This window comes from Pseudomonas sp. TMB3-21 (assembly GCF_054898145.1).
In genome coordinates this window covers 4806385-5032390 of record NZ_CM142718.1, presented here as the reverse complement: position 1 = coordinate 5032390, position 226006 = coordinate 4806385, and the positions used below count along the sequence as shown (strand labels likewise).

Genomic DNA, 226006 nt, shown 5'->3' with positions numbered 1-226006 from the left:
ACCCGTCGGAACTTAATGTCTGGCTGACGTCAGATAACGTGCGCAAAGGCGCGGCGCTGAATGCTGTGCAGGTGGCTGAATTGTTGATAAAAGACCTGCTGTAAAAGATACTGGAAACAATTTGCAGAATGAATCCGGCCGGGCGCTATGCTTGGCCAGATGTATCTGGCGAGTCACCCTGTGGGACTTTCCGGGGCACGAATGAAACGATCGCGCGCGACGACTCTTCGCCGCCGCGCGCAATGCCTTACGGCAGCGACTAATCAACACCTTCTCGCTGGCCGAGGAATGTTCAAACAAAGGATGAGGCTATGGTTCAAGTTCGCAAACTGGTGTTAGCAATAGCGGCCGCCTCGGCGCTGTCCTCCGGTATGGCGCATGCCCTCGGCCTCGGGGAACTGACCCTGAAGTCGTCGGTGAACCAGCCGCTGGACGCAGAAATCGAATTGCTCGACGTCAAGGATCTTACCGCTGCCGAAGTGGTGCCGAGCCTGGCGTATCCCGAAGATTTCGTCAGGGCAGGGGTCGACCGTCAGGCGTTCCTCAATGACCTGAGCTTCACCCCGGTGCTCAACCGCGGTGGCAAAAGCATTCTGCGCGTTACGTCCAGCAAGCCGCTGTCCGAACCGATGTTCAAATTCCTGGTTCAGGTGACGTGGCCCAACGGCCGCTTGTTGCGCGACTACAGCGTGCTGCTTGATCCTTCCAAATTCTCGCCGCAGACCGCCGACGCAGCTGCGCAACCGGCGCCTTCGCAAACCGCCACTGCGCCGGTCACCGGTGCGACCAAGACCACCGAATACACCACCACGCCGCGCGATACCCTGTGGGAAATTGCCGCGAAGGCGCGCAATGGCGGTTCGATCCAGCAGACGATGCTGGCGATCCAGGCGCTCAATCCTGACGCATTTATCAACGGCAACATCAACCTGCTGAAAACCGGTCAGGTGCTGCGCCTGCCGGATCAGACCCAAAGCACCAGCCTCGCGCAACCGGCTGCTGTGGCTGAAGTGGCCGCGCAAAACACCGCGTGGCGTCAGGGTCGTCGTTATGTACCGAAAACCGGTGCTGGCCAGCAGCAACTCGATGCCACCAACCGTGCACGCAACGACGGCACTCCGACGCAACCTGCTCAAGACAAACTGAGCCTGGTTTCTGCTGAGACGGCCAAGGCCGGCGCCGCAGGTGTGGGCGGCGACGCCAAAGCGTTGAACAACAAGCTGGCGGTGACGCAGGAAAGCCTCGATACCGCCCGGCGTGACAATGCCGAGCTGAAAAGCCGCATGACCGATCTGCAAAGTCAACTGGACAAGCTGCAACGCCTGATCGAACTGAAAAATAATCAACTGGCCAAGTTGCAGGCTGGAGGCGCCGCCGGTGCTGCCGCGCCTGCTGGCACCCCGGACGCCTCGGGTGCTGTGGAAACCGCGCCAGTGATTTCGGCTGAATTGACGCCCAACCCTGCGACGGTTCCGACAGACGCCGTGCCGGTTACGCCAACGCCTGATGCGGCGACTCCCGAGGCTGTCCCGGCGCCTGTTGAGACGCCCGTCGAGCCGGCTCCGGCGTCCTCGGACGATCAGAAATTCAATGACCTGCTGACCAATCCGGTGCTCCTCGGCCTGATCGGTGGCGGTGCCGTGGTGCTGCTGCTCCTGCTGCTGTTGCTGGCGCGTCGCCGCAAAGCCCAGCAGGAAGCCGAGAAGCACACGCGCATGGCCCGCGCATTGTCCGAAGAGCAGGAATTCTCGGCCGAACACGATCTGCCGGAAAGCAGCTTCGAAGGTCTCGAGGTTCCGCCACCCAGCGTGAAGCTCGCAACCGCACCAACCCCTGCACCAGTGCCGACGCCAGCGCCCGTAATTGCCCCGGTCATCGTCACACAGCCGATCGCCGCGCCATTGGTCGCCCCATCCGGCGACCCTGATGCCGACGTTCTGACCAAGGCCGAGTCGCATATCGCGGCCGGCCGCCTGAATCAGGCCGCTGCTTTGCTCGAAGATGGCATCAAGGAAGAGCCTCAGCGCAGTGACCTGCGCTTGAAACTGATGGAAGTCTACGGTCAGCAGGGCGACCGCGATGCGTTCGTGGGTCAAGAGCGTCAACTTGTCGCCAACGGCGAAAACTTCGCCCGCGTCGAAGAGCTGAAAAGTCGCTTCCCGGCCATGGCTGTTGTCGCCGCCGGTGGTATCGCGGCGGCGGCTATGGCTGCTGAGCTGGACGCGCAATACGTCAAGGATCTGCTGCTGGACGAGCCGCAGGAGCCCGCGCCGACAGCGGCAGAGGATGACTTTGACAGCGCGTTCGACCTGAGTCTGGATGATCTGGAAACTGCCTCGCCTGCGGTGGTTACGCCAGAGCCGGAACCAACGCCAGAGCCTGCAGCAGAACTCGACGAATTCCCGCTGGATGACGACCTGAGCTTCGCCTCGGTGCTGCAAGAGCAGACTGAGCCCAAGGAAAATCTCGACGATCTGTCGGACTTCGATCTGGACATGGACCTCGGTAATGATCCTTCGCCGGCAACGTTGGCCGAAGACGATTTTCTGCTGAGTCTGGATGATGAGCCCAAGGATCTGCCAGTCGCGGACGTGAAAGCTGAGCCGGCGCTGGATGATCTGGAGCTGCCGGCTGATTTCGACCTGTCGCTGGCCGATGAAATGGATACGCCGGATGCGTTTGCAGCCGAGCTGAACGACGTTAATGCCGAACTTGATCGTCTGTCGCAGAGCATGGCGGAGCCGACATTCACCGAAGAAGACGCGATGGCCTCCGCTGCTGACGAGCCGGAATTCGATTTCCTCTCGGGCACTGACGAGGTGGCGACCAAACTCGATCTGGCTCAGGCCTACATCGACATGGGCGACGCCGATGGTGCCCGGGATATCCTCAACGAAGTAGTAACCGAGGGTGATGCCGGTCAGAAAGGTGAAGCCGAGGAGATGCTCTCGCGCCTGGTGTGATCAGCGACAGGCAATAATCAAACGGCAGCCCCTTGGGGTTGCCGTTTTGGTTTCTGCGTCGATGCACTGGCATCCCTGTGAGGCGGCCTTATAATGCCCGCCTTTGCGACCATCAGCAGGCTGTCACCCCTTGGCAAACTTAGATAATCCGGCCGCCGAAATGGCGCCCGAGGGCTTATTCCGGATCGCGTTGGGCGTTGAATACAAAGGCTCACGCTACCGCGGCTGGCAACGTCAGGCGTCCGGTGTGCTCACCGTGCAGGAAACCCTGGAGAATGCGTTGTCCAAGGTGGCTGATTCACCGGTCTCGCTACTTTGCGCCGGGCGCACGGACGCTGGCGTGCATGCCTGCGGGCAGGTTGTGCATTTCGACACCCCGGTCGAGCGGTCGATGAAAGCCTGGGTCATGGGCGCCAACATCAATTTGCCCCACGATGTCAGCGTGACTTGGGCGAAGGTCATGCCGGCGCATTTCCACGCGCGCTTCAAGGCAATCGCCCGTCGCTACCGCTACGTCATCTACAACGACCAGATCCGCCCGGCGCACCTGAACCAGGAAATCACCTGGAACCACCGTCCGCTCGACGTCGAGCGCATGGCCGAAGCCGCTCAGTACCTGGTCGGCACGCATGACTTCAGCGCGTTTCGCGCCGGTCAGTGCCAGGCCAAATCGCCCATCAAGGAGCTGCATCACCTGCGCGTGACGCGTCACGGCAAGATGATCGTTCTCGACATCCGCGCCAGCGCTTTCCTGCATCACATGGTGCGCAACATCGCCGGAGTATTAATGACGATTGGCACCGGCGAGCGGCCGGTGGAGTGGATGAAGGAGGTGCTGGAGAGTCGCATTCGCCGTTCCGGCGGCGTAACGGCCCATCCTTTTGGCCTGTATCTGGTGCAGGTCGAGTACCGCGACGAGTTCGAATTGCCCGAGCGTTACATCGGCCCACACTTCCTGACCGGTTTCGCCGAACTTGGCGGCTGACGCCCTTGAACGCATTTGTTACCATCCGGGACTTTCACTGATTTGGCCTGAGGTTTATCGACATGTCAGCCGTTCGCAGCAAGATTTGCGGGATCACTCGCATAGAAGATGCGTTGGCGGCGGTCGAGGCCGGGGCCGATGCCATCGGTTTTGTGTTCTACGCCAAGAGCCCGCGAGCGGTGACGTTCCAGCAAGCGCGCTCGATCATCAAAGCGCTGCCGCCGTTCGTGACCACCGTGGGCCTGTTCGTCAATGCCAGCCGCTGCGAACTGGGAGAAATCCTCGATGCCGTGCCGCTGGACCTGTTGCAGTTCCATGGCGACGAAACCGCTGACGCATGCGAAGGCTGGCATCGTCCGTACATCAAGGCGTTGCGGGTCAAGGCGGGCGACGACATTGCCGCCGCCTGTGACGCTTTTCCGAGTGCCAGCGGTATCTTGCTGGACGCCTACGTTGAAGGCGTGCCGGGCGGAACCGGTGAAGCGTTCGACTGGTCGCTGATACCGCAAGGCTTGAGCAAGCCGATCATCCTCGCGGGTGGCCTGACACCGGATAACGTCGCTGATGCGATTGCCCGGGTTCGGCCTTACGCGGTGGACGTCAGCGGCGGGGTCGAGGCGAGCAAGGGCATAAAGGATCACGCCAGGATCAAGGCATTCATCAAGGCAGTACGCGTTACTTGATGTGACGGCTGGCACACTGCCGCCGTCCACAGGCATGGCTGAGGGTTTTTGGGGTGTGCGCAGGTCACGTTTCAGCTGATCCGGCATCCCGCAATCATCGCCACACACATGAATTTAGCTCAAGGGCATACGCGGGGCTGCGAACCAGAGCGTTCGAGCCGCCGGTACTGGAGAAAGAAAGCATGAGCAACTGGTTAGTAGACAAACTGATCCCTTCGATCATGCGTTCCGAGGTCAAGAAGAGCTCGGTGCCTGAAGGTCTGTGGCATAAATGCCCGTCTTGCGAAGCGGTGCTGTACCGTCCAGAGTTGGAAAAGACCCTGGATGTCTGCCCCAAGTGCAACCATCACATGCGCATCGGCGCCCGCGCCCGCATCGACATTTTCCTCGACGCTGAAGGCCGCAACGAGCTGGGTGCGGACCTCGAGCCGGTTGACCGTCTGAAATTCCGCGACGGCAAGAAGTACAAGGATCGCCTGACTGCTGCGCAAAAGCAGACCGGCGAAAAAGACGCGTTGATTTCCATGAGCGGCACCTTGATGGGCATGCCGGTAGTGGTGTCGGCGTTCGAGTTTTCCTTCATGGGCGGTTCGATGGGGGCGATCGTCGGCGAGCGTTTTGTTCGCGCTGCCAACTACGCGCTGGAAAACAAATGCCCGATGATCTGCTTTGCCGCTTCCGGTGGTGCGCGGATGCAGGAAGCCCTGATCTCCCTGATGCAAATGGCCAAGACCTCCGCGGTACTGGCGCGTCTGCGTGAAGAAGGCATTCCGTTCATCTCGGTGCTGACCGATCCGGTCTATGGCGGTGTTTCTGCCAGTCTGGCGATGCTCGGTGACGTAATCGTCGGCGAGCCGAAAGCCCTCATCGGCTTTGCCGGTCCGCGCGTGATCGAGCAAACCGTTCGCGAAAAACTGCCGGAAGGTTTTCAGCGTAGCGAATTCCTGCTGGAGCATGGCGCGATCGACATGATCATTCACCGCCAGGAGCTGCGTCCGCGTCTCGGCAACCTGCTGGCGCAACTGACCGGCCAGCCGACGCCCAAGTTTGTCGCCGCCCCAGTCGAGCCAATCGTGGTACCGCCGGTGCCAGCCGGCCTATGACCGAACGTACCCTTGGCGAGTGGCTCGCCTACCTTGAGCAGTTGCACCCTTCGGCCATCGACATGGGCCTTGAGCGCTCGCAACAGGTAGCGTCCCGCATGGGGCTGGGCAAGCCGGCGCCTCGGGTGATCACGGTCACCGGCACCAACGGCAAGGGTTCTACCTGTGCATTCGTGGCGTCATTGCTGCGGGCGCAGGGCCTGAAAGTCGGTGTCTACAATTCTCCGCACCTGCTGCGTTACAACGAGCGGGTGCAGGTCAATGGTGTCGAAGCGACTGACGCCGAACTGTGCGCAGCCTTTGCCGCCGTGGAAGCGGGGCGTGGCGACACGTCCCTGACCTATTTCGAGATGGGGACCCTGGCAGCGTTCTGGCTGTTTCAACAGTCTGCGCTGGACGCTGTGGTGCTGGAAGTCGGCCTGGGCGGACGCCTGGACACGGTTAACGTGGTAGACGCGGACATCGCGCTGGTCACCAGTATCGGCGTCGATCATGCCGATTACCTGGGCAACACCCGTGAATCGGTGGCCTACGAAAAGGCCGGCATCTTCCGCCGCGGCGCGCCTGCGCTGTGCGGCGATCTGAATCCTCCGCAACCCCTGCTGGACAAAGCGCGCGAGCTGGCTTGCCCGTTTTTCCTGCGTGGGCGCGATTTCGACCTGGGCGTGACCGAGCACAATTGGCAATGGCGCGGTCTCGATGCGCAAGGTCAAGCTGTCGAGCTGCGTGACCTGCCGCTGCTCGATCTGCCTATGGAGAACGCCGCTCTGGCATTGCAGGCGTATTTGCTGCTCGGGTTGCCTTGGCTGGGTGAGCAGATCATTCAGGCGCTGAAAGCCACGCGAGTGGTCGGGCGACTCGATCGCCGCCAGTTCGAATGGCAGGGCAAGCGTCTGAATCTGTTGCTGGACGTAGGGCACAACCCGCATGCGGCCGAATATCTGGCGCGCCGGTTGGCAAGTCGACCGCCGGCCGGCAAGCGTCTGGCCGTGTTTGGCTTGCTCGCGGACAAAGACCTGGATGGCGTTGTCGGTGAACTGAGTGGTAGTGTCCAGCACTGGGCCGTGGCGCCGCTGGATTCTGCGCGGACACGGCCGGTCGCCGATTTGTACGCGGCGTTGCAGAACCTTGGTGCTTCGGTAGCGTCGTATGACAGCGTCACCGCTGCTTTGGAAGGGCAGTGCGCGCAAGCGACGAGCGACGATGAGATTCTGTTGTTCGGATCATTTTATTGTGTCGCCGAGGCCCTTGAATGGCTGGCCCGGCGCTCCACGGAGGACGCGGCAAATGGCATTGCTGGATAAGGCATACAAGCAACGCATGGTTGGCGCTCTGGTTCTGGTGGCGCTGGCGGTGATTTTCCTGCCGATGCTGTTCTCTCGTCAGGATGAACAGCGTCAGGTAACGGTTGAAGCCCCGGCTGCTCCGCAGGCGGCTGTTGTGCCGCAAGTGGAGGTCGAGCCGGTGGTGGTGCCTGAGCCGCAAGCCCTACCTCAGGAACCGGTGCCGAGCGATGATGAAATCGCCCAGCAGGAAGAGCCGACGATGCCTATCGCACCGGCTGCGCCTGCAGTTCCCGTGGCGCCTGCACCGGTTGCCAAACCGGTGGCGCCGCCTCCTGCGCCCGCCGCTGTGCCGCCGGTCAACAAACCCACCACCGCGCCAAGCCAGCCCATCACTGCGGCACCGGGAAAACCTGACACCACGCAAAGCCGGGTCGATGCCAATGGCCTGTCGGTCAGTTGGTCGGTGCAATTGGCAAGCCTGGCGAACCGTGCCAGCGCGGAAAACTTGCAGAAAACCCTGCGAAGCCAAGGCTATAACGCCTACATCCGCACGGCCGACGGCAAGAATCGGGTGTTTGTCGGGCCGCTGATCGAGCGCGCCGAAGCCGATCGCCTGCGTGATCTGCTTAACCGTCAGCAAAACCTCAAAGGTTTTGTAGTGCGCTTCCAGCCAGAGCGCGGCTGATCCGACAAGATTTGAACTATCGCCCCGATTTGAAATGCACTGCTAATCGCAGCTTACCGATCAGCACCGGCTCTGCTAAAATGCGCCGCCTTATCTGTCTGTAGGCTGCACCGTGCCATTTACCTGGGTTGACTGGGCGATCGTTGCAATCATCGCCATCTCCGCATTGATCAGTCTGAGCCGCGGCTTCGTCAAAGAAGCATTATCGCTGGTGACCTGGATCATCGCAGGAGTCGTCGCCTGGATGTTCGGTGGTGCATTGTCCGAGCACCTCGCTGGCTATATCGAGACACCTTCAGCGCGCGTGATCGCGGGTTGCGCAATCATGTTTGTAGCCACGCTGATCGTTGGCGCAATGATCAATTATCTTATCGGCGAGTTGATACGTGTCACCGGGCTGTCCGGGACCGATCGATTCCTCGGCATGGCTTTCGGTGCCGCGCGTGGCGTGTTGCTGGTGGTCGTGGCGGTCGGGCTGTTGAGCCTGGGCCCGGTACAGCAGGATGAGTGGTGGCAGCAGTCACAGCTCGTGCCAAAATTTCTATTGGTCGCAGACTGGTCCAAAAACCTGATCCTTGGGTGGAGCAGTCAGTGGCTTGCCAGCGGTATCAGCGTACCCGCTGATATTCCGTTCAAGGAACAGCTCTTGCCGACGGCGAAAACGCCTCAGTGAGTGCTGTTCAGTTCAGATCCATAAAGTAGGGGTTGCGTCGCATGTGTGGCATCGTCGGTATCGTCGGTAAGTCGAACGTCAATCAGGCGCTGTATGACGCGCTAACCGTCCTCCAGCACCGCGGCCAGGACGCTGCCGGTATCGTGACCAGCCATGACGGCCGGTTATTCCTGCGCAAGGACAATGGTCTGGTGCGTGACGTGTTCCATCAGCGTCACATGCAGCGCCTGGTCGGTCACATGGGTATCGGCCATGTGCGTTACCCGACTGCGGGCAGCTCGACCTCGGCCGAAGCTCAACCGTTTTACGTCAACTCGCCTTACGGCATCACCCTGGCGCACAACGGTAACCTGACCAACGTTGAACAGCTGGCCAAGGAGATTTACGAATCTGACCTGCGCCACGTCAACACCAACTCCGACTCTGAAGTACTGCTGAACGTGTTTGCGCACGAACTGGCCCAGCGTGGCAAGTTGCAGCCGACTGAAGAAGACGTCTTCGCCGCCGTGACTGACGTGCACAACCGCTGCGTCGGTGGTTACGCCGTTGTAGCAATGATCACCGGTTACGGCATCGTCGGTTTCCGCGATCCGCACGGTATTCGTCCGATCGTCTTCGGTCAGCGTCATACCGACGAGGGCGTCGAGTACATGATCGCCTCCGAAAGCGTGTCCCTGGATGTACTCGGCTTCACGCTGATCCGCGATCTGGCGCCGGGCGAAGCGGTCTACATCACTGAAGACGGCAAGCTGCACACCCGTCAGTGTGCCAACAACCCATCCTTGACCCCGTGCATTTTCGAACACGTCTACCTGGCGCGTCCGGACTCGATCATCGACGGCGTATCGGTGTACAAGGCACGTCTGCGCATGGGTGAGAAACTCGCCGAGAAGATTCTGCGCGAGCGTCCGGACCACGACATCGACGTGGTCATCCCGATCCCGGACACCAGCCGCACCGCGGCCCTGGAGCTGGCGAATCATTTGGGTGTGAAGTTCCGCGAAGGCTTCGTCAAGAACCGCTACATCGGCCGTACCTTCATCATGCCGGGCCAGGCGGCACGGAAAAAATCCGTTCGGCAGAAACTCAACGCCATCGAGCTGGAGTTCCGCGGCAAGAACGTGATGCTGGTGGACGACTCGATCGTTCGCGGTACCACCTGCAAGCAAATCATCCAGATGGCCCGCGAAGCTGGCGCCAAGAACGTCTACTTCTGCTCCGCAGCGCCAGCCGTTCGCTATCCCAACGTGTACGGCATCGACATGCCGAGCGCGCACGAATTGATCGCGCACAACCGTTCTACGCAGGACGTCGCTGACCTGATCGGCGCCGACTGGCTCATCTATCAGGACCTGCCTGACTTGATCGAGGCGGTCGGTGGCGGCAAGATCAAGATCGACAAGTTCGATTGCGCGGTGTTCGACGGCCAGTACGTCACCGGCGACGTCGACGAGGCTTACCTGAACAAGATCGAGCAGGCCCGCAACGATGCCTCCAAGGTCAAGACGCAGGCAGTCAGCGCGATCATTGATCTGTATAACAACTGAGTAATTACCGGCCCTGAGGGGCCGGTTTTGTATCTGGCTTTTAATTGACGGGAATAGGGAAAGGAGTGACAGCATGAGTCAGGATTGGGATGCCGGTCGGCTGGACAGCGACCTCGAAGGCGTAGCGTTCGATACCCTGGCCGTACGCGCCGGTCAACACCGCACGCCGGAAGGCGAACACGGTGATCCAATGTTCTTCACCTCCAGCTACGTATTCCGTACCGCTGCCGATGCGGCCGCGCGCTTTGCCGGCGAAGTGCCGGGCAATGTTTACTCGCGATACACCAACCCGACCGTCCGCGCGTTCGAAGAGCGCATTGCCGCGCTGGAAAGTGCCGAGCAAGCTGTCGCCACCGCGACCGGCATGGCGGCGATCATGGCCGTGGTCATGAGCCTGTGCAGCGCGGGTGATCATGTGCTGGTGTCGCGCAGCGTATTCGGCTCGACCATCAGTCTGTTCGAAAAGTACTTCAAGCGCTTCGGCATCGAAGTCGATTACGTGCCTCTGGCTGACTTGTCCGGTTGGGACGCGGCGATCAAGGCCAACACCAAATTGTTGTTTGTCGAGTCGCCGTCCAATCCTCTGGCGGAACTCGTGGACATTGCCGAACTGGCGAAAATCACCCACGCCAAAGGCGCGATGCTGGTGGTCGACAACTGCTTCTGCACGCCTGCACTGCAGCAACCGCTGAAGATGGGCGCGGACATCGTCGTGCATTCGGCGACCAAGTTCATCGACGGTCAAGGCCGTTGCATGGGCGGTGTAGTGGCCGGTCGCAGCGAGCAGATGAAAGAAGTGGTTGGTTTCCTGCGTACTGCGGGGCCAACCTTGAGCCCGTTCAACGCCTGGATTTTCCTCAAGGGCCTCGAAACCCTGAGCCTGCGCATGAAGGCGCATTGCGCCAACGCACAGCAACTGGCCGAGTGGCTGGAGCAACAGGACGGCATTGAAAAAGTCCATTACGCCGGCCTCAAAAGCCATCCGCAGCACGAGCTGGCTCAACGTCAGCAGAAGGGCTTCGGCGCGGTCGTGAGTTTTGAAGTCAAGGGCGGCAAAGAGGGCGCCTGGCGCTTCATCGATGCGACCCGTCTGATTTCGATTACTGCCAACCTGGGTGACAGCAAGACCACCATCACCCACCCGAGCACCACTTCCCATGGTCGTCTCGCTCCGCAAGAGCGCGAAGCGGCGGGCATTCGTGCCAGCCTGATTCGCGTTGCGGTCGGTCTGGAAGACGTGGCAGATCTGCAAGCCGATCTGGCGCGCGGGTTGGCGGCCTTGTGATCGAGTTGTCGACGCCGACGACGGGCACCCACGGCCGCGTTGCGCTGGTCACCGGGGCAGCGCGCGGGATTGGTCTGGGGATCGCAGCCTGGTTGATCAGCGAGGGCTGGCAGGTGGTGCTGACCGACCTCGACCGAGAGCGCGGTTCGAAAGTGGCGAAGGTGCTGGGTGACAATGCCTGGTTCATCGCCATGGATGTGTCCAACGAAGGTCAGGTTGCGTTGGGCGTTGCCGAAGTGCTGGGACAGTTCGGTCGGCTGGATGCGCTGGTGTGCAACGCGGCGGTGGCCGATCCGCACAACATCACGCTGGAAAGTCTTGATCTGTCGTACTGGAACCGGGTGCTGGCGGTAAACCTCGGCGGGCCGATGCTGTTGGCCAAGCACTGTGCGCCGTATCTGCGCGCGCACAGCGGCGCCATCGTTAACCTGGCATCGACCCGCGCCGGGCAGTCGGAGCCCGACAGCGAGGCCTATGCGGCGAGCAAGGGCGGTCTGCTGGCCCTGACCCATGCGCTGGCCATCAGTCTCGGTCCGGAGATTCGTGTCAATGCCGTCAGTCCGGGGTGGATCGATGCGCGTGATCCTTCTGCACGGCGTGCCGAGCCGTTGAGCGATGCTGACCATGCGCAGCATCCGGCGGGCAGGGTGGGGACGGTCGAAGACGTCGCAGCGATGGTCGCGTGGTTGCTGTCCAGAAATGCCGGATTCGTCACGGGGCAGGAGTTCGTGGTGGATGGCGGCATGACCAAGAAGATGATTTACAGCGAGTAATTCGCGCCTCAAGTATGGATGTTGAATGTACTGCCGCCTTCGCGAGCGAGCCCGCTCCCACAAGGGAATGCATTTCAAATGTGGGGGCGGGCTTGCTCGCGAAGGCAGTCTTACGGCAGCAACCTCCACGAGGATTGACACCGTTTTGTCTTTTTCAGAAAAACTTCAATCCTGCTATTGACTTAGCTTCGGTAGGTGCGTAAATTTCGCGGCCTCAGAGAAGCAAAGGGTGATTAGCTCAGCTGGGAGAGCGTCTGCCTTACAAGCAGAATGTCGGCGGTTCGATCCCGTCATCACCCACCATTTTTTGAGACTCTTGCGCAAGCAAGAGGGAAGCTGAAAAGCCTCCACCGACGCGCAGCGGTAGTTCAGTCGGTTAGAATACCGGCCTGTCACGCCGGGGGTCGCGGGTTCGAGTCCCGTCCGCTGCGCCATATTTTCCGAGTCAGATTTTCTGATTCGAGATTAAAAGCCTGAGATGAAAATCCCTGAGCTTTTAATCAGACGAGTTACTTGGACGAAAGTCCAAAGCGATACGCAGCGGTAGTTCAGTCGGTTAGAATACCGGCCTGTCACGCCGGGGGTCGCGGGTTCGAGTCCCGTCCGCTGCGCCATATCTGCTTCAAGGCCCACTGAACGCCTTTAAGCTACGAAGAACAACCTCTGGTTATCTTCGAGTCGATAGCAAAGACCCTGGTCGAAAGACCGGGGTTTTTTGTGTCTGAAATTTGGCTTTCGTGTTTGTCTATTTACCCAGCGCGCACTTTCCAGCCAATCCCTGCATAAAGTTCCCACAGGATCTCTGTCGATCACAAAACCTGTAGGAGCCAGCCTGCTGGCGATATGGCCATCAAAGTCTACAAATCCGATGGTTTCATCAGCGCACCGCCTGTGGCTCAACCCTGCAGATAAACCGCATGGGTATGCGTGTACTCATACAGTCCATGCTTGCCATCCGCGCCGCCGATCCCGGATTTGCGCACGCCGGCATGGAAGCCCTGCATCGCTTCGAAGTTTTCCCGGTTGACGTAAGTCTCGCCAAAATCCAGCTCGCGCATCGCCTGCATGGTTTTGCTGAGGTTGCGGGTGTAGATCGACGACGTCAGGCCATAGTCGCAATCGTTGGCCATGGCGATGGCCTCATTGAGATCGTCAACGATCTGGATCGGCAACACCGGACCGAAAATTTCCTCGCGCATAATCTCCATGTCGGCACTGCAACCCGCCAGCACGGTGGGTTGAAAATGAAAGCCATTCGGTAGATCGGCAATCTGCCCGCCGCTGATCAGACTCGCACCTTGGCTTAACGCGGTGCGCACCTTGCGGTCGACGCTGTCCAGGCCCTGACGGTTGATCAGCGGGCCCATCTCCACGTCCGCCTGCGCAATCGGATCGCCGTAGCGGGTGGCGCTCATTGCCGCGGCAATGCGCTCGATGAACTGATCAGCCACCTTGCGTTCGACGTACACACGCTCCGCGCAATTGCACACCTGGCCGCTGTTGATGATCCGCGAATCGCGAATGGCCTTCACCGCCAGATCGAGATCGGCATCCGCCAGCACAATCGCCGGCGCCTTGCCGCCCAATTCGAGGTTGAGCTTGGTGATGTTCGGCGCGGCAGCGGCCATGATTCGAGAGCCGGTATCGACGCTACCGGTGAAGCTGATCATGTCGACGCCTTTATGCGCACTCAACGCTGCGCCGACTCGACCATCGCCGCACACCACATTGAACACGCCGGGCGGCAGATCGGTTTCGGCGACCAGGCGGGCGAACTCGAAACAATTGTTTGGTGTTTCTTCGCTGGGTTTGATCACGATGGTGTTGCCGGTCAGCAACGCCGGAGCCATCTTGCGCGCGATGAGGAAGAACGGAAAATTCCACGGAAGAATCCCGGCTACCACGCCGAGCGGTTTGCGGAACAGAAAGATGTTTTCGTTCTGGCGATCGCTGGTGATGATTTCGCCTTCGATGCGCCGCGCCCACTCCGCCATGTAGTCGAGATAATCAGCCGTGAAGTTGACTTCGACTTCCGCCAGCGCGCTGATCTTTCCCTGCTCCAGGGTGATGGTGCGCGCCAGATGGCCGACGTTTTCACGTAGCTTGGCGGCGATCCGGCGCAAGTGCCCGGCACGTTCGATAGCCGGTTTGCGCGACCAGTTTTTTTGCGCAGCGCGCGCGGCGGTGAGCGCGCGGTCAACGTCTTCAGCGGTTGAGGCCGGCACCTTCGACAGCACAGCGCCGGTAGCCGGATTGATCACCTCAATGTGGGCAGCGCTGGCGACAAACTGGCCATTGATGAAATTCTGGTAAACAGGCACGGATGACATGTGGCGACTCCTGAACAGATCAATAGGTACGGGACGGTGCCTGGGCGTGGTCCGGCGTGCGATAGCGGGCGAGGGTGGCCGTGGCGCTCTGACGCAGCAGGCTGATGTCGATGGCCACCGCGATGAACTGGCAGCCCCAACTCTGATAGCGGCGCGCGTCTTCTTCATTCGGCGCCAGGATCCCGCAAGCCTTGCCAGCCGCGAGGGTGGCCTGCACCGCGTGTTGAATGCGTTCCTGAACTTCCGGATGACCGGGATTGCCGGCGTGGCCGAGTCCGATGGACAGGTCCGCCGGGCCGATGAACACCGCGTCTACCCCTTCAACGCCGGCGATGGCTTCGACGTTGTCCACGCCGGTACGCGATTCCACCTGCACGATCAGGCACAACTGCTCATGCGCGGTGCTCAGGTAATCGGGCACGCCATCCCACCGTGTAGCGCGGGTCAAGCCGCCGCCGACGCCGCGAATGCCGTGCGGCGGATAGCGCATGGCGCGGACCAGTGCGGCGGCTTGCTCGGCGGTTTCGACCATCGGAATCATCAATGTCTGCGCACCGATATCCAGCAGTTGCTTGATCAGGTTGGCGTCGCCGTTCACAGCGCGTACCACCGGCGCCGTGGCGTAGGGCGCCACGGCCTGCAACTGTGCGAGCACGCCCGGTACTGTATTCGGCGCATGTTCACCGTCGATCAGCATCCAGTCGTAACCGGTCGTGGCGACAATTTCGGCGGCGTAGCCGGTGGCGAAACCGGCCCAGATACCGTACTGCGCGGCGCTGTCGGTCAGCGCTGCTTTAAATGCGTTGTGGGGCATGTTCATGACGGTTCCTTATCAGCGGTTGTATGGCCGATGCAGTTGGCATTCCGGGTTGAGAATTACGCCGAAGCCGGGCTGATCGAGGGCCGACAGGCGCATGCGACCGTTGACCGGCACCGGCTCGCCGAGTAATTGCGGGTGGAACATCGGCACCACTTCGTCAGCCTTCGGCGCCATCATCAAGAATTCGGCGAAGGGGCTGTTATGCCGCGTCGCCACAAAGTGATAGCTGTACACCGAAGAACCATGGGGGATGACCAGCGCGTTGTGTGCGTCGGCGAGGGCGGAAATCTTCACCAGTTCGGTGATCCCGCCACACCAGCCGACGTCAGGCTGAATGATGTCGCAGCAACCCATTTCCAGCAGCATGCGGAAACCCCAGCGGGTCGCTTCGTGTTCGCCGGTGGTCACCAGCATGCCTTTTGGCACGTTGTTGCGCAGCGCCGCGTAACCCCAGTAATCGTCAGGCGGCAGCGCTTCCTCGATCCACTTCAAACCGTATTCATGGGCGCCGACCGCCAGTCGGGTCGCGTAGTTGAGGTCCAGGCTCATCCAGCAATCGAGCATCAGCCAGAAGTCCGGGCCGACGCGTTCGCGCATGGTCGCCAGTTCTTCGAGGTTCTTGCGCAGGCCTTCTTCGCCTTCGGCCGGGCCATGGTGCAACGGCATCTTGCCGCCGATGAAGCCCATTTTCTGTGCCAGATCCGGACGGGCACCGGTGGCATAAAACTGCAATTCATCGCGCACCGCTCCGCCGAGCAGCTGATGGACGGGCTCCTGGCGGATCTTGCCGAGCAGGTCCCACAGCGCCAGATCGACCCCGGAGATGGTGTTGATGACGATGCCCTTGCGCCCGTAATACAGGGTCGACTGGTACATCTGGTCCCAGATCTTTTCGATGTCGGTCACTCGCGCGCCTTCCAGAAAACGCGCCAGGTGCTTCTCGACGATGTAAGCCGCCGGCTCGCCGCCGGTGGTCACGGCAAAACCGACCGTGCCATCGCTGGCTTCAATTTCGACCACCAGCGTGCCGAGCACGTTGATACCGAAAGTGCGGCGGCTCTGCCGATACTCGGGGTATTTGCTCATCGGCGTGGCGATGTGATCGTCGATCCAGTGGCCGTCCGCCTGATCGTGATAATCCGCGCCGCCACCGCGCAGGGTGAACGCACGCACGTGTTTAATTGTTGGAATGCCCATGGTGTGACTCCTCAGGTTTAAACGGTGGCCGGTTTGTTCGAAGCTTTTTGCCCGGGGGCGCGAACACCCAGGACCAGCAACGCGGCCATGACAGTGGTGGACGCCAGCACATAGAGACCGGCGGCCGGGGATTGGAAGGCGCCTTCAGCCCAGTTCTTCAGCACGGGGGCGATGAACCCGCCGAGGGCGCCGAACGAGTTGATCAGGGCGATGCCGGCTGCGGCGGCGCTGCCCGCGAGGTAACTGGACGGGAACGTCCAGAACACCGGTTGCACGGCGATGAACCCGGAGGCAGCGAAGCACAGGGCGATGATGCCGAGGAACGGACTGCTGAAGGTCACCGAGCAGGCGATACCGGCGGCCGACATCAGCAAGGTCAGGCAGGCGGTGCGGCGGCGTTCGCCGGTGCGGTCGCTGTACGCCGGGATGAAGTAAGCGGCGACGATTGCGCAGATCCATGGAATGGCCGTGACCAGGCCAACCATCAACCCGACTTTGGTGCCGAGCAAGCCGCCGACCTGAGTCGGCAGGTAGAAAACCACGCCGTACACACTGGCCTGGATCAGCAGATAGATCAGGCACAAATAGAGCACTGACGGTTGGCACAGCACGTTGAGCAAACTGCGGCCGTGGTTCTGTTTATGGCTGTCTTCCTGATCGAGCAGCGTCTGGATCTGCACGCGCTCTTCGGCGGTCAGCCATTTGGCATCCGATGGGCGATTGTCCAGGTACCAATAAGCCCAGATGCCCACGGCGGTGGCCATCAAACCTTCGACTGCAAACAGCCACTGCCAGCCGTGGAAACCGGCGAAGCCATCCATTTCCAGGAGCAGGCCGGACAGCGGGCTGCCGAAGATGAATGCCAGCGGCGCGCCGAAGTAGAAGAACCCCATGGCCTTGCCGCGCACGGCGTTGGGAAACCAGTAGGTGAGGTAGAGGATCACGCCGGGGAAGAATCCGGCTTCGGCCACACCCAGCAAAAAACGCAGCAGGTAAAAGGTGGTTTCGTTGTGGGCGAAGACCATGGCTGCAGAGACCAGGCCCCAGGTGACCATGATGCGGCACATCCACAAACGGGCGCCGACGCGGTGCAGGATCAGGTTGCTCGGCACTTCGAGCAACGCGTAGCCGACGAAGAACACCCCGGCGCCAAAGGCGAAAGCGGCGTCGCTGATCCCGGTGTCGGCTTGAAAGGCTTGCTTGGCGAACCCGACGTTGGCGCGGTCGAGAAAGGCCATGATGTACATCAACAGCAGGAAGGGCAGGAGCCGCCAGGAAATTTTGGCGAGCAGAGGCGCGGGTAGAGTCTTCATCGCAGTTTTCCTTTGGGAGGGCATTTGTTCTTATGGGGAAGACTGTACGGCGGTGAATCGATGCGTTACAAATCGAATCTAGCTAACAACTGATACCTTCACGGTATCGATGAAAAAGAGCTCGCCATGACCACTCCAGCCATTTCCCGCAGCTTGCTCAATCGCCTGCGCTACAAGCATCTGCACATGCTCGTCGCGCTTAGTACCAGTCAAAACCTGCACCGCGCCTCGCAAAGCCTGAACATGTCACAACCGGCGGCAACGCGCATGCTGCATGAAATCGAAGACATGTTCGGTTGCGATCTTTTCGAACGTCTGCCTCGCGGGATGCGCCCGACGGCGTTGGGCAGTGAGCTGATTCGTTTTGCCGAGTCGGCCATCAGTGGCCTCGACCGTTGTGCTGAAGACCTGATCGCGCGGCAGCAGGGTGGCTACGGTTATCTGTCGATCGGCACCATCATGGGCGCTGCGCCCGACCTGGTCATGGACTCGATTGCCGAGATCAAATCACTCAATCCGCAACTGCGCATTCGCATCATGGGTGACACCAGCGACCAGGTTATCCAGCTGCTGGAACAGGGCCGTATCGACCTGGCCATCGCACGGCGCAACGCCGCCACCGACAGTGAGCATTACCTGTTCGAGCAGTTGGGCAACGAGCGGCTGTTGGTGGTGGTGCACGCCGGCCATCCATTGGTGAAGCGCAAAAAACTCGATCTGGCGGAACTGGTCAGTGGCTGGCCATGGATTCTGCAACCGGAAACCAGTCCGGCGCGGATTGGTCTGGATCAGGCCTTGCAACGCCAGGCCTTGCCGACGCCGGCTGACATCATCGAATGCAGCTCTGTTTATTCGATGCAGCAACTGATTCAACTGACCGACGCGATCATGGTGCTCTCGGAAACTGCACTGCGCGACTACCTGAAGATGGGCTTGGTCGTCGCGTTACCGGTGGAGCTGGACGTGCAATTGGCGCCTTTCGGTTTGCTCTTGCGCAAAGGTGAACACATCAGTCGCGAACTGGGTTTGTTCATCGATTTACTGCGCCGCAAGGCGGCAATTTTCTGATTCATCGGTCAGATATACGTAACCAGTTGTTTTCTAATTTCATATAAATCTATAAAGTTAACCTTTCGGTCAGCTTTGCACTGTCAAATCAGCCCTTTGCTTCGTCAAAAAGGGCTTCTGCACGACTCGAGATTCCCAGAATACAAACACAAGGGCGGATCCATAACCGCCCAGAGGATGATCCATGTCCAACCGTGATATATCCCGGCGCTCGTTCCTTCAGGGCGGGCTGGTAGCGGGTGTGAGCGTGACGCTCACGCCGCTCAGCAGTCAGGCGCTGGCGGCCTTGATGGAAAACAGCGTGACGGTGCCGTCCGAGCAATGGCTCGGCAACAACGGCAAGGCGCGCGCACGTAACGATGCCTTGTCGAAAGTCTGCGGCAGCAAAGTGTTTGCCCGCGACATCCGCGCCAAGGACATGCCCGGCTGGCCGCAGCAGCAGGGTCACGCCATGCTGCTGAAAATCACCAAGGCTGATCGCATCTACGCGGGCTACGACTTGACGTGGCTCGGCGCCGATTTGCAGCCGGACCGTATCGTCACCGCCGCCGACCTGGACAAGGACGGCATTGTTTTCCCGGAGGAGCACGCGCCAGATCCGCTGCTGCCGGAAGGCAAGGTGCCGATGTTCATCGGTCATCCGGTGGCGATCCTGATCTGGAACGATTTCGAACGCTTCCGTCAGGCCAAGGCCAAACTCAAATTCAATGACAAAGCCATCCGCTACGGTGCGCAGGTGCCTTTCTACGAAGGCGATCCGTACGGCAGTTTCCGCTACGTGCGCGTCGGCGGCGCGACCTCGGCGGACGAAGATGAATTCGCCAGCCTCAAGGACTCGATCCTCTTTCCGATGCTGCGCAACCGCCGACCGGTGTGGGATTCCCAGCCGAACCTGCACGGCAACCTGACCGAGCGCGGGCTGTTCTACGCCGACCGGATGAAGCAGCAGATCGAGACGCCGCCGGACAACTGGCTGGTGTTCGACGAGCGCTACAAAACGCCGTCGATCGAACCCGCCGCGCTGGAGCCGGACAACGGCAACGGCTGGTACGACCCGGCCACGAAAACCCTGCATTTCGTGGTCGCCACCCAGTGTCCGCTGGAAACCGCTACTGACACCGCGAAGATGATCGCGCCGTCGCGTTTCGGCCTGGCCAACCTCAATTTGCACCCGGGTTATACGGTCGGCTACGGCTCCAAGGACCACAACATTTTCGTTTACTACGCTGCGCTTGCCGCGTTGTATGGCGCCGGTGTGCCGGTGCGACTGGCCAACGATCGCTACGAGCAATTCCAGAGCGGCATCAAGCGTCACCCGTTCGACATTCGCTATCAACTGGCGGTCGACAAGACCGATCACAGCTTTAAGATTTTCCGCGCCGAGATGAGTGTCGACGGTGGCGGACGCATTAACTACAGCCCATCGGTGGCGGCGGTTGGCGCGACCGCGGCGCAGTCGATCTACTACATGCCGCAGAACGACTTGCAGGTCACCGCCTACCATTCCCGCGCTGTTGAAGCCGGATCGATGCGCGGCTACGGCACCCTGCAAAGCATGGCGTCGACGGAAATGATGGTCGACGAAATTGCCGATCGCCTCGGTGTCGACGCGATTGACCTGCGTAGAAAAAACGCTCTGCGCTCGGGCATGAAAAACACCCAGGGTGCAATCCCGGCCGGTGCCTTGCGTCTGCATGAAATTCTCGACAAGGCTGCGGTTCACGAGGTCTGGAAAAACCGCGCCGCGATCAAAAAACAGCGCGAGGCAAAAGACCCGGATAACTGGTACGGCGTAGGCTTCGCGATCTGTCAGAAAGACTTCGGCACCGGTTCCGAAGCGCCGATGGCCAGCGTCGAATTCAACGCTGAAGGGCGCATCCACTTGCGCCATATCGGCATTGAAATCGGCACCGGCATGTCCACCTCGCAAGCACTGGTCGTCGCCGACTTCCTCGGTAACCCGGCGCACGAGGTGAAGACCGGCGAGACTGAATGGCACGAGTTGCAGATCATCACCGGCGGCAACCCGTACACCATGAGCCAGGCCGAGCAGGACAACTGGCTGCGCAATCCGCGCTGGGTCGGCAAGATTGCGTCGGCTTCGTCAGCGACCAACTCCGCTTATTACTTTAGCCACGCCACCCGTGAAGCGGCCCGCGTGCTGTTCAACCACGGCCTGTGGCCGGCGGCGTTGCAGATCTGGGGCCAGGGTCCCTATGGCGGCCAGGCCAACCCTTATGTGGTTCGCCGCGAAGACGCGCATTGGGTCGACGGCAAACTCACCGCCAACGGCATGCAGCCGCTGACATTTGCAGAACTGGCCAAACATGCCCACGAAAAAGGCCTGGTGACTGGCGCGACCGTGCATGGTTTCAACCGCTGGAGCTGGGCCGAGTCCGAGTTCAGCATTGATGGCGTGCGCGAACGTTTGCCGCTCGATGGCCTGGCGGTCAAGTACGGCGACGGCGCGCCGAGTGTGAAAAAAGCGCAGATGAACAGCGCCGGTTTCCATCTGCTCGACCGTCAGAACACGCATTACCCGGACACCCAGCTGAACAACGCGGCCGTGACTTATTACAGCCCGGTCGCGACGCTGGTGGAAGTGAAAGTGAACAAAGGTTCACACGAAGTGGAGGTGCTCAACCATCACTCGTGGGTCGAGTGCGGGCGGGTGCTGGTTGAAGAGTTGGTCAGAGGTCAACTCGAAGGCGGCATTGCCATGGGCATCGGCCACGCGCTGATGGAAGACATGCCGCTTTACGAGGGCGGGCCGGGGGAGGGTGACTGGAACTTCAACCGCTATCGCTTGCCGATGGCGCGGCACGTTGCGGTGTGGAAACAGACCGCGGAAATCCTGCCGCCGCTGTCGCCGAGCGACCCGTCCAAAGGCATTGCCGAAGTGGTGATGATCCCGGTGGTCGGCGCGATCGGCAACGCCGTGGCGCACGCCATCGGTAAACGTGTTCGCGACCTGCCTCTCACTTCTGCCCGCATCAAGGAGGCCCTCAATGGCTAACCGTCCGCTTCAACTGACCCTTAACGGTCAATCCGTCGGCCCGGTGGACATCCCTGATGACCTGCCGATGATCGACTATCTGCACGAGTACAAAAACCTCACCGGCTCGCGTCTCGGCTGCGGTCAGGGCATCTGCCATGCCTGCGTGGTGATCGTCGACAACCCGGACGGCACCAGCGAAGAAGTGCGCACCTGCATCACCGGTGCGCATTACTTCGAGGGCAAGAAAGTGCGCACCATCGAAGGACACGCGACTCGCGATGAGCAAGGTCAGGTCACCGGACTGAACCCGATCCAGCAGCGTTTCGTCGATGAGTTCGCGTTTCAGTGCAGCTACTGCGCGCCCGGTTTCGTGAATGCCGCCACGGTGTTGGTGGAGAAGCTGCAGCGTCAGCCGATCGTTAAAAGCCAGCTGGAAAAAGTCATTGAAGACAGCCTCGGTCACCATATCTGCCGCTGTACCGGCTACGTCCGCTACTACAGCGCCACGCGCAACGTGCTGACTGATCTCGGCCTGGTCAAGGAGGGTTAAGCATGAAGCATTTACTTTCCCGCCTGGCGTTGGCGGTCGGTCTGGCTGCGCCGGCGTTGATGGCGCAAGCAGAGGATCAGGTTGCGCGTGGCGAATACCTCGCGCGCGCTGCCGATTGCGTGGCCTGCCACACGGCACCGGGCGGCGCGCCGTACGCGGGCGGTCTGCCGATCATTTCGCCGTTCGGCACGATCTACGGCACCAACATCACCCCGAGCAAGCAGCACGGCATCGGCCTTTACAGCGATGAGGAGTTCTTCGCCGCACTCACCAAAGGCAAACGTCGTGATGGCGCGAACCTGTATCCGGCGATGCCTTACACCTCGTATCACCTGATGCCTCGGGCGGATTCAGATGCGATTCACGCGTACCTGAGAACGTACGAGCCGATCGAGCGTCCGGCGCCGGTGACCAGCCTGAGTTTCCCGTTCAACGTGCGGCTCGGCCTGACCGGCTGGAACATGCTCTACGGCAAGGACATGAAGCTGGCGCCCACCGAGGGTAAAAGTGAAGCGTTCAAGCGCGGTCAGTACATGGTTGATGTGCTCGGCCACTGCGGCGAATGCCACACGCCACGTGGCTTGCCGGGTGCCATGCAACTGGACAAACGCATGACGGGCGGTGTGCTCAATGGTTATCTGGCACCGAGTTTGCTCGCCGATGATCTGGCGGCCCGCGGCTGGAATCATCAGGACCTGAGTTCGTTCCTCAAGCACGGCATGAGCGCGCAGGGGACGATGTTCAACGAGATGTTCCCGGTGTTCCACAACAGCACCCAGCGCCTCAGCGATCCGGATCTTGCGGCGATGGCGACGTTCCTCCTTGGCGATCAACCGCCGGCCGCCAAACTTGTCGCCGACGTGCCACTGGATCAATTGGCTGCCAGCGCCAAACGTGGCCGTCAGGATTACCTGAACGTCTGCGCCGGTTGCCACGCTCCAGAAGGCGAGGGCAAGCCGCACATCGCTGTGGCGATGCGCGGCAATACCACGTTGCGCCTGGAAGACCCGCGTAATTTGCTGAGGGTGATCGAGGACGGGATCGGCGAGCAGCAATTTGTCGGGTTCGAACGCATGCAGCCGATGCCGGGGTTTGCCGACAAGCTGAGTGACGAGCAACTGACTGATCTGTTGAATTACCTGCGTCAGGGTTGGGGCGGGCAATCGGCTGAACTTGCGGTCAGTGACGTGCAGAAGCTGCAAGCGGACGCACCGCCCGCCGAGCACAAGGCGCACTGACATGCAGCATCTCGATCTGCAAGTGATACGCCGGGCGCTGCAATGGTCTACGGCCGGTCAGCGCATCTGGCTGTGCACGGTGCTCGCCACCTATGGCTCGGCGCCGCGTGCGCCAGGCTCATTGCTGGCGGTGACCGCTGACGGGCAATGGATCGGCTCGCTCTCCGGTGGCTGCGTTGAGGAGGATTTCCTCGAGCGTGTCGCCGAAGGGGCGTTTACCGAGGCGATCAGCGTCGTTCGTTATGGCGAAGGCGATGACTCGCGCTCACGCGTGACGCTGCCCTGCGGCGGCGTACTCGATGTGCTGGTGGAGAAACTGGAAGCTGACTGCGATGTGCAGGCGCACTTGCGCGAGCTGGAGTCGGCGTTGCTCGGTCAACGTCGATTGATCCGCGAGATTGATCTGGCCAACGGTGCGCGCAGCCTGTTCACGGATCGCGAGCAGGGCGCGCGTATCGAGCGTGAGATTGACCGGGTTCGGGTGCGCATTGGCGCTGCGCAACGGCTGCTGCTGGCCGGGTATTCCAGCGTCGCTCAGGCGTGTGCGGAATTTGCGGTCGGCTTGGGTTTCGAGGTGATTCTGTGTGATCCGCGCGACGAAGTGCTCGATGGCGTGGTGCTGGAAAATGTCGAGATTCGTCGGCAGTTGCCTTCGGTGTTCATCGCCGACGGCGGTTGTCACAGCGATACGGCGGTGGTGGCGCTGACTCATGATCCGCGCATTGATGACCTGGCGATGATGGAGGCGGTGCGCACTGATGCGTTTTATATCGGCGTGATGGGCTCAATGCAGACCTCACAGAAACGCTTCGAGCGGCTGCGACGGATTGGCGGTTTGGGCGAGGCGCAACTGGCGCGGATTCATGCGCCGATCGGGCTGAACCTGGGCAGCAAAACCCCGGTGGAAATCGCGCTGGCGGTGCTGGCTGATATCGTGCGAATCCGCAGCGGTATTCCGCGGGATCGACTCTGAAGTTTTGCAATGATCCCTGTTGAAGCCATACACAGATTCGAGGGTCGACACAGGACCCGCGGGAGCAAGGCTTGCCCGCGAAGGCGTCGGTTCATTCAGCATCTTATTGATTGACACTCCGCCTTCGCGAGCAAGCTTTGCTCCCACAACGCTCTCCCGTTCGCCATAAAAAAGGGCCGCATCAAGCGGCCTTGTTTCTATCCAGCCCTCAAAACCCCAGCCTGTCCCGCAACCCGTAATACCAGGCGCCCAGTGCCGCAAATGGCGTGCGCAACATCTGCCCTCCCGGGAACGGGTAATGAGGCAGGTCAGCAAACGCATCAAAACGCTCAGCCTGCCCACGCAACGCTTCCGCCAGCACTTTGCCGGCCAGGTGCGTATACGTCACGCCGTGACCGCTGCAGCCTTGGGAATAATAAATGTTGTCGCCCAGCCGTCCGACCTGCGGAAGGCGCGACAGAGTCAGCAGAAAATTTCCGGTCCATGCGTAGTCGATTTTCACGTCCTTGAGCTGCGGGAACGCCTTGAGCATTTTCGGCCGGATGATCGCTTCGATGTTCGCTGGATCCCGCGCGCCGTAGACGACGCCACCGCCGAATACCAAGCGTTTGTCACCCGTCAGACGGTAATAGTCGAGCAGGTAGTTGCAGTCTTCAACACAGTAATCCTGCGGCAACAGACTCTTTGCCAAAGCATCGCCCAGCGGCTCGGTGGTGATCACCTGAGTGCCGCAAGGCATCGACTTCGCGGCCAGTTCCGGCACTAGATTGCCGAGGTAGGCGTTGCCCGCGACGATGATGAACTTGGCGCTGACCTTACCCTGCGGCGTATGCACCACCGGATTCGCGCCGCGCTCGATACGCACCGCCGGTGACTGCTCATAAATGGTGCCACCCAGCGACTCCACGGCAGCCGCTTCGCCCAGTGCCAGGTTCAACGGGTGGATGTGACCGCCACTCATGTCGAGCAGGCCGCCCACGTAATGATCGCAGCTCACCACTTCACGGATGCGCTGCTGATCCATCAGCTCCAGCTGCGTATGACCGAAGCGTTCCCACAAACGCTTCTGGGATTCGAGATGGCCCATCTGGCTGGCAGTGATCGCAGCAAACACGCCGCCGTCTTTCAGGTCGCACTGGATATTATATTTGGCGACGCGCTCGCGAATGATGCGGCCGCCCTCGAACGCCATCTGGCCCAGCAGTTGAGCCTGCGTTGGGCCGACCGTCCGCTCGATGACGTCAATGTCGCGGCTATAACTGTTAACGATCTGACCGCCGTTGCGGCCCGAGGCCCCGAAACCCACTTTCGCGGCTTCCAGCACGGTCACCTTGAAACCGTTTTCCAGCAGAAACAGGGCAGAAGACAGCCCTGTGTAACCGGCGCCAATCACGCAGACATCCGTCTCGATATCACCCTGCAACGCCGGACGCGGCGGCACTGCATTGGCCGATGCCGCGTAATAGGACTCTGGGTAGGAAATGTTCGCCATCCGGCAGCCTCTGTTTAATATATTTTACGAGTGCGTCGATCCTACCCGAGTTAAAAATCGACCGCCAGCTGGCGGAAAATCTTCGTCGCAACGGCGAAATTAAATATTTTGCATATTCATAGGGTTAGCTCAAAAAAAGGTGTTGACACCCCTTCGGAATTCCGTAGAATGCCGCCTCACAGCAGGCACGTAGCTCAGTTGGTTAGAGCACCACCTTGACATGGTGGGGGTCGTTGGTTCGAGTCCAATCGCGCCTACCAAACAAAATCCGCTCTGCTGGGCGGTCTAGAAAGGCTCACCGAAAGGTGGGCCTTTTTTGTTGTCTGCGATTTACTGGCGCCCGAAATCTGCGGGTGGATAACTTGCACACTCGATACTGTGCGGGCACTTGCGAACGAGCGAAAAGGGCGCCGACGGCAGGCGCATTCAGCGCTGCCGTCGGCAGATCAATCATTCCGCCAGAATGCAAACCCAGCGATGATCGTGTCGGTAAGGTGCTCGGGTGAAGTTCACGTCCGAGACCAGGGTCAGGCCGCACTGCTGAAGCGCTTCGGTCAGTTGCACGAGTGTCTCTGCTTCGATTGTCATTGCTGTTACCTCGCCAGATTACTGCGTTCATAATTCTTGACCGGCAGGACAACGGGCAAATTCATTTTTTTAGTGTCGCTCTCTACTTGAGCGGGCGGGCGAACAGTGCATTCATGGACTACTACTTTCAGGCTCACCCAACGATGATCTGATGGGAGTCTCTCGATGTATGTTCATTGGTCTCTCGCCGCGATTCACCTCTTGGCATTAGCGCTCGGCTTTTGGGCGGTGCTGACGCGTGGCGCAGCGTTTCGGCGTCTCGCCACCGGGGTGGGCGAGGCTCGCAGCGTGTTGGGCGCGGATAATCTGTGGGGGATTTCAGCGCTGTTGCTGCTGGTCACAGGTGGGATGCGGGCTTTTGCCGGGTACGAAAAGGGCGCCGACTACTACCTTCATCAACCGCTGTTTCATCTGAAGATGACGCTGTTAGTCCTCATCCTCCTGTTGGAAATCGCACCGATGGCGACGCTGATCAAATGGCGGATCGCGCTGGGGCGAGGCGCGCCTATCGATACCGTTCGTGCGAAGGTGTTCGCGCGGATCTGCCACGTTCAGGCGCTACTGATGATGTTGATGATTGTGGCGGCGACAGGTATGGCGAGGGGAGTGGCGTTTGTTCAATGACGCGGTCCTACGCAAGCTTCGCCAACTGCTGCTTGATTTACGCAGCGATCTGAAATGTCGTAGTTCTTGCGAGCCTGTAACGGCCTGCCCTGGAGCAGGCCTTCGCTTCACCAGTACTTCTGATGAATCCATTTCCGGTCAATTCCTTTAACCGAATTCAGCTTACTTCGCGTTCAACTTGCGCAGTTCTTCGTACGTCGCCGACTGGACAAACCAGAAGCCCGAAATGACGCACCACACCAGAGTACCCAGGATGAACGCGCCGACACCGGACCAGAAGCCCTGAACGAACATGCCGACTATTGAGGTGATGACGATGATGGCCAGCAGAATGTACATGACGGCGTTGTTGACGCTGATAACGATGTCTTTCAAGTGAATTCCCTTTTGGATAATTGTCCTCTGGCGCCCTTGGTTGACCGCCAGTGGCAACATGATATTGCCATCGCTGCGGGTTTTGCCAGTCGCTGGTGAGCCTTCGTCTGATAATAGTTTTACGGGGAAGGAAGTCTTGTAAGGTGCGTTCGCACTTTTCTCTGGTCGAATGCGAAGCGTCTGACAGCCAGCGCGTGGAACAGGCCGGTAGTATCAGGGGAGGGTCAGATGGGGGGGACGGTCGAATCTTAGCCAGCCGTTGTTCGGGGGGTGAACGGGCTGGCTACTGATTGCAGCAGAATTCAGGACTGTGGTTTGTCCGGGGCGGTCAAACCTGCCTGAATGCGCTGATAAATTTCTTCGCGATGGACAGCTACGTCCTTTGGGGCGTTGATGCCGATTCTGACTTGCTGGCCACTTACGCCCAAAATGGTGATCGTAATGTCGTCGCCAATATTTATGCTTTCACCGACTTTGCGGGTGAGTATCAGCATGGTCTTCTCCTTGATTTCTTTGTAGGGCACCTGATTCGAACAGTGCAGAGGTCGGTGGTATGTATAGATTAGTGCGAAGCTTCACGGTTTGGGTGCCTCTTTCTGACGCGCAGATGCTGCATTAATTCCCAAGGCGTAACTATACAGAGGCCGCACCCATCATTCTCGTTGTTTTGAGCCCATTTTGCGGCACTCAGGAAGTATTCATGGATGGTAAAATCCCCTTTTTCAGTATTCAGAGGGAAGCGTAGTGCGCAAATTGGCCTTGGTAATCGCAGTACTGGCACTGGCGGCATGTGGCGAAGGCAAGAATACCGATGCGCCCAAGCCCAAGCCGGCAGCGGAGGCGACGTCTGCACCGGCCGCTGCGCCTCAATGGCACCTCGAAGTGCGCGGCGAGATAACCCAGGCGGTCAGCGACCTTAGCGGATGGCTGATCGAGCACAGTTACGTCTCCAGCGTGATCAGGGAGGAGGGTAAAACGCGGATTCTGATGGGGCCCTATGCATCGAAAGCCGAAGCAGAGGCCAAACAGGCAGAGGTGCTCGCAGCACTCAAGAAGGCGAAGAAGCAGAACATCGAAGTGCTGGTTATCGAGCACCCGCTGATTCAGTAAGGCTTGATCGCCGGCGCGATCACGCATAAAAAAAGGCCTCGGGTAATGAAACCCGAGGCCTTTGCATTTCGCGAACAGTCAACCACACGCTTTCATGTCTACCGGGCCGACAAATTCATTGGCGCGTCCCATCACACAAGCCACGCTCTGATTGCGCTGCCGTTCCCACGCCTGAACGGGATAAGTCTTGCTCCAGGCTTCATACAATTGCCGATCCTGTTTCGACAGCCGCAGGCCATATTGTTTGCTCATGTAGAAATATGTCCGGGCGATCATGCCGCGAATCGAAGGCCGCGGCATCACCTTCTTCGCCTTGAAATCCACCTGAGTCAGGCAAGATCCATACTGGCCCGGCTGCTCCGGTAGCCAGCCAAAGCTGAAATTGCTGCGGTCGCCGTTCACTTCTCCGATGCTCGGCACCAGATTGTGCAGATCTGCTTCGGCTTTCTGATAGATCGGGTCATGACGTGTGCAGTTTTTACGTCCGCCCTGTTGCCAGCACTGCCGCTGATGCCCGATCTGCCAGGCCGGGACGATATGTTCCCATTCAATGCGGGACGCGCGTTTGGCGTTTTTTCGCGGGACGTAGCCGCAGGCCGACAGGTTCACCTTGTTGCCGGTGTATTTGCACCCGCAATAAAACTCGGTGGACTGCGGCGCATAAAGCTTCCAGGCGACTTTCTTGGCTTCGTTGAAGGTGCGGGGGGCATCTGCCTGAGCAACCGTGGTGAACAACATCAGCAGCAAAACAAAACAACGGACACTCATTGACTCTCCTTCGGCACAACCCAGAAAATCTGCACGCCGCCATCGTCGCGGTAGGCGAGGGTGACGTTGTCGTTCTCATCAATCTCTTCGAGCAGGCGCTCCCACTCAGCCACTGGTTCGTCCGGAAGACGGAAGATCAGTGCGGCTTTGGCTTTTTGAGCGGTTGGAGAATTGATGATTTTCTGGACGCGAATGCCCATGAGTTCAAAGGCGTCGGGTGAGGCGGGAGCGATGGCCACAGGATTATCCTTATTAAGCTGTACGTGCATACAGTATTTAACTGTAGGCATTTTCGCAACTGCTTAAAATTCAAGAAAATCCTCTGACAGCGATTTTTGCCATTTTGTGTAGGACGGGGGAATTAAATTTGTCGGAGTAAAACGAGCCACTCGCCAGAACTGGCGAGTGGATGCAGCAATGTCAGACTGAGCTCAGCCGGACGGGGTCAGATCAGTATTCCCAGAACATCCGCTGCAGCTCTTTGCTGTCGCTGGTCTTGGTCAGTGCAACCATGGCCAGGATCCGAGCCTTTTGCGGATTAAGGTCGTGCGCTACAACCCAATCGTATTTGTCATCCGGTTGTTCGGCATTGCGCAGTACGAAACCGCCAGCGTTGACATGAGAAGAGCGAATGATTTGTACGCCGTCTTTGCGCAGGGCTTGCAGGCTTGGCACAACGCGCGAGGACACCGAGCCATTACCGGTACCGGCGTGGATGATGGCTTTGGCGCCGGACTGAGCGAGCGCTTTGTAAGCGGTGTCGCTGACGTTGCCGTAGGAATAGGCAATTTCTACATCCGGCAGAGACTTGATCTGCTTGATGTCGAATTCCGAATCCATGGTGTGGCGCTTGGCCGGCAACCGGAACCAGTAGGACTTGCCTTCGACGACCATGCCAAGCGGACCCCAGGCACTTTTGAATGCCTCGGTCTTGATGTTGATCATTTTGCTGACATCGCGACCCGACTGGATTTCATCGTTCATGGTCACCAGCACGCCCTTGCCGCGGGCCTCTTTACTACTCGCCACGGCCACGGCGTTGTACAGGTTCAGCATGCCGTCCGCGGACATTGCCGTGCCCGGACGCATCGAGCCGACGACGATGATTGGCTTGTCGGTTTTTTCCACCAGGTTCAGAAAGTACGCGGTCTCTTCCAGCGTGTCGGTGCCGTGGGTGATGACGATGCCATCCACGTCAGCGCTGTCCGCCAGTTCCGCCACGCGGCGACCCAGTTGCAGCAGGTTGTCGTTGGTGATGCTCTCGGAGGCGATTTGCATGACTTGCTCACCGCGAACGTTGGCCACTTGGCTCAGTTCCGGGACCCCTGCGATCAATTGTTCGATGCCGACCTTCGCCGCCTGGTAGGTGGCACTGTTGGCAGCGCTGGCGCCCGCACCGGCGATGGTGCCGCCCGTGGCGAGAATCACCACATTGGCCAGCTTTTGTTGTGTCTCGACTTCTTTCGCCTGAAGGGCGGAGGGTAATAGCAGGAGGAGGGCCAAAGTGCCCGGAACGAGGGATCTGAAAGCAGCTGTCATTATTTTTATCTCTCTAATTGTTAGATGGTGCTGACGCAGTTTTCTTTTGGAAGTGCCTCAAGCTGATCTGAAAGCCTGAGGCTAATCAAAGAGAGCAGGATCTGTACCAGTCATGCGCAGGACTGAGAAAAGCCTCCAAGTTGATGATATTTATCACTAAACCAGATTGTGAAATTACAGTGCTGTATTCCTGTCGTCCGGTATTCCGACTACACAACGTATTAGCGTTCGGGTTCCCGGCAGAACTCGTGTGTGCTTTCACCTGGTTTTCACTCACTGAGCAAATGGACGTTAAAGAAACTCGCGGGACGGTCGATGTCCCTTCAAAGGATCTTTTCTCAGGAGCTCACATGTCGTTTTCCGTAGGTTTTCCCAATCCGGCTGCTGTCACCATCGGTGGCAAGTCCACGGCCACCATCAATGCGTTGAACGAGTCCGCCGATCAAACCTCGGCACTGGTCCTGGGTGAAGAAAAAGAGGGTGATTCGAATCAGGTTCGTACGGGTGGCGGCGCACCTGCAGAAGCCAGGGAAGAGAGTGGAAGCACTCAAAGCATTGCCGTTAAAGTACTGCTCAAACGCATGCAGGAACTGCAGCAGCAGTTACGCGAACAACAGCAGCAGTTGGCCGCTGCGCAGGCCGCGGCTTACCCGACAGAGGAAGCCAAGGCGACGGCCGTGATGTCGATGCAAGGCCAGATTGTCGAGACAAATGGCGCATTGGCGCAGGTGACTGCCAGCTTGATCAAGGAATTGGCCAAGGGCGGTGGGTCGGGAGGGCTGGTCAGTACCACCGCATAATCGGCGATGTATGAATGGCCGTTCGGCCGTTGACAATTATCTGTAGGGTTCGCATAGTTCGATCAACGCAAACGTTTGCGCGGCAACCTTTCCGGCGGTAGTATCGACCGCAACGGTAACGTCAGCGCAATGCGTTGCCAAAAAAATAATCATAAGATCGGAGTGAACCCATGAAGCTGCCATTCGCTGGACGTCTTCTTGCTGTCGCTATGCTGGCTGCCGCATCCGCTGCCATGCCTTTCTCCTCGGCATTCGCCGAATCCCCGGAAAAACCTAAAGTCGCACTGGTCATGAAATCACTGGCCAACGAATTTTTCCTGACCATGGAAGATGGCGCCAAGGCTTATCAGAAAGAACACTCCGGCGAATTCGACCTGATCTCAAACGGCATCAAGGACGAAACAGACACCGCCAACCAGATCCGCATTGTTGAACAAATGATCGTTTCCAAAGTTAACGCCCTGGTCATCGCACCCGCCGACTCGAAGGCGATGGTGCCTGTGATCAAAAAGGCTGTGGACGCCGGCATCACCGTGATCAACATCGATAACCAGCTGGATCCGGCAGTCGTCAAAAGCAAAAACATCACCGTTCCGTTCGTAGGCCCGGACAACCGCAAAGGCGCGCGTCTGGTCGGCGAGTACCTGGCCAAACAGCTCAAGGCCGGTGACGAAGTTGGCATCATTGAAGGCGTTTCCACCACGACCAACGCGCAGGCCCGCACTGCAGGCTTCAAGGATGCGATGGAAGCGGCGCAGATCAAGGTCGTGTCGCTGCAATCCGGTGACTGGGAAATCAACAAGGGCAATCAGGTTGCCTCCTCCATGCTGAGTGAATACCCGAACATCAAGGCCCTGCTGGCCGGCAACGACAGCATGGCGGTCGGCGCGGTTTCTGCGGTGCGCGCGGCCGGCAAGGCGGGCAAGGTGCAAGTGGTCGGCTATGACAACATCAATGCAATCAAGCCGATGCTGAAAGATGGTCGCGTCCTGGCCACGGCCGATCAGTTCGCAGCGAAACAAGCGGTGTTCGGCATTGAAACAGCGCTGAAAATCATCAAGGGCGAGAAAGTCGACAGCGGCGCTAATGGCGTGATTGAAACTCCGGTCGAGCTGGTTACCAAGTAGTCCTTCTGGCGACACAACGGCGCTCGTCCGACCGGTCGAGCGCATGGAGATTTTTTTATGTCAGTTTCCGCTCCGATCGCTGTCCTCTCGGTCAGCGGCATCGGCAAGACCTATGCTCAACCTGTCCTGACGGGTATTGATTTGACGCTGATGCGCGGCGAAGTGCTGGCGCTGACCGGCGAAAACGGTGCCGGTAAAAGTACGCTGTCAAAAATCATCGGCGGGCTGGTCGCACCGACCACTGGCCAGATGCAGTTTCAGGGGCAGGATTATCGTCCTGGCAGTCGCACCCAGGCTGAAGACCTTGGTATTCGGATGGTCATGCAGGAACTCAATCTGCTGCCGACTCTGTCGGTGGCCGAGAACCTGTTCCTTGATAATCTGCCCAGCAACGCGGGCTGGATCAGTCGCAAGCAATTACGCAAGGCGGCCATTGAGGCCATGGCTCAGGTCGGGCTCGACGCGATTGATCCGGATACCCTTGTCGGTGAGTTGGGTATCGGTCATCAGCAAATGGTCGAGATTGCCCGCAACCTGATCGGCGATTGCCACGTGCTGATTCTCGACGAACCTACTGCGATGCTGACGGCCCGTGAAGTCGAGATGCTTTTCGAGCAAATCACCCGTCTGCAAGCGCGTGGCGTGTCGATCATTTATATCTCGCACCGTCTCGAAGAATTGGCGCGAGTGGCCCAGCGCATCGCGGTGCTGCGCGACGGCAATCTGGTCTGCGTCGAACCGATGGCCAATTACAGCAGTGAGCAACTGGTCACGCTGATGGTCGGCCGGGAGCTGGGCGAACACATTGACATGGGAGCGCGCAATATCGGTGCACCCGCCTTGACGGTCACTGGCCTTAGCAGGTCCGACAAGGTTCGCGATGTGTCTTTTGAAGTGCGCGCCGGGGAAATCTACGGAATTTCCGGCTTGATCGGGGCAGGGCGCACAGAACTGTTGCGCCTGATTTTCGGCGCCGATGTGGCGGACAGCGGCACCGTGGCGCTGGGTTCGCCGGCGCGCGTGGTGAGCATTCGATCACCGTCAGACGCGGTGGCGCATGGCATTGCCCTGATCACCGAAGACCGCAAAGGCGAGGGCCTGCTGCTGACCCAATCGATCAGTGCCAACATTGCCTTGGGCAACATGCCGGTGATATCCAGCGCCGGGTTCGTCAATGACGGTGAGGAAGTGTCTCTGGCTCAGCGTCAGATTGACGCCATGCGCATCCGCAGTTCCAGTCCGACGCAACTCGTGTCAGAACTGTCCGGCGGCAATCAGCAAAAAGTCGTCATTGGTCGATGGCTGGAGCGCGATTGCTCGGTGATGTTGTTTGACGAGCCCACCCGAGGCATCGACGTTGGTGCCAAATTCGACATTTATGCCTTGCTGGGCGAGCTGACGCGGCAGGGTAAAGCGTTGGTCGTGGTCTCCAGCGACTTGCGTGAACTGATGCTGATCTGCGACCGCATCGGCGTGTTGTCAGCGGGGCGTCTGATCGAGACCTTCGAGCGCGATAGCTGGACCCAGGATGACTTGCTTGCAGCCGCGTTTGCCGGCTACCAAAAACGTGATGCGTTGCTCAACGAAGCAGCGCCTAGGGATTTTTCATGAAAACTGCAACGTCTGTCGGCAAACGTAGTGGCAACTTTTACGGCCTCGGCACCTACCTCGGCCTGGCCGGTGCCTTGCTGGCGATGATCGCGCTGTTCTCTGCCTTGAGCAGCCATTTCTTCTCTTACGATACGTTCAGCACCCTGGCCAACCAGATTCCGGATTTGATGGTGCTGGCGGTGGGCATGACCTTCGTGTTGATCATCGGCGGCATCGACCTCTCGGTAGGCTCGGTGCTGGCGCTCGCCGCGTCGACGGTGAGTGTAGCGATTCTCGGCTGGGGCTGGAGCGTTCTGCCGGCAGCGCTGTTGGGCATGGCAGCGGCGGCATTGGCCGGGACCATCACCGGTTCGATCACGGTGGCGTGGCGCATCCCTTCATTTATCGTGTCGCTCGGCGTGCTGGAAATGGCCCGTGGCGTGGCTTATCAAATGACCGGCTCGCGCACCGCCTACATCGGTGATGCATTCGCCTGGCTGTCCAACCCGATCGCTTTCGGCATTTCGCCGTCTTTCATCATTGCGTTGCTGATCATCTTCATTGCCCAGGCCGTGTTGACCCGCACGGTGTTCGGCCGTTACCTGATCGGCATCGGCACCAACGAAGAGGCCGTGCGTCTGGCGGGGATCAATCCAAAGCCCTACAAGATTCTGGTATTCAGTCTGATGGGGCTGCTGGCCGGTATCGCCGCGCTGTTTCAGATTTCGCGCCTGGAAGCGGCGGACCCGAATGCCGGTTCCGGTCTGGAGCTGCAGGTCATTGCCGCCGTGGTGATTGGCGGCACGAGTCTGATGGGTGGGCGCGGCTCGGTGATCAGCACGTTTTTTGGCGTCCTGATTATCTCCGTACTGGCAGCCGGCCTGGCGCAGATCGGTGCAACTGAACCGACCAAGCGCATCATCACCGGCGCGGTTATTGTGATTGCCGTAGTGCTCGACACCTATCGCAGTCAGCGCGCAAGCCGGCGGACCTGAGTCATGGCAACAATCAAGGATGTGGCAGCACTCGCGGGGATTTCCTACACGACGGTTTCCCACGTGGTGAACAAGACGCGCCCGGTCAGTGAAGAGGTGCGGATCAAGGTCGAAGCGGCCATCAAGACGCTCGACTACGTGCCCAGTGCGGTGGCTCGTTCGCTGAAAGCGAAAACCACGGCGACCATCGGACTGCTGGTGCCAAACAGTCTCAACCCGTATTTTGCCGAACTGGCACGAGGCATTGAGGATTACTGCGAACGCAACGGTTACTGCGTGATCCTCTGCAACTCCGATGACAACCCGGACAAGCAGCGCAGTTATTTGCGTGTGTTGCTGGAAAAGCGCATCGACGGTCTGATCGTGGCTTCGGCGGGCGGTGATGGCGGTTTGGCGGAAGGCCTCGCCGGCGTGCGTACGCCGATGGTTATTGTCGACCGAGGGCTGGAAGGGCTCGATGCGGACCTGGTGCGCATCGATCACGAATTCGGTGCCTATCTGGCGACCCGCCATCTGCTGGAACTGGGTCACCGGGACATCGCCACGATTGGCGGCCCGGCCAGCACCAGCGTCGCGCAGATGCGTCTGGCTGGTTATTGCCGCGCCTTGACCGAGGCGGGCGTCGAAGTGTCTCGCGGGCGCATGTTCGAGAGTGACTTCACCAGTACCGGCGGTTACAACGCCGCCGCGATTCTGTTGGAAAAGGAGCCGCCCAGCGCCATCTTCGCCGGCAACGACATGATCGGCATAGGTGTATTGCGCGCGGCTGCCGAGCGCAACATTCGTGTGCCAAATGAATTGTCGGTCATCGGTTTCGATGACATCCAGATGAGCCGTTATGTGTATCCGGCGCTGACCACCGTCGGCCAGTCCATTGTGCAGTTGGGGGAAATGGCGGCCGAAGTGCTTTTGCGCCGGATCGCCAACCCGACTTTGCCTACCGATCAGCGGATCGTCACGCCCAGTATCGTTTTGCGGGAATCGACCGCGCCGCTCGCCGGCCTGTCTGCCCAAATTCGCTGAACCAGTAACCAGACCCGCTGAAACCGAATTGATGAGTAGCAATGTATGTCAGCAAAAGTAGTGGTGATAGGCAGCCTGAACATGGACCTGGTGACCCGGGCTTCACGTCTGCCCCGGGGCGGTGAGACGCTGATTGGCCAATCTTTTACCACCGTCTCCGGTGGCAAAGGTGCGAACCAGGCCGTTGCCGCAGCGCGCCTCGGTGCGCAGGTTTCGATGGTCGGTTGTGTCGGCAGCGATGCCTACGGCAACGAATTGCGCGAGTCGCTGTTGGCCGACAACATTGATTGTCAGGCCGTCAGCACCGTGGAAGGTGCCAGCGGTGTGGCCTTGATCGTGGTCGACGATAACAGTCAGAACGCGATTGTCATCGTGGCCGGCGCGAACGGTGCGCTGACGGCAGACGTGATCGATCATTTCGATGCGGTATTGCAGGCGTCGGACGTGATTATCTGTCAGCTGGAAGTGCCCGATGCGACAGTGGGCCACGCGCTCAAGCGCGGCCGGGAACTGGGTAAAACCGTGATCCTCAATCCCGCTCCGGCCAGTCGTCCGCTGCCGTCAGACTGGTACGCGGCCATCGATTACCTGATTCCCAATGAAAGCGAAGCCTCTGCCCTGAGCGGATTGCCGGTGGACTCACTGGAAACCGCTGAAATGGCGGCGACCCGTCTGATCGCCATGGGCGCTAGCAAGGTCATCATCACCCTTGGGTCGCAGGGTTCGCTGTTTGCCAACGGGCAAAGTTTTGAGCATTTCCCGGCGCCGAAGGTGAAGGCGGTCGATACCACTGCGGCTGGCGACACCTTCGTCGGCGGTTTCGCAGCAGCGCTGTCCGCCGGCCAGAGCGAGGCCGAAGCGATCCGTTTCGGTCAGGTCGCCGCCGCGCTGTCTGTGACTCGCTCAGGGGCTCAACCTTCGATACCCACCTTGAAAGACGTTAAGGCATTCACAGCATCATGAAAAAAACTCCTCTGCTCAATGTCGCACTGTCACGGCTGATCGCCTCGCTTGGCCATGGCGACATGGTCGTGATCGGCGATGCCGGACTGCCAGTGCCGCCGGGTGTCGAGCTGATCGATCTGGCGCTGACCCACGGCATCCCGGATTTCGTCAGCACCCTGAACGTGGTGCTCAGCGAGATGCAGGTCGAGAGCCATGTGCTCGCCGAAGAAATTCTGCAAAAGAAACCCTCTGCGCTGACGACGCTGGATGCATTGGATGCCGAGGGAGCGCTGGGGCGACGTGAGTTGCTCAGCCACGACCAATTCAAGGTCCTTAGCCGACAAGCACGGGCGATTGTTCGTACAGGCGAATGTCAGCCGTACTGCAACATTGTTCTAGTGGCTGGGGTAACGTTCTGATCGGCTGTTTCTTCCTGGTTTTCCCACGCACAAGGAGTGCGCCATGCACCGCTATGCTAAAAAACTGCCCCAACTGCTTCGGAGTTTCCTGCTTTTGTCCCTGATTAGCGCAACCAGCGTCCACGCGGCGGAAAAAATCGATCTGATCATCGACACCGATCCCGGTGCTGACGATGTGGTCGCATTGCTGTTCGCGCTGGCGTCGCCGGAAGAGTTGAATATCCGTGCGTTGACCACCGTTGCCGGCAATGTGCGCCTCGACAAGACATCGCGTAATGCACGCCTGGCTCGTGAGTGGGCGGGGCGTGAAGATGTTCCGGTGTACGCCGGCGCGCCCAGGCCGTTGATGCGCACGCCGATCTACGCAGAGAACATTCACGGTAAGGAAGGCTTGTCGGGGGTAGCGGTCCACGAGCCGAAGAAGGGTCTTGAGCAGGGCAGTGCAGTCAATTATCTGATCGACACATTGAAGACTGCCAAGCCACACAGCATCACTATCGCCATGCTCGGCCCGCAAACCAACCTGGCCCTGGCGCTGATTCAAGAGCCCGAGATCGTTCAGGGCATCAAGGAAGTGGTGATCATGGGCGGTGCGCACTTCAATGGTGGCAACATCACTCCGGTGGCCGAATTCAACCTGTTCGCCGATCCGCAGGCAGCTGAAGTCGTGCTGAAAAGCGGGGTCAAACTTACCTATCTGCCATTGGACGTGACGCACAAGATCCTTACCAGCGAAACCCGTCTGAAGCAGATTGCTGCGCTGAATAACAACGCAAGCAAATTGGTCAGCGGGATTCTCAACGAGTACGTCAAAGGTGACATGGAACACTACGGTCTTCCGGGTGGCCCGGTCCATGACGCCACGGTGGTTGCGTATCTGCTCAAGCCGGAGCTGTTTACCGGGCGCTCGGTAAACGTGGTGGTCGACAGTCGCGAAGGGCCGACGTTTGGTCAGACCGTTGTCGACTGGTATGACGGCTTGAAAGCGCCGAAGAACGCTTTCTGGGTGGAGAACGGTGATGCGCAGGGCTTTTTCGATCTGCTGACCCAGCGCTTGGCGCGATTGAAGTAAGCGTCAGACCCGCAGGCAACCGCCTGCGGGTTTTATTCCTTGCCTGGATGCACCATGTCCATATATTCGACGAGGTACTTCTCAAATACCTGCGCAATAAATGACTGGGCCGCTTCGGTGCCCAGTTCCTTGACCAATAGATCGATACCAATGATTGCCAACTCTTCCGGGCTGCCCGGGCTATAGGAGCTATGTCCTTGTGGCCACTTGGCCTTGATGTCGGCGTCGATACTTACGATGGTCATGATGGCGCTCGTGAATATGGAAAAGTCTGGGTGCGAGTTAACCATTTTGCAGGGCTTTTGGCACTCCGACTTAGGCATGAGAGAAGGGCTATGCGACACTTGGTCTTTGATGATTTCCGAAGGATCACGTTGTGCAGATCGATTTGAACACTCCGGACGGCCTGACCCTTGAAGCGGTGCGTCAGTTGCTGGCCTCTGCCAGCGACGATGAGCATACGCAGCTGCGAGTCACCAAAGGCGGCATTGCCTATATCTCGTCCGGCACCGTGGGCGGTACTGACATCGACGGGCTTTTGTTTCGACTTGAGACGTGGGCCAAAGGCTCGGGGTATGTCGGGCGTGTCGCAGCCAGTGACGAAGTCTGGGTCATGCAGATTTTTAACGCGCTCAAAGAGAACTGGCCGAATCCGCCCTTCGACTACATCGACGTGTATTGAGCCTGTTCATATCCAGTCACGATTGAAGGATGGACGGGGCATTCTGCTCAGGCAAACTCGCGGATTCTTCGATTCGTAGGCAGAGTGCTAGCACTCTTCTTGAAACGAAACGCCGGATCGGCGGTCGCACGATCTCAGTTTAATTAACGAAATAGGAGGCTTCATGCCTTGGAAGCTCGCGTCATTGGGTACTTTGCTGGCGGCAACGCTGCTGGCTGGTTGCAGCAGCACGTCTACCGAGACGGCACCGGACCCTGTCACGACGACTGATGCCGGTCATAGCCGTTGTGAGGCAAAGGCTGCGGAATTCACCCTAGGCAAAAAGGCTTCGCCCGAATTGCTGGAACAGGCTCGCACCCGCGCAGGTGCGCAGAATGCACGGTTCCTGATGCCGTCTGACATGGTGACGCTGGAATACCGTTCCGATCGTCTGAACCTGAACACCGACGCCAGTCAGATCGTCACTCGCGTCAACTGCGGCTGATTGTTCCGGCTTTTGTATCGGACATAAAAAACCCCGTCACATGGACGGGGTTTTTTTAGTGCGGCAGAAAATTACTCTGCGCGGACTTGTGCAGCTTGCATACCCTTTTGGCCTTTCTCAGCCACGAAGGAAACGGTTTGGCCTTCTTTCAGGCTTTTGAAACCGTCGCTTTCGATAGCTTTGAAGTGTACGAACAGGTCGTCACCGCCACCTTGAGGAGTGATGAAGCCGAAGCCTTTTTCATCGTTGAACCATTTAACGGTGCCGGTTTGGCGATTAGACATGGTGTATCTCCAAGAAACATATATTTTTTCAGTACTGTGTTGCTCAGGCCAACTGGGCACACCGGGGTATCATAGTCGAAATGTTCGATTTGGGACCCCCCCGGACGTGCTGTTTGACCCTCACCAACGCATTCTTTGTTGCTGGGTGTAGCTGGAAGCCCCGTTTTACAAGGCTTTCAGCCGAAAGTAAAGACGATAAAAAAAGCTGAAAGACCTGCGTAAATCGTGTGAAAAGTCTCAAATCCAGGGCTTTTTATCGGCCTGCGACCTGGTCATAGCGTCTCTTTTCTCATTTTTTCGCGGGGACATCGGCTTTGCATTTGGCGATCTGACCCAATGCTTTCTGCTGCAGTTCCGGGGTGGCCTTATTGTCCATCAAAGCCTGAATATCTGCAGCCGGGTAAGACTTGATCGCATCAGCACCGCATGCGCAGTGAGCTTTCGCCGCTGCCGCGCCGATCTGTGGAGTGGCAGCCGTAGTGCACTGAGTCATGTACTTCTCGCGCTCGCCCTTGGGCCAGTCGGCGTGAGCGGCCAGCGGCAGCAGCAGGACGACGGGGGCGATGACGGCGAATAAACGTTTCAGATGCATGCTGGGATGCTCCTTGTGGGTCAATGTCTTGTTATCTGAGGGGTAAAGGGGGGATCAAGTTCAGCACTCTGGCATAAAAACCGTAGATTGGCGCCGCTGGATTCCTCGTTGCCGCGATGACCGTTCATCTGTGCTAGCATGCCCCGCTCGGGCGTTTGCAGGCCCCGGATGACCTTCAGTCCCGGCAGCGGCAAGTGTTCGAATAACCCTGATTTGAATCCCAGTCACTCTGGTTCGGTTTTCCGGTTGGCCGCAAGGCTCCTGCCGCTGTAAGGCAGGCGTTCGTCATTGAATGGCCTGGATCGAATCTTGTACTGGCTCATCCCAACCCACGTGACCTTTGGTAGGGGTCACCACTAGGAGAGGAGGCGCCATGCCAACTATTACTCTTCCCGACGGCAGTCAACGTTCATTCGATCACGCGGTTTCCGTAGCCGAGGTCGCCGCATCCATTGGTGCCGGTCTGGCCAAGGCCACCGTGGCCGGCAAGGTCAATGGCAAGCTGGTCGACGCCAGCGACATCATCTACAGCGATTCCACGCTGCAAATCATTACGCCAAAGGATCAAGAGGGGCTGGAGATCATTCGCCATTCTTGCGCTCACCTGGTCGGCCACGCGGTCAAGCAGCTGTACCCGACCGCCAGAATGGTCATCGGCCCGGTCATCGACGAAGGCTTCTATTACGACATCGCCTTCGAGCGTCCTTTCACCCCGGACGACCTCGCCGCGATCGAACAGCGCATGCAGCAGCTGATCGAAAAAGATTACGACGTGATCAAGAAAGTCACTCCGCGCGCCGAAGTGATCGAAGTGTTCAAGGCCCGTGGCGAAGATTATAAGTTGCGCCTGGTCGAGGACATGCCGGATGAACAGGCCATGGGTCTGTACTATCACGAAGAATACGTCGACATGTGCCGTGGTCCGCACGTGCCGAACACGCGCTTTCTGAAATCTTTCAAGCTGACCAAGTTGTCCGGCGCCTACTGGCGTGGCGATGCCAAGAACGAGCAATTGCAGCGCGTTTACGGCACCGCATGGGCAGACAAGAAGCAGCTGGCGGCCTACATTCAGCGCATCGAAGAAGCCGAAAAGCGCGATCACCGCAAGATTGGCAAGCGTCTGGGCCTGTTCCACACTCAGGAAGAGTCGCCGGGCATGGTGTTCTGGCACCCGAACGGCTGGACGCTGTATCAGGTGCTCGAGCAGTACATGCGCAAAGTTCAGCGCGACAACGGCTACCTCGAAATCAAAACGCCGCAAGTTGTTGATCGCAGTCTCTGGGAGAAATCCGGGCACTGGGCCAACTACGGCGACAACATGTTCACGACTCAGTCGGAAAACCGCGACTACGCAATCAAGCCAATGAACTGCCCTTGCCACGTGCAAGTGTTCAATCAAGGCCTGAAAAGCTACCGCGAGCTGCCGATGCGTCTGGCCGAATTCGGTGCCTGCCACCGTAACGAGCCATCGGGTGCGCTGCACGGCATCATGCGTGTGCGTGCATTCACTCAGGACGACGCCCACATCTTCTGTACTGAAGAGCAGATGCAGGCCGAATCCGCCGCGTTCATCAAGCTGACCATGGACGTCTACGCCGACTTCGGCTTCAAAGACGTTGAAATGAAGCTGTCCACTCGTCCGGAAAAACGCGTAGGTTCCGACGAGCTGTGGGATCGCGCCGAAGCGGCATTGGCTGCAGCCCTTGATAGCGCTGGCCTGCCGTATGATCTGCAGCCGGGCGAGGGCGCGTTCTACGGTCCTAAGATCGAGTTTTCGTTGAAAGATTGCCTTGGCCGTGTTTGGCAGTGTGGTACTCTGCAGCTCGATTTTAACCTGCCTGTCCGTTTGGGAGCCGAATACGTCTCCGAAGACAACAGTCGCAAGCACCCGGTCATGCTGCACCGGGCGATCCTCGGATCCTTCGAACGTTTCGTCGGGATCCTGATCGAGCACTACGAAGGGGCATTCCCCGCGTGGCTGGCTCCGACACAGGCAGTGATCATGAACATCACTGACAAACAGGCCGATTTCGCCGCCGAGGTTGAAAAAACTCTCAACGAAAGCGGATTTCGTGCCAAGTCTGACTTGAGAAATGAAAAGATCGGCTTTAAAATCCGCGAGCATACTTTGCTCAAGGTCCCTTATCTCTTGGTTATCGGAGATCGGGAAGTCGAGATGCAGACTGTCGCTGTGCGTACTCGTGAAGGTGCTGACCTGGGCTCGATGCCCGTCGCCCAGTTCGCTGAGTTTCTCGCGCAAGCGGTTTCCCGGCGTGGTCGCCCAGATATGGAGTAATTACTATTAAGCGTGAAATGAGACAAGATAAACGAGCTGCACCGAAAGCCCCGATCAACGAGAATATCTCGGCACGCGAGGTTCGGTTAATTGGAGCTGAAGGTGAACAGCTTGGGATTGTGTCAATTGAAGACGCGCTTCTTAAGGCTGAAGAGGCCAAACTGGATTTGGTGGAAATTTCCGCCGATGCAGTACCCCCTGTTTGCAAACTGATGGACTACGGCAAATCGATCTTCGAGAAGAAGAAACAGGTTGCCGCGGCCAAGAAAAACCAGAAGCAGATCCAGGTTAAAGAAATCAAGTTTCGTCCAGGGACGGAGGAAGGGGATTACCAGGTAAAACTGCGCAACCTGGTACGTTTCCTGAGTGATGGGGACAGGGCCAAGGTATCCTTGCGATTCCGCGGCCGTGAGATGGCCCACCAGGAGCTGGGGATGGAACTCCTCAAGCGGGTTGAAGGTGACTTGCTCGAGTACGGTTCGGTCGAACAGCATCCTAAGATGGAAGGACGCCAGCTGATCATGGTCATCGCCCCGAAAAAGAAGAAATAATCATCAGGGCACGGCAGGCCTTCTGATTATGTTTATCAACTGAATGCGGAGTATCCGAACATGCCAAAAATGAAAACGAAAAGTGGTGCTGCTAAGCGGTTTCTGAAAACTGCTAACGGTATCAAGCATAAACACGCTTTCAAGAGCCACATCCTGACCAAAATGTCGACCAAGCGTAAGCGTCAGCTGCGCGGTAGCAGCTTGCTGCACCCGTCCGACGTTGCAAAAGTCAAGCGTATGCTGCGCCTTTGCTAATTTTTGGTTAAGAATAGAGGAAGTAACTCATGGCTCGTGTAAAGCGTGGCGTCATTGCCCGTAAACGTCACAAAAAAATTCTGAAACTTGCTAAAGGCTACTACGGCGCTCGCTCGCGCGTATTCCGTGTTGCCAAGCAAGCGGTAATCAAGGCAGGCCAATACGCCTACCGTGACCGTCGTCAGAAAAAACGTCAGTTCCGCGCTCTGTGGATCGCTCGTATCAACGCTGGTGCACGTATTAACGGTCTGTCCTACAGCCGTTTCATCGCCGGCCTGAAAAAAGCGTCCATCGAGATCGACCGTAAGGTTCTGGCTGATCTGGCAGTGAACGAAAAAGCGGCGTTTGCTGCGATTGTCGAGAAAGCTAAAGCCACCTTGGCTTAAGTACCCCCGACAATCACCAGGCCTCACCTCCGTGGGGCCAGGTGTTAAACGTCATAAATAGGGGAAGAGCCTTCAAGCTCTTCCCCTATTTTGTATCTGGAGTCTGTACATGGAAAACCTGGATGCGCTCGTCTCTCAAGCACTAGAGGCTGTGCAAAGCGCTGAAGATATCAATGCCCTGGAGCAAATCCGGGTTCACTACCTTGGCAAAAAGGGCGAATTGACTCAGGTGATGAAGACCCTGGGAAATTTGCCGGCAGAAGAGCGTCCGCAAGTTGGCGCCCTGATCAACGTTGCCAAGGAGCGTGTCACAGAGGTTCTCAATGCCCGCAAGGCGCTGTTTGAAGAGGCCGACCTGGCCGCCAAACTGTCTGCCGAGTCCATTGATGTGACCCTGCCTGGCCGCGGCCAGACCTCGGGTGGTCTGCATCCGGTCACGCGCACTCTGGAGCGTATCGAACAGTTCTTCACCCACATTGGCTACGGCATCGCCGAAGGTCCTGAGGTCGAAGACGATTACCACAACTTTGAAGCGCTCAACATCCCAGGCCATCACCCGGCCCGGTCGATGCATGACACCTTCTATTTCAATGCCAACATGTTGCTGCGCACCCATACCTCGCCGGTACAGGTCCGCACCATGGAATCGAAACAGCCGCCGATCCGCATCGTCTGCCCGGGTCGTGTGTATCGCAGCGACTCCGATATCACCCATTCGCCGATGTTCCATCAGGTCGAAGGCCTGCTGGTCGATCGCGATATCAATTTCGCCGACCTCAAAGGCACCATCGAAGAATTCCTGCGGGTGTTCTTCGAAAAAGAACTGGCCGTGCGTTTCCGTCCTTCGTATTTCCCGTTCACCGAGCCATCCGCTGAAGTCGACATGGAATGCGTGATGTGCAGCGGTAAAGGCTGCCGCGTCTGCAAACAGACTGGCTGGCTGGAAGTCATGGGCTGCGGCATGGTTCACCCGAACGTATTGCGCATGTCCGGGATCGACCCGGAAGAGTTTTCGGGCTTTGCCTTCGGCATGGGCGTTGAGCGTCTGGCCATGCTGCGTTACGGCGTGAATGACTTGCGTCTGTTCTTCGACAACGACTTGCGGTTCCTCGCGCAATTTCGCTAGTCGTAACGAATTCTTAGGAGAGCAGGATGAAATTCAGTGAACAATGGCTGCGTGGCTGGGTAAGCCCGCAGGTAAGTCGCGACGAGCTGGTTGCTCGTCTGTCGATGGCCGGTCTTGAGGTCGATAGCGTTACGCCGGCCGCCGGTGAATTCAATGGCGTGATAGTGGGCGAGGTGCTGAGCACCGAGCAGCACCCGGACGCCGACAAGCTGCGCGTTTGCCAGGTCAGCAATGGCTCCGAGACTTTTCAGGTTGTGTGCGGAGCGCCGAATGTGCGCCCGGGCCTGAAAATCCCGTTCGCTATGATCGGCGCGGAATTGCCGGGCGATTTCAAAATCAAGAAAGCCAAGCTGCGTGGCGTTGAATCCAACGGCATGCTGTGCTCGCAAGCCGAGTTGCAGGTGGGCGAAGGCAACGATGGCCTGATGGAGCTGCCGGTCGATGCGCCGGTTGGCAAGGACATTCGTGAGTACCTGGGGCTCGACGATGCCAGCATCGAAGTCGACCTTACGCCGAACCGGGGTGACTGCTTGTCTTTGGCAGGTCTGGCCCGTGAAGTCGGCGCGTTGTATTCCTCCGAAGTTACCCGGCCGGTCGTGGCCAGCGTTCCTGCCGTGCACGATGAAGTGCGTTCGGTTGAAGTCCTCGCGCCCGCTGCATGCCCGCGTTATCTGGGTCGTGTGATTCGTAACGTCGATCTGTCCAAGCCCACGCCGCTGTGGATGGTCGAGCGTCTGCGTCGCGCAGACGTCCGTAGCATCGACGCCGCCGTCGACATCACCAACTACGTGATGCTGGAGCTGGGTCAACCGCTGCACGCCTTCGATCTCGCCGAGATCAACGGTGGCATCCGAGTGCGCATGGCCGAAGAAGGCGAGAAGCTGGTATTGCTCGACGGTCAGGAAGTGAGTCTGCGTAGCGATACGCTGGTGATAGCGGACCACACCCGCGCTCTGGCCATTGCTGGCGTCATGGGTGGCGAGCACAGCGGCGTCAACACCGCGACCACGCGCGACGTGTTCCTCGAGAGTGCGTTCTTCGACCAGATCGCCGTCGCTGGCAAGGCCCGTTCCTACGGTCTGCACACCGATGCTTCGCACCGCTATGAGCGCGGCGTGGACTGGCAACTGGCCCGTGAAGCCATGGAGCGCGCCACTGGCCTGCTGCTGGAAATCACTGGCGGTGAAGCTGGCCCGATCATCGAAACCGTCAACGAAGAATACCTGCCGAAGATTGCCCCGGTTACCTTGCGTGCCCAACGCATCACCCAGATGCTCGGCATGGAAATGGACCCGGCCGAAGTCGAGCGTTTTCTCAATGCTTTGGGTCTGAGCGTTTCCGCTGACGGGGCAGGGCAGTGGCGCGTTGAAGTGCCAAGCCACCGCTTCGACATCAGCCTGGAAGTGGACCTGATTGAAGAGCTGGCCCGTCTTTACGGTTACAACCGTTTGCCGGTCCGTTACCCGCAAGCGCGTCTGGCACCGCAAGCCAAGGCCGAAGCACGCAGCGATTTGCCTGAACTGCGTCGTCTGCTGGTAGCGCGTGGTTATCAGGAAGCGATTACTTACAGCTTCATCGATCCGAAACAATTCGAGTTGTTTAATCCGGGTGTCGAGCCGCTGCTGTTGGCTAACCCGATCTCGAACGACATGGCGGCAATGCGTTCTTCGCTATGGCCGGGTCTGGTCAAGTCGTTGCAGCACAACCTGAACCGTCAACAGGATCGCGTTCGCTTGTTCGAAAGCGGCTTGCGATTTGTCGGTCAGCTCGACGATCTGAAGCAAGAGCCGATGATTGCCGGCGTCGTTTGCGGCAGCCGTCTGCCGGAAGGCTGGGCGCAGGGTCGCGATGTCGTCGATTTCTTCGACGTCAAAGCCGATGTGGAAGCCGTGCTGGGCTTTGCCGGTGCGCTGGATTCGTTCAAATTCGTCCCGGGCAAACACCCCGCGCTGCACCCGGGGCAAACCGCGCGCATTGAACGCGAAGGGCGTCTGGTTGGTTTCGTTGGCGCGATCCATCCTGAATTATCGAAAACCCTCGGTCTCGATCGTCCGGTCTTCGTGTTCGAGCTGGTTCTGGCGGAAGTGGCACTGGGTAAAATGCCTGAATTCCAGGAGTTATCGCGCTTTCCTGAAGTGCGACGTGACCTGGCGCTGATTGCGGCTACGGACGTTGCGGCCAGTGCCGTGCTGGACGTAATCCGTGAAAATGCAGGCGAATGGCTGACAGACCTCAGGCTATTTGACGTATATCAGGGTAAAGGCATTGATCCTGATAGAAAAAGCCTCGCCGTCGGCTTGACCTGGCAGCATCCATCGCGCACTCTTAATGACGATGAGGTGAATACCACAACGCAAAACATCCTCACCTCGCTCGAACAAAGGTTGAACGCCACGTTAAGGAAGTGACGTATGGGGGCTCTGACGAAAGCTGAGATGGCGGAACGTCTGTATGAAGAGCTGGGCCTGAATAAACGGGAAGCCAAGGAATTGGTCGAACTGTTTTTTGAGGAAATCAGGCACGCTCTTGAAGACAACGAACAAGTCAAATTGTCCGGTTTCGGCAATTTCGACCTTCGGGACAAACGCCAGCGGCCTGGCCGCAATCCGAAAACGGGGGAAGAAATCCCGATCACGGCTCGCCGTGTGGTCACCTTTCGTCCAGGGCAGAAGTTGAAGGCCCGAGTTGAGGCTTATGCTGGAACCAAGTCATAACGACGAGCTACCCGTCATCCCAGGCAAACGCTACTTCACCATTGGTGAAGTCAGCGAGCTGTGTGCGGTAAAACCGCACGTGCTGCGCTATTGGGAGCAGGAGTTTCCTCAACTCAACCCCGTCAAACGCCGCGGAAATCGCCGGTATTATCAGCGCCAGGATGTGCTGATGATCCGGCAGATTCGCGCGCTTCTTTACGATCAGGGGTTCACCATCGGCGGCGCGCGCTTGCGCTTGTCCGGCGATGAAGCCAAAGATGACACCACTCAGTACAAGCAGATGATTCGGCAGATGATTGCCGAATTGGAAGATGTGCTGGTTGTACTCAAGAAATAAAATCCTGCTTTTAAATACTTTCAGTTTTCAAAAGCTTGCGATATATTCTTGAGCGTTCTTCGAGGCGAAGAACGAGTTTCACGCCTAGTCGGGGCGTAGCGCAGTCCGGTAGCGCACTAGCATGGGGTGCTAGGGGTCGAGTGTTCGAATCACTCCGTCCCGACCATATTTTTCAATGACTTAGGCCAATGTTCGCGCATTGGCCTTTTTCATGTGCGTGACATTTGCGTGACTTCTCGAACGCATATGGCTTAACAGAACCCGGACACTGTGCCGGGTTCTTTCGTTTTCGGCTCAGCCACACGCATTACTCAAAGCTTGGAGTGCTGTCGGAGCTGAATTACACAGCGTCCCCATGACTCTTGCCTCGGCTATGCACAAATTGCGGGGAGTCATTCGTACCCGTTCCCCGCTGGCCGTCTCCAAACGGCTTGTATACTTCTGGAGTAACGCTGGACCCAGCCGACCTCAGCTTAGGCACAGCCACTTGGTTGAGGGGAGCGGGGAGCCTGGTACTCGGTTGTTCCATATGGTTAAGCTTGTCACCTCCGGAGCTCGTATCGATGTCAGTTACGCTACGCGGCTGAACTAGACAGCGGTCTGAAACTGCCGTGGTAGTTGTACTGGCCGGCTGTTGAAGAGACGTTCTTGCATCAGCTTCGGAGCGCTCAGTCGATGCCCTGGCGCTAGCGGTATAATTCTCGTCTAGCCACGCTACCAACTGGACTGCGCGATAAGGCCGCTGACCTGGAACCGCTTCCAACCGTAGCGCGATGCGGTCCCTGTTAATGTCGTTGACCTGGAATCCACGCAGTTCAAGATATTCATCAATAAAGTGTTCGACATCCCACGCTTCGGTGATTGAGACGAAGATGCTCTCGATCTTCCCGGAGTAGCGCTTTTTATCTGAGCGTTGCCAAGGCATGATACAAACTCCGTAATATCAAAGTGATACTATGGCGTCGTCATGTTAGCTTGGCAATATGTCATTCTTGCGAGCGATCATTGGTCAATAACGCTTGAAGAAAGATCACCTGTCCTGCCCAAACCATGCTTACGGGGGAGCGCGAGACTGGCTCGGCTCTATGCGGTGAATTCGCTTACTCAACGCGGACGCCAATTCAAGGTGGTCTACTTCAGCTAAAGCCTGGCAGGTCAGGTGGCGGCAGTGGAGGGTGGGCTGGCGATTGCTGCGATCACTCAGTGCACCGTATCTGCATCTGCATCGCTCCAGGTGCTGGGTAGCGAGCACGGCCTGGGGAGTATTGAACCTTTGGAGGTGTCAATCCTGCGTAGCCGGGCCTCTTGCGGCTCTAAAGCGGTGAATAGCCTGCATGCTTTTATCATCAGTGCGCTGAAGTCCAGGCGTAAACCGGCTTATCCATTTAACCTGAACCGCTGTATACGCAAGCGTAGGTACGTGGTGTGAGAGGACGTCGGATTTTAATCAGCCTTCTGATTCCAGTCCGCTCGTCGAGCCAATCGCACTCTCTCTCCAACCAGTTCCTCTCAAATGTATGCGCAGACCCTGCGCTGCAGACAGGAGAGAATTATGATTGACGATAACAACGGTCCTGAAGCTCCATATCCGGGCCCAGAAGAGCAAACACCCGACACGGGCGAAGGTCATGATTCCGGTCTTGATCAGGCTGAGTCCGAGCCTAAGCAGGGCACGGGCGAAAGGCCGGTAGACTGGAATCCGCCGCCTGGGAACCCAGGGTCTGATCAGGATGCCCAGACAAACCGTGACAACGGCGGGGCCAACTAGGCACCCGCGAATGCATATAACTTTATAAAACCCGGCCACAGCGCCGGGTTTTTTTGTTTTCGGCTTAGCGACGCCTGTCGCCAGAAGGCGAAAGTCCTGTCCTCATCTCCCGTCATTTTCAGATCACAGCAAGAGGCTGCGATTCAGGAGAAGTAGACTTTCGCTGGTGCCCACAGCGTTGGTCCCACCGGATCAGTCTTCCGGCAGGTTATTGAAGATTTTTTCCAGGGTGCCGTTCAGTTTGGTGATCTGGGCCTCGGTCAGGCCTTTGAAACTTGTGCGGAAGATATCGCTGGTGCCGTGCTGGATTTCTTCGATGGTGTGGCGGCCGACTTCGGTGAGTGAGACTTGCGTCACGCGCCCGTCGCTGGCGCTGGTGTTGGTCTCTACCAGGCCGTCAGCTTTCATGCGATAGACAATTTTGGTGATGGTCGAGAGCTTGGCGATGGCATGGATTGAGATTTCCGAAATGCTCGACTCGCCATTTTCCTTGAGAATGAACAGAATCCGCCAGCGCGGTATGTCCATATCGATTTTTTTCAGCGCTTTCTCCATCGCCATGGAGTAACGGCCGTGCAGGCGCGCCAGCCAGTAGAAGGGAAACTCCTCTTTCTTGAAGTCTTCGCTGGCGGGGTTGTATCGGCTCAGGCGCTTTTTCGGGGTGGTCATAAAGGTGGCGTAGTCTTTCTCGTGAGCTGGGTTTGATAGCGGGCGCCATTGTCGCGCCGCCCGCTGCAAAAAACCAGCGGGCACGCCACAGCACGCCTCAGGCGAGACCTTCGCGCTTCAGACTCTCACGAAAGTGTCGGCAACCCTTGATCAACAACGCCAGGGTAAGCGCGACCGCAAAGGCATTGAGCAGGGAAATCGACGAGCCGACCATCGCCGGATTCTCGAACAGCCTGTCGGTAATCAACGCGACCGCCGTAGTCCCGAGACCCAGGCCGATCAGGTTGGAAATCAACAGGAACACCGCGCTGATCTGCGCCCGCATCTGGTTCGGCGGCAAAATCTGCATGGCCGCAGTGGAGGCCGGCATCGGAAACGAGGCGAAGAACATGGCCGGCGCCAGCAGCGCTACAGACATCCACAGTTCGCTGACCTGGGTGAACGCGACGGCGGGCACCGCCATGCCGATCGCGCCTATCACGCCCGCGCGAATCGGCGCGTCGCTGTAACCTCTCTTCGCCAGCCAGTCGATCAACCAGCCGCCGCAAAACACACCACTGGTATTGGCCAGCAACACTACGATCCCGAGCATGTAGCCGGTATCGCTTGGGGCGATGCCGAATTTGCGCATGTAGAAAGCCGGGGTCCAGCTGAGCATGCAGAACAGGGTCATCGCGTAGAACGAAAAACCCAGGTAGTGGCAGGAGAAAGTCTTGCGGTGTAACGCCAGAAAGGCGAACGCCTGTTTCATGCTGGGCGCATGGACCTTGCCCTCGGCGTCCAGTTTCAGGCCCTTGCGCGCCGGGTCGCGAACCGTCAGCGCGATCAACAGGGCAACCAGCACGCCCGGCAAGCCCACCAGGAAAAACGTCACCTGCCACGGGCGCATTTCGCCCAGCAGCGGTACGGCGACGCTGTCGAGATTCTTCAGCAGATCGATCACATATCCGCCAATCAGAAACGCCACGCCGCCACCGATGAACGAGCCGATGGAATAGATCGCCACGGCGCGCCCGAGCTTTTCCCGGGGGAACATGTCGCTGAGCATCGAGTAGGTGGCTGGCGACAGTGCCGCTTCACCAATCCCTACGCCGATGCGGGCCATGAACATCTGCAGGAAATTTTTGCTCAGCCCGCACAGGGCGGTCGCCAGGCTCCAGAACGCGACGCCGATGGCGATGATTTTCGGGCGGGAGAACTTGTCCGCCAGTAGCGCGATCGGCATGCCCATAAAGGCATAGAACAGCGAGAAAGCCAGGCCGTGCAGCAAGCTGAATTGGGTGTCGGTGAGCTGCAGATCGTGTTTGATCGGCTCGATCATCAACGCCAGGATCTGCCGGTCGATAAACGAAAAAATGTACGCGAGCATGCAAATGGCGACGATGTACCATTCGTAGGCATAGCTTTTGCGGGTGACCTCGGTGGGTGTTTTGCTGGTCATGCTGTTGGCCCCTTCAGGGTTGGCAATCAGTCAGTCGGCGGCAGCGGGGATGTGCAATTGGGTGTATCGGTGACGCCATCGTTACCTGAGCGCTAGGCCCTGGTGCGTTATTGGTTTTGTTGTGCGGTCCAGGTTGCCAATCCGTTGGCATGGGGGTGGTGCAGAACCTTTTTAGGCCCTTGTTTGGCGGGACTCTATGCGCCAGGCGCAGTGCCTGTTCCGGGCGCGCAGAAAGCGTTTGGGTGGCGCAAAAATTGCTTTCCATTTCCACTAAATTTCGCCGTGTCTGCGGCTCGGCTAGGTCATTTTCTGGAGGCGCTTGCGCATGTTGGATCAACGCTTTTCGCTCCGTGAACATTGCTTGCTGAGTTCCGATGGATTCGGCGAGGTCCGGGATCGCGTCAGTCATTACCTGTGGCCCCATCAGATGAAAATGCACCAGGGCGGCGCCCTGCAATCGCAGCTGTATGGCGTGTTCTTCGGCAGTTCGGCGCTGTTCGATCTGCACTACGGCGCACCGGTGGAAATCGACGCCGGCGATATCAGCGACTTCTACCTGATCCGGGTCACCCTCGAGGGTGGCGGCATGGTCAGCCTGGGCAAGCAGAATGCAATTCTGCGCAAGGGCGGGCTGACCATTTCCTCGCCATCCGAGCGCAGTTTTATCCGTATCGACAAGGACTGTCGCAACCTCATTTTGCGTGTCGATCGCCAAGCCCTCGAACGTCAGTTGCAGGTGTTGCTCAATCGCCGGATGCGCCAGCCGCTGGTGTTCGATATTCAGGTCGACCCGGCTCATCAAGGCATGGCGACGGTACGCGCGACGCTGGATTACATCTGCCAGCTCTACGGCGACACCGGCCAGATGTTGCTGGCTTCGGCCATGGGCGGCAGCCTGTCGGACTATCTGCTGTCGGTGCTGCTGACCCAGTTGCCGCACAATTACTCGGACGATTTGCTGCAAGACCAGCGCCAGCCGATGCCGCATCACGTCATGAAAGCCCGCGGCTACATTGAGCAGCATCTGGCCGAACCGATTGCCCTGGCGAGTTTGGCGCAGTACTGCGAGGTGTCGATCCGCACCCTGCAAAATGGCTTCACGCGCTTTCTCCAGCAAACGCCCAGCGACTATGTGCGCACCCGCCGTCTGGCGCTGGTGCACCTGGCGTTGCAGCAGGCCGGGCCGGCGGACAGCGTGACGGATATCCTGCTGCGGCACGGCGTCGCCAGCTTCGGACATTTCGCCATGCAGTACCGCAAGCAATACGGCTGCCTGCCGTCCGAGACGCTGCGACGTCAGGCCTGATGCTCTGCAGGATCAGCCTTGGACAAACCGCTGAGCCCGGTCCAGTTGCGAGTTGGTCCTTTGAATGAGTCACTGACCGCTCCTGCGATTAATAACACTGGCCGCGAGCAGCGTGCATCTTGCGTACCATGCCGTCGAAGAATTTCACCGCAAAGCCGCTGTCACGAATCAGCATGGCCGAGAGCTCGGCGCATTTTTGGCTGATCTCTTCCGGCAGCAGATTGTCTTCACCGCCCAAGGCACCCGCCTGGCACTGGATTTCGGCGGCACGTTGCACTGTCCACAACAGGAAGAACGCCTTGGCGATGCTGCTCTCGCCGACCGCGATGCCGTGGTTGCGCAGCACCAGGATGTGCTTGTCGCCGAGGCTGTCGATCATCCGGGCTTTCTCATCATCGAACAGGGTGATGCCTTCGAAGGTGTGATAGCCGATCCGTCCGTACAGTTGCGCGCCGTAGAAGTCGTGATGGGCAAAACCTGCCTTCTTCATGACGATGGCCGAAATCGGCGTGGTGTGGGTGTGAATCAGACACTGGATGTCCGCGCGCGCACCGTGCACTGCGCTGTGCAGGGCGAAACCTGCCGGGTTGCCGTCGTACGGCGAGTCTTCGAGTTTCTTGCCGTGCAGGTCGACCTTGAGCAGGTTGGTCGGCGTCACTTCGGTGTAATTGAGGCCGAACGGGTTGACCAGATAATGATGCGCCGGGCCGGGCAGGCGCGCGGAGATGTGGTTGAAGATGGTTTCGGTCCAGCCAAAGAAATCCACCAGGTGGTAGCAGTGCGCAAGTTGCACCCGCAGTGCCCATTCTTCATCGCTGTAGTGCGGCGGATTGGCTGATTCGGTCTGGTTCATTTTGGAGTCCTTGTCTGGGGAATCAGTGGCGGATCTGCTCGCCGCGAAAGCGTGCGAGGGCAATCAGGTGGCGGGTGACGGGCATCGGGATCGCCATGCAATCGGCCAGTTCCAGCACCGCGTCGCCGATGGCGGCCAGCTCCAGCGGGCGGCCTTTTTCATAGTCCTGCAGCATCGAGGTGCGCACGGCGCCCATGCCGGCACCGAGTTCGAGAAACGTCTGCGGATCGATGCTCACGCGCGCGCCGTGAGCGGCGGCCGTCAGCAGCGCTTCGTGCAGGCAACTGCTGACCACGTCGCGCAGTTCCGGCAGGCTGTAAAGCTGTTCGAGGGTGGCGCCGGTGATCACCGAGAGCGGGTTGGAAGTGATGTTGGCGATGATCTTGGTCCACAGATTGTCGCGAATGCGGTCGGTGGCCCGCGCTTCGATCCCGACACTTTCGATCAGCGCGCGCACCTGCTCCAGGCGCGGGCTGAGGCGGTTGTCGGGCTCGCCGAAAATCATCAGATGCGGGGTCTGCGATTCGGCCACGGCAGGGGACGGGCAGTGCGCGGTGATGAACACCACGCAGCCGATAACGTGCCGCAGGTCCAGAGCCTGGCTGAGGATCGACTGCGGATCAACCGCACTCACTTGGCGCCCGTCGTAGCGTCCGCCTTCGCCGTGGAAGTACCACCAGGGCACGCCGTTGACCACCGGGATCACCACCGTTTCGGCACCGATCATCGGTTGCAATTGCGGCAGCAAATCCGCCAGGCCGTGGGACTTGGTGCAGAGAAAAATCAGGTCCTGCACGCCAAGGCTCGCGGCGTTGTCGCTGGCCTCGATCCGCACGTGGTGCTGCCCGTCCAGATCAGACAGGTGAATGCCGTCACGGCGAATGGCAGCCAGTGTTTCACCTCGGGCGAGAACGTTGACATTAAGGCCACCGACAGCCAGCCGTGCGGCCAGGGTGCAGCCAATGGCACCGGCACCGGCGATGCCGATGCGCAAGGGGGTAGCGTTCATCGTAGCTCCGGATTATTCAAAGGAATCGACATCCATCCCACTGACCCACCGCGATCCCCCGTAGGAGCCGGCTTGCTGGCGATAGCGTCCAACCAGGCGATATCCACATCGACTGACCCATCGCTATCGCCAGCAAGCCGGCTCCTACGGGATTGGTGGCGTGTTGTCACGTAGCCAGCATCTCCTGATGCTTGCTCGCCAACCCCAGATACGCTTCGATCACCCGCGGGTCATCAGCCAGTTGCTTGGCCGGCCCCTGCATCGCGATCTGCCCGGTTTCCAGCACATAGGCGTAATCCGCCACCCGCAGCGCGGCGCGTGCGTTCTGCTCCACCAGCAGGATCGACACCCCTTGCTCACGCAGGGCCGTGATGATGCGGAAGATTTCCCGGGTAATCAGCGGCGCCAGACCCAGGCTCGGCTCATCGAGCATCAGCAGCTTGGGCTTGGCCATCAGCGCCCGGCCGACGGCAAGCATCTGCCGTTCACCACCAGACAGCGTCGCCGCCAGTTGCTCGCGACGTTCCCACAGCCGTGGAAACAGTTCATAGACTTCGCCCAGGGTCTCGCTGTAGCGCCGGTCGCCGCTGCGATGGCGTTGAAAGGCGCCGAGCAGCAGGTTGTCGGCCACGCTCATGCTGGTGAACAGCTCGCGTTTTTCCGGGACCAGGCCGAGGCCCCGCGAGACCATCACTTCGACCTCCGGCAGGGTTTCCAGGCTGCCGTCGAAATGCACCTGGCCGCGGGAACCAAGCACGCCCATGATCGCCGACAGCAGGGTGGTCTTGCCGGCGCCATTGGGGCCGATCACCGTGACGATCTGGCCCTTGCCGACCGTCAGGCTGGCGTTGCTCAGCGCCTCGACCTTGCCATAGGCCACGCTCAGGTCCTTGATCTCCAGCACGGCATCGTTGACCTGGTTACGCGGCGCGAGCTGCGGTTCAACTTGCATGTTCATCATTCAACTCCTCCCAGATAGGCTTCCAGCACGGCCGGATCCTTCTGTACGTCTTCGGGCAGGCCTTGGGCGATCCGCTGACCAAACTCCATGACCACCACGCGATCCACCAGGCCCATCACGAAGTCCATATCGTGCTCGACCAGCAGAATCGCCATGCCTTCGCTGCGCAGGCGGCTGAGCAGGATGCCCAAGGCTTCCTTTTCCTTATGGCGCAGGCCAGCCGCTGGTTCATCGAGCAGCAGCAGGCAGGGATCGGCGCACAGGGCGCGGGCGATTTCGAGGATGCGTTGCTGGCCGAGGGACAGGCTGCCGGCCTCGGCTTGCAGGTAGTCACCCAGGCCCACGCGCTCCAGCTGACGCCGCGCTTCGCCGAGCAGTTCGGCCTCTTCGCGGCGCTCCAGGTGCAGGGCCGCCGACAGCACGCCTTGCTTTCCACGCAAATGCGCGCCAATGGCGACGTTCTCCAGCACGCTCATGTTGCCCAGCAGTTTCACGTGCTGGAAGGTGCGGCTCATACCCAGGCGGGCGACCTGTCGCGAGCTCAGGCCGTTGATCTTCTGGCCCATGAACAGCACGTCGCCACTGGTAGGGGTATCGACCCCCGATAGCTGGTTGAACATGGTGCTTTTACCGGCACCGTTAGGGCCGATCAGCGCGAGGATTTCACCGGAGCGTATTTCCAGGCTCATGTCGTTGTTGGCCACCAGCCCGCCGAAGCGCTTGGTCACGTTGCGTGCTTCGAGGATCAGTTCGCCATGCTGTGGCAGTTGCCGGCGTGGCAGGGGAGCGGCGCTTGCGTCGACCTCTTGCGCCTTGGGGCAAACGCGCCAACGGGCCGGTACCAGCCGCGTCAACAACGGCCACAGGCCGCCGGGTGCACGTTGCATCAGCACCACGATGAGAATGCCGAATACGATGGTTTCGTAGTTGCCGGTGTGACCCAGCAGGTGCGGCAACCAGTCCTGCAGCCATTGCTTGAGCATCGTCAGGATGCCCGCGCCGAGCAGGGCGCCCCAGACGCTGCCAACGCCGCCGATCAAGGCCATGAACAGATAATCGATGCCCATGTTCAAGCCGAACGGTGTCGGGTTGACGAAGCGTTGGGTGTGCGCGTACAGCCAGCCGGAAATCGCCGCGAACACTGCAGAGATGACGAAGATCACCATCTTCGAGCGGAAGGTATTAACGCCCATCGACTCGGCCATCACCTGACCGCCCTTGAGCGCCCGAATGGCCCGCCCTTCGCGGGAATTCAAAAGGTTTTGCGTGATGACGATGGCCACCAGCAGCAGCGCCCAGATCAGGTAGTAGATGTCTTCGCCTTTATCCAGCGTCAGGCCGAACAGGGAAATCGAGGGCAGGCCACCGACTCCAGTGTGGCCGCCGAGGGACTCCAGCGTACCGAACAGGTAATACAGCGAAAGCCCCCAAGCGATGGTCCCGAGTGGCAGGTAGTGCCCGGACAATTTGAGCGTCAGTGCGCCAAGAATCAGCGCCACCGAGGCGGTGAGCAGCACCCCCACCAGCAGCGTCAGCCACGGTGATGCGCCGGCCCAGGCCAGCCAAACCGGCAACTGTTCGGTGGTGGTCAGATAAGCCGAGGTGTACGCGCCCAGCCCGACGAACGCGGCCTGGCCGAAACTGGTCATGCCGCCGACACCGGTCAGCAGCACCAGGCCCAACACCACCATGGCGTACATCCCGATGTAGTTGAGCAGGGTCACGTAGTACGGCGGCAACAGCAGCGGCGCGACGCCCACCACCAGCAACAGGGCAAGCAACAGATAACGCGGACTCATTCTTCTTCCTCCACATGACGGCTGGTGAACGAACGCCACAGCAGGAACGGAATAATCAGGGTGAACACGATGATTTCTTTATAGGTACTGGCCCAGAACATCGAAAACGCCTCGATCAGGCCCACCGCCAGCGCGCCCAGTGCAGCAGCGGGGTAGCTCACCAGCCCGCCGATGATCGCGCCAACAAAACCCTTGAGGCTGATGATGAAACCGGAATCGAAATACAGCGTGGTGATCGGTGCGATCAGGATCCCCGACAGCGTGCCGATCAGCGCGGCGAGCAGGAAAGTCGACTTGCCGGCCAGCGTCGGCGAGATCCCCATCAGCCGCGCGCCCATGCGGTTCACGGCAGTGGCACGCAGGGCCTTGCCATACAGCGTGCGCTCGAAAAACAGGTACAGCCCGACGATCAACCCCAGGGACACTGCCAGCACCCAGAGGGTCTGGCTGTTGAACGTCACCGGGCCGAGTTCCAGTCCGGCTTCGGAGAACGGCCGGGTGCGGGCGCCTTCGGGCCCGAACAGCAACAGGGCGATACCGACCATGCTGACGTGCACGGCGATCGACACGATCAGCAGCACCAGCGAACTGGCCGAGGCGATCGGCTGGAACACCAGGCGGTAGATCTGCGGCCCCAGGGGCACCACCAGCGCCAGTGTCAGCAATGCCTGCACCGCCATTGGCAATTCGGCCAGGGGCAGGGTGTTGATCAATACCGCCAGCAGCCCGGCATAGCCGAGCTTGAAAAAAATACGTTTGGGAAAGCGAAACGCCTGGCTCGTGCGCGCAGCACCCCATACATCGAGTGCGCAGTCGATCAGCGTCAGGCCGAGCAGCAGCCAGACCAGGGCAGTCGGGTGCCCGCTTTGCAAAGTGGCCATGGTCAGGGCGCCATAGGTCACGAATTCACCTTGGGGGATCAACAGGATCCGGGTCACGGTGAACACCAGGAGGATCGACAGGGCCAGCAGTGCGTAAATCGCGCCGTTGGTCATGCCGTCCTGGCCCAGCAGCATGGCTATCTGGAAATTCATAATGAGAGCTCTTTCTACAGATTGAAGATCACGCGCGCCTGCCGGCGAAGGTCGACTCGCCGGCAGTCGGGCAGCGGGCTGTGCGCCCGGGTCAGTTGTCTTTCAACAACATCCAGTTGCCGTTCTTCACCACGATCAGTTCGCGACCGCGCTCGTCGAAGCCGCTGTGGTCTTGCGCCGTCATGTTGTAAACGCCTTGGGTACCAGCCAGTTCGTGGCTTTGCTCAAGTGCATCACGCAAGGCCGCGCGAAATTCCGCAGTGCCCGGTGCAGCTTTGGCGGACGCAATCGGAATCGCCTGTTGCAGCAACAGGCCGGCGTCGAAGGTGTTACCGCCGAAGGTCGCCGGCTTGCTGCCGTTGAGCTTTTCGTAGGCGGCGGTGTAATCGCTGGCGATTTTCTTCGAAGGGTGACTTTCGGGAATCTCGTCCAGTACCAGCATCAGGCTCGCGGCCAGGACGGTGCCCTCGACTTTCTTGCCGCCCAGCTTGAGAAAGTCGGGCAGTGCGGCGCCATGGGTCTGGTAGATCTGGCCGCGATAACCTTGGTCGAACAGGGTGGTTTGCGGCATCACCGCCGAGCTGCCAGGCGCTGCAACCAGAACCGCATCGGGACGCGCGGCGAGGATTTTCAGGCTCTGCCCGGTGACCGAAGTGTCCTGACGCTGGAAGCGCTCATTGGCCACGACCTTGATGTTCTGCTGCGCGGCGAGGCCGGCGATGACCTTGGCCCAGTTCTCGCCATAAGGGTCGCCGGTGCCGACAAAGCCGAGGGTCTTCACGCCTTTTCTGGCCATGTGTTCGAACAGCGCCTTGGCGATCAGATCATCGTTTTGCGTGGTCTTGAACACCCATTTCTTCTGCTCGGTCATGGGCAGTACCACGGCGGCGGTGCCCACCGGCGCCAGTAACGGCACGCCTGCTTCTGCGACGAACTGGATCACGCCCATGGCGTTGGGTGAACCGCTCGGGCCGATGATGGCGTCGACCTTTTCTTCATCGATCAGCTTTTTCAGGGCCTTCACCGTGGCCGTCGGGTCGCTCGCGTCATCCAGGGAAATGTACTTCACCGTTTGATCGCCAGCCTGGGTCGGCAGCAATGGGACGGTGTTTTTCTGAGGCAGGCCGACCAGCGCGATCGGACCGGTGGAGGAGGTGATGACACCAATTTTCACTTCGGCCTGCGCGGCGGCGGCGCAGGCGGCACTCAACAACAAGGTGGACACGGCTTTTTTGAAAAGCATGACTTTCTCCGAAGAGTTGCAACGCTGCAAAAGGCTAATGGCCGACCGCCTCGATCACCACGTGATGCGAATGCGGCCCAAGGTACGGCCCTGTTTTTTTTCTAACTGCTGCCAGACCAACGAGCAGATTGCATGCCAGAAATCTTTCTGGTGCATCGGCTGCGGGTGTTACCGGGGCCTGCGATGCATTCGTCTGGAGGCCTTCGCGGTGGGGTGATTTGACGGGAAGGGTGAGGGTCGCCGCCGGGCAGGGCGAGTCGCCACCACGCCATGCCGAACAAGGCTTTGATCTGGATCACGAAGCTTCGAATTTGCTGAAAAAAGCCGACATCAAAAATCAAAAAACCACGTATTTTTTTAGTGATTATTGCAGCTGATTCCGCGCTGAAATATTTTTCTGAATGCACGAATCCGTCAGGTGCAGTCGTTCGTAATTTTTGGAAATACCTGGAGTGGTTTGGTCTTTGTAAAAGACGTAAAACATTGATAAACAGAGGAAAAAAATAAGAATATGGAGAATTATATACTTTTTTATAGTGTTACCAAACTGCACGCAGCTGGTGCGCATGGTGAAAATCTGCACCGAAAATACACACTTTTTTATTGGATAAAATTCAATTGACATTTCACGTAAATATTACGATTTTAGATTTAAGCATTTGCAGCGCCTTCATGCAGAGGGCGTCCGTTTTGATGACACATAAACGAGCAGGTAGAGAGCATGTCGATTGTTGTCGAGGATTTAGCCTTAGGCGGTAGCGGCCTTTCGGTCATGGTGAAAGACACCATCGACATTGCCGGCCATGCGACCCGTGCCTCCAGCCAGGCGCTGGCCGATGCGCCCGCTGCCACCGAACATGCGCACGTGGTTCAGGCGGTCCTGGATGCAGGCTGCCGAATCACCGGAAAAACCGGCCTGCATGAATTGGCCTTCGGCACCACCGGGCTCAACGCCTGGACAGGTACTGCAGCCAATCCTCGTCATCCGGGCTACATCCCCGGTGGCTCTTCCAGTGGTTCGGCGGCGGCTGTGGCTGCCGGTCTGTGCGACTTCGCGCTGGGCACCGATACCGGCGGCTCGGTGCGGATTCCCGCAGCGTGCTGTGGGGTTTTCGGGCTCAAACCAACGTTCGGCCGGGTCAGCCGCAAGGGCGTCATGCCGGCGCACAGCACCCTCGACTGCGTAGGGCCGCTGGCACGGGATATGGACTGCCTGATTGAAGCGATGCATGTCATCGACCCGAGCTTCAAGGCGCCAGCAGCGCTGCCGGAAAACCTTTCGATCGGCGTGGTCACGGTGCACGCCGACGAGCGAATCCACGCCGTCGTCAACCAGGCCCTCGCTCGTTCGCGGTTTCCGCTGAGCGAGCAAGCGCTGCCAGGCATGCTCGCCGCATACGGTGCCGGGATGGTGGTCATCAACGCCGAAACCTGGGCCGCGTGTGGCCATCTGCTGCAAACCGGCAAGGTTGGTGAGGATGTCGCCGGCCGCCTGCGTGCCGCCAGCCTGACCACTGCCGATTCCGTCGAAGAAGCCGAGATCGTGCGCCGCGCTTTCACCGCAGAGGTGGACGCCGCCCTGGCGATTACACCGATCCTGGCCATGCCGACCATGCCCGATTTCCCTTTACTGGTCGCCGATGCGGCCGACACCCGCGCTGCGTTGGGGATGACCTCCCTGGTACGCGCTTTCAACCTTTCCGGTCACCCGGCTCTGAGCATTCCCCTGGAAAGCGCTTCGGGACTTCCGGTTGGCCTTCAACTGATTGCCGCCCATGGCTCGGACGAACTGCTGTGTGCAGTCGGCCGCGAGCTGGTCCGGCGCCTGGAAGAGTAATCGACATGCTGACTATGGAGAAAACCATGACTGCGCCAAGCGAGCTGGATCAACAGCGCCGCGCGCCGATCACGGCGAATGACGCGTTTCAGAAGCTGCTGGTCGAGATTCGTGAGCGTGCCCGGAACGAAGAGTTCGACCAACAAAAATTCATCTCGCAGGACGTGATCGAGCAGTTCCGCACGCTCGGCGTCTATCGCGCGCTGGTGCCCAAGCGCTTCGGGGGTGACGAGCGTTCGCCGGCGGAGTTCTGCCAGATGGTCGAGGATATCTCCATCGCCGACGGTTCCGCCGGTTGGGTTGCCAGCTTTGGCATGAGCCCGGTTTACCTGGCTGCACTGCCGCTGGAAACGATCAATAAAATCTACGCCGATTCGCCTGACGTGGTGTTCGCTGGCGGGATTTTCCCACCGCAGCCTGCGTCTTTTGTTGAAGGTGGCCTGGAGGTCAACGGGCGCTGGAAATTCTCCAGCGGCTGCATGGGCGCATCGTTGATTGGCGTGGGCATCAGCCCGAAAAACGGCGACATGCTCGGCCTGCCACGGCTGGCGGTAATGCCGCGGGAAAAGGTACGCATCGAGGAAACCTGGAACGTCGTCGGCCTGGTCGGCACCGGCAGCCATGACGTCGTGGTTGAAGGCGTGGTGGTGCCGGAGGAGTGGACTTTCGTACGCGGTGGCCCGTCGAATCTCGACGAACCGTTCTTCCGTTATCCGTCGCTGTCGTTCGCGACACAGGTGTTGTCGGTGGTCGGCCTCGGCGTTGCGCGGGCAGCGCTCGATGAGTTGAGCGGCATGGCCAGCGGACGCATCTCCGTGACCGGTGCGCCGTCGTTGTCTGACCGGCCACTGGCCCAGGTCGAGATGGCCAAGGCCGAGGCTGCGCTGCGTGCTGCGCGTTCGTGGTTCTACCAGTCCATCGACGATGCCTGGACCAGTGTCCTGGCAGGCGATCCGGTGAGCGTCGAGCAGACCAACATGCTGCGCCTGTCTTCAACCCACGCTACCCGGGTCGCGGCCGATGTCGCACGCACCGCGCAAATGCTTTCGGGCATGAGCGGCGTGTACCGCACCAGCCCGCTGTCGCGTTTTGTCAACGATACCCAAGTCATTACCCAGCACGCCTTCATGGGCGATATGACCTACCAGAACGCCGGCGCGATCTTCTTCGGCAACAAGCCGCTGCCTGGCTACCTGTAACTTTTTTCCTACTGAATGGTGAACCCCATGACCGATAAAAAAACCCTGCGAGTGTTGTTCTGCATCGGCATCAACCAGAACTTCTTTGATGCCCCACGTCCCGAGGCTCTGGAAGTCTGGGCCGCGTTCGGCGCCATGTGGAATGGCATCGCCGATCTGCCGGGCGTGACCGTGCTGGGCAACATGGACGACGACCAGAGCATGGTCGGCCCGTCCGCTGGCTGGCCCTGGACTACTTATCTGCTGGCCGATGTGCCAGACATCGAGACCGTCCACGCCGCCTGCAATCTGTTCCGCACCACTGACGTCGGCGATGGCCCTTACAAACTCTGGAAGTACTGCAAGGTCGAGGCCCGTACCGGTCGCGAACTGATCATCCAGCGCTGAGTCGAGGGACATCGCCATGTCATCACAAGAGCATTTGCGCGCGCTGGAACAGCGGCTGGAACACCTGGAAAGCGAGAATGCGATCCGCGCCTGCATGAATCGCTACATGGTTCTTTGTGATGAGTTGGGCGTGGATTCGCCTCTCGATGAGCTGGCCGGATTGTTCACCGCACAGGCGGTTTGGGAAGGCAAGGGCGCCAAGTACCAGAACAGTTTCGGCAGCTACCACGGGCGTGATGCGATCAAGGCAATGTTCGCGACTTACAGGGTCGAGCCGGCGCACTTCGCGTTGAACGTGCACTTCCTGACCTCGGAACTGATCCAGGTCAGCGGCGCCGTCGCGCAGGCCAGTTGGGTGATGTTGCAGACCTCGACGTTCGCCTCGGGTGCCTCGCACCTCAACAGCGCCCGCCTGACCGTGGAGTTTGCTCAGGAACAGGGGCATTGGCGAATGGCGCACTTCCAGACCGAGAACCTGTTCAGCCGTCCGGTGGACACCTGGAACAGTGACGCGCACCTGCCCGTACCCGACAAATCCGGCCAGTCCTGACAGCAATACCCAGAATTCTTAGAGTCGGCGAGCCAGCCGACGAGGAGTGATCGTGAATAACCTGATATCCGCTGTAAACCTGGACGCCAGCCCGTCCGACCTGGTCTTGCATGATCGAGTGCACACTTCGCTGTACACCGACGCGAAGATTTTCGATCAAGAGCTGGACAAGATTTTCTACAGCACCTGGATCTGGGTTGCCCACACCAGCGAGATTCCCGAGTCCGGCAGCTACAAGAGCACCTACGTCGGCAAGCAACCGGTGATCGTCGTGCGCGACCGCAAGAAGGAAGTGCATGTGTTGCTCAACCGCTGTCGCCACCGTGGCGCCACGGTCTGCGAACACAAGAAAGGCAAGACCAACAGCTTCGTGTGCCCGTACCACGGCTGGAGCTACGCCCTGGATGGCAGCCTGCGCGGCGTACCGCACCCGGAAAGTTACGGCGATTGCCTGGACAAGTCCGAACTGCCTTTGATCAGCCTGCGGGTCGAGCAGTACAACGGCATGATCTTCGCCACCTTCAAGGACGATATCGAGCCCTTGGCCGACTTCCTCGGCCCGGCAAAAAAGTGGATCGACCTGTTCATGAAGCAGGGCGCCGGTTACCCGGTGAAAGTCGGTGGCGAGCATCGTTTCCGCTTCCCGGGCAACTGGAAGATCCAGCTGGAAAACACCACCGACGCGTATCACTTCCCGCTGGTGCACAAGTCGTTCCTGTCGTCGGTGGATGAGCAGACCCTGGCGTTGTTCGACTTCGTTGAAGGGCCTGGCTACGTCGAAGACCTGGGCAACGGCCACAGCGTGATGGTGATGATTCCTGACCTGGTCGACCTGGAAGCCAACCTCGACCTGCCGATCCCCGAGCGCTTCGAAGACCTGGCCGTCCAGCTGCGCGCCGAAGGCCAGGACGAACAGTCGGTGCGGCGCATTGTGCGAGCGGTAGGCGGTTCCGGTTTCAACCTCAACCTGTTCCCCAACATCGCTTGTTCCATGGCGTTCTTCCGGGTGCTGCAGCCGATCGCCGTGGACGAGACCGAAATCCATCACGCGGTGATCACCATGGACGGCGGCCCGGCGGTGGCCAATCGTTATCGCCTGCGCCTGCACGAACACTTCCAAGGCCCGATGGGCTTTGGCACCCCGGACGATTCCGAAGCCTGGGAGCGTGTACAGCGCGGCGCCAGTGCCGGCACCGACCTGTGGATCATGCTCAACCGCGGCTTGCCGGGCGAAACCAAATCCGAAGACGGGCTGGTCAGTGACGTGAGCGCCGAGACCGGCATGCGCGCTGGCTACCAGCAGTGGAAAAAGATGATGTCGGCCTGAGTCGACGGAGAACACCATGATCAATCTGCAATTGCTCAACCAGGTCTGCGCTTTCATCTGGCAGGAAGCGGACATGCTCGACCACGGCGATTTTGCCGAGTGGCTCGACCTGTGGACCGAGACCGCCACCTACATCATCCCGATCGACCCGCTGGAAACCGATTACGAGAACACCCTGAACTATGCCTACGACGATCACCACATGCGCCAGTTGCGCGTGACCCGGTTGACCAGCGGCGAATCGATTTCCACCACCCCGCGGGCCCGCACCGTGCGCAGCCAGTCGCGCTTTCGGCTGCTGTCGGACGAGGGCGGAGTTGTCACCGTACGCTGTGCGCAAAACCTGCGTGAGTTCCGCAAAGACGTGCTCAAGCAGTACACCGCCGATGTCACGTTTCAACTGGTGCGCAGCGGCGACAGTTTCAAGATCCAGCGCAAGCTGATCCAGCTGATCAACTCCACCGATACCCTCGCCGGTATCGGCTACATCCTCTGAGGACGTTGCCATGACACAGGTTGCATTGGTCACCGGCGCGGCGCAGGGGCTGGGTAAAAGCATCGCCAAACAACTGCTGGCCGCCGGTTACCGGGTGGTCATCAGCGACCGTTCGCTGGAGTCGGCGCAAGCCACCGCCGCTGAACTCGACGCCTCTGGTGAGCGGGTGCTGGCGCTCAAGCTCGACGTGACGAGCAAGGCTGATTTCGAAGCAGCACTGGCCGCTGTGGTGGCGCACTGGGGCGTGTTGCATGTGGCGGTGAACAACGCCGCGATCACCCTGACCACTCCGGTGATGCAGATCAGCCCGGAAGAGTTCGACCATGTCGTCAGCGTCAATCTGCGCGGCACCTTCGTCGGTTGCCAGGTGTTCGGCAGCTACCTGGCGGCCCAGGGTTACGGGCGGATCATCAACATGGCGTCCCTGGCTGGACAGAACGGCGGCACCGCGACCGGCGCGCATTACGCCGCGTCCAAGGGCGCGATCGTCACCCTGACCAAGATTTTTGCCAAGGAGCTGGCAGCGTCCGGCGTCACGGTTAACGCCATCGCTCCCGGCCCCATCGAGTCGCCGGCGGTACGTGCTGCCGTGCCACCCGAGCGTCTGGAAAAACTGATTGAGGCGATCCCGGTCAAGCAATTGGGCAACGCCGCGTTCCTCGGCAAGCTGATCGTGCAACTGGCCAGCGATGACGCCTTCTTCACCACCGGGGCGACCTGGGATGTGAACGGCGGGATCTTCATGCGCTGAGTCTGGCGCTGCATGTTTGAAGAAAATGTTTTAGAGAAACGACGGGGCCGCTCAACTGCGCCCCCCTGACAAGCAATTCGGGATGGTCCTGTATGAGCGATCAATTATTGAAAGTCGTCGTGCGCAAACGCGAAGAGCAGGGCGAAGGGGTGGTCGTACTGGATCTCAGTGATCCCGCAGGGCAACCGTTGCCAGCCTTCGAAGCGGGCGCGCATGTCGATATCCACCTCAAGACCGGCCTGGTTCGCCAGTATTCCCTGTGCGGCGACCCGGCCAACGCCGGCGCCTATCGGCTGGGCGTACTCAAGGATCCTGCCTCGCGCGGCGGTTCGGTGGCGGTGCATGAGTTGTTGCAGGAAGGTCGCGAAATCGAGATCAGCCTGCCGCGCAATCACTTCCCGCTGGCCAGCGACGCCAAGCGCTCGATCCTGATCGGCGGCGGCATCGGCATCACCCCGATGGTCGCCATGGCCTACGCACTGAATGCCCGCGACAGCGATTTCGAATTGCATTATTGCGGCCGCTCGCGCATCCGCAGCGCGTTTCTCGAAGAGCTGGGCAGCGCGGCGTTTGCTTCACGCCTGCACACGCATTTCGACGACGAAGCGCCCGAACAGAAACTCGACCTGGCCAACGTGCTGGGCACCCCGCAAGCCGGCGTGCACGTGTACGTCTGCGGGCCGGCCGGGTTCATGGACTGGGTCATCGCCCAGGCGCTGGCAGCAGGTTACGCCGACGATCATGTACACCGCGAGTACTTCCAGGTCGAAGTCGATGCCTCGGGTGCCGGTTTCGAAGTGGTGGCGCAACGCAGCGGCAAGACCGTACAGGTTGCCGAAGGCCAGAGCATCGTCGACGCCCTGACGGCTGTCGGCATCAAGATTGAAGTGTCCTGTGAGCAGGGCGTTTGCGGCACCTGCTTGTGCGACGTTATCGAAGGCGAACCGGATCACCGCGACGTCTATCTCACGGACGACGAAAAATCCGCCAATGACCAGATTCTGGTGTGCTGCTCCCGGGCCAAGTCCTCGAAGCTGGTGCTGGATATCTGATAGACCGGAGGGTAAGACCATGGTCGATACAACTGGATTTCGTAACTCAATGGCAATGCTTGGTGGCGCGGTTTCGGTCATCACCACCGACGGCCCCGCCGGGCGCTTCGGCTTCACCGCTTCGGCGGTGTGCAGCGTCACCGACCAGCCGCCGACGCTGCTGGTGTGCATGAATCGCTCGTCGTTTTCCAACGTGCATTTCAAGAGCAATGGCGTGCTCAGCGTGAACGTCCTGACCGCAGGTCACCAGGAAGTGTCGGGCGCGTTTTCCAACCGCAACCTCGATACCGATCAGCGTTTTTCCTGCGCATCCTGGAGCACCCTGGAAAGTGGTGCACCGTTGCTCGATGAAGCACTGGTGAGTTTCGACTGCCGGATTGCCCAGGCCCATGAAGTCGGTTCACACACCATTTTCTATTGCGAAGTGTTGGGCATTCGTAATGGCGAAAGCCAGGAAGGCCTGGTGTATTTCAATCGCGCTTACCACCGCTTGGGAGATGCCTCGAAAGCGAACTTCTGAGTGGGTAAGATGCGATATGACTTTCCCGTATCGTTGACTGTTTGAAAAATAACTATAAAGCGGTTGTCGCTGTTCTGGCGAATGACTGTACTACGACTTTTTTTGCAGTAAGTGGTTATAAAAACAATACTGCGGATTGACTGCCAAAGTTGCACTTTGCTGATTTGATCTGCTTCCACTAGCCGTGCCTTTGTGCATGCAAAAAATAAAGGAAAGTTCGATGTTTCAGAAGAACTGGATAAACCGTGGGCTATCCACTGCGGCCGTGATGGGGATCTTCACACCGCTGGTTGCGCAGGCAGATTTCGTTAAAGATAGCCAGGTCAGCCTAGGGATGCGCAATTTCTACATCGACCGCGACTTCAAACAGGATGACGCGTCGCAATCACGCGTCGGCAGCTGGACCCAGGGTTTCGATTTCCGCGCCATTTCGGGTTACACCGAGGGTACGCTGCAGTTCGGCCTGGACCTCTCGGCGCAGTATGCCTATCGCCTGGACGGCGGCGGTGGCCGTGGCCCGGACAGCATCATTCCGTATGACGCAAGCAAGGGCGAACAAGTCCGGGACTACGGGCGTGCGGCACTGACCGGGAAAGTTCGTTACAACAAGACCGAACTCAAGGTCGGTGAACTTCGTCCGACCTTGCCGGTGGCTTATATCGATGATTCCCGGCAGTTGATCACTACCTATCACGGTGTGCAGATCGAATCCAAAGAAGTAGACAAGCTGACGCTGACCGGTGGGCGCTTTACCGAAATCAGCTCTCGGGAGTCTTCCAACAGGGAAAAGATGTATCTGTTTAACGGTCCCAATGTTAAGCGTCGCAGTGATGGTTTGAATTTCGGCGGTGCCACTTACATGTTTACGCCGAATCTGTCCGGTACTTATTTTTTCGGTCAGCTGGAAGACATCTATAAACAACATTATCTGGGCTTGGCCTATAACCATGACCTGGGTGCCGGCTACGGCTTGAAGACCGACCTTCGCTACTTCAATAACAGTGAGGACGGCAAAGCGCTGTATGGCGATATCGACAACAAGTCCTACGGGATCATGACCTCCCTGAAAAAGGGTGCCCACACGTTCGGCGTCGGTTACCAGCGCATGCTTGGCGAATCGAGCTTCCCGACGCTCAACGGCTATGCGCCGCAACCCTACCTGGTGAACTGGTCGACGGTGGCGTTCGTCAAGCCAAACGAAAGCTCCTGGCAACTGCGCTACGACTATAACTTTGCCGGCATGGGTTTGCCGGGGCTGAAGTTCATGACGCGGTACATGCGCGGCACCGGTGTCGATCGGGGCAATAACGCCCTCGACCAGAACGTCGAGAGCGAACGCAACATCGTGCTCGGCTACGTGGTGCAGAGCGGGGCGCTCAAGGACGTTGGTTTCGAATGGCGGCGCATCGACGTCAAGACCCGTTATGGCAATGGCAATGCGTCAGGTCCGGACTATCAGGAAAACCGCCTGATCACCACTTACACCTGGAAGTTCTGAAGTCTGCGGGAGCCGTTCGCGGCTTCCAGTATTGCCTGCGCATCGGGCAATTTTCCAGATGGTTTTTCCTTGGCCCGGATCGCTCCTCCCGGGCATTTTTTTTGCTCTATTCAAAGCCTCTACGGCGTGGCGGTGGCAGGAGAAGCCGGAGTCACCCGCGCTGTGGATTTATTAAGCGAAGAACTGACGCGCAGCATGAACCTGATGGGCTGCACCCACCTCAACCACCTGGAGCCCGACAGCCTGTTCCAGCGCCGCATGCAACCGCACAAACCCTGAGCCATACCGAAAGCCTGTGGGAGTGAGCCTGCTCGCGATGGCGGAGCAACAACCAATGGAGATGTTGAATGTGCCGACCCCATCGCGAGCAGGCTCACTCCCACAATGATCTGCGCAACGCCACAAATCCCAACCCATACGAAGAACCTGTGGGAGCGGCGGTGCGACGATTCGACTTGCCCGCGAAGGCGGCGCTTCAGGCAGCAGAGATTTTGAATGTGCCGGCCCCTTCGCGAGCAGGCTCACTCCTACAGGTCAGTGGGGGTATTGCGTTGCAGAATCGGAATGAAGCTTGCGCGTTTCGGCCAGTGATTCGCCAGGGCCGTTGCTAGGATCGGGGCTTATCTACAGGAGTGTGAATTCATGAATATCAGTGTTATCGGCGGTGGTCATGGTTGTTATGCGGCAGCGATCGAGCTGACGGAAAAAGGCCATTCGGTGCGCCTGTGGCGCCGGGACAGTGCCGCGCTGGAAACCTTGCAGGGGCTTGGTCATCTGCTGGTGCGCGACTTCCGTGGCGAACGCAAAATTAGCCTGGGCCAGCCCGGCGACGGTCTGACCCTTGCGTTCAACCTGCCACAAGCCGTAGCCGATGCGCAGCTGCTGGTCATTGCCTTGCCATCGACCTCCCACCAGGCCCTCGCTACCGAACTTGCCCCTCTGCTGCGCGACGGCCAGGTGGTGTTCCTGCCGCCAGGTACATTCGGCAGCATGGTGTTCGCCCAGGCGATGGCCAAGGCCGGCAACCACGCCGAAGTGGCGTTCGCCGAAACCGGCACCTTGCCCTATCTCGCTCGCAAACACGGCGACAATCAGGTGGTGATCAGCGGCTACGCAACCCGTCTGCCAACCGGGGTGTTCCCGAGTCGTCTGAGCGAGTCCGCATTCGCCGTATTGCGAGAAGCCTACCCAAGCGTCGAACCCATCGAAGACGCCCTCAGCGGCGCACTGATGAACGCCGGGCCGATCATCCATCCGCCGCTGATCCTGATGAATGCCGGCCCCCTTGAACATTTCGACACCTGGGATATTCACAACGAAGGCACGGTGCCGTCGATCCGTCGAGTGACCAACGCCCTTGACGCTGAACGTATCGCCATCCGTGAAGCCATGGGCTATGGCGCGCCGCATTTCCCCTTGGCTGACCACTACGCGAGCGACGGCGATGAGTGGATGTACGGCCGCGGCGCCCACGGCAAGCTGACCGATAGCGGCGACTGGCGAGAAGACATCGACCTGCAAAAACACCGCTACATGCTTGAAGACACACGCCTGGGCCTGTCATTTCTGGTCTCGGTCGGACGCTGGGCCAATGTGCCGACGCCAGTCGCCCAAGGCTTGCTGAGCCTGGCCACAGTGGTCAGCGGCATCGACCTGTACGGCGAGGGACGAACCTTGGAAAACCTCGGCCTGGATCAACTGAGTCGCAGCGCCATGCAGCACTGCCTGACCCAAGGACTGCAGGCGTGAGCGCCGTCGAGCAGCGCATCTGCATCGTCGGTGCCGGGCGGATGGGCGAAGGGATTGCCCTGGCATTCATGTTCGCCGGGTTGCCGGTGACTCTGATCGACATCAAGCAGCGCGATGCGGCGGCGCAGGACCACTACTTTCGCCAGATCGAGGACCACTTGCGCAGCGAACTGGCAACACTGGCGCACCTGGGTTCACTCGACGCCGCGCAAGCCGAACAGGCGCTGAGCCGTTTGCGCGTGTGTGATCGCGAGCAGAGCGTCGGCGATTTGCAAGCCGCCGCCGTGGTGTTCGAGGCCGTCCCCGAGGTCCTGGAACTCAAGGCGCAAACCTTTGCCTGGTTAAGTGAGTCGTGCAACGCTGAAACGGTGATCGCATCGACCACTTCAACGTTCCTGGTGACGCAGCTGGCAGCGCTGGTCACCCACCCGCAGCGCTTCGTCAACGCGCATTGGCTGAACCCTGCGTTCCTCATGCCGCTGGTCGAAGTCAGCCGCAGCGAGACTACTAGCCCGCAGGCAGTACAGCGCCTGATGGCCTTGCTCAAGCGGATCGGCAAAGTCCCGGTGCAGTGTTCTGCGGCGGCCGGTTACATCGTGCCGAGAATCCAGGCGTTGGCGATGAATGAAGCGGCGCGGATGGTCGAGGAGGGCGTGGCCAGCGCCGAGGATATCGACACGGCGATTCGCGTAGGTTTCGGCCTGCGTTTTTCGGTATTGGGGATGCTCGAATTCATCGACTGGGGCGGCGGCGACATTCTGTTCTATGCCTCGCACTACCTGGCGCAAGCCATCGATCCCCGCTTCCTGCCGCCCAAAGTCATCGCCGACAACATGGCCCTCGGGCACAACGGGCTGCGCGAGGGGCAGGGATTTTATGCTTACCAGGACGTTGATCTGCAAGCCTACAAATTGCAGCGGCTGGGTGAGTTCACCCGCAAGCTTGACTTGATGGGATTGTCGCCAGTATTCAATGGTGGGGTGGTGAGGTCCTGACCTGGAATACCGAGCGCCCGATTCCGCACCTGCTGCGTTCGATCGCGGCCCGAGCCGAACGCAGTCTAAAAACATACTTTTTCTGGTAGTGAATCGAGGTTGTCATGAAGCTGCGCCGGTGTATGCGGCCTTCTACGCCACCGACGGTCAAGTGCCACGTTACCTGCACATCTGGCCCTACGCCGCGCTCGAACAACGCCTGGACGTGCGCACTCGCGCCGTACAAGACGGCATCTGGCCCCCGGAGAATTCGGGCCCGCAGCTGCTGGGAATGCATTCGACGATTTACCTGGCGGCGAGTTTTTCGCCGTTGCAGTGAATGCAGATCAACGCTGAAAAAATCAACAGTGTGTGAGCAGGGCTTTTCTGTGGGAGCGAGCCTGCTCGCGATGGACTCAAGGGCGCCGCGTTCATTCAGAAAGTACGCGTCATCGTTTACGTCCATCGCGAGCAGGCTCGCTCCCACGGGGGAAAACGTCAACTCGCGGTACAAGCACAATCAACGGAAGCCGTCACCACAGCAAGGGACTTGTAACAGTCACACCCCCAAATACCGCCGAGACAACTCCGGCGTATCACTGAGCTGCCCCGGCGTCCCACTCCACACCTGCCGCCCCTTCTCAATGATGTGGTGACAATCCACCACGCGCGCCATCTCTTTCAAATTCTTGTCGATCACCAGAATCGTCTCGCCTTCAGCTTTCAAACTCGCCAGACAACTCCAGATCGTTTCACGAATGATCGGCGCCAGCCCTTCTGTGGCCTCATCGAGAATCAACAACTGCGGGTTGGTCAGCAGCGCTCGGGCAACCACCATCATCTGCTGCTCGCCACCGGAAAGCGTCTTCGACAACTGATCCTGGCGCTCCTGTAAACGTGGGAACAGCGCGTAGATCCGCGGCAGATCCCACTTGCCCCGGGTCGCCGTCGCCAGCAGATTCTCCCGCACACTCAGACTGCCAAATCCGCGGCGGCCCTCAGGGACCAATCCCAACCCAGCCTGGGCGATGCGATAGGGCGGGGCGCCACGCATCTCCCGACCGTGAATCAGAATGCTGCCCGCGGTCGGTTTGAGCAGCCCCATGATCGACTTCACCGTCGTGGTCTTGCCCATGCCGTTGCGTCCGATCAGCGACACCACCTGACCCTGTTCGATCTTCAGGTGCATGTCGAACAGCACCTGGCTCAGGCCGTAACCGGCCTGCAATCCACTGACCTCAAGCATGTTCTTCTCCCAGGTAGGCGGCGCGTACTTGCGGGTCGTTGCGAATCTGTTCGACGCTGCCGGTCAGGATGGTCTGGCCGTACACCAGCACGGTAATGCGGTCCGCCAGGGCGAACACCGCGTCCATGTCGTGCTCCACCAGCAGGATCGCGTAGCGACCCTTGAGTTCGAGCAACAACTGCGTCATCCGTGCCGACTCCTCAGCGCCCATGCCTGCCATCGGTTCGTCGAGCAACAACACCGAGGCCTCTTGAGCCAGGGCCAGGGCAATTTCCAGCTGGCGCCGTTCACCGTGGGACAACTCACTGACCAGCGCCTGCCCACGTGAATCTAGCCCCACGCGTTGCAGATAATCTGCTGCCGGCGCCAACAGACGAGCGTCACTGCCCAGCGGCTTCCACATGCCAAATGTCTGGCCATCCCGGGCAGCGATTGCCACGGCAATGTTTTCCAGCAGGGTAAATTCCGGATACAGCTGGCTGACCTGAAAGGCGCGCGCCAGGCCGAGGCGAGGGCGCTGGTGGGCGGGCACGTCGGTGATGTCCTGACCGCTGAGAAAGATCCGCCCCTTGTCCGGACGAATCTCCCCGGCGATCTGCGAAATCAGCGTGGATTTGCCAGCGCCATTGGGGCCGATGATCGCGTGCAGTTCCCCCGGTGCAATATCGAAGCTTGCACCGTTGGTGGCCTTCACCGCACCAAAGGATTTTTCCAACGCCTGGATCGACAGTTGCGGATTCATGGGCGCACCTCGCTGACAATGGCGGACGTGGTTGGCGTCACGGAAGTCTTGCGCCGTTGCGGCCACGGGCTGAGCAGCAGGCCGTACAGGCCTTTTTTGCCGAACAGCACCACCACCAGCAACAACGGACCGAAGATCAGTAGCCAGTGCTCGGTCCACAGGCTCAACACCTGCTCCAGTCCCAGGTACACCGCCGCGCCAAGTACCGGACCGAGCAGAGTGCCAACGCCCCCCAGAATGACCATTGCCATCAACTCGCCGGACTTGTGCCAAGCGCCCATGTCCGGGCTGACAAACATCGCATAGTTGGCCCACAAGATACCGGCCAGGCCACCGCCGACCCCGGCAATGACGAAGGCCGTGAGCCGATAGCGCAGCGGATGCAGACCCAGGCTGACGCTGCGCCGTTCGCTCTGCTTGAGGCCGCGCAGCACGTAGCCGAAGCGCGAGTTCACCAGTCGCCGGCAGAACAGCAGCCAGGCCACCAGCAACCCCAGGCACAGGTAGTAAAACTGCACCGGGTTGTCCAGATCCAGACCCGGCAGCGTATTGCGCTCGCTGAGCAGGATGCCGTCGTCGCCGCCGTACAACGACAGCGAACTGAGGAGGAAATACAGCATCTGGCCGAACGCCAACGTGATCATGATGAACTGCACACCGCTGGTACGCAGCGAGAGATAGCCGACCACCAGGGCGAACAGCGCGCAAACCAACAGCGACAGCGGCCAGACGATCAGCGCACTGCTGGAGCCGTCCCAGCCCCACAACGGCATGGCCTGCGAGGTGTGGAAACCGATGACGCCGACCACGTAGCCGCCCAGACCAAAGAACGCCGCATGACCGAAGCTTATCATCGCGCCATAGCCGATCAGCAGGTCCAGGCTGGCCGCGGCCATGCCGTAGATCGCCAGGCGGGTGAACAGGCTGATGAGGAAGGGTTCGTGCAACAGTGACGCAAGCAGCGGCAGAAGGGCGAACGTCGCCAGGCAGAGCAGATCGATAAGGACTCGACGGGACATGTAGTTTTCCTCAGGCGCGGGCGGGCAACAGGCCGCGTGGACGGACCAGCAGGACGACGGCCATGACGATGTAGGCACTGGCGGAAATAAGCCCGCCACTCAAGGTGCCGCTGACTTCGGCAGGCAACAGTTGGTCGAGCAATTGCGGGATGTACGCTCGCCCGAGGCCGTCGACCATGCCAATCAACAAGGCACCGGCGAGGGCGCCGCGCACTGAGCCGACACCGCCGACGACGATCACGACAAACGTGGTGATCAGGACCTTTTCGCCCATGCCGATTTCCACCGACAGCAGCGGGGCGGCCATGAAACCGGCGAGTCCGCAGAGCACACAGCCGAAGACAAACACCAGGGTGTAGAGGCGAGCGATGTTCACGCCCAAGGCACCCACCATCTCGTGATCGTCGGCGCCGGCACGTATCAGCATTCCCAGGCGGGTATGGTTGATCAGCAGCCACATCGCAACCGCCACCAATGCCCCGGCAGCGATGAACAGCAGGCGGCTGACCGGGTACATCAACCCTGGCAATACTTCGACGAAGGTGCCGTACCACTCGGGTGTCGGCATGGCCGGCGGGCTGCGACCGAACAGCACGGTGATCAACTCGTTGGTGAAAAACACCACGGCCAGGGTGGCTAGCACCTGGTCGAGGTGATCGCGGGTGTAGAGACGGCGCATGATGCTGGTTTCAATCAGCAGCCCGTACAGTGCAGAGCCCATCACCGCCGCCAGCCCGGCAAGCCAGAACGAACCGCTGAGCGAAGCGGTGTAGGCGGCGCAGAACGCCCCGACCATGTAGAAAGCGCCATGGGCCAGATTGATGACGCCCATGATGCCGAAAATCAACGTCAGGCCCGAGGCGAGCAAAAACAGCAAGGCGCTGTACTGCAGGCCGTTCAGAATTTGTTCAAGTAACAGCATGCTGGGAATCCTGTGAAAAGTGCCGGAAATGTGCGCAGTCCCGCGGCGAGGGAGCTCGCTCCCGCTGGGGCGCGAAGCGGCCCCCGCTCTTTATTTTCAAAAGAGCGGGCTGCTGCGCAGTCCCGCGGTGGCAATCTCCCTCGCCACAGGTCACAGGGCGCATTCGGCGGCGAAGCTGTCCACTTGCGATTTGGCGATCGTCTGCACCGGCACCTGAATCAGCTTGCCGTTGGCATCGGCTTCTACGCGCAGCAAGTACCAGTCGATGACCGCATGCTGGTTTTTGCCGAAAGCGAAATCGCCACGGATCGAGTCGAACTTGACGTTGCGCAGTGCGTGTCGAAAGGCTTCGGGATCTTTCATGTTGCCGCCCACACTCTTCAGTGCTGCACCGATCAGACGCGCCGTGTCATAGGTCTGAGCGGCATAGACCGTTGGCACGCGCTTGTATTTTTCGCTGAAGGCTTTGACGAATGCCTGGTTGGCCGGGTTGTTCGATCCAGGGTTCCACAAGGTCACGATGTTCATGCCTTTGGCGACATCGCCGGTGGCGGCGAGCATGCGTTCGTCCATGGAGAACACAGGCACTACCATCGGGATCGTTTTGCTCAGGCCCGAGCTGCCGTATTGCTTGGCGAAGTTGATGCCAGCACCACCGGGGTGGAACTCGAAAATTGCATCCGGCGCCAGTGAACGCACGCGTGCCAGTTCGACCGAGAAATCCAGTTGGTTGAGCTTGGTGTAGATCTCGGTGACCTCACCTTTGTACGTGCGCTTGAAGCCTTCCAGCGCATCGCGTCCGCCCTGGTAGTTGGGTGCCAGGATGACCATCTTTTTGTAGCCCAGCTCGTTGGCCGCGACGCCGGCCATTTCATGGATCGTGTCGTTCTGGTACGAGGCCACGAAGTAGTTGGGCTTGCACTGCTTGCCGGCCAGGCTCGAAGGGCCGGTGTTGTTGCTGATGTAGAAGCCGTCCTTGGTCGCCGTGTTGACCACCGCCGCCAGCACATTGGAAAAGATCACCCCGGTGTACAGCGAAATGCCGTCCAGGCTCATCCGGTCGATGATCTGCTTGGCGCGGGCCGGTTGCAGTCCGTCGTCCTCGACCAGCAGGCTTACGGGCACACCGCCGAGCTTGCCGTCCTCCTGATCGATGGCCAGTTGGAAGCCATCGCGTGAGTCTTCGCCCAGATAACCGGCAGGGGTAGAGAGGGTGGTGATAAAGCCGATGCGCACCGGGTCCTGGGCTTGAGCCAGCAGACTGGCCACGCAGCTGGCCGCCAGCAATGTACCCACGAGTAGTTTTTTCATAGTGCCGCCTTTAATGAAGTCCGCATCGCGCGAGACGTAGTTGTTAGTGGAGGGCAGTAAAAAATGTGCGGGTGCCTGGAAATTTGTATTGGCTGTGGGTTCCAGTGTCAGGTGTTGCTCTCGGTAAATTTCTCGTAGTACAGGCGCGTCTGGTCCAGGCCCTGGTCAGCCAGCCATTGCTTGATCGACTCGACCATCGGCGGTGGCCCGCACAGGTACATGTCCATGTCCTGGTCGCGAAAATCGGCGGGGTTGAAGTGCTCGGTGATGTAACCGCGCTTGCCGCTCCAGTCCGGGGCCGGATCGCTGATGACCGGGGTGAAGCGAAACCCGGGAATGCGCTCGGCGTAGGCGGCGATGCGCGTGGTTTCGCAAAGGTCTGCAGCGTTGCGCACGCCGTAGTACAGATGCACCGGGTGTCCGCAACCACCCCGCTCCGCGAGTTCATCGAGCATGCCCAGGAACGCCGAGAGCCCGGTGCCGCCAGCCACAAACACTAACGGCTTGTCGACATGGCGCAGGTAAAAGGCGCCGAGGGGCGCTTCGAGCATGATCTCGTCGCCAATCAGGCTGCGCTCGCGGATGTAATTACTCATCAGGCCATCGGGCAGCAGGCGGATCAGAAACTGCAGCTGGTTACTGCTATTGGGACGATTGGCAAACGAGTAGGAGCGCTTGCCGTTTGTGCCCGGCACTTGCAACCTGGCGTACTGGCCGGGCAGGAAGTCCAGTTGCTGGCCATCGGCACCGGCATCCAGGTGCAGGATGGCGGTGTTCGGCGACACCTGCTCGACTGCCCGCACAATGCCCTTGAGCCGCTCCGGCCCGGCGGCATTGCACAGGGTCGAAGCGAAGTCGAAGTAGAACGCCGCGTCGGACTGCACCCGGGTCTGGCAGGTGAGCATTTTGCGTTGGCGCATGTCATCGGCCGACAGTGCTTCATCGTCGACGTAGTCCTGGCTGTACTGGCCCGACTCACAGCGACCCTGGCAAGTGCCGCAAACCCCTTCGCGGCAATCGAGTGGGATATTGATGCCGTTGCGCAGCGCCGCATCGAGCAGGATTTCATTGTTCTGGATCGGGAAAAACAGGGTTTTCCCGTCGGCGAAACTGAACGCGACCTTGTGACTCATAATCCAGATTTCCGCCGGTCAGAGATGATAGAAATCGAGCACCGAATTGATGGTGTCGTTAAGCAAAAGCGCATGCTTGCGGGTGATCTTCCAGCTGTCGCCATCGGGCCGCAGGTGATAGGTAGCGCGACCGAAAAATTCTTCGGCGGTTTGCAGGCGGTAGTAGAGGGTGTGCCAGTTGACCCGCACCTCCAGCTCATCGTTGTCCAGCGGCGCAATCCGCACATTGCTGATCAGGTGCAGGGTGCGTGGCATCGGGATGGTCGATGCGGCCTTGCCGGTGCGGATGCGGAACACCCGGTCCTCAAGGCCGCCACGGTTGGGGTAGTAAATCAGCGACATGCTTTTTTTCGGGTCGGTGGTGTAGACGTGCTCCGAGTCCCATTGCGGCAAATGGAATTCGCTGTCGTCGCTGAACATCGACACGTACGTGTCCCAATCCTGGGCGTCGCAGGCTTCAGCGTTGCGATAAAAAAATTGCTCGATGCGGTACTGCAGTTGCGAATTCATGTTCACACCTCACGCAATTTCAACGGTTGCTCTTCAGCGGCCATGCGCGCCAGACCTTCGAGCATGAAGCGCTGCCAGTTGCCATGCTGATTGACGTAGAGGCCCTCATGGGTGAACTCGGTGCCGGTCAGCGCCGGTGAGATGCCGATGGTTTCGCTGTTGGGCGTTGCGCCCTCGACCCACTTGCCGGTGCCGCGGGAAATGTCGCTCCAGCGCTCCAGGCGTGCCTGGAAACCGCGCTGTGCTTCGCGAAATTCCACCAGGTCGTCGGGGGTGCCCATGCCGGACACGTTGAAGAAGTCTTCGAACTGACGAATGCGGTTTTCCCGATCGGCATCCGACTCGCCCACCACGCCGAGGCAAAAGCTGTTGATCTCGGTTTTGTTCCAGGCGATCGGGCGGATAATGCGCAGCTGCGAACTGATCTGGTCGAGGAAGAACATGCTCGGGTAGATGTTCAGGTTGCGCAGCCGGTGCATCATCCATTCGGCTTTGCCCTGGCCGTGCTCTTCGAGCAGGCGCGGCATGATCGTCGCGTAACCGGGACGCACCGCCGGGTTGGGCATGTCGCTGAACAGCAGGCTGTGACCGTTGTGGAAGGCGAACCAGCCGTCGTCGGTTTCCTTGTCGCCCGCGCCGAGCTTGCTGTAGTCCAGCGTGTCGGCGCCGACCAGGCCTTTCTCGCTGTTGACCTGCTGGCGATGCTGCACGGTAGCCACGTAGTTGTAATGCACGGTGCTGACGTGATAACCGTCCAGGCCGTTTTCGTTCTGCAGTTTCCAGTTGCCGTCATAGGTGTAAGCGGACTTGCCCGGCAGCACTTCGAGTTCACCGGTGGGCGATTGCGCGACCATCATGTCGAAGAACACCTTGGCATCGCCGAGGAAGTCCTCAAGGCTGTCGCTGCCATCGACGTTGAGGCTGATGAAGACAAAACCCTTGTAGCTTTCGATGCGGGCTTTTTTCAGGCTGCGGGTGGCTTTGTCGAAACCCTCCGGATACTCGCCAGGCGCTTTGACCTTGACCAGCCGGCCGTCACTTTTGTAGCACCATGCGTGGAACGGGCAGGTGAAGGTCGATTGGTTGCCCTTGCCGACGCGGGTCAGGGTGGTGCCGCGGTGTTGGCAGGCGTTGATCAGCGCATTGAGTTGACCGTCGCCGTCGCGGGTGATGATCATCGGCTGGCGCCCGGCGCGCATAGTCATGAAATCATGCTTGTTGGCGATTTCGCTTTCGTGGCAAGCATAGATCCAGTTTTTTTCGAAGATCAGTTGCATTTCCAGATCAAACAAATCCGGCTCGGTAAACATATCCCGGGCAATTCGGAAAATACCTTCTGCCGGACGGAAGTCCAGGCAACCCTCGATAAAGCTTTTCCACTGTTCTACGCTTTTTGCACTGCTCATTAATCGATACCTCGTTGCATCGGGCTAATTCGTGCATTCAACAAGTTGTTCGTGTCTGCATTAAATAAGTTGCCCGCGTCGGGGTCTATCCGCTTTGTCGGCAAACACAGTCCATAAAATTGGCCGGCGGGCCCTGGCCCAGTTATAGCTGGTCAGCAGCAGCACGGCGGATGAGGGGAATTGATATTTCGAAGTAAACGGATATGAGTCTCGAATTAACAGGATAGAGACTCTGGTGACAATGCTGCCTAATCATTCGCGATGCGTGCTGGCTGTCTTGCCGAACGATATCAATCATAACGACTCATGCTGAATATTTTAATAAAGAAACAACTGCCAACTATTGGAGCGATCACTTTGGTCGCGCCGTTACTTGATGTGTTCGCACATTGAATAAGAGGGGATAAGTTATGTTTCAAGCGAGTTGGTTTACCCGTTGCATGCAGACGGCCAGCCTGGCCGGAATAATTACGCCAATGATGGCCCAGGCGGATTTCGTTGAGGACAGCCATTTGGCGCTGGGCTTGCGCAACTTTTATATCGATCGCGACTTCAAGGGCGAAAACCCGAAGAACTCCCGCGTCGGCAGCTGGACCCAAGGCTTCGACCTGCGCTTCATCTCGGGCTACACCGAAGGGCCGCTGCAGTTTGGTCTGGATGCTTCGATGCAATACGCCTACCGGCTCGACGGCGGTGGTGGCAGGGGGCCTGACAGCATCATTCCCTATAGCGTCAGCAAGCAAGAACAGGCCACCGATTACGGCCGCGGCGGCTACACCGCCAAGGTGCGCTATTCCAAAACCGAATTGAAATACGGTGAACATCGGCCAACACTGCCGGTGGCCTACACCGACGACTCGCGGCAACTGGTCACCACGTATCATGGCACCCTGATCGAGTCCAAAGAGGTGGACAAGCTGACGCTGACGGGCGGGCGCTTCACCGAAATCAGCGGTCGCGAATCCTCCAACAGCGAAAAAATGTATTTGTTCAACGGCCCTGACGTGCAGCGCCGCAGCGACGGGCTGAACTTCGGCGGTGCCAGCTACGCGTTCACGCCGACGCTGACCGGGACCTATTTCTACGGTCAGTTGGAAGACATCTATCGCCAGCATTATCTGGGTGCAACCTACCTGGCAGATCTGGGCGGCGGTTACGCTCTGAAATCCGATTTGCGCTATTTCAATAACAAGGAAGATGGCGACGCGCTGTACGGTCGCATTGATAACCGCTCCTACGGCGCCATGACCACCGTGCGCAAAGGTGCACACTCCTTTGGTCTGGGTTATCAGCGGATGCTCGGCGACAGCACGTTCCCAACCCTCAATGGTTACGCGCCGCAGCCATACCTGGTTAACTGGTCCGCCATCGCCTTCGTCAAGCCCAACGAAAAATCCTGGCAGGCGCGCTATGACTTCGATTTCGCGGGTGTGGGTGTGCCGGGTTTGAAGCTGATGACGCGGTACATGCGCGGCACTGACATCGATCGCGGCGCGCTCAGCGACAACAGCGAATCGGAGCGCAATATCTACCTGTCCTACGTGGTTCAGGAAGGCCCGCTGAAGAACCTTGGCGTCGAATTGCGCAACATCAACGTCAAGTTCCGACACGGTAATGACTTCGACGAAAACCGCCTTATCACCACCTACACCTGGAAATTCTGGTAAGCGATCAGCACCACCCGAACAAGATTTCGGGCTTCGGCGCTTTAACAATTCCAGGGGGTAACACCTGCCTGCTCATCTGGGCAGGTAATACCCAACCACGCCTGGTGTTTAGCGCATGGCTATTGTGCCGCCCCGTGGGCGTCTGCTCTTTTTTGCAGCGCCATGCCTGTGTTTACGGCGTAAGAAGGGCTTTCAGGGGCATGGGCGGTCCTGGCGATGCGCTGTCCCTATCCGATTATTCGGTGAATGTTATCCGTATATTTCGACCGGGCCTCGGAGCCAGGCACGCGGCATGAAGATTGCTCTTTCATAGAGAGGCGTGCCGTTAGAGCGCGTTCATAAAACAGCCGTGGGTGCCCCGTGATGAGTACAAGTCCTGATGTACATGTTCGTGACATTCGTATTGATCGTTATGACCTTAATGGTGCGCGGCAGTGGATGGCCGGGATCTGTGGGCCGCATCTGCTCAAGACCAGCCAGCCCAACCGCATTCAGTTCCATCACAGTGGCAATGTACTCAAATCCATGTCCACTACGTTGGGGGTAATCGAGTACGGCACTGACGTCACGGTCGGCATCGAAGACGCCGAACACCTGAGCAGCTACAGCCTCAGTCTGCCCCTCGTCGGTGAACAGCACCTGAGCAAGAGCGACTGCCAGGTAACGTCTGATCGGGACTGCGCAATCATCGTGTCGCCTCACGAAAACCAGGAACTGACGATCAACGGTGATTGCCGCAAGATCCAGGTCGTCATCACCCGTGCGGCCATGCGCAAATCCCTTGAAGACATGTTGCAGCGACCCTTGGAAACCCCCTTGCGTTTCGAACCGATGATGGACGCCGTCAACGGTTCCTCCGCCTCCTGGTGGCGCATGGCGCGCTACTTTATCGGCGAACTGGAGCGCAGCCGCGAGCTGTATGACCAGACGTTTTTCACCCGCGACATCGAGAGTTCGCTGATCAAGGGGTTGATCCTCGCCCAGCCGAATAACTACTCCGAAGAGTTGCGCGATGTGCTCGGCGTCAAGTTGCCGCACTACCTGATTCGAGCCAAGCAGTACATCCTCGAAAATGCCCGCGAACCGCTGCACCTGGAAGACATCGAGGCAATTTCCGGTGTGTCGCGGTTCAAGCTGTTCGAAGGTTTCAAAAAATACTTCGGCATGTCGCCGATGGCGTATCTGAAGAAGCACCGGCTGGGTGCTGTGCGCCAGGAAATTCTCGAGGACAAGTCGGCGCGCAATATTTCGGCGATCGCCATGGGGTGGGGATTCAGCCACTTGGGACGGTTCTCCAGCGAGTATCGCAAGCTCTTCGATGAAACCCCGAGCACTACCGTGCAACGTAACGAAGCTCGCCGAAACCGGTCGCTTTGAGCCATGGCCGGGCTATCGGTTCTCCCACTGCCTGGCGCTGGCACGGGGCTTGATCTGTCGAGGTTGTGCCAGACACCGGTTTTCACCAGCCGCTCGCGGCAAGAAAGTCATCGGCTGCTCGCCCGTGAGTTGGTCGAACACGATCTGAGTTGGCGCAGCGGCAATGTCGACACGGCGTTTTTCCGTGCTGAAGTTGGCCGTTGCCAATTGTTTGTCCTGCGTTACGGCGCCGAGGTTGAGGTACGGCCAAGGCCCTTTACCGATTTCGTCCTGATGCAGATGCCGTTGCGCGGACGGGCGAGTATCGAGTGCGATGGGTTGGCGTTGGAGCTGGAGGCGGGCCAGGTGGCCGTGCTTTCGCCTAATCGACAGGCGCGACTGATCTGGCACAGTGGCTGCGAACAGTTGCTGCTCAAGGTGCCGCGCTCATTGTTGAGGCTGATGCAGGAAAGGCTGGTGGACGACGGCGGGCTGGCCGCCAATTTCAGCTTGCCGCCCGCTTACCGGCTCGACACCGGTCAGGCGCGTGGCTGGTTGCGCCTGGTCGATGATTTGCTTGAGCAACTGGGCGCCAGCGCAAGTGAGCCGGTGCATGCGCACTGGCTGCGACATCTGGAGGAAAGCCTGCCGCTGTTCCTGCTGACCCATCCACCGAAAGTCGACGGATCACCGATGGCGGCCGTTGAGTCGCCGGCACAGCGTCAGGCCTTGCGGCAGTTGCATAAGATCGAAGACTTGATGCGCGGTCGTCTGGGTGACGCACTATCCCTGGGCGAACTGGCAGCTGCGGCGGGGATGAGCGAACGCAGCCTCAACACCCTGTGCCAGCGCTGTTACGGACAAACGCCCATGGAGCGGTTGCGCAACCTGCGGCTTGAGGCGGTGCGTGATCGTTTGCTGGGTCGTTGCGACGTGAGCATTACCGAAGTCGCTCTGGAGCATGGCTTTGGCCATCTCGGTCGTTTTGCCCGTTACTACCGTGAGCGATTTGGCGAACTCCCGCATCAGACCGCGACTCGATAATCACCGTGAGGGTGCCTGCGAGCCTTCTCGTTGTGGGTACACATTCCCTGTAGGAGCGAGCCTGCTCGCGATCGCGGTGTGTCAGTCGAGATGATGCTGGCTGACATGACCTCATCGCGAGCAGGCTCGCTCCCACAATGGATTTGCGTAAATCTGTGGGAGCAGAGTTGTGCCATTGCCAGGGCGCGCGAGCATCTAGCGCTCGGCGCTGTCCGCCCAGTTGCCCATTAGCGTGTTGGACGGCCGTAGTTCGTCGAGCAATTTCTTCGCTGTTTCAATACCGGCCACGGGCAACCCGGTGGGGTCGAGCAGGCCGATCTGCACCAGAACGCTGGCCTGGTCCCAATAAATGTGTTCGTGACACAGCTTGTCGCCACGGAATTTGATGACCCCGAGCATCGGAATTTCAACGTACTTACCCGTCGGCGCAACATCAGGCAGCATCCAGTCGATTTCACTGGTATGGGTGAAACACATCACGAATTCGTCGACGATTTGCGAAGCGCCAACCGTGCGAGAAATGGGCACCAGCTTCATGTCCGGTGGATTGGCATGGACAAAATGGTTCTGGTAGAAGCGGCTCAACTCGCGGTAGCCGACGCCACCCGTCATGGTCGGGATGTGATTGACGTAAGGTTCGGCCACCATGGTCGCCATGGTCGCCGGGACATCGCGAACGGCAAACTCGTATTCGATGTGCTTTTCCCACAGCTCGGACAGGTTGTAGTTCGGGCCGATGGCCTGCTTGAGCGCCGCGATGCTGCGTTGATGGGCCATCAACGCGGCTGGCTTGTTGTAGTGCATGCCACCGTTGCGGGCGAAGGCATGGTCGACGTCGGGGTAGGTGTAAATCTCGACGTTGTTGCGGCCGCCCAGGCGCTGACTGATCTGCAGACGGGCATTGGCATCGCAGTAGCCATCCTGTTCAGCGAAGTGCAGCACCAGGCGACCTTTGATGTTGTCGGCTTCGTCGAGCAACTGTTCAATGCCCATGCCGTAATAGCCCACTGAACAGGCGGCGTCGGTTCGGGTTGCCGTCAGGTAGGCCAGCTTGCCGCCCATGCAGAAACCCACATAGCCGAAACCGACGTCCTCGACTTCGGGCAAATCGCTGAGGGCCTTGAAACTGGCATCGATGTCATCGACAGCCTTGTCCACGTCCATGCGTTGAAACAACTCGATGGCACGGGCGAAGTCGGCTTCGGTGTAGCCCAGTTCTACGCCCGGTTCCAGTCGCCAGAACAGGTCCGGCACGAGGGCTACATAGCCTTCCTCGGCGTAAAAATCGGCCACTTCGCGCATGTTGGCGTTGATGCCGAAAATTTCCTGGCCGATTACCACGCCGGGGCCTTTGCCGCTGGCGGGTAGCGCCAGATAACCGGTGAAGCTGCCGCTGCCGTCGCTGGCTTTTACGGTGATCATCTTGCCCATGGTGTTACCTCGTTATCGACTCATCATCAGGTTTTATTGGCGTTGTTCAATGGGAGCTGTCGAGCGATTCAGGCCGGGTCACGCAAACGCTCGAACCACACGCGGGGCGAGAGGCCCTGATCGGGGCCGAGGATCGAGAAACCGCCGTCCACCGGAATGTCCACCCCGGTAATCCAGGACGCGCCATGGCTGCACAGAAAGGCGACAACCTGGCCAATCTCCTCGCCGCGCCCGACGCGTCCAAGCGGGTGAAAGGTCGCCCCTACACGGTCGGCCACTGCAAGGTCGCCGCCGCTCAGGTTCGCCACTGACGGCGACCAGGTCCAGGCTGGCGAGACGCTGATGACCCGGATCGAAGCCGGTGCCAGGCTCACTGCAAGGTTTCGCGTCAGCTGCAGCAATCCGGCTTTGGACGCCGGGTACAGGGCTCGCCCAGCCGCGCCGAACTTGCCGCCGGTGCTTCCGATGTTGATCACCGTGCCGCCTTCATTCATATGTGGCGTGGCTCTCTGTACGAAAATGGCCGCCGACACCAGATTGATGTTGAGGGTGTTCAACCATTGCTCGCGGTCTGACTGTAGCCCCTGATCGTCGTAGACACAGGCGTTGTTGACCAGAATGTCGAGACGACCGAAAGCGGCCAGCGTTGCGTCGATGCAGTCATCGATATCCTCGTCCAGTTCGACATTGCAGACGATAAAGCGACAGCGCTCACCCAGCTCACTGGCCAGCGCCGCCCCGGCATCACGATTGCGGCCGACCAGCATGACGCTGGCGCCGGCGTTTAACAGTTGGCGAGCAATGTCAGTACCCAGACCCTGGGTGCTGCCCGTGACAATCGCCACCTGACCTTGCAGGTTGGCGGTAGGAATGGACTTCATGGCATTGACTCCAGGGTGCTTGCGACATCCGTGACAGTGGCGATCAACCGCATGCTGTCCAGCGCCGCCAGATGAGTCGCGGGGCGCGCGGCGGCGCAGGCGTCGGCGAGCACCGTGACCTCGAAACCGCAATCGACGGCATGCCGTACCGTGCTTTCCACCACCGAGTGGGTGGCGACGCCGGCGATCAGCAACTGTCGCGTTTCGAGCTGACGCAACAGGGTGTCCAGCGGTGTGCCATAAAAAGCGTTGATGCGGGTATGAGTGACGACGAACTCGTGCGGACCTTCCAGCGGTTGCAACTCGGCATGGAACTGCGCGCCCCAAGTGCCTTCCTGAACGGCGCCGCTGGCCGCGACGGCACGCAGGATCGGCGCGTTCTGTATCAGGTCGGCATAGTCCGGGCGGTACGCCACGCGCACATGAATGATCGGCCAGCCCCGTGCGCGGGCACCTTGCTGCAGCCTGATGGCGGCGTCCAGCACGGCCTCCCGTGCCGGATCATCGGCTGCGAGCCCGACCCGGATGCGCCCGTCAGGGTGCAAGACGTCGTTCTGATAATGCAGGGCCAATACGGTCGGGCGCCCCATCAGACAAAGACCTCAAGGTTGGCGAACACATCGTTGCAGTTGATAAGGTCAACCCGCTTGAGCTGGATTTTCCAGCCGCCGCTGTCCTGACTGGCCAGTTTGTAGGTGTAGCGCCCGGCCAGCTGGCGTTGTTCAAGACGCCATTCGCTCACCTGGAACGTCGCGCTCACCACCAGCAGCCCTTGGCTGTCGAGCCCTTCGACCATCACGTTGCCCACCAGATGAGCCGTGCGGGTCTGTGGTTGCTGCGACCAGTTGCGTACGTTCTCTAGCCGGCGGATGCGCACTTCGCGCAGCATCCGGTTTTCCCAGAACAGTGAGATGTGCTCGAAAGGGTCGGCCTGCCCGTGCAGGTGCGGCACCCAATACATGCCCGCATCGGTAAACAGTTGATCCCATTCCCAGAATCGTCGCTCATCCAGCAGGCGTGCTTCGCGATAGAGGAACTGCTCGATCTCGCGCAAAGTTTCGTTGGGTACCTGGGCCGGGATCAGGGCGTGAGTCGAGACGTCGAAGGTACGATCAAGCAGCATGAGTGCTCTCCTTGGCGATCAGGGTGGCGGTCATATAGTGCTTCCAGGCGGCGAACTGGTTGCGCATCGGCAGCTCGCTGGTGCCATTGGTCGAGACCGCGCCATCAGGCAGCAAGCGGTCGGTGCCGGCATAACGATGCATGCTGATCCATTCACCGCCACGGGTCATGTTGCCCTCCTGACAGCGGGCATAGACTTCGACGTCGTCGGGCATGACGTTGGAGGAGGGCGAGTTGATGACGTTGGCGTACGTCAGCGCCCGGTCAAAGACAGCATCCGGAGCGCCTTTGCAGCGGAACGTCTGGATTTCCACCAGGGTGCGGTCAACGGCCATCGGCCGGATTACCCGGAACTGCATGAACACGGTGTGGGGCGAGCCGCTGCCGTAGATCACGGTGTTGTGGCGATTCATCCCCATGATGCCTCGGGCACGTTCTTCGCCATAGGCATCGCTCAGGCATTCGAAGTGGGCCTTGGACACGTCGTCGCGCTCGGCGGCTGCCGGGTCAAAGATCGCTTCCATGTAACCATGCCCATTGTTGTAGGCGCGCAGTTCGAGCTTCTCCCAGAAATCATATGGCTCGCCGTTGCCGTCCATGATCAGCAGTTCGAATGGCATCTCTCCCAAGGATTCGGCCTCGCTGCGGGCCGCGTCCACTGAAGACTCATGGGTGACGCGAGCGTGCATGGTGTCGTGGAGGTTTTCGTAGAAGACTTTCCAGTTGGAACGCTGCGTGACCCGAAAAATACCGCCGGCCACTTCGACTTCACCCACTGGCGAGCGATCGCAGAGGTTGTCGATGGACGTGATCACGCCGCCGAGAAAGCTTTTCAGGTCGGGACCATGATCGATCTGACTGGCGAACACGAAGCCCCGATAGCTGTCGACCCGCGCCAGGCTCACCATTGAAAAGTCCGGGTGCCTTGGGTTGAAGCAGGTGCCTTCGAAGCCGTTTTTCAGAGGCGCCGAAAGGTGCTGGCCGTCCAGTTTGAAGGTCCATGCGTGGTAAGGGCAGCGGAAGAACTTGCCGACGTTGCCATCGCCTTCGGCCACCAGTTTGGCGCCTTTGTGCGGGCATCGGTTGTAGAGCACATTGACGTTTTTATCGGCACCTCGAACCAGAATCACATCCTGATCACCGATGCGTGTGGTGTGGTAGTCACCGCCGTTTTTGACCTGGCTTTCATGGCCGACATAGATCCATGCCTGACCATAAATTCGCTGCATTTCCAGATCAAACAGTTGAGGGTCGGTGTAGACGCTTTTGTGCACGCTGTCGTCGCGGATCAGTGCCGCGATCTGTTCGTTCGACGGGATCATGATGTCTCCTTTTAACCAGCCATAAAGAGGTGCGCGGTACAGCAACGCACTCACAAATCGAGCACCAGGCGAGCGCTGGAGGCGCGCGATACACAGGTGCAGAAGCTGCCGTCTGCCCGTTCGCGCTCCGACAGACAACTATCGCGGTGGTCAGCGGCGCCTTCGAGCACCTGCGCCACGCACACCCCACAGTCACCGCGACGGCAATCGAACATCGGGTCCAGATCGGCCTCTATCATTGCGTCCAGCACGCTTTTGCCCGCGGCCACCTGAAGCGTTATTCCACTGCTGCGCAGCTCTACTTCAAAACCGGCTTCGGTCTCGGTACCGAGGCTTCCGATGAACAATTCGCTGTGCAGTTGGTTGTCGTCCCAGCCCAGCGCGCGAGCGGTCTGCAGCACACTGCTGATCAAAGATTTTGGGCCGCACACATAAAGTTGACGTCCGCTGCCGGGCGATTCCAGCAGTCTGTTCAGGGGCATGCGCCGCGCCGGGTCGCCGCCGCTGATCCAGCATCGGGAGGTGCCGAGCGCCTGGACCTCTTCCAGATACGCCATGCGGTCTGCGTTGCGACCGGCATAGTGCAAAGTGAATGGCTGCTGACTGGCCGCGAGCGATCGGGCCATGCCAAGCATTGGGGTGATGCCTATACCTCCCGCGATCAGCAGGTAGTCACTGGCATTTGCCACCAACGGAAAATGGTTGTTGGGCGCACGTACGCTCAGTTGCTGCCCGACTTGCACCTCATGCATCCACCGCGAACCACCGCTGCTCTGGTCTTCCAGTTGCACCGCGATCTCGTAGTGAGGGTTGCCAGGCAGGCTGACCAACGAGTAAGCGCGCCACATGGGTTTTCGGCCTGGTATCTGCACTTCGATGTGCGCACCAGGGCTGAAGCCGGGCAGGGTTTGGTCGGCGTCAGCGACCAGGATCAGGCGACGAATTTGAGGCGTGAGCGGGTCTATCCGTTCGATACGCAAAGACAGGCTGGGCATGCACGATTCCTGAACGGGGCGAGCGCTGCTCGCCGTTGAAGTCGTACACACTGTAGAGAGGGGGGCAGGGGTGGAAAAAGCCGATACCGGCAAGTCGATAGCCGCATCTTGCGTAAATACGCAGATCCTCAGGAGTCTTCTGACTCACTTCGAACGTCCGGGTGATCGATCATCTCAACAGTGCGAAGGCTATCCCATACCCCCATCACCTGAGTCACCGCTGCATCCAGCGTGGCATGGGGAAGACCATCGCGCGCCAGTGTCGACAAGCCCAAGAGAAAACTGTCGAACACGGCGGCGAGCGTTTCCGGTACCACCGTTGAGGGCAATTCCCCATCAGCAATGGCGCGGTGAATACAGGCAACCATACCCTCGCGATTCTGGTTCCTCGCTTGTGTGAGCGGCTCGGAGATCGCCTTACTCTCTTCCGAGCACGCACTCATCAGACCTAACGCCACCAGACACCCACTGGGGTGATCGGGCTCGCACTGCATTTTCGCTGACCGGCGAAGGGTGAGCTCGATCGCCCCCCTGGGCGGCAAAGTCGTATCAAACAGACTGTCGGTGACCCGGCCGTGGGTGGTGAGGTAGCGCTCCATTACCTCATTGAACAGGGCCTGTTTCGAGCCAAAAGCGGCGTAAAAGCTAGGCGCCGTGATGCCCCCTCCGATTTTCGATTTGAGCTGGCTGAGCGATGTCGCTTCGTACCCATGTTCCCAAAACAAATGCAGAGCCTGAGTGATTGCCACATCACGGTCAAAGGTGCGCGGACGTCCCATCTGTGCCATGTCGTGTGTTCTCCAATATGATATTTAAATACTGATCGTTATATAAGTCGTTGACGACCTGCCTGCTCTTCTCTACATTCATACCGACCAGTATATAAGTGAGAGCGGTCGAATGGCTACAGATGAGCAACAGGGCGAAAAGCTTCCGATGGGTGCGCTTCTGGCGCTGGCGATGACAGGTTTTATCTGCATCGTGACTGAGACGTTACCTGCGGGTTTGCTGCCCATGATCGGCAGTGGCCTGGGGGTGTCGGCATCATTGGCGGGGCAGATGGTGACTGTCTACGCATTGGGGTCGCTGCTGGCAGCCATTCCACTGACGATCGCCACGCAAGGCTGGCGCCGCAGGACCGTATTGTTGCTGACGATTTTGGGGTTTCTGGTATTCAATTCGATCACGGCGCTGTCTTCTCAATATTGGCTGACTTTGATTGCGCGGTTTTTCGCCGGAGTGTCAGCGGGTCTGGCCTGGAGCCTCATCGCCGGTTATGCGCGACGCATGGTCGTCCCCCGATTGCAGGGCCGCGCGCTGGCGGTAGCGATGGTGGGTACACCCATCGCGTTGTCGCTGGGGGTACCTTTGGGAACCTGGCTGGGTGGATTCATGGGCTGGCGCATGGCTTTTGGATTGATGTCCGGACTCACCTTGGTACTGATCGCCTGGGTGCTGATCAAGGTGCCTGACTACCCTGGCCAATCTTCCTCCCAGCGCCTGGCGTTACGTCAGGTGTTTTTCACCCCCGGCGTACGCTCGGTGCTGGGCGTCGTCTTCACGTGGATGCTGGCTCACAACATTCTCTACACCTACATCGCGCCCTTCGTTGCCAAGGCTGGGCTGGCGAGTGACGTTGGTTTTGTATTGCTGGCATTTGGTGTCGCGGCGCTGGCGAGCATCTGGGTAACAGGACGGCTGGTTGATCGCCATTTGCGAAAGACAGTGTTGGCCAGCCTCGCCACCTTCGCAGCCGTTTCGGTTTTCTTCGGCTTTTTTTCCAGCTCAGCCTTGGCCATTTACGCCGGTGCTTTTATCTGGGGCCTGACCTTTGGGGGCGCCGCCACGCTTTTGCAAACCGCCCTTGCCGACGCAGCAGGCAAGGGCGCAGACGTTGCGCTTTCGATGAACGTCGTGGTCTGGAATGGCGCCATCGCCAGCGGTGGGCTACTGGGTGGCGTGTTGCTCGGCCATTGGGGAGTGGGTTCTTTTCCCTGGGTTTTATTAATGTTGTTACTTCTGAGTCTGGTGATTGCTTCACGCGCGCAGGTGCATGGTTTTACGCGAGGTGACAGGCAGTCCAGTCAAATGGTCGCTGGTCATTGATGTGAATGCGGCATCGCGCTGCATGTCAGGCGAAAATGATCCAGAGCCTGTAGTAAATGCAGGGTTCTGCGAAGGGCGCGGCGGCGCCGTTAACCGACAGATCCTATGGTTTAATGGGAGAATTCAAGGAGAAATTGATATGGAAAAGACGTTAAGAAATCCGCTGTTTCTTACAGGTCTACCATTGGCTGTTTGTGGTGTTGCTATCACTGCGCCAGGCTTGTGGATTCCAGGCTTGGCATTGATGCTATGTGGATGGGCCAAGAGCAGTAAAAAAGCGTGAAGTCATCGCAGGGATGATTAGTTCGATCGAGTGTGGCTCCACCATCAGCGCACGGCTGACGCTCGCAAATCTTTACTACCGTTCGTCGGCACCCGAGCACCAACAGACACTTAGAGAGTCGATCTAGTAGCCCAAAATGAAGGTTCCTATGCGATCTCTAATTCTCGATATGCCCAACGGCCGTGAGCTCGTTGATGAGCTGGATCTTGCGACTGAGCAGATGATGTCCATGCCGGTCGAACACATCGGCAGCGCTGAATGGCAGGCGGCCGCTTGCCGCCAGCAACAAGCCTTTAGAAAGTGGCGTGAATATCTTCATCGCATGGCTGACGGACGAGTGTGTATCGAGACGCTGAAAGTTGCCTGAAACCGAACCCAAACGTATTCCGGAGGGTATTGCCATGACTGACGAAAAAAAAGAAGAAAAGCCTGACGACGACACCCCGGCGCATTCCACCGAGGAAGAGCGCGAGCGTTTGAAGGATTTCAACAAGGGAGGCATTCCGCCGGGATCCTGCTGATAAAAAGCTCCAGTACACCGTTCGTCCATTCCACGGCACTCGCCATAAGCCATCCTCTCTCATGTGTACGCACGGACGTCCCGCGCATCAGATCGGAGAGTCAGCATGGATATTGATGAGAAGGCCCCTGGCAATGTGTCCCAGCAGCATGTAACGGTCGGTACCGACAACGAAACGGGCCATGATGCCAAGACCCATGAAGCCGAGAAGCAGCGGCCTGCTGATGAAGACGCAGAGCTAGAAGAAGATATGGCGGACGTGGATGCTGCTGATTCAGTTGCACCAGAGCATCCAGCCAACTGAAGACCAATCTACAATGAAAAGCCCGGCCATGACGCCGGGCTTTTTATTGCACGGACGGGTCACTGCAGACCGGCCCGCAGCGTTATTCCGGCTTATTCGGCCACTTCGACCCGCCAGGACTTGCCATGTGTGAACAACTCAATATTCGTACAGCCAGACCCGAAGACGAAGCCGCCGTCCGAGCCTGCGCCATACAGGCGTATTCCCAATACATCGAAGTGATCGGTCGAAAACCGGCGCCCATGCTGGCGGATTTCGCCGCGCAAATTTCCGCCGGTTACGTCTATGTATCCGCCAGCGAGCAAGAAACGTTGCAAGGCTTCGTCGTTTTCTACCCGCAGGCCAAGCACATGTTTCTGGAAAACGTCGCTGTAACTGACGCGGGACGCGGGAAGGGGATCGGTAAGTCACTCATAAACTTTTGCGAGACCCAAGCGATCAACCTGGGCCTGTTCAGCGTCCGTCTCTATACCAATGCAAAAATGACCGACAACCTCTCAATCTATCCGCGCCTGGGTTATTGCGAAGTCGAACGGCGATCGGAAGACGGATTTGATCGCGTCTACTTTGAAAAGCGCGTGGGCTGAGGCGCACGCTCAACCCACTTTCGAATACCGTCAGACTGCTTGTTGCTGGTGACTGATTACCTGGCCAGACCCTGGCATTTTCGCAACCAGCAAATGCGCATGTTCTTCCTGCGGGATATCGATGTAATGCAGCGTCGTTTGGGACTCTTCATCGGGCGTGTTGACTTCGAAGCTACCCACAATCTGGATCTTGCGCATGGATACCTCAATCGACTCCTCTGCCAGGGCTTTCGCCATTCTCGCGTGGTTCGCTGCGATTTCGCTAAGAGTTGACACGTTACATCTCCCGGTGACTGCCAGGCTTTCGCTGGAGTCGTTATGCGTTAATAAAAATAGCTGCCGTGTCAGAATTTCGACGTTCCCTGGCTGCTATGGACGGCCTGTGCAATCGTTAAGCCAGTCAGACCGGTCATATTCCGCCTGGGTTCCATAGGGCGACGAACGGCATTTCAAGCCACTTTGCGCTTACTTTTTTCCGGCTGATCGCTCATCCCGGGCTGAACAGCTGGCGAATCAAATTCGGCGTACTGCCGGTCCAGCGTTTGAACGACCTTCTGAAATTTGCTGCATCGGTGAACCTCAAATAGTCCGCCACCTGTTCATTGCTGAAACCCTTGACCTGATACAGGTACAACGCCACATGTTTGCGCACCAGATCCACTTGCTGCTGGAAACCGGTTCCGTGTTTGTGCAGTTTTCGCTTGAGGGTGGCGGGGCTCATGGAGAAGGCCGACGCCGCCAGCTCGAGGCTCGGCGCCTGGCGAATGTGGGTTTGCAGGTAACGATAAAGGCAATCGATAAAGCTCGATTCAAAGCCCAGCTGCCCAATCTGCAACTCTGCCTCCTGACGCGCGACCTGGCCGGCGGTGGCCGAGGCGCCGGGCCACGTATCGGCCAGATACTCCCGGGGGATTCGCACAAAGTCGAGCGGGCGCCGGAACTGGGTGTGCTCACCCAGGTGCACCCAATACTGTTCGACATAGCGCGGCTCGGCGTGGCTGAAACTGCATTCCCAAGGCAGGCGCTGACCGCTCAGTGCGCGACTCATGGCGATCAGCGAGGTCATGCTCGCTTCCAGCAGAAAGCGCCATTGTTCTGTCGCGCCGCAACTGTCCAGCCAATAGACGTAGGCGTGTTTCTCATCGAGCACCAGCCGTGGTGCTGTCAAAGGACTGAGCAGCGCCGGTTGCCGCACGAGCGTGTCGAGCGCCTGATGCAAATTCTGCGCATGGCGCAAGGCGTGACTGGCCGGGCCGTAATGACCCGGCAGCAAACGCTGGCCGAACAGGAAACTGCTGTCATCGGCATCCAGCAGGTGCCGACTGTTGCTGATCAGCCCGAGAAACTGCTGCGGGCTGAGGCGTGTCTGGCCGGCCAGGATGTCTTCATGGAACAGCCCGGTGCCGCGTAGCAGGCGATGACTGTCGATGTCGCGGGACAACGCCAGATCGATCAGGGTCGCCGGTTGGTAGTGGCCGGGAATGAAACGGCTGTCGGTTTCGTACCACGTCGTTTTGAGGGTCATGAGCGCGCCTCAGGCCGATCTGGCCAGCGGCTGTTTGGCCCGGGCCAGCGCCAGGTTGAGGCGTTTGAGCAATGCGTCCGGCGCCTCATTGAGCGCCATGACCACCGCCGTACTGGCGGACAACTGCACACGCTCGCCGTGTAGCCGGGTTTTGTGCGCCAGGCCCTGCACCGCATGCTGCAGCTCCAGCGCCTGCACGCGAGCCTGGGTTTCACCGGTATTGGGCAGCAGCACTACAAAACGGTCGCCGGCCAGTCGGCAGAGCAAATCCTGACGCCGCAGGTTGAGCAGCAGCAAATGACTGAGTGCTTGCAACACCGCGTCGCCTTCGGCATGCCCGAAAGACTGATTGATCGCGGTGAAGTTATCGACGTCCACCACGAGCAAGGACAGTGGCTGCTGCTGGCGCTGACTGTCCTCCAGGCTGGTGATCAATTGACGTTTCAGATAATCGGCGCCGCCCAACGGCGTGACTTTGTCGAACAGCCGATGTTCGCGAAAAAGTTTTTCGCGCTTTTCCATCTGCGCGCTGATCGCCAGTTGTTCGCGGTGCCAGTGATAAATGCCGATGGTCAGCAAAATCATGCCCACGGGCATGGGGCCGGATTCCAGCCAGTGGTCCCAGGTGATGCTGTCGGGCAGGCGGATGAATTCGTCGAGGCTGTCGATCCACCAGGAAAAGAAGATTCCGCTCAGGCCCATCGCCAGGTAATTGGTGACGCGTCCGGCGGGGCGGCTTTTCAGCACCAGGCCCAGCCATACCAGGGCCAGCAGCGCAGAACCGCCTTCGCCGATGATGTCGAGCCAGACCCATTCGCTGACGCTTTTCAGTTCGCCGCAGGCCAGGTGCAACAGTAATCCCGCGTTGGCCGCCAGCAACAGCACGGCGAGTTTCCAACGATGGGGTTTAAGCACTGAGAACATGGCCGCGGATCCTTTGATGTAGAGCGATGCGCGTCAGCACAGCAGATGTTTGTGACAGTGGGGTGACGGGGCAGGGAGGTCGAATCAGCTCACGGCGCAACGAATTTTTTTTGCCTGGTGAAACTGTGGCGAGGGGGTTTACCCCCGTTCGGTCGCGTAGCGGCCGCCATCAGATGCGCCGCGGGTTTGAAGGGGAGTGCTTCGCACTCCAACGGGGGTAAACCCCCTCGCCACAAAAATCCCCTCGCCAGAAAGTCAGCGCCCAGCTCAGGTCATTTCAGCTCATTTGCCCGCTTCAACCTACGCGAAACCCTGTTTTAAAGGCTTCGCGCCCATTGCCTGTCACAGAACGGTCATCCGCCAACCCTAGCTTGCCCTCCCAGTTGCCGGGTCACTTGCCTGGCGTTGGCGGATTTCTGGGGGAGACATTCATGTACAAGCGCAGCAGCAGCGCAGGTGTGGTCAGGTTCACGCTCACCGCATTGACCCTGGCGATTGTCAGTGAGCGTTTGAGCGCGGCCGACGCCGTTGCGAACACTGAGCATGTCCAAGTGGTCGGGCAAGCGGCGAGCATCGACCAGGCGCTCAAGGAGCAGCGCAGCTCCGACAGCATCAAAAGCGTGGTGCACGCGGATGGCATGGCCCAGTTGCCGGATGAAAACGTCGCCGAAGCGGTGCAGCGCCTGCCGGGTGTCAGCGTCGAGCGCGATCAGGGCGAAGGGCGTTTTGTCAGCGTTCGCGGGCTGGGACCGGACCTCAACAGCGTGACCATCAACGGCACGCTGGTGCCGTCGCCGGAGAGCGAGCGTCGCGCCGTCGCACTGGATGTATTGCCCTCGGAACTGGTGCAGTCGCTGTCGGTGATCAAAACCCTGACGCCCGACATGGACGCCAACTCGCTGGGCGGCACCGTGGACGTCAAAAGTCTCTCCGCATTCGATCACAAGGGCCTGTTCTACACCGGCAGCTCTGAGGCCAGTTACGACAAAAACACCCACCAGACCAGCCCGAAATTTTCCGGCGCGGCGAGCAACCGCTTCAGCCTTGGCGACGGCATCGACAACTTCGGCGTGGCCGCCGCGCTGAGCTGGCAGAAACGCGATTTCGGCTCCGACAACGTCGAAACCGGCGGCGCCTGGGACTTCGAGCAAGGTGCGCGACTGGAGGAATTCGAACAGCGCGATTACGACATCAGCCGCGAACGCGCCGGCGGCGGTTTGAACTTCGATTACAAACCCGATGACCTCAGCAGCTATTACCTGCGCACGCTCTACAGCCGCTACAAGGACAGCGAAACGCGCAACGCCGCCAGCTTCGAATTCGCCGATCCACAAGCCGCCGGCGAGGTGGGCGATGCTGAAGGTTCTCGCAATCTCAAACAACGCGAAGAGACTCAGGAGATTCAATCCTACGTACTCGGTGGCGAGCGCATGTTTGGTCTGTGGACGCTCAGCGGGCAGGCCGGCTACAGCCGTTCCAGCGAAGACAGCCCGGGGCATATCGCCGACGCTGCGTTCACCGGCATTGATGATTTTGCCGACAGCGGTTTTTACGACAACGACAAGCCGCGACCGATCGTAGGTCAGGCATTTTACAACCCGAGCAATTTCAGCCTCGACCAGGTTGACTGGGAAAAACAGAACACCACCGACACCGACAAAAACCTGCGCCTGGACCTGGCCCGCGACTACGACCTGAGCGGTTATGCCTCCCAGGTCAAATTCGGCGGCAAGGTCAGCCGGCGCAACAAGGACAACGACCTCGAAGCCTGGGCCTACGAAGACTTCGACGACCTGGGTTTCAGCGATGACCAGCTCAACCTGTCGGGTTTCCAGAAGGGCCGCCTCGATTATCGCCTCGGTCAGTTTGGTCCGGGCATCAGCGGCAGCGCCATCAAGCAACTGCTCGGTGGTCTGAATCGGGCGGATTTTTATGACGAAACCGAATCCCGGGTCAACGATTTCAAGATCAGCGAAGACATCAACGCCGGCTACCTGATGAACACTGTCGATATCGACGACTGGCGTTTCATTGCCGGTATGCGCTACGAGGGCACCGAGTTCGAGGCCAAAGGCACCGGCGCCACCGACGGCGAGTTTCAGGCGACCGACACCAAACGCCGTTATCACCATTGGCTGCCGGGCCTGCATGCGCGTTATCAGCTGGACAAAAACACCCAGGTCCGCGCCGCGTGGACCAAGTCCGTGGTGCGCCCGACCTTCGGCCAACTGGCGCCAGGTTTTGTCATCGACGATGACGAAGCCACCTTCGGCAACCCCGAGCTCAAGCCGCTGGAGTCGAGCAACCTTGACCTTGGCATCGAGCATTTCATGGGGCGCGCCGGCACGGTGTCGGCATTCGTCTTCTACAAGGACATCAAGAACTTCGTCTACAACACCGACCTCGCCGGCACCGGCGCCTGGGCCGATTTCGCCGAGGCGCACACATTCGCCAACGGTGACAGCGCCAAGCTGTATGGCCTGGAACTGGCGTATTCGCAAAAATTCGACTGGCTACCGGCGCCGTGGAATGGCGTGCTGATCGGCGCCAACACCACCTTCAGCCGCTCGGACGCCGAGATCGAAGGCTTCGACGCTGCCAGTGGCGTTAACCGCACACGCAGCATCGATCTGCCCAACCAGTCCGACACGGTCGGCAACCTGATGCTCGGTTGGGAAGACGACAAGCTGAGCCTGCGTCTGTCCGCCAATTACAAATCCGACTACCTCTATGAGCTGGCCTCGATCACCGACAAGGCCCACGACTCGCACGTCGATGCGCAGACCTTCGTCGATTTCAGCGCGCGTTACTCGCTGAGCAAAAACCTGCAAGTCAGCTTCGAGGCGCAGAACCTCACTGACGAGTCGTATTTCGTTTACACCGGCCACCGCTCCTACAACGGGCAATTCGAAGAATACGGCCCGACTTACAAGCTCGGCCTGACCTTCACTCACTTCTGATATTCCCGGGGCTGCGGCCTCACGACAAGGATTCGCCTGTTGATGAGCACTTCATTTCTACCCGCGCGCCACTGGTTCGGCGCAGTGATCTGCCTGGTGGCCGGCCAGACGCTGGCAGCCGCGCCGAGCCTGACGCTCACGCCTTGGGCGGCGAACCTGACGGTCAACGCCGTCGCATTTCTGCCCGCTGAATCGGCCAGCGAACGCCTCGCCGCCAGCGAGCGAGACGGCTTGCTGCTGCTCGATGCGCAAGGCCGCGAGCTTGCGCGGCTGCCGGGCTCTTTCAGCGGGATCGACAGCCGCGCTGCGGGCCAGCACACCCTTGTGGCCAGTCTCGACAACGCGCGGCAACAGGCGCTGCTGGTGAGCGTCGATTCAGCCGGACGCCGCTGGGGAACGCCGGTTTACCTGCCGACGCGGGACTACCCGGTCAACGGCGTGTGCCTGTACCGCGACGACGCCAGCAACCTGTTTGTGTTTCTGGTGGGCGAGGAGGGCAAAGGGGAGCAATGGCTGGTGGGCCACGGTTCGACGCTGAACCCGCAGCCGCAACGCGTTCGCGCGCTGCCATTGCCGCCGTCGGCCAGCGATTGCCGGGTCGACGACGCTGCCAATCAGTTGATCGTCAATGAACAGAATGTCGGCTGGTGGGCCTACCCGGCGCATCCTGAAGCCGACGTCACGCGCACTCCAGTGGCCATGCGCGCACCGTTCGGCGCGATCAAAGAGTCGGCGGGCGCCATGGCGTTGGTGCCGGGTGGCATCGTTGCGCTCGATCCGAAAGCCGCGCAGTTGCACCTCTATCAACAGCATGGCGAAAGCTGGTCGTCGCAGACGGTTTTGCAACTGCCCGGCCTCAAGGAAGCGGACAACCTCGCCGTGCGGCCGACTGCCAAAGGCGTGCAGATCATGCTGCGCGATGACGACGACGGGCGTCTGTATCAGGGCGACATCGACTGGCAGGCCAAACCACAGCCATTGGCCTCGGTGCTGTCGAGCGTCAAGCCGCTGGCCCAGAGCGATCCCGTCGGTCGCCAGGGCGATGCGGCGGATGACCCTGCGATCTGGATTCACCCGCAGCAACCGGCGCTGAGCCGGGTGTTGGGCACCAATAAAAAACAGGGACTGCTGGCCTACGATCTGCAAGGCAAGTTGCTCCAGGAGTTGCCGGTCGGGCGTTTGAACAACGTGGATGTGCGGCCCAATTTCAAACTCGGCGAACACAACGTCGACCTCGCCGTGGCGAGCAATCGCGATCGCAACAGCCTCAGTCTGTTCAGCATTGATCGTCAGAGCGGCGAGCTGCGCGAGGCCGGCGAGATCGCCACGCCGCTCAAGGAAATCTACGGCATCTGTCTGTTCCAGCCGGCGAGCGGCGAACTCTTCGCCATCGCTAACGGCAAGGATGGCACCTTCCTGCAATACCGCCTGAACGCGCAGGACGGCAAAGTGCGCGGCGAGCTGGTGCGCCAGTTCAAGGTCGACAGTCAGCCCGAAGGGTGTGTCGCCGATGATCAGCGTCAACGGTTGTTTATTGGCGAAGAAGACGTCGGCGTGTGGGCGGTGGATGCCCGCGCTGATCAGCCGGCGACGTTGACCAGCGTGATCAAGGTCGGGCCGCAACTGCATGCCGATGTGGAAGGTCTGGCGCTTTATCAAAGCGCAACGCGCGATTACCTGGTGATTTCCAGCCAGGGCAACGACAGTTATCTGCTGCTGGATGCCGAGCCACCGTATGCCTCTCGCGGAGCCTTTCGGGTCGGTTTGAATGCCGACCTCGGCATCGATGGCGCCTCGGAAACGGACGGCCTGGAAGTCACCTCGATGAACCTCGGTGGGCCCTGGAGCCAAGGCATGCTGGTGGTGCAGGACGGTCGCAAACGCATGCCCGAGCAAACGCAAAACTTCAAGTTCGTGCCATGGGCCGAGGTCAGCAAAGCCTTGCAGCTGCCTTGACCAGAACTGTCATCAACCTGTCATCCGTTTTTCATCGAATAGCTCAAGGGCCGTCGCACATCGCCGGTCCGAAAGCGCCAGACAAGGAGTTACACCATGCAGGCCACGCTTGAACACATGACTATCTGGGGCTTGATCAGTGACGCCAGTCTGCTGGTCAAAGCCGTCATGCTGACCCTGTTGCTGGCATCGCTGCTCAGCTGGTTTCTGATCATCCAGCGCAGCCGCGTGTTGCACCGTCAGGAACGGCAGATGAATGCCTTCGTGCAGCGTTTTCGCAGTGCGTCCGACCTGCAACCGCTGTACCGCGAAACGGCTGAAATTGTGGGTGGTGTGGAGCCGATTTTTTATGCCGGATTGCATGAGTTCAGCCATCTGCATCAGCGTTCCGGCAACAGCGCCGACGTGGTGCAACAAGGTGTCGAGCGCGCCTTGTACGTGGCCATCAGTGAGCAGGAAGTGCAGCTGGAAAAGGGTTTGCAGTTTCTCGCCACGGTTGGCTCGGTCAGCCCCTATATCGGTCTGTTCGGCACCGTATGGGGGATCATGAACTCCTTCCTTGGGCTGTCTCAGGTGCAGCAGGCCACGCTGTCCACCGTGGCGCCGGGCATCGCCGAAGCACTGATCGCCACCGCCATCGGCCTGTTTGCGGCGATTCCTGCGGTCATCGCCTACAACCGCTTTTCGTCGCGCAGCCAGACTTTGCTGACGCGCTATTACGCCTTTGGCAATGAGCTTCAGGTGCGTCTGCATCGCACCTTGCACGGCGCGCCATTGAACCTGGCGGCTGCCGCCTAAGGAGCATCGACATGCTGGTCAAACCGCAGCGCAAGCACGGGCCTAAAGCCGAGATGAACGTGGTGCCGTACATCGATGTGATGTTGGTTCTGCTGGTGATTTTCATGGTCACCGCGCCGATGCTCACCCAAGGCGTGAAAATCGAACTGCCGAAAGTGGCCAGTCAGGCGCTGGCCACCGACAGCCGTCAGCAGATTCTCACGTTATCGGTGAAGTCCGAGGGGGGTTACTACTGGAACCTCGGCAGCGAACTCGATACGCAACATCACACCGACAGCGCCGTGACGCTGGACGATATGCGCGCCAAAGTGACGCAAGTGGTTGCCCAGCGGCGAGACACGCAGGTCTACATTCGCGCCGACAAGGACGCCGGATACGGCAGCGTCGTTGCGGCCATGGCAGCGCTGCAGCAGGGCGGGGTGACTGACCTCGGGCTGGTGACCGAGGCGCCGCAATGACCGCGATGATCATGCACGGGCCGGCCGCGATATTGTCGGGCCGCCTGCGCAGCGGCTTCTGGCAGAACGGCCTGGCCGCCGCTCTGGCAGTGGCGCTGCACGCAATCGTGCTGGTGCTGCTGGTGCACGGCTGGTCGGTTGCGCCACCGCCCGCCGCGCAGCCTGCCGTGTTGAGAACGCAGTTAGTGATGCTGGCACCGACGCCTGCTCCGGCACCTGCAGCTGCGGTCATTCCCGAACCTGCGCCTGCACTGATGGAACCGGCACCCGCACCTGCGCCCGAGCCGGTGATTACGGCCCCGGTCAAACCCGCTGTCGATCCGCAGATTCAGGCGCAAAAGCTTGAGCAGGCGGTGTTGGCGCGCAAGCGTGTCGAGGACAAAAAACGCGAGCTGCATGCTGAGCAACAGCGTCAGGCATCGGAACAACGTTCCCGTGAAGCGCAAGCCGACCAGCAACGGCTGGCCCGGCAACAGGCGCAGCAAGCGCAACAGGCAGAGCAGGCGCGGCAGACCGCTGAACGCGCACGTCAGCAATCAGCACAAACCGCTGCCAGCAGTCGGCAGTATCTGCCGCTGAGCAAGGAAGCGCCGGACTACCCCCAACGGGCCCTGGACAAAAATCTTGAAGGCGATTGCACCGTGGAATACACCGTCAACGCTCAGGGCAAAGTCGAAAACCCGAAGGTGCTCGACGGCTGCCACCCACTGTTCATGCGTCCTTCGCTGGCCGCGGCCAATACCTTTCGTTATCAGCCCAAAGTGGTTGATGGGCAAGTGGTTGCGGTGCCTGCGGTGCGCAATACGTTCCACTATCGGATCAAGTGAGAACCCGGACGCAGTCTTCGGCAGCTGCTACAGATCCCACGCACGCCCGGCCTTCGTAGCAGCTGGCGCAGCCTGCGTTCGGTTGTTAAAGGTCTCATGCACGCCCGGTCTTCGTAGCAGCTGGCGCAGCCTGCGTCCCGCTGCAACAGGTTCAGGGTTTCTGATCCTTTTCGCAATTGACCATCCACGACACCCCAAACCGGTCAACCAGCATCCCGAAACGTGCGGCCCAGAACGTTGCTTCCAGTGGCATCTGCACGCTGCCATCCTTCGACAACGCGGCAAATACCCGCTCCGCCTCGGCAATGCTGTCGACGTTGAGCGAAATCGAACAACCGGCCATGTCATCTGTAGGGCGGTCGGGCGTCGTGTCCGATCCCATGATGGCCTGATCGTCCACCGACAGTGAGGTGTGAATGATCAGGTTGTGCAGGTCGGCCGGAAAATGCTCGCGGGCGGGGCTTTCACCGAATGTCATCATCACGTCGATTCGCCCCTGCAGGGCTTGCGCATAAAAAGTGAAAGCGGCTTTGCAGTCGCCGTTGAAGATGAGGTAGGGGTTGATCTTCATGGGGTGGCTCCCGGTAACGATGCAGGCCATGGGGGTGGATCGCCTCCGACGCTGCAGTGATTGGATTAATCAGCAAAGCGCTAGAGGCGGCTATTGGCAACTCTCGGTTAGATGATTTTCATATTGCAACGGTAAGTTTTATGGTTTCACTTGCGCAATATATGCCCAGCGACATCGGGGTGATTGACCTGATCGCCTGTACGTCATCACTGATTAAACGTCAGCCAACTGTTTCTAAAGCATTTTAGTTGTACAGTCCCGGCCGCTGTTAAACGCAGCACCGCTGGTAACAAGGACGCTGTACTTATCAAATGGAGTTCCAAGACGTGACTGACTTTGAAAGAATCGAAACACAATCGAGCGAACCGGCCCCGGGTTTTTATGCCCGATTGAGCGCTGGCTTGCAGTGGCTCAACGAACGCGCCTGGCCGTTGAGCATCGCGATTTTGCTGACTGCTGGGGTGTATCTCTACCAGTACATTCAGGAAGAAAAGATCCCGCTGAGCATCACCTCGTCAGCGGTCCTCACTGCGCTTCCGGTCATGTCCGCCATATTGGTGTTTGTAATATCGATCCTGGTTGCGTTTGTACTGATGCCGATTTTCGTTCTGTTTCATCGACTCGATGATTCCGGCCGGCGCCTGAGTGACGATTTCAGTTTCGGCCCGCGCTCGGTAGAACGTCGTTCGCGACATCTGCGAGTGCTGGGACGATGGGGCGCCAGTCTGTTGGTCCTCGGTATTTTTTGCGCAACGCTCAGCGTCATCGGCTCGCAAGTCACGGGCACTTGGTATTGGGGCCTCGCGGCGGTCGGGGGGACCGGCGTGACGGTTGCCATTTACTACTGGCTGATGACGAGCGGCATCGAAGGGCCGGTGTCGACGGATTTTCGTTTCGCCTGCGTGATGTCGGCTTTTGTTCAGGTCGGCGTCATTCTCAATGTCACCATCGTGGCAATCGACATCGCAGGTCAGTACGTCAGTAACCTCTGGTGGCTTGTGCCGTTGATGCTGGTGGAATTGCTGATCGTCTGGATCATCCAGCTGCTGGGCGCCCTGTTCGTGGTGAGGATGCGCAGCCATCAGAACCCGGTGGCTCTGGTAGCGTCCGCCGTCACGGTGCTGGTCATCGTGCTAGGCCTCTATCCACCGACCGGTGCGAAACTCGGCGGGTTTGCCTTTCAGGTCTCAGCCTCCGGAGCGCGCAATTGCACAATCATGAATTTCGGTCCCGAGAGTAAAGGGCTCGATACGCTCACGGATCCCGAAAAACCCGGGTTCAGTCGCCCGCTGCGCGTGGTTGCCGAGGCCGACGGTACTTACTTTGTGCGACTGTGGAAGACCGATTCCAAAGCCGTCCAGTTTGTCCCGCGCGCCAGTTTGATCGGTGTCGATGTTTGTCCCGCGAAAAAGAACACGGCTTCCGCAGCAGCCCCCGCAGCGGTCTCAGGCTGAAGTAACATGGCGGATTGCAGTTAACGCCTAGCCGGGTCCCGCGCCTCATGCCACTTGCCTTGAACCGTTTTACCTCGCTGCTCGACCAGGGCCGGCGTGCCTTGCTGCTGGTTTGGGGCACCTCCCGCGGATTGTTTCTGGGGCTGGTGGTGGCGACGCTGATCGCCGGCATTCTCCCGGCGCTGGCCGCCTGGCTGGGGCAGCGTATCGTCGATGCCGTGGTTGCCGCGATGCAATTGAACACGCAACAGGGCAGTGCGCCGTTGTGGCCGGTGGTGCGTTACGTGTTGTTCGAAGCCGGGGTGCTGGCGTTGCTGTCCGCCACCCAGCGCGCCTTGTCGGTCCAGCAATCGCTGTTGCGCGTGCAGCTGGGGCAGAAGGTCAACACGATGATTCTGGAGAAAGCCCAGACGCTCTCGCTGGTGCAATTCGAGAATTCCGAGTTTTACGACAAATTGGTGCGGGTGCGGCGCGAGGCGTCGACCCGGCCCTTGGCATTGGTGATGAAATCGCTCGGGTTGATCCAGAACCTCATCGTGCTGATCAGCTTCGGTGTGTTGCTGGTGCATTTTTCGCCGTGGGCGCTGGTGTTGTTGGTGGTGGGTGCGTTGCCGGTGTTTTTTGCCGAGGCGCATTTCTCCGGCGATGCCTTCAGATTGTTCACTCGACGCGCACCGGAAAGTCGCCAGCAGAATTACATCGAGACGCTGCTCTCCCATGAGGGCTATATCAAAGAGGTGAAACTGTTCGGCTTCGCGCCGTTGCTGTTGCAACGCTATCGCGAGACGTTTGCGCGTCTGTACGCTGAAGACCGGCAGCTGACCTTGCGCCGCGATGGCTGGGGATTTGTGCTGGGTTTGCTGGGCACCGCTGCGTTTTATCTGGCCTATGCCTGGGTGGTGGTCGACACCATTCACGGCAGTATCACCCTCGGCCAGATGACCATGTACCTGGTGCTGTTCAAGCAGGGGCAGACCGCGGTGAGCAACAGTCTCTCCGCAATCAGCGGTCTTTATGAGGACGGCCTGTACCTGTCTAGCCTGTATGAATACCTCGCCGAACCGGTGATCGCCGACACCGGCCGGCTGACGGTGGGCACGCTGCCGGGGGATGGTTTGCGCTTCGAGCAAGTGAGTTTTCGCTACCCGGGAGCGAGTCGCGCCGCGCTGGAGAATATCGATCTGCATTTGGTGCCGGGGCACAGTGTGGCGCTGGTGGGCGAGAACGGTTCAGGCAAAACCACGCTGATCAAATTGCTCACGCGGCTTTACCGTCCCGATCACGGTCGCATTCTGCTGGACGGCAGCGATTTGCAGGCATGGGAAGAAGACGCGCTGCGCCGACGCATCGGGGTGATTTTCCAGGATTACATCCGCTACCAGTTTACCGTCGGCGAAAACATCGGCGTGGGTGACACGTTGGCATTCCATGATGAACAGCGCTGGCAGGAAGCTGCCGCCGAAGGCATGGCCGCGCCGTTCATTGAACGTCTCGATCGTGGCTATGCAACGCAACTGGGGCGCTGGTTCGCAGGCGGCCAGGAATTGTCGGGAGGGCAGTGGCAGAAGGTCGCGTTGTCGCGCGCGTACATGCGCCGGGACGCCGATATCCTGATTCTCGATGAGCCCACCTCGGCACTGGACCCGGCCGCCGAGGCCGCAGTGTTCGAGCACTTCAGTCAGCACACCGAAGGCCGCATGACGCTGCTGATTTCCCATCGTTTTTCCAGTGTGCGCAACGCCGATCACATCATCGTGCTGAATCAGGGCTCGATCCTCGAACGCGGCGATCATGACAGTCTGGTCGCTGCCGGCGGGCGTTACGCGCAGTTATTCGGTTTGCAGGCCAAGGGTTACCGATAGCGCTCAGGATTGCGGCGAAGGCCGGACCACTAACGGCCCGGCCATCTGCGGCGGTCTGGTTTTCATCAAACCTTCCAGCGCCTGACGATACTGGCTGTTGCCGAGGCTCATGCTGTTGTTGTGCGTCCCACCCGGCACCAGCAACAGGCGTTTGGGTTCGTTGGCGGCATTGAACAGTTGCTGGCTGAAACGCGAAGGCATGAACTGGTCAGCCAAGCCGTGCACCACCAGCAGCGGCATGTCGATGTCGACGATCTTGTCGATCGAGTCGAATTTCTGCGACAGCAACCAACGTACCGGCAGCCATTTCACCGGCAGTTTGCTTTCCGCCACTTGCGCCACCGCGTCACCCAGCGTGGTGAACGTGGACTCGATCACCAGTCCGCGCACCGGAACTGCAACGTCGTCTTTTTTAGCCTGCGCGGCGAGGTCGGCCGCCAGATCGACGGCCACCGCACCGCCCAGTGAATGGCCGTAGATCAGGCGTTTACTGGCGTCAGGTTGCATCTGCGTGAAACGTTCCCAGGCAATGCGCGCGTCTTCGTAAACACTGGCCTCTGACGGAAGATCGCCTTTGCTCCGGCCAAAACCGCGGTAGTCGATGGCCAGCACCGAATAGCCCATGGCGCGCAGCTGCTCGATCCGGAACGCCTGGCCCGTGAGGTTCCAGCGCACGCCATGCAGGTAGAGGATCGACGGCGCATCGCGGCGCGCTGCCGGCCACCACCAGGCATGCAGGTTTTGTCCGGCCTTGAAATCGGCCGGTTTGATGTCGAACTCCTGGACGTCTGCAGGCAACCCGCGATACCAACGGGCCGTACCCGGCTCGATGCGAAACAGCAACTCGCGTTCTGTTTGTTCCAGCACACCACAACCCGCGGGCAGACCGACAATCAGCGCGGCCATGCACGTCAGCGTCAACCAGCGTCGGCGCAGGCGGGTGAGGAGGGGAAGGGGCATTGGACGGATTACCGTTTAATGACTGGAGTCCGGTTTTTAACAGATGCGTGGCAGGGGCGGGAAAAATTGCGACAGCCGTGCGTTTTGGGGGCGCGACGCGGCCCTCAAACTGGCACCGCTGCCGCAGTCAGGCTCTCTGGCACAGGAAAACAGTCAATCCACTTGCAACACAATCTTGCCGATGTGATCACCGGCTTCCATCCGGGCATGCGCCTGTGCGGCTTCAGCCAGCGGGAACACCTTGTCGATGATCGGCAAGCAGCGCCCGGCGGCGAGCACCGGCCAGACGTACTCGCGCAACTGCTCGGCGATCGAGGCTTTTTCTTCGCGGGTGCGGGAGCGCATCAGCGAACCGGTGATCGTTGCGCGTTTGCCCAGAATGGCCATCAGGTCGATGTCCTTGGCATGCGCACCGCCAAGAAACCCCAACATCACCAGACGTCCGTCCATCCCCAGCGCCGCGATGTTCTGATTCAGGTACGAGCCGCCCATGATGTCGAGAATGACATTGACGCCCTTGCCGGCGGTTTTTTCCTTCAATACCTCCACAAAATCTTCATCGCGATAGTTGATCGCCTCGGCGCCCAACTGGCGGATCGCCGCACACTTTTCCTCGCTGCCCGCTGTAGCGAACGCTTTGACGCCGAATTCGCGGCACAGCATCAACGCGGTGGTGCCGATGCCGCTGGTCCCGCCGTGAACCAATGCACGCTGGCCTTTGCTGGCGCCGCCGATGTCGAACAGATTCGCCCACACCGTGAAGAATGTTTCCGGGACGGCCGCCGCTTGCACCCACTCCATGCCATCAGGAATCGGCAGGGTCTGGCTGGCCGGCGCGACGCAATATTGCGCGTAGCCGCCGCCATTGGTCAGGGCGCACACGCGGTCGCCGACAATGAATTCGCTGACGCCTTTACCGATGGCCACTACTTCACCGGCGACTTCCAGGCCGGGGATCGGGCTCATGCCCGGTTTCATCGGGTACTTGCCGCTGCGCTGAATGACGTCGGGGCGATTGACCCCGGCGGCGTGCACGCGAATCAGCACTTCGCCCGCATCGGCGACGGGCACCGGTTCCTGACGCGGCTTCAGCACCTCCGGCCCGCCGGGTTCGGTGATTTCAATCAGGGTCATGGTTTGGGGCAGAGTCATTTTGGAGTCCTGTTGTAAGGCGTTCAATTAAATGGGACCGCGCAATGTTGCGGTTGATCAAAAGATCGCAGGCTGCGATTTTCAGACCTCAAGAGCAATTCAGCAGCGCCGGCGGCCGACGACTCACCAGGCGCATCACCAGCTCCAGCAACAATGCCACCATGATCGCCCCGGCCGCGATGCCGAACAATAATTGATGGTGACCGCCACTGGCATTGAACAGCGCCGAATAGGCAAACCCTGCAATCGCCTGGAACGTGGCGAACGACACGGTGGCGCGGCTCCAGGCAATTTGCTGCTGGTGATGATTCGGAATCAGTTCGTGAACCCGCGCCAGTGCCAGCGGAACGATGCCGGGTGGAAATGACCCGAGGATGACCGCGAGCAGTGCCAGTGCTGCAAAGGAGTTGGTCAGCGCGAGCAGACTGACGGCTATCGCCTGCACTGCCAAGACTAATCGGATACTCAGTCTGGCGCCGAACCGGTCTGCGAGTAAGCCATAACTGACGGGGCCGATGATCGCGCCCACCCCATACATCACCCAGATCAGAGCTCCGACATGCGCTCCGGCACCGAGCCCGCGGGCCACGTAATCCACCAGGAATACCATCGCCGGGACAAGGCCGGCGGCCATGAATGCGTACTGGGCGAACAACAGGTAAACACCTGGGGCGGTTGTCACCTTTGCAGCGTCTACCGATGCATTGTCAGTTACAGCGTGACGGGTTGGTACGGTTATGGCCGGAGCGTACGCGACCGGTGCCCTACGACGTGTGGCTTGTGACCCATGCGGACTTGCGGCATACGGCGCGGGTGCGGGCGGTAATCGATGAGATCGTTGCGGGGTTTTCAGGGGCGGGGGATTAACGTTTATAAAAGATCGCAGCCTCGTTTCACTCGACAGCTCCTGCAGGGATTTTGAATTCCTTGTAGGAGCTGTCGAGCGAAGCGAGGCTGCGATCTTTTGATCTCCAACTTTTACGGCATTTCCGGCAATTCCTGTGGGCGCAAGTCAAATACCAGCACTTCGGCATCCACGCCGTTACCCAACGTCAATACCTGTTCCTGCCGCAACCGCACGCCGTCGCCTTCCTGCAACTGCACGCCGTTAAGTTCAACGCTGCCGCGCGCCACGTGCACGTAGGCATAACGATTGGCCGCCAGTTCGAGCGTGGCGCTTTCCTTGCCGTCGATCAGCGCTGCGTACACCCGTGCATCCTGGCGCACTTTCAGCGAGCCCTTGTCGCCGTCAGGCGAAATGATCAGCTGCAAGCGGCCACGTTTTTTCTGCGTACTGAAGTGCTCTTGCTGATAACGCGGTTTGGCGCCGCTCACTTGCGGCACGATCCAGATTTGCAGGAAATGCACCGGGCGCGTCTGCGAGTGGTTGTACTCGCTGTGAGCCACGCCGCTGCCGGCGCTCATCAGTTGCACATCGCCAGGACGAATCACCGAGCCGGTGCCCAAGGTGTCTTTATGTTCCAGAGCACCTTCGAGCACGTAGGAGAAAATCTCCATGTCGCGGTGCGGGTGCTGACCGAAACCTTTACCGGCCGCGACGCGGTCGTCATTGATCACCAACAGGTCGGAAAAACCCTGCTCTTCCGGGTTGCGGTAGTTGGCGAAGGAAAAGGTGTGGAACGACTTCAACCAACCGTGATTGGCCGCACCGCGATCAGAAGCTTTGCGAAGAGTCAGCATGATGAAATCTCCTGTTGGGACGTTGATTCGTCCGAGTGAGGAGAAGGTTAATGTTTACTGCTGGGTGCAATAAGTAGATGAAAATTGAAATACTGTCCTGATGGAGTTGACAGTTAACAGTGGATCTGCGGAAGACGCCTTGCTCGGCCATAATGCATCCTGTCTCGCAACTGACCGCTTTGCTCCCACAGACTTTGCACCTGCAGTTTTAGCGTCCACCCCCATTTTGACTCCAGTGATTACGTATTCATGAAAACCGTGGCAATGGTGCTGTTCCCCGACTTTCTCCTGCTCGACATGGCCGGGCCGATGGAGGTTTTTTCCATCGCCAATCGTTACCTGCCGCCAGGCGAGCATTACCAACCCACGACCATCGGCACCGAGCCGGGGCCGTTGCGGGCGTCCAACGGCGTCAACGTGCAGGCCGATGTGCACATCAATCAGGCCAACGAGCGTTATGACTTGCTACTGGTGCCCGGCGGTCCCGGCGCTTACAACGAACGACACCCGCCGCTGCTGGCCTGGTTGCAGAGCGCCGTCAGCCGCGCCGGTGGCTACGGCTCGATCTGCACCGGTGCCTTCGTACTCGGGCATGCCGGTTTGCTCGACGGCTACCGCGTGACCACGCACTGGCATTACACCGAACGCCTGATCAAGGGTTTCCCCAAAGCCAGCGTCGAAACCGACCAGATCTACGTGCAGGACCGCAACCTGATGACTTCCGGCGGGGTCACTGCCGGCATCGACCTGGCACTCGCCGTGGTTGCGCAGGACCATGGCAAAAAAGTCGCTCAGGACGTCGCCAAAGTCTTGCTGGTGGTGATGAAACGCCAAGGCGGGCAGGCACAGTTCAGTCCGTTGATGGCCGCGGTGGCCCCTCAAGAAACGCCGGTCACGCGGGTGCAGAATTACGTGCTCGAACACCTCGGCGAAGGGTTTACGATTGAGCGCATGGCCGGTCTGGCCACCATGAGTACTCGGCATTTCGCGAGGATGTTCACTCGGGAAGTGAACTTGACACCCATGGAATTCCTCCAGAGCGCGCGCATTGATTGCGCGAGAAATTTGTTGGAAACCAGTGAGTTGCCGCTCAAGACGGTCGCCTTCAAAAGCGGCTTCGGCAGCGTCCGGCACATGCGCTTTCTGTTCAGTGAAAAACTCGGTTTGACCCCCACTCAGTATCGCGAGCAGTTCAGTTGACCCGGTTTTGTCCGTTGCGCGCACCGTGATGGCCGCGACGCTCCCTCCGTGGCAGTTGTGCCGTCATCATCGCCTGCCAAGATAGTGCTGAACTCTTTGCAATGGAGGTGCGCGAGCCTGGCGCAAGCGCAAGCGGCCCGGGTTTGCGCACATGAGCGCGCATGAACAGCCTCAGAGATTTGAACAGCGCGGCCGTGCTGCAATTCGGCCCCTACGTGTATCACCCTCGGCAGCGGCTGATCCTCGATGGCGACCGGCCGTTGCGCATGGGCGGTCGGGCACTGGACATTCTGCAGGTGCTGGTGCAGCGCGCCGGCTGCGTTGTCAGCAAAGACGAATTGATCGCCGAGGTCTGGCCGACGTCGGTGGTCGAAGAAATCAACCTGCGCGTGCACATCGCGGCGTTACGTCGTGCTTTGGGTGACGGGCAGAACGGCCAGCGTTACATCGTCAATATTCCACAGCGTGGTTACAGCTTTGTCGCGGTGGTGCAGCAGGTGCCAGCAAGTGAGCAGACCTCGATAGCGGCCGTGCAGAAACCGCAGCACAATCTGCCCGCACGGCTCACTCCGGTCACCGGTCGCGATTCCATTGTCGGTGGTCTGGTCCGGCAGTTGCCGGTCCGGCGGCTAATGACTTTGGTCGGCCCCGGCGGCATCGGCAAGACCACCGTCGCACTGCGCGTGGCGGAGTTACTGTTGCAGCACTATCAGGACGGCGTTTGGCTGGTTGATTTCGCCAGCATCGATGGCCCGGCGCAGGTCGTCGATCATTTGACGAGGGCCCTGCAACTGGAGAGGGGCACTGGCCTGGAAGCGTTAGCGCAACGGCATGCCTTGCTGGTGCTGGACAATTGCGAACACGTCTTGGACCGCTGCCGGACGCTGGTCGAGGCGCTGATCGAATCCGCACCACGCCTGTCGATTCTCGTCACCAGCCGTGCGCCGTTGATGGCATGCGGAGAAACGCTGCTGCGTTTGCCCGCGTTGGCAGTTCCACCGTCGACGTCAGTGCACACTGTCACCGAGTCCATGGGCTATTCGGCAGTTCAGCTGTTCGTCAGCCGCGCGCGCAACCGTCAGCACGGGTTTGCCCTGCGCGAGCAGGACCTGCAAAGCGTGCGGGAAATCTGCCGACGCCTCGATGGCTTGCCGCTCGCCATTGAACTGGCCGCGTCGCATATTGATGCCTTGGGGCTGGTGGGATTGCAGGCGCAACTGGATAACTGCTTTGAGTTGCTGACGCTCGGTCGGCGCACGGCGGTGCCTCGACACCAGACGCTCAAAGCCACACTGGACTGGAGCTATGAACAGCTGAGTGAACTTGAGCAAACCGTGCTGCAACGGTTGGCAGTGTTCAAATTAGCCTTCACCCCCGACGTCGCGATCGGCGTGGTCAGTTGCGCGGTGCTGTCGCCGAGTCGACTGCTGGATGCGATGGAAAGTCTGGCGCGCCAGTCGTTGCTGTCACTGGAGCAGGGCAGTGGCCTGACTCGCTACCGGCTCCTCAACACCACCCGCACCTATGCGCTGGAAAAGCTAGAACACAGCGGCGCATCGCGCGTCTTCGAAAGGCGTCATGCCCGCTACATCAGCCAAGTGCGCTGGCGCTCAAACCGACAGATGGCCCTGCAACCCGTCGAGTAGCTGTCGGGCTTTGATCACGTCCGGGGTGGCAAAGCCTTCGGTGAAGCGGCCGTAAATCGGTGCGAGCACTGTGTGAGCTTGCGAGTGCCGGCCCTGATGCTGCCAAAGCCATGCAAGCGACGTCGCGCTGCGCAGCTCCCACGCCAGCGCGCCCTGATGCCTGGCTACGCTCAACGCCCGGATCAGCACGGCTTCGGCGGTTTCGGCGTTGCGTGGGCAATCATCCACCAGCAGCGCCTGCGCCTTGGCACGGAGGATTTCCGCAGTGCTCCAGCCTGCCGTGCCGGCGTCCGCTCGTTGCAATAAATCATCGTCGACGAACGCGGTGTCGAGCGTGATCATCAAGTCCTTGATCAGCCCGACACCTGGCCTCAGCGGCGCCTGCACACCGGCGTGGTCGATCACCTGCGCATACTGGCGCCCCCAGGTATAGAACAGCAGCACCGAGTGTTTCTGCGCTTGTTCGAGCAGGAGACGCAGCAGCTCGCGAGCGGTTTGCGTGTCGCCGTTGTAGTGCGCGATCAGGCAGCCGGCCATCGCCAGGGTGTAGCAGATGGACGTGCCATGGTCGATCTGAATCGCGATGTCCAGCGCCTGGCGAGCGGTGCGCCAAGCCTTTTCCGGTTGGCCTTGCAGCCAGAGAATGCGCGCCAGAATCGTCAGCGCTGCAACGCTCTGATCGTATTGCACGCCGAACCCGTGAGTGAAGCGGTTAAGGTGGCCGCTTTGGGCCATGCGCTGGAGGACCTGGTCGGCATCCGCCCGTGCGAGCATTTGATCACCGGAAAAGTGCAATGCCAAGACGCGAAGTCGCTGCGTGCTGAGCGACAACAGCGCATCGTCCGGCAGTCCCAATCGGTCGAATTGCTCGCTCTGTTCGAGGGCCATCTGGTAATTGGCGCAGCTCAGGTTCACCGCCATGTGGCCGGACAGCGCACGCAGTTGACCGGCCACGTCATCGCATTGTCGGGCCAGGGATCTGGCGCTGGCGAAAGCTTCGATGGTCTCTGCGGTGCCGCCCTGGGAGTGGTAGCAGGAACTGCCCAGCGCCAGCTTCAGGACCATTTGCAGTTGAGGGCAGGGTGTCGGTGATGCCTCAAGCAACGCCAGTGCCTTGCGCACGTAACCGCCGTGTTCCTTGAGCAGCGACAGTTCCTGCCACAGGGGGGCCGATGTCGCGGTCAGCTGGATCGCCAGTGTCTGCGGACCGTCTCCATTCAAGCCCCAGTCGAGAGCCGAGCGAATGTCCTCAAGGCTTCGGGCGTAGCGCTCGATCCAGACCGCTGTAGCAATAAGCTCCCAGTTGAGTTGCGCCTGTTGCATCAACATCAGGCAGCGCTCAGCGTGACGTTGGCGGGTGGCGTCCAGCTCGGCGCTCTGTTCGAGTTTCTCCACGGCGTAGCGGCGCGTGGTGTCGAGCAGGCGATAGAACACGTGTTCATCGCCGACTTCCACGTTCAGCAGCGACTTGGCCACCAGTTGCGTGATTGAGCCAAGCACTTCACCCGGTTCGATGTGCTCGCCGATGATCACGGCCGCAGCGGACTCCAGCGTGAATCCCGCGTTGAACACCCCCAGGCGGCGCAAACAGGTCTGCTCGCAGGTGGTGAGCAGGGCGAAGCTCCAGTCGAGCGTGGCGCGCAACGTCTGGTGGCGACCCAGCGCGGTTTGAGTGCCGTGAGGGGGCAGTCGGAAACAACCTTGCAGCTGCGCCAGCACAGCGTGCATTCCGAGGCTGCCGACTTGTGCGGCGGCCAGTTCCAGCGCTAGCGGGATGCCATCCAGGCGACGGCAGATTTCGATGGCATGGGGCAGTGCGTCGTCGGTCAGTTCAAAACTTTCATGGCTGGCCATGGCGCGTTCGACAAACAATTGCAGGGCTGGAAATTTCAGGGCGTGAGCGCGGTCCGGCACGGCAATCGGCGGCGGGCAATCCAGCGAATCGAGACGCTGCACAAATTCCCCCTCGGCTCGCAAACTCTCGCGGCTGGTCGCCAGGATGTGCACGTGCGGAGCAGCACGCAGGATGCTTTCGCTGAGCAGCGCAATGGCGTCGATCAGGTGCTCGCAATTATCGATCACCAGCAGCATGTGTCGTTCGCGCAGCGCGTTCGCCAGGCTGCCCGGCAGTTCGACTTCGTGCAGGGACAGCTCGAGCAGGGTTGCCAGGTGCGCAGTGATCATCGAAGGGTCGTTGATCGGCGTGAGATCCAGCAGGCGAATGCCGTCCCGGTAATGGCCGATCAACTGTTCGGCAACGCGCAGCGCCACGGTGGTTTTGCCAATGCCGCCGGGCCCGACCAGGGTTATGAAACGCTGCCGTGAGAGCTGCACGACGAGGCTGTCGATCAGGCCTTCACGGCCGATCATGCGTGTGCGGCGCACCGGCAGATTGTGAGCATTTGAACGGGCAGCTGCGCCTTCCGGCTGTTGCTCGATGTGCTCGACGGAGTAGGGCGCGACGAAGCTGTAGCCGCGCTGCGCCACGGTGATGATGTAGCGCTGGCCAGCCTGACCGTCGCCGAGGGCTTTACGCAACGCCGCCATGTGCACGCGCAGGTTGATGTCTTCGACCACGCTGTCGGGCCAGACCCCGGCGATCAGTTCCTGTTTGCTCACCACACTTCCAGCGTGCGCCAGCAGGATCAACAGAATGTCCATGGCGCGGCGACCCAGGCGCAGCGGCTGGTCGGCTTCCATCACAAGGCGTTGAGCCGGGTAAATCCGGTAGGGGCCGAAATGGATGGCCGGGGCGGGGGAAAGGGTCAACGTGTCACTCCTGCTTGCATCCGTCTAATTCGCGGTTTAGCGGCATATTCCTCAGGTTTTTCCAGGAGCGCAATCGACAATTAACAACGTTTAACTCGTCTCGCCAAGTGGCTACGCCCGACACTCCGGGTAGACAGCCGCACGATGTCACGCAGTAGCGGTCCGCGCCTCACATTCGCCAGGGAGACACCGCATGAGCACGTTTACCACCCGAGACGATACCGAAATTTACTACAAAGACTGGGGCAGCGGTCAGCCCGTGGTGTTCAGCCACGGCTGGCCACTGAACGCCGACAGCTGGGAATCGCAGATGATTTTCCTGGCGTCCAAAGGTTATCGGGTCATCGCCCACGACCGCCGTGGCCATGGCCGCTCCAGCCAACCGTGGGCCGGCAATGACATGGACACCTACGCCGACGACCTCGCGCAGTTGATCGAACTGCTCGATCTCAAGGGCGCCGTGCTGTTCGGCTTCTCAACCGGCGGCGGCGAAGTGGCGCGCTATATCGGTCGCCACGGCACTGCACGCGTGGCCAAGGCCGGGCTGATTTCCTCGGTGCCGCCGCTGATGCTCAAGACCGAAGCCAACCCGGGCGGTTTGCCGATTGAAGTCTTTGACGGCATTCGCGAGGCGTCGCTGAAGGACCGGTCGCAGCTGTACATCGACTTGGCCAGCGGTCCTTTTTTTGGCTTCAACAAACCCGACGCCAAGCCTTCGCAAGGCATGATCGACTGGTTCTGGATGCAGGGCATGACCTCCGGCCACAAGAACGCCTATGACTGCATCAAGGCCTTCTCCGAAACCGATTTCACCGAAGACTTGAAGAAGTTCGATGTGCCGACGCTGGTAGTGCACGGTGACGCCGATCAAGTGGTGCCGATCGAAGCCGCCGGCATCGCTTCGGCAAGACTGGTGAAGGGGTCCACGTTGAAAGTCTACCCAGGCGCCCCGCATGGTTTGACCGATACCCACAAGGATCAGCTCAACGCCGATCTGCTGGCGTTTCTCCAAGGCTGACGCACTTTGTAGGAGCCTGGCTTGCCAGCGATGGCGTCTTCAAAATCGCCATCGCCAGCAAGCCGGCTCCTACGGGATTTTGTGGCGTGGCGACGCTCGGGAGCATGCCCTCAATCCTGTAGGAGCCTGGCTTGCCAGCGATGGCGTCTTCAAAATCGCCATCGCCAGCAAGCCGGCCCTACAGGGTTTTTTGTCAGTTCGAATCAGGTAGGCAGGCTGGCGGCTTGGCGGGTGTTTGCCGGGGCAGGACGCAGTTGCGGGCGCATGGCATGGCAGCGCCATGCAAACGGGTTGATACCTTCGCTGCGGGTAAACCTGTGGCAGAAGTGGGCCTGGTCGCAGAAGCCGCATTCGAGGCTGATTTGCGTGAGGCTGAGGTCGGTGCTACGAATCAGGTGTTTGGCGCGGGCGATGCGTTGATCGCGTATCCAGTCTTGCGGCGACAGTCCGGTGCTGCGTTTGAAGGCGCGGGAAAAGTGACTGCGGGAGAGGGCGCAGGCGCTCGCCAGTTCAGCCACTTCAATGGTCTCGCTGAGGCGATCGAGGATCAGTTGCTTGGCCAGGCTTTCGCGCCACGAAGCAAGCCCGCCCAGGTTTTTTTTGCGCGTTTCAGTGGCTGCCGCGCACGCGGCGTTTTGCTGAAAGTGAGCCATGGCAAATGTCCGTGTGAGTGGTCTCCATTTTTGGCTGCGCAGCTCCGGCAAGCGAGTTAAACGTTGTTAATTTCACCTGTTGGGTGGGCACGATTGACTGAAGTCAGACACAATCGCAGTCCGGCTGATTGGCTGGACGCTCACAACACAATGGAACCGTGCCTATGAACCGTAATGATCTGCGCCGCGTCGACATGAACCTGCTGGTGATTTTTGAAGCGTTGATGTTCGAAAAGAACCTGACGCGGGTGGCCGAGAAATTGTTCATGGGCCAACCGGCAGTAAGTGCGGCGTTAGGGCGGTTACGCGATTTGTTTGACGATCCGCTGTTGCTGCGTAATGGTCGCGGCATGGAACCGACGGCGCGGGCGCTGGCGATCCTCAAGGAATTGCAGCCGGCGATGGATGTTATTTCCGGTGCGGTCAGCCGGGCCAAGGAGTTTGATCCGACTACCAGCTGTGATGTGTTCCGCATCGGTCTGTCCGACGACGCCGAGTTCGGTTTGTTTCCGCCGTTGTTGACGCAACTGCGCGAGGAGGCGCCGGGGATCATTGTGGTGGTGCGTCGGGCGAATTATTTGCTGATGCCGGCGTTGCTGGCCTCGGGTGAGATTTCGGTCGGGGTGAGTTACACCACGGATTTGCCGGCGAACGCCAAGCGCAAGACGCTGCGCGATATCCCCTGCAAAGTGCTGCGCGGTGACAAACGGCCGGGGCCGATGTCCCTGGACGAATACTGTGAGCGGCCGCATGCGATGGTGTCGTTTTCGGGAGATTTGAGCGGCAATATCGATCTGGATTTGGCGAAGATCGGGCGCAGTCGTCGGGTGGTGCTGGGTGTGCCGCAGTTCAGCGGGTTGCGGGCATTGCTCGCCGGGACGGAGATGATTGCGACGGTGCCGGATTACGCGGCCTGTGCATTGGTCGAGGGCTGTGCGTTGCGGGCCGAGGATCCGCCGTTTCCGATCGAGGCGGCGCAGTTGTCGATGGCCTGGAGCGGCGTGCATGACAATGATCCGGCGGAGCGCTGGTTGCGCGGTCGGATTGGGCAGTTCATGTCGGCGCCTTTGCAGGTTTCCTAGCGGCCAGTCTTGGCGGCCTCTGGGGCTGACCAGGCTTTGAAAGTCGTCCGGCTCTCCCGTGTTTACTCAGTATCTACATGGGCAAAGCTTGTTCGCGAATGCGGCCTGGCAGCCACCCAAAAACCCGCCAATGTACCCAAAACATTGCAGGAGCTGGCTTGCCAGCGATGGCGTCATCAACCCACCATCGCCAGCAAAGCCGGCTCCTGCAAACCGGGTTCGCACGCAGAGCGCCTGTTCAAACCCGGCACTGTCAATCAGCCGCAATCTCTAAAAACAGCCATCCACAAAAGACCGCGACCCTCCAAAAAGAATCGCGGTTCTTTCTCCCTCAAAAACATCACTGCTGCAAAACAGTCGCCTGATTATCCGCGCCAAACTGCTGCACGGTCGCCATTTGCGTCACGCCACTCTGGTCGACGCTGGCCATGTTGCCCGTCCCGCCCTGGGTCACGTAAGCCACGTTCATGCTGTCGGTCTGTTTGACCGTGATCTGGTTGTCGCTGCCGTACATTTGGTTAGTAAGCGCCTGATTGCCGGTGCCGGACTGGTCGAACTCGGTGATGTTGCCCGAGCCGGTAGAGGAGCCTTCCGCCAGGTTGGTGGTACCGCGTTGCGAGGCGATGAGGATGTTGTCGCTGCCGTTCTGGTCGAAGTACAGCTCGTTGTACGAGTCGGCCTGGGTGACCGTGGTTTTGTTGCCGCTGCCGGTCTGGTTGGTGGTCATGACATGGCCGACGCCATCCTGGGTGAAGTTGGCGATGTTGTTGTTACCGGCCTGGTTGACGGTCGCACGCTGATTGCTGCCGAACTGTCCACCGGATTCGGGGCCTTTCCAGTTGCTGGCGTGGACCTTGTTGCCGTTGCCCACCGAAGTGGCGTTGAGCACATGGCTGTCACCGGTCTGGTAGGTGAAGTGCACGTTGTTGGTTCCTTGCTGGTACAGCGCAAGGGTTGAGCCGACCGACTCGAACTGGTCAGCGTAGATCGCGTTGAGGTCGCCGACTTGCAGGATCTGCGCGACGTTGTTTTCGCCGAAGCTCTGATCGACCACGGTTTCGTTGGTTTGCCCGTTCTGGTTGACCGTGGCCTGGCTGGCGACTTGCGAGTCTTGCCAGACTTCGGTGCCGTTGAAATCACCGAGCTGGTTGATGGTGATGGTGCCGCCGTCACCGAAACTCTGGTCGCCATAGGCGTAGTTGCTCTCACCGGCCTGGTTGATGTTGATCTGTCCGGCCATGTGGCCGATCTGTTCGGCGGTGCCGTAGTTGGCGGTGCCGAACTGGATGACGGTCGCGTTGTTGCCGGCACCGAAGATGAACTGTTCGATGTTGGCTTCGTTGCCTGCACCGACCTGATACGTGGTGCCGGTGCTGGCGTCCTGGGATTCCTGATAGACGAAGGAGAAGTTACCCGTGCCTTGCTGCTGTTGCAGCGCCTCGTTGGTACCCAGTGTCCCGACAGACTGGCTGGCATGGCTGATGTTGAAGCTGCCGACCTGTTGCTGGGTGATGGTGCTGCCGTTTTCGAACAACTGCTCGGCGTAACCGGCGTTGAATTCGCCGGCCTGATCCTGGGTGATGACGCTGGTGGCGTTGTCCTGAAACGCCGCTGCGTCGTTGCCGCCACCCAGTTGTTGCTGGGTCGCGCTGGCAAAACTGGCCTGGCTTTGCTTCACATCGGCGATGTTGGCGGTACCGAGCTGGCTCTGGCTTGAAACGCTGTCGTCCGCCATTGCCTGGGCACTGACAATGACCAGGATGGCGGCGGTGAGGGGCGTCAGTTTGAACATGATGAAACCTCCGGGTTGTTGCAGTGCTTAACGATACTGTTTGACCGAAACGCTCATGCCGTTCCCAGCCTGGTTGACGGCGCTGGAAAGCCCCGTACCCGCCTGGTCGATGCTGGCGTCGTTGTTGTTGCCGTTCTGGGAAATCTGCGCGCGGTTGTGGTTACCGTTCTGAGTGATTGACGCGGCGTTGCCGGACCCTTGTTGAGTGATCATTGCCATCAGGTCGCTGCCTTGTTGCAGGATGAATGCCTCTTGATTGCTGCCCGCCTGGACGATGCTGCCGAGCAGCGACTGGCCGTTCTGTTGCAGCAGTGCGTGGTTGGCCTCGCCGATCTGTTCGATCAGCGCTTGCTGGCCGATCGGCGCCGGCAACTCGCCGAGGTCAGCGCCGGGGGCGATGTCTTCGTTTTCCATCAAATCGTCGGCGCGCAGAACGGCGCTGCTGCATAACGCAAGCAGGCAGAGCAGGGCGGCGGTCGACGTTTTCATGACGTTATCCTCTGGCAAGCGTTCGCCCCCTCAACCGATGCGATTGAGGGGGCGATGGCTCAGTTGGCGATGACTGTGACCGAGCGCACCGTGCCCTGTGACGAGCGAATGGTTGCAGTCGGATTGGCCGATGGAACCACCGTGGTGCTGTTGCTCACCGTCAGTCTCCAGCGTCCGGTCAATGGCACGGTGGTGGTGCCCAGCGTCACCGGTCCGGTCGGGGTCGAAACCTCGACAGTGATGGTGTTGCCGGTGGTCACCGACGAGGTACCGCTGAAGTCCCAGTTGAAGCGGTTGTTGGAACGCGCTGTCACCGTGGCCGCTGTCACCGCGAAGTTCTCGGCGGCTGGCCGTGGCGAGACTTGCACGGTGACCGTTCCCGGGGTGGACAAGGCGCCTACGCTGTCCCTGGCGATGTAGGTGAAGGTCGTGGTGAACGCCGTCGTGACGGTGGCCGGTGGGGTGTAGGTGATCACCGTGCCGTTGGAGCTGACGGTGCCGCGACCTGCCGCAGGTTGGGTGACACTGGCGATGGCCAGCGGTACGTTGCCTTCCGGATCGGTGTCGTTGGCGAGCACGTTGATCGGGATGGCCACACCCAACGTGGCGATGCTGTCGTTGACCGCCACAGGCACCTGGTTAGGCGCCACGGTGATGGTCACGGTCGCCGGGGTGGCCGAGGCCAGGCCTTTGACGTCTTGCGCCTTGTAGGTGAAGGTCGTGGTCAGTGGAGCATTGACCACTGCCGGTGGCGTGTAGACCACCGCGGTGCTGCCGCTCAACGCCACCGTCCCCTGGCCGGCGGCCGGTTGGGTGAGCTCGGTGATGCTCAGCGGCGTGTCGCCGTCGGGATCGTCGTCGTTGGTCAGCAGGTTGAGGGTCAGCGGGATGCCGAAGCTGGTGCTGCCGCTGTCGGCCACTGCCACCGGCGCCTGATTCTCGCCGCTGTCCGGTGCCGTTCCCACTACAACCACTGGCTCGGTGTCGCTGCCGCCGGCGGCAGATTTCACCGTGACGGTGGCGGGTGGTTGCGCGAGGTCGGAAATGGTCAGACGTTGCAGCGTGCCGGTTTTCGACAGCCGTCCATAACCTTGAGCAACCATGTCTGGCACGGCCACTTCATCCGTCGAGGTGGCTTCGATCAGCAGGCTGTTGTTGCTCCAGTTGTAGCGGGCGGTCTGGATTTTCACCAGGTCGGTGACCTTGCTCGACACGGCAGTTGGCCGGGTCGTGCCGGTAGGATTGCTGGCAGTGACCACGACCACAGGAGGCACTGCACCGGTAAACTGACGTTGTCCGAAGAACAGGCCGTTGTTGTCACCGGTCATGTTGATCAGGCACGGCGACAGCGGTGGCCCGGGGACCAAAGCGACGGTTTCACGGAAGCACAGGCTCGAACTGTTGCTCGAGTCGCCGAAGACTTCCACTCGGGTACTGCTGGCTCCCGGGCCGGTGGGTGTACGCCGGTAGGTGGCGCGGCCGATTTCCACCGGGGTCTGTGCACGGTTGTCGAGGACTTTGCCGGACACAGTGAACAGGTTGGTTTGAATCGTTCCGGCCGGACCTTGAATCCGCACGAAGTTGGTGTTGTTGGGGCTGCCCGTCACTTGTTCGGTGAGGTTAGGGTCGCCGACGAAGGTTTCCACTGCGCCAGTGTCCGGGTTCACTTCAGTGTAGGGGCCGTTGACGCTGCGCAGGAACGGCCCGATGTTGCCGCCCAATACGCCGCTGAAATCGCCCGGCGCGCCAATGCCGATGTCGCGGGTGAGGTTGATTGCACGGCGACCTGGCGCCGTGACGTTGACCGTTTCCACCCCGTACGGGTGAGTGATGGTGTAGATCCCGGCGGTGGGTACCGAAACCCGCAGGCGAATCCGCGCGAAGGCGACCTGATCGCCTTCAGCCGGGACTTCGGAACCGAACGCCGCTTCGAGGGCTGCGACGTAGACTTCCAGCTCGTAACCGCTGTTGCCGACTTGCGGGATCGAGGTTTCCGCGGCAAACCAGAACGCTTCAGGCGGCCAGTTGTCGGGGAAAATCATCGGCTGGGCATCGTCGTAGATGCCCGGTTCCGCCAACAGAATGCACATGTAGGACGGCGGCACCGTGGCCGGCACGCGCGAACTCGCGGCGCGCGACTGGCACAGTTCCATCGACAGGTTGTTGTTGTCCTGAAACCACATCGGGAATTTCCCGGTGGCAAAGGTGTAGGGACCGGGGTCGACAGCGGCAAGCTGCGCGAACGCGCTGCCGGAGAGCGATAGCGTCAGTCCCAGGGCGTTGAGCGCCAGGCGTGGCCAATTGTTCATGATGCCTCCTGATACGAATCTGGGCATGTGAGTGTTCATTGCACGATGACCACTTCTTCGGTATCGCTGCCGCCATTGGATGACGTCACCCGAACCTTGGCCGGTGGGATCGGCGAGATCCCGGTGGCCAGGCTTTTCACCGCACCTTCGCCACTGAGGGCTCCGATGGCGGCGCCACTGCCGGACGTGGCGGTGAGCACGGGGGGTGAGGTTTCGTCGCTGGTGGAAGCCACGAGCGTCAGTTGCCCGGAGCTGAGGCTGTATTCGGCACGCTGGATCACCACCAGGTCGATCAGCGCCATCGACAGGGTGGTTGGTGTGCTGGTCGCAATGGCGACGTGGTTATCCGCGGTCAATTGCAAGGTGCTTGGCAGACTCGGGTTGACCGAGGATTGCGCGTACCAGTTGCCGGTGGTGTCGGCCTCGGTCAGGTTCAGCACCGGGTCATTACTGGTCAAGGTGACGGTGGCCGGTGGCGGCGGGGCCTTCACGAACACGTCTTGCTGAGCGACCGGCGCGCTGTCGCCGGCCTTGCGTGAATACGTGCTGCGCTCGGTGATCATGGGTGTAGGTCGCACCACCGTCGACAACTTGCCGGAGATCCCGAACAGCGTGGTCCGCAGGTCGAGGCCGTTAGGGCCTTCGATGCGCACGAAGTCGGTGTTGAACGGGCTGCCGGTGACGGCCTCCTGGAGGTTCGGGTCGCCGATGTATTGCTCGGCCGCACCGGTCAGCGGATTGGTCTCGGTGTAAGGGCCGTTCACGCTGCGCAGGAATGGCCCCACATCACCGCGCAAGGCGCCGTCGTAGGTTTTCGGTGTGCCGATGCCGATGTCACGAGTCATATTGATCGCGCGGTCGCCACCTGCCGGCACGTCGAACACATCGACGCCGTAAGGGTGAGTGACGACATAGGTGCCGGCGGTGGGCACGTCGACCCGAATGCGCACACGGGCAAAGCTGACCTGATCACCTTCGACCGGTTCTTCAGCGGCAAACGCCGCCTCGATGGCCGTGCCGAATTCCAGATCGATGCCTCGGCCGGCGTCGATAATCGTCGCGTCAGCGGTAAACCAGAAGGATTCGTCGGGGAAGTTGGTCGGGAAGACGATCGGCTCGGCGTCGTCAAACACGCCCGGCGTCGGCAGCAGCGTGCACATGTACGACGGAGCACCTGGCGCCCCGGGTGCCCGGGAGCTGACCGCTTTGGATAAACACAGATCCAGGGTGCGGCCGTGGGTGTCCTGATACCAGGCGGCAAAAGAACCATTGGCGGGCAAATAGGGGCCGGGATCGACGGCAAACAAAGCGGCCTGGGCCACCCCGTGGGTCAGCGCGGTCACGGCAAGAGCGAGCGCAGTTTTGGACAGTAAAGGGTGCATGTGTATTCCCTCTATCGGAATGCCTGTCCCGTGGGGATGGGCCAGTTGCGAGGGTATCGGCAACTTCCATACCAACCGCGCAAAACGCCTGTTTCAGGCCCGGGATAGAGGCTTGTGCGGCTGATATGCCTGCAGTTTCCGCTTGGCCCGAACGGGCCATGGGCCCCAGGGTTGGGGTCAGGTGGGGAGGGTGGGGGATGTCGGCAATCCCATAACCGGGCAAAAACCCGACTCTGGGCTATAACCCTATTGGGGAATCGTCGGGAACAACGCCCATGACTACGTCGACGCAAGCGCTGCCGTCCGGGGAGCCTGACAATCAGCTGAGTCCGCGCAAGCAGCCGTTCAATCTGCTGCGCTGGTTTTCGCTGATCAGCATGGCGGTGATCGGAACGGTGGCCGTGGCGTTGGGCGCCGTGTCCACGCGGTTCGTGATTACCGAAAGCGTGCAGCGTGATGCACTGTTAACGTCGCAGTTCATCCGCGCGATTGCTTCGGCGGAAGTACGCCATGTGTCGATTCCCAACGTACGCACCATGGGCGAACTGCTGGATCCGCGAAAAGACCGCGATTATCCCGATGTCGACCCGTTGGCCCGGGCCAGTGCCCGCGGCGAGTTCCTTGACCATATCGAACACTTGCCAGACGTAATTCTCGCCAATATCTACGCGCCTGATCGCATGGTGATCTGGTCGACCAATCCGGCCTTGATGGGCACCACGATCCATAGCGATGAAGACCTCGACCACGCGTTTGCCTCGAAAACCGCGGTGTCGGCCAGTTATCACAGCGTCGACGAAACCCGCATGGAGCAGAAATTCATTACGCCGCCGGACTACATCTTTATCGAGAACTACATTCCCCTGTTTGATGCTGACGGCAACACGGTCACGGCAATGGTCGAGATCTACAAGGAGCCCAAGGACCTGATCGATCGCATGGAGCGCGGTCTGGTGCTGATCTGGCTCGCGACCGCGCTGGGCGGGGGGCTGATTTACCTGGGGTTGTACTGGATCGTGCGGCGTGCGGCGGTGCTGCTGGCGGCGCAACAAAAGCAGCTGATCACCAATGAAACCTTTGTCGCACTCGGCGAGATGTCATCAGCGGTCGCGCACAGTTTGCGCAATCCGCTGGCGACCATTCGCTCCAGCGCCGAGCTGGCCCTGGAATTCGACAGCGGCCCGGCGCAGAAGAACATCAACGACATCATCGGCCAGGTCGATCGCATGTCGAAGTGGGTCCGGGAGTTGCTGCAGTCGCTGCGGCCAATGCAGGACGAGGTCGAACCGGTCAACCTGGTCGCGGCGCTGCACGACAGTTTGATGGCCTTCGAGCAACAGATCGCCAAGGCCCGGGTGCGGGTGATATTCGAGCCAAAAGAAACACCGATGGTCCTCAGCCAGCATGTGCAACTGACGCAGATCCTCAACAGCCTGCTGGCCAACGCGGTGGAGTCCATGGACAAGGACGGCACACTGACCATCACCCTTGAATCAAGCGATGCCCAGCACGTGAGCGTGAGGGTGAGCGACACCGGTAAAGGCATGAACGAAGAGCAACGCCGCATGGCTTTCCGACCATTTTTCACCACCAAACAGGGCGGTCTCGGCGTCGGTCTGGTGCTGGTCAAGCGAATCATGGAGCGCTGTTGCGGCTCGGTGAGCCTGCAAAGCCGCGAAGGCGAGGGGACCTGTGTGCAACTGACGTTCAAACGGCTCCCTGAAAACGGGTCAGGTTTCCCCCAATAGTGGGGAAACATTCCCCGGTCTTGGATCAATCAGATAAAGCGATAACCTGTTGTTTATACAGGAATTAATTTCTATCGATAGCCCATCCCACGCCTGGCGAGGTAATTGCAAAGCCTCAGGAAGCCGGCGTTCTCCAGGCGGTTGTTCGACCCTGCCCACCCCGTGAGCAGTAGCGGCGAATACCTTCAGTTGGACCGTCCTCCACGTTCAATGCCACCTACACTGAACCGAAACACGGCTGCGAAGGTTTGGTTGGCATTCAGGACATACCTCATGCAAAGACTGGAACGACAATTTCCTGCTTTTGCCAGGCTGATGGCCCCAGGCCCGGGCTGGCGTGGCCGGTTCAACTTGCTGCGCTGGTTTTCCTTCGGCAGCTTTTTCATCATTGCGGCTGTGGCGCTGGGTCTTGGTTACATTTCTACGCGTTTCGTGGTGACTGAGAGTGTCGAGCGCGATTCAATGTTGACCGCGCAATTTATTCAGGCCATGGGCGATGCCGAAATCCGTCATGCCTCAATCAGCCCCGACAGAACCATGGGCGAAATGCTCGATCCGCGCCAGGACCAGGCTTACCCCGATGTCGAACCGGCCACCCGCGCCTCCGCCCGCGTCGAGTTTCTCGATCATGTGGAGCACCTGCCGGACATTTTGTTGGCGACGGTGTACGCCGAAGATCGCACCATCGTCTGGTCGACCAACCCTGAGTTGATTGGCGTGAACATCAAAGACGATGAGGAGCTGGAGGAGTCCTTCGCCATGAAGGAATCGGTGTCCACCAGCTACCATGAAATGGTCGAGGAACGCCCCGAACAGCGCCTGTTGCGCGAGCCGGAAAATCTGTTCATCGAAAACTACATCCCGATGTTCAACGCCGACAAAAGCAAAGTGGTGGCGATGGTCGAAATCTACAAGGAGCCGGTCGACCTGGTCGCGCGGATTCAGCGTGGGTTCAAGGCGATCTGGTTTGCGACCGTACTGGGCGGCGCGGCGATTTACCTGGCGCTGTTCTGGATTGTCCGGCGCGCGGCCAAACTGCTGGAGAGCCAGCAGCAGCAGTTGATCACCAATGAGACGTTTGTGGCGCTGGGCGAGATGTCCTCGGCGGTGGCGCACAGCTTGCGAAATCCGCTGGCGAACATTCGCTCCAGCGCCGAACTCGCCCAGGAAATCGCCAGCCAGAGCTCACAGAAAAACATCGGCGACATCATTCAGCAGGTCGATCGCATGTCGCGCTGGGTTCGCGAATTGCTAGTGTCGCTGCGCCCGATGAATGATGACCATGAAGCGGTCGACCTGGTATTGGCCATCGAGGACACCCTGAATGCCTTCGCGGCGTTGATCCAACGGTCGAACGTCGAGGTGCGTTTCACGCCGCAGGCCTGTCCGCCAGTGGTCAGCCAGCGCGTGCTGCTCACGCAGATTCTCAACAGCCTGTTTGCCAACGCGCTGGAAGCGATGCCCGACGGTGGGGTGCTGACCATCGCGGTTCATTCGCCGCATGCGGGGCAGGTGAGCATGACCCTGAGCGACACCGGCAAAGGCATGAGCAAACAGCATCAGCAGATGGTCTTCAAACCGTTTTTTACGACCAAACAGGGCGGGCTGGGCGTTGGCCTGGCCTTGGTCAAACGCATTATGGAGCGGTTCGAAGGCTCGGTCGCACTGACCAGCCAGGAGCAGGAAGGAACCCGCGTCAGTCTCAACTTTATGGTGGCAACCGGAGGGGAATATGGAGCGCAGCATATTGCTGGTCGAGGATGACGAACTGCTCGCCGAAAATATACAGACCTATCTGGAGCGCAAAGACTTCGAGGTGACGGTTTGCCACTCGGCCGAGAATGCATTGGAGCAATTGAACACCTTTGCGCCCGATGTGGTGCTGACCGACAACTCGCTGCCGGGCATGAGCGGCCACGACCTGATCCAGAAACTGCGCATCAGCGCGCCGGATCTGAAAGTGATCATGATGACCGGTTACGGCAACGTCGAAGACGCCGTGGTGGCGATGAAAGAAGGCGCGTTCCATTACGTCACCAAGCCGGTGGCGCTGCCGGAGCTCAAGCTGTTGCTGGACAAGGCCCTGGCGACCGAACGAATGGAGCGCACGCTGTCGTTCTATCAGGAACGCGAGGCGCAGAAGTCAGGTGTCCAGGCTTTGATCGGCGACTCGGCGCCTATTCAATATTTGAAAAGCACCATCGGCCAATTGCTCGACGCAGAGCGGCGGATGGCCAACGCCGACCTGCCGCCCGTGCTGGTGGAAGGCGAGACGGGCACCGGCAAGGAACTGGTCGCCCGTGCCCTGCACTTTGACGGCCCGCGCAGCAAAGGCCCGTTCATTGAATTCAACTGTGCTTCGATCCCTTCCAATCTGGTGGAGTCGGAGCTGTTCGGCCACGAGAAGGGTGCATTCACCGATGCCAAGGACCGTCGCGTTGGCCTGGTCGAGGCGGCGGATGGCGGCACGCTGTTTCTCGATGAAGTGGGCGAGATGGACCTGCTGTTGCAAGCCAAACTGCTGAAACTGCTGGAAGACCGGACCATTCGCCGGGTCGGCTCGGTGAAAGAACGCAAGGTCGATCTGCGCGTGATCAGCGCGACCAACTGCAACCTCGAGCAGATGGTCCAGCAGGGCAAATTCCGTCGCGACCTGTTCTTCCGCCTGCGCATCATTTCGATCAAAGTGCCGCGTCTGTATGCCCGCGGCGAAGACATCCTGGTGCTGGCCCGGCATTTCCTGGCGATCCACGGCAAACGTTATGGCAAACCGCACCTGCATTTCAGTGATCAGGCCGAATCGCTGATGCTCAGTTACACCTGGCCGGGCAACGTTCGCGAATTGCGCAACATGCTTGAGCAAACCGTATTACTGGCGCAGAGCGATACCATTGCCGCGCACCAGTTGAACGTCTGCCTGAGCCTGGTCGACGACCCGCCTGTAATGCAGGAAGCCCAGCACCACGAGCCACGTCCGGTGTACTGCGGCAACGAGTCGATGAACCTGCCGGAAGTCGAGCGCGACATGGTCCGCAAGATGCTCGACAAGACCGACTGGAACGTCACCAAATCCGCACGCCTGCTGGGCCTGAGTCGCGACATGTTGCGCTATCGCATCGAAAAACTCGGCCTCGCGCGCCCGGACAAACGTCAGTGGTAAACCGGATCCACCGGGCCCTGGCGGCTGAGGCACGCCAGCAGGCACGTGGGGTCGACGACCTCTTTGTTGACATACACGCCACGCTCCACGTCGTAGGAGCGTATGAACACGCGAACGCTGGTGTCGGCCACCGTCGGCAGGCGTGAATCGGTGAACACGTGCTCACTGGCGATCGGGATGAAATCCTGCGGCGCGGTCGGAATGTACGTGCGCGGCGGCACCGTACTCAGGCTCGGCGGAGCGGGGTGAGCGAAAGGCTGGTTGTCGCCGTAATAAATGATGTTACTGCTGTAGTCAGTCGTCGGTGTCAGGCTTTCGTCGGCGTAAGCGGTGGTTGTTGCGCTCAGGGCAAAAGCAAGCAACAACGTCAGTTCGGTGAGTTTCATGGCAGCACCTGCGGCAGCGGAGTTTGTGCGTTTCCCCAAGGCCGTTAACTATAGACGCCCGCCGCCGGCGATGCCCGGCATGCCCCCACAATCGCATTCTGCAGGAGCGAGCTTGCTCGCGATGACTGACTGCCAGGCACCAACAAAACTGAATACCCAATCGCATTCGCCAGAAAACCCGCCTCCAAAATTTGGAGGCGGGCTTGCGTCCGTTGCATGGCAAACGCTAGATAGAACAGCTCCCACCCGCAAGTTCGACGCGCTTGAACTGTGCATTGTCATCCAGCGGCGTGATCGCCAACAGTTGATCCAGGCGGATCTCCAATGGCCCATCCGCCGCCTCCAGGCAGAGAAATTCCTCTTTGGTACTGGAGGTCCGTGTGGTCAGCGCTTTGGCGACCAGACGACCGCCGTCGATCAACTCGATGTCCAGTCGATAGCCGCGCAGACACGCGATTTCCAGGTAGTCGTGGAGGTCGCAGTTCAAAGGCTGATACGCGTTCATGACATTACTCCCGGCAACCCTGCAGTTTGATGATGAAGTGACCGTGCTTGCTGATCGCCTCGGCCACCAGCGGATTCGTCGGTTCGACGTGACAGAACCGGCACTCATTCAGCGCAATATCTTCTTCCTGAACGACTTGTTCATCAAGGAACTGTCGCGCGTAGGATTTCGCCAGTTCGCTTTTCCGCAGTTGCCGCTTTCATCGAACAGTAACGGGCGGATCGTTTTGCGGGCTGACGGAGGAGCCGCTGGAAGTGATCGAAGTCGACCTGATTTGCCGCGAACACCGGTTGCCGGAAACAAAAGAAGAATAGAACCACCGCACACCTGCAACAAGGATTTGATTGCGCCCGGATGCTCAAGTGCTTTTGTGGCGAGGGGGCTTGCCCCCGTGAGTCGTCCATGGAAGCTCCCCAGACTGATGTCCCGTCCCAAATCCACGTTTGAATGAAATCGCCAATCCGTACCTGACACAGGCGCAAACCTGTGTCTGCGATGCTTAAACACGACTGCGTCCGATCGTGGCCCGAGCCGGACGCAGCCTTCGGCAGCCGCTATAGGGGTATCGTTCAGATCAGGCGTTGATCGCGGGGAAATCAATGTCGGTCAATGCGACGTTGTTGAGGTAGTTGGTCAACGTCTGAGAGGCCACATGCGCGATCACTTCGATCAGCTTCGCATCATTGATGCCCGCTTCTCGCGCGGCTTCAATCTGCTCACCGCTCAAATGGCCACGGCTCTCGGTGATCTGCTGAGCGAGCGTGGCATAGGCGTTCAAATGACCTTGCCGCGCATCGAGAATATCCTGCGCAGACAACCCGGCTTTACCGGCGAACATCGTGTGCGCCGCCAGGCAGTAATCACACCCGTTGACCTGAGAAGTGGCGAGAAAAATCGCCTCTTTTTCAGTAGCGCTCAACGACGTTTTTCCCAGCGTTGCCGACTGCTGCATATAAGAGGTAAGCACGGCCGGCGCATGGGCGAGGGTCTGGAAAACATTCGGCAGAAAACCAATCTTCTTTTGCACGCCTTCCAGCAACGGGCGCGTGGTATCGGTGGCTTGTTCGAGGTTCAGGGTGGGGATGCGGCTCATGGTGATTCTCCGGAATGAAGGCGCGGGATGCGCTGGGTACGGCTTCATCCTAATGAGTGACGCTGGCCTCTCGGCTGCAAATCGTCGAAGATATGGCACAGATCGTCCAAAACTGTCTTCGGAGTAGCCCTGATGGATCGTTTGTCCACTTTGCTTAGCCACTTCGGTGTCAGCGCCGGGACCTTTCACAGCGGCGATTTCTGTGGCGTCACGGCGTTCGACGGCAGTCAATCAGGCGGGCATCTGCACCTGTTGCGCAGCGGTGAGCTCAACCTAAAACTGGCCGACGAGCGCGATATCTCCCTCACTTCGCCCACGCTGATTTTCTTCCCCCGACCCTATCGTCATCGGCTGTCGGCATCAGAGCACGCCGATACTCAACTGGTCTGCGCCTCGCTGACGTTCGATGGTGGCGCCGGCAATGCGCTGGCAGCGGCTTTGCCCGATTACCTGATTCTGGACCTGCGGGACGTGCCGTCTCTGGCCGGTACGCTGGAGTGGTTATTCAACGAAGCCTTCGATGGCATTTGCGGGCGCGAAGCGATGATGGATCGCTTGTTCGAATTGCTGGTGATCCAGCTGTTGCGGCACATGCTGGCCAATCGCACGCAAGCCGTCGGCATGCTCGCCGGACTCGCTGATCCGCGTCTGGCGCGCGCCTTGAACGCCATGCACGACACGCCTGCAAAGCCCTGGACCGTGGCCGAATTATCCGCCAGCGCGAACATGTCCCGTGCCAGTTTTGCGGACTACTTTCGTCAGGTGGTGGGGCAGACGCCGGCCGATTATCTGCTGAGCTGGCGCGTCAGTCTGGCGCAGAAACGCCTGCGTGAAGGTCGCTCGATTGCGCTGATCGCCACTGAGGTCGGCTACGAAAGTCCTTCGGCACTCGCCCGCGCATTCCGCCGCAAAACCGGTGTCAGTCCACGGGAGTGGGCGCAGCAAATGAAGACTCGCTGACACGTGTGTGGTAGCCCGGCAGCCCGCCCGGCGAAGTCGCGAAGCTCTTCTATACTGGTGTTCCGCAGATTTCCCAACCGTTGAGAGCGAGGAGCGCGAGCATGACGATACGTATTGGCGACGAGGCACCGGATTTCACCGTTGAAAGTACTGAAGGGCCGCTGCATTTCCACGAGTGGATCGGTGACACCTGGGCCATCCTTTTTTCCCATCCGAAAGATTTCACCCCGGTCTGCACCACGGAACTGGGCTACATGGCCGGCCTGAAACCGGAGTTCGACAAACGCAACACGAAGATCGTCGGGCTCAGCGTCGACCCGGTCAGCAATCATTCCAGCTGGGCCAAGGACATCGAAGAAACCCAGGGCCATGCGGTCAACTATCCAATGATCGGCGACGAAAATCTGGTGGTGGCCAAGCTCTACGACATGATCCACCCCAATGCCAGCGGCGGCGCCCGCACCGCCGTGGACAACGCCACCGTACGCTCGGTGTTCATCATCGGCCCGGACAAAAAGATCAAGGCCATGCTGGTTTATCCGATGAGTGCCGGACGCAATTTCGATGAGGTCCTGCGGTTGCTCGATGCGATTCAGTTAAACGCCAAACACACAGTGGCGACACCGGTGAACTGGCGTCCGGGGGACGACGTGATCATCCCGACGTCGGTGTCCGATGAGGATGCGAAAAAGAAATACCCGCAGGGTTTCACTACTGTTAAACCGTATCTGCGCACGGTGGCCCAGCCTAAATAACGGAGGGCAAAATTGTGGGAGCATGCGGCGGCGCTCCCACAGTGGTTTTGTGGCTGGCGCTGATGGTCAAACCACCGGCGCCGGTTTCGCCAATTCAATCCCCGCCGCGCCCAGGCGCTTCAAAATCTCGAACAGCAAATCGCTCTTGGTGGTGCCGACGATTCTCGGGCTGCCGACGTAACCGGTGACGGTCAAGGTAATACCATCAGGCGAAAGTTTGCTGAAGCGGACCATCGGCTCGGGTTTGTCGAGGATGGTTTCATGTTCGCAGAACGCGTCGTACAGCAAGGTTTTGACCTGCTCGGGATCGATGTCCAACGGGAAGGTCAATTCCAGCGACGCCACCCCTTGAGCGCTGCCGCCCAATGTCACGTTGCGCAGGTTCTGCGAAATCAGCTGCGAGTTAGGCACGATCACGATCGAGCGGTCAGCCAGCTGGATTTCCGTGGCGCGCACATTGATCCGGCGGATGTCGCCCTCGACGCCGCTGATGCTGATCAGGTCACCGACCTTCACCGGGCGTTCGGTCAGCAGGATCAGCCCGGAGACGAAATTCTTCACAATCTCCTGCAAACCAAAGCCGATGCCCACAGACAGGGCGCTGACGATCCAGGCCAGGTTGGTCCACTCAACGCCCAGTGATGACAGCGTCATCAGAATCACCAGGGCATACCCGATATTGGCGAACAACGTGCTGAGCGAGGCCCGCATGCCCGGGTCCATATCGGTTTTCGGCAGGAACTCGTCATCCAGCCAGCGCCGCAACGAGCGGATCAGGTACACCCCAATCAACAGCGCAAGCACCGCATTGAGCAGGTGGCCCGGAATGATATTGAGGCGGCGCAGGCCACCGCCGCCAAGGATCGCGAAGACGTTGGTCAATAACTGCCCCAGCGTCGTGCCGACCCCGCCGACCACCAATGTGACGATCGCCAACAGCAACAGTCCTGCGCGACTGACGCCCGAGAGCACGGTCGAGATCTGCTCAAGGCGACGGTCCTCAATGGCCATGACCTGCTTGACGGATTTGCCGCTGGGGCTTTTGGGCGAGAACAGGTATTCGCAAGCGTCCTTGGTCAACTGCATCAGCAGGTAGAAACCACAGAGAACGATGAAACCCCAGACCAGTTCATAGGTGATGAACCGCGCCAGCGAGATGTAGCCGGTCAGCAGTGACAACAGGGCAATGACCGTGGCGAACCCTGTAAACGTGTACAGCAGACCGGCGAAGGTGGTGCTGGCCTCGGCGGCTTCACCTGACGCCACGGCCTGGCGGCGGACCTTGCCGGTACGCACCAGCAGCACCACCAGAATCAACAGCACAATCAGTGCAACGATACCGCGCCCGGCAATCACCATGCCGCTGCTCACGCCCGCGGCGTTGGTCATCTGAATGATCGCCACCAGTATCAGCAGCACCCCGGCAAGCAAGCGTGGGAAAGGTTTCAGCGTCAGCGCCACCGAATCGGCGATAGTCGGCAAGCGCCAAGAGGGATGTTGCGTCGACAGCAAGGCGCGGCTCAGCGCGCTGATCAGCACGCAGGTGTAGGCGAGTTTTTCAAACTCCTGGGAAAATGTCGTGAGCATCGGGGGCAGCGGAGCGTCCCGGGTGAGCGCGTAAAACAAAACGTGCAACGCCACGCCGGCAGTCAACACGGTGGCAACCACGCAGGCGAGCGCGAGAGCACTGCGGCGCAATCGTCCTTCCGGCACGCGATGAATGCACAACCAGGTCAGCCCCCGTTCCGCCAGTCGACGACCCAAGGTCCAGACCACCAGCGCGAGCGTGAGCAAGGCGCAGGTGAAGAGACGCTGGCCGGGTTGCCAGGCGTGCCGCAGCGCTTCTTTGGCATGAACAAAGAACACGCTCAGGCGTTGTCGGTCATCGGCAGACGGCGTCAAGACCGGCCACCAGAAGCCCGGGTTAAGAATACTGCGGGTGCTGAGCGTCAGTTCGCTTTCGAGCAAATTGCGCCGAAGCCCGGCGATTTGAGTGATGAGTTCGGTGGCGCTGGTTTTCAATGCGGTCAGGGTTTTCAGGCTGGCGTCGACCTTATGTTTCTGCTCGGTCAGCGTGACCCGTTGTGCGGCGATCTCCGATTGTTCCGCCGCCACCTCATCGTCCGGCGCCGGACCGAGCACACTCAGTTGCGCGCCCAATTGAGTTTGTACTGGCAGCAGCGCCGCGGTCAGCCGATCGACATCGAGAATGAATATCTGCACCAGATCCTGCGGACCTTCCAGCTGGTTGTAATTGTCGACCAGCGAGACCTGCTGTTTGAGGGTATCCAGGCGCAGTTGCAGGGCTTGCAGCTCGCTTGGCGAGACGGCAAGTGCTGCAATGCCGGCCCGGGGCACTGCGGTTTCTGGCAGCTCTGCCGCCGACAGCGTCCCGGCAATCGTCACGAACAGCGTTAAAACGACAAGAATCATTGCGTTCAATGCATGACGCATGGCATGGCTCGACTTGTTGATCACCCAACCCTTGAGGTTAGGTCAAGCGGCGGTCGCCACAATAAAACTTTGTCCACGGCGCAAAACGGTGCCTGCGCCGTATATCGGAATGCGGGAACGCTTGACGCCAGCGATTCTCCAAACGATGACAGTCCATTGGGTGGAGTTTGAGCATGAATAGCGAACGGAAGCAGCAAGCCCTCGCGGCCTGGTATCAGCTTTTGAACGAGCCGCTAATCCGCATGGATTGTGAGGATCAGTACGACGAATTGCTCAAGGCGGCTGATGAAATGGAACGGTTGGAGATCATCAACAGCACTGAATGGCGACAGCTTGTTCGTGAAGCGGGCCTGGCGTTTGCCAAGGCGACGGCAGGCGTAGAGGGAGGCACATAGCGACAGCGTTAAACAACATTCACTTCGGCCTGTTGTGTAAACCATCCCATGATAAGCGCGCAGGCCAAATGACTTGCCGCTGAAGGCTGCACGCTCAGCGCGTAAACCCCCAATGTTTTCAACGGCTCGCAGAAGGGTATCTTCAACACACCGTGCTCGATTGATTCCGCTGCCAACGTCCTGTCCATCATTGCCGCCCCGAGCAGAAAAATACCGTTGCTCATGCGAATGCTGTCTGGGTAGGCATCCGGGTATGAACGCACCATCCGGCTGTATGAGCCAGGTTCAGGTGTAGGCCAGCAGGCGGCCACAAAGAATCACCGAGAACCACAAGACAATCGACAGCAGTGCTTGGACTTTGCCAAGCGCGGGGGAGGGGACGTCGGTGTCCCAGCGGCTGACCGTGCGGTAAATGCCGACGTGGAACAGCGCGGCATTGATCCCGGCCGTCGCAATCAGGCCAAGCTTCAGGATGAATACGTTGTTGGAGGCGAAGTCGTGCGGGTGGGCGCAAAACATCATCAGCCCGGCAGGCACGATCAGCAGTAGCGCAGCCAGAGACCAGATCAGCAAGTGACGAGCCAGCGCCGTCACCGCGATGTTTTTGGAGAGCCCTAGCACGCGCAGATCGAACATCACCACGGAGCCGACCAGCACCGTGAAACCGATGATGTGCACCACTTCAACCAGCGGGTACAGCCACAGCTCCCCGCGCATCGCCGCACCCAGCGCCGAGTCGCCGAGCCAGTCCAGCCAGCCTGCTCCGGCGGCACTGTCACTGGTCTGCATCAGCGCAGTTCGATGGTCTTGCCGTCGACAGAAATGCGCTCGGCGCGCAATTCATCGGCTTTCTCGCGATTGGGATAGCCCACCACTGTCGCCTTTCGCCCGACCGTCAGCATCTCCTTGGTCAGCCCACGATTTTCCATGCGTGATGGCGGTGCAAGCACCACATTCCAGGTTTTCTCCGTGGTCTTGAACTTGATCAAACCGTGAGGATGCGAATAGCCGGTCTCTTCTATGGTGCCTTTCAGCTCCAATTCATTTTTGGAATCGTATTCGCTCCAGCCGTGATGGGCGAATGCTGCCGTTGCCGTCAGCAGAGCGGCCAACGCGATGCCACCGAGTGTGCCTTTCATGACAGGTCTCCTGTTTTCAGCTCAGATGCTGTTCAAGGATAGTCGGCAGATTTTTCATCAGTGGGCCGAGTCATCGGGTTTGTGTTTCAGAAAAAGTATTGAATCGTGCGGCTCCCGGTTTACAAGCCCAGAATCCAGCCGATCCCTGCGCAACTGATCACCACCAGCCATGGCGGCAATTTCCAGAACATCAACGCCACCAGCGCCAGCAATGCCAAAGCAAAATCTTGGGGTTTGACGATGGCGCTGGTCCAGACCGGCTGGTAAAGCGCAGCCAGCAACAGGCCGACCACCGCCGCATTGACACCGATCAGGGCCGCTTGCGCGCGTTTGTTTCGGCGCAGCTGCTCCCAAAAAGGCAAAGCACCGACGATCAGCAGGAAGGCCGGCGCGAAGATCGCCAGCAGGCAGATCAGGCCTCCTGTCCAGCCATTGGGGGCCGTGTTCATCGACGCACCCAGAAAAGCGGCGAAAGTGAACAGTGGACCCGGCACCGCTTGTGCGGCGCCGTATCCCGCAAGAAAGGTTTGATTGCTGACCCAGCCGCCGGGCACCACTTCGGCTTGCAGCAACGGTAGAACCACGTGGCCACCGCCGAACACGAGTGAGCCGGCCCGGTAAAACGCATCCACCAGAGCCACGGTTTGATAAGGCAGCCACTGAGCCAGCAAGGGCAACCCCATCAAAAGGACGATAAACAGCATCAAGCAGATGGCCCCGATTCGCCGGCTGACCGGGATTTGCAGCGGCTCAAGTTCGGCATTCTGCTCAGGTTTGAACAGCAGCAGGCCGCCGATGCCGGCAGCGACGATCACTCCGACCTGGCCCCAGGCGGACGGCTCAAACAGGACGATGCAGGCCGCTAGCGCCATGAGGGTGACGCGTGTGGCGTCCGTGCACAGGTTGCGCGCCATGCCCCAGACCGCTTGCGCGACCACTGCCACCGCAACGATTTTCAGACCGTGCAAGGCCCCGGGCGTGATCAGGCTGCTGTCATGCGCAAGACCCAGCGCAAACAGAATCAGGACGATAGCCGACGGCAGGGTGAAACCCGCCCAGGCAGCCACTGCGCCGGCATATCCCGCGCGCGCCAGGCCGAGCGCGATGCCGACCTGGCTGCTCGCCGGCCCCGGCAGAAACTGGCACAGCGCCACGAGGTCGGCGTAGCTGCGCTCGCTCAGCCAGCGCCGTCGTGTCACAAATTCGTCGCGGAAATAGCCGAGGTGCGCGATAGGGCCGCCAAAGGACGTCAGCCCAAGGCGCAGGAAGATCAGAAATATTGCCCAGCCATTGCGGTCATCGGTGCGCAGATCGGTCATGCAGGTGCCTTCCTGAAACGAACGGACTCACTGTCGCGGTCTGCCATTCTAACCATGGCCTACGCTTGTTCGTAGGTGACAGCGAGCTGATTATTCTGCACGTTAGGCATGTCCGTTTGGCGACATCTGCTGGCTTGTTAGCGTTAGTCGGCAATTGCCAGTCGCGCTACAGTCGTCGCCACGCCTCGGCAACTCCCGGAAATCCTTATGACACGCCCACGTTTCCTCCCCGATAACTTCACCCTGACACTGCTCGCGGTGGTGATCATCGCCAGTTTGCTGCCTGCCAGCGGCCAGGTGGCCGTCGGTGTTGGCTGGCTGACCAACATCGCCATTGCTCTGCTGTTTTTCCTGCACGGCGCCAAATTGTCACGCGAATCAGTGATCGCGGGTGCCGGGCACTGGCGGCTGCACCTGTTGATATTCGGCCTGACGTTCGTGGTGTTTCCTTTATTGGGTCTGGCGCTCAAGCCCTTGCTGTCACCGATGATCGGCGACGATCTGTACATGGGCATGCTTTATCTTTGCGCGCTCCCGGCCACGGTGCAGTCGGCGATTGCCTTTACCTCGCTGGCTCGCGGCAATATTCCGGCAGCGATCTGCAGCGCAGCGGCGTCCAGCCTGTTCGGGATTTTCCTCACGCCGTTGCTGGTGACACTGTTGCTCGACGTGCATGGCGATGGCGCTTCGACGCTGGATGCAATTCTGAAAATCAGTGTGCAACTGTTGCTGCCGTTTATTGCTGGTCAGATCGCGCGGCGCTGGATTGGTGCATGGGTGGCGCGCAACAAAGGCTGGCTGAAATTTGTCGATCAGGGCTCGATTCTGCTGGTGGTGTATGGCGCTTTCAGCGAGGCAGTGATCGAGGGGATCTGGCAGCAGATTCCGGCGTGGGAACTGGCGGGGCTGGTGGGCGCGTGCTGCATCCTGCTCGCTCTGATACTGGTGGCGTCGACTTTGCTGGGCAAAGTGTTCGGCTTCAATCAGGAGGACCGCATCACCATCCTGTTCTGCGGATCGAAGAAAAGCCTGGCGACCGGTGTGCCCATGGCGCAGGTGCTGTTCGCCGGCAGCACGATCGGCGTGCTGATTTTGCCGCTGATGCTGTTCCATCAGATTCAGTTGATGGTCTGTGCGGTGCTGGCGCAACGCTTCGCCAACCGTCCCGAAACAGTTCCCGAATTGATGGCCCAGGTTGATCCTTGATGGTTACCGCGCTGAGGTGGGGCATCATGCATGCCGCCACTTCAGCCGGAGGCACTGCGCTGGCGGTCAGGCCTTGCTGGCCGCCAGATAGGCGCCGAGGCGACGGCCCATCTCTTCGCCCAACACCTGCAAGCCGCTTAAAGGACGGACCATCACCTCAAACTCGACAATTTTTCCCTGTTCATCGAAGCGAATCATGTCGATACCTTTCAGTTCCTTCCCGGCGACTTTCGCGCTGAACTCCAGCACCACATTCAAACCGTCCGCTGTCGACAATTCGCGGTGATAGCGGAAATCCTCGAATACGTTGAAAACTGTGTTGAGAATCATCGAGACCACGGGAGCACCGGGGTAAGGCGTATGAGCCATCGGTGAGCGGAACACCGCTTGCGGGTCGAGCAAGCTCGGTAACGCTTGCAAGTCGCCCTTGCGAATCATCTCGTGCCATTGGTTCAAGGTGGCAGCGGCGGCGGGGTGCAGGTTCAGTTCGGACATCGTCTATTCCTGGGTTTTTGTTCTTGTTTAAGGATGATTGGGGAAGCCCGCACAGAGACTAGATGAAAAAACGAACTTGCTGCGCTGTGTTTTCTCGAAGGTTGTAATGACAAAAGAGCAGAGGAACGCCCGCCGATGAGCAAAACGATCAATGCCAGCGATCTGGGCATTCACCTCAAGCGCGACGACGAAAACGCCTTGTTCAACTGGTTTATCGCCAGCTTCCTGATGGGCAAGCGCATTCAGGCTGACATCGCAGCGCAAGCCTATCGCGTGATCGTCGAGAAACACGCACGCGACACCGTTCGAAAGCTCGCAAGTTGTACGCACCGCGAACTGGTTTCAATGTTGGGCGAAGCGCGTTACGTGCGCTACGACGAGACCACGGCTGCGCGCCTGTTGAGCCTGAGCAAGAAAATGATCGATGACTATGCTGGCGGGATTCTCAACATCCACGTCGCCAGCGAGGACCGCCAGGCGTTTGAAAAGCGCTTGAGCGAATTCGAGGGCGTGGGGCCAAAGACCGTGGAGATTTTCATGCGCGATGCGGCGGCGGTGCTCTATTGAACGGCATTGTCGCAGGGCCAGCGGTGTTTGTCGGTTGCGCCGGCTGGAACTTGCCGCGTGAACACTGGCCGATGTTTACCGAGCACGGCACCCACCTGCAGCGCTACGCATCGCAGTTGAGCGCCGTGGAAATCAACAGCTCGTTTTATCGACCGCATCAACCGCAAACCTATGCGCGGTGGGGGCAGTCGGTCTCGCCGGGGTTTCGCTTCTCGGTAAAGATACCCAAGCTGATTACTCACGTTCAGCGGTTGCAGGACTGCGATCAACTGCTGGACGATTTCCTTTTCCAGTGCACGATGTTGGGAGAATCGCTGGGGTGCCTGTTGGTGCAACTGCCGCCATCTCTGGCGTATGAAGAGGCCATCGCCACGGCGTTTTTCCGGGCACTGCGGCATCGCTATGCGGGAGCCGTGGTCCTCGAGCCCCGACACGAAAGCTGGTTGCAGGCTGAAGCATTGCTGATTGAGCATCGGGTCGGGCGGGTGGCTGCCGATCCGTCAGTTATGAGTGGCGGGGAGATTCCGGGTGGCTGGCCAGGCATTCACTATTGGCGCTGGCATGGCTCACCGCGTATTTATTACAGCGACTATGACCTGGAGCGATTGCGAGCGCTGGCCCGGCAGGCACACATCAGCGCGCACGCCGGCATCGCCACCTGGTGTATTTTCGATAACACCGCCGGTGGCTTTGCCTTGGGTAATGCGCTGATGTTGCGCGAACTGTTGAACAGTGCTGCGCAGCGTTTATCTGCTGAGGATTAAACGCTGCGTCGAGCCGATCAGATCACCCCGCACGCCACTCGGTCGCCGCCACCGCCCAGGGGCTTTGGCATGTCCGCGTGGTTGTCGCCGCCGGCGTGGATCATCAGCGCGTGTCCTTTAATCTCGGAGAGTTTTTTCAGGCGCGGCGCCAGTACTGGGTAATTGGCGATGCCGTCAGCGGTCACGTACACCGCCGGCAAATCGCCCAAGTGACCATCGGCGTAAGGGCCCAGATGCTTGCCGGTTTTCTGCGGATCAAAATGCCCACCCGCCGCCAGCGCTGCACCTTTGACGCCATCCTTCATGCCCGCTTCGCAGCTGCCGTTTTCGTGCACGTGGAAACCATGGACGCCGGCCGGCAGGGACTTGAGGTTGGGGGTGAACAGCAGACCGTAGGGTGTCTCGCTGACATTGATGGTGCCGATCGCTTGCGGCGCGCCGTCGGCGCTGACAAGGTTTATCGATACTTCCTGCGACGCTGCGTGAGCAGTGCCCGCCGCGAGAAAACCGATGACGCCAATCCATAGGGAACGATTCATGGGTTACTCCTGATCTGAAAGGACAAGTTGAGAGCCTGACGGCATTAACTGTGGATGAATTCAGCCGGGCGATGAGGTATCGCCCGTGTAGAGGTGAGAGTCGACCGGGCTTTCAGAAGTTTTAAACGGGTTGAAGTGTATTTGTTACCAGAAGCGTGTGAAGTGGACGGACTGATCGTGTCTGCTGGCTGCAACGCAGTCACCTGTGGGAGCCGAGCTTGCTCGCGATGGCGTCCGTCCTGCGCACTATTTTCTACAAATATTTATCAGTAACAGCCCCTTCGGACGCACTGGACACCGTCTTCGCATACTTGGCCAACACCCCGCGCTTGTATTGCGATTCCGGCCGCACCCAGCGGGTTTTGCGTTCCGCCAGTTCGGCATCGGACACCTGCACCGTGATCTGCCGCGTTTCAGCATCGATGGTGATCCTGTCGCCGTCTTCAATCAGGGCAATAGGCCCGCCTTCGAAGGCCTCCGGCGTGATATGCCCGACCACGAAACCATGCGAGCCACCGGAAAATCGTCCGTCGGTGATCAGCGCCACGTCCTTGCCCAACCCTTTGCCCATCACCGCCGACGTTGGCGAGAGCATTTCGCGCATGCCTGGGCCACCCTTTGGGCCTTCGTAACGGATCACGATCACATCGCCGGCCTGGACCTCGCCATTCAGAATGCCGGCCAATGCGCCTTCTTCACCGTGATAAACCCGGGCGGTGCCGTCGAAGCGCAAGCCTTCCTTTCCGGTGATTTTCGCCACCGCTCCGCTGGGCGCCAGGTTGCCGCGCAGCACGACCAGATGTGAATCCTTTTTGACCGGCCGATCAAACGGCAAAATCACGTCCTGCCCCGCAGGGTAATCGGCCACGTCGGCGAGGTTTTCCGCCAGGGTCTTGCCGGTCACCGTCAGCACGTCGCCGTGCAGCATGCCGGCGCCGAGCATGCGTTTCATCAGCGGTTGAATGCCGCCTATAGCCACCAGTTCGCTCATCATGTATTTGCCGCTGGGACGCAGGTCGGCAACCACCGGCGAGACCTTGCCCAGCTCGACGAAATCATCCAGCGTCAGCTCGACATCCACGGCGTGCGCCATGGCCAGCAGATGCAGCACAGCGTTGGTCGAGCCGGCGAGGGCGATGACCACGCGGATGGCATTCTCAAAAGCCTCGCGGGTCATGATGTCCCGCGGCTTGAGGTCCAGCTTCAGCAGCTCCATCACCTGCTGGCCGGCGCGAAAACTGTCCGAGGCCTTGTCGCTGCCCACGGCATCCTGCGAACTCGACCCGGGCAGGCTCATGCCCAACGCTTCGATGGCCGATGCCATGGTGTTCGCGGTGTACATGCCACCGCACGAACCGGGGCCGGGAATCGCCACTTCTTCGATCTGCTTGACCTGGATTTCGTTGATGTCACCGCGCGCCTGCTGGCCCACCGCTTCGAACACCGAAATGATGTCGGTGTGGCCGGCGCCCGGGCGGATCGTCCCGCCGTAGACGAAGATCGAAGGGCGGTTGAGCCGCGCCATGCCGATCAGGCAGCCCGGCATGTTCTTGTCGCAACCGCCCACGGTGACCAGGCCGTCGAAACCTTCACACCCGGCGACCACTTCGATCGAGTCAGCGATCACCTCGCGCGACACCAGCGAATATTTCATGCCTTCGGTGCCGTTGGCGATGCCGTCGGAAATGGTGATGGTATTGAAGATCACGCCTTTGGCGCCGGCGGCATTTGCGCCTTTTTCCGCCTCCAGGGCGAGCTTGTCGATGTGCATGTTGCACGGCGTCACCATCGCCCAGGTCGAGGCGATGCCGATCTGCGGCTTCTTGAAGTCCTCGTCGGTGAAGCCCACGGCCCGCAGCATGGCGCGCCCGGGCGCACGTTCGATTCCGTCGACGACTTGAGAGGAATACTTGCGCAAATGGTCGTTGTCGCTCATGACTTTTCCTCACGGTTATTTCGCGGAAATCAAAGCTCAGTATAGAAGCGATCGTTATGCAAACCTCGACCATCAAGTCGGGAACAGACGCGCGGGTTTGCCTGGTCGTGATATTCTTCGCAACAACTTGGTTTGACCTATTCAGTTTGCGTGTCTTCAAGACGCGCCAACAGAATCACTGTCGCTCAAGTAGCTGAGGCCAAAAACGATAAAAAGTCAGTTCAGCAGGGACATATAAACTGAGGTCGATTAACACGTCGGCCTTGTGTGCCCACCCTCCGATTCTTGTACGCTGCCCCACGACATCCTGCCTGAATGTCGTTGAACAGGGGCCTCGTCATGAGAGCGGCAGGGCGGATGGCGTTTTATCATAGGTGCTACAGATGTTTAAAAAAATGAACACGGCCCTGCTGGGGCTGGCTTTGTCGATGGGGATCACTTCCGTTCAGGCGGAAGAGGCAAAGAAAGTTGATGTCCTGCTGATCGGCGGCGGCATCATGAGCGCCACACTGGGTGTCTGGCTGAATGAGCTGGAACCCGGCACTTCAATGGAAATGATCGAGCGTCTTGACGGCGTCGCCCAGGAAAGCTCCAACGGCTGGAACAACGCCGGTACCGGGCACTCCGCTTTGGCTGAGTTGAACTACACCCCGGAAGACGACAAGGGCAACGTACAGATCCCGAAAGCCGTTGAAATCAACGAAGCGTTTCAGATCTCCCGTCAGTTCTGGGCCTGGCAGGTTCAACAGGGCGTGCTGAAAAAACCGCGTTCGTTCATCAACTCCACACCGCACATGAGCTTCGTGTGGGGCGATGACAACATCAAGTTCCTGAAAAAACGCTACGAAGCCCTGCAAGCGAGCCCGCTGTTCGCCGGCATGCAGTACTCCGAAGACCCGGTTGTGATCAAGAAGTGGGTTCCGTTGATGATGGAAGGGCGTGACCCGAACCAGAAAATCGCAGCCACCTGGTCGCCGATCGGCACCGACGTCAACTTCGGTGAAATCACTCGCCAGTTCGTCGCGCACCTGCAAACCACCCCTAAGTTCGACTTGAAACTGTCCAGCGAAGTGCAGGACATCACCAAGAACGACGACGGCACCTGGCGCGTCAGTTACAAAAACCTGAAAGACGGCAGCAAGTCCGAAACCGACGCCAAGTTCGTCTTCATCGGCGCAGGCGGCGGTGCATTGCATCTGCTGCAGAAGTCCGGCATTCCTGAAGCCAAGGAATATGCAGGCTTCCCGGTTGGCGGCTCATTCCTGGTGACCGAAAACCCGACTATCGCCCAGCAACACCTGGCCAAGGCTTACGGTAAAGCTTCGGTCGGCGCACCACCGATGTCGGTTCCACACCTGGACACCCGTGTTCTGGACGGTAAGCGCGTCATTCTGTTTGGCCCGTTCGCGACCTTCAGCACCAAGTTCCTGAAGGAAGGCTCGTACCTCGACCTGCTGACCACCACCACCACGCATAACGTGTGGCCAATGACCCGCGTCGGCATCAAGGAATACCCGCTGGTCGAGTACCTTGCTGGCCAACTGATGCTGTCCGACGAAGACCGCCTCAACGCGTTGAAAGAGTACTTCCCGAACGCCAAAGCTGAAGACTGGCGTCTGTGGCAGGCCGGCCAGCGTGTGCAGATCATTAAACGTGATGAAGCAGCCGGTGGCGTGTTGAAGCTGGGCACTGAAATCGTTGCTTCGGCTGACGGTTCGATTGCCGGTCTGCTGGGCGCTTCGCCAGGTGCTTCGACCGCTGCGCCGATCATGCTGACCGTGCTGCAGAAAGTCTTCAAGGACAAGGTTGCATCGCCTGCCTGGCAGGAAAAGCTGCATCAGATCGTGCCGAGCTACGGCACTCAACTGAACGGCAATCCTGAAAAAGTGGCGCAAGAGTGGGCCTACACCGCCAAGGTGCTGGAACTGACTCCGCCACCGGCCATCGGTCAGGCGGTGGCTCCGGCCGCTGCACCGGCTGAAGCGCCGCAGGCTCCGAAAGCCAATGCTGCGAGTGATATGGCTCTGTAACTCGAAGCCATTTGAAGGCCCGCTGAACCGGTGACGGTCAGCGGGCTTTTTTGTGGGCTGGCGTTTTCGATTGCAGGATTCCGATGATCTGGTGTGGATGTTGGTATAGCACTTTTATTGTTGGAGCCTGTTATTTGTGACAGTAGGCGGCCATATGAAACGGTCATAGAATTCGTCTGGTAGCACGCATGAAGCGGAAATATCATTCTGGAGCAAGTTGACATGACTACTGGAAAAGAAATAAAAGTTGACTCCGTTGCAGGACATTTCAAAGCAACTATAAATAGACTCGAATTTAACGGAGACGAAAATAGGCTGCTCTCATACCCTATAAACTACTCACAAAATAAATTTGCGTGGTCTATTCAAGCGGAGCAGCTTTCAAAAGCTGAACGCACAGTTGTTATTATCAATTTCCCTACGAAATTGGAACCTGTGAGTGAAGCACAATTTGAGTTTTCTGATAAACTTGACAGCGAAACCACCGCGGCTGCCTATGTTGTTGTATACGATGCACAGCACCTGGCAAAAAAATTCACTTCAAAATCAGGATCGCTCTCCGTAACGTATTCTCAGGGCACTGCTGAGAATAACCGTGGATCTTTTAATTTTGAGGCAAAACTCCACGACAAGATTGTGAAAGTCAGCGGAGATTTCGACCTCACTGGACGGACCTCCGCGAACGCCGGTTTCGCCAAGCGTTCAGGGTGAAAGTTCAAACCCGGCAATGCGCAGTCACGTAGGTCCATACCGCCAGGGTGGTGGAACTGACTCCGCCACCGGCCATCGGTCAGGCAGTGGCTCCGGCCGCTGCACCGACTGAAGCGCCGCAGGCTCCGAAAGCCAATGCTGCGAGTGATATGGCTCTGTAAACCAGAGACGTCACTGAAACCCACTGAACCGGAAACGGTCGGTGGGTTTTTTTATCCCCGCAATTTAAGGATTCGCCCTACAACCATCTGAAATTTTCCTGACTTTTTATCTATTCGATCTCCCGCAAAGTCCCGTCCGCTATTTTCTGCGCGAGGGATTGCTCATGCCGGTTACCGTTTCTCTGTTCTCTTCATACCCATCGGTGCGGTGATGGAGCACATCGCCCGTATCGAAGAGGAACTCGGTCAATTCAACGACACGTTGAGTGTGTATCGCCAGCAACTGCAAAGTGCTGTGAGCCGCAGTGCCGACAAGGTCAGCCGCTTTATGGACATGCCTTCGTTGATGGGCATGGAGCGGAGAATAACGCTCGGCAATACGACCACGTCGGTTAGCACGGGTGATGACGACTTTATCTCCACTGTTGCGCAGTGTCCCGACAGCGGGATCCTGCAGATCGAGAGCAAGTTCGAATCGGTTTATGACATTCCCCTGGGCAATATCCAGGTCGATGTCATTGCCGAGGATGGCGGCGAGAAGAAGGTCGTTACGCTGAATGAACACGGCAAGGGCGAGTTCAGAGGAGTGCCCGGGAAGTTCTACCGGGTCCATGTCCAGAGCGAAGTAACCCCCGAGCAGGTTGATGAGCTTTTCACTTCCTACGACGGCCTGACCCAAAAGTTGAACGGCTGGCTGCGCACCGAGTGGGACGCGTTCAAACCGCGCTGGTCGCAATCGACTTCAGCCGCCGTGGGCAACGGACTACTGGCGGGAAGTTGGGCGGCGATTACCGGTGTCTGGGACAGCCTCAGTTTGCTCTCGGACATTCTTCAGGATCCCCGCAAGCATGCCGAGCGGCTGGGCGAGGGCGCTAATCAGCTGGCCGAATTGGCGCAACAATTTCCGGCAACGATGGAAAAAGTCCAGCTGCTGGCCAGTGATGAAGCGGCGTTATGTCTGCTGTTGCGCACTGCCAGTCTCTGGCTGGACATGCTGCCGCCCGGCGAGATCGCCGGTAAAACGGCGGAAGCGGTTTCAATGGTTGTGGTGCAGTTGCTGATCGATATCTTGGTCGGGATTGTGCTGACTTTCGCCGGTGCAGCGGCAGGTATCGCTTTTTTGAGCCGACGACTTGCCCATTATGGCGCGCGCATTCTCAGCGCTGTATTGGGGTTCGTTAAAGCAATCTTCACGATCATCAATAACTTCATGACGTATGTCGATCGTTACAAGGCGGTCGCCGCGCGGGGAGTTGCCGCGGGGATTAAAAAGGGCCGCATGCAACTGCGCTGGAATGCGAAGCGCAACACCACGATCAAGCAGGACGAACACTTCGACAACGCGCCGGATCAGGCGAAAAACCCTAACGGCGACAGTGCCGAGTCCGCTGATAAAACCGCGACCAACAAGTGTCCGGTATCGATGGTTACCGGCGAGGAATTGCTGACGCTGGTTGATGGAAGTTTATCTGGGGTTTTGCCGTTCGATTTCACCCGGCTCTATCGCACCAGCGCCGTCGAGATCGATTGCGGGTTGGGGTTTGGCTGGAGCCATTCGTTATCACATCGGCTGCAGATCGCTGGCGATTCGGTCATCTGGATCGACCATGAAAACCGCCGTACGACGTTTCCGTTGCCCAGCGCTGAGCGGCCGACGATTCATAACAGTTTGTCGCGAGCGGCGATTTATCTCGGCGATTCAAGCGACGAGCTGATCCTCGCGCAGGCCGGCGACGTTCCGCGGTTTTATCACTTTCACAACGGTCGATTGACTGCGATCAGCGATGCGTACGGCAACCGCTTGCGTGTTTCGCGCGACCGTCAGGACCGCATTCAGCGGGTGGAAAACGGCGCGGGCCGGGCGCTGTTGTTGCGTTATGACCGCAGCCATTTGATCGCGGTCGACTATCAGGTGTTCGTGCCGGCGGTCAGTCTGGATGAAGCCTGGCAGACCGAGCAGACGCTGGTTTCCTACCGCTACGACGCCTGTCATCGGCTGATCCAAGCGAGCAATGCGCTCGGCGAGAGCGAGCGTTACGACTACGACGATCAGCACGTCATCCTGCAGCGGCAACTGGCCGGTGGGGCAAGTTTCTTCTGGGAGTGGGAAAAGTCCGGCAAGGCGGCGCGATGTGTCCGGCATTGGGCGTCGTTTGCGCAGATGGAAGCGCGTTATGTCTGGGATGACGCTGGCAGTGTGGTTGTGCAGAACACCGACGGCAGCGAGGAGGTTTATCAGCACGATGATCGGGCGCGGCTGGTGCGCCGGGTCGGGCTGGATGGCGGTGAACAACTCAAGGCGTATGACGATCAGGGTCAGCTCATCGCCGAGCAGGATGCGCTCGGCGCCATCACGGAATACCGCTACGACGACGTCGGGCGCCTCGAAGCGCTGATTCCGCCGGACGAGGAGCCGACGTCCTACGAGTACCGCAACGGTTTCCTGCACGCACGCTATCGCGGCAAAGCGGTGTGGACATATGAGCGCAATGCTCAGGGCGATGTCACCGAAACGACCGACCCGGACGGTCAGGTCACCCGCTATTACTACAACGACAAAGGGCAACTGCACACCATCCGTTACCCGGACACCAGCGGGCATCTGTTGGTGTGGAACGATCTGGGGCAACTGGTCGAAGAAACCTTGCCGGATGGCGGTGTGCGGCGGTTTTCTTACGATCTTCTAGGGCGCCAGACTACCCTCCAGGACGACCATGGCGCGGTTACCCGGTATCAATGGGACGCCGTTGGCCGACTGCTGCAGACGACCTTGCCTACAGGCGCCAGTCGCGCTTACGGCTACAACGCCTACGGCCAGATCACCGGCGAGCGCGACGAACTCGGGCGCTTTACCCGCTATGAATATGCCGATGATCTGCACCTGGTCAGCCGGCGCATCAATCCTGATGGCACCCAGCTTAAGTATCGCTACGACAACGCGCAGCTGCTGCTGACGGAGATTGAAAACGAATCCGGGGAAAAATATCAGCTGGACTACACACCTGGCGGATTGATCCGACAGGAAATCGGTTTTGATGGGCGGCGCACTGCGTATGCGTACGACCTTAATGGGCAGTTGCTGGAAAAAACCGAGTTTGGTGATGACGGTTCGGTTTTGGTCACCGCGTATGAGAGAGACGCGGCCGGGCGTCTGCTGGTTAAAACCTTGCCCGATGGGATCAAGGTTACCTATCGCTACGATTCACTTGGGCGACTCACCGGCGTCGATGACGGCCACGACCACCCGCTGGAATTTGAGTACGACCTTCAGGACCGGTTGATCACCGAACATCAAGGTTGGGGCACGCTGCGCTATGGCTACGACGCCTGCGGCCAGCTCAAGCGGATGCGCCTGCCGGATGGCAGCAAACTGGATTATCAGCGTGCGAATGGTGGTGCGCTCACGGGCATTGATCTCAACGGCGCGCGCCTGAGTTCACACACGTTCGTCGCCGGTCGAGAAAAGAATCGCCAGCAAGGCTTGCTGCTCAGCGAATACGCCTACGACGATCAGGGCCGTTTGCAGGCTCACGCTGTCAGCCAAAACCAGCGATCGCTGTATCGCCGGGATTATGCCTACAGCGACAACGGCAATCTCGAGCACATTGCCGACACCCGCCACGGCCAGCGCAACTACCAATACGACCCGCTCAATCGCCTGATCCGCGTCCGTCACAGCCGCGATCAACAGCCCGAAAGCTTCGCCCACGACCCCGCTGGCAACCTGCTGATGCAGGACCGCCCCGGCCCGACCACCGTCAAAGGCAATCGGCTACTGATGCAGGGCGACCGTCATTACGACTACGACGCCTTCGGCAACCTCATCCGCGAACGCCGCGGCACCGCGCAAAAACTGGTCACCGAATACCGCTACGACAGCCAGCACCGCCTGATCGGCGTCACCACTCCCGATGGTCGCAGCGCAAGTTACCGCTACGACGCCTTCGGCCGGCGCATCAGCAAAACCGTCGACGGGCACACCACGCAGTTCTTCTGGCAAGGCGACAATCTTGTCGCAGAAAGCGGGCGCGAGCATTACCGCAGCTACGTTTACGAACCCGGCAGCTTTCGCCCGCTGGCGATGCTCGACGGCAAAGGCCCGAAGAAGGCCTGCCCTTTTTACTACCAACTCGACCACCTCGGCACGCCGCAGGAACTCACGGATTACAGCGGCGAAATCGTCTGGTCAGCGCAGTACAACGCTTACGGCAAGTTAACCGATCTCGTACACGGCGGCGGCGAGCAGCTCCACCAGCCGCTGCGGTTTCAAGGCCAATACTTCGACACAGAGAGCGGCCTCCACTACAACCGGCATCGGTACTATGATCCGAATGTCGGCCGCTACCTGACGCCGGACCCGGTGAATTTAGCGGGCGGGTTGAATCAGTACCGGTATGCGCCGAATCCGACGGGTTGGGTAGATCCACTGGGGTTGAACGGGAACTGCCCGCCGCCGAATAAACCTGGATGTGGGGCGCCGGATGATACGACTGGCGCCAAGGTTGATGAAGGTGAGCCACCACTTCCGAAGCCAAGCGCTGAAGAGCTGGGTAAAAGCGAGATTCACAGGCTTAACGACAGTCAGGGTATGCACATGGTTGGCAAGCATGGCCCGGAGGTGCCAGATCAAGCGTTCAAGCAGCGGGGAATTGACGGTACGGACCCAATCACTGGTAAGCGCCCGTGGAAAAAGAAAGGCAACCCCAGCTCAAGATTTATTAATTACACAATGATGCACAAGGCTTACTTGCTTGCAACAACTAGGGAGGAGCAAGGGCTACCACGTTTTACAGGAAAAGACGGTAACGAGAATGATATCGTCAGAATGAGGCTTCCCGGAGCGGGAGAGGGTTACTTTCCTAATCCGAAGTCGCCTGAGAATCCTAAGTATATGAGGCTGGATGGTTTCGAAATGAAATTCGATCCCGAAACCGGTATTCCGTTTACCTTGTTTCCCATTAAATAGGGGAGAGCTATGCTCATTGATTGTGGAAGCGGCCTGCCGTACATACCTACACCTTCGTATTTTTTAGGTTGCTTTGATATCTATGATCGTGAGGAGACTTTGGGTCAAGAGTTGGAGAGTTTTGATCCCAATGATCCCGCAGATAGGCAGACATTGATCCTTAAGTACTGTCTACCGAGAAAGCGATCATATCGACAGAGATTTCTACTTTTTAAATGTCTTGAGGATGCTTTAAAGGATCCCTGCTACGATTTCGACGCGCTGCTAAAATACGACCCTGAAGCGTATTCCTCATTCCCTCAAGGCTGGGACGAGATGGACAACGTCAGAGCTTTCTTCGAAGATATTCTGCGCCTGGCTACGGTTGAATGGAAAGACGACCTACAGAAAGCCGCTCTGGAGGATCAAGCTACTTGGAGCTGATATCTAAAGAACCTATAGGTTTGTGAGCGCTTCTCGCTATGGCGCGCAAGCATCCAGATTATGCTTCAAGTATACGGTTCAGTGGTGATTTCGCTACGCCCGGCTCGCGAACATTTGCTCTCAACCACAAAAACTCCCGAGCCCTACAAAACCAAAAGCCAAACCCACCAACCGGCGGTCACCCCACCTGAATTTTCCCACCCCCCACAACTCAACCGCCTGAGGAGCACTTGCTCTTTGATGGCGGTGTATTCCGCTGGGGGACATTTCAATGATTTCAATCGAAGACTTCAGGAGCAAATCTCACGAGTTGCTGATCGAGATGGATGCCGCGACGATGGGGATGATGGTGTTGGTCTCATCCCGTTGTGTGTCGGGGCCGGCGTGGGAGGAGGCGACGTTGCGGCATCACAATGCCTGCGAAGGTTGGAACGAATTTCTCAATGCTCCTGACCCTGCATCGACACCTGCGCCAAAAATCAGTCCGACCGGTCAGGACTGAATGGATATAACGCGATAACACCATCTGATCCGTACTTTTCCCTCTCACCTGCATCTGTAATGCGCGCGGCCAGCGGCCCACACTGGCATCTCTTTCAGAGCAGGAGGCAGCGATGGCCAAGATGTCGATTTTCCTCGGTGGATTTCTGGTGCTGACTATCTTGATCGGTGCGCTCGCTACCATCTCTCCCGTCTAGTCCTTCCAGCAAGTCCAAAGTACAACGCCTCCACACGGGAGGCGTTGCAGTTTCAACGACAGCGGTTATTGCAGGTCGAACCGATCCAGGTTCATTACTTTGGTCCACGCAGCGACAAAGTCTTTGACGAATTTATCCTGCGAATCCGCGCTGGCATACACTTCGGCCAATGCGCGCAACTGCGCATTCGAGCCAAACACCAGATCGACTCGCGTCGCCGTCCACTTCGCTTCACCGGTCTTGCGATCCCTCCCTTCAAATTCGGTGTTGTCTGGCGAAGTCGGTTTCCATTCGACGCTCATGTCCAGCAGGTTCTTGAAGAAGTCATTGGTCAACGCTTCCGACTGCGCCGTGAACCCACCGTGACGAGTTCCGCCGACGTTGGTATTCAACGCGCGCATGCCGCCAATCAGCGCCGTCATTTCTGGCGCCGTGAGGTTCAGCAGTTGCGCCTTGTCGATCAACAAGTGTTCGGCCGGAATGCTGTAGTGCGATTTGGTGTAGTTGCGAAAGCCGTCGGCGATCGGTTCGAGAAACCCGAAGGACTCAACATCGGTTTGCTCTTGCGAAGCGTCCATCCTGCCTGGGGTGAACGCCACCGTTACGCTGTGACCGGCATTTTTCGCGGCTTGCTCGACGCCGGCGCTACCGGCCAGCACGATCAGGTCAGCCATCGAAATTTTCTTCCCTCCACCTTGTGCGCCGTTGAATTCGCTCTGAATTCGCTCGAGGGTATCGAGGACTTTAGCCAGCTGCTCGGGTTGATTGGATTGCCAGAATTTCTGCGGTGCAAGGCGCAACCGACCGCCGTTGGCGCCGCCGCGTTTGTCCGAACCGCGGAACGTGGAGGCTGCCGCCCAGGCTGTGGACACCAGTTGCGAGACCGACAGGCCGGATTGCAGCAGTTGGCTCTTGAGCGCGGCCACATCGCTGTCGTTGACCAAGGCGTGGTCGACGTCGGGAATCGGGTCTTGCCAGAGCAGTTCTTCGCTTGGCATTTCCGGGCCGAGGTAGCGCGAGAGGGGGCCCATGTCGCGGTGCAGCAGTTTGTACCAGGCGCGCGCGAAGGCATCGTCCAGCTCCTGCGGATTCTCCAGATAACGCCGCGCAATCGGTTCGTAGATCGGGTCGAAGCGCAATGCCAGGTCGGAGGTCAGCATCGTCGGGTTATGGCGCTTGTTTGGGTCGTGGGCATCCGGAATCGTGCCGGCCCCGGCACCGTCTTTGGCGATCCACTGATTGGCACCGGCCGGGCTCAGGTTAGGTTCCCACTCGAAACCGAAGAGGTTTTCCAGATAATTGTTGCTCCACTGGGTTGGCGTGGTGGTCCAGGTGACTTCCAGGCCGCTGGTGATGGTGTCCGGGCCTTTGCCGGTGCCGAAGCTGTTTTTCCAGCCCAGGCCCTGCTGTTCCAGGCCGGCGGCTTCGGGTTCGGCGCCGACGTTATCCGCAGGGCCGGCACCGTGGGTTTTGCCGAAGGCGTGACCGCCGGCGATCAGCGCGACGGTTTCTGCGTCATTCATCGCCATACGGCCGAACGTTTCGCGAATATCTTTCGCCGAGGCGAGCGGGTCGGGGTTGCCTTCCGGGCCTTCCGGGTTGACGTAGATCAAGCCCATTTGCACGGCCGCGAGCGGGTTTTCCAGGTTGCGACCCTTGTCGGTGCGGCTCTCCTCATTTTCGCCAGGCTCTGCTACCAGTGGGCCTTCGCCGGGTTCCTGCATCGGCTCATTGGTTTTGCCATAACGGGTGTCGCCGCCCAGCCACTTGTTTTCCGAGCCCCAGTAAACCGATTCGTCCGGTTCCCAGACGTCCGGACGACCACCGGAGAAACCGAAGGTCTTGAAGCCCATCGACTCCAGCGCGACGTTACCGGTGAGGACGATCAGGTCAGCCCAGGAAATTTTAGGGCCGTATTTTTGCTTGATCGGCCACAGCAAGCGGCGGGCCTTGTCGAGGCTGACGTTGTCCGGCCAGCTGTTGAGCGGGGCAAAACGCTGCTGTCCGTAACCGGCGCCACCACGACCATCGCCGGTGCGATAGGTGCCGGCGCTGTGCCAGGCCATCCGCACAAACAGGGGGCCGTAATGGCCGAAGTCCGCCGGCCACCACTCTTGCGAATCGGTCATGAGTGCGCGCAGGTCTTGTTTGAGCGCTTCAAAATCGAGGGTCTTGAACGCTTCGGCATAGTTGAAATTTTCGTCCATGGGGTCTGACAGGGACGAGTGTTGATGCAGGATCTTCAGATTCAGTTGGTCAGGCCACCAGTCGCGGTTCGTCGTGCCACCGCCAGCGGCGTGGTTGAACGGGCATTTCGATTCGTTTGCCATGTGCGAGCTACCTTTTTGGTCGTATTCATTCGACTACACGGCCCGATATGGGCGTTTGAATAGCAACAAGCGAAGTCGATGCTCAAGCTGTGGCCCGGCAATTCGAACAACTGATCGGCTGAACACGCAACCTGTTCACAAACGCAATCGAGTTGCTCCACGGGCGGCCTTGGTCCGGCTTCGGACTCATTCCTGTCTCCTTATCAGCACTACACCGGCCAGCTTATGATGCCAGCGCCGGGGTAAGGTTAGACCCGACTGCGGGAGTCAGCTAATAGGTGCAGTGTTGCGCAGTGATAGGGAGAAACTTTCGCTCGCCGCCATCGCGGGCAGGCTCTGCGCCCATGGGTTTTCCAGCACTCTCGGTTACCTCATGCAGCAAGGCACTCGCAAAAAAACTAATGAGAATCGCTACGATTCGTTGTCTGTTTCGCCGACATGCGCGTCATGGTTAGTAATGTCTTCCATTTCGCAGGATCTCCCATGTCACGCTTTGCTCGTCCGTTGCATCCACTGGCGCTGTCGGTGGCGATGGCTTTCGTTGCAATGCCACTGTCTGCCGCTGAGTCGCCAACCGTGGACGCACCCGCCAGCGCGGTGCGCAGTTTCTCGATTCTGGCGGGGGATCTGAGTCGGGCGCTCAACAGCCTGGCCGAACAATCGGGGCTGGCATTAGCCTTTGATCCCGCGCTGACCCGTGGCAAAACCAGCGCAGGATTGAACGGTCAATTCGCCACACCTGACGCTCTCGCGCAACTGCTGCAGGGCAGTGGCCTCAGCGCCATCGCGCTGTCGTCCACGCGCTATCGCATCGAGCCGATGGCCGAGGCCACCGAAGGCACTCTGGAGTTGCAAGCTACCAACATCAACGGCGGCTACCAGAGCGAAAGTCCGACCGGCCCGGTTGACGGTTACGTCGCTACGCGCTCGTTGTCTGCGACCAAAACCGACACGCCGCTCAATGAAACGCCGCAGTCGATATCCGTGGTCACCAAGGACCAGATGCGCGCCCAGGGCGCGGAAAGCCTCAACCAAATTCTGCGTTACACCGCCGCTGTGGTCCCGGAAACCCGTGGCTCAACGGCATCGCGCCTGGACCAGATGACCATCCGAGGCTTTTCCCCGGCGGTGTACCTCGACGGCCTGCGCATGCCCGGCAGCCGCGATGCCTCGCCACAAAAAGACGCCTTCGACCTTGAGCGCGTCGACATTCTTCGCGGCCCTTCGTCGGTCCTTTACGGCCAGGCCAGCCCGAGCGGTGTGGTCAACATGGTCAGCAAGCGGCCGCTGGACACGCCGTTCCATGAGATCGGCGTCGAGTACGGTACCTTCGACAAGAAGCGCACGACGTTCGACCTTAGCGGACCGATCGACGATCAAGGCATCTACTCCTACGGCCTCGCCGGCCTGTATGACGAAGCCGACGGCCAGCTTGAACACACCGAAACCCAGCGCCAGTCGATCTCTTCCGCGTTCACCTGGCGGCCGAATGCCGACACTTCGCTGACCTTGCTCGGGCATTTCCAGAAGGACCCAAAAGCTGCTTCGTACGGTTCGACGCCCGCGTGGGGTTCGGTGCTGGACAGCCCGCTTGGGCGTGATATCGATGTCGATTTCTACGACGGCGAAAAAGATTTCGAGAAGAGTGACCGCGAGTATTTCTCCCTCGGTTATCTGTTCGAGCATCACCTCAACGACGTCTGGACCTTGCGCCAAAACGCTCGCTATCTGCGCAGCGAAGGCGATTACCGCAGCCTCTACAACAGCAACCTGATGGCGGATTACCGCACCTCGAGACGCTCGACCATCGCCGCCGACGTTAACCTCGAGTCTTACACGCTGGATAACCAGGCGCAGGCCAAATTCGACACCGGTCCGTTGCAGCACACGTTGCTGTTCGGCGGTGATTATCAGAACACCAGCACCGACACCAAATCCGGTTTCGCCGGTGGCCCGAATCTGGACATCTTCGAGCCGGTCTACGGCCTGCCGGTCGCAACGCCGGCCTTTCAGAGCGATGGCACGCAACGCAATCAGCAAAAAGGCCTGTACCTGCAGGACCAGATCAAGTGGGACAAGTGGGTGTTGCTGATGGGCGGCCGCTACGACTGGGCCGACAATAACAACAGCACGGTCGATCTGCGCACCAACCTCAAGAGAAAAACCTCGCTGGACAGCGAAGCGTTCACCGGGCGCGTCGGTCTGGTGTACCTGTTCGATAACGGCATATCGCCCTACGTCAGTTACTCGGAATCGTTCGAGCCGCAATCGGGCACCGGTTTTGGCGGCTCGGTGTTCAAGCCTACCGAAGGCAAACAGTACGAGGTCGGCATCAAGTATCAGCCGCCGGGCAGCAACAGCTTTATCACCGCGTCGATCTTTGACCTGCGTCAGAGCAACGTGCCGACGCTTGATCCGGATCCGACTCATATCTGCGGCGCGGGGCGTTGCCAGGAGCAGTCCGGTGAAGTGCAGTCCCGTGGTTTCGAGCTGGAAGGCAAGGCCAGCCTCAACGACAACCTCGACATCACCGCCGCTTACGCCTATCTGGACAACCGCATCACTAAATCCAACAGCACCGTCAGCTACGCGCCGCTGAGCGACATCGCTTCCGCCGAGGGCACGACCACTTATGGCGTGCCGCGGCACACAGCCTCGGCATGGGCTGACTACACGTTCCACGACGGCGTCGCCAAAGGCTTCGGCGTCGGAGCCGGGGCGCGCTACATAGGCTCGTCCTGGGGCGATACCGCCAACACCTTGAAAGTGCCGGGCTACACGCTGTTCGACGCCTCGGTGCATTACGACATCCCGGGCATCAATAGCCTCAAGGACAACCTTCGCCTGGCGGTCAACGCGAGCAACCTCGCCAACAAGGAATACGTGGCGTCCTGCTTTTCGTATTCGTGGTGCTGGTACGGCGCGCAGCGCACGGTTCAGGCGAGCGCGACTTATCAGTGGTAATGCGCGGACGCACCGCCGGCCAGAGCCTTTGATGCGCTAGCGCGATGCGCTTGTCCCTGTCGCCATTGATCGCTGCGACTGCCACAATAGTGGTTTGTCGCAGCGGCTCGATCAGGCGGATCAAATGGGTGACCAGGGATTTCGGTACGACCAGCAAATGTTTATCGCACAGCAGGTCCGCAGCGACCGGTTGCATCAGCTTTTCCATCAATCATTCTCCGCAGTATTCGGCAGTTTTCTCGCTGCGGTGATGCTGTGCTGGGTGTGCTGGGACCGCTTCGATCATCGAGTGATCACGTGGTGGCTGGCGATTCTGACGGGATCAGCACTGTTGCGCCTGTTGATGTTCGCGTTGTATTTCCGTCGCGGCGCCGGGGGGCCGGATCCGCAGCGGTGGGAACGAATCTACTGGATCACGCTGGTCCTTTCCGCCGGCATCTGGGGTGCCGGTGCGCTGGCACTGATGCCGCCAGATGATTTGTTGGCGCAGGCGCTGGTAATGTTGTTTACCGTTGGCATGTCGGTCAGCGCGGTGTCGCGTTACTCGGCGTATCGGTACATGACGCTGGTATCAATCGGCCTGGTGCTGTTCCCGTCTACGTTCTGGCTGTTGTTCCAGCCGTCCCCCCTTCAGTTCGGTATAGCTGTGGCCGTGCTGGTTTTCACTTCGTTTGTGGCCAGCGCGACGCGCAAAATGTCCGACGCATTGGAAACCGCTTTTCGTTTGACCCGCGAAATGGAGCTCGCCCATCGCTTGTCCCTGCACGCCGCGCAGACGGATGAACTCACCGGCCTGAAGAACCGCCGGGCGTTTTTTGCCGAGGCGTACTTGCTGTTCAACCACTGCAAAAACAATCGCGTGCCGTTGTGCGCGGTGATGCTGGACATGGACCACTTCAAGCAGATCAACGATTCCTACGGGCATCAGGCCGGCGATCAGGTGTTGCGGCAGATGGGCGTGCTGATCGGCCAGTGCTTTCGCGAGGCTGACGTTTCCGGTCGAATGGGAGGGGAGGAGTTTGCGGTGCTGTTGCCCAATACCTCGATCGACCTCGCCACGGCCATCGCCGAACAACTGACGCGTTCCATTTCTGCCCTGATGACCGGGCCGGTGCACCGCATTACCGCCAGCCTTGGCGTGGCGGCGATGGAGGTCAATGACAATGACCTGCATAGCTTGCTGAACAACGCGGACAGGGCGTTATACCGGGCGAAAGCGCGCGGGCGTAATCAGGTGGCGGTGGCGGAGTGAGGGCGTTCTGAGGTTCTTGTGGTGTGAGGGTTGGCCTCATCGCGAGCAAGCTCTGCTCCCACAAGTTTTTGTTTTGTATGCAAGGTTCGGGATCGCCCGCGATGGCGGCAGGTCAGTCGACATTGATGTTGAATGTGCCGGCCTCATCGCGAGCAAGCTCTGCTCCCACAGGTTTTTGTTTTGTACGCAAGGTTCGGGATCGCCGCAATCCTGTGGGAGCCGGGCTTGCCCGCGATGACGGTAGCGAACCCGCCGCCTGCCAAACCTGACACCGCGCAATCACCCCCGATACCGCACCGCCTCGAGAAACAACGCAAACGCCGGCGATGCCTGACGCCGGCTCGGGTAATAAAGATGAAACCCGGTAAACGGCGCGCACCAGTCATCCAGCACCGCCACCAAACGTCCGTCCTCAATGTACGGCGCCACCATATCTTCCGGGATGTAACTCAAGCCGAAGCCGTCAAGCGCCGCCTGCAACAACTGGTACACGCCATTGAATGTGACTTGCCCCGACACCCGCACGTTCAGGCTTTCCTGATCCTTTTTGAACTCCCACGTGTACAGCCCGCCATTGGTGGGCAAGCGCAAATTGTTGCACGCATGTCCGGTCAGGTCTCGCGGGGTCAGCGGCTGGATACGATCGGTGAAATACGCCGGTGAACCCACCACCAGCATGCGCATGTCCGCCCCGATGCGGGTGGCGATCATGCCTTGCGCAACGTCTTCACCGAGGCGCACACCGGCGTCGAAACCCTGCGCGGCGATGTCGACGAAACCGTAGTCGCAGCACACCTCCACGGAGATGTCCGGATACTGCGCCAGGAACGGTTTCAACACCGGCCACAGGATGTATTCCAGCGCGTGGTCCATCGCATTGATGCGGATGTTGCCGGCCGGCGTGTCGCGCAGATCGCTCAACGCCGCCAGCTCGATCTCGATCTCTTCGAAGTGCGGGCCGATTTTTTCCAGCATGCGCTGGCCTGCTTCGGTTGGCGATACGCTGCGCGTGGTCCGGGTCAGCAGGCGCAAGCCCAGTCGCGCTTCCAGGCCACGGATGGTATGGCTCAGCGCTGATTGGGAAACGCCGAGCCTGGCAGCCGCCTTGGTGAAACTGCGCGCGCGCGCTACTGCCAGAAAGGCCAGCAGGTCATTGGCATTTTGCCGAAGCATTCATGAGTCTCCCTCATAGGTCTAAACCGATTCTAGTGGCTTATCAGTTGAACGCGTCATCGTTAAATTAAGTGAGTACCCACAACTTTATCGAGAATAGCCATGAAGAACCTTGCAGCCTCCGCGCTCTCGCTTTCACTCCTGGCCTTTGATGCCCACGCTCAGGAGACCCCGATGCTGACCGTCACCCCAAACGGCTCCCAACCCTCGGCCAAAGGCCCGGCAGATTATTTCACCGGCAGCGTGCGCGTTGATGCGCCGTTCAAGGGTACCGAGCCGGCGCGGGTCAGTGGCGCCACAGTCACCTTCGAACCGGGCGCTCGCACCGCGTGGCACACCCATCCGCTGGGCCAGACGCTGATTGTTACGGCTGGTTCGGGTTGGGTGCAGGAATTCGGGCAACCGGTGAAGGCGATCAAGTCGGGCGACACTGTGTGGATTGCGCCGAAGGTCAAGCATTGGCACGGCGCCACCGCGACCACCGCCATGAGCCACATCGCTATCGCTGAAGTGCTGGACGGCAAGGTCGTCGAGTGGATGGAACAGGTCAGCGCCGAGCAATATTCCGCCGCGCAATGACCTGACCGGATTACCTGAGGGAGCAGAGCTTGCTTTGACCTGTGGGAGCAAAGCTTGCTTTGACTTGTGGGAGCAAAGCTTGCTCGCGAAGAACGGTGATGCGGTCTCACTGACAGATTGCATCATCGTTCTTCGCGGGCAAGCCTTGCTCCCACAGGTGATCTGCGCAATTTTGCGATCGGATCAAGCCCCTTCAAATCATCTGCGGCAATTTATCCAGCATCTTGTCCAGCGTGATCGGATACTCGCGAACGCGGATCCCCGTCGCGTTGTAGACCGCATTGGCAATCGCCGCACTGACGCCGCACAGGCCCAGTTCCCCGACACCCTTGGCTTTCATCGGCGACGACACCGCATCGGTCTCATCGAGAAAAATCACTTCCTGATGCGGGATGTCGGCATGCACCGGCACTTCATAACTGGCCAGGTCGTGATTGACGAAAAAGCCGCGGCGCTTGTCCACCGCCAGTTCTTCCATCAACGCCGCACCGACGCCCATGGTCATCGCGCCGATCACCTGGCTGCGCGCCGACGTCGGGTTGAGGATCCGACCCGCCGCGCACACCGCCAGCATCCGTCGCACCCGGGTTTCACCGGTCGCGCTGTCGACCGCCACTTCGACGAAATGCGCGCCGAAGGTCGACTGCTGAAACTTCTTGCTCAGCTCGGCAAACTCGATCGTGTCCTCGGCAACGAGTTCCCCGGCCTGAGCCGCCTTACGCAGAGGGAAATTGTTGCCACCTGAACGCACTTCACCGTCGGCGAACACCGCGTCCTCTGCGCTGACGCCCAAGCGCTGGGCAACCGCCTCACGCAGTTTGACGCACGCCGCATACACACCCGCCGTCGAGCAGTTGGCCCCGAATTGGCCACCGGAACCGGCCGACACCGGAAAGCTCGAATCGCCCAGGCGCACGACCACTTGGTCAAGCGGCACGCCCATCATTTCCGCCGCCGTCTGCCCGATGATCGTGTAGCTGCCGGTGCCGATATCGGTCATGTCGGTTTCCACCGTGACGATGCCCTGATCACTGAGGCGCACCCGCGCGCCGGATTTCATCAACGCGTTATTGCGAAACGCCACGCCGACGCCCATCCCGATCAGCCAGCGCCCGTCGCGTTGCGTACCGGGTTGCGCATGACGTTTGTCCCAGCCGAAACGCTCGGCGCCGGTGCGCAGACATTCCACTAGCTGGCGCTTGGAATACGGCCGAGCGGGGTTGGTCGGGTCGACCTGGGCGTCGTTAAGGATGCGGAATTCGACCGGGTCGAGTTTGAGCTTTTCTGCCATCTCGTCCATGGCGATCTCCAGTGCCATCAAACCGGGCGTTTCCCCCGGCGCGCGCATGGCGTTGCCTTCCGGCAGATCGAGGGTGGTCAGGCGCATTGTCACCAAACGGTTTTCACCCGCGTAGAGCATCTTGCTCGGCTGCGCGGCGCGCTCGACTTTGCCGCCGGGCAAATCGCCGGACCAGCCTTCGTGAGCCATCGCGGTGATCTTGCCGTCAGCGCTCGCACCAATGCGAATGCGCTGGACCGTTGCCGGTCGGTGCGTCGTGTTGTTGATCATCAACGGCCGCGACAGCGCGACTTTCACCGGCCGCTTTGCCAGACGTGCACCGAGCGCGGCGAGCACCGCATCGGAGCGGATGAACAGCTTGCCGCCGAAGCCTCCGCCGATGTACGGCGAAATCAGCCGCACGTTCTGCTTCGGCATGCCAAGGGTGGTCGCCAGATCAGTGACAGACCAGTCGATCATCTGGTTCGAGGTCCACAACGTCAGTTTGTCGCCTTGCCACGCGGCCATCGAGGCGAACGGTTCCATCATCGCGTGGGCCTGATCGGGCGTGAAGTAAGTCTCGTCCAGCTGCACGGGCGCCGCCGCATAGGCTCCGGCGAAATCGCCGTGCACCGTATCGGCCATCTGGTCCTTGGCTTCGACGCCCGAGGCGCGCGAACTGGCAAGGTCGAAGGCGCCCTTGGCGATAACATAGGAGACGTTGACCAGTTCGGCGGCGGCGCGGGCCTGCTCGAATGTCTCGGCGATCACCAGTGCGACGGCCTGATGGTAGTGATCGATCTGCGGCCCGCCGAGCAGAGGCGCGGTGTTGTATTTGCCCTTGCCGAGTTTGCCGGCATTGGCGGCGGTGACGATGGCAATCACGCCCGGCGCGGACTCAGCCAGGGCCAGGTCCATCGAGGCGATGCGGCCCTTGGCGATGGCCGAGCCGACGACCGCACCGTAGGCCTGGTTCGCCGCAGCGTCGTGATGTTCATAGGCATAGGGGGCGTGGCCGGTGGTTTTCAGCGGGCCTTCGATGCGAGGTGTGGCCTTGCCGACCACCTTCATCTGATCGATCGGGTTGGTTGTGGCGGGCGTGTCGAATTTCATGCCTGAACCCTCGCTTGTGCTATCACCGAAGCGAGCGTGCGCTCGACCAGGGTCAGTTTGAATGCGTTCTGTTCGGTGGTTTTAGCGCCGGCGAGCAATTGTTCGGACACCGCCATGGCGCCCTTGGACATTGCCGCTTCAGCTGCTTCCACTCGCCACGGTTTGTGCGCAACACCGCCGAGAGCGACGCGGCCGGAGCCGTCCCGTTGAATCACGGCGCCCACCGAAATCAGGGCAAAGGCGTAAGACGCTCGATCGCGGACCTTCTGATAAATGTGGGTGCCGCCCAGCGGTGGCGGCAGGGTGACCGCGGTGATCAGTTCGTTCACCGCCAGTGCGGTTTCGATGTTGGGCGTATTGCCCGGCAGACGATGAAAATCGGCAATCGCAATAGTGCGCGTGGTGCCGTCGGCGCGCACGGTTTCGACTTGCGCATCCAGGGCACGCATGGCCACCGCCATGTCGCTCGGGTGAGTGGCGATGCACGCGTCACTGACGCCGAGAATGCCCAATGGCCGACTGAATCCGCCAATCGCCGAACAGCCGCTGCCGGGCACGCGTTTATTGCACGGCTGGTTCGTGTCGTAAAAATACGGGCAACGGGTGCGTTGCAACAGATTGCCCGCCGTGGTGGCGCGGTTGCGTAATTGACCCGAGGCGCCGGCGAGCAGGGCTCGGGAGAGCAGGGCGTAGTCCTTGCGCACGCGGGCGTCGGCGGCGAGGTCGGTGTTGCGCACCAGAGCGCCGATTTTCAGGCCGCCTTCGGGCGTGGCTTCGATCCGGTCGAGGGCCAGGCCATTGACGTCGATCAGATGGGTCGGCGTTTCGATGTCGAGCTTCATCAAGTCCAAAAGATTGGTGCCGCCGGCAATGAAGCGCGCACCTTCGACCTGGGCCGCCAGCGCAGCGGCTTCGGCCGGGGATTTGGCGCGTAGATAACTGAAGGGCCTCATACGCTGACCTCCGCGACTTCGCTGATCGCATCGATGATGTTTGAGTAAGCACCGCAGCGGCAAATGTTGCCGCTCATGCGTTCTTGAAATTCGCTGGCAATCAGCTGCGGCTGGTCAGTGAGGGTGGGGCTGACGTGGCTGGGAATGCCGTCGCGGATTTCTCCGAGCACGGCGACCGCCGAACAGATCTGCCCCGGCGTGCAATACCCGCATTGGTAGCCGTCGTGTTTGATGAACGCTGCCTGCATCGGGTGCAGTTTGTCTGGCGAGCCGAGCCCTTCGATGGTGGTGACTTTCGAGCCTTCGTGCATCACCGCCAGGGTCAGGCAGGAATTGAGGCGCCTGCCGTCGACAATCACCGTGCAAGCGCCGCACTGGCCGTGGTCGCAACCTTTTTTGGTGCCGGTCAGTTGCAGGTTTTCGCGCAAGGCATCGAGCAGCGTGGTGCGCGTGTCGACGTCCAGTGACTGCTGTTTGCCGTTCACCTCGAACGAGACTTTTTCCTTGATCGGGCGCGCTGCGTTAGCGGCAGACGCACGCGCGGAAATGAAAGGTGGCAGCGCCACGGCAGCTGCCGTCACTGCGCCGACAATCAAAAATTTGCGCCGGGAGATCGACATCAGGTCACGGTCGTCCATTGGTTCGATTCCTCTAGATTTTCGGGGCGTTGCCAGTCCTCATCAAAAGAGTGACCCGTGCGCTCGCAGAATGTTTTTGCGGTATTGAGCTATAGAGTTATGCGTCGGGCTCATGAATCGCCCGGCGGGCGGCTGCCTATTCAGTCCATAGTAGAAAGATTGAGGGTTTCTATTAAGGGCGTGAAACTGCATGAAGTGATGAGGTGAATTCATTAATGGCAGCGTTTACTTTTAGACGAGCCGTTTGTGCACGTTATGATAGGCGCGCCGTATTCGCGGGATCGTTACGCAGGCTTCGCCAGCTGCTACCGGGATCAGCGTAGCTTTGTAAATTGTCGACAGTGTTTCAGAGAGCCTCATGCCCCAGATTACCCACTACAAAATTCCGTGCCCTGAGCCCGTTAATAGCCAGATCCTGCAACTGGTGGTCGATAACCTCAGCGACATCAGCATGGTCGCGATCCCGCCGAGCAACCTGTTGTACAACGTCTATCAGTACGCGATCGGCTTCGAGGTGCATCTGTATCTGGAGGCATTGAACGGGACGAAAGGCATTGCGGTGGAGCTGCTGGTGGCGTCGGATGACGACGACCCGGAAAAGGTCCTCGGTTTCCTGCTGTACCTGCCGATGCAGGACGATCCCGATGCGTGCGGTGTGGCGTATATGGCGGTGCACGCGGGTCATCGTCGACAGAGCATAGCCCGGCGAATGCTGCGCGAGATGGTCGGCCGTTACCCGCATGCGGAGCTGAGCTGTGCGGTGGCCAAGGTGCCGTATTTTGAAGCGACGGGTTTTCAGGTGACGGGCGTGCGCGGGACGCAGGTGCTGATGAACACCCGCGATCATGCCAGCGACGGCTTGATGGGGATGCTGGATGTGGCGCCGATCTATAGCTCGCTTGAAGTGCGACAGATCCACACCTACCTGCTGCAAAAGCACGGCAAGCGGGCCATGCTCGATGCGGAAAAACAGCGCGACCGGCATCTGGACCAGCTGACGCATCGCGCGAATGAATTTGTGCGGCAGCGGCTTGGCAACGGGATCGGTTAAGGCGACAGAGTGCGTGTAGGAGCAAGCGTGCTCGCGATGGTGTCGGATGAACCGATATATTAGTAAATGACACACCGCCATCGCGAGCAAGCGTGCTCCTACGGGACAATGTTTGAGTTTCTTTCAACCATCCCCACAATGATTTCAAACAACTCTTGCTGAGCATCTGCCCCGTTGATTTCTCCCTTCGCAGCAGCATGGGATAACGCTTCCGCGGCGCCGAGCATCGCGCGCAGTCCGGCAGGACGGATTTCACCGGATCCTGCGAACGGGGCGAGGTGGTTGCGGCACTTGCCGAGGAAAATCGCTTCGTACTCGCGCTTGATTTTCGCAAGCTCCGGCGAACCGGCCAGCGCGGCGATCACGCCGGAAATCTCGTTGCCTTGCAGCAGCACACAGTCGACATAACACGCAGCGATCAGCCTCGCAGTACCGACCAGCGTCGGCTCGCACTGCGCCAGCGCCTCATCCATCAGCAGCGTCTGCCGAGCGTCGAAGTCCTGATACAGCGCCGCCAACAGTCCGGACCGTGTTGTGAAGTGGTCGTAAACCACCGGTTTGGTGATGCCGGCCTGCTCGGCCAGACGACCCAGGGTCAGCGCATCGGTGCCTTCTTCGCGAACGAGTTGCCAGGCGACATCGAGCAGTTGCCGCCCACGGGCTTCTCGTGACAGGCGTCGTCGTGGAGCGGGCGCAGCCAGCGATCGGCTTGTGTCAGTGATTGACATCGCTATGTACCATAAGTAATTTAACGGCGTTAACTTACCGAAAGTATATAGTTGTCGTCCCGGACGCTCAATCAGGAGTTTCAGCATGCGCACGCTGATCGTTGTCGCTCACCATGATCCCCGCTCGCTCACCCACAGCCTGGCGGCCCATATTGCCCTGGGTCTGACGCAAACCGATGCCACCGTGGAGATGGCCGATCTCTCGGCTGAAGGGTTTGACCCAAGGTTCAGCGCGGCGGACCTGGCGGTGCATCATCAGGAGGCGCCAGCGCCGGCCGATGTGCTCGCCGAACAGGCACGAATCGACCGCGCCGATGACCTGGTGATGGTGTTTCCGGTGTATTGGTGGTCGATGCCGGCGCTGCTCAAGGGCTGGATCGACCGCGTGTTCGCCAATGGCTGGGCGTTCGATTTCAGCGCCGATGCCAAGCTTGAAAAAAAGCTGCGGCATTTGCGCGTTCACCTGTTCGGAGTCGGTGGTGCAGACGCGGGCACCTACGCTCGGCACGGCTATGCCGACGCCATGAAAACCCAGATCGATCACGGGATTTTTGACTACTGCGGTGCGCAGGTGGTGACGTCCGAGTTGCTGCTGGAATCTGAAACCCAAGACCCGGCGATTCATCTGCAGGCCGCACTCACCTTCGGACGAGGGCTGAATCTCCCAAGTTGAACACCAGCGCTTTTAACCCACACTCTGGATCCGCGTCAGGAAACTCCGGTGGATTCTCCAGTCGCTGCTCAAAACGCAACCCCGGCGCTTCTCGCATCACACCTTCAATAAGGAAATCGGCACCGAGTGCCGGGTCGTTCATGCAGGCCAGCACCGTGCCCTGCGGGCCGAGCAACTCGGGCAAGCGGCGCAACACACGCTGGTAGTCCTTGGTCAGCAGGAAACTGCCTTTCTGAAAGGACGGTGGATCGATGATCACCAGATCATACGGCCCCTTGCCGATCACCTTGCCCCACGACTTGAACAGGTCGTGGCCAAGGAAAGTCACCTTGCTCAGGTCATGGCCGTTCAGGCGATGATTATCGCGGCCCCGACTGAGCGCCGGGCTCGACATGTCCAGGTTGACCACATGCTCGGCGCCACCCTCGATGGCCGCCACCGAGAATCCGCAGGTGTAGGCAAACAGATTCAACACCCGCTTGCCTTGTGCGTTGGCGCGCACCCAATCGCGACCGTAACGCATATCGAGGAACAGCCCGGTGTTCTGCTTTTTGCCCAGGTCGACGCGATATCGCAGGCCGCCCTCGATGATGGTCATGTCATCGATGACGTCCCCGAGCAGCCATTCGGTGGTGCTCTGCAGCAGGTAGCGATGTTGCAACGCCAGGGTGTGCGCAGCGGATTGTTGCCATTCAGGTGAGGCAGCAGCCGCCATCAGCAACTGCTTCAGCGCTGCCAGTTGTGCCGCCTCCGGCTCTTTAAACAGTGACACCAGCACCACGCCTTGCAGCCAGTCCACCGTGACCTGCTCCAGCCCCGGCCAGCAACGGCCGCGGCCATGGAAGAGCCGGCGCGTTTCATCCGGTGCGTCTGCCAATGCCTTGAGCAAATGATCGTGGAGGGTGGAGAGGGCGTCAGAGTTCATTGGGCAGCGTCGGCAATTCAAGGGGGTGGCATTTTACCCAAAATTGCGCCGGCGTGACCCCGCAAAGCTGTCGCTGCACCTCTCTTGAGGTGTTAAACGTCACTTTTTATCAGTTGCTTGTATCAAAAGTGAATTTCCGCGGAGCGCGCTGCTCATACCTCATAAGCAGCGGATTTGAGCCCGCAACATTATTCGAGTTATCAGGGAGTGGCAGCGTATGTGTCCAGAATCCAAGGCGGGCAATAACCGACCTGAGGGATTGATTCTTGTAGTTGAAGATGACCCGTTGATCCTGGAGTTTCTGGTCGAAATTCTTCTGGACGAAGGCTTCAAAGTTGAATCCAAGGTCAGTGCGGATGAGGCATGCGTTTATCTGGAAGAGCATGCAGACAAGGTTCGTCTGTTGCTCACCGATATCACTATGCCGGGTGCAAAGAATGGTGCGGACCTCGCCAACCACTTCGGCGACCGCTGGCCGGACAAGCCGATCATGATCATGTCTGGCTACGAAACCCCGGAAACGTCCGGAGTGCGGCACGACGTCAAGTTCATCAAAAAGCCGTGGGCGATGGGGCAGTTGCTGGATACCGTGGAAGCGGCCTTCTGCTCGGAACCGGTCCGCCAAAATACTTCGAGTGGTGCGGTCATAGAGTCTCGCTGATGCTACATTGCTGGCCAGGTGTTTCCGCCTCTAGCGAAAGGAAGTTTTTTCTTGTCAGCGAATGCATCCGTTTTCAATAAGCCCTATCGCGCGTTCCTGTTTGACATGGACGGCACCGTGCTCAACTCGATTGCTGCCGCCGAGCGCATCTGGACTACCTGGGCTGTGCGCCATGGCGTTGACGTCGAGTCATTCCTGCCGACTATCCATGGTGTGCGGGCTGTCGACACGATCACCCGACTGGGACTGCCCGGAGTGGATGCCGAGGCGGAAGCGGCCTGGGTCACCGAAGCAGAAATCGAAGACGTAGAGGGCATCGTCGAGGTGGCGAGTGCGGCAGCGTTTCTGCGGTCGTTGCCGGCGGACAAGTGGGCTATCGTGACCTCTGCGCCGAGATTGCTGGCGTTACGCCGTATGGCTGCAGCGGGCATTCCCGAGCCAGCCGTGATGATCACGGCCGAAGGCGTCAGTGCCGGTAAACCCGATCCCGCAGGCTACAAACTCGCAGCGCAGCGACTCGGCGTCGAGATAACGGACTGCCTGATTTTCGAGGATGCGACCGTCGGCATTCAGGCAGCTGAAGCCTCGGGTGCAGACCTTGTCATCATCACCTCGACCCATGCCCAGCCCCTCGAAACCACGCATGCGACGCTCGCCGATTACGCATCGGTCAGCACGGCCACAGATCCCGACGGCGAGTTACGGCTCACCACAATCAACACGGACCAAAGCCAGAATCGCTAATCCTGTAGGTTCTGCTTGTCTCACATTCTCTACGCGCTCCACGGGTGAAACCGTTCACCGGCAGCGCAAAAAAACCGGCTGTTCGAGAAGATCGAGCAGCCGGCGTTGGTGTTGGGTGTGCTGTCGTAAATCACGGCCAGGCCATTTACTGAGCAAGAATGGCCTGAGCCAGTTCTGCGTCGCTCGCCGTCAACCCAGGATTTTTCTGACGGATATCCTGCATTACCGACTCCAGATACACGCCGCGAATCGTGCCGCCACTGGCAACGAAACTGGAAGCGTCATCCCGGGCGGGGATCATCATTTTGTCATCCTTGAACGTCGAATACAGCGAAGCGGAGACACCCGCCGACGTGGCAACATCTTTTGCGTCAACATCGGCCAAGGCCGAACCAACGGGCAAGCACAGCACGAGCGAAGAGATGAGTAACAGACGGCGCATAACGGTGTCCTCCGACAACATAAAGCGTAAGGGATGTATTACACAGTCTAGGATCGATTACGCAGGTCTGTAGTTCCGGGCCACATAAATAATCAATTTTGCCAACTGCATCACCGCAGATCAGTTGGGCGGGCAGGTCGCTACCCTCCGTTGCACGCAAGTGATCCCGACCGATGATCAGCCTTTGCGCGGGCAGGCGTCACGCGGGCTATGCTTGGCAGTGCGCCCATCACCATGGGAGAACTGCAATGCTCAACCTACGCACTGCCCGCATGCTGACTGATTACAAACGCTGGGCCGACCGGCGCCTGTTTGACAGCCTGGCAGCCCTGCCGCCGGGTGAGGTCTATAAAGACCGCGTCTCGGTGTTCAAGAACATGATTGGTACCCTCAATCACATCTACATCGTGGACTGCATCTGGCAGGCCCACCTCGAAGGCCGAGGCCACGGTTTCAAGACGTCCCACGATCTGCTGCACCCGGATTTGCCGGAGCTACGCCTGGCACAAAACGACATCGATAACTGGTACTGCAAATGGACCGCCTGGCAGACAGATGCGTCGCTGGAAAAAGCGGTCGAATTCACTTTTGTTTCCGGCGAAAGCGCCACCATGAGCGCCGGCGAGATGCTCCTGCACGTCGTCAATCACGCCAGCTATCACCGTGGCTGGGTGATCCAGATGTATTTCGAGATACCGGCCATGCCGCCAGTAACTGACATGCCGGTGTACTTGCGCGAAGCCGACCCGGGTGCTTTTCTCTCGCTTGATCGACCGGCAATGGCGCCGACATGTGTGGGTAGATACGCGAGCGCAACCAACGTTTTGCCGGATCGTTATCGTTGAAGCAGTCCCACACCATGGACCGCTAGGACAGCACTATCTACTCCGTCAACACCTTGCGAAACGTCTCCACCAACGGCCGCAGATTGATCCGGTGCCACGCCGCCCACAGCGGCGTGGTAAAGGAAATCCACGGCACTTCCCGCAAGACCACTCCCGGCGGTGCGTTGCGGCTCAGGCCTCTCTGGATCATCGCGACGCCGAGTCCCGACGCCACCAACCCCAGTGCAGTAAAGGGTTCAGTGGCCTTCATGCGGATGTCCGGGGTGAAACCGGCGCGGATGCAGGCGCTGACGAAGTCGTCGTGGCTGGCCGCATTCTGGCGATGCTGCACGCCGATCCATTCCTGCTCCGCGAGATCGGCCGGTGCCAGTTTAGGCTGCTGCGCCAGCGGATGATGCTCGGGCAGGGCCAGCAACATCGGGTCGTCGAGCACCTGAAATCCGAGCAAATCCGGGTCGTCACCGACCGGTGGTTCGCTGACCAGAGCGATATCGAGACTACGCTGACGCAGCCCTTCGAGCTGCTCGGCAGAGCTCAGGTTGTACAGCGCGATATGCACGCTCGGCCGCTCTGCGCGCAGCACTCGCAAGGCATTCGGCAAGACGCCGGCGTGCATGGCGTTCTCGATGTAGCCGATGCACAAACCGCCTTCTTCCCCGCGACCCAGGCGTTTGCCGAGGGATTCCAGACGATTGGCGTGGGTCAGCAGGGCACGGGTTTCGGCGAGGAACGTCTGGCCGTCGCGTGTCAGGCGAATGCGCTGCTGGCTGCGTTCGAACAGGGTCAGGCCCAGGCGTTCTTCAAGCTGAGCGATCTGCCGGCTCAGCGGCGATTGGGAAATATGCAGGCGCTCGGCGGCGCGACCGACGTGTTCTTCTTCGGCGACCGCTACGAAATAGCGCAATTGGCGGATGTCGATCATGTCAGACCTACGGGGACTCAAGTGCTGCAGATTATGTCTTGGACGGTCCGACCACCGCAATCTACGATCTGCTCAATGGTCATCAACGACCTCTGAGCATTACGAGGATTGAATCATGAGTCTGAAAGACAAACTGCCGGGTGCACTCGGTTTTGGCACCGCGCCATTGGGCAACATGTTCCGCGCCATTCCCGAAGAAGAAGCGCAGGCCACCGTGCACGCCGCTTGGGATGCTGGCGTGCGCTACTTCGACACCGCGCCGTTTTACGGCTCGGGCCTGTCCGAGATTCGCCTGGGCACCGCGTTGTCTCAGTACAACCGTGACGATTACGTGCTGAGCAGCAAAGTCGGCCGGGTGATCCTCGATGAAATCGAAGACGCTGCGGCGCGTGATCTGGGTGAGAAGAGCGGGGTGTTCGAGCACGGTCGTGCGAACAAAATCGTTAACGACTACAGCGCCGACGCGACGATGCGCTCGATTGAAGACAGTTTGAAGCGTCTGCAAACCGATCGCCTGGACATCGTCTGGGTGCATGACATCGCTCAGGATTTCTACGGTGATCAGTGGCTGGAATATTTCAACCAGGCGCGTACCGGCGCGTTCAAAGTCCTCACCCGGTTGCGCGAAGAAGGCGTGATCAAGGGCTGGGGGCTGGGCGTGAACAAGGTCGAGCCTTGTGAGTTGACGCTCGATCTGAGCGAAGCACAGCCGGATGGCTTTCTCCTGGCCGGTCGCTACACGCTGCTCGACCATGATCGCGCGCTGCAGCGGTTGATGGACGCTGCCTTGGCGCAGAGCGTCGAGATCGTGGTCGGCGGCCCGTACAGCTCGGGCATCCTTGCCGGCGGTGCGCATTTCGAATATCAGCAAGCCAGCCCGGCGATTGCAGGCAAGGTCGAGCAGATCAAACGCATCGCAGCGGCGCATGGCGTCGATATCAAAGCAGCGGCGTTGCAATTCTCGTTGGCCAACCCGGCGGTGGCGGCAGTGATCCCGGGCTCCAGTCGTCCGGGGCGGATCGCGGAAGACGTTGCGGCATTGTCGGCCGTCATTCCAGCGGCGTTCTGGCAGGCGATGCGCGAGGCCAAACTGGTCTGCGAGCGTGCGCCGTTACCGACGACAGGAGCATGAGCATGAAGATTGATTTGAGCGGAAAACTCGCCATCGTCAGCGGCAGCACTGCCGGTATCGGCCTGGGCATCAGCAAGGCACTGGCCGAATCCGGCGCCGCGGTGGTGGTGATCGGGCGCGACGCGGCCAAGGTCGAGGAGGCCCTGGCGAACATTCGTCAAAGCGTTCCCGATGCACAACTGCGAGGTTTGACTGCTGACCTCGGCACCGCTGAAGGCGCCGAGCAATTGTTCGCCGCCGAGCCGCGCGCCGACATCCTGGTGAACAACCTCGGGATCTTCAACGAGGTGGATTTCTTTGATACGCCAGACAGTGAATGGACGCGGTTTTATGAGGTCAACGTCATCTCCGGCGTGCGTCTGTCGCGGCATTACGCGCCGGGGATGGTCAAGCAAGGGTGGGGCAGGGTGATCTTCCTGTCCTCGGAATCCGGCATCGCAATCCCGGCCGATATGCTCAACTATGGCGTGACCAAAAGCGCTAACCTTGCGGTGTCCCATGGTTTGGCCAAGCGCCTGGCCGGCACCGGTGTGACGGTCAACGCGGTTCTGCCCGGACCGACCTTGACCGATGGGCTGGAGCAGATGCTCAAAAGCGCTACCGCTGCGTCGGGCCTTAGCGTTCAGGAGGAGGCCGACGCGTTTGTGCGCAAGGCTCGGCCGACGTCGATCATTCAGCGCGTGGCGCAGGTGGAAGAGGTTGCGAATCTGGTGGCGTACATTGCTTCGCCGTTGTCCTCGGCCACCACGGGCGCGGCTCTGCGAGTCGACGGCGGTGTCGTCGACAGCATGGCGATTTGAGTTTTCAGTTCATCTATAGAAAGTATTGAGAGAGAAAAATTTATGGCGACTGCATCAGCGACGATCGATATTCCGGCTTCGGCCGATAAAGTGTGGCAGTTGATCGGCGGCTTCAATTCGCTGCCGGACTGGCTGCCCTTCATTGCTCAGAGCGAACTGAGCGAAGGCGGGCGCGTGCGCAGCCTGCGTACGGCGGATGGCGCCGAAGTGGTGGAACGTCTGCGCACCTTTGACGACGCGGCGAAAACGTACAGCTATTCGATTGTGCAGGCACCATTCCCGGCCACGGATTATCTGGCGACGATCCTGGTGGAGACTGAAGGCGAGGGCGCTCGCGTGACCTGGTCGGGGCGTTTTGCACCGCAAGGCGTGAGCGAAGAAGAAGTGGTGGCGTTGTTCAGCGGGATCTATCAGGGCGGGCTTGAGGCCCTTCGAGGCAACTTCCCGGCCTGATAGTCGCATCGGCCGGTGGGAGCAAAGCTTGCTCGCGAAAGCGGTGGGTCAGTTGGCAACTGCGTGCCTGACCGACCGCTATCGCTGGCAAGCCAGCTCCTACAGGTTTTGTGGGTGGTTTGTAAGTTTTGGTACGACTCAAACCCGTAGGAGCCGGCTTGCTGGCGATGGCGGTGGCGATATTGATGTTGATGTTGAGGCCAATGGTGAATGTACAACCGCCATCGCGAGCTAGCTTTGCTCAGACGGCGGACAGTGGACAGGGTCAGGTCTGGGGGATCAGGCGTTGTTGGCAATCGAGCATCAACAGCGCGCCGCCGAGTTCACTTGTGCCGACCTCTAGCTTAAAGCCGTGAAGGCTGACAATCGCTGCAACGATCGATAAACCCAGGCCAAATCCGCTCTGTGGATGGCCACCTTCAGCGCGATAAAAGCGCTGGAACACTGCCTCACGTTCCGCCATCGCAATCCCCGGGCCGGAGTCGAGCACCTCGATTCGCGTGCACCCGCCTTCGTCACTCCCTCGCAAAATCACCTTGCCCCCCGGCGGTGTGAACTTGATCGAGTTGCTGAGCAAGTTCGCCAGTGCCTCGAATAACAACGCTCGATCACCGTACAGCGGCGGCAACGCGTCAGACAATTGCAGACGAAAAACCAATTCGCCTTCTTCCGCGAGCGGCAGGTAAAAGTCGTGCAGTTCCTGCAACAACGGCTTCGGATCGAGCTGCACAAAACCGGAACGCCGCTGCCGGTCCTCCAGTTCTGAAATGCGCAACAAACCGCGAAAGCGCGCCATCAATGTGTCTGCTTCAGCCAGCACCGAGTCCAGTTGCACCGCCAGCGGCGAACCGTCCTCGGCGTGCTGTTGAATCCGGTAAAGCTGCGCGCGCAAACGCGTCAGCGGAGTGCGCAAGTCGTGGGCGATGTTGTCACAGACTCCTTTGACTTCATTCATCAGACGTTCGATGCGTTCAAGCATGGCGTTGACGATGGCGGCGAGCATGTCGAGTTCGTCGCGGCGGTTGGACAGCGGCAGACGTCGGGTCAGGTCGCCGGCAACGATCGCTTCGGCGCTGGCCTGAATCGCGCGAATGCGCTGCAGAGGCCGGCGGCGCAGCAAGTGCCAACCGATGATGCCCGGCACAATGGTCAGGCTCATGCCCCAGAGCAAGGCGTGCAGGATGATCCGGGTCACCGCAAACAGCGAGCCGTTGTCGCGCATCAGAATCAGCCAGCGACCGTCTTTGGCCTGGGTCGCCACAGCGTCGCAGCTGTCCCTGGGCAACGTCGGGTCATCGGAATCGGCGCAGTCGCTGAGCATGTGGATCTTGCCGTCCAGGGGCAGGCCTTCGGGGATCTGTCGCAAGGCGCCGCTGAGGTAACGATGCTCGGCGTCGAACAGGCCATAAGCGTCGATGCCGCGAATGTCGAAGGTCATGCTGACGGCGAGGGCGTCAACCAGTTGCTCGCCGGAGAATCGTGAAAACAGATGCTGACGTTGCATCAGCGAATGTTTGGCAAGGTTGTCCAGATACGAAGACACCTCGTAATACATGACCCCCATGAGGATCGCGCTCCAGACCACGAACAGCGAACTGTACAGCCCCAGCAAGCGGCTGCTGGAAGAGCGCCAGCCGTTAGAGGGGTTCGGCAATGACATAACCCGAACCTCGCACAGTCCGGATCAGTGGGACATTGCCGGGCGGGTCGATCTTCTTGCGCAGGCGGCCGATGTGCACGTCGATCAGGTTGGTGCCAGGGTCGAAGTGATAGCCCCAGACCTCCTCGAAAATCATCATCCGCGAAAGGATCTGCCCGGTATTGCGCATCAGGAACTCCAGCAGTTTGTATTCAGTAGGCAACAAGGTGAGCAACTGGTTGGCACGGCTGGCTTCATGACTGATCAGGTTCAGCTCCAGGTCGGCGACCCGCAACGTGGTCGCTTGCGCGGTGACGTTGTTCTGCCGACGCAGCAGGACTTCGACCCGAGCGGCCATTTCGTCGGTGGCGAACGGCTTGGTCAGGTAATCGTCACCGCCGGCGCGCAAGCCGCGCACTCGCTCGTCGACATCGGAGAGGGCGCTGATCATTAGAATCGGCGTGGTAACGCCCATGGTCCGCAGGGTGGTGACGATCGTCAGGCCATCCAGCTCGGGCAGCATGCGATCCAGGGTGATCAGGTCATAGTCACCGCTGACCGCGCGTCTCAGGCCTTCGCGACCATTGTCGACCCAGTCGACATCAAGGCCATGGCTGCTCAGTTCGGCAACAATTTCCCGAGCGGTCACAGCGTCGTCTTCGATGGTCAAGATGCGGGTCATAGGTGGCCTGATTTGCGGTTCACGACATTGCTCGACATTTTGCCTACAAATCTTCGTTTGGTTCCTGAAAAAAACTTCATGAAATTTCGCTGTTTCTGCAATGCATAAAACCCGCTGCTCAGTGCCATTTCTTGCAAATTGCATGGTGGAAGGAAGTTCAAAATATCTAAATTACTGAAAATAAACGAGTTATTAGCCGCACCAAATTGGCACGCTGACTGCAATCACTCCTTCAACAACATGTAACAGCATCTTTCCTGCCTGGAGCGAAAAACAATGATTAGATCCTCGGATGGTTTCTATCCTGCCGCAGAAGAATCGAACGCCAGATCAGGCGTTTCATGGGGCGCGATTTTCGCAGGGGCCGCAGCTGCGGCGGCGTTGTCGTTGATCCTGGTGTTGCTCGGCTTCGGTCTGGGCTTCTCGGCCGTTTCTCCTTGGGCCAATGAAGGCGTCAGCGCTAAGGGCCTGGGCATCTCAACCATTATCTGGCTGGCATTTACACAAATCGTCGCATCCGGTCTGGGCGGTTACATCGCCGGTCGTCTGCGTGTGAAGTGGGCCAACATGCACGGTGATGAAGTTTACTTCCGTGACACCGCACATGGCTTCCTGGCCTGGTGTGTTGCCACACTGGTGACTGCGACCCTGGTTGTCGGATCGGTCAGCAGCATCGTCAGCGGTGGTGTGCAAGCCGGCGCCAGTGCAGTGGGCGGCGCAGCGAGTGCAGCGACGCAAGCAGCCGGTACAGCTGCCAGCAATACCGACAGCGATCAGTACGGCTACTTCGTCGACAGCCTGTTCCGCGATGATCGTCCAGTCGCTGTCAGTGATGACGCTGCCCGCAGCACCGTGACCCGCATCTTTGCGCGCGGCCTCAGCGAGGGTCAATTGTCTGCAGAAGATCGCACCTATCTGGCGCAACTGGTTGCTCAACGGACCAACCTGAGCCAGGCCGATGCTGAACGTCGTGTCGATGAAGTGTATGCACGGACCCAGAAAGCCATTGCTGACGCCAAGCAGGCTGCCAAGGAAGCTGCCGACACCGCCGCTAAAGTCGCTGCCATGACCGCGCTGTGGATGTTCGTCGCACTGCTGATTGGTGCTTTCTTCGCCAGCTTCGCTGCAACCTTTGGTGGTCGTCGTCGGGATGCCGTTGAGTACCTCGAAACCGATGCCTACGTGACCCCAACTCAAGTTCGTTAATAAGGAGTACTCCCATGCGCTCATTACTGCTGCTGTTCCTGGGCATCCCGATCCCGATCATCATCCTGATTGCGTTGCTGACATAAAATTGTTCCGAGGCTTATGCCTCCGCCGCTTCCGCCTTTGGTGGAAGCGGTTTTTTTATGGCTGGTCAGTCAGATCTGTTTTTCGGTTCATCCATCGACCATCGCCGCCGATACTTCATCACGCCGAGCCGTTTGTCTTGTATATACAGCCGCTCAGTTGAATTTCTTGCTATAAACGCACTCCGATAATCACCGCAACGGTTGCCATAGAGCAGTTTCCGGGCTTTGTCGGCCACATTCGCTGAGTTTTCAGTTGCTGGGGCCTCGACTCGGCCTTAGACTGCCGCCCCTCGTAAATTGAGTGCCGGGTGGCGCTTGGAATAAATGGCGCCTTTCCGCTGGCCAGACCTGGTCTGCCGGATCGCTCCCTAATTCGCCTTAATGCACGTTTTTTTATAGAGATATCAATGACAAAGGACAAGTTGCTGGCCATGCCGGCGGATGACTACATGAATGCCGAGCAACATGCTTTTTTCTCCGAGCTGTTGAAGAACATGAAAGTCGAAACCCACGAGCGCATCGAACAGAATCGCATCGCCATCGAGAGCCTGGACACCCCGGCCGATCCGGCTGACGCTGCTTCTGTTGAAGAAGAGCGCACCTGGCTGGTAAACGCGATCGATCGCGATCAGCGTATGCTGCCTCAGTTGGAACAGGCGCTCGAGCGCATCAAGGAAGACAGCTTCGGCTGGTGCGACGACAGCGGCGAGGCCATTGGCCTCAAGCGTCTGCTGATCAGCCCGACCACCAAATACTGCATCGAAGCTCAAGAGCGTCACGAACAGATCGACAAGCACCAGCGTCAGGCCTGATTTCGTAACGCCCCGCATCGCGGGCAAGCCTTACTCTTGACGGAGTCAGGCTTGCCCGCGATGCTTTTTTTCGTCTGCAGAAAAGTGTCGTCTGTATTTGTTGATCTGCTGCAAGGCCCACGACTAACGGACCATAGATAATGGCGTTGTAGTGGCGTTTAATGCGCAGACAACAATTACAAACGACGTGGGGTGACGAAATGACGAGAGACGGATCTCTGGCTAAGGCCGTGCCTGCACCACTGCCTGCCGCGAAAACCCGCTGGCTGTCACCGACGCTGCAAAGCATCGCCCTGATGCTGTTGGTGTGCGGCCTGACGCTGGGTAGCTGGCCACTTTACGTTGGGCTGCCAGTGGCGGTCATGGTCGTCTGGCTGCCCCGATTACGTGCGCGGGCAGTGCCCGAGGAAATCGCCGACGGCGGCGCGAGCGCGATGGCCGAGCTGACGCGTGATCTTTCCTACACCACCAGTCACAACGCACTGTCCGCCGCAGGCGTCGCATACTCGGTGCGGCAGCTGGCCGACAAGCTGCAATCGCAACTCGGTGCGGCGGCGCGAATTGTCAGTAACGCCGAAGTGATGATCGCCACCGAACAAGCCACCTCGACCCTCAGCCGCGATGCACTCAGTGCGGCGAGCGAAGCGCATGAAAGTAGCGCGGCCGGCAGCGCCGAGTTGAACGAGTCGATCACGCGCATGCATCAGCTCAGCGAACGTGCCAATAGCAGCCGCGAACTGATCGAAGCGCTCAGTGTGCGCAGCGACGATATCCAGCGCGTCACGCTGGTGATTCAATCCATCGCCAGCCAGACCAATTTGCTTGCGTTGAACGCGGCCATCGAGGCTGCAAGGGCAGGGGAGCACGGCCGTGGTTTTGCGGTGGTGGCCGATGAGGTTCGTGGACTGGCCGCGCGTACGGCGACTGCGACAGGTGAGGTCGGTGAGATGGTCGCCGATATCCAACGGCGCACGGCACAAGTCGTCGAGCAGATTCGCCAGCTGTCCAGCGACCTCGACATCGGTGTCGAGCAGGTCGAACGCACCGGTTCGCATCTGCAAAACATCGCCCGTCTGGCGGCGGGGGTTGAACGTCAGGTCAGCGAAATCGCCGAGGGCGCCAACACCAATCGCGAGCAACTCGACAGCCTGTTCCACGCCATCGAGCAGATGCGCAGCGACCTGGCGATCAGCGATCAGCAAACTCAGCGCCTCGCCGAGGCGGCGGTGCAGATGGAAGGGCAGGCTGAAACCATCAGCGAACGCCTCGCCGAAGTCGGTCTGGATGATTACCACCAGCGCATTTATGACCTGGCCCTCGAAGGGGCCAATCAGATCGCGGGACGCTTTGAAACGGATATCGACGAAGGCCGGGTCAGCCTCGACGATTTGTTCGATCGCAATTACCAGGCAATTCCCAACACCAGTCCGGCGAAATTTCAGACGTGTTTTGATCGCTACACCGACCAGGTTCTGCCGGCCATTCAGGAACCTTTATTGCCGCGCCATGAAGGCCTGGTATTTGCGATTGCCTGCACGCAGCAAGGTTATGTGCCGACGCACAACAAGGTATTCAGCCAGCCGCTGACCGGCGATGTGCAGGTTGATACCTTGCAGAACCGCACCAAGCGAAAATTCGCCGACCGCACGGGCATTCGTTGCGGCAGTCATCAGCAGGCGGTGCTGCTGCAGACTTACACTCGGGACACCGGAGAATTGATGCACGACTTGTCCGTGCCAATCATGGTGAAGGGCCGGCATTGGGGCGGTCTGCGGTTGGGGTACAAGCCGGAAAACCCACGTTGATGCGTGGCTGCTTTTCGGTGTTGGGGCGTGGGATGCATGAGACGTTTTGGTACGACACAAATCCGTAGGAGCCGGCTTGCTGGCGATGGCTGCGGTGAAGGTGATGCCTCCATCGCTGGCAAGCCAGCTCCTACAAAGGATGTTATTTGCCGTTGTGCAAACGTACGTTCAACTCGTCGACCATCATGGCTTCTTCGCCGTCGGCCAGTAACCATTCCTTGAGAAGTTGGGTTTGGTGCGGTTCCCAGAAATCCGCTTCTGACACTTTAGTCTCTGGCTCCAGTTGATGTGCTTCGATGAAGTCATCAATGGCGCTCCCTTCAGTCGGCAAGCCCAGTTGAGCGAACAGGGTTTCCAGATCGTGTGCGGGCAGATCCATATTTATCTCCTCAGAATGTTCCGGTCGCATCAAATACGCGATCGACAAATGCAGTGTCATTGCATCTGAGGGAAAGGTGCGCCAAGAGTTCGAACGGGTTGGAACGCTTCCAGCGAATTCCGCACAATGATGGCAATAGGCTATTGATTAACATCATTCGTGCGATTACGATGCCGTCGCGTTTTTGGCGTCATAGAGCCGCCATGCGAAAAGTCCGTACATGGATGTAGGCGACACACCTTCTGGTTTCCGGCCTTGCAGCGCCGATCCGGCCACTCCTTGCACGAATTCTTTCGAGCCGACGCATCTCCGATCCCGCATGAAAAGGATGTAAGCAGTGAAGCGTCTTATGTATCTGATGGCCATCGCGCTTGGCTTGTCATTGACCGGTTGTGTGTCGTTCACACCGCTGGGCCCCATCGGCGAGCCCTTGCAGCCCTCGTCATCGACGCTTGACCGCAGTGCCGAAATCCGCGATGTGGTGATCTCAGCACCCAAGCTGGACGAGAGTGCACGCGCCAGCGGCAGCCGGCAATTGACCGAGCAGATCAGTACCTACGTCGACAAGAGCGACTATTTCAAGCGAGTCGTCGTATTCCCGGCCAAGGCGGGTGAAGACGATGTGGTGCTCAGGTTCAACCTGACGTCGCTCGCTGGCAAACGCACCATGCACCCGGCGTACATCCCCGGTGCTTTGCTCACATTGACCATCTGGATCTGGGTCGATGGCCCTATCTATGTCGACAAGTACGACCTGGCCGGCGAACTGATCATCGAAGACCGCCACGGCAAGCAACTGGCGAAGTCGGTCGAGCAGGTCAAGCTCGACAAGAATGTCGGTCTGTGGAACGCCGATTACTTGAATCCACGACTGGGCGGTACTCAATTGCGCGAACTGATCGCCCAATTGCTGGCCACTGCCACGCCACAATTGCAGACAACGTCCAGGGAACTCGCCGCCCATGAATAAGTACTTTTTGCTGATCTTGTTACTGGTCAGCAGTACCCTGACCGGCTGCATCTCTTATTCCAAGCACGAGCTGGCAGCGGTCGAACAGTGGCCGCCGGCCCAGGCCCGACAGGACAAGCCGACGGCCTACCTGCACGTCACCACACAACAGCAGTTCAACGGTGAACTGTCAGGTGGCGGCGGCGATGCGGCGCTGGTGGAAAAGAGCATGCTCGACACCTTCAAGGAGTCTGGCCAGTTTAAAAACGTCACCACCGACAAAGTCGAATCGAATCTGTACGTGACAAGCACTCTGACCAACAACGAGCAGGGCAATATGGCCAGCGCGTTTTTGACCGGTTTTACACTCTTCGTGATTCCAACGACGTACAGCAACACCTTTACCCTGGAAACGGTGTTCAAGGATCAGGACGGCAAGTTGCTCGGTAAAATCGTCAAGCAGGAAAGTACCCGCACCTGGTTGCAGATTTTGTTGATCGTTGGGTTGCCGTTCAATGAGCGTGGAGACGGTCTACTTGATCACCTCACCCAGAGCACGCTGGATGAAGCAGTCAAACGCAAATTGATCTGAAATTTCTGTTGAAAAAGGCGTGTAACCTTTGCGGTTGACACGCCTTTTTGCTTTCTACGGTTTTGCCGTTCGGCCGCCTTCGAACAAACCCCACCTCTCAGGCTTTCAATGCGCCCGCATCGACGGCAGCCTTCAGCTCTTGTGCCGACTCCGCTGCAGCAACGGCCGCACCTTCCGACGTCTTGAACCAGCGGTCTTTTTCGACTTGATGATAAGTCACAGCCGTCAGTGGTGGTTTGGCGCGCATTACAATGACTGCCTGGAATTCGCCGTCGACTTCTCTGGCTTCGCCCCGGATAAAAAATTCACCGATATCAAATTCCGTCACTTAGCAGCCTTCCCTTGGAAATTGTCTGTTGTGTAGAAAGCCGCCCGGCCCGGGAACGGATTCATTGGTCGCGCAGTATGGCAGTAGTTGCATGCCGACGGCTGAGATAAGTCGTCGGCATGACGAAGCGTCATTGAAACGAGGTGGCGGAGCTATTCATGCGCCATTCAAGTGCCCGGGCGAGGGCGCACGCTTCATTGTGGTTGCTGCGGAATCCTCTTACATGGCCTGTGGAGATTTCCTTGATATGGAAGAAGGAATTGCCGGCCAATATCACTTGAAAACGCGGAATGGTCTGCCGTTCCTCGGGCCCGGCTGCATCGCCGAATAACGCGGGATGCAGTGTCGAAACGTTGCGCATAGGTGTCGCATGGGTCGGAACGTAGTGGGTCAGGGTGCTCATAGGAAGTCCTTTTCGGTGTTTTGCCGACGTGTGTACGTAGTTTTGAGTAGTCTGCGGGAGCATCGCTGCTCTAGAATCACCCTCACTGGTTGGCGATTGATCACATCTAAAGCAATTTTTTGCCGCCGATATGTAAGAAAAGTGCCTTTTTCGAAGCGCCTTTTCCCTAAGATCTGTAATCCGTTTTTTTCTGGCAACCAACAGGGCTTTTTCCTTCAGCTTTTGGCGAAGGCCTGGCGAGACGACGTGCAAGACTTTCCATTAGTCTTCACGCACTTCGCGACGAATGAGCGCTCAGCTCCTCTCGGGATGCCAACCGGGTCATTTGGCGACACCATCGGCATTGCCGCTTTTTTCTGCTGTGCGTTCTTCTGCGTGCGGCATCATTTTCAGATGTGGGGATGTTTCCTTGGCAGTAAGTAATCTCGATATGCATGCTTTGTTCGTGCTGGGTGATCTGCGAGCGAAGCTGGTTAAACAATTCCAGTCGCGTTTTGTTTACGTCACCGAACAGAACGCCGAAGGCATTTACATTGCCGAACTCGACACTGAGTCCGCTTTGGTGGTGGACGACAAACCCGGCCTGAAACTCAAGGTTGGCGATCATTTCAGCGCCGCCGTGTTGCCAAGTCGCGAAGGCGGCAAACTGGAAATCCGCTTCCGCGAAATCAAAATGACCGTGTACGGGCTGGGCGACTATGCCTTTGTCACCACGGCCGACGGCGAGGCGGTGATTTTCAAGGAAGGCCACAGCGTGGTGATGGTGTTCGCTGCTCACCAGCAATTGCAGGAAGGCTTGACCAAGACACTCAAAGCAGTGACAGCCAAGGCTGCCAAGTGGCGTAAAGGCGAGCTCATCACCTTCAAGGCCAGCGAGTAATGCCGCTGACTCGCGCCGATTTTCATCTGCAAAACCTGGCCACCGCTCAAGCGGAAGCCCAGCGTCTGTTCAGTCAGAAAGTAGTGCTGCAGGGCGCGTGGCTTGGGTGGGTTGCCTCGCAGATTTACACGTTGCAGCCGGCGGAATACGCCAGCATGGTTCGCCGAGAACTGGCGCGACTGCAGGAAACGTGCGGAAAATAATCCGCCCCCCTCGAAAGCAGGAACCTCTACTACAGTCAGTTGACTGAGTATTCTGAGGCTTGCGGTCTTCGTCAGGCCATCCTGCTATTGCTGTGAACAGCACGAGGTGCAAAGCATGAACGGATTTCGACGGCTGCTGGCCGCTACGTTGGCCACTTTCGGTTTGCTGGTGTCGCCCACCCCGGTCTTCGCCGCCCAAGCGCCGATCCACTTTGCCGATCTGAACTGGGAGAGCGGCAGCCTGATCACCGATATCCTGCGCATCATTGTCGAGAAGGGCTACGGTCTGCCGACCGATACGCTGCCGGGAACCACCATCACGCTGGAAACCGCACTGGCCAACAACGATATACAGGTGATCGGCGAAGAATGGGCTGGTCGCAGCCCGGTCTGGGTGAAGGCAGAAGCAGAGGGCAAGGTCGTTGGTCTCGGCGATACCGTCAAAGGCGCGACCGAGGGCTGGTGGGTGCCCGAATATGTCATCAAGGGCGATCCGGCCAGGGGCATCAAACCGATGGCGCCCGACTTGCGCAGTGTGACCGATCTGCCCCGTTACAAAAGCGTCTTCAGCGACCCGGAATCACCGGGCAAAGGCCGCTTCCTCAACAGCCCGATCGGCTGGACTTCCGAAGTCGTCAACAAGCAGAAACTCAAGGCTTATGGCCTCGACGACAGCTATGTGAACTTCCGAAGTGGCTCCGGCGCTGCGCTGGATGCAGAGATCAGTTCATCGATCCGCCGTGGCAAACCGATATTGTTCTACTACTGGTCGCCCACCCCGTTGCTTGGCCGCTTCAAGCTGATTCAGCTGGAAGAGCCAGCGTTCGATGCCGAGGCCTGGAAGACCTTGACCGACGCTGATAATCCCAATCCGAAACCGACCCGCTCACTGGCCTCGAAGCTGTCCATTGGCGTGTCCACGCCATTCCAGAAAGAGTATCCGCAGATCGCCGAGTTTTTCAGCAAGGTCGATTTCCCGATCGATCCTCTGAACAAGGCGTTGGCGGACATGAGCGAAAAACACACGCCACCGCGTCAGGCTGCGGAAGCGTTCATGAAGGCTCATCCGGACGTCTGGCAGGCCTGGTTGCCGAAGGATGTGGCGGACAAGGTGTCGGCTGGGCTGAAATAAATGGCCGGGGCGGGTGTAACCCGTAACTGTGGGAGCAAAGCTTGCTCACGATGCTTTCAAAGCCACACCTGCGCCGTGCACTTCGAGAAATGCCAACTACGAGGATTGTTCAAATCCACTGTCGGGATCGTTGACCATGACGTTTTTGTTGGCTCAATGGCTGGTATCGATTTTCGCGACGATCTGGCTGATCCATGTGTACTGAGCGCTGGGCGGTCGGTGGCGGCGATTGCCGCGGTGCCGCAAGTGCCAGCGGAAGGCAGCAGCCACGCGCGACCCGCGTATACAGCCCGCGTCCGGCAAACTTAACTCCGATCTTCCGTGTGCCGACTGCTCACTTCGGCCGGCACATCATCCCCGGCCATGCGCTTGCGAAACAGCGCCGCCCGCGCCAGCAACAGAGTGGTCACCGGCACGGTAATCGCCAGCAGGATCGGAATCAGCCAGGCATGCAGGACAGGTGCAGATTTCAGCGCGGAAAAGTAGATGATTGACCCCAGCGCCACACACCACGCGCCCAGCGTTGAGGCCAGCGCGGGTGGATGCATGCGTTGAAAAAAGTCCTTCAGTCTTAAAAGGCCGACAGCACCCAGCACCGCGAACAGGCTGCTGAGCACCAGCAGGATCGCCACCGACACTTCCACCCATATAGACAGTTCAGCGTTCACTCGATCACCTCGCCACGCAGCAGGAATTTCGCCAGGGCAAACGAGCCCACGAAGCCGAACAGTGCGATCAGCAGCGCCGCTTCAAAGTACGTATCACTGGCATAACGAATACCCAGGGTCAGCATCATCAGCATCGCGATGATGTACAGATAATCCAGGGCCAGCACCCGATCCTGCGCCGATGGGCCTTTGAACAGGCGCGCCAGGGTCAGCACCATTGCCAGCGAAAAGATGAACAGGCTCAACAGGATCGCGTTCGACAGCAGCGGGCTCATTCGAAGATCTCCATCAATGGGCGCTCGTAGGTGTCCTTGAAGTGCTGGATGAACAGCGCTTCATCCTCAAGATCGAACACGTGCAGCAATAAAATGCTGCGGTCCAGCGCCAGTTCCGACCAGACCGTGCCGGGCACCACCGTGCAGATCATCGCCAGTGCTGCCAAACCGTTGGCATCGTGCAGGTCCAGCGGCACTTTGATGAATGCCGAGCGCGGCGGTCGGCGACGGTCATTGAGGACGCTCCAGGCCACGGCGAGGTTGGACTTCACCACATCGCAAAGCACTAGAAAAAACAGCCGCACGATCACGCCGGGTCGACGAATGCGCGTCGGCAGTGGCCGCAACTTGCGCATCATCACCGGCGCGCACAACCCCAGCACGGCGCCCAGCAGCAGATGGCCGGGGCTCAGCGACTGGTTCAGCAGCAACCACAGCAGCCACAGCGCCAACGACAGCCACGGCGCGGGAAACAGACGCTTCATGGCAACTCCTCCACCAACGCCGCTCTGGCTTCGGGGCTGGGCACGGCGCGCGTGCCCATGACCGCGATCACGTATTGCTGCGGGTTGTTCAAGGCTTGCGCGGCAGACTGGGTGTACCGCAGCAGCGGTTCGGCCTTGAAAGTCAGCGCAACGCTCAAACCCAGCAGTGCGATGATCGGCAGACATTCAAACAGTCGAAGCGCTGGCGACGGCCGCTCTTCCGGCGTCCAGAACCGCTGGATGCCGACTCGCGAAAACGCGATCAGTGACGCCAGGCCGGACAGGATCAACAACGCCAGCAACCCCCACGCCGCATTCGACACCGGCTCGTCTGCGCCATTGCCCAGGCCCATCGGGTTGAGCAGGGCGCTCAGCAGGTTGACTTTGCCGATGAAGCCGGACAGTGGCGGCATGCCAATGATCAGCAAGGCGCACGCTATGAAACTCAAACCGAGAAAGGCCATGGTCCAGGGGATCACTTGACCGACCACGGCTTTTTGTTCGTCATCGAGGTTGATGCCCTTGGGCGGTTGCAAGGACTCCATCGGCCGCGCGATCAGGTCACCGTCGTCGTACAGCGGCATCTCGTTGGCTGAACGTGAACGCTCGATCAGCTCGGCCAGCAGGAACAGCGCACTCAGCGCCAGGGTCGAACTGACCAGATAAAACAGCGCAGCGCCGATCAGGTTCGGCTGGGCGAAACCGATGGCCGACAGCAGAATCCCCGCCGACACCAGGATGCTCAAACTGGCCACGCGCTCCAGACGCTGCGCAGCGAGGATCGCGACGGCAGCGCAAACGATGGTCGCCATGCCGCCGTAAATCAGCCAGTCGCCGCCAAAATACGCCGACGCACCAGCCTGCCCGGAGAACAGCAGTGTCCACAAGCGCAGCAAGGTGTAGACGCCGACTTTGGTCATGATCGCGAACATCGCCGCCACGGGGGCGCTGGCCGCAGAATAAGCGGGTGCGAGCCAGAAGTTCAGCGGCCACATCCCGGCCTTGGCCAGAAACGCCACGGCGAGAATCCCCGCGCCAGCGTGCAACAAGCCGCAATCGGCTTCCGGCACCAACGGGATTTTAAGCGCCAGATCGGCCATGTTCAGCGTCCCGGTAACGCCGTAGATCAGTGCCGCGCCGATCAGGAACAATGACGATGCCAGCAGGTTGATCGAGATGTAATGCAAACCTGACGACACCCGCGCGCGGCCCGAACCGTGCAGCATCAGGCCGTACGACGCGGCGAGCAGCACTTCGAAAAACACGAACAGGTTGAACAGGTCGGCAGTCAGGAAGGCCCCGTACAGGCCCATCAACTGAATCTGAAACAGCGCGTGAAAACTCGAACCGGCGCCGTCCCAACGGGCCATTGCAAACAGCAGGGCGCAGACACCGATGATGCCGGTCAGCACCAGCATCATCGCCGACAACTGATCGACCACCAGCACAATCCCGAAAGGCACTTGCCAGTTGCCCGGCAGGTAGACGCCGATCGAGCCGGGCAGGCCGCTTGATTGCGTCCACAACAGCAACGTCACGGAAATGCCCAACCCGATCAGGCTGGACAGCAGGTTGATTCGAGCCTTCAGCGGCCGGTGTTTCTCGCCCAGCAGCAGCATCACGGCGGCCGTCAGCAGCGGCAGCAGAATCGGAGCAGCAATCAGGTGTGCCATTGCATTCATTCTTTAGGCTCCCGGCCATCCACATGGTCGGTACCCGTCAGGCCCCGCGAGGCCAGCAGCACAACGAGAAACAACGCCGTCATGGCGAAGCTGATGACAATAGCGGTCAGCACCAAAGCCTGGGGCAACGGATCGGTGTAATGCAGAAGATCCTGCGGCACGCCGTCCTTGATGATCGGCTCCTTGCCGATAAACAGGCTGCCCATGCTGAAGATGAACAGATTGACGCCGTAGGACAGCAGACACAGGCCCATGACCACTTGAAACGTTCGGGGGCGCAGGATCAGCCAGACGCCGGACGCGGCCAGAACGCCGATGGCGATCGCGATGACTTCTTCCATCAGACGGCTCCTTTGGTGGCGACGGATTTAGGCAGGGTCGCGTTTTTGTGGCCGCGAACGGATTGGTGAGCGATGGCCGTCAGGATCAGCAGCGTCGAACCGACCACCACCGAGTACACGCCGACGTCGAAGAACAGCGCGCTGGCGATGTGAATTTCGCCAAGCAGCGGCACGCTCAGGTGCCAGGTGTGAGTGGTCAGGAACGGGTAACCCACGGCCATTGCGCCGAGCCCGGTGACCGTTGCGGACAGCAAACCGGTGCCCATCCAGCGCAAGGGACGCAGATTCATTTGCGCTTCGACCCACTGCGTGCCCGCGACCATGTACTGCAGAATGAATGCCACCGACATCACCAGGCCCGCGACAAAACCACCGCCGGGCTGATTGTGGCCGCGCATGAACAGGTAGGCAGACACCACCAGCGCGATCGGCAACAGCAGGCGCACCAGCACCGCTGGAACCATCATGAAGCCCAGTGCGGTGTCGCTGGCCGAACGCGGGTTGACCAGATCGGTCGCCACGTCGGGCGCCAGCAGGCGCTGTTGGGTCGGCAGTTGCAGGCTTTCCTTGGGCGGGCGGAAACGTCGCAGCAGGGCGAAAATGGTCAGGGCAACGGCCGCTAGCACGGTGATTTCGCCGAGGGTGTCGAAGCCACGGAAATCCACCAGCATCACGTTGACCACGTTGCTGCCGCCACCTTCAGGCAAGGCGCGGCTGAGGTAGAACGACGAAATATCGTTGGGCGTCTGGCGCGTGAGCATTGCGTACGACAGCAGAGCCATGCCGGCACCGACTGCAATCGACAGCAGCAGGTCCCGCAGACGACGGATGCGCGCCTTGCGCAAGGTGCTCGGCAGCGGCGTGACCTCTTCGATCCGCCGCGGCAACCAGCGCAAGCCGAGCAGGATCAGCACGGTGGTCACCACTTCGACCACCAGTTGTGTCAGCGCCAGGTCTGGCGCCGAGAACCAGACGAAGGTAATACACGTCATCAGGCCGCAGACGCTGACCATGGTCAGGGCCGCGAGCCGGTGATATTTGGCTTGCCACGCCGCGCCCAGTGCGCAGGCAATCGCCAGCACCCAGAGGGTCACGAACACGATCGAACCCGGGATCTTCGGCCGATCGCCCCAACTCAACTGGCTGTGCAGCATCGGGATCAACCCGGCCAGTACGGCCGCGACCACCACGAGAAACAATTGGGTTTGCAGGCGCCTGGTGCTCATCCGCCGTTCAAAACGTCGGGCCAGGCGCATCATGACCACCTGGCTGCGCTCGAACATGCGCTTGCCATTGAAGTGGCCCACCACTGGCGGGTATTTGAAACGCCCGCGCTTGAGCTGTTTACGTAACAACAGGTAGAGCAAGATGCCACCGGACATGGCGACCAGGCTCATGAGCATTGGCGCGTTCCAGCCGTGCCAGATCGCCAGGCTGTATTCCGGTAACGTGCCGCCCACGACCGGCAGGGCAGCGGCGGACAGCAGCGGGCCGACCACTTGTGAGGGGAAAATCCCGACCACCAGGCAGGCGAACACCAGCAACTCGACCGGCGCGCGCATCCAGCGTGGTGGTTCGTGCGGGGTGTGCGGCAGGTTGGTGGCCGTGGGGCCGAAGAACACGTCGACGGTGAACCGCAACGAGTAGGCGACGCTGAAGATCCCGGCGATGGTTGCGACGATCGGCAAGGTCAGTTCGATCCAGGCGGTCGCATTGATAAACACGGTTTCCGCGAAGAACATTTCCTTGGAGAGAAAGCCGTTCAGCAGCGGCACGCCCGCCATCGAGGCGCTGGCAACCATGGCCAGGGTTGCGGTGAACGGGATCAGTTTGATCAGCCCGCTGAGTTTGCGAATGTCACGGGTACCGCTTTCGTGGTCGATGATCCCCGCTGCCATGAACAGCGAAGCCTTGAACGTGGCGTGATTGAGAATATGGAATACGGCGGCCACTGCGGCCAGGGGGCTGTTCAGCCCGAGCAGCAAAGTGATCAACCCGAGGTGACTGATGGTCGAGTAGGCCAGCAGCCCTTTGAGGTCATTCTGAAACATCGCGCAGTACGCGCCGAGCAACAGCGTGCAGGCACCGGCGCCGCTGACGATGTAGAACCATTCTTCACTGCCCGACAGCGACGGCCACAACCGTGCAAGCAGAAAGACCCCGGCCTTGACCATCGTCGCCGAGTGCAGATACGCCGACACCGGTGTCGGCGCGGCCATCGCGTGGGGCAGCCAGAAGTGGAAAGGGAATTGCGCGCTTTTACTGAGGGCGCCGATCAGAATCAGAGGAAGCAGGACAGGGTAGAGGGCATGTGCGCGAATCAGCTCACCGGCGGCCAGGACCTTGTCCAGGTCATAGCTGCCGACGACATGGCCGAGCAGCATGACCCCCGCCAGCAGGCACAACCCGCCCGCGCCCGTGACCATCAATGCCATGTAGGCACCGCGTCGCGCGTCGGCGCGGTGATGCCAATAACCGATCAACAGGAATGAGAAGAGGCTGGTCAGCTCCCAGAAAAACACGATCTGAATCAGGTTGCCGGAAATGACCAGGCCGAGCATGGCGCCCATGAACGCCAGGAAAAAGGCGAAGAATCGCGGTACCGGATCGTCCGGCGACATGTAGTAACGGGCGTACAGCGACACCAGCGTGCCGATGCCCAGCACCAGCATGGAGAACAGCCAGGCGAACCCGTCCATGCGCAGCACGAAGTTCAAGCCGAGGCTGGGCAACCAGAAAAATTCTTCACGAATGACCCCGCCATCGGCGATCTGCGGGTACAGCAGCGCCACCTGGATGGTGCCTATCAAGGCCACCAGGCCAGCCAGCAGGGATTCAGTGTTACGCGCGTTGTGCGGCAGCAGGGCTGCCAAACAGCTGCCGACAAAGGGCAGAAGCAGTAGAACTATCAGGGACATAGGCTTCTAATCTGCGGAAGTTTGTGAAGCATCATACGTGCCAGTCCCCGGATCACCAAACGTCAAGCTGTCGCAGAATCCTACAAGGTAGCCGGAAAATTCCTGTATTTCATTGTTTCAAAGGTCTGTATTGAGCTTAGCGAGAGGCCTTGCGGTTGCTGCAAATCTTGATGCTTAACCTTGGGTTTCCTGCTCTAGCGCTTCATTAGCCTCAACCTTTTTACCCTTGGTCTTCAACTCACTGACAATCACCGCCGCCACAATCAGCCCCGCGCCGAGCAATGCGATCGCCGGCAAACGCTCCCCTGCAAGACGCCCGACGATCCCGGCCCACACCGGCTCACCGGCGTAAATCAACGTCGCCCGGGTCGGCGAAACGCTTTTCTGCGCCCAGTTCATCGCCACTTGAATCGCCGCACTGGCGGCACCGAGGCCGAGCGCGCTGCCCAGCAGGAACCACGAAAAATCCGGGATCACTTCCTGGGTCGGCATCACCATCAGGAACGCCAGCACCGACGTGGTTGCCAATTGCACCACTGTCACCCGGCGCACATCGACCTGGCCGGCGTAGGCGCTGATCAAAATGATCTCTGCCGCGATCGCCACCGCGCTGATCAGCGTGACGATTTCACCCGGGCTGAAATTGAACGACGCGCCCGCCGGGCCGGACACCAGCATCAGCCCGGTGAACGCCAGCATGATGCCGATGCTCGGCATCAGCCCCGGGCGCCGGCCCAGCACCAACCATTGCAGCAGCGGCACGAACGGCACGTACAGCGCGGTAATGAATGCCGACTGGCTGCTGGGAATGCTCTGCAAGCCGACCGTCTGCAGGCCATAACCGAGCATGATCGCGACGCCGATAAACGCGCCCGCTCTGAGTTCGAATAGCGTCAGGTCGCGCAGATGACGCCAGGAGAACAGCGCAACGATCAACGCCGCCGCTGCGAATCGCAGGCCGACAAAAAACATCGGCCCGCTGACCGTCATCGCGTGTTGCACCAGCAGGAACGTGCCACCCCAGACCATCGTGATGACGACCAGCACGCATTCAGCTTTACTCAAGCGAGTGAAACGAGGAGAGGAGTTCAACGACGTCATAACCTTGCGCGCTACCTGTGGGCGACGCACAATGCGCCGAATGGTGCGCAGTATACTGCCCAACCCCATCCAGTGAGCAATATAGTGCACAAAGATTCCAGCCAACGAGCCTCAGTCCTGCAGCACGTCAGCCTTAACGTTCGACGTCTGCGCCATGCGGCCGACATGAGTCAGACCGCGCTGGCAGAAAAGTCCGGGGTCAGCCGCCGCATGCTGGTGGCTATCGAAGCCGGCGAGAAGAACGTCAGCCTGACCACCCTCGACCGTGTGGCGGAAGCGCTGGACGTCGCATTCAGTGATTTGATCCAGGCGCCCGACGCCCGCGATCCGAGCCGCATCAATGAGGTCGCCTGGGCCGGTAAGATTACCGGCAGCAAAGCCGTGCTGCTCTCCAAAGCCACCGCGACCCGAGAAGTCGAGCAATGGGAATGGTGCCTGCAACCGGGCGAAGTCTACCCGTCGCAAGCCGATGCCGAAGGCTGGAGTGAACAGATCTACGTATTTGCAGGTTGCCTGACACTGTTGTTAGAGGACACGCCGTACGAAATTGCGGCCGGCGAGTTTTATATGTTTGCCAGCAACCAGCCGCATGCTTATCGCAATGATGGGCCGGTGGCGGTGCAGTTTGTGCGCAATGTGGTGATTTAGTGTTCTGGTGGTCTGCAGAACTTTTTTTGGCGAACCCTGACCAGTGAGAGCGGCATGAGCAAAATCGACAGCGCATCGGAGCCAGCCGCCATTCGCCACGCAGACATCCTGATCATCGGCGGTGGCCTCAGCGGCGCCATGCTCGCGGCGCAGCTGTTGCGCCTGCCGGGCAAGCGCTCGGTGCTGGTGATCGAACCCCGCGCCGAACTCGGTCGGGGCGAAGCGTACAGTGCGGTCGAACTCGGCCATACGCTCAATGGCAACGCGGCGCGGATGAGCGTCGACCCCGACAACCCCGATGACCTTACGCAGTGGCTGACCGCCTACATTGCCGCCGGCGGCTGGCCGCAATCCGATGAGCAACACGTGCCGGTCAGTGAACTGTTTCCGCCACGAGGGATTTTCGGCCTGTACGTGCAGCAGCGTCTGGCTGAAGCGCAGGCGCAGGGCGCTGTCGAGGGTTCGACGATTGAACACGTGCAGGCAGAGGCGGTTGATCTGCACACCGATGATCAGCGTGTTTTGCTGACGCTCACTGATGGCCAACAATTGCAGGGCGCTTGCGCGGTGCTGGCGACGGGGATGTTTGCCGCTGCGCGCACGCCGCAGACGGAATCCAGCGGGGTCAACGCCGCAGCGCTCGATCCGTGGGACGTCGCCGCCATGCGTCAGCTCGATCCGCTATCGACCGTGCTGATCATCGGGTCCGGCCTGACCATGGTCGATGCCGTGGTGTCGCTGGAACAGGCCGGGCACCGTGGACCGATCGAGGTGTTTTCCCGGCATGGCTTGCTGCCGCACGTGCGTCGACAGCCTCCGGCCTGGGTGGATTTCCTCGCTGCCGACCAGCGCATTTGCACGCCGCGCCAATTGGTCCGCGAGTTGCGTCGGCATTGCCGGGATGCGATGGCGCAAGGCATTGACTGGCAGGCACCGCTCGACACCGTGCGGGCGCACATCGGCCGCTTGTGGAGTCAGGCGACCGACGTGCAGCGCCGGCAGTTTGTACGGCATGTGCGGCCGTGGTGGGAAAGTCATCATCACCGCTCGCCGCCGATGAGTGCGCAGCTGGTGGAGCGGTTGCATGGGGAAGGACGGCTGCGAATTCAGGCCGCGTCGTTCAAAGGGCTGGAGCCGTCCTCGGAGGATGGGGTGAGCATTCGCATTCGGCGCCGTGGCGAGGCGGATACGGTTGTGGTCAGTGGCGCGGCGTTGATCAATTCCAGCGGCATCGAATACGACTGGCGGCGAGTTGCGCGACCGTTGCCGCAGCAGCTGCTGGCGCGAGGATTGGTTCAGTCGGGGCCGTTGGCGTTGGGTATCGCTGCGGCGGTCGATGGCGCGGTGTTGAACGCTGACGGTAAGGTCGCCAATCGCCTGTTCGCCATGGGCCCACCCTTGCGCGGCATGTGGTGGGAAAGCACCGCCGTCACCGACGTCGCCAGCCAGGCCAAAGCCCTCGCCATCCGGCTGGTCAACATGTAGCGCTGTCTGCTACGGAGGTTTGTGGCTTTCCGCTTGCAACGGGCCGCGCGCGTGATGCCGGTTGGATTTACGACTGCGCCCCGAGCATCTCCACCGGATAGGAAAATACATAGCCTTCGCTGCGCACGGTCTTGATATAGGTCGACTCCCGAGAGTCGTCCATCAGCCGTTGGCGCAGACGGCTCACCAGCAAATCGATGGACCGGTCGAAGAGGTCGGCGTCGCGGCCCTGGGTGAGGTTGAGCAGTTGGTCGCGGCTGAGCACCCGTTGCGGGTGATCGAGGAACACGCGTAGCAGGCGGTATTCGGCGCCGCTGAGGGCGACCATGGTGTCGTCTTCGTCGAGCAAATGCCGAGCAGTGGTGTCCAGGCGCCAGCGACCGAAACCGAGCAGACGCCCGCTTTCCGTGATCAGCAGGTTCGGCGGCAGCATGCGGGTGCGGCGCAGTACGGCGTTGATCCGCGCCAGCAATTCGCGGGCGGCGAAGGGCTTGGTCAGGTAGTCGTCGGCGCCCATTTCCAGGCCCAGAATACGGTCGGTCTCATCGTTGCGAGCGGTGAGCATCAGGATCGGCGTGGCTTTATGCTTACCTGCACGCAATTCGCGGCACAGGACCAGGCCATCATCGCCAGGCATCATCAGGTCGAGGACGATCAGGTCGACGGTATTGGCCTCAAGAAAGCTGCGCATGTGCCGGCCATCGGCAACCACAGTAGTGCGCAGGCCATTTTTTTTCAGGTAATTGCCGACCAGTTCGCGGATCTCGCGATCGTCATCCACGATCAGGATGTGGTTTACATGCTCCATCGCTCTGTCCTCTTGTTTTCATCCGTTGCTTCGCTGACTTCAGGCAAACGCTGTCAGCAGATCTTGCTCCAACGCTTGCTGCGAATTGCCCGTAATGTACCCGATCCCTGGAGCAAAGCTTGCTCGCGAATACGGATTTGGATGTTGCCCCGTACTAGTGAATGCACTCGATCAATTGTAGAAGCTGGCTTGCCAGCGAAAGCTATGTCCTTGAGGACCGGGTTTTGCAGTTAATGACTACTTTACAAAGCTTTTTCCAGTTCAACCGGAGCGAACGTATACTGCCGCGCATGAATCCCGACTCCCCCCTAAGCGCCTGGCAACACGCGATCGAACACAAAGGCTTCGTTCAGGACGAAGCCCAGGAACAGGCTGTCTGGGCGCTGCAGAAATGTCACGAAGCGTTGCATGAAGGCCGGGCTCCGATCACCGGTGTTTATCTGTGGGGGCCGGTCGGGCGGGGTAAAACCTGGTTGATGGACCAGTTCTACCAAACCTTGCGTGTTCCGGCCCGGCGCCAGCATTTCCATCATTTCATGGGTTGGGTGCATCAGCGCTCGTTTCAACTGACCGGTACGGCCGACCCACTGAAAGCGTTGGCTCGCGAGTTGAGTGCGGAGGTGCGCGTGTTGTGTTTTGACGAACTGTTCGTCAATGACATCGGTGACGCAATCATTCTCGGGCGTCTCTTTGAAGTGATGTTCGAGGAGGGCGTGGTGGTGGTCTGCACTTCCAATCAGCCGCCGGAGCAGCTGTACGCGGATGGCTTCAACCGGGACCGTTTCGTGCCGGCCGTCAAGGCGATCCAACAGCATATGCAGGTAATTGCGGTGGATGGGGGCGCCGATCATCGCTTGCAGCCAGGCACCGGTCTGCAACGGTACTGGGTCGCCGTTTGCGGTGAGCCGAGCGCGCTGAGTGAGGTCTTCAACACGCTGACCGTGGGCGAGCAGGTCAGCCGTTCGCCGATCTCGGTCGGGCACCGTTCGCTGGCGGTGGTGCAGGCCAGCCCGACAGTGCTGTGGTGCCGCTACGCCGATCTCTGTGAACAACCGTTTGCCGCCATGGATTTCATGACCTTGTGCGACCGGTTCAAGGCTATTCTTTTAAGTGATGTGCCCAACCTCAGCGCGCAACAGCGCGAGGGGCGGATCGCCCGCGGTACCGAGGATGGCGTCGAGCGCGTTGCTGCCGGTGATCGGCATTTGCCGCAGCTGTCGGTGCATGACGACGGTGTGCGGCGATTCATCGCGCTGGTCGACGAATGCTACGACCGTAAAGTGCCGCTGTACCTCGAAGCGCAGGTGCCGATGGAATCGCTCTACACCGAAGGGTATCTGGCATTCCCGTTTCGCCGCACCCTCAGCCGCCTGCAGGAAATGCAGCTGCAACGTTTCGCCGAGGCCTGACCCGAAGGAGTGCCACTGTGCATCAGCCTTTGTCCCACCATCTGCTGACCATGGCCTATCAGAACGCATGGGCCAACCATCGACTCGCCAAGGCCTGGCGTCAGCTGAGTGACGTCGAACTGAGCGCGCCGCGAAGCGGTTTTTTCCCCAGCCTGCGCGCCACCCTCAACCATATCCTCACCTGCGACTGGTTTTACGTGGATGCGTTGGAGCGCGAGCTGCGCGGCGATGCTCCGCACCCTGACTGCCTGGTGTTTTTCCAGGACGACGAGCCGTGCTCCAGCGCTGCAGACCTGCAGCGCGAGCAATCCCACGTCGATCGCCGATTGCTCGCCTATTGCGAACAGTTGCGTGACGCCGACCTCGGCAAGCTCGTGACCATTGCCCGAGAAACGCCGCAGCACGACAGTCGCTTGCGCCTGCTGTCGCACCTGTTCGAACACCAGATCCATCATCGCGGACAAGTACACTGCATGCTCAGTAGCACCCCGGTTGCACCGCCGCAACTCGACGAGTTTTTCAGTGTCGGTGAAGCACACCTGCGCGCCGCGGATTTCGCCGAGCTGGGCTGGACCGAGGCGTTGATCTGGGGCACGGGCGTGCAACCGTTGCAGTGAGTGCGTGACTCGCGCTAGGGTCGCCGGACCCTGCAGCGCGGATGGCGCGCTGAGGCAACCGCGCAGTAATCGAGGATGGAAATGGAATCCGCAGAAATACGTGTACTTCAGGCCAGCTACACCAACCCGCTGCATGCCGAGGCGATTGGCCTGGTGCTGAATGCCTACGCTGAAGACCCGATGGGCGGTGGTCACTCGTTGCCCGCTGAAGTCCTGGCTCAACTGCCACAAGAACTGGCCAAACGTGCCCACGCCTTCAGCGTGCTCGCATTCGTCAACGGCGAGCCCGCGGGGCTGGTGAACTGCTTTGAAGGCTTTTCGACGTTTGTCTGTCGGCCACTGGTCAATGTTCACGATGTGTCAGTGGTGCCGAAGTTTCGCGGTTTGGGCCTGAGCCAGAAGATGCTGCAAAAGGTCGAGGACATTGCCCGCCAGCGCGGCTGCTGCAAGATCACTCTGGAAGTGCTGGAAGGAAATGCAGTGGCCCAATCGTCTTACGCCAAATTCGGATTCGCTGCCGGCATGTTCGACCCGGCGCACGGGCGGATGCTGTTCTGGACCAAGCCGCTGTAAATTCAGGCGCTGATCAAAAGCCCTCGTTGCCTTACAGGTAACGGGGGCTTTTTATTGGTTGGTGTCTGGGCGCCTTCAGTTGCGCTCGGGCGCTTGTTTTGAAGGTCAGGGCTTTATTGCAACAGGCCGCTCCAATACCTTCCCGCATCATCAACAACAGCCTTGCTCATCGCCGTCAGGTAATGCGCGGCCCAGATGTGTCGGTCGGTATCGCGATTGAAGGCAGCGTCCCGGTCAGCTCCCTGGCAAGGAACAGGAAGTCTGAGGCCATGGCGAGCGCATCGCAGAGGGGAACGTCTCGGGTGACATGGAAGAGGGGTTGGGTTGAGCAGTAGATTAAGGGGGTGAGGCCGATGGTTTTTAGATCTGAGGGATCGGGCTGATTTGTTGTTGTCATGTTTTGCTCCAGGGTTCGAGGAGCTGCCACATTCGTTTCCAAGCGAATGGGTGGCAGCTATGCGCGGGTTGGAAAACCGGGAACCATGGAACCGGCACGCCCGAGGGCGTCCCACGCACAGCTGCCATATTCAAGAATACGGCCGTGATACGGGCTGCATTCATGAAGGGTGACGGAGCGTTCGATTCGACGGGTTTCCAAGCCCGATCGCTGAATGGTCAGCGACTTCCGGAGAGTATCCCGTCGAAGAAAAACGCAACAAGGCATCAAAGTGCCCAAAAAACACGATTCGGATTTGCCTACAAGGTCTGCGGACGTCATCCGATATTTCAACACTTGAAGTAAACAAGCTGCGAGGCAGTGGCGGTTGGATAAGTCTGTGCAATTTAATGCGACCTCAACGCCTAATTGAAGGCGTGTCATTCGCGGTCATAAATCCCCCGCCAAAACAAAATTAGATACATCTTTGGGAACCGTCCTACATCAATACTTGTTTCGCTTTGTTAGCGTGCTCGACAGGTTATATGCCCAGGCTATGGATGGCCGACCCCTTGTACGAACCCTAAGTACTTATCAGGACTCACCCTGCCAAGGGCAAAAAAAGGAGCAACAAATGTTCAACGCTTCCTCGCTACCGCGCCTCACTTTGACAGTCGATGTTTCCACGCATGACGTTCAAAGCCTCGTTTTCTCCCCCAGTACACCCCTCAGCAGACCTGACATTCCGACGGTGGGGGCGGCACGTCAATGTAGTATCTGCACTTGGATCAAGTCTTCTCTGCCACTCGTGTCCAGTATTACTGCTTAAGGGGCTAGCCTATGTTCGCGCCGGCCAATACTGCGCACTTTGCGTTATTAATTCCCGCTGTTCGCAACGACTTTCAGGTACTGGGGTTCAATGGCACTGAAGCCATCAGCCACTTGTATGCGATTCAAATCGAATTGGTCAGCGAGTTCCCTGATTTCGATCTGGAGAGCCTGCTCAGTCAGCCGGCATTCCTTCAGTTCGGCCTGAATGGCGAAGGTATTCATGGCCGACTGGAAGATGTTTTCGTGGGTGAAACAGGTAAACGCCTGACCCGTTATCATCTAACCTTGGTGCCGGCCCTGCATTACTTGCAGTTCAGCCACAACCAGCGGATTTTCCAGCATCTGACAGTGCCGCAAATCGTCGCCCAAGTGCTCCAGGGGCATGGTATCCAGGCTGATGCCTATACCTTTCATGTGAGCACCAGTCCAGAGCGCGAGTACTGTACCCAGTATGCGGAAAACGATTTCGAGTTCATCCAAAGGGTGTGCAGTGAAGATGGAATTTCGTGGCACCACCAACACAGCGAAGAGGGTCACCATCTCGTATTTACCGATGATCAGACCTTTTTTCCCAAGCTGGGGGGTACACCGTATCGGCAAGGCTGCGGCCTGGTGGCGGAACACCCGGTCGTCAGTCAGTTCTCCATGCGCTTTAGCACCCGTACCAGCACGGCCACGCGCCGAGGCTATGATCCAGCGCGCCCAAGCCTGTTGTTGCAAAGCCAATTTACCGCTGAGTTCAGTCCTGCACTGGAAGACTACCGCTACCCGGTGCTGCACGAAAATGAAAAGCTCGGCAGACAGCTTGCCCGGCAGTCCCTGGAGCGGCACCGTGCCGACTACCAGCTGGCCGAGGGTAAAAGCGACCAGCCGACCCTGCGCAGCGGCCACTTCTTCGATCTGACTGAACACCCGCGTCAGCAGTGCAACGATTTGTGGTTGTTGCTCAGTGTGACGCACTCAGGCAAGCAACCTCAGGTACTGGAAGAAGCAATCACCAGCGACGTTGAATCCGCAGACGGCTTTACCCAAGGTTACCGTAATAGCTTCAGCGCGATTCCCTGGGATGTGTTCTACCGTCCACCGTTGGTTACGCGCAAGACAATGTTGGTCAGCCAGACGGCCCGTGTCACCGGGCCCAAAGGTGAGGACATCCATTGCGATAAGTACGGACGGGTCAAGGTCGAGTTCCATTGGGACCGCGCCGAACTTGGCAGCGACAAGAGCAGTTGCTGGCTGCGGGTGTCGTCCAGCTGGGCGGGGGACGGCTTCGGTGCGGTGACAATCCCGCGTGTCGGCATGGAAGTGGTAGTGACCTACCTGGAGGGTAATCCCGACAATCCTTTGATTACCGGGTGTGTGCCTAACAAGGTTACGCCTGTGCCATACCCCTTGCCCGCGAATAAAACCAAAACCGTGCTGCGCAGCCAAAGCTCGCCCGCCAGTGGCGGCTATAACGAGCTCTCGATTGAAGACCGTAGCGGCCAGGAGCTGATCTCCCTGCGTGCTCAGCGTGATATGGAGCAGAAGATCGAAAATGACAGCCGACTGGAGGTGGGTAACGAACGCCGCGAAACCATCAAGGGCAATAGCATTACGGGCTGGAAGCCGAGGAACTGCGCACCGTCAACGCTGACCGTAAAGTGGATCTCAAAGCCAATGACTATTTGCAGGTCGCCGGCAGCAGTCATACCCGTGTAGGGCAAACAGTGGTGATTGAGGGAGGTCAGCAAGTCCACCTCAAGGCCGGTGCCCATCTGATACTGGATGCCGGAGCCAGCATCACCTTGAAAGGTGGCGGGCAGCACATCGTGATCAGCCCGAAAGGTATTTTCAGCAGCACCGAGATTCAAACGGGTGGCGCGCCTGCTGCCGGAACCGCGGCTGCTCCGGTGTTGCCAGGGATGCTTGAAGGGTTGGCAACACCGTCAGCATTGCCGCTTCCCAGCCTGCCGTTTTACCAGGAGCAAGCGGTGGCAGGTGCTCTCTTACCTATTCCTGACTGTCAGCTCGATGCATCAGGTCAGTGCCCAATCCACCAGCCGGGGGAGGCGGCATGATCGAGACCCTCTCCTCACCCTTTGAGACGCCTGGAGCTTCGCGAGTCCTGTGTGTGATTCTGGACGCCAGTTTCGATCCGCAATTACCAGCGCATGCCGATCAAGCCATTGGCTTTGGCTTCCAACGTTATGTGCCGCTCTTCGACGAGACCCCTTATGCGGGTTTGCAAGTGGCCGGGCCTTTCGCGTTGCTGTGTCCTGCACCTGGTGCTTCGATGGAGCATGCCAGCAGGTTGCTGGAACGGGCAGATGCCGGGTGTGTCGCCTATCTGGAGGATGAGCAGTCCTTCGAGCGAGCCGTTGAACATTGGCGCAGCCTGCTGACCATCAGCACCGATGACACGCCTGCCCAGATGATGCGTTTTTTCGATCCGCGCTGGCTGGAACCGCTGTTGAACAGCCTCGATGAAACAGAGCTGTTGCAGTTCATGGGGCCGCTCACTGGCTTGGCCTGGCGCAACGAGCTGGGCTGGCGATATCTGGCTAATCCCCAACCGGATCCGCATGCAGAAATTCAGCAGCCTGGTTGGTTGCACATTGACGTCGATCGCCAGGCGCTTATGGATCAATACCGTTTGAAAATTCTGGCGGGACGATTTGCCTTGGGCTATCAGGCGGTACTTGCGATGCCTGAGCCGGTGGAGTTCGTTTATCGGCAACTACTTGGCGCTCAGACCGCAGGGTATCTGCAACTGGCCGAGCAGGAACGCTGGCTGCGTCTGGCGTTACGTCAGGGCGATGGATTCTGGGGACGCACTCCAAATTCCGAATTATTGGCCCGTGATGACCTGGGCCTTGGCGACAAGCTAATCGAGCTTGAGCTTCTCTGAGTCACAAGGACGATGATCCCGATGAACAATACCTATACCGTTAAAGATGGCGATACGCTGGGGGTAATTGCCCGGCAATACGGTGTTAACACGGCCGAGATACAAGCGCTTAACCCGATCATTACTAATCCCGGCTACATCAAGCCTGGTTGGGAACTGAAGCTGCCCGACACCGCGCCCAAGCCGGGACTGCCGCCGCCGATGTACGCAGATAACACCAGCTCCGTCGCACTCAAGGGCCAGGCCCAGTGCGATGAGGAATTGGTCGATGTAGCCCATATTACCGGTGAGCCGCATTTTTTTATTCTGACGGATAAACAGTCCAAGGCATTGAAGAAGGAAATCCGCGCTGTCCAGAAGGTGATGGATGAGCTGCATCAAAATCTCGCCAAAGCGCTGCCTGCTATGCAGTGCAAGAAAACTCAAAATCCCGGCGCCAGCTGTGCGTGCTCCGGCTGTGTCAAAGAGGCTTGGGCAGTCAAAGCTGAAGGCGCCGGGTTGCTGAAGCGCGACCTCAAACCCCGGCAAACCAAAGCGGCACCGCCGACAACCGATAAAGATCTTCAGGGGGCTATATTCGCCTTGCAGCAGGCGCGTGATTGGTATCAGGCTTACGAGCCCAGGTCTTATGGCTGGACGCAATTTGAAGACAACTGGAAGTTATTGAAGAGCAAGAAAATCACGGAGCTGGATCAGGAAATAGGCAAACTCCGCGCTGAATTGGCGGCTCAGAAAAAAGCCGAATCCGATGACAGCTCAACCAGCGCAAGCAACGCCGCCCCGGATCTCAGGCATGGCAAGGGGCGCAGCAGTGAGACTCAGCGTGGCAGCCAGACCAGGTCCGGCATTACCGTGGTGGAAGTCATCCTGTTCAGCGACCCGACTCGGCGTCATTACGTCTCGATCCCTTGGCGAAGTACCACCGCATGGAACGTTCGAGTCCCTACGCGCGTCATGGCCGGGAAACCCTTCAACAAGCAACTGGCCGCAGACCTGATCAAGGACATCAAAAACGCCGTCGGTGAAGGGCGTAGAGCCGGTCCGTTGGGCAATCTGGAGCTCAAGATCAGTACCTGGACCAGCAAACAGGACAACCTGCTCAATACGCTGCATCAGGAAGTGTCCTGGACGTCCAATCAGAGCGACGCGTCGCGCTACGCGATCAGTGCCGAAGCCCACGCCCTGCGATTCGCGGCCAGCGCCAGCGCAGGGGTTAATAACTGGAACCCCAAAGAAGGCAGTATTGACGTGGGTGTCAAAGGCAGCGCGGCGTTCTCGTTGGCGGAAGCTTCAGCGTCCTTGAATTCGTATTTTCCTGATCAGGGCGGATACGTCGCGAACATGGTTTATCGTAATGCCCTGAAACAGGAAGTGCTGCATCCGATGGGCGTGTTTCGCATGAGTGGCAAGTTGGAGCTGTCATGCTTTGTCGGAGCGAAGTTACAGGGCGAGGCTGGGGTCAAAACGCAATACAAGCCGACGGAAACCCCCGCCGGAGCAACCGCGTTACTGGGTACGCCGACCATGGAAGTCGGCCCCGGTGGCAATATCGGCGTCAAGTGCGATGCGTTTGCAGGAGCGCAAACAGGCGGTGCTCTCAGTGGGGCTTTTGAGTGGGTTGAGCCGGAAAAGCAAGGGACGGGCAAAGCCTTCGTCGGTCAGGCAAACGCCAACAGCAATTGGGCTAAATTGGCCGAGCTCAAAGTAGAAGGGAATGTCGCTTTGGGTATTGGTGCCCATGGTGAGATTGGTATCAGTATCGCTGATAACCGGTTGGCATTTAACTGTAAAGGCTCGCTGATATTTGGCCCTGGTGCGGGCGGTGGGTTTGGTGCGTTGGTGGATGTAGAGCAGGTTGGGAAGCTGACATTGCTGTTTTGTAATGCCTTGGCTGATGTTGACTACAGGCACCTCTCGGGAGTTACTGAGGATGCGTTTAGGTACATGGCGTCCGGGCTATATCAGGTGGCGACCTCGCCCGCAAAGTCGTTCAGCTCTGCGTTCAAAGATGGTGCCTTTGAGATGATTAAGTGGTGGGATAAGAGAGCAGCCACGAGGATCGAAGCTGAAGCACTGGCCAATTATCTAATCGGTCATGAGAAAGATAAGATCATCCGGGTTGGGAATCAGGCTATACAGCTGAGCGTGTTGCCGCCTGAAACCATGGGGCCGATGGTCTATCTGCTGACAGAAGGGGTTGTCGCCAAGGGAATTGGCAGCTTCAACGAAAGGCAGGAGCAGGCACTCGTCATTCTTCTGTCCGAGGTACGTCGCTGGAGACAATTTATTGAAGTGCTGGAGCATTGTTCACTCGACGGGACAAAAGTTAAGGCCATGAATAGTCTGGAACGAATCAATGACTTGCTTACCGGCGATGAGCAAGACAAATTCAATCGTTTCATTGACAGTTTGGCGGTTAAGCAGAATTCCGATAGTCCGGCCCGAGCAGCCTGGAAGCCTAGTAATGCCTGGCGTAAAGAGAAAGTGCTGGTGGCCGCACAGAACAGCGGTAGGTTTGATGGTTTGGCATAAACGTTGAGCAAATAAAGAGGGCGCACATATAGCGCCCTCATTCTGCCTGCTTTAAAGCGGCAGATCGGATTGAACTGAACAGCGGAAGCTATAGCCCGGGTAATACCCGTTTTTTACAGGCTCATCTGCCCATCGCCGTACTGTACTCGCGGTGAGCAGTGGATCCTCTGGATAACCCGATCCCCTATGAATTCGGAGAGTGCCTGTCTCGGGGCCAGTAGGGTTAATCAGTGGTGAGACACGGTAATAGTCTTTGTCGTACCAATCATTGACCCAGTCGGTGGCATTTCCGGACAGGTTGTAAATCCCCAAGGGGTTGGGAACAAAGCTATCAACCGCAAAGGTGAGGCGTTTACCTTTACCTGATGCAGGGAAGTTACGTCCATAGTTCAAACTCCCATTGTCGGTGGAAAACACTACATGTTGACCACGATTACGTGCTGCATATTCCCACTGGGCCTCCGTGGGCAGATCTACCGGGAAACCACTTAGCTCCCCTAACCAACCGCAATAATCTTTAGCTTCTTGCCAGCTTTGGACCGGCGCTGGCAGCATGGGACCGTAAAACTTTGCCTGCAATTCTTCTCGTTTGCGATCTTCCGCTTCAAATAACGGTTTGCCCTGAGCGATAAAGAACAGATCGAAATCCCCCAGTGTTGTCTGGAATTTTGACAGGGAATAACTGCTCAGTTTAACGGGATGAACAAAGTCATCATCACCGTGCATGCTGATGCGCCCCATCCGGCCCGGCTCCACGCCGCAGGGCCAATCGCACAAATTTGTAGGGTCATCGTCATACGGCCAACCAAAATCCCCCATCTGGAACTCGCCACCTTCGATAAACACCATGTTATCCAGTGACTGCACCACTGTGTTCAGTAGCTTGCCGCGAACCTCGGTGGAGAGTTTTGGGTATTTATGCTCGATGGTTGCATTGATTTCAGCGACTTTATCCGGCGAGAGTTTCTGGCTTTTTGGTAAAGGAGAGGTTTGCGCTTGGCAACCTGTCACCAGCAGTAACGTATAAATAAGTAAAAAGATGTGTCTTACCACAGGAATGTCCTTATACATGTAATCCGAGGTGCCAAGCCTAACATTTTTGTGCTCTTGCATGGTTCTCGATCTCAGTGCAAAAGACGATTGAGGGGGTTGAGTGGGGGAGGGATGAAATGCTTGTTTTTGGGGGGGCGGCGCGAAATGCTATAAGGGCAGAAGCCGAGGAACTGACCAGTTTCTAATCAGCCATAATCAGGAAAAACCGAGATCGGTTCATTAACAGTATGGCGGTTATCCAGTTCCGATAGTCCGGCCCGAGCAGCCTGCAAGCCTGCTAATGCTTGGCGTAAAGAGAAAGTGCTGGCGGCCGCACAGAACAGCGGCAGGTTTTATGGTTTGGCATAAACGATGAGAGAATAATGGGGGCGCATTTATAGCGCCCTTATTACCCCTGATTTATATGGGCTGATCAGATTGAACAGCACAGCGGAAGCTAAAGCCGGGGACATGCCGCTTCCTTACAGGTACCTCTGCCCATCGCCGTACGGTACTCGCGGTGAGCAGCGGGCCTTCACCATAGCCTGATCCTTTAAGAACTCGAAGCGTGCCTGTCTCGGGGCCGGTAGGGTTAATCAGAGGTGAGACACGATAATAGTCCTTGCCGTACCAATCATTGACCCAGTCGGTGGCATTTCCGGACAGGTTGTAAATTCCCAAGGGGTTGGGGACAAAACTATCAACCGCGAAAGTAAGGCGTTTACCTTTACCTGATGCAGGGAAGTTACGCCCATAGTTTAAATTTCCATTGTCGGTGGAGAACATCACATATTGGCCGCGATTGCGGGCTGCATATTCCCACTGGGCCTCTGTGGGCAGGTCCACTGGCAAACCACTGAGTTTCCCCAACCAACCGCAGTAATCTTTTGCTTCTTGCCAACTTTGGGTTGGTGCAGGCAGCTTCGGGGCGTAAAAAATTTCATGCAATTCTTCTCGTTTGCGATCTTCCGCATCAAACAACGGTTTGCCGTGAGCAATAAAGAACAGATCGAAATCCTCCAGTGTTGTCTGGAATTTCGACAGTGAGTAACTGCTCAGTTTAACCGGATGAACAAAGTCATCATCACCGTGCATGCTAATACGCCCCATCCGGTCCGGCTCCACGCCGCATGGCCAATCGCACAGATTTGCAGGGTCATCGTCATACGGCCAACCAAAATCGCCCATCTGAAACTCGCCACCTTCGATAAACACCATGTTATCCAGTGACTGCACCACGGTATCCAGTAGCTTGCCGCGAAGCTCTCTTGAGAGTTTCGGGTATTTATGCTCGATGGTCGCGTTGATTTCAGCGACTTTATTCGGCGAGAGTTTCTGGCTTTTTGGTAAAGGAGAGGTTTGCGCTTGGCAACCTGTCAGCAGCAGTAAAGTGAAAATAGGTGATAAAATGTGTCTTACCACAGGAATGTCCTTATATATGCAATCCGAGGTTCGAAGGCTACCATTTTCTGAGCTCGCATGAACGCCAAGCCAATCTACAAGCGTCAACTCCGTATGAAGATGACGTAAGGTGGATAGATATTCAGCTTTAGTTTCGCAAGCGCGAACATACACATACCGTCCGGCAGGCGAGCAGTGCCCCATATTTCGACAACAAAAAAGGGCGCCCCAGGAGACGCCCTCTTTACCTCACCGCTTGTAACTCTCCGTCATTTGCGCAGTTTGATCGTCCGGAACGCGCAGCTCAGCATCTTGCTGACGCTGGTTCTCCTGCTGGCTCAACCGCAAACTCTCGTAGTAATAGCGCATGCGTTCTGCGCCACCTTCGGCAAATGCACTCACCGAAACAAAAGTCATCAGCCCGGCAACAATCAAAGGTGTCGTTTTCATGGTCTGCCTCCCACTAAGCATGTCGGATGCGATTTCGTCCATGAAGCAATACTGCGCGGGCATTATCTGCCGATCCCGTTAATTGGGAATTAACTGTGCTCAGAGCTTCCAGTCCAGGCTCAGGGTCACCGTACGCGGGGCGCCCCAGTACACGCCGTTATAGAAACCGACGTTGTCGTAATACTTCTCGTCGAGCAGGTTGTCGACGTTCAGGGATGCCGACAGGTGTTCGTCGAAGGCATACCGCGACATCAGTTTGACCACGGTGTACGCCTCCTGCCGAATGTTTGTGCGTTGGGTGATGATGCCTCCATTCGCGGCCCGACCGACCGGGCGATTGGCTGTTCGGTAAATGTCGCTCTGCCAGTTGAGCGCGCCGCCGACGGTCAGCGCCTGCCAGTTCCCTGGCAAGCGATACGAAGTGGACAGGCGCAGCATGTTCAACGGCTGATTGGTGTTGGCGCGTTTGTCCTCACCCGTCACCGAATGGGTGTAGGTGTACCCGGCAATCATGTTCCACTGCGGCAAGACTTCGCCGGACAGTTCGGCTTCGAAACCCTGGACCTTGTTGCCTTTGCCGTTGGACTTGTAGAACTCCTCGTTGGTCACCGGGTCCGGCGGCACCGAGTCATCGAGTTCGGCGACGTTGTCCTGTTTGCTCCAGAACACTGCCGTGGCGAGGTTCAGGCGTTCTTCCAGCAAGCTGCCCTTAAGCCCCACTTCATAATTGCTGCCGACTACCGGTTCAAGATATTGGCGATTGCTGTCGCGGTAGGTTTGCGGCTTGAAGATGTCGGTGTAGCTGACGTAGGCGGTGTATTCAGGCGTCAAGTCGTAAAGCAGCCCGGCGTAGGGCGTCCACATGTCGTTGTGCTGCTGAGAGGTCGCATCGACGCTGCGCAACTGCAGATTGTCAGCGTAGGCGTTGGTCGTGCTCGTGGATTTCCAGCTGCCGTAACGACTGCCGAGCACGGCGTGCAGGTCGTCGGTCAGGCTCAGGCGGGTTGCCAGATAACCAGCCTTTTGCCGAGTGCTGCTGCTGGACGCTTGCAGATCGGTCACGGTGTCATTGAACTTGGGAATCGCGCTCATGTATTTCCAGTCGGGGACGTTGGCGTAGTCCGACGCGATGTCACTGTCGGTGTAGGGATTGTCGTCACTGCGCTCGGCCTCGCCATAACCGAACATCATTTCGTGCTCACGGCCAAATAACGCATAGGGCCCGGACACGTTGAAGTCATACGCCTTCATCTTCTGCTCGCCGATCATGTGGCTGACGTTGGCCACCATGCCGCTGCGATCGGCCTCGGGGAAGCCGTTGCCGCCGTAGTAGATCTTGCCGTCGGTGTCGCTCTCGCGATGGGTGTAGGCGGCTTTCAGGTGCCAGCCCTCGCCGAGATTCTGATCCAGCGTAGCGAAAGCGGTTTTGTCCTTGAGCGGCCAGGAACTCCAGGGTGTAGCCATGTTGGTGGACCGTCCGAGCCTGGCTTCACTGCCGTCGGCGTTCCAGTACGGCACGGTGCCCCACGACGTGCCCTGCACCTGTTTGTCCTGATAGTCGTAACCCACGGCGAGCACCGTGTCGTCGGTCAGGTCCGCTTCGAGAATGCCGTAGCCGACCTCCCGTTGCAGTTGATAGTTGTCGAGATAAGAGTGGCTGTCGCGGTAGGCCAGCACGCCGCGCCCGCGCAGGCGTCCATCGAACCCCAGCGGACCGCCGACATCCACGTAGCTGTAATAATTGTCGTAGCTGCCGCCGCTGACACCGCTCATGGCTTGCCATTGCGAGGTAGGGCGCTTGCGCACCATGTTGATGGTGGCCGAGGGATCGCCGGCACCTGTGGTCAGGCCGGTCGCGCCGCGTACCACTTCGATACGGTCGTAAATGATCGTGTCGGCGTCGGACTTCATGTAGCTGAACGTGTTGAGCATCCCGTCGATCTGGAAATTATTGATCGGGTAACCGCGCGAGGAATAACTGACCCGATCGGAATCGTTGTGTTGCACAACAATGCCGGTGGTCTGGCTCATGGCTTCGGACAGCGTGCCGAGTTTGAAATCGTCCATCTGCTGGCGGGTTACCACCGAAACCGACTGCGGCGTTTCCTTGATCGACAGGTTCAGGCGGGTGGCGCTGCTTATGGCGCCGGTGGTGTAGGACTGCGTGTTTTCAGTGGTGCGGCCCAGGTTTTGCCCGGTCACATTGGTGGCGTCAAGCTCCAGAACATCGCGCCTGGTTTGTTCTGACAGTTCAGTTTCTGCAAACAGCTCAGGGCATAGCGCTGCACTGCACAGACCAAGGGTAAAAGTCATGGAACGGGTGATAGGCGCGAACATCGCTGCCGACTCCTTGTCGTCGATGGAAAAATTTCCGTTGATTCAAGGACGAAGGAGGGCGGCGATAATTAGCAATAAACGAGAATAATTACTATTTGTGAATATGTCACAAGCTTGTAGCAGCTGCCGAGCCTGCGAGGCTGCGTCCAAACCGTGTCGCGATCGGACGCAGGCTGCGCCAACTGCTACAAAGGGCATGCGGTTACTTGAGGACAATGCCCGCCGGGTCGGCTTTCACCTTCGGCTTGATCAGGCTGAAGTCGATCAGCGCTTTCTGCTGACGCTCGAAAGGATTGCCAATCAACAGTGGTCGCGGCTTGAAACTGTCGCTGACCAGGCTCTTGCTGTGATCAAGTTCATCGAAACTCAACCCGGCCATATCCGCCCAGGTGTGGATCAGGTGCGAGCTGCTGTAAGGCCGGCCAAGGTCTGCGGCGAAATCCCAATTGTGCTTCTCTCGCCATTTTGGCGATGCCCAGGCCATGAACGGAATCGTGTACATCGGCGCCGTCGGCTTGCTCTCGTTGCGGCCCAGCGTGCTGTGGCCGGGCGAGTCAAACACGTCTTCGCCGTGGTCGGAGAGGTACAGCAGGAAGCCGTTCGGGTCGGATTTGGCGTAGTCCTTGATCAGGCTCGAGACCACGAAATCGTTGTACAGCACCGCATTGTCGTAGCTGTTGTACGTCGGCAATTGATCGTCACGTACGCCGTCGGGCACGCCGTTGCGATCCTTGAATTTGTCGAACGTCGACGGATAACGGTACTGGTAACTCATGTGTGTGCCGAGCAGATGCACGACGATCAACTTGCGTGGCGCGGCATCGGTCAGCGCCTTGTTGAACGGCGCGATCACGTCGCCATCGTACTGCGCGGCGTTCTGGTTGCGATTGTTGTTCAGGTACACCTGCTCGTCGGCCTGTTCGGAGAAGGTCGTGAGCATGGTGTTGCGCTTGGTCATGGTCTGCTGGTTGGTAATCCAGAACGTCTTGTAACCCGCCTGTTTCATCATGCTGACCAGTGACGGCGTCGACAGGTACAACCCCGGATTGTCTTCATCGGCAAAGGTCAGGACCTGTTGCAGCGCCTCGATGGTGTAGGGGCGCGGGGTGATGACGTTGTCGAAAACCGCCAGCTGATCCTTGAGTTTGTCCAGTTCAGGCGTGGTCTCGCGCGGGTAGCCGTACAGGCTCATGCGCTGACGGTTGGTCGATTCGCCGATCACCAGCACCAGCGTCTGGGGCTGATCAGCGCTGACATCCTTGAGGTTTTTCAGCGGGGCGATCTTGCTCGCGCTGTGCAGCATGTCCTGCATGCCGGCGAGGGTGTCGAGATAGCGGTGGTACGCCACTGCCATCTGCCATGGCACGGCCGGCTCGATGCGGGTTTCGAACTTCTCGAAACCTTCGGCAAAGTTGCCCGTGCGCATCGTTTGCTTGATCAGCGGATAACCCACCACTGCGATCACGATGGCGGTCGCCGCCACCAGTGCGCGACCACGCGGCATGTACACCGGGCGCAGGCGCGTCCACAGGAACCAGGCGAATGCGGTGTGGGCGAGGAATGCCGCGACCATCCACCAGGCAAAGTACTGGGTCATGTACTCGCCGGCTTCAGAGATGTTCGACTCGAACATGATGAAGATGACGCTTTGCGAAAATTCCTGCTGATAGATGAAGAAGTAACCCAGGCTCGCCATCGAACAAGCCCACAGCACCACGCCGATTACCGCCGCCATCACGCGGGTCTGTTTCGGGAACAGCAACATCGGCGCGAGCCAGATGGCACTCATCACGAAGGCCTGACGAAACCCGCTGAAACCGGAGGTGCCCGTCAGTTGGATCAACAGTTGGGTAATGCCCGAGAAGTACCAGAAGAACATGAACAGCCAGAGAAATCCGGGCCAATCGAAACCTTTCGCAGTCGTGTTGCTGCGTTCAAACGTCGCCATTCAGGGCTCCAGCAAATGATTCGAGGTGGCTGGCGCAGGCAGCGGCAGCAAATAGCGGACACGCAAAATTCAGCGGGCGGCCACAATGAGAAAATTATGACCAGAGTGGTGTGAAAAGTTCGTGAGCTACCCGGTTTCCCAACGGCCGTGGCGGTATCGGGTTACCGCACAGCGCGGTCAATCCCGGGTTTTGATGAGCGCTACGCAGGACGCAAACCTGCCACGCCAATCGCCTCCCAAGGAAAGGGACATGCCTGATCATTCGCTTGTAGCGCCTCCATTGAATGCTGGAAAAGTACTGGCTTATGCCGTTTCAACGGTCTTTGCCCATCGACCGATCGTCATCACTGCCGCGTTGAAACAATTCACCGCGGCGCTCGCCAGGCTCTACCCGGACCTGCACATCAACGTGCTGACCACCACGCTCAACGTGCCGGGTTGGGACGTCGGGCACGAGCGCGACAACACCGTTATGCCACCGGGGGAGGACGGCGCCAGGCATTCCACGGTGCCGCTGTTCGAGGTGATGATCGCCTCGGTCACCGGCAAAGCCTCGCTGTGGTTTACCTCCGGGCACTTTCTCAGCGACGCGAGCGGGCGGCGCCTGGATGTCGAGATGCGGGAAGTCGAAGCGTTACTGCGAGGTTTGCCGGACGTGATGATCGGCGCCCTGCAAACCGCACTCGCGGACTTCTGGAACGAGCCGCTGGCCGGTGAGACCAAGCGTTGGCAGTGGCTGGCCGACCTTTGCAAAGGCGCATTGCTGATCCAGCTTGCACCGGGCAACAGTGACGATCGGCTGGATGCCGAGCAAATCCGCACGCTGCAGCAAATTGCCCATTGCCCGCAACGATCCGAGCGCCAGCAGGTGTACGGGGAGAAAGCTACTGAAGCGTTTCTGGTGCGCTATCAAACGGGTCAGGACGAAGCGCTCCGGGTCCTTACCCGCAGCGCAGTGCTGGTGACGCGTACGGTGGCTGACCGGGAAATAATCCTGCAGTTTTTCCCCGATGGAACCGTTGCATCATTCAACACACTGCAAGCCTTCGCCGAGGCGCAACGCGTGACCGGTTCGTCGACCAGCCACGTGGTGCTGGACGTTCAGCCATGGACTATAAACACCGATGTGTTCGTCACGTTGGCCCAGGCGATGCTCGACTCGCAACTGGAGCGTGTCGCCGATATGGGTGATATCGCCGGGCAGGATTTGCCAGCGCTGGAGTCGCGGTATGCCGAGATCAGTGATGTCTCAAGTTTTTTTCACGCCTCCGCTGACCACGCATCGACATCGACAATGCTCGACAGCGTGCTCGACAACCAACCCGACTGGCTGCCGCTTGCCAGCACCGAGGACCTGCTGGCCTACAGCCGATACCTGCTGGAACTCGCGGCATTGCAGCAAGCCACGGATGGCCGGGCTTATGACGACGGCATCGACAGCGCCGCCGTGTTTGCCAGGCATGCGCTGGAGCAGGCGATGGTGGATTTCGGTCCGGCGTTCGACCCCGACGCCTTGTTGGTCACGCAGGTTCGCTATCAGGCCGATGCACCCGGCGCTGCGACGGGCACGGTCGTCAGCCAAACCGATACCCTGACCCGGCGCGCCTTGAAAAATCTGGGTGGTCTGCTGCACGCTGCCACCACGCTACGCGACAAGAACGGCGCGCCACTGCCGGATTGGGTAAACGTCGACACTCTGCGTGAGCTGATGTCGCGAGCGGATATCGGCACGGCTTACCCACTGCTGGTCAAGCGCGAGCTGCTGGGCGACAAAGCACTGCGGTTTGAGCGGGAAACACGCTTCGCCAACCAGTTGCGCCTGCAACTGCCGATGCTGGCGCTTGAATACAAAGTGACCGGCAATGGCCATGTGACCGAGGCCGGCTATCGGCAAGTGCTCGCGCTGGTGCAAGCCGAGACCGCTGCGCGCACCCTTGACCTGCAGCCGATCGTGCTCAGGGCGCTGGCCTTTGTGCTTGACGAGGCAGACCGCACAGACGTGGTGAGTAATCAGTTCGTGATCGGCCCGCAAGACACCAGCCACGGACCTTTTCTTCTGTACCGGCCGTTCTACGCACCGGTGTTCGTCGAGTGTGCGTCCTGGCCAACGCTGTTGGAGCGGATCCGCGACGACTCGTCGATCAACAAAAGCGTGCTGGATTGGCTTGAGCCCGACGCCCGCAGGATTTACAACCACGGAGGCTTCACTGAACCACATCTGCCGAGGGTGATCTTTGATGTGGACTTTTCGACGATTACGGCGGCGGCCCCACCGGTCCTGTGTGATGAAGTGGTGGTGGGCGATGTGTTCAGCGCACTGTATCAAGCGAATGCCGGCGTGCTGGTGCGCCAGGCTGACGAACAGACGGTGTCGAACGCGGAATATCGCTGGGCGACGCTGGAGGGCTTGGGCGAAAAAGTACTCGACTCGATTCTGGGCGCGGTTCTGCCTTACCTGCGCGGTCCGGCTGCCGCCGCGGGTTGGCTGCTGACCACCGAGTCCGCCGTCTTGAGTGCCTTGCGCACCCTGGACCAGGGTGACACCGGCCCGACCCGGCAGTTGTTATTCACGCTGCTCGGACAATTGGCGATGGCAGCATTGGTTCATCGGTTTCAGCCCGGCAATGTGTCCGACCTTCCGGTTCGATTGCCCGCGTCGCGAGGCAGCGTATCCGCCCGGTACACGCCGCCCATCGCTGCCACGACGCAAATAACCGATTCGGCCGTGGATTTTTCCATGGCCCCGTCCCGCGATTCGCGAGCGGCGCTCGAGCGCTATTTACAGGTCCATCCCGACACGGTTGGACCCGTCATAGAGGCCGCGCCGCTGCCTGGCATTCACGTGGTCGATGGCCGCTGGTACGCACGGGTTCCCGGAAGAATCTCCGGCTGGGGCTGGGCGCCGGTGACGCCGGCGCAGGGTCGCAATGTGCACCTGCTGGATCGCAGCGCCGCGCCGATCAAATGGCTGGAGCTGTGCAACAACGGCGAGGGTTTGTGGGACACCGCGCCTGAGTTTCGTGTACGCCATGGCGGTGGCGGTGCCAGTCGGCTGGGTGAGTACGTGTTTGGCGATCCACAGCTGAATGCCGAGCGCGCCGCCCGGACACAACGCTTGCAGGTGCTCGAGGAGCAGCGACTGGCGCTGGATAAAGAGATCAACCATGCGCGGGATGCGGGCAACGATGCCTATGTAGAATTTCAGCAAGAAGCGCTCAAACTGGCAGACGCCTCGAAAGGATTCGCTGAAGCGCAAGGTGCGCAACAGGCTCAATTCAAACGTGACATGGCCGCTGCGCAGCAGAAATTGCGGATATCCAATCAGACCAGACTTAAAGCGGGTGAGTTGTTCGTTGAGCTGCAACTCAAATACATCGCCCTGCTCGACAAGGTCCGGCCAGTGCTCGATGCCGATGAACATTTCCTGCGCGAAGCTCGTTACGAGTTTCTGCAAGAAAGGCTTTTGCGCTGCAGCATGACGGAATCGGCGCTGGAGAGCGTCTCCAGCACCCCGCCGGAACTGGGCTATTCCAAGGAAAGCGTTTTTCCTTTGGCCTACGACAGCCCCGACGCTGCGCTAGGCATTCCTTACAACGCGCTGTTCGAGGCGCGCAAACGAATCCTCAAGTTCTATCCGCAGCGAATAGCGGTCAGTGAGATGCTGGAGGCCACAGCTGCGGAACTCGCGTCGCTGGATGAGCAAGTATCTAAAGGAAGGCGAGCCAGCCATTTGCTCGACGCGGTGAAAACGCGAAAGCTTGACACCGACATACTGAGGATTTTCGAAGTGATCTCCATTCGGGGCGCGCTGACCGGCGACCCGTTGGTAGAGCCGAGCATGCTCGAGGCGGCTGGGCTGGAGGGCATCAGTCGTATACCCGTCGGCCGTGTGACCTGGCATCTGCTGGAACTGGATGCGGGGACAGGCTATACGCCCAACGAGCGGATTCTGCTGCTCAAGGACGCCGTGCGGCACTACACCAATGCCTTGGGCCTGGCCCATTACCTGGAGCGGCCCGCAGGTGGGATGTCTTACGTGCCGGAAGAGTTCGTGCGCAAGTTCACTGCCCGCGTGACGGAATTTCGCAGTATGGCGGAAGAAGCGCTGGCGAAAGTCGCCCGCGCCGAAGTGCTGGGGACCGTTGACGAACCGGTCGCTGCCAGCGGCAAATCACGCTCCAAACGCACACGCAGCCCGACTCGACGCATCATCGAGACCGCCGAAGGCATGGTCATGGGCGAGTCAAGTGACGAAACGGACGAGCCGGACGAGACCATCGTGGCGACCGATCCGTATTCTGGGGCGCACACCACGTATTACCGGCACGACGCTGCAGAACCGATCTACACCGAGCGGCGCGTCGAATCGCCGATGACACCGGTGCCTCCGGTCAGGCCGCTGCCGGGTCTGAACAAACTGCTCAAGGAAGCACGCCTGCTGCTGGCCGGACTCGCTGAGTTCAAAGCCAGGGTCAGCCAGAGCGCGAGCAGGCAACCGGAGCCCAAGAGCCAGGAAGACACGTTGGTCCGCCAGGCGAACAAGCTCGATGAAACAGCGGTAGCGATCAACCTCAGGCTCAAGGAATTTTCTCAGAGTCAGCACGACAACGCCGTCGACCTGAACGCGCGCTTGACGGTCGCTAGTCAAGCGCTGCGGGACGAAGGTGTGCGCCTGCGCATCGAAGGGGCGCGGCGTTTGCCGCCGACCGTGGGCAATCTCGAATACCTGCTGGAAAAAGGTGAAGTGCGCATCGGCAACTCGAACTGGTCGGACAAATCCACAGCGTCAGGTGGTGCGGACTTTCTGCTTGAGTTTGAAGTGCTCGACGAAAAAGCGCTGGCCAGCAAGCATCACAAGGCACTGTGGTATGCGCATTTTCATTGCCATGAGAAGAGCGCTGGAACGATGAAGAAGGGGCACTTGAAGTTGGCGGCACTCAGGTACAAGACCTATGCCGACCAATTGCGAGAGGCGCAGACCAGTCAGATTCAGGCCATTGAAAGCGCCAATATCAGCAAAAGCGTGGCGACCAGGCTTTTCTTCAAGCGCCTGCCGCCCGGCGAACAGGGTAAATAACGGGCACAAAAAAACCAGGCTGACCTTCTAACGGGAGGGTCTGAGCCTGGTTTTCTGTCGATTAATTGTGCAGCGCTTTTTTCGTCGTGACTGGCAACCGATAGTCAGCAGGTTGGAACTGCTGCAAAAGCTCTTGCAGGTGAGCGACTTCGCGCATAAGCAATTCGCGCTCATCGCGCAGCTGACGCAGTTCGTCGCGACGAATGGTGACGTACAGGGTTTGTAGGGGACGAGCGGTCATCAAATTGTCCATGGATCACCTCGCAAGCTTGCATCAACTGTGTTCTGGCCGCTCTTCGAACGGGACATAAACACTATCGGCAGCAATTTTGATTTCTTTTGCCCCAGATGGGAACTTTTTTATTTTTCATGGTCGTTGTGTCTTCGGCACGATTCCCGGCGTTATCTATCAGTATCGGGCACAATGCACGGAAACTTCGTCGCAAAGCTCTGGACTAACCCCCATTAGTCGCGTTGCGCTATAACCTTTGACACACTTTATTTGTAGTAGGGAGCATCAGTACATGCAACTCGGGATTATTGGACTGGGCCGCATGGGCGGCAATATTGCGCGGCGCCTGATGCTCAACGGTCACACCACCGTTGTGTACGACCGCAATACCGCTTTTGTCGATAACCTCGCAGCCGAAGGCTCCAAAGGCGTTATCGACCTGCCAGCCCTGGTGGCCGGCCTGGCCAAGCCGCGCGCGGTGTGGGTCATGCTGCCAGCCGGCGCGCCGACCGAAGACACCATCGAAGTACTGAGCACGTTGCTGGAACCCGGCGACACCATCATCGACGGCGGCAACACCTTTTATAAGGACGACATCCGCCGGGCGAAAAGCCTCTCGGAAAAAGGCCTGCATTACGTTGACGTCGGCACTTCCGGCGGCGTCTGGGGCCTGGAACGCGGTTATTGCATGATGATCGGCGGCGAAGCCGAAGTGGTCAAACGCCTCGATCCATTGTTTGCCAGCCTCGCCCCGGGCATGGGCGATATTCCGCGCACCAAGGACCGCAAGTCCGAAGATGACCGTGCCGAGCGCGGTTACATCCACGCCGGTCCTGCAGGTTCGGGACATTTCGTGAAAATGATTCACAACGGCATCGAGTACGGAATGATGCAGGCCTTCGCTGAAGGCTTCGACATTCTCAAGACCAAGGCCAGTGAAAACCTACCGGAAGACCAGCGCTTCGACCTCAATGTCGCTGATATCGCTGAAGTCTGGCGCCGCGGCAGCGTGGTGTCGTCCTGGCTGCTCGACCTGACGGCGGACGCTCTGGCCAGCGATCCGAAACTCGAGGGTTACTCGGGTTCGGTCGCGGACAGCGGCGAAGGTCGCTGGACCATCGAAGCTGCCATGGAGCAATCGGTGCCGGTACCGGTACTGTCGAACTCGCTGTTCTCGCGCTACCGTTCACGCGGGCAGGGCACCTTCGGCGACAAGATTCTATCGGCGCAGCGCTTCGGCTTCGGCGGCCACGTGGAGACTTCGAAAAAATGACCCGGTTGATCCGCAATAAATCCAAGGCTGAACCCGCACCACCGACCACGCTGTTTCTGTTCGGCGCGCATGGTGATCTGGTCAAGCGTCTGCTGATGCCGGCGCTGTACAACCTGAGTCGCGACGGTTTGCTGGGGGATGGTTTGCGGATCGTCGGCGTTGATCACAACGCTATTAGCGATGAAGCCTTTGCGAAAAAACTCGAAGACTTCATCCGTACGGAAGTGGCGGCGAAGGTCGGCAAGGGCGACGAGATTCTCGACCCGCACTTGTGGGCCAAGCTCGCCAGTGGCATCAGCTACGTCCAGGGCGATTTTCTGGACAACAGCACTTATCAAGCCCTGGCGGCGAAAATTGCCGCCAGCGGCACCGGCAATGCGGTGTTTTACTTGGCCACCGCGCCGCGTTTCTTCAGTGAAGTGGTACGGCGGCTTGGCGCGGCCGACCTGCTGAAGGAGACCCCCGACGCCTTCAGAAGGGTGGTGATTGAAAAGCCGTTCGGCTCCGATCTGCCGACTGCAGAGGCGTTGAACGCCTGCCTGCTCAGTGTCATGTCGGAAAACCAGATCTACCGGATCGATCATTACCTGGGCAAGGAGACGGTGCAGAACATTTTGATCAGCCGCTTCTCCAACAGCCTGTTCGAAGCTTTCTGGAACAATCATTACATCGACCACGTGCAGATCACTGCCGCCGAAACCGTCGGCGTGGAAACCCGTGGCAGTTTTTACGAACACACCGGTGCCTTGCGCGACATGGTGCCCAATCACCTGTTCCAGCTGCTGGCGATGGTGGCCATGGAACCGCCGGCCGCATTCGGTGCAGACGCGGTGCGCGGCGAGAAAGCCAAGGTGGTTGGGGCGATTCGCCCGTGGACGACCGAAGAGGCGCGCGCCAATTCAGTCCGCGGCCAGTACCGCGCTGGCGAAGTTGATGGCAAACCGTTGCCCGGTTACCGCCAGGAAAACAACGTAGCGGTCGACAGCACTACCGAAACTTACGTTGCGCTCAAAGTCATGATCGACAACTGGCGCTGGGTCGGTGTGCCATTCTACCTGCGTACAGGCAAACGCATGAGCGTGCGCGACACCGAGATCGTCATCTGCTTCAAACCGGCGCCGTACGCGCAGTTCCGTGACACCGAGGTCGATGAGTTGCAACCGACCTATCTGCGCATCCAGATCCAGCCCAACGAGGGCATGTGGTTCGACCTGCTGGCCAAACGGCCCGGCCCGGCGCTGAAAATGGCCAACATCGAGCTGGGTTTTGCCTACAAGGATTTCTTCGAGATGCAGCCGTCCACCGGCTACGAAACGCTCATCTACGATTGCCTGACCGGGGACCAGACGCTGTTCCAGCGCGCTGATAACATCGAGAACGGCTGGCGCGCCGTGCAGCCGTTCCTCGATGCCTGGCAGCAGGACGCAAACGTCGAGCATTACGCGGCGGGTGAGGACGGGCCGGCTACGGCAGAAGAGTTGCTGACTCGCGATGGTCGCGTCTGGCACGGCCTCGGATGAGTGAGCCGACGCAACAACCCATTCGTTTTTTGCTGAGTGACATGGACGGCACCTTGCTGCTGCCTGATCACAGCCTCAGTCAGCGCACCATTGACGCCGTGCGCTCCCTGCGCAAGGCGGGCGTGCTGTTCAGCCTGGCGACGGGCCGGCCGCCGAAAGCCATGCTGCAACAGATCGAAGCGCTCGGCGTGGACCTGCCGACAGCGGCGTTCAACGGCGGCACGATCGTCAATCCGGACGGTACGTTGCTGGTCGCGCATTACCTACCGGCGACCGCAGCGCTGACCGCCCTGACGCTGTTTGGCGATTTGCCGGACATTGAAGTCTGGGTGTTCAGTGGCGGCGACTGGCTGCTCAAGGACCCGACCGGGCCGATGGTGCCGCGTGAGCAGAGTGGTCTGGGGTATCCGCCGGTTGTGGTCGAGTCGTTCGAACCGTACTTGTCGCGCATCGACAAGATTGTCGCAGCGAGCAACAACGCTCAACTCTTGATCGAACTGGAAGCGCAGTTAATTCCGAAAGTAGAGGGCCAGGCGCAGGTATCGCGCTCGCAACCGATCTACCTGGATGTCACTGCGCTGCTGGCGAACAAAGGTGAAGCGTTGGCGACACTCGCCAAACACCTCGGTGTGCCGCTGCAACAGACTGCCGCCATGGGCGACGGCGGCAACGACCCGCCCATGTTCCACCGCGCCGGACTGTCGATCGCCATGGGGCAGGCCGAAGACGCCGTAAAGCGCCAGGCAGACGTCGTCACCGCCGCCAACACCGAAGACGGCGCGGCCCAGGCCATCGAACGCTACATTCTTCCGCGATAACTCAAACTCCTGTGGGAATACCTTGTGGTAGCAAAGCTTGCCAGCGATGACGCCGTGTCAGCCACCATCCATGCCACCTGACCCACCGCTATCGCTGGCAAGCCAACTCCTACGGTGAATCGGGGGCACCAAGAATCCCCCTCGCTGATCGCGACTAAAGGCTGCTTACCAAGTCCCAGTCACAGCCCCGGGCAAACTCAATTTGCCACTGTCCACAAACCGCATCGTCCCAAACAACCCCCCAGCCAGCTTGCCACGCAAAACGTAAGGCAGGTCATCCAGAGTTTGCGACCTGGTCAGCCCAACGGTCTGGCGAAACACGGAGAACGCCGACACACTCACCGGCACGATCAGCACGGTTTCAGAAAACCGCGCAATAGACCCGGACTGGTCGCTGACGCCGGAAGCAAGGGGCTGCCCATTGACCTCCAGATCCAGCGCCACGCCGTTGTAATCGATGGTCGTGTCATTGGGATTCTGCACGCGGATTTTCACCGCAAAACGCACTTCCATGCCCTGACCTGGCATCGGCTCAAGTCCGACCACGTTGATGTTCAACGGATCGTGCTGGGGCAGCAGGGCGCAGGCGCTGAGGGTGAGCATCAGCAGGGAAAGAATCAACGCGTGGACACGGCGCATGGGCACACTCACTAAAAAGAAAAAGGCCGAACCCGCTAGGCTCGGCCTCACGCCTGCCTAGCGGTTCATCTGTCCGACCACCCCGGGCACTGCCGGTTCAGCCTTGCTTGTAACCTCGGGATTTTCCATCACCTGAAGAATCGACGCTTCCGGGTCGAAATCATCTTCTTCCAGCTCGATGAATTCCTCCGGCAGGAAGATGTTCAGCACGATAGCGCACAACGCGCCGACGGTGATCGGCGATTCGAAGATGTTGTGCAGCGCCGTGGGCAGCTCGCGCAAAACCTCCGGCACCGCCGCGACGCCCAGGCCCAAACCGAGGGAAATGGCCACGATCAGCATGTTGCGTCGATGCAGCCCGGCCTCGGCGAGGATCTTGATACCCGCCACCGCGACCGTGCCGAACATCACCAGCTCGGCACCGCCCAGCACCGGTTTGGGCATCAGCTGCAGCACCGCGCCAATCATCGGGAACAGCCCCAGCAGCACCAGCAGCCCGGCAATGAAAAACGCCACGTAGCGGCTGGCAACGCCCGTCAGCTGGATCACCCCGTTGTTCTGCGCAAAGGTCACCATCGGCATGCTGTTGAACACCGCCGCCATCGCCGAGTTAAGCCCGTCGGCCAGCAGCCCGGACTTGATCCGGCGAATGTACAGCGGACCCTTGACCGGCTGCCGGGAGATCATCGAGTTGGCGGTGAGATCGCCCGCTGCTTCCAGTGGCGATACCAGAAAAATCACCGCGATCGGTATGAACGCCACCCAATCGAAATTGAACCCGTATTTGAACGGCACCGGGACGCTCATCAGCGGCACCTCAGGCATGCTCGCAAAATCCACGTGCCCCATGAACCACGCCACCGCATAACCGAGGGTCAGGCCGATCACGATTGCCCCGAGGCGCAGGAACGGCACATCGACCCGATTCAACACCACAATCGTCCCGAGCACCAACGCAGCCAGCGCCAAGTGACTGCCGGCGCCCAGGTCCGGCGCGCCGAAGCCGCCAGCAATATCGGTCATCGCGACTTTGATCAGCGACAACCCCATCAGTGTGATGATCGTGCCGGTGACCACCGGGGTGATCAACATCCGCAGTTTGCCGATGAACTGGCTCAGCAGCACCTCGATGAACGCGGCAAAAAAACACACGCCGAAGATCGTCGAGAGTATCTCCTCGGTGCCGCCACCTCGCGCCTTGACCATGAAGCCGGCGCTGAGGATCACGCTGATGAATGAAAAACTGGTGCCTTGCAGACAGAGCAAACCGGAGCCGACCGGGCCGAAGCGTTTTGCCTGGACGAAGGTGCCCAGGCCCGAGACGAACAGCGCCATGCTGATCAGGTAGGGGATCTCACTTTGCAGGCCGAGGGCGCTGCCCATTATCAGTGTGGGAGTGATGATGCCGACGAAACTGGCCAGCACATGTTGCAGCGCGGCGAACACCGTTGCGGTCAGATGAGGGCGGTCGTCGAGGCCATAAATGAGATCGTTGTTGCGCGGGGCGGGGGCTTTTTCAGAAGCGGTCATGATGATGTGCGTGCCTGCAGGCGGCCGGGTCAGAAAATGGACGCGCAGGATGCCAGAAAGCCCCTGTCCTAGCGAGCGATGAGCATTGCAATGTGAGGCTGCAAGGCAATGACCTGTGGCGAGCAGGTTGCCTGCCTCGCCACAGTCTTGAGCAGGTTTACGCGACCACTCGATAACACGGCACGTAGTCTGCACCGCCGGGCAGTTTCATCCGGTGCTGAGCGACGAAGGCCTTCAGCAACTGATCGAGCGGTTGCATGATCGCCGCGTCGCCACGGATCTGATACGGACCGTGTTCTTCGATCAGGCGAATTCCCTTGTCCTTGACGTTGCCGGCGACGATGCCGGAGAACGCGCGCCGCAGGTTGGCGGCCAGTTCGTGGGCCGGCAGGTCGCGGCTCAGTTTCAGGTTGGCCATGTTTTCGTGCGTCGGGTCGAACGGACGCTGGAAGCCTTCGTCGATCTTCAGCAGCCAGTTGAAATGG

Annotated in this window: 207 protein-coding genes, 5 tRNA genes and 6 pseudogenes (2 of these 218 running past the window's edge); 124 read left to right on the top strand and 94 right to left on the bottom strand. The window is 59.3% G+C overall.

Annotation, left to right across the window (positions count from 1 at the left end; all coding sequences use genetic code 11):
- The 14 genes from ACYZTS_RS22900 to ACYZTS_RS22835 form a co-directional block, all read left to right on the top strand.
- Positions 1-104: the end of an aspartate-semialdehyde dehydrogenase gene (locus tag ACYZTS_RS22900; RefSeq protein ID WP_461992252.1), read on the top strand. 907 nt of this gene lie to the left of the window's left edge; only the last 104 of its 1011 coding nucleotides appear in the window; its start codon lies off the left edge, out of view; it ends in the stop codon at positions 102-104.
- A gap of 207 nt (positions 105-311) precedes the next feature.
- Entirely contained in the window at positions 312-2963 is a 2652-nt protein-coding gene (locus ACYZTS_RS22895) for a FimV/HubP family polar landmark protein (protein ID WP_461992250.1), read from the top strand.
- A gap of 160 nt (positions 2964-3123) precedes the next feature.
- Positions 3124-3948, top strand: coding sequence for a tRNA pseudouridine(38-40) synthase TruA (gene truA, locus ACYZTS_RS22890; protein WP_028624078.1), 825 nt, complete (start codon positions 3124-3126; stop codon positions 3946-3948).
- A 62-nt stretch (positions 3949-4010) separates the two neighbouring features.
- Entirely contained in the window at positions 4011-4631 is a 621-nt protein-coding gene (locus ACYZTS_RS22885) for a phosphoribosylanthranilate isomerase (protein ID WP_461992248.1), read from the top strand.
- 182 nt (positions 4632-4813) lie between these two features.
- Complete coding sequence (gene accD / locus ACYZTS_RS22880; RefSeq protein ID WP_461992247.1) at positions 4814-5734, top strand: acetyl-CoA carboxylase, carboxyltransferase subunit beta; 921 nt, start codon at positions 4814-4816, stop codon at positions 5732-5734.
- Positions 5731-7038: a bifunctional tetrahydrofolate synthase/dihydrofolate synthase gene (folC, locus tag ACYZTS_RS22875; protein ID WP_461992245.1), complete on the top strand. Its 1308-nt coding sequence runs from the start codon at positions 5731-5733 to the stop codon at positions 7036-7038. The genes accD and folC overlap by 4 nt, the downstream gene beginning before the upstream one ends.
- On the top strand, positions 7022-7705 hold the full coding sequence (locus tag ACYZTS_RS22870; RefSeq protein ID WP_461992243.1) for an SPOR domain-containing protein: 684 nt from the start codon (positions 7022-7024) through the stop codon (positions 7703-7705). The genes folC and ACYZTS_RS22870 overlap by 17 nt, the downstream gene beginning before the upstream one ends.
- Positions 7706-7817: 112 nt before the next feature.
- Positions 7818-8378 (top strand): CvpA family protein, encoded by a 561-nt coding sequence (locus ACYZTS_RS22865; RefSeq protein ID WP_461992241.1) that lies wholly within the window; start codon positions 7818-7820, stop codon positions 8376-8378.
- Between the two features lie 41 nt (positions 8379-8419).
- Complete coding sequence (purF, locus tag ACYZTS_RS22860) at positions 8420-9925, top strand: amidophosphoribosyltransferase (RefSeq protein WP_461992239.1); 1506 nt, start codon at positions 8420-8422, stop codon at positions 9923-9925.
- A gap of 73 nt (positions 9926-9998) precedes the next feature.
- Entirely contained in the window at positions 9999-11210 is a 1212-nt protein-coding gene (locus ACYZTS_RS22855; RefSeq protein ID WP_461992237.1) for an O-succinylhomoserine sulfhydrylase, read from the top strand.
- A complete protein-coding gene (locus ACYZTS_RS22850; RefSeq protein WP_461992236.1) occupies positions 11207-11983 on the top strand; it encodes an SDR family oxidoreductase in 777 nt (258 codons plus the stop codon). Before ACYZTS_RS22855 ends, ACYZTS_RS22850 begins: the two co-directional genes overlap by 4 nt.
- Positions 11984-12210: 227 nt before the next feature.
- Positions 12211-12286, top strand: a tRNA-Val gene (locus ACYZTS_RS22845).
- Between the two features lie 54 nt (positions 12287-12340).
- Positions 12341-12417 (top strand) — tRNA-Asp (locus ACYZTS_RS22840).
- Between the two features lie 103 nt (positions 12418-12520).
- Positions 12521-12597 (top strand) — tRNA-Asp (locus ACYZTS_RS22835).
- Between the two features lie 282 nt (positions 12598-12879).
- Here the strand turns inward: ACYZTS_RS22835 and aldA are convergent.
- From aldA to ACYZTS_RS22815, 4 genes are read right to left on the bottom strand one after another with little or no spacing between them, the layout of a single operon-like run.
- Positions 12880-14313, bottom strand: coding sequence for an aldehyde dehydrogenase (aldA, locus tag ACYZTS_RS22830; protein WP_461992234.1), 1434 nt, complete (start codon positions 14311-14313; stop codon positions 12880-12882).
- A gap of 19 nt (positions 14314-14332) precedes the next feature.
- Positions 14333-15133 carry an aldolase/citrate lyase family protein gene (locus ACYZTS_RS22825; RefSeq protein ID WP_461992232.1) on the bottom strand — a complete coding sequence of 267 codons (801 nt, stop codon included), beginning with the start codon at positions 15131-15133 and terminating at the stop codon, positions 14333-14335.
- A gap of 12 nt (positions 15134-15145) precedes the next feature.
- Positions 15146-16330 (bottom strand): L-rhamnonate dehydratase, encoded by a 1185-nt coding sequence (gene rhmD / locus ACYZTS_RS22820; RefSeq protein WP_461992230.1) that lies wholly within the window; start codon positions 16328-16330, stop codon positions 15146-15148.
- Between the two features lie 17 nt (positions 16331-16347).
- Positions 16348-17643, bottom strand: coding sequence for an MFS transporter (locus ACYZTS_RS22815; protein ID WP_461992229.1), 1296 nt, complete (start codon positions 17641-17643; stop codon positions 16348-16350).
- A gap of 126 nt (positions 17644-17769) precedes the next feature.
- On the opposite strand from ACYZTS_RS22815, the gene ACYZTS_RS22810 reads away from it, so the two are divergent.
- From ACYZTS_RS22810 to ACYZTS_RS22790, 5 genes are all read left to right on the top strand, one after another.
- On the top strand, positions 17770-18711 hold the full coding sequence (locus ACYZTS_RS22810; RefSeq protein WP_461992227.1) for a LysR family transcriptional regulator: 942 nt from the start codon (positions 17770-17772) through the stop codon (positions 18709-18711).
- 184 nt (positions 18712-18895) lie between these two features.
- Positions 18896-21727 carry a xanthine dehydrogenase family protein molybdopterin-binding subunit gene (locus tag ACYZTS_RS22805; RefSeq protein WP_461992225.1) on the top strand — a complete coding sequence of 944 codons (2832 nt, stop codon included), beginning with the start codon at positions 18896-18898 and terminating at the stop codon, positions 21725-21727.
- The gene (locus ACYZTS_RS22800) at positions 21720-22259 is read left to right on the top strand and encodes a (2Fe-2S)-binding protein (RefSeq protein ID WP_028624063.1); all 540 of its coding nucleotides are present in this window, start codon (positions 21720-21722) and stop codon (positions 22257-22259) included. Before ACYZTS_RS22805 ends, ACYZTS_RS22800 begins: the two co-directional genes overlap by 8 nt.
- Before the next feature lie 2 nt (positions 22260-22261).
- Positions 22262-23497: a c-type cytochrome gene (locus tag ACYZTS_RS22795; RefSeq protein WP_461992222.1), complete on the top strand. Its 1236-nt coding sequence runs from the start codon at positions 22262-22264 to the stop codon at positions 23495-23497.
- 1 nt (position 23498) lies between these two features.
- Entirely contained in the window at positions 23499-24470 is a 972-nt protein-coding gene (locus tag ACYZTS_RS22790) for an XdhC family protein (protein ID WP_461992220.1), read from the top strand.
- 208 nt (positions 24471-24678) lie between these two features.
- Here the strand turns inward: ACYZTS_RS22790 and ACYZTS_RS22785 are convergent, their stop codons facing one another.
- The gene (locus ACYZTS_RS22785) at positions 24679-25962 is read right to left on the bottom strand and encodes an NAD(P)/FAD-dependent oxidoreductase (protein WP_461992218.1); all 1284 of its coding nucleotides are present in this window, start codon (positions 25960-25962) and stop codon (positions 24679-24681) included.
- Positions 25963-26145: 183 nt separating this feature from the next.
- Between ACYZTS_RS22785 and ACYZTS_RS22780 the strand changes: the two genes are divergently transcribed.
- Positions 26146-26222, top strand: a tRNA-Val gene (locus ACYZTS_RS22780).
- Positions 26223-26412: 190 nt separating this feature from the next.
- On the opposite strand, the gene ACYZTS_RS22775 is transcribed toward ACYZTS_RS22780, so the two are convergent.
- On the bottom strand, positions 26413-26550 hold the full coding sequence (locus ACYZTS_RS22775) for a hypothetical protein (RefSeq protein WP_177326983.1): 138 nt from the start codon (positions 26548-26550) through the stop codon (positions 26413-26415).
- Between the two features lie 165 nt (positions 26551-26715).
- Between ACYZTS_RS22775 and ACYZTS_RS22770 the strand changes: the two genes are divergently transcribed.
- Positions 26716-27174 carry a DUF2214 family protein gene (locus ACYZTS_RS22770; protein WP_028624053.1) on the top strand — a complete coding sequence of 153 codons (459 nt, stop codon included), beginning with the start codon at positions 26716-26718 and terminating at the stop codon, positions 27172-27174.
- A gap of 162 nt (positions 27175-27336) precedes the next feature.
- On the opposite strand, the gene ACYZTS_RS22765 is transcribed toward ACYZTS_RS22770, so the two are convergent.
- Positions 27337-27549, bottom strand: a complete 213-nt coding sequence (locus tag ACYZTS_RS22765; RefSeq protein WP_461992216.1) for a hypothetical protein — start codon at positions 27547-27549, stop codon at positions 27337-27339.
- 302 nt (positions 27550-27851) lie between these two features.
- Positions 27852-28043, bottom strand: coding sequence for a carbon storage regulator CsrA (gene csrA / locus ACYZTS_RS22760; protein WP_008028241.1), 192 nt, complete (start codon positions 28041-28043; stop codon positions 27852-27854).
- Between the two features lie 250 nt (positions 28044-28293).
- Here csrA and ACYZTS_RS22755 point away from each other — a divergent pair, with 250 nt between their 5' ends.
- Positions 28294-28659, top strand: coding sequence for an SPOR domain-containing protein (locus ACYZTS_RS22755; RefSeq protein ID WP_028624051.1), 366 nt, complete (start codon positions 28294-28296; stop codon positions 28657-28659).
- A gap of 78 nt (positions 28660-28737) precedes the next feature.
- Here the strand turns inward: ACYZTS_RS22755 and ACYZTS_RS22750 are convergent, their stop codons facing one another.
- The 3 genes from ACYZTS_RS22750 to ACYZTS_RS22740 form a co-directional block, all read right to left on the bottom strand.
- The gene (locus ACYZTS_RS22750; RefSeq protein ID WP_461992213.1) at positions 28738-29427 is read right to left on the bottom strand and encodes an endonuclease; all 690 of its coding nucleotides are present in this window, start codon (positions 29425-29427) and stop codon (positions 28738-28740) included.
- Positions 29424-29717: a DUF1654 domain-containing protein gene (locus ACYZTS_RS22745; RefSeq protein WP_461992211.1), complete on the bottom strand. Its 294-nt coding sequence runs from the start codon at positions 29715-29717 to the stop codon at positions 29424-29426. Before ACYZTS_RS22745 ends, ACYZTS_RS22750 begins: the two co-directional genes overlap by 4 nt.
- A 160-nt stretch (positions 29718-29877) precedes the next feature.
- Positions 29878-30966, bottom strand: a complete 1089-nt coding sequence (locus ACYZTS_RS22740; protein WP_461992209.1) for an asparaginase — start codon at positions 30964-30966, stop codon at positions 29878-29880.
- A 350-nt stretch (positions 30967-31316) separates the two neighbouring features.
- Here ACYZTS_RS22740 and ACYZTS_RS22735 point away from each other — a divergent pair, with 350 nt between their 5' ends.
- From ACYZTS_RS22735 to ACYZTS_RS22700, 8 genes are all read left to right on the top strand, one after another.
- Positions 31317-31766, top strand: coding sequence for a hypothetical protein (locus tag ACYZTS_RS22735; protein WP_028624047.1), 450 nt, complete (start codon positions 31317-31319; stop codon positions 31764-31766).
- A gap of 170 nt (positions 31767-31936) precedes the next feature.
- Entirely contained in the window at positions 31937-32893 is a 957-nt protein-coding gene (locus tag ACYZTS_RS22730) for a substrate-binding domain-containing protein (RefSeq protein WP_461992207.1), read from the top strand.
- Positions 32894-32950: 57 nt separating this feature from the next.
- Positions 32951-34504 (top strand): sugar ABC transporter ATP-binding protein, encoded by a 1554-nt coding sequence (locus tag ACYZTS_RS22725; RefSeq protein ID WP_028624045.1) that lies wholly within the window; start codon positions 32951-32953, stop codon positions 34502-34504.
- On the top strand, positions 34501-35478 hold the full coding sequence (locus tag ACYZTS_RS22720; protein WP_028624044.1) for an ABC transporter permease: 978 nt from the start codon (positions 34501-34503) through the stop codon (positions 35476-35478). The genes ACYZTS_RS22725 and ACYZTS_RS22720 overlap by 4 nt, the downstream gene beginning before the upstream one ends.
- Positions 35479-35481: 3 nt before the next feature.
- A complete protein-coding gene (locus ACYZTS_RS22715) occupies positions 35482-36501 on the top strand; it encodes a LacI family DNA-binding transcriptional regulator (protein ID WP_028624043.1) in 1020 nt (339 codons plus the stop codon).
- Between the two features lie 45 nt (positions 36502-36546).
- Positions 36547-37464 carry a ribokinase gene (gene rbsK, locus ACYZTS_RS22710; RefSeq protein WP_028624042.1) on the top strand — a complete coding sequence of 306 codons (918 nt, stop codon included), beginning with the start codon at positions 36547-36549 and terminating at the stop codon, positions 37462-37464.
- Entirely contained in the window at positions 37461-37865 is a 405-nt protein-coding gene (gene rbsD, locus ACYZTS_RS22705) for a D-ribose pyranase (protein WP_028624041.1), read from the top strand. The genes rbsK and rbsD overlap by 4 nt, the downstream gene beginning before the upstream one ends.
- A gap of 43 nt (positions 37866-37908) precedes the next feature.
- Positions 37909-38937 (top strand): nucleoside hydrolase, encoded by a 1029-nt coding sequence (locus ACYZTS_RS22700; protein ID WP_028624040.1) that lies wholly within the window; start codon positions 37909-37911, stop codon positions 38935-38937.
- A gap of 32 nt (positions 38938-38969) precedes the next feature.
- Here the strand turns inward: ACYZTS_RS22700 and ACYZTS_RS22695 are convergent, their stop codons facing one another.
- Complete coding sequence (locus tag ACYZTS_RS22695; protein ID WP_028624039.1) at positions 38970-39182, bottom strand: hypothetical protein; 213 nt, start codon at positions 39180-39182, stop codon at positions 38970-38972.
- 131 nt (positions 39183-39313) lie between these two features.
- Here ACYZTS_RS22695 and ACYZTS_RS22690 point away from each other — a divergent pair, with 131 nt between their 5' ends.
- Positions 39314-39619 (top strand): hypothetical protein, encoded by a 306-nt coding sequence (locus ACYZTS_RS22690; protein WP_028624038.1) that lies wholly within the window; start codon positions 39314-39316, stop codon positions 39617-39619.
- A 163-nt stretch (positions 39620-39782) separates the two neighbouring features.
- Positions 39783-40103 (top strand): I78 family peptidase inhibitor, encoded by a 321-nt coding sequence (locus tag ACYZTS_RS22685; RefSeq protein WP_028624037.1) that lies wholly within the window; start codon positions 39783-39785, stop codon positions 40101-40103.
- A gap of 71 nt (positions 40104-40174) precedes the next feature.
- Here ACYZTS_RS22685 and ACYZTS_RS22680 read toward each other — a convergent pair whose 3' ends face one another.
- Both ACYZTS_RS22680 and ACYZTS_RS22675 read right to left on the bottom strand, forming a co-directional pair.
- Positions 40175-40387 (bottom strand): cold-shock protein, encoded by a 213-nt coding sequence (locus ACYZTS_RS22680; protein WP_007905882.1) that lies wholly within the window; start codon positions 40385-40387, stop codon positions 40175-40177.
- Between the two features lie 289 nt (positions 40388-40676).
- Positions 40677-40979, bottom strand: coding sequence for a hypothetical protein (locus tag ACYZTS_RS22675; protein WP_028624036.1), 303 nt, complete (start codon positions 40977-40979; stop codon positions 40677-40679).
- Between the two features lie 373 nt (positions 40980-41352).
- Between ACYZTS_RS22675 and thrS the strand changes: the two genes are divergently transcribed.
- The 10 genes and pseudogenes from thrS to ACYZTS_RS22625 form a co-directional block, all read left to right on the top strand.
- Positions 41353-43275, top strand: a complete 1923-nt coding sequence (gene thrS / locus ACYZTS_RS22670; protein ID WP_461992201.1) for a threonine--tRNA ligase — start codon at positions 41353-41355, stop codon at positions 43273-43275.
- On the top strand, positions 43275-43826 hold the full coding sequence (gene infC, locus ACYZTS_RS22665) for a translation initiation factor IF-3 (protein ID WP_176469887.1): 552 nt from the start codon (positions 43275-43277) through the stop codon (positions 43824-43826). Before thrS ends, infC begins: the two co-directional genes overlap by 1 nt.
- A gap of 60 nt (positions 43827-43886) precedes the next feature.
- Positions 43887-44081, top strand: coding sequence for a 50S ribosomal protein L35 (rpmI, locus tag ACYZTS_RS22660; RefSeq protein ID WP_003442181.1), 195 nt, complete (start codon positions 43887-43889; stop codon positions 44079-44081).
- 29 nt (positions 44082-44110) lie between these two features.
- A complete protein-coding gene (rplT, locus tag ACYZTS_RS22655; protein ID WP_007905879.1) occupies positions 44111-44467 on the top strand; it encodes a 50S ribosomal protein L20 in 357 nt (118 codons plus the stop codon).
- Between the two features lie 109 nt (positions 44468-44576).
- Positions 44577-45593, top strand: coding sequence for a phenylalanine--tRNA ligase subunit alpha (gene pheS / locus ACYZTS_RS22650; RefSeq protein ID WP_007905876.1), 1017 nt, complete (start codon positions 44577-44579; stop codon positions 45591-45593).
- Positions 45594-45619: 26 nt separating this feature from the next.
- Positions 45620-48001, top strand: a complete 2382-nt coding sequence (pheT, locus tag ACYZTS_RS22645; protein WP_461992198.1) for a phenylalanine--tRNA ligase subunit beta — start codon at positions 45620-45622, stop codon at positions 47999-48001.
- Between the two features lie 3 nt (positions 48002-48004).
- Entirely contained in the window at positions 48005-48307 is a 303-nt protein-coding gene (gene ihfA / locus ACYZTS_RS22640; protein ID WP_002553164.1) for an integration host factor subunit alpha, read from the top strand.
- Positions 48288-48644: a MerR family transcriptional regulator gene (locus tag ACYZTS_RS22635; RefSeq protein ID WP_003179985.1), complete on the top strand. Its 357-nt coding sequence runs from the start codon at positions 48288-48290 to the stop codon at positions 48642-48644. Before ihfA ends, ACYZTS_RS22635 begins: the two co-directional genes overlap by 20 nt.
- Before the next feature lie 89 nt (positions 48645-48733).
- Positions 48734-48810, top strand: a tRNA-Pro gene (locus ACYZTS_RS22630).
- Between the two features lie 897 nt (positions 48811-49707).
- Positions 49708-50004 (top strand): annotated as a pseudogene (locus ACYZTS_RS22625) (type 2 periplasmic-binding domain-containing protein); the annotation flags it as partial.
- Positions 50005-50604: 600 nt separating this feature from the next.
- On the opposite strand, the gene ACYZTS_RS22620 reads toward ACYZTS_RS22625, so the two are convergent.
- A complete protein-coding gene (locus ACYZTS_RS22620) occupies positions 50605-51081 on the bottom strand; it encodes a MarR family winged helix-turn-helix transcriptional regulator (protein ID WP_028624031.1) in 477 nt (158 codons plus the stop codon).
- Positions 51082-51178: 97 nt separating this feature from the next.
- Positions 51179-52522, bottom strand: coding sequence for a spinster family MFS transporter (locus ACYZTS_RS22615; protein WP_461992196.1), 1344 nt, complete (start codon positions 52520-52522; stop codon positions 51179-51181).
- A gap of 325 nt (positions 52523-52847) precedes the next feature.
- Here ACYZTS_RS22615 and ACYZTS_RS22610 point away from each other — a divergent pair, with 325 nt between their 5' ends.
- Positions 52848-53828: an AraC family transcriptional regulator gene (locus ACYZTS_RS22610; RefSeq protein ID WP_461992194.1), complete on the top strand. Its 981-nt coding sequence runs from the start codon at positions 52848-52850 to the stop codon at positions 53826-53828.
- 88 nt (positions 53829-53916) lie between these two features.
- Here the strand turns inward: ACYZTS_RS22610 and ACYZTS_RS22605 are convergent, their stop codons facing one another.
- The 6 genes from ACYZTS_RS22605 to ACYZTS_RS22580 form a co-directional block, all read right to left on the bottom strand.
- Complete coding sequence (locus ACYZTS_RS22605; protein ID WP_461992192.1) at positions 53917-54681, bottom strand: class II aldolase/adducin family protein; 765 nt, start codon at positions 54679-54681, stop codon at positions 53917-53919.
- Positions 54682-54703: 22 nt separating this feature from the next.
- Complete coding sequence (locus ACYZTS_RS22600) at positions 54704-55690, bottom strand: ketopantoate reductase family protein (protein ID WP_461992190.1); 987 nt, start codon at positions 55688-55690, stop codon at positions 54704-54706.
- 166 nt (positions 55691-55856) lie between these two features.
- Positions 55857-56651 carry an ABC transporter ATP-binding protein gene (locus tag ACYZTS_RS22595; RefSeq protein ID WP_177326982.1) on the bottom strand — a complete coding sequence of 265 codons (795 nt, stop codon included), beginning with the start codon at positions 56649-56651 and terminating at the stop codon, positions 55857-55859.
- Entirely contained in the window at positions 56648-58450 is a 1803-nt protein-coding gene (locus ACYZTS_RS22590; protein ID WP_461992188.1) for a branched-chain amino acid ABC transporter ATP-binding protein/permease, read from the bottom strand. The genes ACYZTS_RS22595 and ACYZTS_RS22590 overlap by 4 nt, the downstream gene beginning before the upstream one ends.
- Entirely contained in the window at positions 58447-59484 is a 1038-nt protein-coding gene (locus ACYZTS_RS22585) for a branched-chain amino acid ABC transporter permease (protein WP_461992187.1), read from the bottom strand. Before ACYZTS_RS22585 ends, ACYZTS_RS22590 begins: the two co-directional genes overlap by 4 nt.
- A gap of 91 nt (positions 59485-59575) precedes the next feature.
- Positions 59576-60727, bottom strand: coding sequence for an ABC transporter substrate-binding protein (locus ACYZTS_RS22580; RefSeq protein ID WP_461992185.1), 1152 nt, complete (start codon positions 60725-60727; stop codon positions 59576-59578).
- Positions 60728-60855: 128 nt separating this feature from the next.
- Here ACYZTS_RS22580 and ACYZTS_RS22575 point away from each other — a divergent pair, with 128 nt between their 5' ends.
- From ACYZTS_RS22575 to ACYZTS_RS22505, 15 genes and pseudogenes are all read left to right on the top strand, one after another.
- Entirely contained in the window at positions 60856-61104 is a 249-nt protein-coding gene (locus ACYZTS_RS22575; protein WP_461992184.1) for a hypothetical protein, read from the top strand.
- 344 nt (positions 61105-61448) lie between these two features.
- Positions 61449-62564, top strand: a complete 1116-nt coding sequence (locus ACYZTS_RS22570) for an amidase (RefSeq protein WP_028624022.1) — start codon at positions 61449-61451, stop codon at positions 62562-62564.
- A 26-nt stretch (positions 62565-62590) separates the two neighbouring features.
- Entirely contained in the window at positions 62591-63763 is a 1173-nt protein-coding gene (locus tag ACYZTS_RS22565; protein ID WP_461992181.1) for an acyl-CoA dehydrogenase family protein, read from the top strand.
- Between the two features lie 27 nt (positions 63764-63790).
- Entirely contained in the window at positions 63791-64150 is a 360-nt protein-coding gene (locus ACYZTS_RS22560; RefSeq protein WP_461992179.1) for an IacB protein, read from the top strand.
- A gap of 16 nt (positions 64151-64166) precedes the next feature.
- Entirely contained in the window at positions 64167-64700 is a 534-nt protein-coding gene (locus tag ACYZTS_RS22555) for a nuclear transport factor 2 family protein (RefSeq protein WP_028624019.1), read from the top strand.
- Positions 64701-64752: 52 nt separating this feature from the next.
- Entirely contained in the window at positions 64753-66027 is a 1275-nt protein-coding gene (locus ACYZTS_RS22550) for an aromatic ring-hydroxylating oxygenase subunit alpha (protein WP_461992177.1), read from the top strand.
- A 19-nt stretch (positions 66028-66046) separates the two neighbouring features.
- Positions 66047-66523 carry an aromatic-ring-hydroxylating dioxygenase subunit beta gene (locus tag ACYZTS_RS22545; RefSeq protein WP_461996520.1) on the top strand — a complete coding sequence of 159 codons (477 nt, stop codon included), beginning with the start codon at positions 66047-66049 and terminating at the stop codon, positions 66521-66523.
- Positions 66524-66533: 10 nt separating this feature from the next.
- Complete coding sequence (locus tag ACYZTS_RS22540) at positions 66534-67274, top strand: SDR family NAD(P)-dependent oxidoreductase (protein WP_461992175.1); 741 nt, start codon at positions 66534-66536, stop codon at positions 67272-67274.
- A 92-nt stretch (positions 67275-67366) separates the two neighbouring features.
- Positions 67367-68326 carry a PDR/VanB family oxidoreductase gene (locus ACYZTS_RS22535; RefSeq protein ID WP_461992173.1) on the top strand — a complete coding sequence of 320 codons (960 nt, stop codon included), beginning with the start codon at positions 67367-67369 and terminating at the stop codon, positions 68324-68326.
- Positions 68327-68345: 19 nt separating this feature from the next.
- Positions 68346-68846: a flavin reductase gene (locus ACYZTS_RS22530; RefSeq protein WP_028624014.1), complete on the top strand. Its 501-nt coding sequence runs from the start codon at positions 68346-68348 to the stop codon at positions 68844-68846.
- Between the two features lie 220 nt (positions 68847-69066).
- Positions 69067-70344 carry an OprD family porin gene (locus tag ACYZTS_RS22525; RefSeq protein WP_028624013.1) on the top strand — a complete coding sequence of 426 codons (1278 nt, stop codon included), beginning with the start codon at positions 69067-69069 and terminating at the stop codon, positions 70342-70344.
- A 69-nt stretch (positions 70345-70413) separates the two neighbouring features.
- Positions 70414-70623: an alpha-hydroxy-acid oxidizing protein gene (locus ACYZTS_RS22520; protein WP_236645645.1), complete on the top strand. Its 210-nt coding sequence runs from the start codon at positions 70414-70416 to the stop codon at positions 70621-70623.
- A gap of 363 nt (positions 70624-70986) precedes the next feature.
- The gene (locus tag ACYZTS_RS22515) at positions 70987-72093 is read left to right on the top strand and encodes an NAD/NADP-dependent octopine/nopaline dehydrogenase family protein (RefSeq protein WP_461992170.1); all 1107 of its coding nucleotides are present in this window, start codon (positions 70987-70989) and stop codon (positions 72091-72093) included.
- Complete coding sequence (locus ACYZTS_RS22510; RefSeq protein WP_461992168.1) at positions 72090-73088, top strand: 3-hydroxybutyryl-CoA dehydrogenase; 999 nt, start codon at positions 72090-72092, stop codon at positions 73086-73088. The genes ACYZTS_RS22515 and ACYZTS_RS22510 overlap by 4 nt, the downstream gene beginning before the upstream one ends.
- Before the next feature lie 112 nt (positions 73089-73200).
- A pseudogene (locus tag ACYZTS_RS22505) lies at positions 73201-73407 on the top strand (NIPSNAP family protein); the annotation flags it as partial.
- 219 nt (positions 73408-73626) lie between these two features.
- Here ACYZTS_RS22505 and ACYZTS_RS22500 read toward each other — a convergent pair.
- The 8 genes from ACYZTS_RS22500 to antA form a co-directional block, all read right to left on the bottom strand.
- Positions 73627-74313 carry an ABC transporter ATP-binding protein gene (locus ACYZTS_RS22500; protein WP_028624009.1) on the bottom strand — a complete coding sequence of 229 codons (687 nt, stop codon included), beginning with the start codon at positions 74311-74313 and terminating at the stop codon, positions 73627-73629.
- Complete coding sequence (locus ACYZTS_RS22495; RefSeq protein ID WP_461992166.1) at positions 74306-75055, bottom strand: ABC transporter ATP-binding protein; 750 nt, start codon at positions 75053-75055, stop codon at positions 74306-74308. The genes ACYZTS_RS22500 and ACYZTS_RS22495 overlap by 8 nt, the downstream gene beginning before the upstream one ends.
- Positions 75052-76074: a branched-chain amino acid ABC transporter permease gene (locus ACYZTS_RS22490; protein ID WP_461992164.1), complete on the bottom strand. Its 1023-nt coding sequence runs from the start codon at positions 76072-76074 to the stop codon at positions 75052-75054. The genes ACYZTS_RS22495 and ACYZTS_RS22490 overlap by 4 nt, the downstream gene beginning before the upstream one ends.
- A 10-nt stretch (positions 76075-76084) precedes the next feature.
- The gene (locus ACYZTS_RS22485) at positions 76085-76996 is read right to left on the bottom strand and encodes a branched-chain amino acid ABC transporter permease (protein ID WP_461992162.1); all 912 of its coding nucleotides are present in this window, start codon (positions 76994-76996) and stop codon (positions 76085-76087) included.
- Positions 76997-77146: 150 nt separating this feature from the next.
- On the bottom strand, positions 77147-78307 hold the full coding sequence (locus ACYZTS_RS22480; RefSeq protein WP_461992160.1) for an ABC transporter substrate-binding protein: 1161 nt from the start codon (positions 78305-78307) through the stop codon (positions 77147-77149).
- Positions 78308-78414: 107 nt separating this feature from the next.
- The gene (gene antC / locus ACYZTS_RS22475; RefSeq protein ID WP_461992158.1) at positions 78415-79440 is read right to left on the bottom strand and encodes an anthranilate 1,2-dioxygenase electron transfer component AntC; all 1026 of its coding nucleotides are present in this window, start codon (positions 79438-79440) and stop codon (positions 78415-78417) included.
- A gap of 18 nt (positions 79441-79458) precedes the next feature.
- Positions 79459-79950, bottom strand: a complete 492-nt coding sequence (gene antB / locus ACYZTS_RS22470; RefSeq protein ID WP_028623061.1) for an anthranilate 1,2-dioxygenase small subunit — start codon at positions 79948-79950, stop codon at positions 79459-79461.
- A 2-nt stretch (positions 79951-79952) separates the two neighbouring features.
- Positions 79953-81356, bottom strand: coding sequence for an anthranilate 1,2-dioxygenase large subunit (gene antA / locus ACYZTS_RS22465; RefSeq protein ID WP_461992156.1), 1404 nt, complete (start codon positions 81354-81356; stop codon positions 79953-79955).
- A 410-nt stretch (positions 81357-81766) separates the two neighbouring features.
- Between antA and ACYZTS_RS22460 the strand changes: the two genes are divergently transcribed.
- The 3 genes from ACYZTS_RS22460 to ACYZTS_RS22450 all read left to right on the top strand — a co-directional run bounded on the left by ACYZTS_RS22460 (position 81767) and on the right by ACYZTS_RS22450 (position 85423).
- The gene (locus ACYZTS_RS22460) at positions 81767-83023 is read left to right on the top strand and encodes an OprD family porin (protein WP_461992154.1); all 1257 of its coding nucleotides are present in this window, start codon (positions 81767-81769) and stop codon (positions 83021-83023) included.
- Positions 83024-83386: 363 nt separating this feature from the next.
- Positions 83387-84400 carry an AraC family transcriptional regulator gene (locus ACYZTS_RS22455; protein ID WP_177326971.1) on the top strand — a complete coding sequence of 338 codons (1014 nt, stop codon included), beginning with the start codon at positions 83387-83389 and terminating at the stop codon, positions 84398-84400.
- Positions 84401-84403: 3 nt separating this feature from the next.
- Positions 84404-85423 carry an AraC family transcriptional regulator gene (locus ACYZTS_RS22450; protein ID WP_461992152.1) on the top strand — a complete coding sequence of 340 codons (1020 nt, stop codon included), beginning with the start codon at positions 84404-84406 and terminating at the stop codon, positions 85421-85423.
- Positions 85424-85618: 195 nt separating this feature from the next.
- Here ACYZTS_RS22450 and ACYZTS_RS22445 read toward each other — a convergent pair whose 3' ends face one another.
- The 7 genes from ACYZTS_RS22445 to ACYZTS_RS22415 all read right to left on the bottom strand — a co-directional run bounded on the left by ACYZTS_RS22445 (position 85619) and on the right by ACYZTS_RS22415 (position 91962).
- Positions 85619-86854, bottom strand: coding sequence for a dienelactone hydrolase family protein (locus tag ACYZTS_RS22445; protein WP_461992150.1), 1236 nt, complete (start codon positions 86852-86854; stop codon positions 85619-85621).
- Positions 86855-86922: 68 nt separating this feature from the next.
- On the bottom strand, positions 86923-87735 hold the full coding sequence (locus ACYZTS_RS22440) for an SDR family oxidoreductase (RefSeq protein ID WP_461992148.1): 813 nt from the start codon (positions 87733-87735) through the stop codon (positions 86923-86925).
- The gene (locus ACYZTS_RS22435; protein ID WP_028623068.1) at positions 87732-88325 is read right to left on the bottom strand and encodes a cysteine hydrolase family protein; all 594 of its coding nucleotides are present in this window, start codon (positions 88323-88325) and stop codon (positions 87732-87734) included. The genes ACYZTS_RS22440 and ACYZTS_RS22435 overlap by 4 nt, the downstream gene beginning before the upstream one ends.
- A complete protein-coding gene (locus ACYZTS_RS22430) occupies positions 88325-88858 on the bottom strand; it encodes an aromatic-ring-hydroxylating dioxygenase subunit beta (protein WP_461992146.1) in 534 nt (177 codons plus the stop codon). Before ACYZTS_RS22430 ends, ACYZTS_RS22435 begins: the two co-directional genes overlap by 1 nt.
- Complete coding sequence (locus ACYZTS_RS22425; protein WP_461992145.1) at positions 88848-90179, bottom strand: aromatic ring-hydroxylating dioxygenase subunit alpha; 1332 nt, start codon at positions 90177-90179, stop codon at positions 88848-88850. Before ACYZTS_RS22425 ends, ACYZTS_RS22430 begins: the two co-directional genes overlap by 11 nt.
- 50 nt (positions 90180-90229) lie before the next feature.
- Positions 90230-91174, bottom strand: coding sequence for a PDR/VanB family oxidoreductase (locus tag ACYZTS_RS22420; protein ID WP_461992143.1), 945 nt, complete (start codon positions 91172-91174; stop codon positions 90230-90232).
- Between the two features lie 128 nt (positions 91175-91302).
- Positions 91303-91962, bottom strand: a complete 660-nt coding sequence (locus ACYZTS_RS22415) for a TetR/AcrR family transcriptional regulator (protein WP_028623072.1) — start codon at positions 91960-91962, stop codon at positions 91303-91305.
- A gap of 112 nt (positions 91963-92074) precedes the next feature.
- On the opposite strand from ACYZTS_RS22415, the gene ACYZTS_RS22410 reads away from it, so the two are divergent.
- From ACYZTS_RS22410 to ACYZTS_RS22390, 5 genes are all read left to right on the top strand, one after another.
- A complete protein-coding gene (locus tag ACYZTS_RS22410) occupies positions 92075-93280 on the top strand; it encodes an MFS transporter (RefSeq protein ID WP_028623073.1) in 1206 nt (401 codons plus the stop codon).
- A gap of 139 nt (positions 93281-93419) precedes the next feature.
- Positions 93420-93563 carry a hypothetical protein gene (locus ACYZTS_RS22405; RefSeq protein ID WP_177326972.1) on the top strand — a complete coding sequence of 48 codons (144 nt, stop codon included), beginning with the start codon at positions 93420-93422 and terminating at the stop codon, positions 93561-93563.
- A 148-nt stretch (positions 93564-93711) separates the two neighbouring features.
- Positions 93712-93930 carry a hypothetical protein gene (locus tag ACYZTS_RS22400; protein ID WP_028623074.1) on the top strand — a complete coding sequence of 73 codons (219 nt, stop codon included), beginning with the start codon at positions 93712-93714 and terminating at the stop codon, positions 93928-93930.
- A 259-nt stretch (positions 93931-94189) separates the two neighbouring features.
- On the top strand, positions 94190-94387 hold the full coding sequence (locus tag ACYZTS_RS22395; protein ID WP_028623075.1) for a hypothetical protein: 198 nt from the start codon (positions 94190-94192) through the stop codon (positions 94385-94387).
- Positions 94388-94512: 125 nt separating this feature from the next.
- Positions 94513-94974, top strand: coding sequence for a GNAT family N-acetyltransferase (locus ACYZTS_RS22390; protein ID WP_028623076.1), 462 nt, complete (start codon positions 94513-94515; stop codon positions 94972-94974).
- A 30-nt stretch (positions 94975-95004) separates the two neighbouring features.
- On the opposite strand, the gene ACYZTS_RS22385 is transcribed toward ACYZTS_RS22390, so the two are convergent.
- The 3 genes from ACYZTS_RS22385 to ACYZTS_RS22375 all read right to left on the bottom strand — a co-directional run bounded on the left by ACYZTS_RS22385 (position 95005) and on the right by ACYZTS_RS22375 (position 97423).
- Complete coding sequence (locus tag ACYZTS_RS22385) at positions 95005-95250, bottom strand: hypothetical protein (protein WP_081832512.1); 246 nt, start codon at positions 95248-95250, stop codon at positions 95005-95007.
- A 211-nt stretch (positions 95251-95461) separates the two neighbouring features.
- On the bottom strand, positions 95462-96499 hold the full coding sequence (locus ACYZTS_RS22380; protein WP_461992138.1) for an AraC family transcriptional regulator: 1038 nt from the start codon (positions 96497-96499) through the stop codon (positions 95462-95464).
- 9 nt (positions 96500-96508) lie between these two features.
- Entirely contained in the window at positions 96509-97423 is a 915-nt protein-coding gene (locus tag ACYZTS_RS22375) for a GGDEF domain-containing protein (RefSeq protein ID WP_461992136.1), read from the bottom strand.
- 431 nt (positions 97424-97854) lie between these two features.
- Here ACYZTS_RS22375 and ACYZTS_RS22370 point away from each other — a divergent pair, with 431 nt between their 5' ends.
- From ACYZTS_RS22370 to ACYZTS_RS22350, 5 genes are all read left to right on the top strand, one after another.
- Positions 97855-100383 carry a TonB-dependent receptor gene (locus ACYZTS_RS22370; protein WP_461992134.1) on the top strand — a complete coding sequence of 843 codons (2529 nt, stop codon included), beginning with the start codon at positions 97855-97857 and terminating at the stop codon, positions 100381-100383.
- Positions 100384-100425: 42 nt separating this feature from the next.
- Positions 100426-102339, top strand: coding sequence for a phytase (locus ACYZTS_RS22365; RefSeq protein ID WP_461992132.1), 1914 nt, complete (start codon positions 100426-100428; stop codon positions 102337-102339).
- Positions 102340-102435: 96 nt separating this feature from the next.
- Positions 102436-103137, top strand: coding sequence for a protein TolQ (gene tolQ / locus ACYZTS_RS22360; RefSeq protein ID WP_028624519.1), 702 nt, complete (start codon positions 102436-102438; stop codon positions 103135-103137).
- A gap of 11 nt (positions 103138-103148) precedes the next feature.
- A complete protein-coding gene (gene tolR / locus ACYZTS_RS22355; protein ID WP_461992129.1) occupies positions 103149-103595 on the top strand; it encodes a protein TolR in 447 nt (148 codons plus the stop codon).
- Complete coding sequence (locus ACYZTS_RS22350; RefSeq protein WP_461992128.1) at positions 103592-104422, top strand: energy transducer TonB; 831 nt, start codon at positions 103592-103594, stop codon at positions 104420-104422. Before tolR ends, ACYZTS_RS22350 begins: the two co-directional genes overlap by 4 nt.
- Positions 104423-104573: 151 nt before the next feature.
- Here the strand turns inward: ACYZTS_RS22350 and ACYZTS_RS22345 are convergent, their stop codons facing one another.
- Positions 104574-104993: a VOC family protein gene (locus ACYZTS_RS22345; RefSeq protein ID WP_461992126.1), complete on the bottom strand. Its 420-nt coding sequence runs from the start codon at positions 104991-104993 to the stop codon at positions 104574-104576.
- 326 nt (positions 104994-105319) lie between these two features.
- Here ACYZTS_RS22345 and ACYZTS_RS22340 point away from each other — a divergent pair, with 326 nt between their 5' ends.
- Together ACYZTS_RS22340 and ACYZTS_RS22335 are read left to right on the top strand one after the other, a co-directional pair.
- Complete coding sequence (locus ACYZTS_RS22340; protein WP_461992124.1) at positions 105320-106447, top strand: hypothetical protein; 1128 nt, start codon at positions 105320-105322, stop codon at positions 106445-106447.
- A gap of 47 nt (positions 106448-106494) precedes the next feature.
- On the top strand, positions 106495-108309 hold the full coding sequence (locus ACYZTS_RS22335; protein WP_461992122.1) for an ABC transporter ATP-binding protein: 1815 nt from the start codon (positions 106495-106497) through the stop codon (positions 108307-108309).
- Positions 108310-108312: 3 nt separating this feature from the next.
- Here ACYZTS_RS22335 and ACYZTS_RS22330 read toward each other — a convergent pair whose 3' ends face one another.
- The 3 genes and pseudogenes from ACYZTS_RS22330 to ACYZTS_RS22320 form a co-directional block, all read right to left on the bottom strand.
- On the bottom strand, positions 108313-109269 hold the full coding sequence (locus ACYZTS_RS22330) for an alpha/beta hydrolase (protein ID WP_461992120.1): 957 nt from the start codon (positions 109267-109269) through the stop codon (positions 108313-108315).
- 153 nt (positions 109270-109422) lie between these two features.
- Positions 109423-110421, bottom strand: a complete 999-nt coding sequence (locus ACYZTS_RS22325; RefSeq protein ID WP_028624512.1) for an NAD(P)H-quinone oxidoreductase — start codon at positions 110419-110421, stop codon at positions 109423-109425.
- A gap of 88 nt (positions 110422-110509) precedes the next feature.
- Positions 110510-111109 (bottom strand): annotated as a pseudogene (locus ACYZTS_RS22320) (YbfB/YjiJ family MFS transporter); the annotation flags it as partial.
- Between the two features lie 26 nt (positions 111110-111135).
- On the opposite strand from ACYZTS_RS22320, the pseudogene ACYZTS_RS22315 reads away from it, so the two are divergent.
- A pseudogene (locus ACYZTS_RS22315) lies at positions 111136-111288 on the top strand (LysR family transcriptional regulator); the annotation flags it as partial.
- Between the two features lie 111 nt (positions 111289-111399).
- On the opposite strand, the gene ACYZTS_RS22310 reads toward ACYZTS_RS22315, so the two are convergent.
- Positions 111400-112122, bottom strand: coding sequence for a pirin family protein (locus tag ACYZTS_RS22310; RefSeq protein ID WP_028624511.1), 723 nt, complete (start codon positions 112120-112122; stop codon positions 111400-111402).
- A gap of 249 nt (positions 112123-112371) precedes the next feature.
- Here ACYZTS_RS22310 and ACYZTS_RS22305 point away from each other — a divergent pair, with 249 nt between their 5' ends.
- Together ACYZTS_RS22305 and ACYZTS_RS22300 are read left to right on the top strand one after the other, a co-directional pair.
- On the top strand, positions 112372-113322 hold the full coding sequence (locus ACYZTS_RS22305; protein WP_461992117.1) for a GlxA family transcriptional regulator: 951 nt from the start codon (positions 112372-112374) through the stop codon (positions 113320-113322).
- A gap of 161 nt (positions 113323-113483) precedes the next feature.
- A complete protein-coding gene (locus tag ACYZTS_RS22300; RefSeq protein WP_461992115.1) occupies positions 113484-114968 on the top strand; it encodes an ATP-binding protein in 1485 nt (494 codons plus the stop codon).
- Here ACYZTS_RS22300 and ACYZTS_RS22295 read toward each other — a convergent pair.
- Positions 114933-117737: an ATP-binding protein gene (locus ACYZTS_RS22295; RefSeq protein WP_461992113.1), complete on the bottom strand. Its 2805-nt coding sequence runs from the start codon at positions 117735-117737 to the stop codon at positions 114933-114935. The two genes, ACYZTS_RS22300 and ACYZTS_RS22295, sit on opposite strands and share 36 nt — an antisense overlap.
- Before the next feature lie 193 nt (positions 117738-117930).
- Between ACYZTS_RS22295 and ACYZTS_RS22290 the strand changes: the two genes are divergently transcribed.
- Entirely contained in the window at positions 117931-118755 is an 825-nt protein-coding gene (locus tag ACYZTS_RS22290) for an alpha/beta fold hydrolase (RefSeq protein ID WP_028624507.1), read from the top strand.
- A gap of 203 nt (positions 118756-118958) precedes the next feature.
- Here the strand turns inward: ACYZTS_RS22290 and ACYZTS_RS22285 are convergent, their stop codons facing one another.
- Positions 118959-119408, bottom strand: coding sequence for a helix-turn-helix domain-containing protein (locus tag ACYZTS_RS22285; protein WP_461992111.1), 450 nt, complete (start codon positions 119406-119408; stop codon positions 118959-118961).
- A gap of 164 nt (positions 119409-119572) precedes the next feature.
- Between ACYZTS_RS22285 and ACYZTS_RS22280 the strand changes: the two genes are divergently transcribed.
- Positions 119573-120490, top strand: coding sequence for a LysR family transcriptional regulator (locus ACYZTS_RS22280; protein ID WP_028624275.1), 918 nt, complete (start codon positions 119573-119575; stop codon positions 120488-120490).
- A gap of 340 nt (positions 120491-120830) precedes the next feature.
- Here ACYZTS_RS22280 and ACYZTS_RS22275 read toward each other — a convergent pair whose 3' ends face one another.
- From ACYZTS_RS22275 to ACYZTS_RS22260, 4 genes are read right to left on the bottom strand one after another with little or no spacing between them, the layout of a single operon-like run.
- A complete protein-coding gene (locus ACYZTS_RS22275; protein ID WP_461992110.1) occupies positions 120831-122282 on the bottom strand; it encodes a curlin in 1452 nt (483 codons plus the stop codon).
- A gap of 27 nt (positions 122283-122309) precedes the next feature.
- The gene (locus ACYZTS_RS22270; protein ID WP_461992108.1) at positions 122310-122771 is read right to left on the bottom strand and encodes a curlin; all 462 of its coding nucleotides are present in this window, start codon (positions 122769-122771) and stop codon (positions 122310-122312) included.
- Between the two features lie 59 nt (positions 122772-122830).
- On the bottom strand, positions 122831-125080 hold the full coding sequence (locus tag ACYZTS_RS22265) for an Ig-like domain-containing protein (protein WP_461992106.1): 2250 nt from the start codon (positions 125078-125080) through the stop codon (positions 122831-122833).
- A 35-nt stretch (positions 125081-125115) separates the two neighbouring features.
- Positions 125116-126462, bottom strand: coding sequence for a hypothetical protein (locus tag ACYZTS_RS22260; protein ID WP_461992104.1), 1347 nt, complete (start codon positions 126460-126462; stop codon positions 125116-125118).
- Positions 126463-126737: 275 nt separating this feature from the next.
- Here ACYZTS_RS22260 and ACYZTS_RS22255 point away from each other — a divergent pair, with 275 nt between their 5' ends.
- The 3 genes from ACYZTS_RS22255 to ACYZTS_RS22245 all read left to right on the top strand — a co-directional run bounded on the left by ACYZTS_RS22255 (position 126738) and on the right by ACYZTS_RS22245 (position 131370).
- Positions 126738-128210: a sensor histidine kinase gene (locus ACYZTS_RS22255; protein ID WP_461992102.1), complete on the top strand. Its 1473-nt coding sequence runs from the start codon at positions 126738-126740 to the stop codon at positions 128208-128210.
- Between the two features lie 273 nt (positions 128211-128483).
- Complete coding sequence (locus ACYZTS_RS22250; RefSeq protein ID WP_461992100.1) at positions 128484-129974, top strand: sensor histidine kinase; 1491 nt, start codon at positions 128484-128486, stop codon at positions 129972-129974.
- On the top strand, positions 129943-131370 hold the full coding sequence (locus ACYZTS_RS22245; protein WP_461992098.1) for a sigma-54-dependent transcriptional regulator: 1428 nt from the start codon (positions 129943-129945) through the stop codon (positions 131368-131370). Before ACYZTS_RS22250 ends, ACYZTS_RS22245 begins: the two co-directional genes overlap by 32 nt.
- Here the strand turns inward: ACYZTS_RS22245 and ACYZTS_RS22240 are convergent.
- Together ACYZTS_RS22240 and ACYZTS_RS22235 are read right to left on the bottom strand one after the other, a co-directional pair.
- Entirely contained in the window at positions 131361-131756 is a 396-nt protein-coding gene (locus ACYZTS_RS22240; protein WP_028624283.1) for a hypothetical protein, read from the bottom strand. The genes ACYZTS_RS22245 and ACYZTS_RS22240 overlap by 10 nt on opposite strands.
- Positions 131757-131982: 226 nt before the next feature.
- Entirely contained in the window at positions 131983-132261 is a 279-nt protein-coding gene (locus ACYZTS_RS22235; RefSeq protein ID WP_028623801.1) for a Rho-binding antiterminator, read from the bottom strand.
- Here ACYZTS_RS22235 and ACYZTS_RS22230 point away from each other — a divergent pair.
- The gene (locus ACYZTS_RS22230) at positions 132260-132712 is read left to right on the top strand and encodes a hypothetical protein (RefSeq protein ID WP_461992095.1); all 453 of its coding nucleotides are present in this window, start codon (positions 132260-132262) and stop codon (positions 132710-132712) included. The genes ACYZTS_RS22235 and ACYZTS_RS22230 overlap by 2 nt on opposite strands.
- A 123-nt stretch (positions 132713-132835) precedes the next feature.
- Here ACYZTS_RS22230 and ACYZTS_RS22225 read toward each other — a convergent pair whose 3' ends face one another.
- Positions 132836-133354 carry a carboxymuconolactone decarboxylase family protein gene (locus tag ACYZTS_RS22225; RefSeq protein ID WP_028623800.1) on the bottom strand — a complete coding sequence of 173 codons (519 nt, stop codon included), beginning with the start codon at positions 133352-133354 and terminating at the stop codon, positions 132836-132838.
- 132 nt (positions 133355-133486) lie between these two features.
- On the opposite strand from ACYZTS_RS22225, the gene ACYZTS_RS22220 reads away from it, so the two are divergent.
- Both ACYZTS_RS22220 and ACYZTS_RS22215 read left to right on the top strand, forming a co-directional pair.
- Positions 133487-134314 (top strand): AraC family transcriptional regulator, encoded by an 828-nt coding sequence (locus ACYZTS_RS22220; RefSeq protein WP_461992091.1) that lies wholly within the window; start codon positions 133487-133489, stop codon positions 134312-134314.
- Between the two features lie 101 nt (positions 134315-134415).
- A complete protein-coding gene (locus ACYZTS_RS22215; protein WP_028623798.1) occupies positions 134416-135069 on the top strand; it encodes a peroxiredoxin in 654 nt (217 codons plus the stop codon).
- 66 nt (positions 135070-135135) lie between these two features.
- On the opposite strand, the gene ACYZTS_RS22210 is transcribed toward ACYZTS_RS22215, so the two are convergent.
- The gene (locus ACYZTS_RS22210) at positions 135136-137523 is read right to left on the bottom strand and encodes a DUF3772 domain-containing protein (protein ID WP_461992089.1); all 2388 of its coding nucleotides are present in this window, start codon (positions 137521-137523) and stop codon (positions 135136-135138) included.
- 173 nt (positions 137524-137696) lie between these two features.
- On the opposite strand from ACYZTS_RS22210, the gene ACYZTS_RS22205 reads away from it, so the two are divergent.
- Positions 137697-137918: a hypothetical protein gene (locus tag ACYZTS_RS22205; RefSeq protein WP_028623796.1), complete on the top strand. Its 222-nt coding sequence runs from the start codon at positions 137697-137699 to the stop codon at positions 137916-137918.
- A gap of 8 nt (positions 137919-137926) precedes the next feature.
- On the opposite strand, the gene ACYZTS_RS22200 is transcribed toward ACYZTS_RS22205, so the two are convergent.
- The 4 genes from ACYZTS_RS22200 to chrA form a co-directional block, all read right to left on the bottom strand.
- Positions 137927-138142: a type 2 periplasmic-binding domain-containing protein gene (locus ACYZTS_RS22200; protein WP_028623795.1), complete on the bottom strand. Its 216-nt coding sequence runs from the start codon at positions 138140-138142 to the stop codon at positions 137927-137929.
- Between the two features lie 61 nt (positions 138143-138203).
- Positions 138204-138707 carry a DUF6644 family protein gene (locus tag ACYZTS_RS22195; RefSeq protein ID WP_461992086.1) on the bottom strand — a complete coding sequence of 168 codons (504 nt, stop codon included), beginning with the start codon at positions 138705-138707 and terminating at the stop codon, positions 138204-138206.
- On the bottom strand, positions 138707-139057 hold the full coding sequence (locus ACYZTS_RS22190; protein ID WP_461992084.1) for a DUF6152 family protein: 351 nt from the start codon (positions 139055-139057) through the stop codon (positions 138707-138709). The genes ACYZTS_RS22195 and ACYZTS_RS22190 overlap by 1 nt, the downstream gene beginning before the upstream one ends.
- Positions 139058-139176: 119 nt before the next feature.
- Positions 139177-140376, bottom strand: coding sequence for a chromate efflux transporter (gene chrA, locus ACYZTS_RS22185; protein ID WP_461992082.1), 1200 nt, complete (start codon positions 140374-140376; stop codon positions 139177-139179).
- A gap of 207 nt (positions 140377-140583) precedes the next feature.
- On the opposite strand from chrA, the gene ACYZTS_RS22180 reads away from it, so the two are divergent.
- Positions 140584-141582, top strand: a complete 999-nt coding sequence (locus tag ACYZTS_RS22180; protein ID WP_461992080.1) for a bile acid:sodium symporter family protein — start codon at positions 140584-140586, stop codon at positions 141580-141582.
- A 66-nt stretch (positions 141583-141648) separates the two neighbouring features.
- Here ACYZTS_RS22180 and ACYZTS_RS22175 read toward each other — a convergent pair whose 3' ends face one another.
- On the bottom strand, positions 141649-142077 hold the full coding sequence (locus ACYZTS_RS22175) for a nuclear transport factor 2 family protein (RefSeq protein WP_461992078.1): 429 nt from the start codon (positions 142075-142077) through the stop codon (positions 141649-141651).
- 135 nt (positions 142078-142212) lie between these two features.
- On the opposite strand from ACYZTS_RS22175, the gene ACYZTS_RS22170 reads away from it, so the two are divergent.
- Together ACYZTS_RS22170 and ACYZTS_RS22165 are read left to right on the top strand one after the other, a co-directional pair.
- Positions 142213-142644 (top strand): DNA methylase, encoded by a 432-nt coding sequence (locus ACYZTS_RS22170; RefSeq protein WP_028623789.1) that lies wholly within the window; start codon positions 142213-142215, stop codon positions 142642-142644.
- A 71-nt stretch (positions 142645-142715) separates the two neighbouring features.
- Positions 142716-143408, top strand: coding sequence for a DUF72 domain-containing protein (locus ACYZTS_RS22165; RefSeq protein WP_461996518.1), 693 nt, complete (start codon positions 142716-142718; stop codon positions 143406-143408).
- A 17-nt stretch (positions 143409-143425) separates the two neighbouring features.
- Here the strand turns inward: ACYZTS_RS22165 and sodC are convergent, their stop codons facing one another.
- Positions 143426-143947 (bottom strand): superoxide dismutase [Cu-Zn] SodC, encoded by a 522-nt coding sequence (sodC, locus tag ACYZTS_RS22160; protein ID WP_461992076.1) that lies wholly within the window; start codon positions 143945-143947, stop codon positions 143426-143428.
- Positions 143948-144200: 253 nt separating this feature from the next.
- Positions 144201-145883, bottom strand: a complete 1683-nt coding sequence (gene ilvD / locus ACYZTS_RS22155) for a dihydroxy-acid dehydratase (RefSeq protein WP_461992074.1) — start codon at positions 145881-145883, stop codon at positions 144201-144203.
- 383 nt (positions 145884-146266) lie between these two features.
- On the opposite strand from ilvD, the gene mqo reads away from it, so the two are divergent.
- From mqo to ACYZTS_RS22130, 5 genes are all read left to right on the top strand, one after another.
- Positions 146267-147913, top strand: a complete 1647-nt coding sequence (gene mqo / locus ACYZTS_RS22150; protein WP_461992072.1) for a malate dehydrogenase (quinone) — start codon at positions 146267-146269, stop codon at positions 147911-147913.
- Between the two features lie 222 nt (positions 147914-148135).
- Complete coding sequence (locus ACYZTS_RS22145; RefSeq protein WP_028622612.1) at positions 148136-148624, top strand: hypothetical protein; 489 nt, start codon at positions 148136-148138, stop codon at positions 148622-148624.
- Between the two features lie 372 nt (positions 148625-148996).
- The gene (locus tag ACYZTS_RS22140) at positions 148997-153751 is read left to right on the top strand and encodes an RHS repeat-associated core domain-containing protein (protein ID WP_461992069.1); all 4755 of its coding nucleotides are present in this window, start codon (positions 148997-148999) and stop codon (positions 153749-153751) included.
- A 9-nt stretch (positions 153752-153760) separates the two neighbouring features.
- The gene (locus tag ACYZTS_RS22135; protein ID WP_461992067.1) at positions 153761-154174 is read left to right on the top strand and encodes a hypothetical protein; all 414 of its coding nucleotides are present in this window, start codon (positions 153761-153763) and stop codon (positions 154172-154174) included.
- A gap of 271 nt (positions 154175-154445) precedes the next feature.
- Complete coding sequence (locus ACYZTS_RS22130; RefSeq protein WP_461992066.1) at positions 154446-154676, top strand: hypothetical protein; 231 nt, start codon at positions 154446-154448, stop codon at positions 154674-154676.
- Positions 154677-154937: 261 nt separating this feature from the next.
- On the opposite strand, the gene katG is transcribed toward ACYZTS_RS22130, so the two are convergent.
- Positions 154938-157202 (bottom strand): catalase/peroxidase HPI, encoded by a 2265-nt coding sequence (gene katG, locus ACYZTS_RS22125; RefSeq protein WP_461992064.1) that lies wholly within the window; start codon positions 157200-157202, stop codon positions 154938-154940.
- A gap of 483 nt (positions 157203-157685) precedes the next feature.
- Here katG and ACYZTS_RS22120 point away from each other — a divergent pair, with 483 nt between their 5' ends.
- Both ACYZTS_RS22120 and ACYZTS_RS22115 read left to right on the top strand, forming a co-directional pair.
- Positions 157686-160166 (top strand): TonB-dependent siderophore receptor, encoded by a 2481-nt coding sequence (locus ACYZTS_RS22120; protein ID WP_461992062.1) that lies wholly within the window; start codon positions 157686-157688, stop codon positions 160164-160166.
- Between the two features lie 124 nt (positions 160167-160290).
- Positions 160291-161418, top strand: a complete 1128-nt coding sequence (locus ACYZTS_RS22115) for a GGDEF domain-containing protein (protein ID WP_461992060.1) — start codon at positions 160291-160293, stop codon at positions 161416-161418.
- 279 nt (positions 161419-161697) lie between these two features.
- Here the strand turns inward: ACYZTS_RS22115 and ACYZTS_RS22110 are convergent, their stop codons facing one another.
- Positions 161698-162591 carry a LysR family transcriptional regulator gene (locus tag ACYZTS_RS22110; RefSeq protein WP_028624151.1) on the bottom strand — a complete coding sequence of 298 codons (894 nt, stop codon included), beginning with the start codon at positions 162589-162591 and terminating at the stop codon, positions 161698-161700.
- Between the two features lie 102 nt (positions 162592-162693).
- Between ACYZTS_RS22110 and ACYZTS_RS22105 the strand changes: the two genes are divergently transcribed.
- Complete coding sequence (locus ACYZTS_RS22105; protein WP_461992058.1) at positions 162694-163170, top strand: (R)-mandelonitrile lyase; 477 nt, start codon at positions 162694-162696, stop codon at positions 163168-163170.
- 193 nt (positions 163171-163363) lie between these two features.
- Here the strand turns inward: ACYZTS_RS22105 and paoC are convergent, their stop codons facing one another.
- From paoC to paoA, 3 genes are read right to left on the bottom strand one after another with little or no spacing between them, the layout of a single operon-like run.
- Entirely contained in the window at positions 163364-165562 is a 2199-nt protein-coding gene (gene paoC / locus ACYZTS_RS22100) for an aldehyde oxidoreductase molybdenum-binding subunit PaoC (RefSeq protein ID WP_461992056.1), read from the bottom strand.
- The gene (locus ACYZTS_RS22095; RefSeq protein WP_461992055.1) at positions 165559-166515 is read right to left on the bottom strand and encodes an FAD binding domain-containing protein; all 957 of its coding nucleotides are present in this window, start codon (positions 166513-166515) and stop codon (positions 165559-165561) included. Before ACYZTS_RS22095 ends, paoC begins: the two co-directional genes overlap by 4 nt.
- Positions 166512-167135, bottom strand: coding sequence for an aldehyde dehydrogenase iron-sulfur subunit PaoA (gene paoA, locus ACYZTS_RS22090; protein WP_028623111.1), 624 nt, complete (start codon positions 167133-167135; stop codon positions 166512-166514). The genes ACYZTS_RS22095 and paoA overlap by 4 nt, the downstream gene beginning before the upstream one ends.
- Before the next feature lie 376 nt (positions 167136-167511).
- Here paoA and ACYZTS_RS22085 point away from each other — a divergent pair, with 376 nt between their 5' ends.
- Entirely contained in the window at positions 167512-168204 is a 693-nt protein-coding gene (locus ACYZTS_RS22085; RefSeq protein ID WP_461992053.1) for a GNAT family N-acetyltransferase, read from the top strand.
- A gap of 98 nt (positions 168205-168302) precedes the next feature.
- Here ACYZTS_RS22085 and ACYZTS_RS22080 read toward each other — a convergent pair whose 3' ends face one another.
- Entirely contained in the window at positions 168303-168932 is a 630-nt protein-coding gene (locus ACYZTS_RS22080; protein WP_028623109.1) for a TetR/AcrR family transcriptional regulator, read from the bottom strand.
- An 85-nt stretch (positions 168933-169017) separates the two neighbouring features.
- Between ACYZTS_RS22080 and ACYZTS_RS22075 the strand changes: the two genes are divergently transcribed.
- A complete protein-coding gene (locus tag ACYZTS_RS22075; RefSeq protein WP_461992051.1) occupies positions 169018-169605 on the top strand; it encodes an NAD(P)H-dependent oxidoreductase in 588 nt (195 codons plus the stop codon).
- Here ACYZTS_RS22075 and ACYZTS_RS22070 read toward each other — a convergent pair.
- The gene (locus ACYZTS_RS22070) at positions 169571-170530 is read right to left on the bottom strand and encodes a class I SAM-dependent methyltransferase (protein ID WP_461992049.1); all 960 of its coding nucleotides are present in this window, start codon (positions 170528-170530) and stop codon (positions 169571-169573) included. The two genes, ACYZTS_RS22075 and ACYZTS_RS22070, sit on opposite strands and share 35 nt — an antisense overlap.
- 217 nt (positions 170531-170747) lie before the next feature.
- Here ACYZTS_RS22070 and ACYZTS_RS22065 point away from each other — a divergent pair, with 217 nt between their 5' ends.
- On the top strand, positions 170748-171191 hold the full coding sequence (locus tag ACYZTS_RS22065) for a response regulator (protein WP_028623106.1): 444 nt from the start codon (positions 170748-170750) through the stop codon (positions 171189-171191).
- Between the two features lie 51 nt (positions 171192-171242).
- Positions 171243-171935: an HAD-IA family hydrolase gene (locus ACYZTS_RS22060; RefSeq protein WP_461992046.1), complete on the top strand. Its 693-nt coding sequence runs from the start codon at positions 171243-171245 to the stop codon at positions 171933-171935.
- Between the two features lie 145 nt (positions 171936-172080).
- Here ACYZTS_RS22060 and ACYZTS_RS22055 read toward each other — a convergent pair whose 3' ends face one another.
- The gene (locus ACYZTS_RS22055) at positions 172081-172377 is read right to left on the bottom strand and encodes a DUF2388 domain-containing protein (protein WP_028623104.1); all 297 of its coding nucleotides are present in this window, start codon (positions 172375-172377) and stop codon (positions 172081-172083) included.
- A gap of 248 nt (positions 172378-172625) precedes the next feature.
- On the opposite strand from ACYZTS_RS22055, the gene ACYZTS_RS22050 reads away from it, so the two are divergent.
- Complete coding sequence (locus tag ACYZTS_RS22050; RefSeq protein WP_461992045.1) at positions 172626-173222, top strand: DinB family protein; 597 nt, start codon at positions 172626-172628, stop codon at positions 173220-173222.
- A gap of 37 nt (positions 173223-173259) precedes the next feature.
- Here ACYZTS_RS22050 and ACYZTS_RS22045 read toward each other — a convergent pair whose 3' ends face one another.
- Positions 173260-174144, bottom strand: coding sequence for a LysR substrate-binding domain-containing protein (locus tag ACYZTS_RS22045; RefSeq protein WP_461992043.1), 885 nt, complete (start codon positions 174142-174144; stop codon positions 173260-173262).
- Between the two features lie 115 nt (positions 174145-174259).
- On the opposite strand from ACYZTS_RS22045, the gene ACYZTS_RS22040 reads away from it, so the two are divergent.
- Genes ACYZTS_RS22040 through ACYZTS_RS22030 form a run of 3 tightly spaced genes read left to right on the top strand, consistent with a single transcriptional unit; the run spans position 174260 to position 176529 of the window.
- Entirely contained in the window at positions 174260-175276 is a 1017-nt protein-coding gene (locus tag ACYZTS_RS22040; RefSeq protein ID WP_461992041.1) for an aldo/keto reductase, read from the top strand.
- Between the two features lie 2 nt (positions 175277-175278).
- Complete coding sequence (locus ACYZTS_RS22035; RefSeq protein ID WP_028623100.1) at positions 175279-176076, top strand: SDR family NAD(P)-dependent oxidoreductase; 798 nt, start codon at positions 175279-175281, stop codon at positions 176074-176076.
- 42 nt (positions 176077-176118) lie between these two features.
- Entirely contained in the window at positions 176119-176529 is a 411-nt protein-coding gene (locus tag ACYZTS_RS22030) for an SRPBCC family protein (RefSeq protein WP_028623099.1), read from the top strand.
- A 265-nt stretch (positions 176530-176794) separates the two neighbouring features.
- On the opposite strand, the gene ACYZTS_RS22025 is transcribed toward ACYZTS_RS22030, so the two are convergent.
- Both ACYZTS_RS22025 and ACYZTS_RS22020 read right to left on the bottom strand, forming a co-directional pair.
- On the bottom strand, positions 176795-178189 hold the full coding sequence (locus tag ACYZTS_RS22025; RefSeq protein WP_461992039.1) for a sensor histidine kinase: 1395 nt from the start codon (positions 178187-178189) through the stop codon (positions 176795-176797).
- Positions 178167-178850 (bottom strand): response regulator transcription factor, encoded by a 684-nt coding sequence (locus tag ACYZTS_RS22020; RefSeq protein ID WP_461992037.1) that lies wholly within the window; start codon positions 178848-178850, stop codon positions 178167-178169. Before ACYZTS_RS22020 ends, ACYZTS_RS22025 begins: the two co-directional genes overlap by 23 nt.
- Before the next feature lie 276 nt (positions 178851-179126).
- On the opposite strand from ACYZTS_RS22020, the gene ACYZTS_RS22015 reads away from it, so the two are divergent.
- The 3 genes from ACYZTS_RS22015 to ACYZTS_RS22005 all read left to right on the top strand — a co-directional run bounded on the left by ACYZTS_RS22015 (position 179127) and on the right by ACYZTS_RS22005 (position 182759).
- A complete protein-coding gene (locus ACYZTS_RS22015; RefSeq protein ID WP_028623096.1) occupies positions 179127-180056 on the top strand; it encodes a hypothetical protein in 930 nt (309 codons plus the stop codon).
- 493 nt (positions 180057-180549) lie between these two features.
- Positions 180550-180954, top strand: coding sequence for a TraR/DksA family transcriptional regulator (locus ACYZTS_RS22010; protein WP_028623095.1), 405 nt, complete (start codon positions 180550-180552; stop codon positions 180952-180954).
- A 161-nt stretch (positions 180955-181115) separates the two neighbouring features.
- The gene (locus ACYZTS_RS22005) at positions 181116-182759 is read left to right on the top strand and encodes a methyl-accepting chemotaxis protein (RefSeq protein ID WP_461992034.1); all 1644 of its coding nucleotides are present in this window, start codon (positions 181116-181118) and stop codon (positions 182757-182759) included.
- A gap of 142 nt (positions 182760-182901) precedes the next feature.
- Here the strand turns inward: ACYZTS_RS22005 and ACYZTS_RS22000 are convergent, their stop codons facing one another.
- A complete protein-coding gene (locus tag ACYZTS_RS22000) occupies positions 182902-183138 on the bottom strand; it encodes a DUF2789 family protein (RefSeq protein WP_028623093.1) in 237 nt (78 codons plus the stop codon).
- Between the two features lie 337 nt (positions 183139-183475).
- On the opposite strand from ACYZTS_RS22000, the gene ACYZTS_RS21995 reads away from it, so the two are divergent.
- The gene (locus ACYZTS_RS21995) at positions 183476-184108 is read left to right on the top strand and encodes a hypothetical protein (RefSeq protein ID WP_461992032.1); all 633 of its coding nucleotides are present in this window, start codon (positions 183476-183478) and stop codon (positions 184106-184108) included.
- Positions 184101-184679, top strand: a complete 579-nt coding sequence (locus tag ACYZTS_RS21990) for a hypothetical protein (RefSeq protein ID WP_461992030.1) — start codon at positions 184101-184103, stop codon at positions 184677-184679. Before ACYZTS_RS21995 ends, ACYZTS_RS21990 begins: the two co-directional genes overlap by 8 nt.
- Positions 184680-184776: 97 nt before the next feature.
- Here the strand turns inward: ACYZTS_RS21990 and ACYZTS_RS21985 are convergent, their stop codons facing one another.
- Positions 184777-185007: a hypothetical protein gene (locus tag ACYZTS_RS21985; protein ID WP_461992028.1), complete on the bottom strand. Its 231-nt coding sequence runs from the start codon at positions 185005-185007 to the stop codon at positions 184777-184779.
- 130 nt (positions 185008-185137) lie between these two features.
- Positions 185138-185410 carry a hypothetical protein gene (locus tag ACYZTS_RS21980; RefSeq protein ID WP_028623089.1) on the bottom strand — a complete coding sequence of 91 codons (273 nt, stop codon included), beginning with the start codon at positions 185408-185410 and terminating at the stop codon, positions 185138-185140.
- A gap of 430 nt (positions 185411-185840) precedes the next feature.
- Between ACYZTS_RS21980 and ACYZTS_RS21975 the strand changes: the two genes are divergently transcribed.
- From ACYZTS_RS21975 to ACYZTS_RS21965, 3 genes are all read left to right on the top strand, one after another.
- Positions 185841-186290 (top strand): hypothetical protein, encoded by a 450-nt coding sequence (locus ACYZTS_RS21975; protein WP_033050693.1) that lies wholly within the window; start codon positions 185841-185843, stop codon positions 186288-186290.
- Complete coding sequence (locus ACYZTS_RS21970) at positions 186290-186493, top strand: hypothetical protein (RefSeq protein WP_028623087.1); 204 nt, start codon at positions 186290-186292, stop codon at positions 186491-186493. Before ACYZTS_RS21975 ends, ACYZTS_RS21970 begins: the two co-directional genes overlap by 1 nt.
- 115 nt (positions 186494-186608) lie before the next feature.
- On the top strand, positions 186609-187625 hold the full coding sequence (locus tag ACYZTS_RS21965; protein WP_028623086.1) for an ABC transporter substrate-binding protein: 1017 nt from the start codon (positions 186609-186611) through the stop codon (positions 187623-187625).
- Between the two features lie 305 nt (positions 187626-187930).
- Here the strand turns inward: ACYZTS_RS21965 and ACYZTS_RS21960 are convergent, their stop codons facing one another.
- The 7 genes from ACYZTS_RS21960 to ACYZTS_RS21930 all read right to left on the bottom strand — a co-directional run bounded on the left by ACYZTS_RS21960 (position 187931) and on the right by ACYZTS_RS21930 (position 195164).
- Positions 187931-188293: a Na+/H+ antiporter subunit G gene (locus tag ACYZTS_RS21960; protein ID WP_461992026.1), complete on the bottom strand. Its 363-nt coding sequence runs from the start codon at positions 188291-188293 to the stop codon at positions 187931-187933.
- Entirely contained in the window at positions 188290-188568 is a 279-nt protein-coding gene (locus ACYZTS_RS21955) for a K+/H+ antiporter subunit F (RefSeq protein WP_461992024.1), read from the bottom strand. Before ACYZTS_RS21955 ends, ACYZTS_RS21960 begins: the two co-directional genes overlap by 4 nt.
- A complete protein-coding gene (locus tag ACYZTS_RS21950; protein ID WP_461992022.1) occupies positions 188565-189053 on the bottom strand; it encodes a Na+/H+ antiporter subunit E in 489 nt (162 codons plus the stop codon). The genes ACYZTS_RS21955 and ACYZTS_RS21950 overlap by 4 nt, the downstream gene beginning before the upstream one ends.
- The gene (locus tag ACYZTS_RS21945) at positions 189050-190735 is read right to left on the bottom strand and encodes a monovalent cation/H+ antiporter subunit D (RefSeq protein WP_461992020.1); all 1686 of its coding nucleotides are present in this window, start codon (positions 190733-190735) and stop codon (positions 189050-189052) included. Before ACYZTS_RS21945 ends, ACYZTS_RS21950 begins: the two co-directional genes overlap by 4 nt.
- Complete coding sequence (locus ACYZTS_RS21940) at positions 190732-191076, bottom strand: Na+/H+ antiporter subunit C (protein WP_007986256.1); 345 nt, start codon at positions 191074-191076, stop codon at positions 190732-190734. The genes ACYZTS_RS21945 and ACYZTS_RS21940 overlap by 4 nt, the downstream gene beginning before the upstream one ends.
- Positions 191076-193994 carry a monovalent cation/H+ antiporter subunit A gene (locus ACYZTS_RS21935; protein ID WP_461992018.1) on the bottom strand — a complete coding sequence of 973 codons (2919 nt, stop codon included), beginning with the start codon at positions 193992-193994 and terminating at the stop codon, positions 191076-191078. The genes ACYZTS_RS21940 and ACYZTS_RS21935 overlap by 1 nt, the downstream gene beginning before the upstream one ends.
- A gap of 174 nt (positions 193995-194168) precedes the next feature.
- Positions 194169-195164 (bottom strand): DMT family transporter, encoded by a 996-nt coding sequence (locus tag ACYZTS_RS21930; protein ID WP_461996515.1) that lies wholly within the window; start codon positions 195162-195164, stop codon positions 194169-194171.
- A gap of 15 nt (positions 195165-195179) precedes the next feature.
- Here ACYZTS_RS21930 and ACYZTS_RS21925 point away from each other — a divergent pair, with 15 nt between their 5' ends.
- Both ACYZTS_RS21925 and ACYZTS_RS21920 read left to right on the top strand, forming a co-directional pair.
- Positions 195180-195743, top strand: coding sequence for a helix-turn-helix domain-containing protein (locus ACYZTS_RS21925; protein WP_461992016.1), 564 nt, complete (start codon positions 195180-195182; stop codon positions 195741-195743).
- Positions 195744-195797: 54 nt separating this feature from the next.
- Positions 195798-197228, top strand: a complete 1431-nt coding sequence (locus ACYZTS_RS21920) for an FAD/NAD(P)-binding protein (RefSeq protein WP_461992014.1) — start codon at positions 195798-195800, stop codon at positions 197226-197228.
- Between the two features lie 67 nt (positions 197229-197295).
- Here the strand turns inward: ACYZTS_RS21920 and ACYZTS_RS21915 are convergent, their stop codons facing one another.
- A complete protein-coding gene (locus ACYZTS_RS21915; protein ID WP_028623559.1) occupies positions 197296-198036 on the bottom strand; it encodes a response regulator in 741 nt (246 codons plus the stop codon).
- Positions 198037-198326: 290 nt separating this feature from the next.
- Here ACYZTS_RS21915 and zapE point away from each other — a divergent pair, with 290 nt between their 5' ends.
- The 3 genes from zapE to ACYZTS_RS21900 all read left to right on the top strand — a co-directional run bounded on the left by zapE (position 198327) and on the right by ACYZTS_RS21900 (position 200635).
- The gene (zapE, locus tag ACYZTS_RS21910; RefSeq protein ID WP_461992011.1) at positions 198327-199445 is read left to right on the top strand and encodes a cell division protein ZapE; all 1119 of its coding nucleotides are present in this window, start codon (positions 198327-198329) and stop codon (positions 199443-199445) included.
- Positions 199446-199462: 17 nt separating this feature from the next.
- Positions 199463-200062: a DinB family protein gene (locus tag ACYZTS_RS21905; protein WP_461992009.1), complete on the top strand. Its 600-nt coding sequence runs from the start codon at positions 199463-199465 to the stop codon at positions 200060-200062.
- 81 nt (positions 200063-200143) lie between these two features.
- Positions 200144-200635, top strand: coding sequence for a GNAT family N-acetyltransferase (locus ACYZTS_RS21900; protein WP_028623562.1), 492 nt, complete (start codon positions 200144-200146; stop codon positions 200633-200635).
- A 113-nt stretch (positions 200636-200748) separates the two neighbouring features.
- On the opposite strand, the pseudogene ACYZTS_RS21895 reads toward ACYZTS_RS21900, so the two are convergent.
- Positions 200749-201032 (bottom strand): annotated as a pseudogene (locus ACYZTS_RS21895) (DUF3077 domain-containing protein).
- 819 nt (positions 201033-201851) lie between these two features.
- Here ACYZTS_RS21895 and ACYZTS_RS21890 point away from each other — a divergent pair.
- The 3 genes and pseudogenes from ACYZTS_RS21890 to ACYZTS_RS21880 all read left to right on the top strand — a co-directional run bounded on the left by ACYZTS_RS21890 (position 201852) and on the right by ACYZTS_RS21880 (position 207264).
- Positions 201852-203902: pseudogene (locus tag ACYZTS_RS21890) on the top strand (type VI secretion system Vgr family protein).
- On the top strand, positions 203899-204732 hold the full coding sequence (locus ACYZTS_RS21885; RefSeq protein WP_461992007.1) for a DUF4123 domain-containing protein: 834 nt from the start codon (positions 203899-203901) through the stop codon (positions 204730-204732). Before ACYZTS_RS21890 ends, ACYZTS_RS21885 begins: the two are co-directional and overlap by 4 nt.
- A gap of 21 nt (positions 204733-204753) precedes the next feature.
- Entirely contained in the window at positions 204754-207264 is a 2511-nt protein-coding gene (locus tag ACYZTS_RS21880; RefSeq protein ID WP_461992005.1) for a LysM peptidoglycan-binding domain-containing protein, read from the top strand.
- A gap of 51 nt (positions 207265-207315) precedes the next feature.
- Here ACYZTS_RS21880 and ACYZTS_RS21875 read toward each other — a convergent pair whose 3' ends face one another.
- The 5 genes from ACYZTS_RS21875 to ACYZTS_RS21855 all read right to left on the bottom strand — a co-directional run bounded on the left by ACYZTS_RS21875 (position 207316) and on the right by ACYZTS_RS21855 (position 214432).
- Positions 207316-208377 carry a formylglycine-generating enzyme family protein gene (locus tag ACYZTS_RS21875; RefSeq protein ID WP_461992003.1) on the bottom strand — a complete coding sequence of 354 codons (1062 nt, stop codon included), beginning with the start codon at positions 208375-208377 and terminating at the stop codon, positions 207316-207318.
- 339 nt (positions 208378-208716) lie between these two features.
- Entirely contained in the window at positions 208717-209718 is a 1002-nt protein-coding gene (locus tag ACYZTS_RS21870) for a formylglycine-generating enzyme family protein (protein ID WP_461992001.1), read from the bottom strand.
- A 228-nt stretch (positions 209719-209946) separates the two neighbouring features.
- Positions 209947-210147 carry a hypothetical protein gene (locus ACYZTS_RS21865; RefSeq protein WP_461992000.1) on the bottom strand — a complete coding sequence of 67 codons (201 nt, stop codon included), beginning with the start codon at positions 210145-210147 and terminating at the stop codon, positions 209947-209949.
- A gap of 99 nt (positions 210148-210246) precedes the next feature.
- Positions 210247-212484 (bottom strand): TonB-dependent siderophore receptor, encoded by a 2238-nt coding sequence (locus ACYZTS_RS21860; RefSeq protein ID WP_461991998.1) that lies wholly within the window; start codon positions 212482-212484, stop codon positions 210247-210249.
- A 202-nt stretch (positions 212485-212686) separates the two neighbouring features.
- On the bottom strand, positions 212687-214432 hold the full coding sequence (locus tag ACYZTS_RS21855; RefSeq protein ID WP_461991996.1) for a phosphoethanolamine transferase CptA: 1746 nt from the start codon (positions 214430-214432) through the stop codon (positions 212687-212689).
- Between the two features lie 250 nt (positions 214433-214682).
- Between ACYZTS_RS21855 and ACYZTS_RS21850 the strand changes: the two genes are divergently transcribed.
- Positions 214683-219509: a hypothetical protein gene (locus tag ACYZTS_RS21850; protein WP_461991994.1), complete on the top strand. Its 4827-nt coding sequence runs from the start codon at positions 214683-214685 to the stop codon at positions 219507-219509.
- A 61-nt stretch (positions 219510-219570) separates the two neighbouring features.
- Here ACYZTS_RS21850 and ACYZTS_RS21845 read toward each other — a convergent pair whose 3' ends face one another.
- Complete coding sequence (locus ACYZTS_RS21845) at positions 219571-219762, bottom strand: DUF6026 family protein (protein ID WP_028623570.1); 192 nt, start codon at positions 219760-219762, stop codon at positions 219571-219573.
- 271 nt (positions 219763-220033) lie between these two features.
- Between ACYZTS_RS21845 and gnd the strand changes: the two genes are divergently transcribed.
- From gnd to ACYZTS_RS21830, 3 genes are read left to right on the top strand one after another with little or no spacing between them, the layout of a single operon-like run.
- Positions 220034-221014 carry a phosphogluconate dehydrogenase (NAD(+)-dependent, decarboxylating) gene (gene gnd, locus ACYZTS_RS21840; protein ID WP_028623571.1) on the top strand — a complete coding sequence of 327 codons (981 nt, stop codon included), beginning with the start codon at positions 220034-220036 and terminating at the stop codon, positions 221012-221014.
- Positions 221011-222534 carry a glucose-6-phosphate dehydrogenase gene (gene zwf / locus ACYZTS_RS21835; RefSeq protein ID WP_461991992.1) on the top strand — a complete coding sequence of 508 codons (1524 nt, stop codon included), beginning with the start codon at positions 221011-221013 and terminating at the stop codon, positions 222532-222534. The genes gnd and zwf overlap by 4 nt, the downstream gene beginning before the upstream one ends.
- Complete coding sequence (locus ACYZTS_RS21830; RefSeq protein WP_461991990.1) at positions 222531-223352, top strand: HAD family hydrolase; 822 nt, start codon at positions 222531-222533, stop codon at positions 223350-223352. Before zwf ends, ACYZTS_RS21830 begins: the two co-directional genes overlap by 4 nt.
- A 165-nt stretch (positions 223353-223517) precedes the next feature.
- Here ACYZTS_RS21830 and ACYZTS_RS21825 read toward each other — a convergent pair whose 3' ends face one another.
- The 3 genes from ACYZTS_RS21825 to ppnN all read right to left on the bottom strand — a co-directional run.
- Entirely contained in the window at positions 223518-223991 is a 474-nt protein-coding gene (locus tag ACYZTS_RS21825) for an LEA/WHy family protein (RefSeq protein WP_461991988.1), read from the bottom strand.
- Between the two features lie 57 nt (positions 223992-224048).
- Positions 224049-225521, bottom strand: a complete 1473-nt coding sequence (locus tag ACYZTS_RS21820) for a nucleobase:cation symporter-2 family protein (protein ID WP_461991986.1) — start codon at positions 225519-225521, stop codon at positions 224049-224051.
- A gap of 157 nt (positions 225522-225678) precedes the next feature.
- Positions 225679-226006: the 3' portion of a nucleotide 5'-monophosphate nucleosidase PpnN gene (ppnN, locus tag ACYZTS_RS21815; protein ID WP_028623577.1), read on the bottom strand. It continues 1046 nt past the right edge of the window; only the last 328 of its 1374 coding nucleotides appear in the window; the start codon falls outside the window, past its right edge; its stop codon occupies positions 225679-225681.

Excerpts from the sequence above, each read along its gene's own strand:
- ACYZTS_RS22895 (WP_461992250.1), top strand. The coding sequence starts at position 312 with ATGGTTCAAGTTCGCAAACTGGTGTTAGCAATAGCGGCCGCCTCGGCG.
- truA (WP_028624078.1), top strand. The coding sequence starts at position 3,124 with ATGGCGCCCGAGGGCTTATTCCGGATCGCGTTGGGCGTTGAATACAAA.
- ACYZTS_RS22885 (WP_461992248.1), top strand. The coding sequence starts at position 4,011 with ATGTCAGCCGTTCGCAGCAAGATTTGCGGGATCACTCGCATAGAAGAT.
- accD (WP_461992247.1), top strand. The coding sequence starts at position 4,814 with ATGAGCAACTGGTTAGTAGACAAACTGATCCCTTCGATCATGCGTTCC.
- folC (WP_461992245.1), top strand. The coding sequence starts at position 5,731 with ATGACCGAACGTACCCTTGGCGAGTGGCTCGCCTACCTTGAGCAGTTG.
- ACYZTS_RS22870 (WP_461992243.1), top strand. The coding sequence starts at position 7,022 with ATGGCATTGCTGGATAAGGCATACAAGCAACGCATGGTTGGCGCTCTG.
- purF (WP_461992239.1), top strand. The coding sequence starts at position 8,420 with ATGTGTGGCATCGTCGGTATCGTCGGTAAGTCGAACGTCAATCAGGCG.
- ACYZTS_RS22855 (WP_461992237.1), top strand. The coding sequence starts at position 9,999 with ATGAGTCAGGATTGGGATGCCGGTCGGCTGGACAGCGACCTCGAAGGC.
- aldA (WP_461992234.1), bottom strand. The coding sequence starts at position 14,313 with ATGTCATCCGTGCCTGTTTACCAGAATTTCATCAATGGCCAGTTTGTC.
- ACYZTS_RS22825 (WP_461992232.1), bottom strand. The coding sequence starts at position 15,133 with ATGAACATGCCCCACAACGCATTTAAAGCAGCGCTGACCGACAGCGCC.
- rhmD (WP_461992230.1), bottom strand. The coding sequence starts at position 16,330 with ATGGGCATTCCAACAATTAAACACGTGCGTGCGTTCACCCTGCGCGGT.
- ACYZTS_RS22815 (WP_461992229.1), bottom strand. The coding sequence starts at position 17,643 with ATGAAGACTCTACCCGCGCCTCTGCTCGCCAAAATTTCCTGGCGGCTC.
- ACYZTS_RS22810 (WP_461992227.1), top strand. The coding sequence starts at position 17,770 with ATGACCACTCCAGCCATTTCCCGCAGCTTGCTCAATCGCCTGCGCTAC.
- ACYZTS_RS22805 (WP_461992225.1), top strand. The coding sequence starts at position 18,896 with ATGTCCAACCGTGATATATCCCGGCGCTCGTTCCTTCAGGGCGGGCTG.
- ACYZTS_RS22800 (WP_028624063.1), top strand. The coding sequence starts at position 21,720 with ATGGCTAACCGTCCGCTTCAACTGACCCTTAACGGTCAATCCGTCGGC.
- ACYZTS_RS22795 (WP_461992222.1), top strand. The coding sequence starts at position 22,262 with ATGAAGCATTTACTTTCCCGCCTGGCGTTGGCGGTCGGTCTGGCTGCG.
- ACYZTS_RS22790 (WP_461992220.1), top strand. The coding sequence starts at position 23,499 with ATGCAGCATCTCGATCTGCAAGTGATACGCCGGGCGCTGCAATGGTCT.
- ACYZTS_RS22785 (WP_461992218.1), bottom strand. The coding sequence starts at position 25,962 with ATGGCGAACATTTCCTACCCAGAGTCCTATTACGCGGCATCGGCCAAT.
- ACYZTS_RS22775 (WP_177326983.1), bottom strand. The coding sequence starts at position 26,550 with ATGACAATCGAAGCAGAGACACTCGTGCAACTGACCGAAGCGCTTCAG.
- ACYZTS_RS22770 (WP_028624053.1), top strand. The coding sequence starts at position 26,716 with ATGTATGTTCATTGGTCTCTCGCCGCGATTCACCTCTTGGCATTAGCG.
- csrA (WP_008028241.1), bottom strand. The coding sequence starts at position 28,043 with ATGCTGATACTCACCCGCAAAGTCGGTGAAAGCATAAATATTGGCGAC.
- ACYZTS_RS22750 (WP_461992213.1), bottom strand. The coding sequence starts at position 29,427 with ATGAGTGTCCGTTGTTTTGTTTTGCTGCTGATGTTGTTCACCACGGTT.
- ACYZTS_RS22745 (WP_461992211.1), bottom strand. The coding sequence starts at position 29,717 with ATGCCTACAGTTAAATACTGTATGCACGTACAGCTTAATAAGGATAAT.
- ACYZTS_RS22740 (WP_461992209.1), bottom strand. The coding sequence starts at position 30,966 with ATGACAGCTGCTTTCAGATCCCTCGTTCCGGGCACTTTGGCCCTCCTC.
- ACYZTS_RS22735 (WP_028624047.1), top strand. The coding sequence starts at position 31,317 with ATGTCGTTTTCCGTAGGTTTTCCCAATCCGGCTGCTGTCACCATCGGT.
- ACYZTS_RS22730 (WP_461992207.1), top strand. The coding sequence starts at position 31,937 with ATGAAGCTGCCATTCGCTGGACGTCTTCTTGCTGTCGCTATGCTGGCT.
- ACYZTS_RS22725 (WP_028624045.1), top strand. The coding sequence starts at position 32,951 with ATGTCAGTTTCCGCTCCGATCGCTGTCCTCTCGGTCAGCGGCATCGGC.
- ACYZTS_RS22720 (WP_028624044.1), top strand. The coding sequence starts at position 34,501 with ATGAAAACTGCAACGTCTGTCGGCAAACGTAGTGGCAACTTTTACGGC.
- ACYZTS_RS22715 (WP_028624043.1), top strand. The coding sequence starts at position 35,482 with ATGGCAACAATCAAGGATGTGGCAGCACTCGCGGGGATTTCCTACACG.
- rbsK (WP_028624042.1), top strand. The coding sequence starts at position 36,547 with ATGTCAGCAAAAGTAGTGGTGATAGGCAGCCTGAACATGGACCTGGTG.
- rbsD (WP_028624041.1), top strand. The coding sequence starts at position 37,461 with ATGAAAAAAACTCCTCTGCTCAATGTCGCACTGTCACGGCTGATCGCC.
- ACYZTS_RS22700 (WP_028624040.1), top strand. The coding sequence starts at position 37,909 with ATGCACCGCTATGCTAAAAAACTGCCCCAACTGCTTCGGAGTTTCCTG.
- ACYZTS_RS22695 (WP_028624039.1), bottom strand. The coding sequence starts at position 39,182 with ATGACCATCGTAAGTATCGACGCCGACATCAAGGCCAAGTGGCCACAA.
- ACYZTS_RS22685 (WP_028624037.1), top strand. The coding sequence starts at position 39,783 with ATGCCTTGGAAGCTCGCGTCATTGGGTACTTTGCTGGCGGCAACGCTG.
- ACYZTS_RS22680 (WP_007905882.1), bottom strand. The coding sequence starts at position 40,387 with ATGTCTAATCGCCAAACCGGCACCGTTAAATGGTTCAACGATGAAAAA.
- ACYZTS_RS22675 (WP_028624036.1), bottom strand. The coding sequence starts at position 40,979 with ATGCATCTGAAACGTTTATTCGCCGTCATCGCCCCCGTCGTCCTGCTG.
- thrS (WP_461992201.1), top strand. The coding sequence starts at position 41,353 with ATGCCAACTATTACTCTTCCCGACGGCAGTCAACGTTCATTCGATCAC.
- rpmI (WP_003442181.1), top strand. The coding sequence starts at position 43,887 with ATGCCAAAAATGAAAACGAAAAGTGGTGCTGCTAAGCGGTTTCTGAAA.
- rplT (WP_007905879.1), top strand. The coding sequence starts at position 44,111 with ATGGCTCGTGTAAAGCGTGGCGTCATTGCCCGTAAACGTCACAAAAAA.
- pheS (WP_007905876.1), top strand. The coding sequence starts at position 44,577 with ATGGAAAACCTGGATGCGCTCGTCTCTCAAGCACTAGAGGCTGTGCAA.
- pheT (WP_461992198.1), top strand. The coding sequence starts at position 45,620 with ATGAAATTCAGTGAACAATGGCTGCGTGGCTGGGTAAGCCCGCAGGTA.
- ihfA (WP_002553164.1), top strand. The coding sequence starts at position 48,005 with ATGGGGGCTCTGACGAAAGCTGAGATGGCGGAACGTCTGTATGAAGAG.
- ACYZTS_RS22635 (WP_003179985.1), top strand. The coding sequence starts at position 48,288 with ATGCTGGAACCAAGTCATAACGACGAGCTACCCGTCATCCCAGGCAAA.
- ACYZTS_RS22620 (WP_028624031.1), bottom strand. The coding sequence starts at position 51,081 with ATGACCACCCCGAAAAAGCGCCTGAGCCGATACAACCCCGCCAGCGAA.
- ACYZTS_RS22615 (WP_461992196.1), bottom strand. The coding sequence starts at position 52,522 with ATGACCAGCAAAACACCCACCGAGGTCACCCGCAAAAGCTATGCCTAC.
- ACYZTS_RS22610 (WP_461992194.1), top strand. The coding sequence starts at position 52,848 with ATGTTGGATCAACGCTTTTCGCTCCGTGAACATTGCTTGCTGAGTTCC.
- ACYZTS_RS22605 (WP_461992192.1), bottom strand. The coding sequence starts at position 54,681 with ATGAACCAGACCGAATCAGCCAATCCGCCGCACTACAGCGATGAAGAA.
- ACYZTS_RS22600 (WP_461992190.1), bottom strand. The coding sequence starts at position 55,690 with ATGAACGCTACCCCCTTGCGCATCGGCATCGCCGGTGCCGGTGCCATT.
- ACYZTS_RS22595 (WP_177326982.1), bottom strand. The coding sequence starts at position 56,651 with ATGATGAACATGCAAGTTGAACCGCAGCTCGCGCCGCGTAACCAGGTC.
- ACYZTS_RS22590 (WP_461992188.1), bottom strand. The coding sequence starts at position 58,450 with ATGAGTCCGCGTTATCTGTTGCTTGCCCTGTTGCTGGTGGTGGGCGTC.
- ACYZTS_RS22585 (WP_461992187.1), bottom strand. The coding sequence starts at position 59,484 with ATGAATTTCCAGATAGCCATGCTGCTGGGCCAGGACGGCATGACCAAC.
- ACYZTS_RS22580 (WP_461992185.1), bottom strand. The coding sequence starts at position 60,727 with ATGCTTTTCAAAAAAGCCGTGTCCACCTTGTTGTTGAGTGCCGCCTGC.
- ACYZTS_RS22570 (WP_028624022.1), top strand. The coding sequence starts at position 61,449 with ATGTCGATTGTTGTCGAGGATTTAGCCTTAGGCGGTAGCGGCCTTTCG.
- ACYZTS_RS22565 (WP_461992181.1), top strand. The coding sequence starts at position 62,591 with ATGACTGCGCCAAGCGAGCTGGATCAACAGCGCCGCGCGCCGATCACG.
- ACYZTS_RS22560 (WP_461992179.1), top strand. The coding sequence starts at position 63,791 with ATGACCGATAAAAAAACCCTGCGAGTGTTGTTCTGCATCGGCATCAAC.
- ACYZTS_RS22555 (WP_028624019.1), top strand. The coding sequence starts at position 64,167 with ATGTCATCACAAGAGCATTTGCGCGCGCTGGAACAGCGGCTGGAACAC.
- ACYZTS_RS22540 (WP_461992175.1), top strand. The coding sequence starts at position 66,534 with ATGACACAGGTTGCATTGGTCACCGGCGCGGCGCAGGGGCTGGGTAAA.
- ACYZTS_RS22535 (WP_461992173.1), top strand. The coding sequence starts at position 67,367 with ATGAGCGATCAATTATTGAAAGTCGTCGTGCGCAAACGCGAAGAGCAG.
- ACYZTS_RS22530 (WP_028624014.1), top strand. The coding sequence starts at position 68,346 with ATGGTCGATACAACTGGATTTCGTAACTCAATGGCAATGCTTGGTGGC.
- ACYZTS_RS22525 (WP_028624013.1), top strand. The coding sequence starts at position 69,067 with ATGTTTCAGAAGAACTGGATAAACCGTGGGCTATCCACTGCGGCCGTG.
- ACYZTS_RS22515 (WP_461992170.1), top strand. The coding sequence starts at position 70,987 with ATGAATATCAGTGTTATCGGCGGTGGTCATGGTTGTTATGCGGCAGCG.
- ACYZTS_RS22500 (WP_028624009.1), bottom strand. The coding sequence starts at position 74,313 with ATGCTTGAGGTCAGTGGATTGCAGGCCGGTTACGGCCTGAGCCAGGTG.
- ACYZTS_RS22495 (WP_461992166.1), bottom strand. The coding sequence starts at position 75,055 with ATGAATCCGCAACTGTCGATCCAGGCGTTGGAAAAATCCTTTGGTGCG.
- ACYZTS_RS22490 (WP_461992164.1), bottom strand. The coding sequence starts at position 76,074 with ATGTCCCGTCGAGTCCTTATCGATCTGCTCTGCCTGGCGACGTTCGCC.
- ACYZTS_RS22485 (WP_461992162.1), bottom strand. The coding sequence starts at position 76,996 with ATGCTGTTACTTGAACAAATTCTGAACGGCCTGCAGTACAGCGCCTTG.
- ACYZTS_RS22480 (WP_461992160.1), bottom strand. The coding sequence starts at position 78,307 with ATGAAAAAACTACTCGTGGGTACATTGCTGGCGGCCAGCTGCGTGGCC.
- antC (WP_461992158.1), bottom strand. The coding sequence starts at position 79,440 with ATGAGTCACAAGGTCGCGTTCAGTTTCGCCGACGGGAAAACCCTGTTT.
- antB (WP_028623061.1), bottom strand. The coding sequence starts at position 79,950 with ATGAATTCGCAACTGCAGTACCGCATCGAGCAATTTTTTTATCGCAAC.
- antA (WP_461992156.1), bottom strand. The coding sequence starts at position 81,356 with ATGAGCAGTGCAAAAAGCGTAGAACAGTGGAAAAGCTTTATCGAGGGT.
- ACYZTS_RS22460 (WP_461992154.1), top strand. The coding sequence starts at position 81,767 with ATGTTTCAAGCGAGTTGGTTTACCCGTTGCATGCAGACGGCCAGCCTG.
- ACYZTS_RS22455 (WP_177326971.1), top strand. The coding sequence starts at position 83,387 with ATGAGTACAAGTCCTGATGTACATGTTCGTGACATTCGTATTGATCGT.
- ACYZTS_RS22450 (WP_461992152.1), top strand. The coding sequence starts at position 84,404 with ATGGCCGGGCTATCGGTTCTCCCACTGCCTGGCGCTGGCACGGGGCTT.
- ACYZTS_RS22445 (WP_461992150.1), bottom strand. The coding sequence starts at position 86,854 with ATGGGCAAGATGATCACCGTAAAAGCCAGCGACGGCAGCGGCAGCTTC.
- ACYZTS_RS22440 (WP_461992148.1), bottom strand. The coding sequence starts at position 87,735 with ATGAAGTCCATTCCTACCGCCAACCTGCAAGGTCAGGTGGCGATTGTC.
- ACYZTS_RS22435 (WP_028623068.1), bottom strand. The coding sequence starts at position 88,325 with ATGGGGCGCCCGACCGTATTGGCCCTGCATTATCAGAACGACGTCTTG.
- ACYZTS_RS22430 (WP_461992146.1), bottom strand. The coding sequence starts at position 88,858 with ATGCTGCTTGATCGTACCTTCGACGTCTCGACTCACGCCCTGATCCCG.
- ACYZTS_RS22425 (WP_461992145.1), bottom strand. The coding sequence starts at position 90,179 with ATGATCCCGTCGAACGAACAGATCGCGGCACTGATCCGCGACGACAGC.
- ACYZTS_RS22420 (WP_461992143.1), bottom strand. The coding sequence starts at position 91,174 with ATGCCCAGCCTGTCTTTGCGTATCGAACGGATAGACCCGCTCACGCCT.
- ACYZTS_RS22415 (WP_028623072.1), bottom strand. The coding sequence starts at position 91,962 with ATGGCACAGATGGGACGTCCGCGCACCTTTGACCGTGATGTGGCAATC.
- ACYZTS_RS22410 (WP_028623073.1), top strand. The coding sequence starts at position 92,075 with ATGGCTACAGATGAGCAACAGGGCGAAAAGCTTCCGATGGGTGCGCTT.
- ACYZTS_RS22405 (WP_177326972.1), top strand. The coding sequence starts at position 93,420 with ATGGAAAAGACGTTAAGAAATCCGCTGTTTCTTACAGGTCTACCATTG.
- ACYZTS_RS22400 (WP_028623074.1), top strand. The coding sequence starts at position 93,712 with ATGCGATCTCTAATTCTCGATATGCCCAACGGCCGTGAGCTCGTTGAT.
- ACYZTS_RS22395 (WP_028623075.1), top strand. The coding sequence starts at position 94,190 with ATGGATATTGATGAGAAGGCCCCTGGCAATGTGTCCCAGCAGCATGTA.
- ACYZTS_RS22390 (WP_028623076.1), top strand. The coding sequence starts at position 94,513 with ATGTGTGAACAACTCAATATTCGTACAGCCAGACCCGAAGACGAAGCC.
- ACYZTS_RS22380 (WP_461992138.1), bottom strand. The coding sequence starts at position 96,499 with ATGACCCTCAAAACGACGTGGTACGAAACCGACAGCCGTTTCATTCCC.
- ACYZTS_RS22375 (WP_461992136.1), bottom strand. The coding sequence starts at position 97,423 with ATGTTCTCAGTGCTTAAACCCCATCGTTGGAAACTCGCCGTGCTGTTG.
- ACYZTS_RS22370 (WP_461992134.1), top strand. The coding sequence starts at position 97,855 with ATGTACAAGCGCAGCAGCAGCGCAGGTGTGGTCAGGTTCACGCTCACC.
- ACYZTS_RS22365 (WP_461992132.1), top strand. The coding sequence starts at position 100,426 with ATGAGCACTTCATTTCTACCCGCGCGCCACTGGTTCGGCGCAGTGATC.
- tolQ (WP_028624519.1), top strand. The coding sequence starts at position 102,436 with ATGCAGGCCACGCTTGAACACATGACTATCTGGGGCTTGATCAGTGAC.
- tolR (WP_461992129.1), top strand. The coding sequence starts at position 103,149 with ATGCTGGTCAAACCGCAGCGCAAGCACGGGCCTAAAGCCGAGATGAAC.
- ACYZTS_RS22350 (WP_461992128.1), top strand. The coding sequence starts at position 103,592 with ATGACCGCGATGATCATGCACGGGCCGGCCGCGATATTGTCGGGCCGC.
- ACYZTS_RS22345 (WP_461992126.1), bottom strand. The coding sequence starts at position 104,993 with ATGAAGATCAACCCCTACCTCATCTTCAACGGCGACTGCAAAGCCGCT.
- ACYZTS_RS22335 (WP_461992122.1), top strand. The coding sequence starts at position 106,495 with ATGCCACTTGCCTTGAACCGTTTTACCTCGCTGCTCGACCAGGGCCGG.
- ACYZTS_RS22330 (WP_461992120.1), bottom strand. The coding sequence starts at position 109,269 with ATGCCCCTTCCCCTCCTCACCCGCCTGCGCCGACGCTGGTTGACGCTG.
- ACYZTS_RS22325 (WP_028624512.1), bottom strand. The coding sequence starts at position 110,421 with ATGACTCTGCCCCAAACCATGACCCTGATTGAAATCACCGAACCCGGC.
- ACYZTS_RS22310 (WP_028624511.1), bottom strand. The coding sequence starts at position 112,122 with ATGCTGACTCTTCGCAAAGCTTCTGATCGCGGTGCGGCCAATCACGGT.
- ACYZTS_RS22305 (WP_461992117.1), top strand. The coding sequence starts at position 112,372 with ATGAAAACCGTGGCAATGGTGCTGTTCCCCGACTTTCTCCTGCTCGAC.
- ACYZTS_RS22300 (WP_461992115.1), top strand. The coding sequence starts at position 113,484 with ATGAACAGCCTCAGAGATTTGAACAGCGCGGCCGTGCTGCAATTCGGC.
- ACYZTS_RS22290 (WP_028624507.1), top strand. The coding sequence starts at position 117,931 with ATGAGCACGTTTACCACCCGAGACGATACCGAAATTTACTACAAAGAC.
- ACYZTS_RS22285 (WP_461992111.1), bottom strand. The coding sequence starts at position 119,408 with ATGGCTCACTTTCAGCAAAACGCCGCGTGCGCGGCAGCCACTGAAACG.
- ACYZTS_RS22280 (WP_028624275.1), top strand. The coding sequence starts at position 119,573 with ATGAACCGTAATGATCTGCGCCGCGTCGACATGAACCTGCTGGTGATT.
- ACYZTS_RS22275 (WP_461992110.1), bottom strand. The coding sequence starts at position 122,282 with ATGTTCAAACTGACGCCCCTCACCGCCGCCATCCTGGTCATTGTCAGT.
- ACYZTS_RS22270 (WP_461992108.1), bottom strand. The coding sequence starts at position 122,771 with ATGAAAACGTCGACCGCCGCCCTGCTCTGCCTGCTTGCGTTATGCAGC.
- ACYZTS_RS22265 (WP_461992106.1), bottom strand. The coding sequence starts at position 125,080 with ATGAACAATTGGCCACGCCTGGCGCTCAACGCCCTGGGACTGACGCTA.
- ACYZTS_RS22260 (WP_461992104.1), bottom strand. The coding sequence starts at position 126,462 with ATGCACCCTTTACTGTCCAAAACTGCGCTCGCTCTTGCCGTGACCGCG.
- ACYZTS_RS22255 (WP_461992102.1), top strand. The coding sequence starts at position 126,738 with ATGACTACGTCGACGCAAGCGCTGCCGTCCGGGGAGCCTGACAATCAG.
- ACYZTS_RS22250 (WP_461992100.1), top strand. The coding sequence starts at position 128,484 with ATGCAAAGACTGGAACGACAATTTCCTGCTTTTGCCAGGCTGATGGCC.
- ACYZTS_RS22245 (WP_461992098.1), top strand. The coding sequence starts at position 129,943 with ATGGAGCGCAGCATATTGCTGGTCGAGGATGACGAACTGCTCGCCGAA.
- ACYZTS_RS22240 (WP_028624283.1), bottom strand. The coding sequence starts at position 131,756 with ATGAAACTCACCGAACTGACGTTGTTGCTTGCTTTTGCCCTGAGCGCA.
- ACYZTS_RS22230 (WP_461992095.1), top strand. The coding sequence starts at position 132,260 with ATGACATTACTCCCGGCAACCCTGCAGTTTGATGATGAAGTGACCGTG.
- ACYZTS_RS22235 (WP_028623801.1), bottom strand. The coding sequence starts at position 132,261 with ATGAACGCGTATCAGCCTTTGAACTGCGACCTCCACGACTACCTGGAA.
- ACYZTS_RS22225 (WP_028623800.1), bottom strand. The coding sequence starts at position 133,354 with ATGAGCCGCATCCCCACCCTGAACCTCGAACAAGCCACCGATACCACG.
- ACYZTS_RS22220 (WP_461992091.1), top strand. The coding sequence starts at position 133,487 with ATGGATCGTTTGTCCACTTTGCTTAGCCACTTCGGTGTCAGCGCCGGG.
- ACYZTS_RS22215 (WP_028623798.1), top strand. The coding sequence starts at position 134,416 with ATGACGATACGTATTGGCGACGAGGCACCGGATTTCACCGTTGAAAGT.
- ACYZTS_RS22210 (WP_461992089.1), bottom strand. The coding sequence starts at position 137,523 with ATGCGTCATGCATTGAACGCAATGATTCTTGTCGTTTTAACGCTGTTC.
- ACYZTS_RS22205 (WP_028623796.1), top strand. The coding sequence starts at position 137,697 with ATGAATAGCGAACGGAAGCAGCAAGCCCTCGCGGCCTGGTATCAGCTT.
- ACYZTS_RS22200 (WP_028623795.1), bottom strand. The coding sequence starts at position 138,142 with ATGAGCAACGGTATTTTTCTGCTCGGGGCGGCAATGATGGACAGGACG.
- ACYZTS_RS22195 (WP_461992086.1), bottom strand. The coding sequence starts at position 138,707 with ATGCAGACCAGTGACAGTGCCGCCGGAGCAGGCTGGCTGGACTGGCTC.
- ACYZTS_RS22190 (WP_461992084.1), bottom strand. The coding sequence starts at position 139,057 with ATGAAAGGCACACTCGGTGGCATCGCGTTGGCCGCTCTGCTGACGGCA.
- chrA (WP_461992082.1), bottom strand. The coding sequence starts at position 140,376 with ATGACCGATCTGCGCACCGATGACCGCAATGGCTGGGCAATATTTCTG.
- ACYZTS_RS22180 (WP_461992080.1), top strand. The coding sequence starts at position 140,584 with ATGACACGCCCACGTTTCCTCCCCGATAACTTCACCCTGACACTGCTC.
- ACYZTS_RS22175 (WP_461992078.1), bottom strand. The coding sequence starts at position 142,077 with ATGTCCGAACTGAACCTGCACCCCGCCGCCGCTGCCACCTTGAACCAA.
- ACYZTS_RS22170 (WP_028623789.1), top strand. The coding sequence starts at position 142,213 with ATGAGCAAAACGATCAATGCCAGCGATCTGGGCATTCACCTCAAGCGC.
- ACYZTS_RS22165 (WP_461996518.1), top strand. The coding sequence starts at position 142,716 with ATGTTTACCGAGCACGGCACCCACCTGCAGCGCTACGCATCGCAGTTG.
- sodC (WP_461992076.1), bottom strand. The coding sequence starts at position 143,947 with ATGAATCGTTCCCTATGGATTGGCGTCATCGGTTTTCTCGCGGCGGGC.
- ilvD (WP_461992074.1), bottom strand. The coding sequence starts at position 145,883 with ATGAGCGACAACGACCATTTGCGCAAGTATTCCTCTCAAGTCGTCGAC.
- mqo (WP_461992072.1), top strand. The coding sequence starts at position 146,267 with ATGTTTAAAAAAATGAACACGGCCCTGCTGGGGCTGGCTTTGTCGATG.
- ACYZTS_RS22145 (WP_028622612.1), top strand. The coding sequence starts at position 148,136 with ATGACTACTGGAAAAGAAATAAAAGTTGACTCCGTTGCAGGACATTTC.
- ACYZTS_RS22140 (WP_461992069.1), top strand. The coding sequence starts at position 148,997 with ATGGAGCACATCGCCCGTATCGAAGAGGAACTCGGTCAATTCAACGAC.
- ACYZTS_RS22135 (WP_461992067.1), top strand. The coding sequence starts at position 153,761 with ATGCTCATTGATTGTGGAAGCGGCCTGCCGTACATACCTACACCTTCG.
- ACYZTS_RS22130 (WP_461992066.1), top strand. The coding sequence starts at position 154,446 with ATGATTTCAATCGAAGACTTCAGGAGCAAATCTCACGAGTTGCTGATC.
- katG (WP_461992064.1), bottom strand. The coding sequence starts at position 157,202 with ATGGCAAACGAATCGAAATGCCCGTTCAACCACGCCGCTGGCGGTGGC.
- ACYZTS_RS22120 (WP_461992062.1), top strand. The coding sequence starts at position 157,686 with ATGTCACGCTTTGCTCGTCCGTTGCATCCACTGGCGCTGTCGGTGGCG.
- ACYZTS_RS22115 (WP_461992060.1), top strand. The coding sequence starts at position 160,291 with ATGGGTGACCAGGGATTTCGGTACGACCAGCAAATGTTTATCGCACAG.
- ACYZTS_RS22110 (WP_028624151.1), bottom strand. The coding sequence starts at position 162,591 with ATGCTTCGGCAAAATGCCAATGACCTGCTGGCCTTTCTGGCAGTAGCG.
- ACYZTS_RS22105 (WP_461992058.1), top strand. The coding sequence starts at position 162,694 with ATGAAGAACCTTGCAGCCTCCGCGCTCTCGCTTTCACTCCTGGCCTTT.
- paoC (WP_461992056.1), bottom strand. The coding sequence starts at position 165,562 with ATGAAATTCGACACGCCCGCCACAACCAACCCGATCGATCAGATGAAG.
- ACYZTS_RS22095 (WP_461992055.1), bottom strand. The coding sequence starts at position 166,515 with ATGAGGCCCTTCAGTTATCTACGCGCCAAATCCCCGGCCGAAGCCGCT.
- paoA (WP_028623111.1), bottom strand. The coding sequence starts at position 167,135 with ATGTCGATCTCCCGGCGCAAATTTTTGATTGTCGGCGCAGTGACGGCA.
- ACYZTS_RS22085 (WP_461992053.1), top strand. The coding sequence starts at position 167,512 with ATGCCCCAGATTACCCACTACAAAATTCCGTGCCCTGAGCCCGTTAAT.
- ACYZTS_RS22080 (WP_028623109.1), bottom strand. The coding sequence starts at position 168,932 with ATGTCAATCACTGACACAAGCCGATCGCTGGCTGCGCCCGCTCCACGA.
- ACYZTS_RS22075 (WP_461992051.1), top strand. The coding sequence starts at position 169,018 with ATGCGCACGCTGATCGTTGTCGCTCACCATGATCCCCGCTCGCTCACC.
- ACYZTS_RS22070 (WP_461992049.1), bottom strand. The coding sequence starts at position 170,530 with ATGAACTCTGACGCCCTCTCCACCCTCCACGATCATTTGCTCAAGGCA.
- ACYZTS_RS22065 (WP_028623106.1), top strand. The coding sequence starts at position 170,748 with ATGTGTCCAGAATCCAAGGCGGGCAATAACCGACCTGAGGGATTGATT.
- ACYZTS_RS22055 (WP_028623104.1), bottom strand. The coding sequence starts at position 172,377 with ATGCGCCGTCTGTTACTCATCTCTTCGCTCGTGCTGTGCTTGCCCGTT.
- ACYZTS_RS22050 (WP_461992045.1), top strand. The coding sequence starts at position 172,626 with ATGCTCAACCTACGCACTGCCCGCATGCTGACTGATTACAAACGCTGG.
- ACYZTS_RS22045 (WP_461992043.1), bottom strand. The coding sequence starts at position 174,144 with ATGATCGACATCCGCCAATTGCGCTATTTCGTAGCGGTCGCCGAAGAA.
- ACYZTS_RS22040 (WP_461992041.1), top strand. The coding sequence starts at position 174,260 with ATGAGTCTGAAAGACAAACTGCCGGGTGCACTCGGTTTTGGCACCGCG.
- ACYZTS_RS22035 (WP_028623100.1), top strand. The coding sequence starts at position 175,279 with ATGAAGATTGATTTGAGCGGAAAACTCGCCATCGTCAGCGGCAGCACT.
- ACYZTS_RS22030 (WP_028623099.1), top strand. The coding sequence starts at position 176,119 with ATGGCGACTGCATCAGCGACGATCGATATTCCGGCTTCGGCCGATAAA.
- ACYZTS_RS22025 (WP_461992039.1), bottom strand. The coding sequence starts at position 178,189 with ATGTCATTGCCGAACCCCTCTAACGGCTGGCGCTCTTCCAGCAGCCGC.
- ACYZTS_RS22020 (WP_461992037.1), bottom strand. The coding sequence starts at position 178,850 with ATGACCCGCATCTTGACCATCGAAGACGACGCTGTGACCGCTCGGGAA.
- ACYZTS_RS22015 (WP_028623096.1), top strand. The coding sequence starts at position 179,127 with ATGATTAGATCCTCGGATGGTTTCTATCCTGCCGCAGAAGAATCGAAC.
- ACYZTS_RS22010 (WP_028623095.1), top strand. The coding sequence starts at position 180,550 with ATGACAAAGGACAAGTTGCTGGCCATGCCGGCGGATGACTACATGAAT.
- ACYZTS_RS22005 (WP_461992034.1), top strand. The coding sequence starts at position 181,116 with ATGCGCAGACAACAATTACAAACGACGTGGGGTGACGAAATGACGAGA.
- ACYZTS_RS22000 (WP_028623093.1), bottom strand. The coding sequence starts at position 183,138 with ATGGATCTGCCCGCACACGATCTGGAAACCCTGTTCGCTCAACTGGGC.
- ACYZTS_RS21990 (WP_461992030.1), top strand. The coding sequence starts at position 184,101 with ATGAATAAGTACTTTTTGCTGATCTTGTTACTGGTCAGCAGTACCCTG.
- ACYZTS_RS21980 (WP_028623089.1), bottom strand. The coding sequence starts at position 185,410 with ATGAGCACCCTGACCCACTACGTTCCGACCCATGCGACACCTATGCGC.
- ACYZTS_RS21975 (WP_033050693.1), top strand. The coding sequence starts at position 185,841 with ATGCATGCTTTGTTCGTGCTGGGTGATCTGCGAGCGAAGCTGGTTAAA.
- ACYZTS_RS21970 (WP_028623087.1), top strand. The coding sequence starts at position 186,290 with ATGCCGCTGACTCGCGCCGATTTTCATCTGCAAAACCTGGCCACCGCT.
- ACYZTS_RS21965 (WP_028623086.1), top strand. The coding sequence starts at position 186,609 with ATGAACGGATTTCGACGGCTGCTGGCCGCTACGTTGGCCACTTTCGGT.
- ACYZTS_RS21955 (WP_461992024.1), bottom strand. The coding sequence starts at position 188,568 with ATGAGCCCGCTGCTGTCGAACGCGATCCTGTTGAGCCTGTTCATCTTT.
- ACYZTS_RS21950 (WP_461992022.1), bottom strand. The coding sequence starts at position 189,053 with ATGAAGCGTCTGTTTCCCGCGCCGTGGCTGTCGTTGGCGCTGTGGCTG.
- ACYZTS_RS21945 (WP_461992020.1), bottom strand. The coding sequence starts at position 190,735 with ATGAATGCAATGGCACACCTGATTGCTGCTCCGATTCTGCTGCCGCTG.
- ACYZTS_RS21940 (WP_007986256.1), bottom strand. The coding sequence starts at position 191,076 with ATGGAAGAAGTCATCGCGATCGCCATCGGCGTTCTGGCCGCGTCCGGC.
- ACYZTS_RS21935 (WP_461992018.1), bottom strand. The coding sequence starts at position 193,994 with ATGTCCCTGATAGTTCTACTGCTTCTGCCCTTTGTCGGCAGCTGTTTG.
- ACYZTS_RS21930 (WP_461996515.1), bottom strand. The coding sequence starts at position 195,164 with ATGGGGTTGGGCAGTATACTGCGCACCATTCGGCGCATTGTGCGTCGC.
- ACYZTS_RS21920 (WP_461992014.1), top strand. The coding sequence starts at position 195,798 with ATGAGCAAAATCGACAGCGCATCGGAGCCAGCCGCCATTCGCCACGCA.
- ACYZTS_RS21915 (WP_028623559.1), bottom strand. The coding sequence starts at position 198,036 with ATGGAGCATGTAAACCACATCCTGATCGTGGATGACGATCGCGAGATC.
- zapE (WP_461992011.1), top strand. The coding sequence starts at position 198,327 with ATGAATCCCGACTCCCCCCTAAGCGCCTGGCAACACGCGATCGAACAC.
- ACYZTS_RS21900 (WP_028623562.1), top strand. The coding sequence starts at position 200,144 with ATGGAATCCGCAGAAATACGTGTACTTCAGGCCAGCTACACCAACCCG.
- ACYZTS_RS21885 (WP_461992007.1), top strand. The coding sequence starts at position 203,899 with ATGATCGAGACCCTCTCCTCACCCTTTGAGACGCCTGGAGCTTCGCGA.
- ACYZTS_RS21880 (WP_461992005.1), top strand. The coding sequence starts at position 204,754 with ATGAACAATACCTATACCGTTAAAGATGGCGATACGCTGGGGGTAATT.
- ACYZTS_RS21875 (WP_461992003.1), bottom strand. The coding sequence starts at position 208,377 with ATGCAAGAGCACAAAAATGTTAGGCTTGGCACCTCGGATTACATGTAT.
- ACYZTS_RS21865 (WP_461992000.1), bottom strand. The coding sequence starts at position 210,147 with ATGAAAACGACACCTTTGATTGTTGCCGGGCTGATGACTTTTGTTTCG.
- ACYZTS_RS21860 (WP_461991998.1), bottom strand. The coding sequence starts at position 212,484 with ATGTTCGCGCCTATCACCCGTTCCATGACTTTTACCCTTGGTCTGTGC.
- ACYZTS_RS21855 (WP_461991996.1), bottom strand. The coding sequence starts at position 214,432 with ATGGCGACGTTTGAACGCAGCAACACGACTGCGAAAGGTTTCGATTGG.
- ACYZTS_RS21850 (WP_461991994.1), top strand. The coding sequence starts at position 214,683 with ATGCCTGATCATTCGCTTGTAGCGCCTCCATTGAATGCTGGAAAAGTA.
- ACYZTS_RS21845 (WP_028623570.1), bottom strand. The coding sequence starts at position 219,762 with ATGGACAATTTGATGACCGCTCGTCCCCTACAAACCCTGTACGTCACC.
- gnd (WP_028623571.1), top strand. The coding sequence starts at position 220,034 with ATGCAACTCGGGATTATTGGACTGGGCCGCATGGGCGGCAATATTGCG.
- zwf (WP_461991992.1), top strand. The coding sequence starts at position 221,011 with ATGACCCGGTTGATCCGCAATAAATCCAAGGCTGAACCCGCACCACCG.
- ACYZTS_RS21830 (WP_461991990.1), top strand. The coding sequence starts at position 222,531 with ATGAGTGAGCCGACGCAACAACCCATTCGTTTTTTGCTGAGTGACATG.
- ACYZTS_RS21825 (WP_461991988.1), bottom strand. The coding sequence starts at position 223,991 with ATGCGCCGTGTCCACGCGTTGATTCTTTCCCTGCTGATGCTCACCCTC.
- ACYZTS_RS21820 (WP_461991986.1), bottom strand. The coding sequence starts at position 225,521 with ATGACCGCTTCTGAAAAAGCCCCCGCCCCGCGCAACAACGATCTCATT.